164 protein-coding genes and 1 pseudogene (1 of these 165 only partly in view) are annotated in these 167456 nt (G+C 73.3%); 86 read left to right on the top strand and 79 right to left on the bottom strand.

Annotation, left to right across the window (positions count from 1 at the left end):
- Both Ae331Ps2_RS13780 and Ae331Ps2_RS13775 read left to right on the top strand, forming a co-directional pair.
- Positions 1 to 710 (top strand): transposase family protein (locus Ae331Ps2_RS13780; RefSeq protein ID WP_254864906.1); only part of this gene is annotated, 710 nt, incomplete at its 5' end.
- 90 nt (positions 711 to 800) lie between these two features.
- Positions 801 to 1673 (top strand): annotated as a pseudogene (locus tag Ae331Ps2_RS13775) (alpha/beta hydrolase); the annotation flags it as partial.
- 247 nt (positions 1674 to 1920) lie between these two features.
- On the opposite strand, the gene Ae331Ps2_RS13770 reads toward Ae331Ps2_RS13775, so the two are convergent.
- A complete protein-coding gene (locus Ae331Ps2_RS13770) occupies positions 1921 to 2607 on the bottom strand; it encodes a TetR/AcrR family transcriptional regulator (protein ID WP_075312420.1) in 687 nt (228 codons plus the stop codon).
- 214 nt (positions 2608 to 2821) lie between these two features.
- Here Ae331Ps2_RS13770 and Ae331Ps2_RS13765 point away from each other — a divergent pair, with 214 nt between their 5' ends.
- The 3 genes from Ae331Ps2_RS13765 to Ae331Ps2_RS13755 all read left to right on the top strand — a co-directional run bounded on the left by Ae331Ps2_RS13765 (position 2822) and on the right by Ae331Ps2_RS13755 (position 5321).
- The gene (locus Ae331Ps2_RS13765; protein ID WP_249265250.1) at positions 2822 to 3727 is read left to right on the top strand and encodes an SDR family NAD(P)-dependent oxidoreductase; all 906 of its coding nucleotides are present in this window, start codon (positions 2822 to 2824) and stop codon (positions 3725 to 3727) included.
- A 69-nt stretch (positions 3728 to 3796) separates the two neighbouring features.
- A complete protein-coding gene (locus Ae331Ps2_RS13760; RefSeq protein WP_075308478.1) occupies positions 3797 to 4774 on the top strand; it encodes a zinc-binding dehydrogenase in 978 nt (325 codons plus the stop codon).
- 88 nt (positions 4775 to 4862) lie between these two features.
- Positions 4863 to 5321, top strand: coding sequence for an SRPBCC family protein (locus tag Ae331Ps2_RS13755; RefSeq protein WP_075308479.1), 459 nt, complete (start codon positions 4863 to 4865; stop codon positions 5319 to 5321).
- A gap of 60 nt (positions 5322 to 5381) precedes the next feature.
- Here Ae331Ps2_RS13755 and Ae331Ps2_RS13750 read toward each other — a convergent pair whose 3' ends face one another.
- The 4 genes from Ae331Ps2_RS13750 to Ae331Ps2_RS13740 all read right to left on the bottom strand — a co-directional run bounded on the left by Ae331Ps2_RS13750 (position 5382) and on the right by Ae331Ps2_RS13740 (position 10326).
- On the bottom strand, positions 5382 to 5915 hold the full coding sequence (locus tag Ae331Ps2_RS13750) for a hypothetical protein (RefSeq protein WP_075308480.1): 534 nt from the start codon (positions 5913 to 5915) through the stop codon (positions 5382 to 5384).
- A gap of 101 nt (positions 5916 to 6016) precedes the next feature.
- Entirely contained in the window at positions 6017 to 8182 is a 2166-nt protein-coding gene (locus Ae331Ps2_RS13745; protein ID WP_254864918.1) for a DUF2309 domain-containing protein, read from the bottom strand.
- The gene (locus Ae331Ps2_RS32570) at positions 8103 to 8645 is read right to left on the bottom strand and encodes a putative inorganic carbon transporter subunit DabA (RefSeq protein ID WP_212611737.1); all 543 of its coding nucleotides are present in this window, start codon (positions 8643 to 8645) and stop codon (positions 8103 to 8105) included. Before Ae331Ps2_RS32570 ends, Ae331Ps2_RS13745 begins: the two co-directional genes overlap by 80 nt.
- Positions 8646 to 8748: 103 nt before the next feature.
- Positions 8749 to 10326, bottom strand: coding sequence for a proton-conducting transporter membrane subunit (locus tag Ae331Ps2_RS13740; protein WP_075308482.1), 1578 nt, complete (start codon positions 10324 to 10326; stop codon positions 8749 to 8751).
- A gap of 230 nt (positions 10327 to 10556) precedes the next feature.
- Here Ae331Ps2_RS13740 and Ae331Ps2_RS13735 point away from each other — a divergent pair, with 230 nt between their 5' ends.
- From Ae331Ps2_RS13735 to Ae331Ps2_RS13720, 4 genes are all read left to right on the top strand, one after another.
- Positions 10557 to 10856 (top strand): winged helix-turn-helix domain-containing protein, encoded by a 300-nt coding sequence (locus Ae331Ps2_RS13735; RefSeq protein ID WP_075308484.1) that lies wholly within the window; start codon positions 10557 to 10559, stop codon positions 10854 to 10856.
- A 179-nt stretch (positions 10857 to 11035) separates the two neighbouring features.
- Positions 11036 to 11722, top strand: coding sequence for a TetR/AcrR family transcriptional regulator (locus Ae331Ps2_RS13730; RefSeq protein WP_020624222.1), 687 nt, complete (start codon positions 11036 to 11038; stop codon positions 11720 to 11722).
- A 184-nt stretch (positions 11723 to 11906) separates the two neighbouring features.
- Positions 11907 to 13130, top strand: coding sequence for a cytochrome P450 (locus tag Ae331Ps2_RS13725; RefSeq protein WP_249265249.1), 1224 nt, complete (start codon positions 11907 to 11909; stop codon positions 13128 to 13130).
- A 149-nt stretch (positions 13131 to 13279) separates the two neighbouring features.
- Positions 13280 to 14821: a long-chain-fatty-acid--CoA ligase gene (locus Ae331Ps2_RS13720; protein WP_075329737.1), complete on the top strand. Its 1542-nt coding sequence runs from the start codon at positions 13280 to 13282 to the stop codon at positions 14819 to 14821.
- A gap of 96 nt (positions 14822 to 14917) precedes the next feature.
- On the opposite strand, the gene Ae331Ps2_RS13715 is transcribed toward Ae331Ps2_RS13720, so the two are convergent.
- From Ae331Ps2_RS13715 to Ae331Ps2_RS13705, 3 genes are read right to left on the bottom strand one after another with little or no spacing between them, the layout of a single operon-like run.
- Positions 14918 to 15520 carry a response regulator transcription factor gene (locus Ae331Ps2_RS13715; RefSeq protein ID WP_086002317.1) on the bottom strand — a complete coding sequence of 201 codons (603 nt, stop codon included), beginning with the start codon at positions 15518 to 15520 and terminating at the stop codon, positions 14918 to 14920.
- An 11-nt stretch (positions 15521 to 15531) separates the two neighbouring features.
- Positions 15532 to 16752, bottom strand: coding sequence for a sensor histidine kinase (locus Ae331Ps2_RS13710; RefSeq protein WP_075308490.1), 1221 nt, complete (start codon positions 16750 to 16752; stop codon positions 15532 to 15534).
- A 23-nt stretch (positions 16753 to 16775) separates the two neighbouring features.
- Positions 16776 to 17021, bottom strand: coding sequence for a hypothetical protein (locus Ae331Ps2_RS13705; protein ID WP_020624227.1), 246 nt, complete (start codon positions 17019 to 17021; stop codon positions 16776 to 16778).
- A 136-nt stretch (positions 17022 to 17157) separates the two neighbouring features.
- On the opposite strand from Ae331Ps2_RS13705, the gene Ae331Ps2_RS13700 reads away from it, so the two are divergent.
- The 3 genes from Ae331Ps2_RS13700 to Ae331Ps2_RS13690 all read left to right on the top strand — a co-directional run bounded on the left by Ae331Ps2_RS13700 (position 17158) and on the right by Ae331Ps2_RS13690 (position 20352).
- Positions 17158 to 18717, top strand: a complete 1560-nt coding sequence (locus Ae331Ps2_RS13700) for an alpha/beta hydrolase (RefSeq protein WP_075308492.1) — start codon at positions 17158 to 17160, stop codon at positions 18715 to 18717.
- A gap of 100 nt (positions 18718 to 18817) precedes the next feature.
- Positions 18818 to 19654: a mycofactocin-coupled SDR family oxidoreductase gene (locus Ae331Ps2_RS13695; RefSeq protein WP_075308494.1), complete on the top strand. Its 837-nt coding sequence runs from the start codon at positions 18818 to 18820 to the stop codon at positions 19652 to 19654.
- An 86-nt stretch (positions 19655 to 19740) separates the two neighbouring features.
- Positions 19741 to 20352 (top strand): hypothetical protein, encoded by a 612-nt coding sequence (locus Ae331Ps2_RS13690; RefSeq protein ID WP_075308496.1) that lies wholly within the window; start codon positions 19741 to 19743, stop codon positions 20350 to 20352.
- Positions 20353 to 20422: 70 nt separating this feature from the next.
- Here Ae331Ps2_RS13690 and Ae331Ps2_RS13685 read toward each other — a convergent pair whose 3' ends face one another.
- Entirely contained in the window at positions 20423 to 20623 is a 201-nt protein-coding gene (locus Ae331Ps2_RS13685) for a YmdB family metallophosphoesterase (RefSeq protein ID WP_139318830.1), read from the bottom strand.
- Between the two features lie 127 nt (positions 20624 to 20750).
- Here Ae331Ps2_RS13685 and Ae331Ps2_RS13680 point away from each other — a divergent pair, with 127 nt between their 5' ends.
- From Ae331Ps2_RS13680 to Ae331Ps2_RS13670, 3 genes are all read left to right on the top strand, one after another.
- A complete protein-coding gene (locus Ae331Ps2_RS13680; protein WP_075308500.1) occupies positions 20751 to 21647 on the top strand; it encodes a MurR/RpiR family transcriptional regulator in 897 nt (298 codons plus the stop codon).
- 282 nt (positions 21648 to 21929) lie between these two features.
- A complete protein-coding gene (locus Ae331Ps2_RS13675; RefSeq protein ID WP_083695542.1) occupies positions 21930 to 22742 on the top strand; it encodes a serine/threonine-protein kinase in 813 nt (270 codons plus the stop codon).
- Positions 22743 to 23070: 328 nt separating this feature from the next.
- Positions 23071 to 23427, top strand: coding sequence for a hypothetical protein (locus tag Ae331Ps2_RS13670; protein ID WP_020624235.1), 357 nt, complete (start codon positions 23071 to 23073; stop codon positions 23425 to 23427).
- A 121-nt stretch (positions 23428 to 23548) separates the two neighbouring features.
- On the opposite strand, the gene Ae331Ps2_RS13665 is transcribed toward Ae331Ps2_RS13670, so the two are convergent.
- A complete protein-coding gene (locus tag Ae331Ps2_RS13665) occupies positions 23549 to 24202 on the bottom strand; it encodes a hypothetical protein (protein ID WP_075312424.1) in 654 nt (217 codons plus the stop codon).
- A complete protein-coding gene (locus Ae331Ps2_RS13660; protein WP_075308504.1) occupies positions 24199 to 25209 on the bottom strand; it encodes a CPBP family intramembrane glutamic endopeptidase in 1011 nt (336 codons plus the stop codon). The genes Ae331Ps2_RS13665 and Ae331Ps2_RS13660 overlap by 4 nt, the downstream gene beginning before the upstream one ends.
- 178 nt (positions 25210 to 25387) lie before the next feature.
- Here Ae331Ps2_RS13660 and Ae331Ps2_RS13655 point away from each other — a divergent pair, with 178 nt between their 5' ends.
- Positions 25388 to 25990, top strand: coding sequence for a TetR/AcrR family transcriptional regulator (locus Ae331Ps2_RS13655; protein WP_075308506.1), 603 nt, complete (start codon positions 25388 to 25390; stop codon positions 25988 to 25990).
- A gap of 1 nt (position 25991) precedes the next feature.
- Here Ae331Ps2_RS13655 and Ae331Ps2_RS13650 read toward each other — a convergent pair whose 3' ends face one another.
- Positions 25992 to 26339 (bottom strand): MerR family transcriptional regulator, encoded by a 348-nt coding sequence (locus Ae331Ps2_RS13650; RefSeq protein WP_020624239.1) that lies wholly within the window; start codon positions 26337 to 26339, stop codon positions 25992 to 25994.
- Between the two features lie 64 nt (positions 26340 to 26403).
- Between Ae331Ps2_RS13650 and Ae331Ps2_RS13645 the strand changes: the two genes are divergently transcribed.
- Positions 26404 to 27201 (top strand): aminotransferase class IV family protein, encoded by a 798-nt coding sequence (locus tag Ae331Ps2_RS13645; protein WP_212567624.1) that lies wholly within the window; start codon positions 26404 to 26406, stop codon positions 27199 to 27201.
- Positions 27202 to 27283: 82 nt separating this feature from the next.
- Here the strand turns inward: Ae331Ps2_RS13645 and Ae331Ps2_RS13640 are convergent, their stop codons facing one another.
- The gene (locus Ae331Ps2_RS13640) at positions 27284 to 28255 is read right to left on the bottom strand and encodes a hypothetical protein (protein ID WP_020624241.1); all 972 of its coding nucleotides are present in this window, start codon (positions 28253 to 28255) and stop codon (positions 27284 to 27286) included.
- Between the two features lie 29 nt (positions 28256 to 28284).
- On the bottom strand, positions 28285 to 29301 hold the full coding sequence (locus tag Ae331Ps2_RS13635; protein WP_075308510.1) for a phosphotransferase family protein: 1017 nt from the start codon (positions 29299 to 29301) through the stop codon (positions 28285 to 28287).
- 197 nt (positions 29302 to 29498) lie between these two features.
- Between Ae331Ps2_RS13635 and Ae331Ps2_RS13630 the strand changes: the two genes are divergently transcribed.
- The 4 genes from Ae331Ps2_RS13630 (at position 29499) to Ae331Ps2_RS30460 (ending at position 33662) form a co-directional block, all read left to right on the top strand.
- Complete coding sequence (locus Ae331Ps2_RS13630; RefSeq protein ID WP_233147407.1) at positions 29499 to 30215, top strand: TetR/AcrR family transcriptional regulator; 717 nt, start codon at positions 29499 to 29501, stop codon at positions 30213 to 30215.
- A 369-nt stretch (positions 30216 to 30584) separates the two neighbouring features.
- Positions 30585 to 30917 (top strand): DUF6204 family protein, encoded by a 333-nt coding sequence (locus Ae331Ps2_RS13625; RefSeq protein ID WP_075308512.1) that lies wholly within the window; start codon positions 30585 to 30587, stop codon positions 30915 to 30917.
- A gap of 44 nt (positions 30918 to 30961) precedes the next feature.
- On the top strand, positions 30962 to 31543 hold the full coding sequence (locus Ae331Ps2_RS13620; protein WP_075308514.1) for a TetR/AcrR family transcriptional regulator: 582 nt from the start codon (positions 30962 to 30964) through the stop codon (positions 31541 to 31543).
- 127 nt (positions 31544 to 31670) lie between these two features.
- On the top strand, positions 31671 to 33662 hold the full coding sequence (locus tag Ae331Ps2_RS30460) for a Rieske 2Fe-2S domain-containing protein (RefSeq protein ID WP_083695539.1): 1992 nt from the start codon (positions 31671 to 31673) through the stop codon (positions 33660 to 33662).
- Positions 33663 to 33782: 120 nt separating this feature from the next.
- Here the strand turns inward: Ae331Ps2_RS30460 and Ae331Ps2_RS13605 are convergent, their stop codons facing one another.
- On the bottom strand, positions 33783 to 35477 hold the full coding sequence (locus Ae331Ps2_RS13605; protein WP_075308516.1) for an AMP-binding protein: 1695 nt from the start codon (positions 35475 to 35477) through the stop codon (positions 33783 to 33785).
- A 303-nt stretch (positions 35478 to 35780) separates the two neighbouring features.
- On the opposite strand from Ae331Ps2_RS13605, the gene Ae331Ps2_RS13600 reads away from it, so the two are divergent.
- Positions 35781 to 36623, top strand: coding sequence for a LuxR C-terminal-related transcriptional regulator (locus tag Ae331Ps2_RS13600; protein ID WP_158071442.1), 843 nt, complete (start codon positions 35781 to 35783; stop codon positions 36621 to 36623).
- Positions 36624 to 36688: 65 nt separating this feature from the next.
- Positions 36689 to 36934, top strand: a complete 246-nt coding sequence (locus Ae331Ps2_RS13595) for a hypothetical protein (RefSeq protein ID WP_075308518.1) — start codon at positions 36689 to 36691, stop codon at positions 36932 to 36934.
- 40 nt (positions 36935 to 36974) lie between these two features.
- Here Ae331Ps2_RS13595 and Ae331Ps2_RS32010 read toward each other — a convergent pair whose 3' ends face one another.
- Complete coding sequence (locus tag Ae331Ps2_RS32010; protein ID WP_158071441.1) at positions 36975 to 37151, bottom strand: hypothetical protein; 177 nt, start codon at positions 37149 to 37151, stop codon at positions 36975 to 36977.
- On the opposite strand from Ae331Ps2_RS32010, the gene Ae331Ps2_RS13585 reads away from it, so the two are divergent.
- A complete protein-coding gene (locus tag Ae331Ps2_RS13585; protein WP_075308520.1) occupies positions 37150 to 37953 on the top strand; it encodes an alpha/beta fold hydrolase in 804 nt (267 codons plus the stop codon). The two genes, Ae331Ps2_RS32010 and Ae331Ps2_RS13585, sit on opposite strands and share 2 nt — an antisense overlap.
- 53 nt (positions 37954 to 38006) lie before the next feature.
- Here the strand turns inward: Ae331Ps2_RS13585 and Ae331Ps2_RS13580 are convergent, their stop codons facing one another.
- The gene (locus tag Ae331Ps2_RS13580) at positions 38007 to 38834 is read right to left on the bottom strand and encodes a MerR family transcriptional regulator (RefSeq protein ID WP_020622168.1); all 828 of its coding nucleotides are present in this window, start codon (positions 38832 to 38834) and stop codon (positions 38007 to 38009) included.
- A gap of 184 nt (positions 38835 to 39018) precedes the next feature.
- Here Ae331Ps2_RS13580 and Ae331Ps2_RS13575 point away from each other — a divergent pair, with 184 nt between their 5' ends.
- From Ae331Ps2_RS13575 to Ae331Ps2_RS13550, 6 genes are all read left to right on the top strand, one after another.
- Positions 39019 to 39312 (top strand): nuclear transport factor 2 family protein, encoded by a 294-nt coding sequence (locus Ae331Ps2_RS13575; RefSeq protein WP_020622167.1) that lies wholly within the window; start codon positions 39019 to 39021, stop codon positions 39310 to 39312.
- Positions 39309 to 40148, top strand: a complete 840-nt coding sequence (locus Ae331Ps2_RS13570) for an SDR family NAD(P)-dependent oxidoreductase (RefSeq protein ID WP_075308521.1) — start codon at positions 39309 to 39311, stop codon at positions 40146 to 40148. The genes Ae331Ps2_RS13575 and Ae331Ps2_RS13570 overlap by 4 nt, the downstream gene beginning before the upstream one ends.
- A 108-nt stretch (positions 40149 to 40256) precedes the next feature.
- A complete protein-coding gene (locus Ae331Ps2_RS13565; protein WP_075329736.1) occupies positions 40257 to 42134 on the top strand; it encodes a helix-turn-helix domain-containing protein in 1878 nt (625 codons plus the stop codon).
- 149 nt (positions 42135 to 42283) lie between these two features.
- Positions 42284 to 43330, top strand: coding sequence for an alcohol dehydrogenase catalytic domain-containing protein (locus tag Ae331Ps2_RS13560; protein WP_020622756.1), 1047 nt, complete (start codon positions 42284 to 42286; stop codon positions 43328 to 43330).
- A 120-nt stretch (positions 43331 to 43450) separates the two neighbouring features.
- A complete protein-coding gene (locus tag Ae331Ps2_RS13555) occupies positions 43451 to 44104 on the top strand; it encodes a HEAT repeat domain-containing protein (protein WP_075312432.1) in 654 nt (217 codons plus the stop codon).
- Positions 44098 to 45117, top strand: coding sequence for a MerR family transcriptional regulator (locus Ae331Ps2_RS13550; protein ID WP_075308523.1), 1020 nt, complete (start codon positions 44098 to 44100; stop codon positions 45115 to 45117). Before Ae331Ps2_RS13555 ends, Ae331Ps2_RS13550 begins: the two co-directional genes overlap by 7 nt.
- Positions 45118 to 45123: 6 nt before the next feature.
- Here the strand turns inward: Ae331Ps2_RS13550 and Ae331Ps2_RS13545 are convergent, their stop codons facing one another.
- The gene (locus tag Ae331Ps2_RS13545) at positions 45124 to 46368 is read right to left on the bottom strand and encodes an FAD-dependent monooxygenase (protein WP_075308524.1); all 1245 of its coding nucleotides are present in this window, start codon (positions 46366 to 46368) and stop codon (positions 45124 to 45126) included.
- 91 nt (positions 46369 to 46459) lie between these two features.
- On the opposite strand from Ae331Ps2_RS13545, the gene Ae331Ps2_RS13540 reads away from it, so the two are divergent.
- From Ae331Ps2_RS13540 to Ae331Ps2_RS13530, 3 genes are all read left to right on the top strand, one after another.
- Positions 46460 to 47065 carry a TetR/AcrR family transcriptional regulator gene (locus tag Ae331Ps2_RS13540; protein WP_158071440.1) on the top strand — a complete coding sequence of 202 codons (606 nt, stop codon included), beginning with the start codon at positions 46460 to 46462 and terminating at the stop codon, positions 47063 to 47065.
- An 84-nt stretch (positions 47066 to 47149) separates the two neighbouring features.
- Positions 47150 to 48025, top strand: a complete 876-nt coding sequence (locus Ae331Ps2_RS13535) for a CHASE3 domain-containing protein (RefSeq protein WP_139318832.1) — start codon at positions 47150 to 47152, stop codon at positions 48023 to 48025.
- A 42-nt stretch (positions 48026 to 48067) separates the two neighbouring features.
- The gene (locus Ae331Ps2_RS13530; protein ID WP_212611738.1) at positions 48068 to 49156 is read left to right on the top strand and encodes an alpha/beta hydrolase fold domain-containing protein; all 1089 of its coding nucleotides are present in this window, start codon (positions 48068 to 48070) and stop codon (positions 49154 to 49156) included.
- A gap of 10 nt (positions 49157 to 49166) precedes the next feature.
- Here the strand turns inward: Ae331Ps2_RS13530 and Ae331Ps2_RS13525 are convergent, their stop codons facing one another.
- The 3 genes from Ae331Ps2_RS13525 to Ae331Ps2_RS30455 all read right to left on the bottom strand — a co-directional run bounded on the left by Ae331Ps2_RS13525 (position 49167) and on the right by Ae331Ps2_RS30455 (position 52049).
- Entirely contained in the window at positions 49167 to 49454 is a 288-nt protein-coding gene (locus Ae331Ps2_RS13525) for a hypothetical protein (RefSeq protein ID WP_075308527.1), read from the bottom strand.
- Between the two features lie 83 nt (positions 49455 to 49537).
- Positions 49538 to 50785 (bottom strand): sorbosone dehydrogenase family protein, encoded by a 1248-nt coding sequence (locus Ae331Ps2_RS13520; protein WP_075308528.1) that lies wholly within the window; start codon positions 50783 to 50785, stop codon positions 49538 to 49540.
- The gene (locus Ae331Ps2_RS30455) at positions 50766 to 52049 is read right to left on the bottom strand and encodes a cytochrome P450 (protein WP_075308530.1); all 1284 of its coding nucleotides are present in this window, start codon (positions 52047 to 52049) and stop codon (positions 50766 to 50768) included. The genes Ae331Ps2_RS13520 and Ae331Ps2_RS30455 overlap by 20 nt, the downstream gene beginning before the upstream one ends.
- A gap of 120 nt (positions 52050 to 52169) precedes the next feature.
- On the opposite strand from Ae331Ps2_RS30455, the gene Ae331Ps2_RS13510 reads away from it, so the two are divergent.
- From Ae331Ps2_RS13510 to Ae331Ps2_RS13495, 4 genes are all read left to right on the top strand, one after another.
- Positions 52170 to 52685 carry a hypothetical protein gene (locus Ae331Ps2_RS13510; RefSeq protein WP_020623239.1) on the top strand — a complete coding sequence of 172 codons (516 nt, stop codon included), beginning with the start codon at positions 52170 to 52172 and terminating at the stop codon, positions 52683 to 52685.
- A gap of 99 nt (positions 52686 to 52784) precedes the next feature.
- Positions 52785 to 53624, top strand: a complete 840-nt coding sequence (locus tag Ae331Ps2_RS13505) for a DUF4097 family beta strand repeat-containing protein (protein WP_075308532.1) — start codon at positions 52785 to 52787, stop codon at positions 53622 to 53624.
- A gap of 39 nt (positions 53625 to 53663) precedes the next feature.
- Positions 53664 to 54611, top strand: coding sequence for an ABC transporter ATP-binding protein (locus Ae331Ps2_RS13500; RefSeq protein ID WP_020623241.1), 948 nt, complete (start codon positions 53664 to 53666; stop codon positions 54609 to 54611).
- The gene (locus tag Ae331Ps2_RS13495) at positions 54608 to 55426 is read left to right on the top strand and encodes an ABC transporter permease (protein ID WP_075308534.1); all 819 of its coding nucleotides are present in this window, start codon (positions 54608 to 54610) and stop codon (positions 55424 to 55426) included. Before Ae331Ps2_RS13500 ends, Ae331Ps2_RS13495 begins: the two co-directional genes overlap by 4 nt.
- Here the strand turns inward: Ae331Ps2_RS13495 and Ae331Ps2_RS13490 are convergent.
- On the bottom strand, positions 55391 to 56695 hold the full coding sequence (locus tag Ae331Ps2_RS13490; protein WP_075308536.1) for a cytochrome P450: 1305 nt from the start codon (positions 56693 to 56695) through the stop codon (positions 55391 to 55393). The genes Ae331Ps2_RS13495 and Ae331Ps2_RS13490 overlap by 36 nt on opposite strands.
- A gap of 134 nt (positions 56696 to 56829) precedes the next feature.
- Between Ae331Ps2_RS13490 and Ae331Ps2_RS13485 the strand changes: the two genes are divergently transcribed.
- Entirely contained in the window at positions 56830 to 57798 is a 969-nt protein-coding gene (locus Ae331Ps2_RS13485) for a DUF808 domain-containing protein (RefSeq protein WP_020623244.1), read from the top strand.
- Positions 57799 to 57852: 54 nt separating this feature from the next.
- Positions 57853 to 58563: a TIGR02206 family membrane protein gene (locus Ae331Ps2_RS13480; RefSeq protein ID WP_075308538.1), complete on the top strand. Its 711-nt coding sequence runs from the start codon at positions 57853 to 57855 to the stop codon at positions 58561 to 58563.
- Here the strand turns inward: Ae331Ps2_RS13480 and Ae331Ps2_RS13475 are convergent.
- Positions 58514 to 59458, bottom strand: coding sequence for a LysR family transcriptional regulator (locus tag Ae331Ps2_RS13475; RefSeq protein WP_075308539.1), 945 nt, complete (start codon positions 59456 to 59458; stop codon positions 58514 to 58516). The two genes, Ae331Ps2_RS13480 and Ae331Ps2_RS13475, sit on opposite strands and share 50 nt — an antisense overlap.
- Positions 59459 to 59562: 104 nt before the next feature.
- Between Ae331Ps2_RS13475 and Ae331Ps2_RS13470 the strand changes: the two genes are divergently transcribed.
- Positions 59563 to 60636 (top strand): tartrate dehydrogenase, encoded by a 1074-nt coding sequence (locus Ae331Ps2_RS13470; protein ID WP_020623246.1) that lies wholly within the window; start codon positions 59563 to 59565, stop codon positions 60634 to 60636.
- 47 nt (positions 60637 to 60683) lie between these two features.
- Here Ae331Ps2_RS13470 and Ae331Ps2_RS13465 read toward each other — a convergent pair whose 3' ends face one another.
- Positions 60684 to 61052, bottom strand: a complete 369-nt coding sequence (locus tag Ae331Ps2_RS13465; protein ID WP_075308540.1) for a hypothetical protein — start codon at positions 61050 to 61052, stop codon at positions 60684 to 60686.
- 38 nt (positions 61053 to 61090) lie between these two features.
- On the opposite strand from Ae331Ps2_RS13465, the gene Ae331Ps2_RS13460 reads away from it, so the two are divergent.
- Entirely contained in the window at positions 61091 to 61981 is an 891-nt protein-coding gene (locus Ae331Ps2_RS13460) for an alpha/beta fold hydrolase (RefSeq protein ID WP_075308541.1), read from the top strand.
- A 13-nt stretch (positions 61982 to 61994) separates the two neighbouring features.
- On the opposite strand, the gene Ae331Ps2_RS13455 is transcribed toward Ae331Ps2_RS13460, so the two are convergent.
- Positions 61995 to 63716, bottom strand: coding sequence for a sigma-54-dependent Fis family transcriptional regulator (locus Ae331Ps2_RS13455; protein ID WP_075308542.1), 1722 nt, complete (start codon positions 63714 to 63716; stop codon positions 61995 to 61997).
- 139 nt (positions 63717 to 63855) lie between these two features.
- Between Ae331Ps2_RS13455 and Ae331Ps2_RS13450 the strand changes: the two genes are divergently transcribed.
- The gene (locus tag Ae331Ps2_RS13450) at positions 63856 to 65328 is read left to right on the top strand and encodes an NAD(P)/FAD-dependent oxidoreductase (protein ID WP_020622148.1); all 1473 of its coding nucleotides are present in this window, start codon (positions 63856 to 63858) and stop codon (positions 65326 to 65328) included.
- A gap of 70 nt (positions 65329 to 65398) precedes the next feature.
- Complete coding sequence (locus Ae331Ps2_RS13445) at positions 65399 to 66208, top strand: alpha/beta fold hydrolase (RefSeq protein ID WP_075308543.1); 810 nt, start codon at positions 65399 to 65401, stop codon at positions 66206 to 66208.
- A 38-nt stretch (positions 66209 to 66246) separates the two neighbouring features.
- Here Ae331Ps2_RS13445 and Ae331Ps2_RS13440 read toward each other — a convergent pair whose 3' ends face one another.
- The 8 genes from Ae331Ps2_RS13440 to Ae331Ps2_RS13405 all read right to left on the bottom strand — a co-directional run bounded on the left by Ae331Ps2_RS13440 (position 66247) and on the right by Ae331Ps2_RS13405 (position 75325).
- Positions 66247 to 67182, bottom strand: coding sequence for a helix-turn-helix domain-containing protein (locus Ae331Ps2_RS13440; RefSeq protein ID WP_075308544.1), 936 nt, complete (start codon positions 67180 to 67182; stop codon positions 66247 to 66249).
- A 22-nt stretch (positions 67183 to 67204) separates the two neighbouring features.
- Positions 67205 to 67660 carry a CBS domain-containing protein gene (locus Ae331Ps2_RS13435; protein WP_020622145.1) on the bottom strand — a complete coding sequence of 152 codons (456 nt, stop codon included), beginning with the start codon at positions 67658 to 67660 and terminating at the stop codon, positions 67205 to 67207.
- Positions 67657 to 68631 (bottom strand): NAD(P)/FAD-dependent oxidoreductase, encoded by a 975-nt coding sequence (locus Ae331Ps2_RS13430; protein WP_020622144.1) that lies wholly within the window; start codon positions 68629 to 68631, stop codon positions 67657 to 67659. Before Ae331Ps2_RS13430 ends, Ae331Ps2_RS13435 begins: the two co-directional genes overlap by 4 nt.
- Positions 68628 to 68942 (bottom strand): ferredoxin, encoded by a 315-nt coding sequence (gene fdxA, locus Ae331Ps2_RS13425; protein ID WP_060713408.1) that lies wholly within the window; start codon positions 68940 to 68942, stop codon positions 68628 to 68630. Before fdxA ends, Ae331Ps2_RS13430 begins: the two co-directional genes overlap by 4 nt.
- Positions 68943 to 69026: 84 nt before the next feature.
- On the bottom strand, positions 69027 to 71186 hold the full coding sequence (locus Ae331Ps2_RS13420) for a molybdopterin-dependent oxidoreductase (RefSeq protein ID WP_075308546.1): 2160 nt from the start codon (positions 71184 to 71186) through the stop codon (positions 69027 to 69029).
- Between the two features lie 142 nt (positions 71187 to 71328).
- Positions 71329 to 72174, bottom strand: a complete 846-nt coding sequence (locus Ae331Ps2_RS13415; protein ID WP_020626597.1) for a 3-hydroxybutyryl-CoA dehydrogenase — start codon at positions 72172 to 72174, stop codon at positions 71329 to 71331.
- A 126-nt stretch (positions 72175 to 72300) separates the two neighbouring features.
- On the bottom strand, positions 72301 to 74082 hold the full coding sequence (locus Ae331Ps2_RS13410) for a lipopolysaccharide biosynthesis protein (RefSeq protein ID WP_075308547.1): 1782 nt from the start codon (positions 74080 to 74082) through the stop codon (positions 72301 to 72303).
- Between the two features lie 49 nt (positions 74083 to 74131).
- Positions 74132 to 75325, bottom strand: coding sequence for a hypothetical protein (locus Ae331Ps2_RS13405; RefSeq protein ID WP_075308548.1), 1194 nt, complete (start codon positions 75323 to 75325; stop codon positions 74132 to 74134).
- A 183-nt stretch (positions 75326 to 75508) separates the two neighbouring features.
- Here Ae331Ps2_RS13405 and Ae331Ps2_RS13400 point away from each other — a divergent pair, with 183 nt between their 5' ends.
- On the top strand, positions 75509 to 76789 hold the full coding sequence (locus Ae331Ps2_RS13400) for an amidohydrolase (protein WP_369804804.1): 1281 nt from the start codon (positions 75509 to 75511) through the stop codon (positions 76787 to 76789).
- Between the two features lie 9 nt (positions 76790 to 76798).
- On the opposite strand, the gene Ae331Ps2_RS13395 is transcribed toward Ae331Ps2_RS13400, so the two are convergent.
- Together Ae331Ps2_RS13395 and Ae331Ps2_RS13390 are read right to left on the bottom strand one after the other, a co-directional pair.
- Complete coding sequence (locus tag Ae331Ps2_RS13395) at positions 76799 to 77698, bottom strand: serine hydrolase (RefSeq protein ID WP_075308550.1); 900 nt, start codon at positions 77696 to 77698, stop codon at positions 76799 to 76801.
- Entirely contained in the window at positions 77695 to 78564 is an 870-nt protein-coding gene (locus tag Ae331Ps2_RS13390; protein WP_075308552.1) for a LysR family transcriptional regulator, read from the bottom strand. The genes Ae331Ps2_RS13395 and Ae331Ps2_RS13390 overlap by 4 nt, the downstream gene beginning before the upstream one ends.
- Positions 78565 to 78648: 84 nt before the next feature.
- Here Ae331Ps2_RS13390 and bla point away from each other — a divergent pair, with 84 nt between their 5' ends.
- Positions 78649 to 79575 carry a class A beta-lactamase gene (gene bla, locus Ae331Ps2_RS13385; RefSeq protein ID WP_075308554.1) on the top strand — a complete coding sequence of 309 codons (927 nt, stop codon included), beginning with the start codon at positions 78649 to 78651 and terminating at the stop codon, positions 79573 to 79575.
- A gap of 83 nt (positions 79576 to 79658) precedes the next feature.
- Here bla and Ae331Ps2_RS13380 read toward each other — a convergent pair whose 3' ends face one another.
- Positions 79659 to 80465: an SGNH/GDSL hydrolase family protein gene (locus tag Ae331Ps2_RS13380; RefSeq protein ID WP_075308556.1), complete on the bottom strand. Its 807-nt coding sequence runs from the start codon at positions 80463 to 80465 to the stop codon at positions 79659 to 79661.
- Positions 80466 to 80656: 191 nt separating this feature from the next.
- Between Ae331Ps2_RS13380 and Ae331Ps2_RS13375 the strand changes: the two genes are divergently transcribed.
- Entirely contained in the window at positions 80657 to 81838 is a 1182-nt protein-coding gene (locus Ae331Ps2_RS13375) for a DUF418 domain-containing protein (RefSeq protein ID WP_075308558.1), read from the top strand.
- A gap of 261 nt (positions 81839 to 82099) precedes the next feature.
- Positions 82100 to 82387 carry a DUF1540 domain-containing protein gene (locus Ae331Ps2_RS13370; protein ID WP_043279421.1) on the top strand — a complete coding sequence of 96 codons (288 nt, stop codon included), beginning with the start codon at positions 82100 to 82102 and terminating at the stop codon, positions 82385 to 82387.
- Here Ae331Ps2_RS13370 and Ae331Ps2_RS13365 read toward each other — a convergent pair.
- A complete protein-coding gene (locus Ae331Ps2_RS13365) occupies positions 82372 to 82788 on the bottom strand; it encodes a hypothetical protein (RefSeq protein WP_020624913.1) in 417 nt (138 codons plus the stop codon). The two genes, Ae331Ps2_RS13370 and Ae331Ps2_RS13365, sit on opposite strands and share 16 nt — an antisense overlap.
- Before the next feature lie 48 nt (positions 82789 to 82836).
- The gene (locus tag Ae331Ps2_RS13360) at positions 82837 to 84375 is read right to left on the bottom strand and encodes a long-chain-fatty-acid--CoA ligase (protein ID WP_075308560.1); all 1539 of its coding nucleotides are present in this window, start codon (positions 84373 to 84375) and stop codon (positions 82837 to 82839) included.
- A gap of 59 nt (positions 84376 to 84434) precedes the next feature.
- On the opposite strand from Ae331Ps2_RS13360, the gene Ae331Ps2_RS13355 reads away from it, so the two are divergent.
- Together Ae331Ps2_RS13355 and Ae331Ps2_RS13350 are read left to right on the top strand one after the other, a co-directional pair.
- Positions 84435 to 85163, top strand: coding sequence for a GntR family transcriptional regulator (locus Ae331Ps2_RS13355; RefSeq protein WP_170917028.1), 729 nt, complete (start codon positions 84435 to 84437; stop codon positions 85161 to 85163).
- Positions 85163 to 86308 carry an acyl-CoA dehydrogenase family protein gene (locus Ae331Ps2_RS13350; protein ID WP_075308564.1) on the top strand — a complete coding sequence of 382 codons (1146 nt, stop codon included), beginning with the start codon at positions 85163 to 85165 and terminating at the stop codon, positions 86306 to 86308. The genes Ae331Ps2_RS13355 and Ae331Ps2_RS13350 overlap by 1 nt, the downstream gene beginning before the upstream one ends.
- Before the next feature lie 3 nt (positions 86309 to 86311).
- Here the strand turns inward: Ae331Ps2_RS13350 and Ae331Ps2_RS13345 are convergent, their stop codons facing one another.
- Entirely contained in the window at positions 86312 to 87697 is a 1386-nt protein-coding gene (locus tag Ae331Ps2_RS13345) for a glycosyltransferase family 2 protein (protein ID WP_075308576.1), read from the bottom strand.
- A gap of 133 nt (positions 87698 to 87830) precedes the next feature.
- Positions 87831 to 88208: a helix-turn-helix domain-containing protein gene (locus Ae331Ps2_RS13340; protein WP_075308586.1), complete on the bottom strand. Its 378-nt coding sequence runs from the start codon at positions 88206 to 88208 to the stop codon at positions 87831 to 87833.
- Between the two features lie 95 nt (positions 88209 to 88303).
- Here Ae331Ps2_RS13340 and Ae331Ps2_RS13335 point away from each other — a divergent pair, with 95 nt between their 5' ends.
- Together Ae331Ps2_RS13335 and Ae331Ps2_RS13330 are read left to right on the top strand one after the other, a co-directional pair.
- Positions 88304 to 89131, top strand: coding sequence for an NmrA family NAD(P)-binding protein (locus Ae331Ps2_RS13335; protein ID WP_075308588.1), 828 nt, complete (start codon positions 88304 to 88306; stop codon positions 89129 to 89131).
- 74 nt (positions 89132 to 89205) lie between these two features.
- Positions 89206 to 89562 (top strand): tetratricopeptide repeat protein, encoded by a 357-nt coding sequence (locus Ae331Ps2_RS13330; RefSeq protein WP_020624570.1) that lies wholly within the window; start codon positions 89206 to 89208, stop codon positions 89560 to 89562.
- On the opposite strand, the gene Ae331Ps2_RS13325 is transcribed toward Ae331Ps2_RS13330, so the two are convergent.
- From Ae331Ps2_RS13325 to Ae331Ps2_RS13315, 3 genes are read right to left on the bottom strand one after another with little or no spacing between them, the layout of a single operon-like run.
- Positions 89549 to 90409, bottom strand: a complete 861-nt coding sequence (locus Ae331Ps2_RS13325) for an HTTM domain-containing protein (RefSeq protein ID WP_075308590.1) — start codon at positions 90407 to 90409, stop codon at positions 89549 to 89551. The two genes, Ae331Ps2_RS13330 and Ae331Ps2_RS13325, sit on opposite strands and share 14 nt — an antisense overlap.
- Positions 90403 to 90732 carry a hypothetical protein gene (locus Ae331Ps2_RS32005; RefSeq protein ID WP_075308592.1) on the bottom strand — a complete coding sequence of 110 codons (330 nt, stop codon included), beginning with the start codon at positions 90730 to 90732 and terminating at the stop codon, positions 90403 to 90405. The genes Ae331Ps2_RS13325 and Ae331Ps2_RS32005 overlap by 7 nt, the downstream gene beginning before the upstream one ends.
- A 39-nt stretch (positions 90733 to 90771) precedes the next feature.
- The gene (locus tag Ae331Ps2_RS13315; protein WP_075308594.1) at positions 90772 to 91530 is read right to left on the bottom strand and encodes a glycoside hydrolase family 16 protein; all 759 of its coding nucleotides are present in this window, start codon (positions 91528 to 91530) and stop codon (positions 90772 to 90774) included.
- A gap of 658 nt (positions 91531 to 92188) precedes the next feature.
- Here Ae331Ps2_RS13315 and Ae331Ps2_RS13310 point away from each other — a divergent pair.
- On the top strand, positions 92189 to 92497 hold the full coding sequence (locus Ae331Ps2_RS13310) for a hypothetical protein (protein ID WP_139318836.1): 309 nt from the start codon (positions 92189 to 92191) through the stop codon (positions 92495 to 92497).
- A 491-nt stretch (positions 92498 to 92988) separates the two neighbouring features.
- Positions 92989 to 94182, top strand: coding sequence for a class I SAM-dependent methyltransferase (locus Ae331Ps2_RS13305; RefSeq protein ID WP_249265608.1), 1194 nt, complete (start codon positions 92989 to 92991; stop codon positions 94180 to 94182).
- On the opposite strand, the gene Ae331Ps2_RS13300 is transcribed toward Ae331Ps2_RS13305, so the two are convergent.
- Positions 94183 to 94617, bottom strand: coding sequence for a VOC family protein (locus Ae331Ps2_RS13300; protein ID WP_020625876.1), 435 nt, complete (start codon positions 94615 to 94617; stop codon positions 94183 to 94185).
- Positions 94618 to 94812: 195 nt separating this feature from the next.
- On the opposite strand from Ae331Ps2_RS13300, the gene Ae331Ps2_RS13295 reads away from it, so the two are divergent.
- Together Ae331Ps2_RS13295 and Ae331Ps2_RS13290 are read left to right on the top strand one after the other, a co-directional pair.
- The gene (locus Ae331Ps2_RS13295) at positions 94813 to 95826 is read left to right on the top strand and encodes an NAD(P)-dependent alcohol dehydrogenase (RefSeq protein WP_020625875.1); all 1014 of its coding nucleotides are present in this window, start codon (positions 94813 to 94815) and stop codon (positions 95824 to 95826) included.
- Positions 95823 to 96380, top strand: coding sequence for a hypothetical protein (locus tag Ae331Ps2_RS13290; protein WP_075308600.1), 558 nt, complete (start codon positions 95823 to 95825; stop codon positions 96378 to 96380). Before Ae331Ps2_RS13295 ends, Ae331Ps2_RS13290 begins: the two co-directional genes overlap by 4 nt.
- A 55-nt stretch (positions 96381 to 96435) precedes the next feature.
- Here Ae331Ps2_RS13290 and Ae331Ps2_RS13285 read toward each other — a convergent pair whose 3' ends face one another.
- Genes Ae331Ps2_RS13285 through Ae331Ps2_RS13275 form a run of 3 tightly spaced genes read right to left on the bottom strand, consistent with a single transcriptional unit; the run spans position 96436 to position 98431 of the window.
- Positions 96436 to 97185 (bottom strand): hypothetical protein, encoded by a 750-nt coding sequence (locus Ae331Ps2_RS13285; RefSeq protein WP_020625873.1) that lies wholly within the window; start codon positions 97183 to 97185, stop codon positions 96436 to 96438.
- Positions 97182 to 98075, bottom strand: coding sequence for an ATP-binding cassette domain-containing protein (locus Ae331Ps2_RS13280; protein ID WP_075329734.1), 894 nt, complete (start codon positions 98073 to 98075; stop codon positions 97182 to 97184). The genes Ae331Ps2_RS13285 and Ae331Ps2_RS13280 overlap by 4 nt, the downstream gene beginning before the upstream one ends.
- Positions 98072 to 98431, bottom strand: a complete 360-nt coding sequence (locus Ae331Ps2_RS13275) for a GntR family transcriptional regulator (protein WP_043280317.1) — start codon at positions 98429 to 98431, stop codon at positions 98072 to 98074. The genes Ae331Ps2_RS13280 and Ae331Ps2_RS13275 overlap by 4 nt, the downstream gene beginning before the upstream one ends.
- 160 nt (positions 98432 to 98591) lie before the next feature.
- Here Ae331Ps2_RS13275 and Ae331Ps2_RS13270 point away from each other — a divergent pair, with 160 nt between their 5' ends.
- Positions 98592 to 99275 (top strand): TetR/AcrR family transcriptional regulator, encoded by a 684-nt coding sequence (locus Ae331Ps2_RS13270; protein WP_075312438.1) that lies wholly within the window; start codon positions 98592 to 98594, stop codon positions 99273 to 99275.
- A gap of 82 nt (positions 99276 to 99357) precedes the next feature.
- Here Ae331Ps2_RS13270 and Ae331Ps2_RS13265 read toward each other — a convergent pair whose 3' ends face one another.
- The 5 genes from Ae331Ps2_RS13265 to Ae331Ps2_RS13245 all read right to left on the bottom strand — a co-directional run bounded on the left by Ae331Ps2_RS13265 (position 99358) and on the right by Ae331Ps2_RS13245 (position 105334).
- Entirely contained in the window at positions 99358 to 100062 is a 705-nt protein-coding gene (locus tag Ae331Ps2_RS13265; protein WP_139318837.1) for a hypothetical protein, read from the bottom strand.
- An 8-nt stretch (positions 100063 to 100070) separates the two neighbouring features.
- Positions 100071 to 100931: an ATP-binding cassette domain-containing protein gene (locus tag Ae331Ps2_RS13260; RefSeq protein ID WP_075308604.1), complete on the bottom strand. Its 861-nt coding sequence runs from the start codon at positions 100929 to 100931 to the stop codon at positions 100071 to 100073.
- Between the two features lie 165 nt (positions 100932 to 101096).
- Positions 101097 to 101729, bottom strand: coding sequence for a DedA family protein (locus tag Ae331Ps2_RS13255; protein WP_249265609.1), 633 nt, complete (start codon positions 101727 to 101729; stop codon positions 101097 to 101099).
- A 174-nt stretch (positions 101730 to 101903) separates the two neighbouring features.
- Positions 101904 to 104081: a 3-hydroxyacyl-CoA dehydrogenase NAD-binding domain-containing protein gene (locus Ae331Ps2_RS13250; protein ID WP_020627545.1), complete on the bottom strand. Its 2178-nt coding sequence runs from the start codon at positions 104079 to 104081 to the stop codon at positions 101904 to 101906.
- Between the two features lie 32 nt (positions 104082 to 104113).
- On the bottom strand, positions 104114 to 105334 hold the full coding sequence (locus Ae331Ps2_RS13245) for an acetyl-CoA C-acetyltransferase (RefSeq protein ID WP_198932122.1): 1221 nt from the start codon (positions 105332 to 105334) through the stop codon (positions 104114 to 104116).
- A 176-nt stretch (positions 105335 to 105510) separates the two neighbouring features.
- On the opposite strand from Ae331Ps2_RS13245, the gene Ae331Ps2_RS13240 reads away from it, so the two are divergent.
- Both Ae331Ps2_RS13240 and Ae331Ps2_RS13235 read left to right on the top strand, forming a co-directional pair.
- Positions 105511 to 106293, top strand: a complete 783-nt coding sequence (locus tag Ae331Ps2_RS13240; RefSeq protein WP_075308608.1) for a MerR family transcriptional regulator — start codon at positions 105511 to 105513, stop codon at positions 106291 to 106293.
- 29 nt (positions 106294 to 106322) lie between these two features.
- Positions 106323 to 106760, top strand: coding sequence for a thioesterase family protein (locus Ae331Ps2_RS13235; protein WP_020627548.1), 438 nt, complete (start codon positions 106323 to 106325; stop codon positions 106758 to 106760).
- Between the two features lie 5 nt (positions 106761 to 106765).
- Here Ae331Ps2_RS13235 and Ae331Ps2_RS13230 read toward each other — a convergent pair whose 3' ends face one another.
- Positions 106766 to 107935 carry a fumarylacetoacetate hydrolase family protein gene (locus tag Ae331Ps2_RS13230; RefSeq protein ID WP_075308610.1) on the bottom strand — a complete coding sequence of 390 codons (1170 nt, stop codon included), beginning with the start codon at positions 107933 to 107935 and terminating at the stop codon, positions 106766 to 106768.
- Positions 107936 to 108074: 139 nt separating this feature from the next.
- On the opposite strand from Ae331Ps2_RS13230, the gene Ae331Ps2_RS13225 reads away from it, so the two are divergent.
- The 4 genes from Ae331Ps2_RS13225 to Ae331Ps2_RS13210 all read left to right on the top strand — a co-directional run bounded on the left by Ae331Ps2_RS13225 (position 108075) and on the right by Ae331Ps2_RS13210 (position 111942).
- A complete protein-coding gene (locus tag Ae331Ps2_RS13225; RefSeq protein ID WP_075308612.1) occupies positions 108075 to 108686 on the top strand; it encodes a hypothetical protein in 612 nt (203 codons plus the stop codon).
- Between the two features lie 183 nt (positions 108687 to 108869).
- A complete protein-coding gene (locus Ae331Ps2_RS13220; protein WP_075308614.1) occupies positions 108870 to 109958 on the top strand; it encodes an S-(hydroxymethyl)mycothiol dehydrogenase in 1089 nt (362 codons plus the stop codon).
- On the top strand, positions 109958 to 110584 hold the full coding sequence (locus tag Ae331Ps2_RS13215) for an MBL fold metallo-hydrolase (RefSeq protein WP_075308616.1): 627 nt from the start codon (positions 109958 to 109960) through the stop codon (positions 110582 to 110584). Before Ae331Ps2_RS13220 ends, Ae331Ps2_RS13215 begins: the two co-directional genes overlap by 1 nt.
- Positions 110585 to 110796: 212 nt before the next feature.
- Positions 110797 to 111942, top strand: a complete 1146-nt coding sequence (locus Ae331Ps2_RS13210; protein ID WP_075308618.1) for an MFS transporter — start codon at positions 110797 to 110799, stop codon at positions 111940 to 111942.
- Positions 111943 to 112041: 99 nt separating this feature from the next.
- Here the strand turns inward: Ae331Ps2_RS13210 and Ae331Ps2_RS13205 are convergent, their stop codons facing one another.
- The 7 genes from Ae331Ps2_RS13205 to Ae331Ps2_RS13175 form a co-directional block, all read right to left on the bottom strand.
- On the bottom strand, positions 112042 to 113055 hold the full coding sequence (locus tag Ae331Ps2_RS13205; RefSeq protein WP_020626635.1) for an ABC transporter substrate-binding protein: 1014 nt from the start codon (positions 113053 to 113055) through the stop codon (positions 112042 to 112044).
- Between the two features lie 30 nt (positions 113056 to 113085).
- Complete coding sequence (locus tag Ae331Ps2_RS13200; protein ID WP_139318839.1) at positions 113086 to 114273, bottom strand: amidohydrolase family protein; 1188 nt, start codon at positions 114271 to 114273, stop codon at positions 113086 to 113088.
- Between the two features lie 92 nt (positions 114274 to 114365).
- Positions 114366 to 116054: a chaperonin GroEL gene (gene groL / locus Ae331Ps2_RS13195; protein ID WP_060713448.1), complete on the bottom strand. Its 1689-nt coding sequence runs from the start codon at positions 116052 to 116054 to the stop codon at positions 114366 to 114368.
- 177 nt (positions 116055 to 116231) lie between these two features.
- The gene (gene mimD, locus Ae331Ps2_RS13190) at positions 116232 to 116591 is read right to left on the bottom strand and encodes a propane 2-monooxygenase effector subunit MimD (RefSeq protein ID WP_020622163.1); all 360 of its coding nucleotides are present in this window, start codon (positions 116589 to 116591) and stop codon (positions 116232 to 116234) included.
- The gene (locus Ae331Ps2_RS13185; RefSeq protein ID WP_020622162.1) at positions 116588 to 117796 is read right to left on the bottom strand and encodes a toluene hydroxylase; all 1209 of its coding nucleotides are present in this window, start codon (positions 117794 to 117796) and stop codon (positions 116588 to 116590) included. The genes mimD and Ae331Ps2_RS13185 overlap by 4 nt, the downstream gene beginning before the upstream one ends.
- On the bottom strand, positions 117793 to 118851 hold the full coding sequence (locus Ae331Ps2_RS13180; protein ID WP_020622161.1) for a 2Fe-2S iron-sulfur cluster binding domain-containing protein: 1059 nt from the start codon (positions 118849 to 118851) through the stop codon (positions 117793 to 117795). Before Ae331Ps2_RS13180 ends, Ae331Ps2_RS13185 begins: the two co-directional genes overlap by 4 nt.
- Positions 118852 to 119057: 206 nt before the next feature.
- Entirely contained in the window at positions 119058 to 120695 is a 1638-nt protein-coding gene (locus Ae331Ps2_RS13175; protein ID WP_043276429.1) for a methane monooxygenase, read from the bottom strand.
- Positions 120696 to 121156: 461 nt separating this feature from the next.
- Between Ae331Ps2_RS13175 and Ae331Ps2_RS13170 the strand changes: the two genes are divergently transcribed.
- The 3 genes from Ae331Ps2_RS13170 (at position 121157) to Ae331Ps2_RS13160 (ending at position 124401) form a co-directional block, all read left to right on the top strand.
- Positions 121157 to 122968 (top strand): sigma-54-dependent Fis family transcriptional regulator, encoded by a 1812-nt coding sequence (locus Ae331Ps2_RS13170; protein ID WP_075308622.1) that lies wholly within the window; start codon positions 121157 to 121159, stop codon positions 122966 to 122968.
- Positions 122969 to 123042: 74 nt separating this feature from the next.
- Positions 123043 to 123270, top strand: coding sequence for a hypothetical protein (locus tag Ae331Ps2_RS13165; protein ID WP_139318840.1), 228 nt, complete (start codon positions 123043 to 123045; stop codon positions 123268 to 123270).
- Positions 123271 to 123300: 30 nt separating this feature from the next.
- Complete coding sequence (locus tag Ae331Ps2_RS13160; protein WP_083695531.1) at positions 123301 to 124401, top strand: gamma-glutamylcyclotransferase; 1101 nt, start codon at positions 123301 to 123303, stop codon at positions 124399 to 124401.
- A 56-nt stretch (positions 124402 to 124457) separates the two neighbouring features.
- On the opposite strand, the gene Ae331Ps2_RS13155 is transcribed toward Ae331Ps2_RS13160, so the two are convergent.
- Complete coding sequence (locus Ae331Ps2_RS13155) at positions 124458 to 125783, bottom strand: MFS transporter (protein WP_233147404.1); 1326 nt, start codon at positions 125781 to 125783, stop codon at positions 124458 to 124460.
- Between the two features lie 226 nt (positions 125784 to 126009).
- On the opposite strand from Ae331Ps2_RS13155, the gene Ae331Ps2_RS13150 reads away from it, so the two are divergent.
- Both Ae331Ps2_RS13150 and Ae331Ps2_RS13145 read left to right on the top strand, forming a co-directional pair.
- Complete coding sequence (locus tag Ae331Ps2_RS13150; protein WP_083695529.1) at positions 126010 to 126990, top strand: ABC transporter ATP-binding protein; 981 nt, start codon at positions 126010 to 126012, stop codon at positions 126988 to 126990.
- On the top strand, positions 126987 to 128159 hold the full coding sequence (locus Ae331Ps2_RS13145) for an ABC transporter permease (RefSeq protein ID WP_075308628.1): 1173 nt from the start codon (positions 126987 to 126989) through the stop codon (positions 128157 to 128159). Before Ae331Ps2_RS13150 ends, Ae331Ps2_RS13145 begins: the two co-directional genes overlap by 4 nt.
- Here Ae331Ps2_RS13145 and Ae331Ps2_RS13140 read toward each other — a convergent pair.
- The 4 genes from Ae331Ps2_RS13140 to pdxH form a co-directional block, all read right to left on the bottom strand.
- A complete protein-coding gene (locus tag Ae331Ps2_RS13140; RefSeq protein ID WP_075308630.1) occupies positions 128140 to 129531 on the bottom strand; it encodes a deoxyribodipyrimidine photo-lyase in 1392 nt (463 codons plus the stop codon). The two genes, Ae331Ps2_RS13145 and Ae331Ps2_RS13140, sit on opposite strands and share 20 nt — an antisense overlap.
- A gap of 162 nt (positions 129532 to 129693) precedes the next feature.
- Positions 129694 to 131004: a citrate synthase gene (locus tag Ae331Ps2_RS13135; RefSeq protein ID WP_060713456.1), complete on the bottom strand. Its 1311-nt coding sequence runs from the start codon at positions 131002 to 131004 to the stop codon at positions 129694 to 129696.
- Positions 131005 to 131093: 89 nt separating this feature from the next.
- Positions 131094 to 132488, bottom strand: a complete 1395-nt coding sequence (locus Ae331Ps2_RS13130; protein ID WP_233147403.1) for an MFS transporter — start codon at positions 132486 to 132488, stop codon at positions 131094 to 131096.
- Positions 132489 to 132537: 49 nt separating this feature from the next.
- A complete protein-coding gene (pdxH, locus tag Ae331Ps2_RS13125) occupies positions 132538 to 133191 on the bottom strand; it encodes a pyridoxamine 5'-phosphate oxidase (RefSeq protein ID WP_020626955.1) in 654 nt (217 codons plus the stop codon).
- Positions 133192 to 133394: 203 nt separating this feature from the next.
- Here pdxH and Ae331Ps2_RS13120 point away from each other — a divergent pair, with 203 nt between their 5' ends.
- On the top strand, positions 133395 to 133898 hold the full coding sequence (locus Ae331Ps2_RS13120) for a hypothetical protein (protein ID WP_139318841.1): 504 nt from the start codon (positions 133395 to 133397) through the stop codon (positions 133896 to 133898).
- A 163-nt stretch (positions 133899 to 134061) separates the two neighbouring features.
- Positions 134062 to 135201 (top strand): citrate synthase 2, encoded by a 1140-nt coding sequence (locus Ae331Ps2_RS13115; protein WP_075308632.1) that lies wholly within the window; start codon positions 134062 to 134064, stop codon positions 135199 to 135201.
- A gap of 37 nt (positions 135202 to 135238) precedes the next feature.
- Here the strand turns inward: Ae331Ps2_RS13115 and Ae331Ps2_RS13110 are convergent, their stop codons facing one another.
- Positions 135239 to 136150 (bottom strand): hypothetical protein, encoded by a 912-nt coding sequence (locus Ae331Ps2_RS13110; RefSeq protein WP_020626952.1) that lies wholly within the window; start codon positions 136148 to 136150, stop codon positions 135239 to 135241.
- An 86-nt stretch (positions 136151 to 136236) separates the two neighbouring features.
- On the bottom strand, positions 136237 to 137523 hold the full coding sequence (locus Ae331Ps2_RS13105; RefSeq protein WP_075308634.1) for an MFS transporter: 1287 nt from the start codon (positions 137521 to 137523) through the stop codon (positions 136237 to 136239).
- A gap of 71 nt (positions 137524 to 137594) precedes the next feature.
- Here Ae331Ps2_RS13105 and Ae331Ps2_RS13100 point away from each other — a divergent pair, with 71 nt between their 5' ends.
- The 3 genes from Ae331Ps2_RS13100 (at position 137595) to sepH (ending at position 141732) form a co-directional block, all read left to right on the top strand.
- Positions 137595 to 138554, top strand: a complete 960-nt coding sequence (locus Ae331Ps2_RS13100) for a GlxA family transcriptional regulator (RefSeq protein WP_198932121.1) — start codon at positions 137595 to 137597, stop codon at positions 138552 to 138554.
- A gap of 53 nt (positions 138555 to 138607) precedes the next feature.
- Positions 138608 to 139741, top strand: a complete 1134-nt coding sequence (serC, locus tag Ae331Ps2_RS13095) for a phosphoserine transaminase (protein ID WP_075308638.1) — start codon at positions 138608 to 138610, stop codon at positions 139739 to 139741.
- 317 nt (positions 139742 to 140058) lie between these two features.
- Complete coding sequence (gene sepH, locus Ae331Ps2_RS32565) at positions 140059 to 141732, top strand: septation protein SepH (RefSeq protein ID WP_212611739.1); 1674 nt, start codon at positions 140059 to 140061, stop codon at positions 141730 to 141732.
- Between the two features lie 84 nt (positions 141733 to 141816).
- On the opposite strand, the gene Ae331Ps2_RS13085 is transcribed toward sepH, so the two are convergent.
- Positions 141817 to 142626 carry an RNA methyltransferase gene (locus Ae331Ps2_RS13085; RefSeq protein ID WP_075329732.1) on the bottom strand — a complete coding sequence of 270 codons (810 nt, stop codon included), beginning with the start codon at positions 142624 to 142626 and terminating at the stop codon, positions 141817 to 141819.
- A 167-nt stretch (positions 142627 to 142793) separates the two neighbouring features.
- Here Ae331Ps2_RS13085 and Ae331Ps2_RS13080 point away from each other — a divergent pair, with 167 nt between their 5' ends.
- The 7 genes from Ae331Ps2_RS13080 (at position 142794) to Ae331Ps2_RS13050 (ending at position 150756) form a co-directional block, all read left to right on the top strand.
- Positions 142794 to 144281 (top strand): glutamate--cysteine ligase, encoded by a 1488-nt coding sequence (locus Ae331Ps2_RS13080; protein ID WP_075312444.1) that lies wholly within the window; start codon positions 142794 to 142796, stop codon positions 144279 to 144281.
- A 144-nt stretch (positions 144282 to 144425) separates the two neighbouring features.
- The gene (locus tag Ae331Ps2_RS33850) at positions 144426 to 145889 is read left to right on the top strand and encodes a hypothetical protein (RefSeq protein ID WP_075308642.1); all 1464 of its coding nucleotides are present in this window, start codon (positions 144426 to 144428) and stop codon (positions 145887 to 145889) included.
- Positions 145886 to 146401 (top strand): hypothetical protein, encoded by a 516-nt coding sequence (locus tag Ae331Ps2_RS13070; protein WP_075308644.1) that lies wholly within the window; start codon positions 145886 to 145888, stop codon positions 146399 to 146401. Before Ae331Ps2_RS33850 ends, Ae331Ps2_RS13070 begins: the two co-directional genes overlap by 4 nt.
- Positions 146402 to 146404: 3 nt before the next feature.
- Positions 146405 to 147556, top strand: coding sequence for a hypothetical protein (locus Ae331Ps2_RS13065; RefSeq protein WP_075308651.1), 1152 nt, complete (start codon positions 146405 to 146407; stop codon positions 147554 to 147556).
- Between the two features lie 4 nt (positions 147557 to 147560).
- Positions 147561 to 148127 (top strand): hypothetical protein, encoded by a 567-nt coding sequence (locus tag Ae331Ps2_RS13060; RefSeq protein ID WP_075308653.1) that lies wholly within the window; start codon positions 147561 to 147563, stop codon positions 148125 to 148127.
- 24 nt (positions 148128 to 148151) lie between these two features.
- Positions 148152 to 149639, top strand: coding sequence for a glycoside hydrolase family 16 protein (locus Ae331Ps2_RS30440; RefSeq protein ID WP_083695523.1), 1488 nt, complete (start codon positions 148152 to 148154; stop codon positions 149637 to 149639).
- Between the two features lie 211 nt (positions 149640 to 149850).
- Positions 149851 to 150756, top strand: a complete 906-nt coding sequence (locus Ae331Ps2_RS13050) for a family 16 glycosylhydrolase (protein WP_075308655.1) — start codon at positions 149851 to 149853, stop codon at positions 150754 to 150756.
- A 168-nt stretch (positions 150757 to 150924) separates the two neighbouring features.
- Here the strand turns inward: Ae331Ps2_RS13050 and Ae331Ps2_RS13045 are convergent, their stop codons facing one another.
- Positions 150925 to 152358, bottom strand: a complete 1434-nt coding sequence (locus Ae331Ps2_RS13045; RefSeq protein ID WP_075308656.1) for an NCS2 family permease — start codon at positions 152356 to 152358, stop codon at positions 150925 to 150927.
- Positions 152359 to 152423: 65 nt separating this feature from the next.
- On the opposite strand from Ae331Ps2_RS13045, the gene Ae331Ps2_RS13040 reads away from it, so the two are divergent.
- Together Ae331Ps2_RS13040 and Ae331Ps2_RS13035 are read left to right on the top strand one after the other, a co-directional pair.
- On the top strand, positions 152424 to 152732 hold the full coding sequence (locus tag Ae331Ps2_RS13040) for a DUF2530 domain-containing protein (protein WP_051050285.1): 309 nt from the start codon (positions 152424 to 152426) through the stop codon (positions 152730 to 152732).
- A gap of 17 nt (positions 152733 to 152749) precedes the next feature.
- Complete coding sequence (locus Ae331Ps2_RS13035) at positions 152750 to 153487, top strand: SDR family NAD(P)-dependent oxidoreductase (protein WP_020625826.1); 738 nt, start codon at positions 152750 to 152752, stop codon at positions 153485 to 153487.
- Here Ae331Ps2_RS13035 and Ae331Ps2_RS13030 read toward each other — a convergent pair.
- The 3 genes from Ae331Ps2_RS13030 to Ae331Ps2_RS13020 all read right to left on the bottom strand — a co-directional run bounded on the left by Ae331Ps2_RS13030 (position 153484) and on the right by Ae331Ps2_RS13020 (position 156070).
- Complete coding sequence (locus tag Ae331Ps2_RS13030) at positions 153484 to 153663, bottom strand: hypothetical protein (RefSeq protein WP_020625827.1); 180 nt, start codon at positions 153661 to 153663, stop codon at positions 153484 to 153486. The genes Ae331Ps2_RS13035 and Ae331Ps2_RS13030 overlap by 4 nt on opposite strands.
- A gap of 16 nt (positions 153664 to 153679) precedes the next feature.
- Entirely contained in the window at positions 153680 to 154888 is a 1209-nt protein-coding gene (locus tag Ae331Ps2_RS13025; protein WP_075308660.1) for an Ig-like domain-containing protein, read from the bottom strand.
- A 132-nt stretch (positions 154889 to 155020) separates the two neighbouring features.
- A complete protein-coding gene (locus Ae331Ps2_RS13020; RefSeq protein WP_075308662.1) occupies positions 155021 to 156070 on the bottom strand; it encodes a UDP-N-acetylmuramate dehydrogenase in 1050 nt (349 codons plus the stop codon).
- A 23-nt stretch (positions 156071 to 156093) separates the two neighbouring features.
- Here Ae331Ps2_RS13020 and Ae331Ps2_RS13015 point away from each other — a divergent pair, with 23 nt between their 5' ends.
- From Ae331Ps2_RS13015 to Ae331Ps2_RS13005, 3 genes are all read left to right on the top strand, one after another.
- Positions 156094 to 156591, top strand: coding sequence for a DUF2505 domain-containing protein (locus tag Ae331Ps2_RS13015; RefSeq protein ID WP_020625756.1), 498 nt, complete (start codon positions 156094 to 156096; stop codon positions 156589 to 156591).
- Positions 156591 to 157463, top strand: a complete 873-nt coding sequence (gene purU, locus Ae331Ps2_RS13010; protein WP_020625755.1) for a formyltetrahydrofolate deformylase — start codon at positions 156591 to 156593, stop codon at positions 157461 to 157463. The genes Ae331Ps2_RS13015 and purU overlap by 1 nt, the downstream gene beginning before the upstream one ends.
- A 398-nt stretch (positions 157464 to 157861) precedes the next feature.
- On the top strand, positions 157862 to 158779 hold the full coding sequence (locus Ae331Ps2_RS13005; RefSeq protein WP_075308664.1) for a DUF559 domain-containing protein: 918 nt from the start codon (positions 157862 to 157864) through the stop codon (positions 158777 to 158779).
- 174 nt (positions 158780 to 158953) lie between these two features.
- Here Ae331Ps2_RS13005 and lon read toward each other — a convergent pair whose 3' ends face one another.
- The 6 genes from lon to Ae331Ps2_RS33845 form a co-directional block, all read right to left on the bottom strand.
- On the bottom strand, positions 158954 to 161296 hold the full coding sequence (gene lon, locus Ae331Ps2_RS13000) for an endopeptidase La (protein ID WP_020625753.1): 2343 nt from the start codon (positions 161294 to 161296) through the stop codon (positions 158954 to 158956).
- Positions 161297 to 161413: 117 nt separating this feature from the next.
- Complete coding sequence (locus tag Ae331Ps2_RS12995) at positions 161414 to 161725, bottom strand: DUF2516 family protein (protein ID WP_256371337.1); 312 nt, start codon at positions 161723 to 161725, stop codon at positions 161414 to 161416.
- 154 nt (positions 161726 to 161879) lie between these two features.
- Positions 161880 to 162605: a hypothetical protein gene (locus Ae331Ps2_RS12990; protein WP_139318844.1), complete on the bottom strand. Its 726-nt coding sequence runs from the start codon at positions 162603 to 162605 to the stop codon at positions 161880 to 161882.
- A gap of 11 nt (positions 162606 to 162616) precedes the next feature.
- Entirely contained in the window at positions 162617 to 163081 is a 465-nt protein-coding gene (locus Ae331Ps2_RS12985) for a helix-turn-helix domain-containing protein (RefSeq protein ID WP_060713481.1), read from the bottom strand.
- A 159-nt stretch (positions 163082 to 163240) separates the two neighbouring features.
- A complete protein-coding gene (locus tag Ae331Ps2_RS12980) occupies positions 163241 to 164584 on the bottom strand; it encodes a DUF445 domain-containing protein (RefSeq protein ID WP_083695520.1) in 1344 nt (447 codons plus the stop codon).
- A 279-nt stretch (positions 164585 to 164863) separates the two neighbouring features.
- A complete protein-coding gene (locus Ae331Ps2_RS33845) occupies positions 164864 to 164995 on the bottom strand; it encodes a hypothetical protein (RefSeq protein WP_256371336.1) in 132 nt (43 codons plus the stop codon).
- A 719-nt stretch (positions 164996 to 165714) separates the two neighbouring features.
- Between Ae331Ps2_RS33845 and Ae331Ps2_RS12970 the strand changes: the two genes are divergently transcribed.
- A complete protein-coding gene (locus Ae331Ps2_RS12970) occupies positions 165715 to 166515 on the top strand; it encodes a TspO/MBR family protein (protein WP_083695518.1) in 801 nt (266 codons plus the stop codon).
- A 77-nt stretch (positions 166516 to 166592) separates the two neighbouring features.
- On the opposite strand, the gene Ae331Ps2_RS12965 is transcribed toward Ae331Ps2_RS12970, so the two are convergent.
- A complete protein-coding gene (locus tag Ae331Ps2_RS12965; protein ID WP_020627638.1) occupies positions 166593 to 166796 on the bottom strand; it encodes a cold-shock protein in 204 nt (67 codons plus the stop codon).
- A 642-nt stretch (positions 166797 to 167438) separates the two neighbouring features.
- Here Ae331Ps2_RS12965 and Ae331Ps2_RS32560 point away from each other — a divergent pair.
- On the top strand, positions 167439 to 167456 hold the start of the coding sequence (locus Ae331Ps2_RS32560) for a hypothetical protein (RefSeq protein ID WP_083695516.1). It continues 996 nt past the right edge of the window; the window shows 18 of its 1014 coding nt (coding positions 1-18); its start codon is at positions 167439 to 167441; the stop codon falls past the right edge of the window.

The following is a 167456-nucleotide window of genomic DNA, read 5'->3' as shown; positions in this document are numbered from 1 at the left end:
TGACCCCGTTCGCCCAGGCAGTGCTGGTGATCCGCTGGTTCTGTGATGCTACCCGGGTCCGATGTTTGGCCGGTGACAACGCGATCAGCACTGCAACGGCCTACCGTTACCTGCACGAAGGCATCGACGTCCTCGCCGCGGCCGCACCCGGCCTGCACGGAGCCCTGCTCGCCGCCCGCACAGCCGGGCACACCCACGTGAATCTCGACGGCACCCTGATCGCCACCGACCGGTGCCGCGCGCTCGGCCTCACCCCCGGGGTCGACCTGTGGTGGTCGGGCAAGCACCGCCGCCACGGCGGGAACATCCAGGTCCTCACCGCACCTGATGGATGGCCGCTATGGACCAGCGACGTGCGGCCGGGCCGCGAGCACGACACCCGCTGCGCCCGTACCCACCCCGGGCTGCTCGAGGGCCTGGCCGCGTTCACCGACGACACCCACGCCGCGCTGGGCGACCTCGGCTACGAAGGCGAAGCCGACCGGCTCACCGTGCCCATCAAACCCGTCCCCGGCCGCGGGCAGACGGTCAACCAGCGCACCGTCAACACCCTGCACTCAGCCCTTCGTGCTCTGGCCGAACGCGGAAACGCCCTGCTCAAGACCACCTTCGCCGCGTTGCGGCGAGTCACGCTATGTCCCTGGCGCACCGGCGCGATCACCGCAGCTGCGCTCGTACTACTCCACACCGAGTACGACCGCACGACATGATCAACCCGCTACTGAGAACACCTCACTGAGCCGTTCGGCGCCACGTTCACAACGTCGGACGAGTGGTTCGACTCCGGTGGCACACGGTGCGCGGCCCGCGTCTACCGGCCGACCACCGCCGACCACGAACCGCCCGTCGTCGTCATGGCGCACGGATTCGGTTCACCACGCGCGCTGCGCCTCTACGCCTACGCCGAACGCTTCGCCGCCGCCGGGTACGTCGTCGTGGTCTTCGACTACCGGGGCTTCGGCGAGAGCGGGGGCGAACCACGCCAGCTCCTCGACATCGGCATGCAGCACGAGGACTGGCGCGCCGCTCTCCGCTTCGCCCGTTCTCTCGACGGAGTCGACCGCGACCGCGTCGTGGCATGGGGGACCTCGTTCGCCGGTGGCCACGTCATCACCATCGCCGGCCGGGGAGAACCGCTCGCTGCCGTGATCGCCCAGGTACCGCACGTCAGCGGCCCGGCAGCGGTGAGATCAGCAGAGCCCCGAGCCGCCCTCCGGGCAGCGGCAGCGGGCGTCCGTGACGCGGTTGCCGCTCGACTGGGTCGTGAGCCCGTCCTCATCGACAGTGTCGGCCCTCCTGGCCACACGGCGATGATGACCTCCCCCGACGCCCGCCCCGGCATGCTCACGCTCCTGCGCGAGTCGGGGCTGACCGAGGACGACTACCCGGCCACCGTCGCAGCCCGCATCGCGCTGAAGATCGGCTTCTACTCGCCCCGGCGCTGGGCCGGGAACATCGAGTGCCCGGTCCTGGTCCAGATCGTCGCGCAGGACACGATCACCCCCCGACGAGTCGCCGAGAGCGCAGCGGCCCGGATCCCGAACTCGACCGTTCGCATCTACGACGGGGGCCATTTCGACCCCTACGTCGAACCCCTGTTCAGCACCGTCGTCGCAGACCAGGTGGAGTTCCTGCACCGCCACGTCCCCCCGAAGCCGAGCAACGACGCGTAGCCCTGTTCCGATGTGGCATGCGTCCGCACGCCGGTAGCCATGCCCGAAGCACCCGGGGCTGCCGTTCGAGCCTGATGGCTGCGCACGGAAGCCGACTCCGGGCCGCCGAGATGCGGCATCCCCGGGATCCTCCGACCGCTGCGAGGACCGCCCAGCTGGCGAAAGGCGTGCTCGTACCCCTCCCCCATCACACCTGACGCCGGAGCGCCGGGTGACGAGGACCGCATCGCAGTCCGGTGCGGCGTTCTCAACTGCCTTGCCGGCTGTGTGCGGCGTCGAGCGTCGGGGTCGAGGGCTGAGGGGCCGGTATGGGCAGCAGCCGGTGCAGCAACGACTGTTCCAGTTCGATCAGGATGTCCTCGCTGCTGGTGTGGTGACCTGGCAGGGTGTGCCAGAGGACCAGTTGGCCGTGCGAGGCGGTCCACAGGTGGATGCCGATGGTCTCCGCCTCCGATCGCCGGCCGGGCGCGATCGCCGCGAGATAGGTGTCCACGGCGTGGGTCCACGCCTGGAGCACGGTGCCGAGAGGGGTGTCGGCGGAGGACTGACGCTCGGGTTCGTATTCCAGGCTGAACATCAGCCGGTACCGACGGGGCTTGTCGATGGCGAATCTGCGGTAGGCGGCGGCGGTGGCGCCTATCCGCTCCCACGGGGCGGCGCCGGCCGCGGCGGCCGCTTTCCCCGCCTCGCCCATCGCTGCGGCCAGCGCCCAGTAGGCGGCGTCGAGCACGGTGGCGACCAGTTCGGTCTTGTCCTTGAAGTGCAGATAGACGCTGGGCGCTGAGATGCCGACCTCGCGGGCCACTCCTCGCAGGGAGAGCGCGTCCTCGCGTCCCGTCTCCTCCAGGATGCGGGTCGCCGCGTCGAGGATCTCCTGCCGTAGCCGTTCCCCCTCGCCCCGCACATTGGGCACCCGTCTGACCTGTTGCTCCATGGCCACCTCCTCGCCGTGTGCACCGTATGTGCCCGCCCGGGCTCCTGCCGTATGGCCCGGCGCCGCAGCGCCGGGAGGATGCCCCTCCACATCTTTCGGTTAACAGTGTTAGTCTAACGAGCAGAACGACTAACACTGTTAGTCGACGGTGGAGAGGAACGGCCATGCCCTCGCCCCTCTCGAACCCCCCGTCCGTCCTGGGAGGAGCGGCGGCATGAGCGCCAACACCGGTCCGGAGGGGTTCGACGCGGCCGGCACCGACGGGACCCCGCTACAAGAACAGGAGACACACATGACCGAGAAGGTCTGGTTCATCACCGGTTGCTCACGCGGCTTCGGCCGGCTGTGGGCAGAGGCCGCGCTACAGCGGGGCGACAAGGTCGCCGCGACCGCGCGCGACGACAGCAGGCTCGAGGCGCTGGCCGCGGCGTACCCCAGCTCCTTGCTGGTCCTGCCGCTGGACGTCACCCGGCGCGGCGCCGTGTTCGACGCCGTGGCCGCCGCCCACGACCACTTCGGACGACTCGACGTGATCGTCAACAACGCCGGTCACGGCCTCCGCGGTGCCCTCGAGGAGGTCCAGGAGGCCGATGTGCGGGAGCTGCTCGACACCAACCTGCTCGGGACGCTCTGGGTGACGCAGGCGGCGCTTCCCTTCCTGCGCGCGCAGGGAGGCGGCCATGTCCTGGCGGTGTCCAGCCAGGGCGGACTGATGGGTGAGGCGACCCTCGGTCTGTACAACGCCTCCAAGTGGGCGCTGGAAGGGATGATGGAGGCCCTGTCGAAGGAAGTCGCCCACCTCGGCATCAAGGTCACCATCATCGAACCCGGGCCCTATGCCACCGAGTTCTCGTCCCCCACCTCCCTCAAGGCGTCACCCGAGAACCCCGCCTACGACGAGGCCCGCCAGGCCCTGTACGCGGACTTCGACCCCGCGGCCGTCGGCGACCCCGCCGCCACGCCGCCGGCCGTGCTGGCAGCGGTCGATGCCGCCGAGCCCCCGCTCCGGCTGATTCTGGGCAAGTCGGCCCTGCCCAAGGTCCGCAGCCACTACGCCGCGCGCCTGTCCACCTGGGATGCATGGGCCCCCGTCTCCGAGCGCGCCCACGGCCACCCGTAGTCGACCGACACGGCATTCGCCGCAGGGCGTTGCCGCCGGCCGTCCCAACCCCCAGAGAGGCCCTGAAGAGTGAAGGCAGCTGTCTACCGCCGCAACGGCGGCCCCGAAGTGCTCAGTTGCGAGGACGTGCCGGACCCCGTCCCCGGCACCGACGAGGTTCTGGTCAGGACGGAGGCCATCAGCATCGAGGGCGGCGACCTGATGTGCCGTCTCCTCGTCCCCCCTCCGGCGGACGGGTTCGTCCTCGGTTACAGCAGTGCCGGTGAGGTCGTGGCGGTGGGCTCCGCGGTCACGGGCTTGGAGGTCGGCCAGAAGGTCTGCGCTTTCGGGCAGGCCCATGGACTGCCGGCCGGTTCCCACGCCGAACTGCGCGTCGTACGTCCCGAGCACTGCTGGGTACTGCCGGACGGTGTCGATCCGAAGGCGGCGGCCGTGGTGCCGGTCACCTTCTCGACCGCCTACGAGGCGCTGTTCGAGCGCGGCCGTCTCACGAGCGGCGACACCGTGCTGGTGCAGGGGGCGGCCAGCGGGGTCGGGCTGGCAGCGATGCAGCTCGCCAAGACGGCGGGTGCCCGCGTGATCGGGAGCGCGTCGAACCCGGCGCGGTTCGAGGAGCTGCGTCGTTACGGCCTCGACGAGGGAATCGACTACCGAGGCGAGAACGTCCGTGACCGTGTCCTGGCCCTGACCGGCGGTCGCGGTGTCGACCTGGCCGTCGACTGTGTGGGGGGATCGCTGCTCCAGCAGCTGATCGAGGCCACCCGTCACGGCGGGCACATCGTCCCGCTGGGCACGGCTTCCCGCGAAGAGAGCACGGTCGACGTCGTGAACCTGATCCGCAGCAACACGACGCTCCACGGAGTAGGGCTCGCCTCCCTTCTCCATGAGCCCCGGGTCCACGCGTACATGGCGGACCTCGTCCGCCGCATCGCGAACGGCGAGCTGGAAGCCGTGATCGACCGCGTCTTCCCCTTGGCCGACGCTGCGGCCGCGCACCGCTACGCCGAGCAGCGCGGCCGAATCGGCCGGGTCGTGATGGTGCCCTGACGTTCCCCGGGGAGCACCAGCCGCACCGACCCGGGCCGGTGACGGCCCGCACCGCAGCAGACGATCAGAAGAGAGAAGGAGGAACACCATGACCTTGCTCATGGAGGTTCGTTACGAAGAAGCCGGCGTGAGTTCGGTGACGGTCGATGTCGTCGTCGATGCCAGCGCGGAGTTCGCGTGGGATGCCGTGCGCGATGTCTATGCAGTGGACACCCGGCTCCTCCCGGGATTCGCTCTGCACGTGGAAAGGGAACCGGACAGCAGGACGGTGACGTTCGCCGATGACATGAAGATCACCGAGCGCATCGTCGAGGTCGACGATGGCGCACGAAGGCTCACCTACCGAGCGACCGAGGGCGGGCCGCTGACGCACCACCTGGGGTCACAGACCGTGCGCGAGGACGAGGAGGGAGTGCATCTCGTCTGGACCACCGAGTTCGCGCCCGCGTCGGTCGTCGACTACGCCACCAGCACCATGCGTACCACCGTGGCACTCATGAAGGAGACGATCGAAACGGCGTTCGCCGATCGGCGAGACCCCTCCTGACCAGCTCCTGGCAGGCCGCCGGCCCGATGACTGCTCGTCGTGGCAGCGCATCACACTGGTTCATCGGGCGCTGATGCCCTGCTCCGGGTCGTCCACGTACCACTGCGACGCGATCAGGTACGGATAGCGGCTGCCGAGTTCGGTGAGATGGGCGTCGATGCACTCCCGGGAGTCGGTCCGTGCGAAGACCGGGAAGAACTCTCCCGGCGTGCTGCACACGGCTGCGGCCGGCTGCACCAGGAGATCGAGGATCCGGCGCCGTCGCTGATGGGGGTCGTGCGCATCGCGCAGGGCGGGGCCGTCCAGCCAGCACATCGACCACAGCCCCGACACCGCGGAGGACGTGCGGATTCCCACCGGCACCACGGACGGATCCCCTGCCGAGGAGCCCTCGACGGTGTCGGTCCCGCAGTCGTCGCCGGGACACAGCGCCGGCAGGTCGGCGTCGAGCTCGCGGCGGACCCAGATGCCGAGCAGGGCGTCGTTGCGGGCCGGGTCACCGCGGTAGCGCCGCTGGTGGACCCAGTACTCACTCGCCTGCTCGACGGCGGTCTCCGCATGGGCCACGCTCGGGATCAGGAGAAGCGCGGTCATCGGACCCTCTCTTCCTTCATGTCGTTCGGTCACTCGAGCCCCGGGACGGGCCGCGCCGGGCATCGCGGACGGCGCGGCCCGAGGGAGCCCGGGCGCGGCGGCTACGGGTGGGCTGCGCGGGGCGTCGCGGCCGGGGCGTCGGTACCGGGATGCCAGGGCTGCCACCCACCGGGGGTGTAGCGGTGCCACGGGCCGTCGGCGTGCTCCTGTGCGGCGAGGGCGACCCAGTCGTTGCCGAACATCTGGCGCAGCACCGTGTGGCGGGCGATGAGGGTGTCCAGCCTGGACAACGGCGCCTGCACGAGGGCGAGCAGACGTTGCGGCTCGTGCCGGACGTGGTGTCCGTCGGTCAGGGACTGCCAGGGCAAGCCGGCGCGGAGGTCGCTGGTGGGACCGGACATCACCCCCAGGCCACCGCCGACGACGTTGTGCAGGGCCTTGCTGCCCGCGCCGAAGGCGTCCTGGTCGACGGCGGCGAAGTAGTACTGGCTGTTGATCCAGTGCGCGACGACCAGCGGCGCGGTGAGGATGGTCTCCAGGACGGAGCCGGTCGGGTCGAGGTCGGCGTCGTAGTCGTGGAGGAACACCCGGCTCCGCAGATCGACGCCGCGGGTGCGAGCGCGGGGCGCGATCATGAAGGCGGCGTTGTCGGCGAGCCCCCACTCCGGGAAGACCTGGGCCCAGTCCCGGGCCCTGGCACGGGTGTGGCGTGCCGCGCGCCGGGGCTGGGCGCGCACCGGGGCTCCCGGCAGGACGGCGCACCGTTCCGCGGCCAGCCAGGCACCGGCCGTGCGGAGGTCGGCGGTGAGTGCGTCGACGTCGGGGCGGTGGGTGTCGGGCAGGAGGTGGGTGTCGAGCAGGCGGACGGTGTCGGTGGTGGTGTCGTGCTCGGCCGCGACGAACCAGGTGTCACCGGGGACGGAGATGCCGTGGTCGGCCAGGTGCAGGCGGACCTGCGGATCGTTCAGCAGGGCTGCGGCGGTGCGGGCGTTGGGGCCTCCGGGGTGGCCGCCGCAGGCGCCGCAGTCCAGTGCCGCCTGGTACGGGTTGTTGTCGGTGTGCGCACCGTGCCCGCAGAGCACCACCAGCCGTGCGAAGCCGCCGGTCAGGCCCATCAACGTCAGCATCGTCTCGGCGGTCGCGGCCCGTTCGGCGACGGTGAGGTCGTCGGCGACCGAGATCTCGGTCTGCGGGGCGGGAGCGATGCGGCGGGCCCACCACGAGCGGGCGGCACCGGCGGCACCGGGGGCGAAGGTCTTGGCCGCGGCCAGTGGTCCGGCCAGCCACCCGGCGGCTTCGGCGAGCACGAACGGCGCCACCAGGTCGTCCTTGGCGGCGTGCAGGGAGTTCTCGGCCGCGGCGAGGACCCGCCGCCCGGCCAGTGACCGTTCGGCCGCCCGCTGCCGGCCGGGAGAGGGAAGCTCGGTGACGGTGTGCCGGGGAGCGATCGGGCCGGGGCACTGGGCCCGCGCGGTGCCCCCGGCGAGGTCGCGGTACCGCATGGCGACGGCGAAGAACCCGGCGAAGCCCAGGGTCCGGTAGTTCCCGAGGGTCTCCAGGTGCCGGCGCAGCCCTTCGGAACGAGGGTCGATGCAGCACACCACCTGCGCCTGCGGCCGGGCGTCGGGCTGCTCGGGCAGGGGGCGGTCGAGGAGGCGCAGCAGCCGGCTGCGGTAGTGGTCCTCGTAGGCGTCCAGCCAGACGAGTGCCCGCTGACGCACCGGCAGCTCGTCGAGGAGCTCCGCCAGCGCGGTGCGCTGGGCGGCGTCGGTACCCGTGATCTCCAACGCCGACAGCAGGTGCTGGGCCCGGCCGAGCGGATCGACGGTGGCCTGCCCGACCTCGGACCGGTCGGTGCGGGCCAGGGCCCAGGCGGTGCCGTGGGAATGGGTGCTGGCGAGCATCGCGGCTTCGGCGCTCAACCGCAGCGCGAGGTAGTCGACGAGGTCGATGCCCTCGTCCGCCTGCTCCCCGCGCCACCGGACGTGGGCGGCGAAGCCGGGGAGACGGGTCAGGTGGGCCTGCAGGTAGTGGGTCCTCCGGTCGTCCGGGACACCGAGCGCGGCCAGCGCCTCCAGGATCGCTTCCTCGGCGCGCTCGGGCAGGTGCCGCAGCCGCTCCCGCACCGGCCGGGGCAGGGTCGTGTCATGGGCGGCCAGTGCTCGCCACGCGGGGTAGAAGCCGCGGTCACGGCCCGGCATCCGCCAGGTGGCCTGGCCCTCGTCCAGGAAGGCCGAGCACCACTGGATCGTGTGGGTGTCGAGCAGACCGGCGAGGTCGGGGGCCAGTGCCTCTGCGGCGGTGCGTGCCCGCCGGTGCGGCGGGGGGGCAGGCGATGCCCCGCTGCAGGTCGGCCAGCAGCAGGTCGACCGGGTCGTGGACACGGTCTCCGAGGGTGAGCGGCCTCCGCCGCAGCACCGCGGGGTGGCGGCGGGTCAGCGCAGCGCGCAGGTCGTCGTCGGTGATCCGGCCGCGCTGCCACGCGGCCCGCAGCCAGGTCTCGTCCGGGGTGGCTCGCGCGCCCAGCAGGTCCCCGGCGTGGGTGGCCGCCTCGGTGAACGGGCGGTCCAGCAGGCCGAACAACGGGTTGACGGCGATGAAGTCGGCCAATGGCCAGGTCGAGGCCAGGAACGCGGCCGCGTCGGCGATCTCGGCACGCACTGCTTCCGCCCGCGTGACGACGTCGGTCACCGCATCGAGGTCCAGATCGGTGGCGGGGCTGGTGGTCATGGCTGCGAACCCTTCTGAGCGAGCACGACGGGACCGTCGGCGATCTGTGCGGGCGTGGGGAACCGGAAGCGCCGTCTGCGCCCAGCGGCCGGTGAACGGCGGGTCATGCCCGCGCCCCTTCCGGCCGAGGCGCCGGTCGTGGGACCGGTACCGGCCGCGGCAGGTGCGTCGGGGCGGTGGTCGGCGTGCGCTGCTGGCCGGCGGACAGCGCCGCCACGTACAGGCGATCGCGCCAGGGGCCGAGACCGATCGCGGGCGCCAGCTGGAACAGCAGCGCCGCCGTCACCAGCACGGCGAGCACGGCCACCAGGGCCCAGGCCGACACCGCGGCGGGCTCCATCGCGGGCAGGCTCGGCGCGAGGATCACGGTGACCGCGTCCACCACGGCCAGGTATGCCACGGCCGCACCCGGCACCACGATCATGGCCGCGACCAGGGCACCGGGGGTCGGGTGACGACGCAGCCAGCCCCATGCCAGCCGCGCGGCGGTGACCGCGGCGAAGACCAGCAACGCCGCGCTGCCGGCATGCAGCGGGAGCAACCAGGCCGCGACCCCCACCGCCGCGACGGCGACGGCCCCGGCGACCACTGCGACCTGCACCGTCCGCGCACGAGTCAGCCGAGGCGCGGGTGGAGCCAGGGTGTGGGTCACATGGCGCTGCACCGCGGTCCCCGAGCCGAGGAACAGTGCCGCCTTGAACAGCCCGTGTGCCACCAGGTGCACCACCGTCGCGGCGTAGAGGCCGAGCCCGCAGGTGACGAGCATGAACCCCATCTGGCCGATCGTGGAGTGCACCAGCGCACCCTTGATGTCGGGGCGAGCGAGCATGATCGTGGTGGCGGCCACGACGCTGACGGCTCCGAAGGCGAACGCCAGGTGCGTCGCGACCGGCGACGCGCCGACGATCGGCGACAGCTTCACCAGCAGCACCCCGCCGGCGTTGACCACACCGGCGTGCAGCATCGCCGACACCGGGGTCGGCGCCGCCAGGGTCGCGGGCAGCCAGCGGTGCCAGGGCATCTGCGCGCACCGCACGGCCGCGGCGATCACCAGCGAACAGGCCACCACCGTGCCCACCACGCCGCCGACGGCGGCGTCGTCCTGGTGACGCAGATCGAGATCCCCCCACGACAGGACCGCGAGACCGACCCCGAGCCACAGCACGACGTCCCCCACGAGGAACGCGCGTGCGGTGCGGCGGGTGGCCTCGACGGCCGAGGGCGCCGGGCGGTACATGCCCACCAGCCGGCACAGGATCGCCCCGCTCAGCGTCCACGCCACCGCGAGGGTGACCAGGGTCGCCGCGGTCACCATCGCCGCGGTCGCAGCGGTCAGTGCCCCCGCCGCGACGACGAAGCGGGCCGCAGCCGGGTCACCGTGCAGGTAGCGGCGGGCGAAGGCCTGGACCACGGCGCTGACCGTGCACACCAGCAACAGCACGACCGCGCCGACGTGGTCGACGACCAGCCCGGCCCGTGCCTGCCCGTCGGGGTCGGCCAGCACCATGTCGACCGGCCCGCCGACCATCACCGTCACGGCCAGCACTCCCGCCAGTGCGGTGGCCACCAGCGCCGCTGCGGCGCCCAGCACGGGTGCCCGACCCCGCAGCCACCGGAACGACCCGGCCGCGGCCGCGACGGCGGGTACGGCCACGACGGCGAGCAGCATCATCCCCGTCATCCCCGCGCACCTTCCCGATCCGAGCGCGCCGTCTCGGCGTCAGCCACCCGACCGGACGCCCCCGGCACGGTCCCGCACAGGTGCGCCATCTCGTCGTCGCCCATGACACCCACCTCCCAAGCACGCTGTCGTTTACACGTGTTCTAATACGCGACATGGTTAGTACGACACAGATAACGCGTATTGGGAAGCGTGACAAGCGTTACCTCGGGGTCGGTACAGTGGATGCCATGCAGCGGTGGACGTTTCTGACAAACCACGCCCACGTACTGCTGTGCGTGGTGCGGGACCCGGAGGCGCGACTGCGCGACGTGGCCGACATGGTGGGCATCACCGAGCGGGCGGCGCAGCGCATCGTGGCCGACCTGGTCGAGGCGGGTTACCTGGAGCGCACGCGCCAGGGACGGGGCAACCGCTACCGGCTGCACCCGGACGTACCGCTGCGGCACCCGATGGACCGCGACACCGCCATCGGGCAGCTCGTCACCCTGCTCACCGGCATCGACGCCCGGTCCGGCGACGTCGCGTGACGCCCGCCGCGCGCCCCTGCACGGGCGCACGGTTCGCACCGACCACGCGGCATGACGAGCAGCGAGCCCGCGTCGTCGGGACACGTCGGCGAACCCGACCCGACCGCTCGTACGGTTAAGCTCGGGAGACCCGAGCGCGCCCTGCGCACGGCGACACATGACGGCGGGAGACGCGACACATGCCTCGAGGCGCAGGCCGCTACGCGGAGATCCTCGACGCCTTCACGCGGCACATCGCGGAGGTCGGGTACGACGGCACGAACTTCGGCACCGTGGCCGCCGAGATCGGGGTGTCGAAGGGCACGATCGTGCACCACTTCCGCACCAAGGAACGCATTCTCGCCGCCCTGCACGAGTCCTACATGGAGCGCAGGATCGCCGAGCTGGAGCTCATCCTGAAGCGCCTGAACCAGCCGGAGACCCAACTCGCGGCGATCCTGCACGCCTTCGTCTACTACCAGGTGGAGGACCGGACAGCGACGGTCGCGTTCCAGCGAGAGATCGCCCGTCTCGCGGACGAGCCGGCGATGGCGAAGGGCCGGGAGCTGCGAGAGCGCTACCTCGCCCGGGTGCGCGGGGTGATCCAGGCGGGCGTCGACTCCCAGGTGTTCCGCCCGGTGGACGCCGGAGTCGACGCCCTGCTGATGTTCGGGTCCGCACAGTGGGCCTGGACCTGGTTCACCCCGGAGGGCAGCAAGTCGGTGGAGGAGATCGGGACGGCCCTGGTGGACCTGGTGCTCGGGGGCCTGCTCGTCGACCGCAGCGCCCTGCCCGACCTGGCCTCCGCCGAGGGAACGGCCGCGCGATCCATGCGCGAGGCGGTCCGCGACGCGGTCGTGCCGGAGGATTCCGCACAGGCCTCCTGAGACCTGCGCGCAGCACCCTGGCCCGGATCCGCGAACACCCGGCGTCGAACTCCGACCGGGATTCACCGACCGCCTGAACCGCCGACGAGGTACAGCTTGCCTTCCGATCACCGATGTCGCACCATAAAGTGACCGTACGGACGGTCAATCTCTGGAGTACCACGTGGCGTCAACGAAGACAGCGGTGCCGACCGCGGATGTCGACCTCGGCCATCCCGACACCTACGCCGCCGGGCTGCCCTACCCGGAGTTCGCCCGACTCCGGCGCGAGGCACCGGTCGCGTGGGTCGAAGAGCCCGCCTACGAGGGCTTCGACGGCGGTCCCGGCTTCTGGGCGGTGACCCGACACGCCGACGTCGTCGAGGTCTCCCGGCACCCGGAGATCTACTCCTCGCACGCCGGCGCCACGTTCCTGCGCGATCAGCGCCCGCGCGATCTCGCTGCGCTGCAGCAGATGATGCTCAACATCGACCCGCCGGACCACTCGAAGCTGCGCAAGATCGTCAGCAAGGTCTTCACCCCGAGAATGGTCAACGGGATGTTCGAGTCCATGGACCGCTACGCCGCGCAGATCGTCGACGGGCTGGCGCCCGACACCGAGATCGACCTCGTCGAGCAGGTGTCGTCGGAGTTGCCGCTGTTCGTCCTGGCCGAGCTGCTGGGCGTGCCGGCCGAGGATCGTCACCTGCTCTACAGCTGGACCAACCGGATGGTCGGCCTGGACGACCCGGCCTACGGCGGGCGGCCGGCCTTCCTCGCCGCGTTCATGGAGATGTTCGCCTACGCCGAGAGGCAGACGGAGATCCGGCGAGCGCATCCGGGCGACGACGTGTGGAGCCTGATCGTCAACGCCGAGGTCGACGGAGAGCGGCTCACCCTCGACGAGCTGCAGCGCTTCTTCCAGCTCCTGATGATCGCCGGCAACGAGACCACCCGGAACCTGCTCACCGGGGCCGTCCTCACCCTCGACGCACACCCCGACCAGTGGGCCCGGCTGCGCGCGGAGCCCGACCTGCTCAAGCCGGCGATCGAGGAGATCCTGCGCTTCCATCCGCCGGTGATCCAGTTCCGGCGCACGGCGGTGGCCGACGCCCGGCTCGGCGGGCAGGAGATCACGGCCGGGGACAAGGTCGTGATCTTCTACGCCTCCGCCAACCGGGACGAGGCCGTCTTCCCGAACCCGGAGCGCTTCGACATCGACCGCAACCCCACCCAGCACCTGGCCTTCGGAGTGGGCGCCCACTTCTGCCTGGGCAGCAGCCTCGCGCGGATGGAGGCGCGGGTGCTGCTCGGGCGCCTGTTCGCCCGCTTCCCCGAGCTGCGCGTGGCCGGTGAGCCCACCCGGTTCCGCTCCCACTTCATCAACGGCTACCGCGAGCTGCCCGTGATGCTCGGGCCGGCCGCCTGACCGGCGGCGAGCCCCGATCCGGGCAGGCGACGAGCGCGCCGGTGCCCGCCTTCCGCCGCCGACTCGGCTCCCGACGTCGTGTGGCACTGCCCCACCGCCAGATCGACCGCACGTACGGTCCGTCCGATTGACCTCACCGAGGAGGCCCCATGACCGCGGAGCTGCCGCACATCTACGGCATCGTCGAGCGCTGGCTCGCCAAGGCCCCGGACACGGAGGCACTCGCCTTCGGTGACCGCTCCTGGACGTGGTCGGAGCTCGACGAGCGCGTCCGCCGGGCCGCGGGCGCGCTGCGCTCGGCCGGGGTCGCCCCCGGAGACCGGATCGCTGTGGTCGACAAGAACCACCCGGCCTGTCTCGAGCTGACCCTGGCGGCGTCCCTGATCGGTGCCGCGAACGCGGTCGTCAACTTCCGGCTCGCACCCGAGGAGCTGGCCTACGTGGTGGACGACTCGCGTGCGGTGCTCGCCGTCGTCGGTGTCGAGTTCGCCGACACGGTGGCCGCCCTGCGCGACACGCTGCCGCGTCTGGCCACGGTCGTGGTGCTCGGCGGCGAGTCCGACGAGTACGAGCAGTGGCTCGCCGCGGCCACGCCACTCGCCGACGCCGACCGCCATCCCGCGACCGACGACGACTGCTTCCTGCAGCTCTACACCTCGGGGACGACCGGCTGGCCGAAGGGCGCCCTGCTCACCCAGCGCAGCATGACCGCCCACACCGTGGCCGTCGGTCGTGCCTACGACATGGACGAGTCCACGGTCAACGTCGTCGCGATGCCGCTGTTCCACGTCGGCGGCACCAGCTGGGCGCTCGGCAGCATGTACACGGGCAGCCGCACGATCGTCGTACGCGAGATGATCCCCGACGCCATTCTCGACCTCGTCGAACGGCGCCGCGCGACCCACGCCTTCTTCGTCCCGGCGGTGGTCGGGATGCTCCTCGCCGAACCGGACCGGGCACGGACCGCCCTGTCCTCGCTGAGGGTCCTCGGTTACGGCGGGTCGCCGATGCCGGCGTCCCTCATGCAGAAGACCCTCGCCACGCTCGACACTCCCCTGTACTCGGTCTACGGGATGACGGAGCTGTCCGGGGTGTTCTGCGTGCTCGGGCCGGATGAGCACCGCGATCCCGAGCGCACCCACCTGCTCGCCTCGGCCGGCAGCCCGCTGCCGGGCAGCGTCGTCCGGGTGGTCGACCCGGCGACGGGCGAGGACGTCGACGACGGACAGGTCGGAGAGTTCTGGGTCCGGTCGGACCAGGCGATGGCCGGTTACTGGAACAAGCCCGACGCCACCGCGGACGTCTTCGTCGACGGCTGGCTGCGGACCGGCGATGCCGGGCGGGTCGACGAGAGCGGGTACCTGTTCCTGGAGGACCGCGTCAAGGACATGATCATCTCCGGCGGGGAGAACGTGTACCCCGCGGAGGTCGAGCGGGTGCTGGCCACACACCCGCAGGTGGCCGAGGTCGCCGTGATCGGCGCACCGCACGAGAAGTGGGGTGAGACGGTGAAGGCCGTGGTGGTGGCGCAGCCGGGCAGCACCCCGGATCCCGCCGAGCTCATCGCCTACTGCCGCGACAGGCTGGCGCACTACAAGTGCCCCTCCATCGTCGAACTGATCGACGCACTGCCCCGCAACCCCACCGGCAAGATCCTCAAGCGTGAGCTCCGCGAGCCGCGAGGGGCGTGATCGACGGTCGTAGGAGCACTCGCTGACCGAGCCGTCAGCGGCAGACCGTCTGCCTGCCCGACGCGGCCCCGACAGCGGGGCCGAGGGCCTCGGCCGTCACAGCCAGCCGTGTTCATGGGCGTGGCGGGCGGCGTCGTGGCGGGTGTGGGTGCCGGTCTTCTGCATCGCGCTGGACAGATAGTTGCGCACGGTCCCCTGGGCGAGGTGGAGGCGGCGGGCGATGTGCGCGACGGAGTAGCCCTCGCGTGTCTCGGTCAGTGCCTCGATCTCGCGGTCGGTGAGGGGGCAGTCGTCGATGACGGAGGCCTCGAGGACCTCGTGGGCGATCCAGCGCCGTCCGGCGCGGAGTTCGTGGATCACCCGGACGATGTCCTCGGGGTCGGCGCTCTTGCTCATGAACCCCTGCACCCCGAGCTTGAGCGCACGGCGCAGGACTCCCGGGCGGGCGTGGCGGGTGAGCATCAGGACGGGCTGGTCGGGGTGGTGCTCCCGGATGCGGGCGACGGCGTCGAGGCCGTTGGTACCGGGCATCTCGAGATCGATGACGAGAACGTCGGGACGGTGGTCCAGTGTCTCGCGCACCGCCTGCTCGCCGTCCTCCGCCTGCGCGACGACCGTGATCGTCCCGTCCAGGGGCAGCAGCGCCGCCATCGCGCTGCGCAGCAGCTTCTCGTCGTCGGCCAGAACGATGCGGGCGATCGCCGGGTCGGTCATCGGGACTCCGTCCCCGGGCCCGTGTCGCGGTGGTCGCCGACGGCGGACCGGTCGAGGTGGGCGGCGACGGAGAACGTCGTCCGCGTGGTGCTCACGTGCAGGTCGCCGCCGGCGGCGACGAGACGGTCCCGCAGACGGGCGAGCCCGCTCAGCTCGGGTTCGGGGTCCGCGTCCGCGGTGAGGCCGTCGTTGGTGATCTCGATCCGAGTGCTGGATGCGGTGATGCCGACGGTGCGCGGGTGGGCGTGGCGGAGCAGGTTGGTCGTGGCCTCGCGCAGCACCTGCGCCAGGAGCGGGTGGGCCCGGTCGGCGTCGGGGTCGTACCGGATCTCGACCGCGATGCCGGCGGCCTCGCCGAGGCGGCGGGTGTTCTCCAGCTCGGCGGGCAGGTTGAGCTGGTGGCGTGCGTGGGCGAGCTCGCGGGTGCTCGTGATGGCGTCGGCGGCGAGTCCACGGATCTCGGCGAGCTCGGCCTCGGCCGCCGCGGTGTCACCGCTGCGGACGAGGGTCTGCGCGTACGCGGCCTTGAGCTTGATGACGTGCAGCGAGTGCCCGTGGATGTCGTGCAGGTCGCCTGCGAAGCGCATCCGCTCGTGGGCGATCGCCAGCTCGCGCTCGGTCTCCCGGGCCCGCTCCAGACGTCGAACGACGGTCCACCCGTACTCGCAGACCACGATGACACCGGCGACGAACAGCGTGCCGAGCAGAGGCAGGAGCACGTACTGGCCGACGAGGGGCACCGTGGGCGGCCGGGGAAGGAGCGCCGTGGCACCCGCTGCCGCGACGACCACGGCGAGCGCACCGACCCACAGCTTCCGGTGTCGCCGGCGGCCGGACGCCAGCAGTGACCCGATGAGGGCGAAGGGCACGAAGGTGATCGGGCTGGCGGCGGTCAGGGCGGCGACGAGCCAGTTCACACCCGTGAAGGCCAGGGTGAACACGGCGGTGCGCGTGTAGCCGTCGAGGCTCCACTCCCGGAGCACGCCGAGGGCCAGGACCAGCCCGACGGCGACGATGAGACCTTCCAACCGGGTGCTGGCCGTGAGCGCGACACCGACGACGCACAGCGGAGCGATCGCGGCGAGCGCGGTGAACATCGCGGCCCGCCGCACCCGGGCGGCCGCGGTACCCACGTCCGCACCGGCGCCCCTGTCGGTCACGGCCGGGTCGACACCGGCAGGGCCGGTCCCGCCGGTCTCGGTCTCGGGCTCGGTCATGGGGCTCCCCGTGCTGATGTCGCTCACGCCCGCGTCGGCTCCAGGCGGCGGCGCTTCAGGATGCGCCCGACCAGGAGCTTGCCCACCAGCCCCACGACGAGCACGACCACCGCCACCCACTGGAGGGCGTCGTTACGCAGGAAGAACCCGGTGATCGACTCCGGCAGCACGGTGAACAGCCCGGTGTCGTAGGCCAGTCCGAAGTAGGCGACGACGACGGTCACGGAGACGATGGTCAGAGCGGTGAGGATCAGGTCCAGCAGCTTCATGGTCGTCAACGGTCCGGCACGCTCCTCGGCAACGGTAGTGACACGGCGTCATGTGCTGCGGTGACCTCGTGCCACTGTGCCACCGGCGCGTGGGCAGGTGCGATGGAAGCCGACATTCTCGACCCGAGGAGACGGCATGTTCCGCTCGCACCTGCTCCGGCTCGCCCTGGGGGTCGTGTCGCTGACGGCGCTCGCCGCCTGCGGCGCCCCCGCCCCACCGGGCGCAGCCACCACGGCCGCGACCGCACCGGCGCCGGAGCTGGCCGCCTTCCACGACCAGCAGATCACCTGGCAGCCCTGCGACTCCTTCGCGACCTCGGCGGCCGACCGGGCCGTCTACGCGAACGACCGCTTCGACTGCGCGCGCGTCGAGGTCCCGCTGGACTACGCCGACCCCGACGGCCCGCGCGGACAGGTCGCCCTGCTCCGGGCGAAGGCACGCGGCGAGAAGATCGGATCACTGCTGGTCAACCCGGGCGGGCCGGGCGGATCCGGGGCGAGTTTCGTGGCGTCCCTGGGGCCGGTCTGGGACAACGTCCCGGTCGGGGAGCGCTTCGACGTCATCGGATTCGACCCGCGCGGGGTCGGCGCGTCGACACCGCGGGTGGACTGCTTCACCGACGCCGAGACCGACCGCGGCGTACCGCCCTCGACCTACCTCTTCGACGTCCCCGACAGCGAGAGGGCCCGGGACATCGCCGTCCGGTGCACCGAGGCCACCGGTGGTGTGGAGAAGCTGACCAGTGTCGGGAGCAGCAACGTCGTCCAGGACATGGACGTCCTGCGCGCCGCGCTGGGCGACGAGAAGCTCACCTACCTCGGCTACAGCTACGGCAGCGAGCTCGGTGCGATGTACGCCCAGGCGTTCCCGCAGAACCTGCGCGCGATGGTCATCGACGGGGCCGTCGACCCCGAGAAGTCCGAACCGCAGTTCCGGCTGACCCAGTTCGAGGCCTGGCAGAAGGCCTTCGACGACATCGCCGCCGCCTGCGCCACCGAGCCGGACTGCCCGCTGGGCACGGACCCGGCCCGCGCGACCGAGGTCTTCCATGACCTCACCCGCCCCCTGCTCGACCGACCCGCCCCCACCGCCGCCGGCCGCGGGCTCACCTACGCCGACATGACCCAGGCCGTGTACAGCTCGCTGTTCTCCCCCGCCCAACGACCGCAGATCCTCCAGGGGCTCCGTGAACTGGCCGCGGGCCGCGGCGACACGCTGCTCGCCCTGCGGGACTCCTCACTCGGGCGCGGCCCCGACGGCCACTACGGCGGATCCACCCACATCGACGCCAACCTCGCCATCCGCTGCATGGACAACCCCCGCAGCCCCGCCGAGCAGACCGAGCTGCGGGACCAGGCGCGACGAGCCGCCCCGTTCCTCGACCCCGGCCGCCCCGGCGGACCGACCCACTACGAGTGCGAGGGGTGGCCCGAGCCGCCGAGCCGACCCACCCCGTGGCTCACCGACCCGGCCGGGGTGCCACCCACGCTGGTCGTCTCGCTGACCGACGACCCGGGCACCCCCTACCAGGGCGGCGTCACTCTGGCCCGCCGACTGGGCAGCAGCCTGCTGACCGTCGATGCGGCGCAGCACGGCATCGCCCTCTACGGCGGCAACGCCTGCGTCGACACGGCCGTCACCGACCACCTCATCGACCTCACGACCCCGCCGCAGGACTCGCACTGCGGCAGCTGAGCACGGTGGCCAGGCCACCGTCGTCCGCGATCGCCCGCGGAGCGGGCCCGGGGACACCCGCACACACCCCTAGACCTCCCCATGAACGGAGACGACAGACATGCTCGCAGGATCCGTGGCATTCGTGACCGGGATCGCGCGTGGACAGGGCCGCGCACACGCCCTCGCCCTCGCCGCGCACGGGGCCGACATCGTCGGCCTCGACCGCGCGGCGCCGGTCGACACGATGGACTACCCGATGAGCGGGACGGCGGACCTCGACGACGTGCGTCGCGAGATCGAGGCACTCGGACGACGAGTCATGGTGTCCGCGATCGACGTCCGCGATCGCGCGGGTGTGGAATCCCTGCTGGCCCGCGCGGTCTCGGAGTGGGGGCGACTCGACATCGTGGTCGCGAACGCCGGCGTCTCCCCACCGGCAGGCGACGTCTCGTCCATCTCCGACGACCGGTGGGCGGACGTCATCGGGATCAACCTCACCGGGGTCTTCCACACGGTCGCCGCCGCCCTCCCCCATCTGAAGGCCGGAGGACGCGGTGGATCGGTGATCATCACCAGCTCCGCGGCCGCGTTGAAGAACGCTCCCGGCCTCTCGGACTACGTCGCGACGAAGGGCGCCGTCGTCGCGTTCGCCGCGTCCGTCGCCAACGAGGTCGCGTCCGACCACATCCGGGTCAACGTGATCGCCCCCTCGATCGTGAACACCCCGATGGTCACCGAGAACACCGGACAGCTCCGGGTGTTCCGGCCCGACCTGGCCGCCCCGTCCCTCGACGACTGCACGGACGTGTTCCGTGCCCTCATGCCCATGGGTGAACCCTGGGTCGAACCCGCCGATGTCGCCGACGCCGTCCTCTATCTTGCGAGCCCGGCCTCGCGCTGGATCAGCGGCGCCGTGCTCCCGGTGGACCAGGGCAGCGCGGTGCGCCGCTTCTAGCCCCTCATCGGCCTCCGCCGGACCGGGCACCGCACCGAGACGCGCCCGGGCTGCGATCGCACCATCCACCACTGTGAGAGGACGTCATGAACCTGATCCGCAGACCGATCGAGATCCTGCGCTCGGACCCGCGCGGGCTGACGCTGCTCGTCGTGCTGATCTTCGCAGCACTGCTGCTCGGCATGGGAACCGGAATCCTGTTCCCCGGCCTCGAGCTGCCCACGCTGGTCGCCGGCGGGGTGTCCGACGAGCTCGTCAACACGATGATCACGAACCCCTGGCTCTTCGGGACCACGATCCTTCTGATCAACCTCTTCGTGGCCGCCGTCGGCGGCATCGTGATCCCCTCGCTGATCGTGCCGTTCCTCGGCATCCCCGTCATCACGCTGTACATGTTCAACGTCGGCGTCTCGATCGCACCGACCGATGCGACGACCGCGACCGTGCTCATCCCGCACTCGCTGACCCTCCTCATCGAGCTCCTCGGGTACGCCGTCGTCATGTTCGGGGTGTACCAGCTCGGTCGCGGGTGGATCCGTCCGAGCTATCTCGGAGTGGACACACGTCGTCGCGCGTACGTGATCGGCCTCCAGCGCCTCGCCTGGCTGGCGCTTCCGACGATCGTCATTCTCGTGATCGGGGCCTACTACGAGGCGTTCTCGGTGGTGTACCTGCTCCCCAGGCTCCTGGTGGGCTGACCGGCCCGCGCCGGAGCACACCTCCACCCCGCCCCGGACCCGGCCCCGAGGGGCTCCGCGGCCTGCGGGCTCAGCTGATGCGGGTGATCGCCGTGGTCGCGCCAGTGGGGTCGATGTCGAGCACGACCGCTCCCAGGGCCAGGGGACCCTCGGCGAGGGTGTACGCGGGCAGTGCCGTGTGGTCCTCACCGCGCAGCTTCGCGACGAAGTGCATCGGGTCGAATCCACCGCCGGTGTGGGTGGTCAGAACACGGTCTGTGCGGCTCGTCATCACGCCCTCCGAAGCTAGGGACCGCGATGAAACTCCGTCCTCAGCGGAGGTGAACGATGGATGGAACTTCCCACCGGTTTCGGTGGAACCCGCGGAAGTCGGGCGACGGTCCGCATAGGGTCGAGTCATGGCCCGACCGGTTCCTCCCCCCGTCGCCCCGGACACCGACGCGCGTCCGGCACTCGCCCTGGTGGGCACGGTCACGGCCCGCATCCGCGCGCTGCGGCCGAGCCTGTCGCCGACCGGAGCCCGGATCGGTGACGCCGTGCTCGCCGCTCCGGCCGAGATCGTGGGGCTGACCGTGAGCGAGCTGGCCGACCGCACCGACACCTCCGTCGGGAGTGTCGTGCGGTTCTGCCAGGACAACCTCGGCCTGAAGGGCTTCCACGACCTGAAGCTCCGCCTGGCGGCCGAGACCGCATCGAGTGCCGACGCAGGCGTGCGGGCCCCCGGCACCCCGACCGACACGGTGCGCGCCGTCCTCGCCGCGGCGACCGCAGGGCTCGAGCAGCTGCCCGGCTCCCTCGACTACGCCGTGCTGGCCGAGATCGTCCGCCTGCTGCGCGGGGCCGAGCGGGTCCTCGTCGCCGGGGTGGGCACGTCCGCGCCGATCGCGGCCGATGCCGGATACCGGCTACGCATGCTCGGCGTGCGCACGGAAGTACTGACCGACCCGCACCAGCAGCACCTCGCCGCCCGCACACTGGGCCCCCGGGGATGCTGTCTCGCGATCAGCCACACCGGTCAGACCCAGGAGACCCTCACCGCACTGCGCGCTGCCACCGAGAGCGGGGCCGTCACCATCGGGGTCACCAGCTACCTGCGTTCCCCGTTCACCGAGCTCTGCCGCCACGCGGTCGTCGCCGGTGCCCCCGAACGACACGGCCTGGAAGCGACGGCCAGCCGCCTCGTCCACCTCGCCGTCGTCGACATCCTCGTCGCGCTCCTCGCCGACGACTACCCCACCGCGGCCTCGACCGCTCAGCAGCTCTACACCGACGCCATCACCGCCCACCGCGTCTGACCCGAGCCGGTCCGGCCGGAGCGTTGGCCCGTCGAGCCCGCCTGCGGCCGAACCCGCCGTCGTTCGCCATGTCGACGTCCCGATCCATTCCGCCGAGCCGGGGAAAAGGGCCGCCCCGCTCTCGAACCACCGAGCTGCAGCGAATGCGACACCACTCATGTGATCACCGTGACCGAGACCGGCACCGCGGCGCTGGAATCCGGGACGCAGTTCTCCGCTCGCTAGCGTGAACTTCTGCCGAGGGTCTGGACACTGCGGGGCACGTCGCCTGCACAGTGTGCCATGGCAGTGACGGAGTCACCGGTCCCGGCGACCGATGTGGTCGCCGGGCGCTACATCCTCGCGACCCACATCGGTAGCGGGTCCACCGCGACGGTCTATCGAGCCTGGGACCCACCGGGGAATCGGGCCGTCGCGGTCAAACTGCTCCTCGACAGGTGCGACGTCACCGGGTTGAACCGGCAACGCCGCGAGCTGCGCGCCATGCAGCACCTGTCCCATCCGAGCCTCGTGCGACTGCTGGACGGAGGCGTCGACACCGGCCGCCCCTACCTGGTCTCCGAGCTCGTCGAGGGCCGGACCCTGGCCGCACGACTCGACCAGGGCCCCCTCACCGTGCAGGAGACGGCACAGGTCGGGGTCGACATCGCGTCGGGGCTGGCGCACCTGCACGCCCGCGGCGTCGTACACCGCAACATCAAGCCCGCCAACATCTTCCTCTGCTCCCGCACCGGGCGGGCACGCCTGGCGGACTTCGGCAGCGCCCGCGTCATGGGCTACACCGCACTGACCCAGCTCAACACGCTCCTCGGCGCCGCGAGCTACCTCGCGCCCGAACAGGTCACCGGCGAGGCCGTCACACCCGCCGTCGACGTCTACGCCCTGGCCCTGGTCCTGCTCGAAGCCCACACCGGGCGTCGCGAGTACCCCGGCGACACCATGGAATCCGCCATGGACCGGCTCCACCGGCCACCACGCATTCCCGACACCCTGCCCGGCCACCTGCGACAGGCCCTGTTCGACGCGACCTACCAGCGGGCCGAGGAGCGCCTGATAGCCGCCGATATGGCAATACGGCTACAACACCGTCGGTAGCAGTTCTCGGCGAGAATTCACGCCACCGAGCACGCAGACACCATTGCGTCTGCAATCAGCGTCCCAGCCGAGTGTCCGCGGCCGCACAGCGTCACCGCCGCCGCGCGTCGTCGCCGGTTTCGAATCGCGGTTCTTCCGCCGTTTTGGCGAGTATCCACACGCCCCGTAGTTCCGGCACACAATGGTGTGACAGGAATTGAGATGACCTTCCGTGGTGCCGCATTCTCACTGGTAGCCGGTACGGGCTCCCACCCTTCCGAGTGCCGGCACGGACAGGTTGCGTCGACCTCACGACAGGCGGCGCGGCCCGAACCCACCAGGAGAACACGTGCTGAAGAAGGCTGGGCTCATCGTCGCCGCGTCCGCGGCGGGCCTGATGGCCATCTCCCCGATGGCGTTCGCCGCCGAGGGCCACCACCACGGCGACGGCATCGACAAGGACGCCAAGGGCCTGATCGCGGGCCTGAACGGCAACAACGCCGATGTCCCGATCCAGTTCTGCAACAACAACATCCCGGTCAACGTGCTGGGCGTGCAGGTCCCGGTCGAGGACCTCGGCGCGGCCAACGGCCTCACCGGCGCCCTGGGCATCCTGGGCGAGGCCAAGGCCAAGTCCGGCGACTCGGTCACCGACCAGTCCGACACCTGCGCGCAGGCCGGCGGCGCCGGCGACAGCGTCGACTGAGCCACGACGCACCGGCCACCAGGCCGCGGCAGTGGCGACGGCCCTCGGGACTCCTCCTGTTCCCGAGGGCCGTCGTGTCGTTGTCCGGCGGTGCGGGCCACGGCCCCGTCCACGTGGGCCCTCAGGTGCCGGCGCCGCTGTCGAGGAGCCAGTGGTAACGCATGCGCATCGCGCGTTCGACGGCGCCGACGGCCGCGCCGAGGCCGAGGGTGAGGTTGAGCCACAGCGGCAGCTGCACCGGGGACACGAAGGTGCCGACGGTCGCGGCGATCGGTGGGATCCGGGAGATCGGCTCCGCGATCTGCAGCAGGTTCAGGCCGACGCCGATGAGCAGCATCAGGACGGACACGGCTCCGATGAGTGCGCTCGCGGCGGGGCGTTCCCGCGCGAACCGCATGCGGCGCCCCTCGGCGGATCGGGGGTCGGGTACGAGGCGCTGCACGGTGCCGTCGTCGCCGACGAAGTGGCAGCGACGCATCCCCGCCTCGCTCCGTCGGACCTCGATGTGACCGCCCGCGACGGGAAAGCGCGCCGGGAGCGCGGACTCCAGCCGGAGACGGCCGTCGAGGTAGAGCCGCGCACGGACCACACCGTCGTGGGCGTCCCCGCCGTGCTTGACCTCGACGGTGTGCACGACCGGCCGGCCGTCGACGGTCAGGGTGGTCGACAGCACCGAGCGTCGCACCATCTGCCACCAGCGGAACGGCTTCAGCGGTCTCCCGTCGCCCGGCTTCGCCCGCCTGGTCAGCCGGCGTTCGTTCCAACTCGGGCTCACCGCTGCTGCGTCCCGGTCGTGGCCGCCGGCAGGGTTCCGGGCGGTTCGACCGCGCGGGAACCACGCGCCGGCCACCCGGTCACCGGCGTCCGCGCGGGTCCGTCCCTGCGGGTCGTCCACCAGACGACCGCCGTGATGACGGCCAGCATGGCGCTGGGGACCAGGTTCGCCCATGAGCCGACCGCCTCCGCCCGGCTCGCGAGCTCCGCCCCGACGTCGAGGTGCAAGGTCGTGCCGAGGACGAGGAAGGTCACGTTGTAGACCCCGTGCAGCACGACGGCGACCTCGAGCCCACCCGTCCGCCAGGTCACGATCGCCATCGTGGAGAACAGCACGAGGTAGGAGCCGAACAGGAACGGGTCGAGCGTTCCGTGCGCGAGCGAGAACAGGACGGTGGTCACGACGATGCCGAGGACCGCACCGGAGCGGGCCCCGCGGGTCCAGCCCCCGAGCACCCGGAACATCAGCCCGCGGAACCCGTACTCCTCCCCCGCCGCACCGAGCGGGGTCAGCAGCATCCCGATGACGAAGTACCAGACCAGATCGGCGGTCGTCCACGGCGCGGAGTCCACCGAGGCCGGCATCCCGAGCGCGATCACGAGCAGCAGCGGCGGACCGAACACCAGCAGTGCGCGACCGAGTACCCCGAACCGGAATCGCCCCGCCACCGAGTGCAGCGACCGGGCGGGGACGCCGTAGAGGACACGCTCGATCAGCATGCTGTACGGGATCAACAACGCCAGCGCCAGCGCACCGGCGGCCTGGCGCAGCGGGGTGGACGGTCCGGAGCGGTCGAACAGCGCCGCGTCGACGATCTCCGACAGGCTCCGGAACAGGACCGCGAACCCGACGAACCCGGCCACGAGCAGCCCGATCGCGACGAGCCCGCGCAGGACGCGTCGTCTCTCGCCCGTGTGGACACGGTGGTACTCGACCCCGGCCGGCACGCCGGGAGTCGGTGCAGGCCGGTCCTCCTGGAGCAGCCAGGGTCGGTCGGGGGTGGTCATCCGTCTACTCCTCGTCGTCCGGTACGCGATCGACACATCCGGCCGAGGGGCCAGGAGCTCCCGCTGGGAGCTCCTGCATCGCCGCCGTTCGCGACTATCACGCTGTACTAGTCGCGATCGAAGCTAGCACAGTGTGATAGACAAGCGTCGACGACCACCGGACGGAGCGAGGAGGCCGATGGCCCGGAGCACGCGGGACAAGATCCTCATCGCAGCGGCGAGCATGCTCGGCGAGGACCCGACGGCCAGGTTGAGCGTGCGGGCGGTCGCCGCCCGGGCCGGGGTCAGCACCGGGTCGCTGCGGCACTTCTTCCCGACCCAGCGCGAGCTGATCGACACCGTGGTCGCCGGGATCCACGACATCGACCTGCCCGAGGACCCGATGCAGGACGCCACCCGGACGCCCGCCGAACGTCTGGTGGCCTGCCTGCAACTGATGGTGTCGCAGGTCGGGACGGGCGAACAGGCGCGAGCACACTGGCGCGCCCAGTACGAGGCCTACATCGCGACCCCGCCGTCCGAGGACGCCACCCACACCTACCTGGCCCTCGAGCGGCTCGCCGTGCACCGCATGGAGAAGTGGCTGGCCGTCCTGCAGGAGGAGGGCCAGCTCGCCCCGGGCGGGCTCGAGCACCATGCCCGCTTCCTCCTGACCGTGCTCTCCGGCCTGCTGACCGAACGCGCTCTGCCGGGCGACCGGACGCGCCTCCCGTTCGAGGCCGGCACGCTCGCGACCGCCGCCGCGGCGGTACTGCGGCCGACGGGCGGGTTCCGGGGATGAGCTATCCGACCATGTCGAGGACCGCGCGCAGCCGGTCGCGGGCCTCGGTCAGCGCCGCGACCTGAGCGTCGACCCGGGCGAGCTGCTCCCGCACCATCGGCTCGGCGCACCGCTCCAGCTGCGGTCCCGGCCCCTGCGCACAGGGCAGCAGGTCGTAGATCAGTCCGGTCGGCACTCCCGCGGCGAGAAGGGCTCTGATCGCATGGACGGTGTCGACCGCGTCGGCGTCGTACCGGCGGTGCCCGTACCCGCAGTCGTCGCGACGAGGGCGCAGCAGTCCCTGCTCCTCGTAGTACCGCAGCGACCGGGGACTGGCTCCGGTCGCACGGGACAGCTCCCCGATCCGCACGTGATGCACCTCTCCGTCGCGCGGGTTGAACCTGACAACGATGTCAGATTCTACGGTCGGGTCCATGGCAGCGAGACTCTGGCGGAACGGCCGGCCTTCTAACTCCGACGACGCGACGGACCTGGCGTTCGCGGGGTTCGCGCACTTCACCGCGATGCAGGTCCGCGACGGCGCGGTGCGCGGGCTCGACCTGCACCTGGCCCGCCTGCAGCGTGCCTCGCACGACCTGTTCGGCCGCGCGGTCGACGACGGGCTTCTCCGTGACCGGATGCGTCAGGCGGTCGCCGCCGGTCCCCGGTCCCTGTCGATGGTGGTGACCATCCGGCCGGCCGAGGGCGAGTTCGTGCCCGCCGACGACGACCGTCCGCTGGACGTGACCGTGCGGACCGATGCCCCCTCGGACGGACCGCGCGGGCCGTTCCGGCTCGACGCCGTCGAGCACGAACGGTTCCTGCCGCACATCAAGCACGTCGGGGAGGGCGCGAAGACCCATCACCTGCGCCGGGCACGGCAGCGCGGGTTCGACGACGCCGTGTTCCTCGACCGGGCCGGCCGGATCAGCGAGGGCACCATCTGGAACCTGGCGTTCTCCGACGGCGACACCGTGATCTGGCCTCGGGCCGACCTGCTCGTCGGGACCACGATGCAGATCGTGCGCCGACAGCTCCACCTCGCCGGCGTCCCGCAGGACGAGCGGGAGGTCCGCCCGTCGGACCTCGGCGGCCTGTCCGCCGTCGTCATGAACTCCTGGACGCCCGCCGTGCCGATCACCGGGATCGGGCACCGGGAGCTCGCCCCTGACCCACGGTTCGTACGCCGGCTGCGGAACGCCTTCGACGCCGATGCCGCAGAGCCGCTGTGACCACGACTGCTGTGACCACGACTGCTGTGACCCCGACCGCTGCGCACCGCACGTCCGGCGCCGCACCGCGGCAGGTGGCCGGTCAGACCGCCAGGCCGACCGGCCTGCCCCCGACCATCTGGTCCAGGTACTCCGACATGCCACCCAGGGTGCGGCCGTCCTCACCGGTCCAGGTCATCAGGCTCTCCACGAGCCGGGTCACCGCCGGGTCGCCGCCCTCGGTGGTGCGCCGGTTCCGCAGCGGCACGGTCGCCTCCGCGCGGCCGCGCAGGCGCCACTCCCGCCCGCCGGAACGCAGGACCAGGCCGATGCCGGTCTGCTCGTCCCGGCCGTCACGGTCGGTGACGATCTCCATCCCGTCGACCTCGTGCACCGTCCCGCCGTCCCAGACGAAGCCGCCGTGCACCGACGAACCGTCCGGGCTGCCGAACCACGCCCCCATGAACGCGAACCCGTCGGTGGTTCCGTGCAGCCAGCGGTAGAACCACGGTGCCTGCCAGGACCGCGGGCCCCACGAGTGGTCGCGCAGGCCGTGGCCGCCGACCGCGGTCTCGACCCCGTCGACCACGATCCGGCCCTGCGCCGACAGCGGCTGCTCGTAGTGGTTGGGGGCGAAGGAGCCCCCGTCGGTGTCGAAGCTGTGGTCGAACACGGGCGCGATGCCGTGCACCGCCAGCTCGACGACGGCCTCGACCGTCGGGCTGCCGCCCAGCGCCGTGCGCGGGTCGTCCATCGCCGCCGGATCGGCGACGAGCGTGAGCGGCCCGGCGTAGGAGACGTCGAGGTGACGCAAGGGCTCGCGGACACGGAAGGCCATCCCGGCGCTGTCGAACGCCTCGTTCGACGTCACCTCGGGGCGGGCGTAGGAGAAGCCGAGGCGGCCGTCGGGGAGGAACAGGCAGACGGTGACCTCGCCCCGGCCCTCGTTGGGCCGGTTCGCGATCCGCAGGAAGCCGCCGAGGCGCGCCACCGGGTCGTTGAAGTGCACGTACATGGACTCGTTGAAGTGGGGCTCGGGCCCAACCGGGTGGGTGTAGTCGTCCTCGGGGCGCACGGTGTCCTCTCCGCGTCTCGGGTGTCGGTTCAGCGGCCCAGCAGGCGCAGTGCCCCGTCGAGCAGGTGCTCGACGGAGTCCTGCAGCGAACGCAGGTCGAGGGCCCCGTGCTCGCCCATGCTCCCGGAGCGTCGGCGGACGAGGACCCCCTGCAGCAGGGTCGCGGCCTTCCAGTGAGTGAAGGCGCAGTAGTGGTCGAGGTCGCCGACGTCCAGGCCGGTACGGGCCGCGTAGGCGTCGACGATCTCGGTGCGGGTGGCGAACCCGCCGGCCCGGGTGGGACGGGGGATGACGATCGCGGGCTCCTGCGGGGAGCGCCAGTCGTCGAGCAGCCACGCCAGGTCGGCCAGGGGGTCGCCGAGGGTGCAGAGCTCCCAGTCGAGCACGGCGGTGATCCGGCCGTCCCGCACGAGCAGGTTGGACAGCCGGTAGTCGCCGTGGGTGATCACCGTGCGCTGCTGGCGAGGCACCGTGGCGGTGATGCGACGGCGGCACTCCTCCCACGCGGGCGTCGCCGCGGAGCCCTCCCCCCACGCCGCCCAGTTCCGGACGGTCCGGGCGGTCTGGCGTTCCAGGAAGCCCGTCGGACGGCCGAGTCCCTCCAGACCGACGGCGGCCGGGTCGAGCGCGTGCAGGCGGGCGAGCACCTCGACCGTCTCGACCGACAGCTCCCGTCGCCGGCGCGCGGTGCAGGCCGAGGCGTCGGACTCGTCGACCAGTGGGGCGCCCGGCGCCCGGTCCATGACGTAGAACGGGCCGTCGATCCCCCCGGCGTCGGCTCCCTCGGCGACCACCGTCGGCACCGGCACGCCCGACCCGGCGAGGGCGCGCAGGACACGGGCCTCACGGTGCACGTCGTGCGCCCCGGCCGGGGCGCCGGCAGGCGGGTGGCGCAGGACCCACTCCCGCCCGTCGGCGTCGGTGACCAGAGAGGTGATGTTGGACTGACCCGCGCCGACGCGGGCGAGCCGCAACGGCGGGGTGAGCCCGGGGACGCGGTCGCCGAGCCAGCCCGTGAACGCCGGCGGGGCCGGGGGCGCCGTCACGCCGCACCCTGGCGAGGGCTGTCCGGCCGTGATCCGTCGGGACGGGGCATCACCGGGACTCCTCACCGCGACGTTGCGTGGGCCGGGGAACGGCCGGACGTTCGCAGATTAGAAACCGAATTAGAAATAAGCAACCCGGCCCGGCTGACGAGGCGTGAATCGCCCACCCGCCGACCCTGGGCTATTCAGATACGATCTTGCATCCGGATACGGTACCGTATCTGAGAACCCGGAAGGAGGCCATCATCAGCAGACGACTCACCCGGCAGGAGCGCCGGGAGATCACGCGCCAGGAGCTGCTGCAGGCGGCGGCCGACCTGTTCGCCGAACGCGGCGTCAACGGCACCTCGGTCGAACAGATCGTGGAACGCGCCGGGTACACCCGGGGCGCCTTCTACGGCAACTTCGACGGCAAGCAGCAGCTGGTCCTGGCCCTCCTGGAGCAGCGCACCGAGCGCGAGCTGGCCGAGGTGCAGGCACTCAGCGCCGATGCCGGCTCGTTCGAGGAGACGATCGAGAACCTGCGTGACTGGCACCGCGAGCGGGACGAGAACTTCGCGAGCTGGCTGGCCCTGCGCACCGAACTGTGGCTCCACGGCATGCGTGATCCGGCTGTGCTGTCGGTACTGGCCGACCGCGAGCGCCGTTCCCGGGAGGCGATGGCCCAGGCCCTCGCACAGGGGTTCGCCGCCCGGTCGGTCACGCCGCCCGCACCGGTGGAGCTGCTCGCCCTGATCGTGCACGCCCTGGACGACGGACTCTCCATCCAGCGCGTGCTCTCGGCCGATGCCGGACCGGCCGGAGGAGTCATGGACGTGGTGGATCTGCTGATGCGGTCGTGGAGCGCACTGGCCCGCAGCAGCGCCGCCGAACCCGCCGAACCACCCGCCCCGGAGAACGGCACCACTCCCTGAGCCGATGGCCGGATCCGCCTGACGGCCCGCCACATCGAAGAACTGGACCACAGCCCATGAGCGAGGACGTGAAGCCGACGACGGCGGAGGCGACTCTCGGCCGTCGACGCCCACAGTCAGGCCGACCTCACCGGCGCGCCCGAGACCTGCCGCGCCCCCGGCACCGATGACCCCGCCGCGCGGGAGGCAATCGGCAACGCTCTGGCCGACATCGACTCCGCGAGGTTCACCGCCACTTCAGCGAAGCGCTCTGCTGGGCGTCCGCAAGCCCGGCCGCGGTGATCTGCCTGCTGTTCCTCCTGCCGCGGCAACCGCGGCGACCGGGCACGTCCTGACCGTCCCCGTCCCCCGACATCCGAGGAGCACACCTTGCCGCGCAAGAACTACCAGGTCATCGTCTATGGCACGTTCGCGACACTCGACGACGACCAGCGAGCCGAGCTGCTGGCCATGGCCGACGACCACGATCTGCTCCGGTCGAAGTTCACCGAGGAGGGCACCGTCACCTACGAACGGTCCCTGCGCACCTTCACGTTCCGTTGTGTCGTGAAGGCCGATGCCGAGGACACGATCGACGACGTCGTCGTCGCGGCGGAGAAACTGGCCACGGCCGCCGTCCGCGACCTCGGCGCCGACGTGCGCGATCTGCGGTCCGTCTGCACCGACCTGGACACCATCAAGGTCAAGCGACGGGGACGGTGACGTCCGGGACATCCACCGCTCCCGTCCGGACCTACCCTGAATCGGTGACCGACCGACCGCGGGGACGCCCACGGGACCGCTCCAAGGACGTCGCGGTGCTGGAGGCGACGGTCCGGCTGCTGGCCGCCGAGGGCCTGGCCCGGATGACCATGGACCGGGTGGCCGCCGAGGCCGGGGTGTCGAAGGTGACCGTCTACACCCGGTGGCGCAGCCGCTCCGAGCTGCTCGCCGCAGCACTGCAGCATCTGCAGGTCGACCACGTGCCGCCGTCGACCGGTCTGCTGCGCGAGGATCTCGTGGCCCACCTCGACGCCATGCGGCGCCAGTACGACGACGTCGGCGGGATGGCCGTCGTCGGCAACTGCCTGGCCGCCGAGCCCGTCTCCGGCGAGCTGCTCGCGACGATCCGGCGGAGCACGCTGCTGCCCCGCCGGGCGGGCATCGCCGCCGTGGTCCGGGCCGGGGTCGAACGCGGCGACCTCGACCCCACTGTCGACGTCGAACGGCTGGTCAGCACCCTGGTCGGGAACCTCTACGCGGACCACCTCGCCGGCCGCGACCTCGACGACACCTGGGCGGCCGACGTCGTCGACGCCGTCCTGCCGGGTTTCCTCCCCCGCTCCTGACGCGCCGCATCCGGACCGGGACACATCGCCTCCGGATCGCCGCGCCCCTTGACCCGGCACACCCGTCGCCGCACATTCATGAACGAGTGAGTTCAGAAACGTCGTCGACGGAGAGGGCGGACGCATCGTGGAGTTCCTGCGCAACACCTGGTACCTGGTGGCCTGGTCGTGCGAGCTGACCCCGGACACGATGCTGTCGCGGACGGTGCTCGAACGCCCGCTGCTGCTCACCCGCGACGCCGACGGCCGACCGGTCGCCCTCGACGACCGCTGTCCGCACCGGTTCGCGCCGTTGTCGCGCGGCCGTTTCGACGGTCGGACGATCACCTGCGGCTACCACGGCCTGGAGTTCGACACCTCGGGTGCGTGCGTGCGCAACCCGCACGGCGCCGGGGTGGTCCCGCGGGCCGCCGCGGTCACCGCGCACACCGTGGTGGAGCGGCACGGTGCGGTCTGGTGGTGGGCCGGTGACCGGGAGCCCGATCACGGTCTGCTGCCCGACTTCGGCACCCTCGACGCCGAGGACACCACGACCCGGCGCGACCACCTGGTCATGGACGTGCCGTACGACCTGATCGTCGACAACCTGCTCGACTGCAGCCACACCAGCTTCCTGCACGACGGGATCCTCGGGAACAGCGCCATGCTGGACACCGCGACAACCGTGCGGCAGGACGGCGACACGGTCAACGTCGTGCGGGAGTCCGCGTCGGTGCCTCCCCCCGGCATGTTCGACATGCTGTTCCACGACGACGGCGCCCCGGTCGACACCTGGACCGACTTCCGGTGGAACGCGCCGTCGCACCTGCTGCTCGACGTCGGCGTCACGACGCCGGGACGGCCGCGTTCCGAGGGCGTCGGCTACCTCGGTACCCACATCCTCACCCCGGAGACGGCGAGCACCACGCACTACTTCACGACGGCGTCGCGCTGGGGCGTGCGGCCGGGCACCGAGACCCCGCAGATGCGGCTGAAGATCTCCGACCTGCGCCGGTTCGCGTTCGAGGAGCAGGACGAGCCGATGATCCGCGCGCAGCACGCGACGATCGCCGCGTTCGCCCGCTGCGAGGACACCGCGCCGGAGCCGGTGCTGCTGGAGACCGACTCCGGCGTCGTACGCTGGCGGCGGATCATGGAGCGGCTGATCGCCGAGGACCGGGGCCCGGCGCCCCGGCCCCGGTGGGCCCCGGCCGTCGTCGCCGGGATCACCGAGGCCGCGGTGGGCATCCGGGTGCTGCACCTCGCCGCCGCCGACGGGAGCCCGCTGCCCCCGGGCGAGCCGGGCGGCCACGTCGACCTGCGGCTCGCCGGCGGCATCGTCCGCCAGTACTCGCTGTGCGACGACTCCCGCGACGGCCGCTACACGCTGGCAGTCCAGCGCGAGGAGCCGTCCCGGGGCGGTTCGGCCGCGGTACACGCACTGCGGCCCGGCGACCCGGTCGCCGTCTCCGCACCCCGCAACACCTTCCCGCTCGCCGACGGGGCGACCCGGCACGTGCTCGTCGCGGGTGGCATCGGGGTCACCCCGCTGATCGCCATGCTGCGGGCGCTGCGCGCCGCGGGAGAGTCCGTCGAGCTGCACCACTTCGCCCGCTCCGAGGCGCACCTGCCGTTCCTCGACGAGCTCTCCGCCGACCCCGCCACCACCCACCACCTCGGGCTCGACCCGGCCGGCACCGGCGCCGTCCTCGACCGGGTGCTGGCCTCACCGGGAGCCGGGGACCACGTCTACGTCTGCGGCCCGGCCGGACTGATCGACGCGGTCCACGACCGGGCCCGGGCGCACGGCTGGCCGGCGGGCACGGTGCACGACGAGCGCTTCGTCGCCACCGGGACCGCCCCGGCGGGCGCCCGGCGGTTCAAGGCCGTGCTCGGGCGCAGCGGGCGGACCGTCGAGGTCGGCGAGGACCACACCCTGCTGGAGGCGCTCACCGCCGCCGGCGTCGACGTGCCCTCCTCGTGTGAACAGGGCATCTGCGGTACCTGCGTGACACCGGTGCTCGGGGGCGCAGTCGACCACCGCGACACCTACCTGACCGACGACGAGCGGGCCGCCGGGGACCGGCTCTGCGTGTGCGTCTCCCGGGCCGCGGGGTCCGAGGTGCAGCTGGACCTGTGACGTCGCGGCGCGACCCGGTCACGAGTCGACCGGCCCGTCTCGGCATCGCGCCGGAGACGGGCCGGCCGTCCGGTCCCGGGCGGCACGGCGGATCCGTCCGGAGGACTCCTGGACGACCGGTCAGGCCCTCAGCTCCGGGAGGTCCTCGTAACGCCACTCCCCGCCCGCAGCCGCCCCCGCCTCGTCGCGCTCGCGGGCCCGCAGCTCCACGCGGCGGATCTTGCCGGAGATCGTCTTCGGCAGCTCGAAGAACTCGATGCGCCGCACCCGCAGGTAGGGCGCGAGGTGGTCCCGGGCGTGGGCGAAGATCGACACCGCGGTCTCCCGGGTCGGCTCGTGGCCGGGGGCGAGCGCGATGTAGGCCTTCGGCACGGCGAGCCGCACCGGGTCGGGCTGCGGCACCACGGCCGCCTCCAGCACCGCCGGGTGCTCGACGAGCACGCTCTCCAGCTCGAACGGCGAGATCTTGTAGTCGCTGGCCTTGAACACGTCGTCGGTGCGGCCGACGTAGAACAGGTAGCCGTCGGAGTCGCGGGTCGCGGTGTCGCCGGTGTGGTAGAAGCCGCCTGCCATGGCGTCGGCGGTCTTCTCCGGCATGTCCAGGTACCCGACCATCAGGCTGGTGGGGCGCCGGGCGAGGTCGATGCAGATCTCGCCCTCGGTGTCGGAGACCTCCCCGGTGAGCTCGTCGACCAGCACCACCGGGACGCCGGGCAACGGGCGGCCCATCGACCCTGGCTTCACGACCGAGCCGGGCGTGTTGCCCACCGACGCCGTCGTCTCGGTCTGGCCGAACCCGTCGCGCAGGGTCAGTCCCCACTGCGCCCGGACCTGCTCGATGATCTCCGGGTTGAGCGGCTCGCCCGCCGCGATGACCTCGCGCAGCGAGCCGGGCCCGCCGGACAGGTCGGCCTTGATCAGCATCCGCCACACCGTCGGCGGCGCGCAGAACGTGGTGACGCCCTTGTCCCGGATCTGGCCGAGCAGCGACGCCGCGTCGAAGCGGCTGTAGTTGTAGAGGAAGATCGTCGCCCCGGCGATCCACGGCGCGAAGAAGCAGCTCCACGCGTGCTTGGCCCAGCCCGGCGAGCTGATGTTGAGGTGCACGTCGCCAGGGGTGATGCCCAGCCAGTACATCGTGGACAGATGTCCGACCGGGTACGACGCCTGGGTGTGCTCGACCAGCTTCGGCCGGCTGGTGGTGCCGGAGGTGAAGTACAGCAGCAGCCGGTCGTCGGCGGTGGTGCCCGGGTGCTCGACGGGTGCGTCGTCCACGTCGCGGGAGTCGGCGAGGTCCAGCCAGCCCTCGGCGGTGCCGCCGACCGAGATCGCGGTGCGCCCGTCGAGGAGTCCCTCGAACTTGCCCGTGCAGGACGCGTCGGCGATCACGAACCGGGCGCGGCCGCGCTCCAGCCGGTCCGGCAGGTCGACGGCGCCGAGCGCGGTGGTCGTCGGCATGATCACCGCGCCGAGCTTCATCACCGCGAGCATCGACTCCCACAGCTCGACGCGGTTGCCCAGCATGACCAGCACGCTGTCCCCGCGCCCGACCCCGTGCGATGCCAGCCAGCGGGCCACCTGATTGGAGCGGCGGCGCAGCTCGTCGAAGGTCCAGGCGCCCTCCGCGCCGTCCTCCTCCACGATGCGCAGCGCGGTCCGCGTCTCGCCGTCGGCGATGACGTCGAACCAGTCGTGCGCCCACTGGAAGGCGCCGTCGAACTGCGGCCAGGTGAAGTCGGCGACGGCCTTCTCGTGCTCGCCGTGCAGCGCGACGAGCCGGTCGCGGGCGTCGCGGTAGATGTCGTGGTTGCCCATGGGGCGGACGTCCTCGGGGTCGGTGGGGCGGTCGGACCGCCGTCGGGGCGGTCACCGGGCGGGCGGAGAACGCCACCGCGAACGTCGTGACGGAAGGGCATGCGGGCTCCTCGTCGGGCGCGGCCTGGCGGACGGACCGAGACTCGCCGCGCCGGCCCACCGCCCGCTACCAACCGAAGTCAGTGTTCGGATCCGGTTGACGGACCCGGCGATCTCTGGGAGAACCCCACCAGTCGTGACTCGTTGCACACGACGAGGCCGCCCGGGCCGGCGAGGACGCCGACGGGACAGGGAGGAGCACTCGTGCTGGACGACGACGCGGTCGCCCGTGCGCTGGACCGGGTCATGCCCCGCCGGCTCCACGAGCTCAGCTCGACGACCGGTCTGCCGGTCGTCTTCGGTGGGACGACCCGGACGGTGCGCGACGGCCTGCAGCTCACGATCAACCAGCTGATCGGCACCTTCGGCGACTCGCTGCGGCTGCTCAGCGTCCTGTCCGGGCGCGGCCTCGGCGGCGCCGCGATGGCCCGCCGCATCCCGTGCCGGGTGAGCGACTACGCCTCGACCCCGGGGATCACCCACGACTACGATCACGTCGTCGTCGAGAACGAGCGGCTCGCGTCGATCCTGGCCTATCCGATCATCGTCCACGGCTCGGTCCGTGGCGTGGTGTACGGGGCGATGCGCGAGCACCGGCCGATCGGCGACGTCGCGGTCCGCAACGCGGGCATCGTGGCCGCCACCATCGCCCGGGACGCCACGGCCTTGCTCGACCAGCACTCTCCGCCCACCGTCGCGGTCGTCGCGGACGCCGAGAGCCGGGCCGGTGCGCTGCTGGAGCTCGCCGCGCTGATCGAGAGCACCGACGACCCGGAGCTGCGCACACGGCTGAGCCGGATCCACGACGGCCTCGCCGGGGCGCGCCCGGCGCCGGGCCGGACGGGCGGAGAGGCTCCCGCCCTCTCACCGCGGGAGATCGAGGCACTGCAGCACGTCGCGGTGGGCGCGACCAACGCCGAGATCGCGGCGCAGCTGGGGATCACCGTGGGGACGGTCAAGGCCTACCTGCACAGCGCCATGCGCAAGCTCGACGCCCAGAACCGGGCGCGGGCGGTCATCGCGGCCCGCTCGGCAGGGCTGATCTGACCGTCCGGCGCTTCGGCGTGAACCTGCCCCGGCCCCGGTACGAACCCAGGGCAGGGGGTGAGCCGATGTACCTGTCCACCGAGCAGGCACGGGCGCTGGAGCTGCTCGACGGCCGGGACGCCCGGGTCGACCAGCTGCGGGCCCCGGTGGCCCGGCAGCTGCACGACCGCGGGCTGATCGACGCCGACGGTGCGGTCACGGCGGCCGGTGCCGCCGTCGTCGAAGTGATCTATGCACAGCGGTTCGCCGACGGCGTCGCCGAGATGAAGGCGCGCATCCGGCACCACCGGCTCGGCCGCCCCGGGGGCTGAGGGCCCGTCGCGCACCTCGCCTGCAGTCGCGGGCGCGGCGTCATCCGGCCCCGTCGGCGACCGCGCGCCACAGCCCGTCCCCGATGCGCTGCATCGTGGCGCCGTAGGCCTCGGGGAGGTCGACGTCGAGCCGGTCGGCGAGCACGAAGAGCCACCACAGGCACTCGGCGAGCTCGTGCCGCAGGGCCGGCCACTCGCTGCGTAGCATCCCCGTCATGCCGTCCTGGCCCACCTACGACGCCGAGGTGAACGGCGTGACGATCTCCTACCTCCGGACCGGTCAGGACAAGCCTCCCGCCCTGCTGCTCCACGGCCTGGTGGGCAGTGGAGCAGGCTGGACGCCGGTGGCTCGCGTGCTCGAGGCGGAGCTGGACGTGATCATGCCCGACGCGCGCGGACACGGGCGCTCGAGTGCTCCGGACTCCGGCTACCGCTACCCGGATCTCGCCGCTGACGTGGGCGGCTTGATCCAGGAGCTGGGCCTTCGTCGCCCGGTGCTCGTCGGTCACTCGATGGGCGGCATGACGGCAGCGCTGGCCGCGACCCGGATCGGTCACCTGGTGCGCGGGCTCGTCCTCGTGGATCCCACCTTCCTGAGCAGCGAGTGGCAACAGCAGGTGTACGAGAGCGACGTCGCAGAGCAGCACCGCCACGCCCTGCACCAGGGGAGGTCGGCGCTCCTGGACGACGCGCTCGCGCGGCACGCACATCGCTCACCGGAGCTCGTCGAGCTGCAGGTGGACGCGCGACTGAGCACGAGCCCGGCCGCGTTCGACGTCCTGACGCCGCCCAACCCGCCGTACCGTGAGCTGGTCAGCGCGCTCGACGTGCCGACGCTGCTCGTCATCGGCGACAAGCCCGTGGTCACCCTCGGCGTGGCCACCGAGCTGTGCGAGCTCAACCCGCTCCTGCGGGTCCACCAGGTCGACGACGCCGGGCACGGTCTCCCGTTCGACCAGCCGGAGCGGCTCGCGCAGGCCGTCCTGACCTTCGTGCGGGACCTGCCGAGCACCGGCTGACCCCGGTGGTTCACGGCGGCGGGTACGAGTGGACGACGCTCAGCGGTCTCCGCTCATTCCGATGATGCGGTGGTGCCGAAGATCGGCCAGCAGATCTCGGTGGCGGTGAATCGGGCCGGATCCGTGGGAGTGCCGCCGACGTAGTGTTCGCGGATGGGTCCCTGGCTGCTGATCAGATGCTCGTTGACATAGATCCCCAGGGCCGCGTAGCTGCGGTCGATGCCGTCGTGCCCGCCGGGATGGGTGAGCACCGCGAACTCGGTCCTGGGGAGGACCTCGGCCTGGACCGCTTCGGGCGGATCGATGGACGGTGGCGCGGGGACGAACATGGTGGCGCGGCCCTGCTGTTCGAGGAACAGTGCTCTCTCGTAGAGGCCGCCCGGCACCATCGCGTCAGGCGCGCCCGGTGCCGTGGCGACGGCCTGGTGCAGTGTCCGCAGCGACGCTGTGAACCAGTCGTCGATCTCGGAGACGTCGATGACGGCGCTGATGGCCCACACGGGAAGCGCCGGCTCGTGGCGCAACGTGACGTCGGTGGGAGGTCTCGCCGGGGTGAGCAGTTCACGCAGGGCCCCCACGGTGTCACGGGTCTGGGCGAGCGCAGCCTCCATCTGTTCGAGATGGGTGGTGATGATCTCGGTGCGGGCCCCGGCGTCGTCGGTGCTCAGGAGCGCCTTGATGTCCGGAATGGACATGCCCAGGGAGCGGAACCGGCGGATGATGTGGGCGTGGTCGACCTGGCCGGTGTCGTAGAAGCGGTAGCCGGTGTCGGGGTCGATGTGGGCCGGTTCGAGGATCCCGATGTCGTGGTAGTGGCGTAGCGCCTTGCGGCTCAGGCCGCTCATCAGCGCGAAGTCACCGATCGAGACCTGGGCTCCCATGGCGTCCTCCTCTGCGTGGCGTCACCTGCGTCGAGCGGGACAACCCTGGGCCCTCCCCCTGGGGGAAGGTCAACGTCGCGGCATTCCCGCGATCACGGGTTGACCTTCCCCTCACGGGAAGCTCCATCGTGGCGCCATGTCCACAGCAGAATGGGAAACACTCCCCGAGACCGTGAGAACGTTCATGGGCGCACTCGACTCCCGGGAGTTCGATCGGGCGCTCGCCACCTTCACCCCCGACGCCGTGGTGACCGATGACGGCCACGACCACGCGGGCACCGACGAGATCAGGGCCTGGCTGGCGACCGCGGTCACCGAGTACACCTACACCGCCGAGTTCACCGGTGCGTCCACGACCGCCACGGGCGTCGACGTCGGACAGCACCTGGAGGGCGACTTCCCGGGCGGGGTCGTCGACCTGAACTACCGCTTCACCCTCGACGGTGCGGCGATCCGTCGGCTGGTGATCGAGCCGTGACCCGGCGATGGTTCATCACCGGTGGCACACCCGGCAACTTCGGGATGGCCTTCGCCGAGGCCGCGCTCGACACCGGTGACCGCGTGGTGCTGACCTCCCGCCGCCCCACGGAGTTGGCGACCTGGGCGGAGCGGTACGGCAACCGCGTTCTCGTCGTGCCGCTGGAGCTCACCGACGCGGCACAGGTGCAGCGCGCCGTTCGCACGGCCGAGGAGCACCTCGGCGGTATCGACGTGCTGGTCAACAACGCCGGCCGCGGCTGGTACGGATCCATCGAGGCGATGGACGAGTCCGCGATGCGGGCGATGTTCGAGCTGAACTTCTTCGCCGTGCTCTCCGTGACGCGTGCCGTGCTGCCGGGGATGCGTGCCCGCGGCGACGGGTGGATCGTCAACGTGTCCTCGGTGGCCGGACTCGTCTCGGCGCCCGGATTCGGCTACTACAGCGCGACGAAGTTCGCCGTCGAAGCCGTCACCGACGCGCTGCGCGACGAGGTCGCCGCCCAGGGCGTCTCCGTACTGACCGTCGAACCGGGAGCGTTCCGCACCAACGCCTACACCGGGTTCGCCGACGAAGCCGTCGAGGAGGCTATCCCGGTCTACCACGAGATGTTGGAGCAGGTCCGGGCCGTCTTCGTCGGGATGGACGGCGTGCAGCCCGGCGACCCGCACCGCGGCGCCCGTGCGGTGATCACGGCGATGTCGCAGGATCCGCCGCCCCGCCGGCTGGTCCTGGGCAACAGCGGATACGACGCCGTGGTCGAGACTCTGGAGAAGGATCTGGCCGAGATCCGGAGGAACGAAGACCTGTCGCGCAGCGCCGATTTCCCTGTGTAGCCGGGCTGCCCCACGAGGTCGTACTGCCGGGGTCGGTGAGCGTGGCCGACGGACGCCGGCTGCCGGCGGTCCTCGCGGAGCGTGGCGCCGGCTGGCTACGCTCGATCCGTGGATACCGGCGCCGGGGTCGAGGCCGCCGCCCGGCGGGCGCGGCACACCCGGCACGTCGGTGCCGCGGGCTCCCACGTCCGCCCGGTCGTCGCGGAGTCCTGGCAGCGGGCGCTCGACCTGGGCGTCGACCTGGCCCGGTCCGCGACCTACGTCGGGCACGAGCCGGGGCACGCCGCCGTCGCCGAGGCCGACGAGGTCTTCGACCGCTTCCTCGCCGGCGCCGACGACCTGGGCTGCTCGGTGCTGCTCGTCGACGGCGACGGGGTGGTCCGCGTCCGCCGCGACGCCTGCCCGGACCTCGCCACGCTGCTCGACGCCGTCCTGGTCGCGCCGGGCTTCCGGATCGCCGAGCAGGACGTGGCGACGACGGCGTCCGCGCTGGTGCGGGCCACCGGTCGCGCCGCCCGGGTGGACGGTCCCGAGCACCTGCACCCCGACCTCGCCTGCCTGGCCGAGGCCGCCGCACCGGTGCCGTCGGACAGCGACGCGGACCCGCAGACGGTGGTGGTCGTGGCGCACCTGTCGGCGCCGGGCGGCGGCTCGGCGCTGCGCGCGGCCGTCGCCGCGGAGCTGGCCCGCCAGATCGGCGAGCACGTCCGGGACCGCGCGCACCGGGCCGGGCGGCTGCTGCACGCCCGCTTCGACGACGTCTGCGAACGGTCCGGGGCGGAGTGGGTCGTCGCGACCGACGGCCGGGCGACCCTGTGCAGTCCCGGGTTCCGGGCCCTGCCCCGCGAGGACCGGGACCACCTCCTCGACCGGGCGCTCGCCGACGCCGCCCTCGCCGAGCCGCCGCCCGCCGGGTCCACCGCCGACCTGCCGTCGGGCCGCCGCGACGACGTCGCCACCTCCGTCGTCCGGGACGGCGGCGCCGTCGTGGGCCACGTCAGCGCCGGGCGGCGCTGCGTCGGCGTACCGGCCGGTTCCCGGACGACGGACGCGATGCGTCGCCAGGGGTCACACGTCGCGCCGACCGCGCGCCGGGACTTCGCGGCCGACTTCCGGGACGCGCACGCCGACGGCGCCGCCGCCGAGGTGCGGCGACGCGCGAACCGGGAGCTCCTCAGCCCCTACCTGCGCGCCCGCCGCGACGTCGCGACCGCCGTCGCCGCCCGGACCAGGCACCTGCTCCTCGTCGGCGAGCCGGGCGTCGGGAAGCAGACCCTCGCCGTCGAACAGTTCCGCCGCAGCCACCCGACCGGGACGGTGCAGATGCTCGACTGCGCGCGGATCGCGGAGTCCGGTGGCCCCCTCCTGCCGACGGTCCGCGGCACCGACGAGGACCGGCCACGGCTGCTCGTCCTGCGCCGGCTCGCGATGCTCGGGTCGGTCGCCGCGCGGCGCCTCGACGAGTCGCTGCGGCTCCTGGTGTCCACGCCCGCGGCACCGACCGTCGTCGGCTGCATCGACACGCCATCGGTCGACGCCACCCGGCCCTACGGGCTGCTGCTGCGGCACTTCCACGACACGGTCCGGGTGCCCGCACTGCGCTACCGGGCCGACGAGCTCGGGGAGCTCGCGCGGTCGGTGCTGCACTCACTGTCCGGCGGCCGGTCGCTGAGCCTGAGCATGCAGGTGGTGCGGGTCCTGGAGGGCTACGCCTGGCCGGGGAACCTGCGCGAGCTGGAGGACGTCCTGCGCTACGTCATCGCCCGCAAGCCGGTCGGCGTCGTGCAGGCACCGGACCTGCCGTCGTCGTGCTTCACCGGCGGCGCACCGCGGATGTCGATGCTGGAGGCGGCGCAGTGCGACGTGATCATCCAGGCCCTCTACGAGGCGCGCGGCAACCGCTACCAGGCCGCCGAGCTGCTGGGGATCGCCCGGTCCTCGCTCTACCGCAAGATCGACGCGTTCGGGATCAGCTACATCGGCTGAGGTGTCCCGGGCGCGGGACACACGGCCGTCGCCGGGGCTCGTGCCGCCCGCGGAGTCGTCCCAGAACGGGACAGTCACATGCGCACTCCCGCATTAGCGTCGGGTCCGCCGACGCCCTCGGCACCCCCTGCGACCAACGGAGTGAGCAGATGAAGGCACTCGTCTACCACGGACCGGACGCCAAGTCCTGGGAGGAGGTCCCGGACCCGACGATCCAGGACCCCACCGACGTGATCGTCAAGGTCGACACCACCACGATCTGCGGCACCGACCTGCACATCCTGCAGGGCGACGTCCCGGCCGTCACCGACGGCCGCATCCTCGGCCACGAGGCCGTCGGCACGATCACCGCCGTCGGAGACGCCGTGTCCGGCTTCGCCGTCGGCGACCGCGTCCTCGTCCCGGCGATCACCAAGTGCGGCCGCTGCGACTACTGCCAGCGCGGCATGCCGTCGCACTGCCAGACCGTCGGCGGGATCGGCTGGATCTTCGGCCACCTCATCGACGGTACCCAGGCCGAGTACGTACGGGTCCCCTACGCCGACACCTCGCTCTACGCGGTGCCGGAGTCGGTCACCGACGAGCAGGCGATCTTCCTCGCCGACTCGCTGCCGACCGGCTACGAGGTCGGTGTGCTCGCCGGGAACGTGCGGCCGGGCGACACCGTCGCGGTCGTCGGCGCGGGTGCGGTCGGGCTCTCGGCGATCCTCACGACCGGCCTGTGGGGCGCGTCGAAGGTCATCGCGATCGACTCCAACAAGTTCCGGTTGGAGAAGGCCATCGAGTTCGGCGCCACCGACAGCGTCGAGGTGGGGCCGGGCACCGTCGCGGACGTGACCGCGCTGACCGACGGACTCGGCGTGGACGTCGCGATCGAGGCCGTCGGCTACCCGGAGACGCTGCTGACCGCGGCGTCGCTGGTGCGCCCGGGCGGCACGATCGCCAACGTGGGTGTCCACGGCACCCCGGTGGAGCTGCCGATGCAGGACATGTGGATCTCCAACGTCACGCTCACGATGGGCCTGGTCGACACCGTGTCCATCCCGACGCTGCTCAAGATGGTCGCGGGCGGGCGGATCCCGGCGGAGAAGATGGGCACCCACTCGTTCACCTTCGACCAGATGGACGAGGCCTACGACGTGTTCAAGAACGCCGCGGCCAACCAGGCGCTCAAGGTGGTCATCACCCCGGCCTGACGTCGCTCCCGGGGCCCCGCCCGCGCCGGGGCCCCGCGCGGTGGTCGTCGTCGCCACCCCTTGCGCCCACGGAGCGACGGACTTGACCCTGACACCGTGACAGGCACTGGGGTGGTGGTCATGACACCACCGGAGATCACCGCGTCCCTGTCCGCCGCCGACCCGTCGGTCCGGCTGCGGGCCGCGCTCGCCGCCGGGTCGGCCCCCGACCCCGCCCTGCTCGACACCCTGGTGCGCCGCTGCGGGGAGGAGCCGGACTTCTTCGTCCGGGACATGCTGTCCTGGGCGCTGACCCGGCTCCCGGCCGCGGACGTGCTGCCCCGGCTCGATGCCGAGCTCGGCTCGTCGTCGTCGCAGGCCAGGGCCCAGGCGCTGCACACCCTGTCCAAGATCGCCGACCCGGCGACCGCGGACCGGGTCACGCCCGCCCTGCTGCACGACCCCGACGACGAGGTGGCCCGCACCGCGTGGCGCACCGCCGTCGTGCTCGTTCCCGAGGCCGGTCGCGCCGGGCTCGCCGAGGAGCTCGGCCGGCAGCTGGGCCGCGGCGACCGGGCGGTGCGGCTGAGCCTGTCCCGGGCGCTGGCCGACCTCGGCGCGGCGGCCGACACCGTCCTCGACCGGGCCGCGGCAGGGCCCGACCCGGACGTCGCCACGCACGCCAGGGCGACGATGGTGCTGCGCGAGGACCCGACCACCGGGTTCGACGACGCCGTGGCACAGGCGCGCCGGGTGGTCGCGCTCGGCCCGGGGCACGAGGCGGCCGCGTGCTGATCGGTGAGGTCGCGCGCCGCAGCGGGGTGAGCGTGCGGATGCTGCGCCACTACGACGCCGTCGGTCTGCTCCGGCCGACCGGGCGGACCGTCGGCGGCTACCGCGAGTACTCCCCCGACGACGTCCGCAGGCTCTTCCACGTGGAGGGCCTGCGGACGCTCGGGCTGTCCCTGGCCCAGGTCGCCGACGCCCTGCGCGACCCGGGGTTCGACCCGTCCGGGCTGGTCGCGGACCTGGTCCGGGCCACCGAACAACGCCTGGAAGGGGAACGGGAGCTGCTCGCGCGGCTGCGCGCCGTCGACGCCGCCGGGGCGGGGACCTGGACCGAGGTCGTCGACGTCGGCGGGCTGCTGCGGGCACTCGGGTCGCCGGCCGCGGGGCGCCGACAGCAGGCCGCGCTGGCCACGGCCGACGGCCCGGCGCTGCCCGCGGAGCTGCTGGCCCGCTCGTTCCTCGCCGAGTCCGACCCGCACGTCGCGGGGGCGCTGCGGTGGGCGCTGCGCTCGGCGCTGGATCGGGCGGGCGACCCGGACGCCGCGGCCGCGGCCGCGCTCGCGGCCGGTCTGGGCTCGGACGACCCGGCCGTCCGGCGACGCGCGGTCGACGCGCTCGCCGACGCCGCACCGGTCCCGTCGGCGACCGCGGCGCTGCTCGACGCGCTGGCCGACCCGGACCCCCGGGTCCGCCGCCGCGCCGCGGTGGCCGCAGGACGGGCCGGGGCCGTGGCCGCCGTCCCGGAGCTGGTCACGATGGTGCGGGCGGGGGACGACGACGTCGAGGCCGCGGAGGTCCTCGCGGAGCTGTCGCGCACGGACCCGGCGAGCGCAGGCCGGATCCTCGGCGCCCTCACCGGCGACCTGGACGGGACCGACCCCGCGACCCGCATCCGGGTCGCGCAGGCACTGGTCGAGCTGCCCGGACCGGGCCCGCGGGACGCGCTGCGCCGGCTCGCCGCCGACCCCGACCGGGCCGTCTCACTCGTCGCGGGGGCGTTCGCGGACCGCCGGGTCTGAGACCCCTCACCCCGCCTGGCGGGACCGCTCGGCGTGGGACGGCTCGGGACCGGCGCCGTCGCCGTGGCCACGACCACCGGCGAGGAACCGCACGACGCGCAGGAAGGCGGGCGCCTGCACGACGCGCATCACCACGGCGTTGGCCCGGATGCCCCACCGGGTCTTCGGCGCCACCATGCGGACCCGTCCGGGAAGGAGCTTCTGCGCCGCGGCCGCGCGGGGGCGCATCACCTGCTCGAAGCTCGAGAAGGCCGCCCGGATCCGCTCCGCGGTCGGCTCCGCCGACACCCCGTGCCGTCGCAGCGCCTCCGCGAGCTCCGCGGCTCCCCGCAGTCCCAGCGCGGTACCGAGTCCGCTCAGCGGGCTCGCGCACCAGGCGGCGTCGCCCACGAGCACGACCCGCCCGTCGGACCACCCTCGGTCGATGTGGATCTGGTCGTAGGTGTCGAGTGCGAGGTCAGGGGCGGTGCGCGCCGCGGCGAGGAACTCCGCGGCACGCCACCCGGCGCCGTGGAAGGCGTCGTCGAGCACGGCGAGGCGCGCGTCGTGCGCACGGGGGACGGTCGAGGCGGCGAACGTCATCCCGATCTCCTGCTGTCCCGGATGCCCGGGGCGCGCGGTCAGTCCGCGACGCCCCGGCTCGTTGTACGACAGCGCCCACCCGTCCAGCGGCGGTGTCCCGGGACCCTCCCGCAGGGTGAACCAGGCGTGGGCCAGGCCCAGCGGCTTCCGGTAGGCGGACTCCGGGCCGAACCGCAGGGAACGGGTGCGGGAGTGCGACCCGTCCGCCCCGACGACGACGTCGAACACCTCCACCGGCCCCGAGCGGAACCGGACCTCCACGCCCTCCGCCGTGTCGGTCAGCTGCTCGACGGTGTCGGCGAACCGGTACTCGACACCCGCGGCACCCGCCGCCCCGTGGAGCACCCGGGCGAGATCGGACCGGAGCAGCTCCTCGGACGAGATCAGCCCCCGGCCGCCGAAGGCCTCGACCGGCATCTCGGCCATCCGGCTGCCGTCGGCCCTGATCCACGCGATCCCCCGCTGCGGCACGAGGTGCGCCAGCACCTCGTCGATCAGCCCCAGATCGACCAGGACCTGACGGGAGTCACCGCGCAGGTCGACCGTCTGACCGCCGGTACGGAGCTCGGGCGCGACCTCGACCACGGTGACCCGCCATCCGTCCCTGGCCAGGGTGACCGCCAGTGCTTCGCCGGCGATCCCGGCCCCGACGACGAGTGCGTGTGCCATCAGCGTGCTCCTCACTCATGCAACTCGAATTGCGTTAACCGTAGGCCGACGGCGTCGACAAACGCAACTATCAATGCGTTAAGATGTGCGGGTGCCCGAGACCGCAGGATCGATACGCCCGGGTGGACGCACCGCGCGGACCCGGGAGGCCGTGCTCGCCGCCGTCCGGGAGACGCTCGGCGAACCGGGCGCGGAACTCACCATCCCCGCGGTCGCCCAGCGCGCCGGGGTGCACCCCACCACCGTCTATCGACGGTGGCGGACCATCGAGTCGCTGCTGCTGGAGGTCGTGGTCGGCGACGTGCGGACCTCGTCGCCGGTGCCGGCCAGCGGCGACCTGCGTGCCGACCTCACCGAGTACGTCGGCGGGCTCCTGACGAGCCTGAGCGGCCCGCACGCGCTCGGGATGCTCCGGGCGCTGCTCGCCGCCACCCGCGCGTCGACGGACCCGCACGACGTCATGGCGATCGTGCAGCCGCGGGTCGACGACTTCCGGGCGATGCTGGAGGCGGCCGGTGTCACGGGCGTGAGCGGGATGCAGCTCGTCGAGCTCGTGATCGCCCCCGCGTACCTGTGGGCCCAGCTCGGCGCGCCCCTCGACCCCGAGCACGACACCGCGCGGCTGGTCGACGCCGTCCTGGCGGTCGTCCTCGCCACCCCGGCCCCCGACGCCGTGGACCGCACCCCGGAGCCGTAGGCCGACGAACCTGGTTCGGGACGACGGTCCGGCCGCGACCGCTCGGACGGGCAGGCCGGGGTGGCCCCTCCGTACACTCCGTCGGTGGCCAGGAGCCTTCGCGACACCCTGAGCGCTCCGGCGCGACCCGCCCTGCGGTACTGGGACGGCCTGCCCATGCGGGTGCAGAGCCGCATCACCATCGGGCTGCCGCTGCTGGCCGTGCTGGTCTCGGCCGGGCTGGCCCTGACCGGGAACCTGCAGCGCGTCGACATCGAGACCGACATCCAGCGCAAGTTCGAGATGACCGGCACGCTCGGTGACCTCACCACGCTCATGGTCGACGCCGAGACCGGCGTCCGCGGCTACCAGCTCACCGGGCGCACCGAGTACCTGGAGCCCTTCACCGACGCGTCGGCGGAGCTCCCGACGGTCCTGGGGCATCTGGAGTCGCTGGCCGCGGCGGAGCCCGGCGAGAAGCCGCGCACGGACAAGCTGGCCCGGATCGCCGAACTGCGGGACCTGACGTCGAAGCAGATGACCGACCTGGCCCGCCAGCGTGACGTCGTCGCCGACGGCGGGAACACCGGCGGCGAGATCCGCGGGGACCTGGCCTACGGCAAGAACCTCATGGACGGCATCCGCAGCCGCGTCGACCAGATGCGGACCGGCGAGCGGCAGCTGCTCGACGACCGCATCGCCGAGATCAACCAGATCCGCGTCCGCGACTACCTGTCGGTCGGCATCGCGCTCGCGGTCGCCGTGCTGACCCGGTTCCTGGCCTGGTTCCTGCACCGCAACGGCATCCTGCGCCGGGTGGACCGGCTCGCCGACACCGTGCGGGTCCTGCGCGAGGGCGGCCCCGTGCCCGAGCCGCCGCCGGTGAAGCGGGACCGGATGGGCGACCTCGAACGCGAGGTCCACCTGCTCGAACCTGCGGTCCCGGCGCGCAGCGACGACTCGGTTGACGGACGGGTGTGACTCAGGACACGATCGACGTCACCCACCGCCCGAGGAGCCCACGTGAGCACCGACGCCGTCGTCCCCACCCGCGCACCCGGCCGGCTCGGGAACCCGTCGATGACGATCGGCGACGACCCGCGGGCCGACCCGCGGATGGTCGCGGCACTGGAGGGCTTCGGACTGACCGGGCATGCCGACGACGCCCCGCTGGACCGCACCGCGGGCCGCCCGGCGCTGCTCGGCTTCGTCGACGCCGCCGAGGAGGGCTTCGAGGGGTTCTTCACCGCGCTGTCCACGGGCTGGGCGCCGATGTCGGGCATCGACCGTACGACCCGGACCGTGCCCGGGGCCGACGGCCACGAGATCAGCCTGCACGTCCACCGCCCGACCGGCGTGGACGGGCCGCTGCCGGTGATCTACCAGGTGCACGGCGGCGGGATGGTCATGCTGGCCGCCGAGGGTCCGCTGTACGTGCGGTGGCGCGACGAGCTGGCCGCGGAGGGCGCCGTCGTCGTGGGGGTGGAGTACCGCAACGGCGGCGGGCGGCTCGGGTCGCACCCGTTCCCGGCGGGTCTCGACGACTGCGTCACCGGCCTGCACTGGGTGCACGAGCACCTCACGGAGCTGGGCGGGACGCACGTCGTGGTCACCGGGGACTCCGGCGGCGCGAACCTCGCGCTCGGGCTGGCGGTCCGGGCCCGCCGCGAAGGCTGGGCCGGGCGGATCGCCGGGGTGTACGCCCAGTGCCCGTACGTACTGGGGTCCTGGGACCGGGCGCCCGCGGACCTGGCGTCGCTGTGGGAGAACGACCGCTACTGGCTCAACCGGGAGCTGTTCCCGCTGCTCGCCGAGGTCTACGACCCGGGTTCCACGCACGCCGAGGACCCGACCTGCTGGGCCGCGGCCGCCCGGCCCGAGGACCTGCACGGGCTCCCGCCGCACGTGATCGCCTGCGCGGAGCTGGACCCGCTGCGCGACGAGGGGCTTGCCCACCACCGGCGACTGCTCGCCGCCGGGGTCCCCTCGGTCGGGCTGGTGTACCCCGGGCTCTGCCACGTCGGCATGATCCTGTTCCGCGACGCCATGCCCGACGTCTACGCCCACGCCGTGCGCGACGTCGTCGGTTTCGCCCGGTCGGTGCGCGGCTGACCCGGCCGGTTCAGGGCACCGCGGGCGGGGCCGCGTCGTCGCCGGTGTCCGGACGGACCCGGCGACGGCACCCGAGCACCACCAGGTGCGCGTCGAGCACCCGGGCGAGCAGGACCCGGTCGGCCGGGGCGGTCACGGCCGGGTCGACCAGCATGGCGGCGACGTCGTGCTCGGTGCCGGTGCCGCCGAGTCCGGCGTAGCGGACCCAGACGTCGTAGGCGGACAGCCCGGACAGCGCCGCCGCCACCGGGAGCGATACCGGGAGCGACACCGGGACGGGTTCCTCGAACACGACCATCCGCGCCGCGTACCCGGTCCCGGACGGTTCAGACCTCGGACCCGGTCGCGTCCTCCCCCGGACCGGGCCGGCCCCGGCGCGGGTCAGCTCGGGTCGACCCGGAGGACCCGGTCGTCGTCGCCGTTGGACGTCGTGACCAGCAGGGCCCCGTCCGGCGCGGAGTGGACCCCGCGCAGCCGCCCGAACTCCCCGTCGAGCTCCGTCGGGATCTCGACGTCGGAGACCGCGCCGTCGGTGCCCGCCGGGCCGACGCGCATCAGCAGCAGCTTCTGCCCGCGCAACGCGGCGACGGCGAGCATCCCGTTCCGCGGACCCCATGCGTCGCCGTCGAGGAACGCGGCGCCGGCCGGGGCCTCGGGCGGACTGCCGGAGGACCACGCGGCGGGGACGGCGTCGGGGAAGCGGTCCCGGTCGGTCATCGGGACCGACTCGTCGTAGCTGGCCACCGTGCCGCCCTGCGAGGGGTCCCAGCCGTAGTTGGCGCCCGGGCGCAGCAGGTTCACCTCGTCATCGCGGGTGGGGCCGTGCTCGGCGGTGAAGATCCGCCCGGTGCCCGGCTCGACCGCGACGCCCTGCACGTTGCGGTGTCCGGAGGTGTGGACGAGCCGCTGGGCCGGGTCGGCGGCGTCGGCGAAGGGATTGCCCGCCGCGGGCCCACCGGTGGCCGGGTCGACCCGCAGCGTCTTGCCGCCGAGCGAGGTGAGGTCCTGCGGGGTGGCGGGCATCGCCGCGTCTCCGGTCCCCACGACGAGCGCCCCGGTGTCGTCGACGGCGACCCGGCAGCCCGAGTGGCGTCCGCCCGAGGCGATCGGCAGCCCGCCGACCAGCGGGTCCGCGACCCGGGTCGCGGTGGCGCCGTCCGGGGACAGCGTCCAGGTGACCAGCCGGACGTCCACCGGGTTCCCGTTCTCGGCGTGGGTCTGGCAGGTGGTGAACCGGTTCGACGTCGCGAAGTCGGCGTGCACGGCCAGCCCCATCAGCCCGCCCTCGCCGCGGGCGAACACGTCGCCGAGGTCGGCGGCGACCGGGGTGACCGCGGTGCCCGGGTCGAGCGAGGCGAGCAGCGAGAGGCGCCCGGACCGCTCGGTGACCAGCGCGCGCCCGTCGGGCAGCACACCGACGCTCCAGACGTGGGAGAACCCGCCCGCGACGGGAGTGACCCGCAGACCGCCGTCCCCGGTCCGGGCCGGGGACGGCGCGGGCGGTGCGGGGGCCGGTGCCGCGGGCGCCGCGGCGCCGCAGCCCGCCACGCCCATCAGGACGACCGCCGCCACCGCCGTCCCGGCGCGGCGGACACGGGAGGCGATGCGATCACGGGTCACACCGGACATCCTGGCCCACACCGCCCATTCCGGCAGAGTGGTGGTGGGCGGGGAGCGCGTCCACCCGCACCTCCACCGCGTCCGCCCGCACGAACCCCAGGTCGGCGGGACCCTCGACGACCTCGGCGAGGCGCAGGGCGGGGAACCGGGTGACCAGTGCCCGCAGCCCGATCTCGAGCTCGGTGCGGGCGAGGGCCGCGCCCAGGCAGTAGTGCGCGCCCTGCCCGAAGCCGAGGTGCCCCTCGCCGCGGCCCGGGTCGCGGGTCACGTCGAACTCCTCGGGCCGGTCGTGACGGCGCGGGTCGAAGTTGGCCGTCACCAGCCCAGCGACGACCGTGCTGCCCGCCGGGACCGTCGTGCCACCGATGTCGAGGTCGGCGGCGGCGAAGCGCGGCGTGGACATCGGCACCGCGCCGCAGGTCCGCACGATCTCGTGCACCGCGACCGGCCAGCGCTCCGGCTCGTCCCGCAGCACGGCGAGCTGCTCGGGGCGGGTGAGCAGGACCAGCGCGGCCCGGGACAGGACGTGCGCGGTCGTCTCGAACCCGGCCAGCACCAGGTCGAACAGCAGAACCGCGAGCTCGTCGGAGTCGAGCCGGTCGCCGTCGTCGTGCACCGCGACCAGGGCGCTGACCAGGTCGTCGGCCGGGTCCGCGCGCCGGGCCGCGATCAGCTCGTGCACCTGGTCGTGCACGGCGTGGGCCGCCGCGGGCATCCGCGCGGGGTCGGGGGCCACGAGCAGCCGGGCCAGGGCCCGCCAGACCTCCCGGCTCTCCTCCGGCACGCCGACCAGCTCGCAGATCACCGCGATCGGCAGCGGGTGGCACAGCGCGGCGACGAGGTCGACCGGGGTGCCGTCGGCACCGGCGGCGGCGATGTCGTCGAGCAGACCGTCGGTGAGCGCCTCGATCCGCGGACGCAGCTCGCGGACCCGGCGCACGGTGAACGCGCGCGAGACCAGCCGACGCAGCCGGGTGTGGTCCTCGCCGTCACGGACGAGCAGACCCCGCCCGAGGTGGGCGAGCTCGTCGGGGAACCCGAGCGTCGCGAACACCCCCGCGATGCCCCGCCCGGCGCCGGGTACCGCGGCAGGATCGCTGCGCAGGCGCGGGTCGAGCAGCGCGGCGTGGACGTCGTCGTGCCGGGTGACCAGCATCGCGGGCCCCATCGGGGTGTCGTCGAACGGCACCACGGGTCCCTCCTCCCGCAGCCGCCCCAGTCGCGCGACGGGGCAGCCCTCCCCGGTCGTGCGGCGTTCGGTGGTCCGGTCCACGTCGTTCTCCTCTCGTGACGGGTGGCTCGCCGGACCCAGCGGACACCCTGCCGTCGCGGCACGGTCAAGAACTGGCGCCACCCGGTTGACGATGGCGCCATCATGCGCCATAGTTGCGCCATGGAGTTGGACGGATATGTCGACCGCCTGCGCACCGAGTTCTCCGCCCTGGGCGAGGCAGCGGGCGAGGAGACCCGGGCGGTCGCGGAGCGGCTGCTCGCCCCCCTGCACTCGACGACCCGCCTGATCCTGCTGGAGGCGCTGGCCGAGGCGGCCGACGAGATCACCCTCGAGCTCGCTCCGGGGTCGGTGCACGTGCGGCTGCGCGGCAGCGATCCCGAGTTCGTCGTCACCGGGGCACCTGCCGCGCCGTCGGCACCCCCGGCGGCAACGGAGGCGCCACCCGTGGCGCCATCGGCGCCGGCGGTCACCGACGGCGAGTCCGGGCCGGTAGCCCGGATCAACTTCCGGCCGCCGGAGACGCTCAAGACCCGGATCGAGGAGGCCGCCGGGCGGGACGGCCTCAGTGTGAACACCTGGCTGACCCGCGTGGCCGCCGCCGCGCTGGACCGCCCGGCCGCGACGTCCGACCGTCCCGACGCCGCCCGCCGTGGCCGCGTCGGCTGGTTCGGCTGAGCCGCGACCGATCCCCTTCTCCCACACCCGACCGACCCACACCTGACCGACCCACACCTGACCCACGGCGTCACCGCGACGCCGAGGAGGCGATGCCCCATGCCCAGCTACGACACCCCCGAGCCCGTCACCGCGATCGTCGACCTCGCGATCGGTGACCTGCGCGTGACCGCCTCGGACCGCGCCGACACCGTCGTCGAGGTCCACAGCTCCGCGGCCGACCGCGCCCACGCGGACCAGGTCCGGGTCGAGCTGACCGGCCGCGAGCTGCGTGTCACCGGCCCGCGACTCGGGCTGCTGCAACGGTTCACCCCGGGCACCCCCGGCCGCACCGTCGAGGTCGAGATCGCGCTCCCGGCAGGCTCCGCCCTGACCGCGAGCACCGGCCACGGCTCGGTCGTCGCCGAAGGCGCCCTCGGCGAGTGCACCGCGACGACCCGCTACGGCGACATCCGCATCGACGACGCGGCCTCCGCCGACCTGAGCACCGCCTACGGCCACGTCCGGATCGGTGGCACCGTCACCGGTGACGCGACGGTCCGCTCCGACCACGGCGGCATGCAGATCCACCGCGTCGGCGGCAGCGCGACGCTGAGCAGCAAGCACGGCGTCGTCCGCGCCGACGAGCTGACCGGCGACGTCGAGGTGACCAGCACCCACGGCCCGATCGACGTCGACGAGCTCGGTGCGGGCGCCCGCGTCCGGACCGCCTACGGCGACGTCCGCCTCGGCCGGGTGCGCCGCGGTGAGCTGTCGCTGACCAGCACGCACGGCCGCCTGGAGGTCGGTGTCGCCGAGGGCAGCGCCGCCTGGCTCGACCTCGACACCACCGGCCGGATCGGCAACGACCTGGACCCGCGCGAGGCCCCGGACGGCGGCGACACCGTCACCGTCCACGCCCGCTCCCGCGAGGGCGACATCGTCGTCCGCCGCGCCTGACACCCACCGTCCGCGATCCCGTCCACGAGAGGAACCACCGTGCCCACACCCCCGCCCGCGATCGCCGTCGCCGCCCTGCACAAGTCCTACGGCGGCCACGCCGTGCTCCGCGGCATCGACCTCGATGTCCCCGCCGGGACCGTGCTCGCCCTGCTCGGCCCGAACGGCGCCGGCAAGACGACGCTGGTCCGCATCCTGTCCACCCTGCTGCGGCCGGACTCGGGACGCATCCGGATCGCCGGGAGGGACCCGGCGACCGACCCCGACGGCGTCCGGGCCGCGATCGGGGTGACCGGCCAGTTCTCCGCCGTCGACGGCCTGCTCACCGGCGCGGAGAACCTGCGGCTGATGGCCGACCTGCACCACCTGCCCCGCGGCACCGGCCGCGCCCGCACCCGGGAGCTGCTGGAGCGCTTCGACCTCGCCGACGCCGCCGACCGCCGCGCCGGCACCTACTCCGGCGGGATGCGGCGCCGCCTCGACCTGGCCATGACCCTGGTCGCGGACCCGGACGTGCTGTTCCTCGACGAGCCGACCACCGGGCTGGACCCCCGCAGCCGCCGCGACCTGTGGGCCGCGGTGCGCGAGCTCGTCGGCCGCGGCGTCACCGTGCTGCTGACCACCCAGTACCTGGAGGAGGCCGACCAGCTCGCGGACTCCGTCGCCGTCCTCGACGGCGGACGCCTGGTCGCCCGCGGCACGCCCGCGCAGCTCAAGGCCCGGGTGCCCGGCGGGCACGTGCTGCTGCACCTCGCCGACGAGGACGCCCTGGCCGCCGCGCACGCCGCGCTGCCCGACGCCGTCGCCGACCCGGCGGTGCTGACGCTGCAGCTGCCCGCCACCGGTCCGCGCGACCTGCGGGCGCTGCTCGACCGGCTCGACCACGCCGGCGTCGACCCCGAGGGGCTGACCACCCACACCCCCGACCTCGACGACGTCTTCCTCGCCCTCACCGGGCACCCGGGCACCGCGGAGGTGGCGGCATGAGCACCGCGACCCTCGTCCCGGCCGACCGCCCCCGGCTGTTCGCCGACTCGACGACGATGCTGCGCCGCCGCATCCGGCACCTGCGCCGCTACCCCTCGCTGACGATCATGCTGATCGCCCAGCCGCTGGTGTTCCTGCTGCTGTTCGTCTACGTCCTGGGCGGCACGATGGGCGCCGGGCTGGGCGGGGACCGTGACGACTACCTGGCCTACGTCACCCCGGCCGTGCTGCTGCTGACCGTCGCGAGCGTCGCGATGGGCACCGCCATCGGGGTCGCCACCGACATGACCGAGGGCGTCGTCGCCCGCTTCCGGACGATGGCGATCGCCCGCTCCAGCGTGCTCACCGGGCACGTCGCCGGGGCGTTCGTGCAGACCGTGCTGGGCCTGGTCGTCGTGCTCGGCGTGGCGTTGGCGCTGGGGTTCCGCAGCGACGCCGGGCCGCTGGCCTGGCTCGGCGTCGCCGAGATGCTGGCGCTGCTCACCGTCGCGCTGACCTGGCTGACCGTCGCGCTCGGGCTGGCCGCGGACAGTGTGGAGACGGCGAGCAACACCCCGATGTTCCTGATGCTGCTGCCGTTCCTGGGCAGCGGGTTCGTGCCGGTGGAGTCGATGCCGACCGCCCTCCGGTGGTTCGCGGCGTACCAGCCGTTCACCCCGGTCATCGACACCCTGCGCGGGCTGCTCGGCGCCGGCCCGGGCAGCGGCGCCGGGCTCGGCACCGACGCCGCACTCGCCGTCGGCTGGTGCCTGCTGATCACCGTCGGGAGCCTGCTGTGGTCACGCCGGCTCTACGAGAACCGCGCCGCACGCTGAGGGGCTCCGCTCCGCCGGCGGGCGGTCCACGTGGACGGGCAGAGCGGGCAGCCGCGCGAAACCCAGCCGCGACGGGCCGTCCGCCGGCTCAGCGAGCCGCAGGCCCGGAAAGCGCGTGACCAGCGCCGACAGCACGACCTCGACCTCCTGCCGGGCCAGCGCGGCACCCAGGCAGTAGTGCGCGCCGTGCCCGAACCCGAGGTGCCCCTCGCCGCGGGCGGGGCGACGGCGGACGTCGAGCTCGTCGGGCCGGTCGACGACGCGGGGGTCGAAGTTGGCGGAGAGCAGACCGGGCAGCACCGCCGTCCCCGCCGGGACCGGGGTACCGGCGATCTCGGTGTCCTCGGCCGCGTACCGGGGCGCGCCGGCCGGGACCGGGCCGCAGGTGCGGACCAGCTCGTGCACCGCCGTCGGCCACAGCTGCGGGTCGGCGCGCAGGGCGTCGAGCCGGTCCGGCCGGCTGAGCAGCGCGAGGGTGCCCTTGGCCAGGACGTGCGCGGTCGTCTCGAACCCGGCGACGGTGAGGTTCACCGTCATGTCGAGCAGCTCCTGCTCCGAGAGCCGGTCGCCGTCGTCGTCGTGCACGGTCACGAGCGCGGACAGCAGGTCGTCGGCGGGCTCGCGGCGACGGGCCTCGATCAGCGCGCGGACGTGGGCGACCATCCCCCGCGCGACGTCCGGCATCCGTCCGGGGTCGGGCTGGATCAGCAGCCGGGCGAACTCCCGCCAGCGGTCGCGGTCGTCCTCGGGCACCCCGACGAGCTCGCAGATCACGGTGATCGGCACCGGGTAGGCCAGCGTCTCCACCAGGTCGACCGGGCTGCCGTCGGCGCCGGCGGCGGCGATGTCGTCGAGCAGACCGGACACGATCGCCTCGACCCGCGGACGCAGCCCGGCGACCCGGCGCACGGTGAACGCCCGGGAGACGAGCCGGCGCAGCCGCGCGTGGTCCTCGCCGTCCCGGGACAGCATCGGGCGACGCAGCAGCTCCAGGTCCTCGGGCAGCCCGATGATCCCGGTCTGGGCGTTGCGCAGGAAGTTCTCGGCCTGCGGCACCGCGGCCGCGTCGAGCCGGAAGCGGTCGTCGGTCAGCAGCGCCCGGACCTCGGCGTCCCGGGTCACGAGCAGCCCCTGCTGGGTGGGTCGGCCGGGCACCTCCAGCGGGATGTCGACGACCGCGGCCACCTCGCGCAGCCCGGAGAAGGCGGCGACCGGGTCGGCCGGGTCGACGGCCGGGGCGGTGGTGGGGGCGCTGGTGTCCTCGTCCATGCGCCCGAGTGGACACCGTGCCGTCGCGGCACGGTCAAGCCCGACATCGGTGCGGGTTCGGTCCCGTTCGTCCGCTCCGGGCCGTAGGCTCCGCGCGTGCGCACGGATTCGGCCCTGCAACGGACGGTGACCCGATGAGCGGACTCTTCGCCCTGCTCGACGACATCGCGGCCCTGGCCCGCCTCACGACGGCGTCGCTGGACGACATCGCGGGCGCGGCCGGGCGGGCCGGGGCCAAGGCCGCCGGCGTGGTCGTCGACGACGCCGCCGTCACCCCCCGCTACGTCCAGGGCCTCAAGCCCGAGCGCGAGCTGTCGATCATCTGGCGGATCGCCAAGGGCTCGCTGCGCAACAAGATCGTCTTCATCCTGCCGGTCGCGCTGATCCTCTCCCAGTTCGCGCCGTGGCTGCTGACCCCGATCCTGATGGTCGGCGGCTGCTACCTGGCCTACGAGGGCGCGGAGAAGCTCTGGGAGTACTTCTCCGGGCACTCCGAGCACCCCGAGGAGCGCGACGAGAAGGTCGCCGCGGACCCGGCGGAGAACGAGCGCCGGGTCGTCTCCGGCGCCGTGCGCACCGACTTCATCCTCTCGGCCGAGATCATGGTCATCGCGCTGAACGAGGTGGCGTCCGAGGGCATCGTGGCCCGGGCGATCATCCTGGCCGTGGTCGCCGTCGCGATCACCGCGCTCGTCTACGGCGCCGTCGCGCTCATCGTGAAGATGGACGACGTGGGCCTGGCACTGGCCGAACGCGGGTCCGGCCCCGTCGCGTCGTTCGGGCGCGGGCTGGTGAAGGCCATGCCGATCGTGCTGACGACGCTCTCGGTCGTCGGCGTCGCGGCGATGCTGTGGGTCGGTGGGCACATCCTGCTCGTCGGGACGGACGAGCTGGGCTTCTCCCCGATCTACGACCTGGTGCACCACCTGGAGGTGGCCGTCGCCGACGCGACCGGCGTGCTGGGCGGGTTCCTGGGCTGGCTCACCAACACCGTCGGCTCGGCGATCCTCGGGGTCGTGGTCGGCGCGGTGATCGTCGCCGTGGCGCACCTGATCCCGAAGCGGAGGAAGAAGGACGACGCCGCCGGGACCGCCGACGCCTGATCCCCGGTCCGCCACGATCGGGCGGGGTCGGGCGGGGTCGGTCATCATCGGGCGATGGGAGACACCGGCGTCTTCGTGCCCTACGGCGCGACCCACTGGGCCGCGCTGACCGTCGGCGTCCTCGGCGGCGTCGCGCTGGTGGTGCTCGGACGTCGACTGCGCGGCACCCCGGCCGAGCTGCGCGTCTCCCGGGCGTTCGCCGTGGTGGTCGTCGTGCTGCTGGTCCCGCTGCAGCTGCGGCTGCTGACCCCGCAGACCTTCGACGTCCACATCTCGCTGCCGCTGCAGCTGTCGGACCTGTCCTGGGTCACCGCCGCCGTCGCCCTGTGGACGCGTCGCTGGTGGGCGTGCGGCCCGCTGTACTACTGGGGTCTCACGCTGACCCCGCAGACGCTGCTCACCCCGGCCACCGACTCCCCCGACTTCCCGCACGTGGCGTTCCTGCACTTCTGGGCGCTGCACCTGCTGGTGACCTGGGCGGCGGTGTACCTGACCTGGGGTGCCGGGGTGCGGCCGAGCTGGCGCGGGATGGGCGTGACGCTGGCGGCGACGATCGCCTGGGCGGCGGTGGTGCTGCCGTTCAACCTGGCCGCGGGAACCAACTACGGCTTCCTCGCCCACAAGCCGACCAACGCCTCCGCGCTGGACCTGCTGGGGCCGTGGCCGATCTACCTGGTGGTCGAGTTCGTGCTGGTGGCGGTGGGGTGGGCGGTGATCACGTGGCCGTGGACGCGGCGGCGGGAGCGGGAGCGGGAGCCGGCCTGACCGGCAGCCGCCGCGCCAGCCCGTCGACGAGGTGGTCGAGCACTGCGCGGACCCGCCGGGGCGGGTCCGCCCCGTGCACGGCCAGCAGGTCCGCCGACGGCGTCGGGATGTCCGCCAGCACCTGCACCAGCTCCCCCGACACGAGAAGCGGCGCGACCTGCCACAGCGAGCGCATCACCAGCCCACGCCCGGCCCGGCACCACGCCGTCGCGACCTCGCCGTCGTTGCAGGTCATCGCGCCCGTCACGCGGACCCCGACGGCGTCGGCGTCGGTCCCGAAGCGCCAATGGGCATAGGCGGTGTCGTTCTCCCGGATCACGATGCAGTCGTGTCCGCCCAGGTCGGCGGGGGTGCGCGGGACGCCGCGGCGGCCCAGGTACGACGGCGCCGCGCACACCACGCGCCGGTTGCGGTGCAGCACCCGGGCGTGCAGCCGCGAGTCGGGCAGCGGTCCGACGCGCACCGCGAAGTCGTAGCCGGAGCCGCCGACCGCGACCGGCAGGTGCGACAGCTCCAGATCGATGCGCAGGTCCGGGTTGGCCGCCTCGAAGGTGCCGAGCAGCGGCGCGACGTGCGCCCGGCCGAACCCCATCGACGAGTGCACCGCGATCCGTCCGTGCAGTCCCGAGCGACGACGGCCGATCTCGTCCTCCAGGTCGTCGATCCGGCCCAGCACGTCGCGGGCGCCCTCGGCATAGCGGCGGCCCTCGTCGGTCAGGGTGAGCCGGCGGGTGGACCGGTTGACCAGGCGGACGCCCAGACGTCGTTCCAGGCGGGCGAGCCGCTTGCTGACCGCCGACACCGACACACCCCACTGGCGCGCCACCTCCGTCAGTGTGCCTGCGGCGGCGACCCCGGCGAAGAAGCTCAGGTCGTCGAACTCGGGCAGCTCCACACCTGCTCCTTTCCCCTGCGGAAAGACTGTCCGGCCAGGACGACGGTTCACCGCATCCGGTTCGCCGATCAGGATAGAAGCAACCGAGTCGAGGAGGACATGACATGACCGCGCACCGCATCGCCGTCATCCCCGGGGACGGGATCGGCAAGGAGGTCGTCCCGGAGGGCGTCCGGGTGCTGACCGCGGCCGCGGAGCGGTTCGGGATCGGGCTGGAGTTCACCGAGTTCGGCTTCGCGAGCGCCGACCACTGGCTCGAGCACGGCACGATGCTGCCCGAGGACTGGTTCGAGCAGCTGTCCGGTTTCGACGCGCTGTTCTTCGGTGCCGTCGGGTGGCCGGAGGTGGTGCCCGACCACGTGTCGCTGTGGGGCAGCCTGCTGCAGTTCCGGCGCCGCTTCGACCAGTACGTCAACCTGCGCCCGGCCCGGCTGCTGCCGGGCGTCGCCGCGCCGCTGGCCGACCGCGCACCCGGCGACATCGACATGCTGATCGTCCGGGAGAACACCGAGGGCGAGTACTCCTCGGTGGGCGGGCGGATGTTCTCCGGCACCGACCGGGAGGTGGTGATCCAGGAGACCGTGATGACCCGTATCGGGGTCGACCGGATCCTGCGCTACGCCTTCGAGCTCGCGCGCCGCCACCCGAACCGGCACCTCACCTCGGCGACCAAGTCCAACGGCATCGCGATCACCATGCCGTACTGGGACGAGCGGGTGGCCGCGATGGCGGCGCAGTACCCCGACGTCGATGTCGACTCCGCCCACATCGACATCCTCGCGGCGCGGTTCGTGATGAGCCCGGAACGCTTCGACGTCGTCGTGGCCAGCAACCTGTTCGGCGACATCCTGTCCGACCTCGGCCCGGCCTGCACCGGCACGATCGGCATCGCGCCGAGCGCGAACATCAACCCGGAGCGGGAGTTCCCGAGCCTGTTCGAACCCGTGCACGGGTCGGCACCGGACATCGCCGGGAAGGGCGTCGCGAACCCGGTCGGCCAGATCTGGTGCGGGTCGATGATGCTGGAGCACCTCGGCGAGCACGAGGCCGCGGCGGCCGTGCTGGCCGCGGTCGAGGACGTCGTCGGGCGGGGCGGCGCGACCGTCACCCCGGACCTGGGCGGCACCGCGACGACCGCCGAGCTGGGTGCGGCGATCGCCGCGGTCGTGCGGGGATGAGCCCGTCGGGCCCTGGCCTGCGCGCCCCGGCGACCGGGCGGCGCGGCTCAGCTTGCGAGGAGTGCGACCAGGCGACGGGCCGCGTCGGGCGGCAGCCTGCGACGGCCGCGCAGGTGCCGGAACACCGGCGCGAGCACCGGGTCGGCCAGCAGCTCGGCCCGCGGTACCGGCCGTCCGACCGGCACGACGACGCCCGCCGCGTGCCGTCCGCCGGGGTGCGGCTCGGCGGGACCGGTGAACGCGAACAGCGCCGTCACGCCGCCGCCCGGCCCGGTCCGGTAGACCACGGCCCGGTCGCCCGGCGCGGTCCCGGCCAGGCAGCAGGGCTCCTGGGGCGGGTCGGCGACCTCGTCGGCGTCCCAGAGCAGGACGGTGTCCGGCAGCGCGGCGTCGGGTCGCACGGGGTCGGTCGGCACGGGATCCGTCCTACCCCAGTCCACGGAGGTCCGGCGCGATGAGCCCACGAACCCTGCTGCCCGCCCCGTTCACCGCCCGCACGGTCGACGCCGCGGGGACCGCGGTGCACACCGTCGTCGGCGGTGCCGGACCTCCGCTGCTGCTCCTGCACGGCTACCCGCAGACCCACGCGATCTGGCACCGGGTCGCCCCGCTGCTCGCCGACCGGTTCACCGTCGTCGCGACCGATCTGCGCGGCTACGGCGACAGCGCCAAACCCGCCCCGGGCCCTGGCGACGCCGCCTACGCCAAGCGCGCCATGGCCGCCGACCAGCTCGCCGGCATGCGGGTGCTCGGGTTCGACCGGTTCGCCGTCGCCGGGCACGACCGCGGCGGACGGGTCGCGCACCGGCTGGCCCTGGACGCGCCGGACGCGGTGTCGGCGCTGGCGGTGCTCGACATCGTCCCGACCCGGCACGCGTTCGACACCGCCGACGCCACCTTCGGGCTCGGCTACTGGCACTGGTTCTTCCTGACCGCCCCGGCCGGGATCCCGGAGCGCCTCATCGCGGGCGACCCGGAGTTCTGGGTCACCGCCCGGATGCGGTCGCGCCACCACGGCGGCACCCCGTTCGACGAGCGTGCCGTCGCCGAGTACGTCCGCTGCTTCGCCGACCCGGCCGCGATCGCCGCGTCGTGCGCCGACTACCGGGCCGCGGCCGGGATCGACCGCGTCGACGACGAGGCCGACGCGGGCCGCCGGGTCACCGCACCGCTGTTGGCCCTGTGGGGCGCGCACTCCTTCGTCGGGCGGTCCTACGACGTGCCCGCGGTGTGGGCCGGCTACGCCACGGACGTGCGTGGGACGGCCCTGGACGCCGACCACTACCTCCCCGAGGAGCGGCCGGAGGAGGTGGCGCGCGAGCTGGCGGCGTTCCTGACCCGGTGACCGGTGCGGGGGGTCAGTCCGTGATCCGGTACTGCGCGATCTTCCGGTAGAGCGTCGACCGGGCCACGCCCAGCACCGCGGCCGCCGCGGCCCGGTTCCCGTCGGTGTCCCGCAGCGCGGCGACGATCGCGTCCCGCTCGGCCCGGTCCACCGCCCGCAGCGTCGCGGACGGCGCGCTCTGGCAGGACTCGGGCAGGTCGGTCGCCTCGACCACACCCACCGGCCGCCGGCCGAGGGCGACGGTCAGCGCGTCGTGCAGCTCGGTCACGTTCCCCGACCACGGGTGCCTGCTCACCGTCCGCAGCGCCCCGGCGGACAGCCGCACGTCGCGGCCGGGCGCGAGCTCGGCGAGCAGCGCGGCGACCAGACCGGGGAGGTCACCGGGGCGGCCGCGCAGCGGCGGGACCGGCACCGACACCCGGAACCGGGCCAGCACGGCGTCCCGGACGGGATCGGGGACGGCGGCGTCCGCGCGGGTGCCGGCGATCGGCAGGTCCCCGCGCGCGACGGCGGGCGGCACACCGGCGTCGCGCCGGTCGAGGTCGCGCAGCAGCACCAGCACCCGCTCCCCGGCCCGCCCGACGCGGTCGTCGAGGTCGGCGCCGTCGTCGTCCGGCCCGACCTCGACGACCGGGCCGGGCCAGGAGTCGGTGACCAGCCGCGCCCGCCCGGAGCCGGGCTCGCCGGTGACCAGCAGCGGCGCCCCCGCCCCCAGCGCCGCGACGACGGCGGCCCGCGCCGTCCGCCAGGCCGGGCTCGCCCCGTCGGCGGCGGGCCGGGGGGTCACCGGGACCGGTCCGGTGGGGTCGCCGCCGTCGGGCTCGCGCAGCAGCGTCACCACCGCCACCAGGCCGGCGACCGACCCGCCTGCCGGGACGACCGCGCCGCGCAGCCGCGCCCGGGTCCCCGACGGCAGCTCCACCCGGTCGTCGACGCCGGGGCCGCGCAGCAGCAGGAACCTGGCGTGGTCGGTGAGCGCGGCGTGGTCGTCCGCGTCGAGCAACGTCTGCATCGCGGTGTTCGCCAGCACCGTGCGGCGCCCGACGGCGAGCACCGCCCGCCGGGTGCGGGACTCGGTGCGGGCGTAGGCGTCGAACAGGGCCTGCTGGGCGGGGTCGCGGTCGTGCAGCAGGGCGTCGGAGATGCGGGCGGCCGCGGAGCGCACCAGCGACAGCAGCAGCGGCGAGGAGTACTCCGCGCGGCAGGACAGGTCCAGCACCGCCTCGACCCGCCCGGTCGCCGGGTCACGAACGGGGGCGCCGGCGCAGGCGTAGTCGTGCAGCTGCTCGACGAAGTGCTCGGCGCCGACGATGTGCACCGGCCGGCCGGACTCCAGCACGGTCCCGACCCCGTTGGTCCCGACCGCGCCCTCGGCGTAGCCGAAGCCCGCGGCGAACGCGTTGACGTCCGCGGACCGCGCGATCACCGCGTCGGTGTCGAGGCGCACCAGCAGCCGGGCACGGTCGTCGGTGAGCGCGACGCACACCCCGATCCCGGCGACCTGCTCGGCCAGCTGCTCCATGACCGGGCGCGCGCACCGGACCAGCCGGGAACCGGTGTCGAGGTCGGGGTGGAAGCGGTTCGCGATCGTCGCGGGGTCCACCCCACCCGCGATGCTGCGCCGCCAGGACGCGACGACGTGACCGGGCACGCCGGGCGGTGCGGCGTCGGGCCGGTCGAGCAGCTCGGCCCGCGCGGACACGAGCTCGCGACGGCGTGCGAGCAGATCCCCCATCGACGCACCTCTCTGTGCTCGTCATCACATGATGCGGCACCGGTCAACACCCCCCGGTGTCCGAAGTTCGGACACCCGGGGACCGGGCCGGCCGCCCTAGCGTCGAGAGACCGCCGTCACACCTGCACCCGGAGGACCCATGGCCGCCACGACCAGCGAGCACGTCGACGTCCTGATCGTCGGGGCCGGGGTGTCCGGCATCGGCGCCGCCCACCGGCTCCGCGAGGAGTTCCCGGACCGGAGCTTCGTGCTGCTGGAGGCCCAGGACGCCCCCGGTGGGACCTGGTGGACCCACCGCTTCCCCGGGGCCCGCTCCGACAGCGACCTGTTCACCTACGGCTACCGGCACAAGCCGTGGACGGGGCCGTCGATCGCTGCGGGCGCAGAGATCCTGGCCTACCTCGACGAGGTCATCGATGAGGACGACCTGGCCGGGCACATCCGGTACCACCACCGCGTCACCGCGCTGAGCTGGTCGTCGGCGGAGAACCGGTGGACCGCGGAGGTGACGCGCACCGACACCGGCGAGACCCTGTCGATGACCGCGTCGTTCCTGTGGATGTGCCAGGGCTACTACAACCACGACGAGCCCTACACCCCGCAGTGGCCCGGCCTCGAGCAGTACGCGGGGACCGTCGTGCACCCGCAGTCCTGGCCGTCGGACCTCGACGTCACGGGCAAGAAGGTGCTGGTCATCGGGTCCGGCGCCACCGCGGCGACGGTCGTCCCGGCGACGGCGGCGACCGCCGAGCACGTGACGATGCTGCAGCGCTCGCCGTCGTACTGGTTCCCCGCGCCGACCGTGCACGACCTCGCGACGATGCTGGAGCCCCTCGACCTGCCCGCCGAGTGGACCCACGAGATCCTGCGCCGCACCTACGTCCAGCAGCTCGACTGGCTGGCCACCACCGGCCGCGACGACCCGGACGCGCTGCACGAGTTCCTGATCGAGTCGATCCGGCCACTGCTCCCCGAGGGCACCGACATCGAGAAGCACTTCGTCCCCCGCTACCGCCCCTGGCAGCAGCGCATCGCGTTCGTACCCGACGGCGACTTCTTCGCCGCGATGCGCGAGGGGAAGGCGTCGGTCGTCACCGACACCATCGCCCGGTTCACCGAGAAGGGCGTCGAGCTGGACTCCGGGGAGGTCATCGAGGCCGACGTCGTCGTCACCGCGACCGGGTTCGACCTGGCCGTGTTCGGCGACATCCCCTTCACCGTCGACGGCGAGCCGGTCGACTTCACCCGCCATGTCACCTGGCGCGGGCTGATGATCGAGGGCATCCCGAACATGGCCTACGCCTTCGGCTACTTCCGGCACAGCTGGACGCTGCGGATCGACCTGGTCAACGACCTGATCGGCCGCATCCTCGCGCGCATGGACGAGCGCGGCCACCAGGTCGTCGTCCCCACCGTCGCACCACAGGACGCCGACATGCCGCGCCTGCCGTGGGTCTCGGAGGAGAACTTCAACCCCGGCTACATCGGGCGGTCCGCGCACCGGATGTTCGGCCAGGGCGACCGCGAACCGTGGACCCACATGCACGAGCACGACGTCGACCGGGTCGAGCTGCCGAAGGCCGACCTCGACGACGGCCTCCAGTACCGCTGAGCACCGCTGAGCACCGCCGAGCACCCCTGAGCACCGCCGACCCGACCGCACACCCCCGAGGAGACCCACCGTGCCCCGCATCACCGTGTCCACCGGCGTCGAGCTGCACTACGAGACCGCAGGCGACGGCGACCCGCTGCTCATGATCATGGGGACGTCCGGCGCGATCCCGCTCTGGGGCGAACTCGCGCACCGGCTGGCCCAGACCCACCGGGTCATCACCTTCGACAACCGGGGGCTGGGCGGCAGCGACCGCGGGTCCGGGCCGATCACGGTCGGGTCGATGGCCGCCGATACCTCCGCGCTGCTCGACGCCCTGGAGATCCCGCGCGCGCACCTGCTCGGCTGGTCGCTGGGCTCGGCCGTCGCGCAGGAGATCGCGCTGACCCGCCCCGGGCAGGTCGCCGCGCAGGTCCTCTACGGCACCTGGGGCCGCACCGACGGCTTCCAGCGCGCGGTGCTGAGCGCGCTGCGCCTGCCCTACGTGCACCGCGACATGGAGTCCGCGCTGACCGCGTCGGGGCTCGCGTTCTCCCCGCAGGCACTCGACGACCCGAACGTGGGCGCGCTGCTGGAGGCCCTGCTGCCGGCGTTCCCGCAGGACGAAGCACAGATGCAGGTGACCGTCGAGCAGTGGGACGCCGACCTCGGCCACGACACCCTCGACCGGCTGGACGCGATCACGGCACCGACGCTGGTCGCGGTGGGCGAGCAGGACCTGCTGACCCCGCCATGGCAGTCCCGTGCGGTGGCCGAGCGCATCCCGGGCGCCCGCTTCGAGCTGGTGACCGGGCCGGGGTCCAGCCACTGCATGCACCTGGAGCGGCCCGAGGACCTGACGAAGCTGGTCACCGGGTTCCTCGGCGAACAGCGGATCTGAGCGGAGCGGCCGGGCGGGCCTCCCCGCCCGGCCTGCCCTCAGGACTCGCGGTGCGCCTTCGGGGACCGCCCGAACCGGGTCCGGAAGGCCCGGCTGAACGCCGCCGGGTCCGGCATGCCCCATCGGGCGCCGATCGCGCCGACCCCGACGTGCGCGAGCTCGGGGCGGCGCAGGTCGGCCCAGGCGCCCTGGAGCCTTTCCTCCCGGATCGCCCCGGCCACCGTGGTCCCCTCCTCGGCGAACAGCTTGTGCAGGTAGCTGACCGAGATCGCACAGGCGGCCGCCACCCCGGCGGGGTCGAGGTCCCGGTCGGCGATGTGCTCGCGGATGAACCCGCGGGCCCGGGTGACGTGCAGGTTCTCCGGGGCGGCCGCCGGTACGGTGCTGCGCACCAGCGCGACGAACACATCCCCGATGGTGCGGGCGACGGCCTCCTGGGCGGCCTCGGGCACGTCGTCGCCGATCGCGCGGTTCAGCGACGACAGCAGCGGCGGGAGCATCGCGCCGATGCCGCGCCGGCCGTCGAAGGTGATCGCGGTGACGGCGGCGGTCTCGGCGGCCGACAGCGGCAGGGCGCCCTTCGGGTGCAGGCAGACCTGGTACTCGAAGCAGTCCGAGGTGACGAAGGTGAACGGCCGGCTGCTGTCGTAGATCACGAACTCGCCGGGGCCGATCACCGCCTCCCGCCCGTCCTGGACGACCAGGGTGCGTCCACGGCGGGCGAGCGCGATCTGGAGGAAGTCCTCGTCTGCGGAACGAACTTGCCGTACAGTCCTGTCGAAGCGGTGCGGAACCGAGGCTATCCGCCGCAGGTGAGTACCCGCGACGGACGCCGCCGTCACTCGTCCGGAGACCAGGCCGCCGGTGGAGGGCCTGACGTCGAGGGGCACGAACTGGTCGCAGACCGTCGAGCGCCAGAAGTCCAACCGGTCGGTCTCGGCCACGGTGGTGGTGTCGAGCGTGACCAAAGCCATACCCGAGCATCGCACGCGCACGTCACGATCGTGTAGCTCCGATGTGAGGAACGCGTTCCGCGGCGCGCGCCCGAACCCCTTCCTCCGTGCAGAACCCGGCCCCGGAGCGCTTGAGACAGAGCAGGCCCAGCAGCCGGCCCCGGTCGTCGACGACGGCCAGGCGCCGCCGGCCGGCCGCGGCCATCGCGCCCCGTACGGACTCGGCGTCGGCGGCCGGGGCGACGGTCCGGCCGGAGAGCCCACCGAGCCAGCGCACCGGCGCGGCGGCGGGGCGCCCCTCCAGGTCGGCCCGCTCGACGACGGTGAGCAGCACCCCCCGGTCGACGACGAGCAGCGCGTGCACGTGTCCGTCGCGCAGGGCCTCGCGTGCCTGGTGCACCGTGGTGGTGCGCCCGCAGGTCTTCGGGCAGCCGATCATCGCCCGCCCGACCGTGCCCGGCGACCACCCGCCGCCGGGCCCCGCGACCGGGGCGCTCATGCCGCGTCGCTCGAGTGGCCGGGCACGACCGGCAGGTCCGGTCGCACCAGCGGGACGAGGTTGTTGACCGCCAGCGCGGCCTCGCCGAACCCGACCGAGATGAGCCGGACCTTGCCCTCGAAGTCGGTGATGTCCCCGGCCGCGAACACCCGCGGCAGCGTGGTGCGCATGGACCGGTCGACGGCGATGTGGCGCCGGCTCATCCCGATCCCCCAGCTCGACAGCGCGGCCAGGTCGGCCTTGAAGCCGAGCGCGGCCACGAGCTCGTCGACCTCCAGCGTCTCGACGCCGTCCGGGCCGGCGACGTCGACCTCGGCCACCCGGTCGTCGCCGCGGACGTCGGCGACCTCGTAGGGGGTCAGGATCCGCACCGAGGAGGCACGCAGCTCGGTGACACTGCGCTCGTGCGCGCGGAAGGCGTCGCGCCGGTGCACCAGGGTGACCGACGCGGCCAGCGGCTCCAGGCACAGCGCCCAGTCGACCGCGGAGTCCCCGCCGCCGACGATCAGCACGTCCCTGCCGGTCAGCTCGGCCGGGCGCGGCACCGCGTAGCGCAGCCCGCGTCCGACGTAGTCGCCGCCCGCGGGCAGCGGGCGCGGCGTGAACCGGCCCATCCCGCCGGTGACCAGCAACGCGCCCGCCCGGATCCGCACGCCGCGGTCGGTGGTGACGGCGACGCCGTCGTCGAACTGCTCCAGCCCGACGGCGTCGTGCCCGAGCAGGTAGGTCGGATCGGCCAGGGCGGCCTGCTCGATCAGGGAGTCGACCAGGTCCTGGGCGCGGACCCGGGGGAAGCCGGCGACGTCGAAGACCGGCTTCTCCGGGTAGAGCACCGACATCTGCCCGCCGAGCTGGTCCAGGGCGTCGACCACGACCACCGACAGCCCGCGGAAGCCGGCGTAGTAGGTGGCGTAGAGCCCGGTCGGTCCGGCACCGACGACGACCAGGTCCGCGCTGAGCTCGCCGCTCACCGGGGCTTCCGCGCAGCGACGATCGGGTGGTCGCCGTCGGCGGGGTCGGCGTCCTCGCCACCGCCGGAGAAGCCCTGCTCGCGTACGAACAGCGCGTTCGCCTCGACGAAGTCGAGCTGTTCGGCGGGCATCTTGTGCTCCCAGTGGATGGCCTCGCTGGGGCAGGCGGGCATGCACTTGCCGCAGTCGACGCACTCGTCGGGATGGATGTACATCATCCGCTCCCCCGGGTAGATGCAGTCGACCGGGCACTCCTCCATGCAGGCACGGTCCTGCACGTCGATGCAGGCTTCGGTGACGACGTAGGCCACGGGGTCTTTCCTCCGATGTGGACGGTGGTGGCAGGTGGGTGGGCGACCCGGCCGGAGAGGGGGGCTCCGGCCGGGCCGCGTGGCTCAGGCGGTCTCGACCTCGACGAGGGTGTCGGAGAACGTGGGCGCGTTGCCCAGGTCGCCGAACACCGTCGGGTTGACGGCGGCCAGGGTGGAACCCGCCTTGGAGTTCTTCCGCCAGCCGCCCATCGGGCTGACGACCACGCCGGGGGACACGGTGTCCTGCAGCGACGCGAGGACGGTGAACTCACCGCGGTCGTTGAACACCCGCACCGGGGAGCCGTCGGTGATGCCGCGGGCGGCGGCGTCGTCCGGGTGCACGATCAGGGTGTGCTCGTTCGCGACGCGGCGGTGGAACTCGTGGCTGCCGAAGCTGGAGTTCACGAACGCGTGCGACTTGGGCGTGAGCAGGTTCAGCGGGTAGCGCGCCGCCAGCTCCGGGTCCGCCGCGGCGGACTCGCGCGGCGGGATGTAGTGCGGCAGCGGGTCGACCGGCTCGCCGGGCTGGTGGTCGTTGGAGCCCTGCCGGAACAGCGGGACGACGAAGTTGCCGCCCGCCGCGGCGGAGGAGACGAACTCGACCTTGCCCGACGGCGTCGGGAAACCGCCCTCCGCGTGCGGGGCGTAGGCGTCCGGGGCGGGGACGTTGAGCCGCTGCCAGCCCTGCTCCTTCAGCGACTCGACGGTGATCCCCTCCATGTGCGGGTGGGACCAGTCGAACGCCTCGGCGATCATCTCGGCGTCGGTGCGGCGGAAGACCGGGTCGTCGAAGCCCATCGCGGCCGCGATCCGGCGGAACATCTCGGTGTTCGGGACGGCCTCGCCGAGCGGCTCGATCGACTGGTGGTTGTAGGTCACGTAGAGGTGGCCCCAGGAGAACATGATGTCGTCCTGCTCGAGCTGCGTCGTGGCCGGCAGGACGATGTCGGCGTACTCCGCGGTGTCGGTCATGAACTGCTCCGACACCACCGTGAACAGGTCCTCGCGCTGCAGCCCCGCGATCAACCGGTCCTGGTCGGGGGTGGTGACGACCGGGTTGGAGTTGTAGACGAACAGGCCCTTGATCGGCGGCCCGGCCGGCAGGTCACCGGACAGCGCGGCACCGAGCCGGTACTGGTTGATGACGCGGGTGCCCGGGGTCAGCATCTCCGGGTGCATGAAGGCGCCCCAGTTGACCGGGAACGCCCACAGCGGCAGCTGCAGGATCCCACCGCCGGGCTTGCGCCAGGCGCCGACGAGGCCGGGCAGGCAGGACAGCGCGCGCACGGTCTGGCCGCCGCCCGCGTGCCGCTCGACGGCGACGCCGATCCGGATCACCGACGGCTGGGCGCCGGCGTACTCGCGGGCCAGCGTGCGGATCGTCTCGGCGGGCACGCCGGTCTCGGACTCGGCCCACTCGGGGGTGTAGCGGGACACGCGCTCGGCGAACTCGTCGTAGCCGACGGTGTGGTTCGCGATGTAGTCGTCGTCGGTCAGGCCCTCGGCGATGATCACGTTCGCCATGGCCAGTGCGAGGGCGCCGTCGGTGCCGGGGCGGATCGCGATGTGCTGGTCGGCGGCGGCCGCGGTGCGGGTGCGGACCGGGTCGACGACGACGACCTTCGCCCCGTTCTTCTTCGCCTTCGCGATGTAGGGCCACAGGTGCAGGTTGGTGCTCATGATGTTGCACGCCCACACCAGGATGAACTTGGAGTGCACGAGGCTCTCCGGGTCCACGCCGGCGGTGTCGCCGATGGTCATGGCGTAGGCGGTGCAGGAGCCGGAGTCGCAGTAGGTGCGCTCGGCGACGGTGGCACCCAGCTTGGCGAAGAACGGGTCACCGACGTTCAGGCCGTTGAGGATGCCCTGGGTGCCCAGGTAGCTCACCGGCATGATGGCCTCGGGGCCGTGCTCGTCGGCGATCGCCCGGAACCGGGTCGCGATCTCGGTGACGGCGTCGTCCCAGCTGATCCGCTCGAAGCGGCCGCTGCCCTTCGGTCCGGTCCTGCGCATCGGGAACAGCACGCGGCCCGGGTCGTAGACCCGGTCCAGGTAGTTGTTGACCTTCACGCACAGACCGCCGTTGGTGTACGGGTGGTCCGGGTCTCCGACGACCGAGGTGGCCTTCCCCTCGCGGTCGACGGTCACCAGCATCGCGCAGGTGTCCGGGCAGTCCTGCGGACAGGCGGCCTTGACCACCTTCTCCGTCACGGTGGTCGCCGGGGCCTCGTGCGTCGCGGTCATGGATGCTCCTCGCCTCGTGGTGGGATGGCGTCGCCCACGAGACTGGCCGTCCGACGACCTGCGGTCTTGGCCCGGGGAGCACACCCGTTGTCCCGGGGAGCACAACCGCGCTCCCCGGGTCCGGGGCTGTGGAGCAGGTGGCTCAGGAGTAGGTGTAGAAGCCGCGCCCGGCCTTCTTGCCGAGCAGCCCGGCGTCGACCATGCGGGCCAGCAGCGGCGGCGGCGCGTACAGCGGCTCCTTGAACTCCGCGTACATCGACTCGGCGACGGCCTGCACGGTGTCCAGGCCGATCAGGTCGGACAGCGCGAGCGGGCCCTGCGGGTGCGCGCAGCCGCGGACCAGTCCCTCGTCGATGTCCTCGGCGGTGGCGAAGCCGGACTCCATCATCCGGATCGCCGACAGCAGGAACGGCACCAGCAGCGCGTTGACGACGAACCCGGCGCGGTCCTGGCAGTCGATCGCCTTCTTGCCGAGCCCCTCCTCGACGAAGGTGCGGGCGGCGGCGAGCGTGTCGTCGGCGGTCATCAGGCTCGGGACGAGCTCGACCAGCGACAGCACCGGCACCGGGTTGAAGAAGTGGATGCCGACGACCTTCTCCGGCCGCTTCGTCGCCACTGCCAGCTTCATGATCGGGATGGACGACGTGTTCGACGCCAGCACCGCGCCGGTGTCGGTGACGAGCCGGTCCAGCTCCCGGAAGACGCCGGTCTTGAGGGCCTCGTCCTCGGCGATCGCCTCGACGACGAGCTCCCGGTCGGCCAGCGCGTCCAGGCCCTCGATCACCTCGATGCGGGCCAGGACCTCCTCCGCCGAGTCGATCCGGCCGCGCTTCTCCGCCCGGGCCAGCGACGACTCCAGCCGCGCCCGGCCGGCCTCCACGGCGGCGGCGGAGGTCTCCACGACCCGCACGCCGTACCCGGCCCGTGCCGCGACCTCCGCGATCCCGGATCCCATCTGGCCGCAGCCGACGACGCCTACGCGCTCCATGAGCACCTCGTTCCCTCGCACGCGTCCCGGGATCTCCGGGACACCGACGGTCGACGACCTCCGTCGTCGTCGGACCGTGCACAACCCTGCCCGCAGGGCGTGTCCGGGCGCACGCGGGGCGTCGGCTCAGCGGCGGTCGGCGGGCGTCCCGACCGTCCGCGGCGCGTCACCGCGGCCGACGGCGGGCAGCTGCACGGTGGAGTCGTCCACCGGGGCCGCGGGAGCGGCGGGCCCGGTCGGGAGCGCGGGTCCGGCAGGCACCGCGGGGGCTGTGGGGGCTGTGGGAACGACGGGGCCGGATCCGGAGCCGGCCGGGCGCGGCCCGCGGGGAGCCCCGCCCCCGCGCAGGCTGCGCACCACGCCGAGCTCGGCGGCGAACCGTCCGCGCAGCACGACCAGCGTCCCGAGCGTGGCGATCCCGCCGGCCAGGGCGGCGACGGCGAGCGTGACCAGGTCGATCCCGAGCGGGCGGACCAGCGTCGCGACGCCCCAGGTCGCCGCGACGGTCAGCACCAGCGCCGGGACGTGCTTGAGGTACATCCGCAGGACCGCGCCCATCAGGCCGGGTGAGACCCGTGCGGAGAACTGCAGCATCACCAGGAAGTGGATCACGATGGCGAGCGAGGCCCCCGCCGCGACGCCGACCAGGCCCCACAGCAGCCCACCCGTCACGGTCAGCACGACGACGTAGCCGGCGTAGAGCCACTGCCGCCAGGCCGCCCGGTAGACCGCGCCGGTGGCCCGGGTCAGCGAGGTGCTGATCTTGTAGGAGGTGCGCGGCAGCAGCACCAGCGCGAACAGCTGCACGAGCGGCACGACGGCGTCCCACTGGTCGCCGAGCAGCACGTGCACGACCTCGGGCGCGAGCACGCACAGCAGGACCGCGGCCGGGACGGTGACCAGCGCGACGAGGCTGGCGCTGCGGACGTAGGCGGCGCGCAGCCGGGGGCCGTCGTCGCGGACCCGGGCCATCGCCGGGAACAGCGCCTTGTCCGCGGCCCCGCCGATGATGTTGGCCGGCTCGGAGAGCAGGTTGTAGGCACGGCCGTAGACACCCAGCGGGCCGGTGCCCAGGGCGTTGGCGACGACGAGCTTGTCGGCGTTGAGCGCGAACCAGTTGCCGAGCTGGGCGAGGGAGAAACCGGCGCCGTAGCCGAGCAGCGGACGCAGCCGGGCCCAGCTCGCGGCAGGGCCCTCGGGCCGGAACCGGGGCCGGGTCAGCACCAGGTAGCCGACGCACTTGGCGACGGCGGCGGCGATCTCGCCGTAGGCGAGCGCGGTGGCACCGAACCCGGCCGCGGCCAGCGCCACGCTCACCCCGATCAGCGCCGGCCCGGCCGCGACGAGGTCGACGGTGGCCATCGAGCGGAACCGCAGGTCGCGTTGCAGCAGCCCGAGCGGCGTCGCGGCGGCACCTGCGAACAACAGCGCCACCGACAGCAGCGGCAGCAGCCCGGAGTCGGCGGGCAGCCCGACGAGCGGGCTGAGCACTGGAGAGCCGGCCGCGAGCACGGCCGCGAACACCGCGGCGACCAGCACCGAGAACCAGAACGCGGCCGTCACGTCGCGGTCGTCGAGACGTTCGCGGTGCACCAGCGACGCGGCGACGCCGAGCTGGGTCACCAGCTGGGTCAGCCCGACGACGAGCAGCGCGGCCGCGGCGGCACCGAACTCGTCCGGGGTCAGCAGCCGGGCGAGCGCGACGGTGGCGCCGATCTGCAGGACCGCCTGGCCGACGGTGCCGGTGAACGCCCAGGCGAAGCCGCGCGCGGTCCGCGTCGTGAGCGAGGGTCCGCCCGTCGCCCGGTCCGGCGACGACGGCGGACCGCCCGGGGGCGGTGGGTCGGCCGGGACGGGCCGCAGGGGCCGGGTCGGGTCGTCGGGCAGGTCGCCGCCGGGTCCGGTCACGCGGGTCCTCCGGTCGTCGGGGCGGGTCGGCGCGTCGGAGGGCGCGCCGTCAGTGCCGCTTCCCGCGGAGTGCGGGATGCAACCGGCCGACGGTACCGAGCGCGCTGTACCAGGCGAGCTGGGTGGCCCCGCTGTGCGCGGCGTCGCCGCGAGGGGGCTCGGCGAGCAGCCGGGCGCGGTTCATCCCGGAGATCGCCGGATGGAACACCGAGTTCCCGACGCCGCGGGTCAGCACCAGGTCGGGCAGTCCCTCCACCGACGCGCGGTACTCCGCGGGCACGCCGCGCAGGCTCCAGCAGTCCGACCACGACGGCGGCTCGCCCGGGTAGTCGAGGACGAACTCCAGGTCGAGGACCTTCAGCCCGGCGCGCTCGTCCCACACCAGGTTGTGCGGGGACAGGTCGAGCACGAAACGGCCGCGCTCGTGCAGGTCGCGGCAGAACCGCAGCAGCGTCCGCACGACCTCCGGGCGCAGCTGTGCGAGCTCGCCCGGCAGCCGGCGCACGACGTGCCGGCCGGTGTCGCCGTAGAACGGGGTGAGCAGCCAGTTCTCCCCGCGCTCGAGCAGCTCCGGGACCTCCGGGAGGTCACCGAGCTCGAGGCGGGCACGCAGCTCGCGCTCGAACGCCTCGCGCGCCCCGGGACGGAACACCTTGCACACCGACGGCCCGTGCACCGGGTGGCGGACCAGTGCGACACGGGCGCAGCACCCGGGCGAGGTGCCGCCGAGCATCCGCACGACCGGGAAGGGCATCGCGCACCGGCGGCCGAGATCGGCGACCGGGCCGGCGATGCGGTGCAGGATCCCCGGGTCCCCGAGCGCGTCGAGCAGGGCGAGGGCGTGCTCCGGCGACGACGACGCCTGCACCGGCAGGTAGTGCTCGCGCGGCGGGACGCGGCGCAGCACCCGCTTCTCGGTGTAGTCGAGGACGGCGGCGACCCGGTCCTGGGTGGCCCGCACCCCGGAGGTGCCGACCGGGGCGACCACGTCGCAGGCGACCACGAGCGCGTACGGCGCGCCGGCCGGGACCGGCCGGGCGGGCGGTGCGGGCACCTGGCCCCGGACCCGGGTGACCTGCTGGTCGTCGAGGACGACGACGTCGAGGATCTCCAGCCCGCGGGCCACCCCCGCGACGGCCTCGTCGAGCAGCGGAGCGGCCGCGGAGCGGACCACGAACACGGCCAGGCCGCGCCACCGGTCACCGGTGTCCGGACCGGTCGGACGGACCTGTTCCAGGGTCATCGAGGCGCTCCAGCCGGTTGCGTCATGGGCTGATCCTAGGGCGAACTTGAACAAACCGTTAACCCGACCGGTCATCCGGTTGTCCCCGGGATGGCGGTTTCACCACATCGGGTGAGGGTGTCGCCATCACTCCACTGCGCCGCCCGTGTCGCTCGAACGGGTTCCGGACTACGTTCGCCGGGTGTGAGCGACAGTCACCCCGGCGCCGGCCTCGACGACCTCGACGACGACCTCGCCAACCTCGACGACCTCGCCGACCTGTACCGCGACCTCCACCGCCATCCCGAGCTCTCCTTCGCCGAGACCCGCACCGCGGGGATCGCCGCGGAACGGCTGCGCCGGTGCGGCTACGAGGTGACCGAGGGCGTGGGGCGGACCGGCGTCGTCGGCGTGCTGCGCAACGGCGACGGCCCCACCGCGCTGCTGCGCGCCGACATGGACGCACTGCCCGTCGCCGAGGACACCGGCCTCGACTACGCCAGCACCGTCCGCGCCGTCGGCCGCGACGGTGAGGAGACCGCCGTCGCGCACGCCTGCGGGCACGACATGCACGTGACCTGTCTGGTCGGTGCCGCCGCCGAGCTCGCCGCGGCCCGCGACACCTGGCGGGGCACGCTGCTCGTGGTGTTCCAGCCCGCCGAGGAGTTCGGCGCCGGGGCCGACGCGATGCTCGACGACGGCCTCTACGACCGGTTCGGCACCCCCGACGTCGTGCTCGGCCAGCACGTCGCGCCGCTGCCCGCCGGGCTCCTCGCCGTCGCCGCCGGGCCGGCCTTCGCGGGCAGCGACAGCCTGCGGATCACCCTGCACGGCGTGGGCGGGCACGGGGCGCGCCCGGAGACCACCGTCGACCCGGTGCTGCTCGCCGCCGCGACGACGCTGCGGCTGCACACCGTCGTCCCGCGCGAGATCGCCGCGACCGAGACCGCGGTGCTCAGCGTCGGGATGCTGCGGGCGGGCACCAAGGATAACGTCATCCCCGACTCCGCTGAGCTGGGGCTGACCGTGCGCTCGTACACCCCGTCGGTGCGCGGGCGGGTGCTCGCCGGGATCGAGCGGACCGTGCGCGGCGAGGCCGCGGCCTCCGGGGCACCGAGGGACCCCGAGGTCCGGCTGCTGGAGTCGTTCCCGCCGGTGGTCAACGACGCCGACGCGGCGGAACGCACCCGGGCCGCGCTGGCCACCGTCACCCCGCTCCCGGTCGTCGACCCGGGGCCGGTGACCGGGAGCGAGGACGTCGGGCGGTTCGCCGTCGCCGCCGGGGTCCCGTGCGTGTTCTGGCTGCTCGGCGGGGCCGACCCGGGCGCGTTCGAGGGCGCGGCCGGCGTCGCGGAGATCCGGGAGCGGAGCGCATCGCTGCCGTCGAACCACTCCCCCCGCTACGCGCCGGTGATCGAGCCGACGTTGTCGGTCGGGGTCGCGGCGCTGGTCGCGGCGGCGCGGGAGTGGCTGCCGGTGAACTGAGGCGGCGGCTCAGAGCGCGGGGGCCCGCAGCGCGTGCACCGCGACCCGCGCGGCGGCGCCGATCGCGGCGTCCGCGCGCGGCACGGTGGTGTCGCTGCGGGCGGAGTGGGTGAACACGGCGACGGCGACCGGGTGCTCGCCCGGGTAGGTCACCACCCCGACGTCGTTGCGCACCGCGCCGACCGTGCCCGTCTTGCCCGCCACCTGCGTCGGTGCGGGGAACCCGGCACGCAACCGGTGCGGCCAGATCTGGGCCCCGAGCAGCAGGCGGGCGAACGCCGTCGACGCCTCGGACGCGAGCTCGCCCCGCCACAGCAGCGCGAGCAGCGCGGTGACGTCCGCGGCGGTGGTCGCCGACCCGTAGACCGGGCTGAGCGCGCGGACCTCGACCGGGACGTCGTTGTCGGCGAGCACCCCGAAGGCCGCGGCGACGTCGTCGGTGCCGGTGTCGGCGAGCAGGTCGGCGAACACGTCGTCGGTGCCGCCGCGGATGCGGGTCCCGGACAGGCCCAGCTCGGCGGGCAGCGCGGCGACCCGGTCCCGGCCGACCCGGCTGTGCACGACGTCGGCCGCGGCGTTGTCCGAGGCCGTCACCATCGACGTGACCAGGTCCCGCCAGCTCATCGTCACCGGGTCGGCGAGGGCGGAGATGCCGGTGAGCCCTGGCGTGCGCGGCACCGGGACGACGACAGGCTCCCGCGGGTCGACCGTGCCCGCGTCGACCTCCCGGCAGTAGGCGACCAGCACGAACAGCTTGTAGACCGAGGCCATCACGACAGGGGCGTGGGCACCGGCGTCGACGTCGCGGGCGGAGTGGTGCGGGCCGTCCCCGGAGACCGGGCGGGCGTGCAGCCAGCCGCGCACCCCGGCGTCGCGGAACACCGCGCGGACCTCGTCGGCGGGGCTCACCCGGGCTCCCGCAACGCGGCGACGAGCGCGTCGACGACGCCCTCCGGTGTCTCGGTGCGGTGCACCACCCGGACCCGGAACGGCACCGGCTCCCCCGCCGTCGACCGGCGAGCGACGCCCTCGGCACCCAGGCCGGGATCGGGGGTGAGCGCGAACGCGGCACCCGTCGCGACCAGCGCGAGCGCCTCCGACGGCGACGCGGCCCCGGCCGCGGTGACCGGGCAGCCACGGACGTCGAGGGTGTCGAGCAGCAGGTCGTGGGCGGCCGGGGCGTGCGCCCGCGGTGTGGTCGCGAGCTCCAGGCCGCGCAGCGTCCGCAGCACGACCGGCCCGGGCCCCGCGGCGGCCGGGTGCCCGGCGGGCAGCAGCAGCGTGGTCGGCAACGCCACGACCGGACCGGCGCGCGCGGACTCCAGCACCGCCGGGTGCGCGACGACGGCGACGTCGAGCGTCCCGTCCGACACCGCGTCGACCAGGGCCACCGTGGTGGCGACGGTGGGCGCGACCCGCAACCCGGTCACCGCCGCCGCGCGGGCCGCCAGCCGTGCGGTCGCGGCCGGCCCGAGGTCGGCGACGGCCCCGAGCCGCAGCACCCGGGCGGCCTCGGCGTGTCGGACGGCGGCCAGGACGAGCGCATCGGAGTCCTCCAGCAGCGCACGGGCGCGGGGCAGCAGGTCGCGCCCGGCCGCCGTCGGCGCGACGCCACCGGGTCCGCGGTCGAACAGCACCACCCCGAGCCGGATCTCGAGCCGGCGCAGTCCCTGCGACAGCGGCGGCTGCGCCATGCCGAGCCGGGCGGCCGCGCGGCCGAAGTGCCGTTCCTCGGCGACGGCGACGAAGAAGCTCAGGTGCCGTAGCAGGTCCACCGGCCTCGCCTCATATCGAACGGGTATCACACGCGCAGCTCGATTGTATTCGCGCTATCGCCGCGGATCGGCCACGGTGCGCCCATGACGATCTCCCGTCGCTCCCTGCTCCTCGCCGGCGCAGCACTCGGCGGCACCGCACTCGGCGGCACCGCGCTGACCGGTTGTGCACCGCCCGCACCCGTTCCTCCCGCAGCCGCTCCGCCGGTCCCGGACACCGGGACCGCGCCGATCCCCGCGATGGCCGACGTCGAGCGCACCTACGCCCGCACGATCGGGGTGCACGTGCTCGACACCGGCACCGGCCGCAGCGCCGGACACCGCGACGGCGACCGCTTCCTGATGTGCTCGGTGACCAAGGCGCTCATGGCCGGGTTCACGCTGCACCGCTCGCTGTCCGACCCCGGCCTGCTCGCCCGCCCGGTCCGCTACGGACGCGCGGACCTGCTGGAGTACGCGCCCGTCACCACTCGGAACCTCGCGACCGGGATGACGGTGGCCCAGCTGTGCGAGGCCGCCGTCACCGTCTCGGACAACACCGCCCACAACCTGCTGCTGCGCGAGGTCGGCTCCCCCGCCGAGCTGACCGCCTGGCTCCGCACCACCGGCGACACCGTCACCCGCTCCGACCGCGCGGAGACCGCGCTGAACGACCGCGACGGCGAGCGTGACACCTCGACCCCGGCCGCGCTGGCATCCACGCTGCGCGCCCTGGTCCTCGGCGACGCGCTCCCGGCCCCGCAGCGCGACCGGCTGGCCGGCTGGCTGCGCGCGAACACCACCGGCGACCGGCAGATCCGCGCGGCGGTCCCGGCGGGCTGGGTCGTGGGCGACAAGACCGGCTCCGGACCGCTCGGGGAACGCAACGACTCCGGGGTGCTCTACCCGCCGGACGGCGCACCGCTGGTCCTGACGGTGTTCACCGTCCCGGCCGACCCGGCCGACAAGCCGCGCGGGGAGGCCGCCGTCGCCGCCGCGGCCCGCGCCGCCGTCGCCGCGCTGCGCGGCTGATCCGACGGCGCACCCGACCCGGCCGGACACCGAGGTCCGGCCGGGGTCGGGGGCCAGGGCGGCACCGCGGCCGGGCGCGCCGGTCAGATCCGGGCGAGCACCGCCCGCAGGATCGCGACCTGGCCGATCGGGCTGGGGTGCAGGCCGTCGTCCTCCCAGAAGTCGGGCCGCACCGGCATCCCGGACAGGTCGACCGCATCCGGGTCGACCTCCAGGACCGTCGCGACGAGTCCGGGGACGTCGGCCGGGTCCCACCACTCGCCGGTGAGCTCGCGGGTGGCGGCCACCCGACGGGGGTCGACCGGCGGCGGGACGACGAACCGCACCCGGGCGCCGCTCTCGGTCTCCAGCAGCAGGCGCAGCGCCCGCAGGTTCCGTGCCGTCTCGCTGATCGACACCATCCGGATCCCGGTGGTCGTGCCCTCCCGGCGGATGTCGTTCGTGCCCAGCATGACCAGCACCCGGGTCGGTACCCGGGAGACCAGGACCGGGCCGAGCGCGAGCGCCTCGGAGCTGGTCCGGCCGGACAGCGCGAGCACCTCGACCGTCGTCTCCGGTTCGACCATCGGGACCAGCTCGGCGAGCAATCGTGCCCAGCTCAGCCGGTCGGCGGACAGGGAGTCCCCGACGACCACGACCCGCTCGCCCGGACGCAGCCCCATCCGGTGCAGCCCGTCGGCGACCGGCGGCTCGTTCCGCAGTGCCCGCGCCGCGGACCGGACCCGTGCAGCGAGCCCGGCACGCACCCCGGCGACGGCCGACGGGTCCAGGCCCGCGGTCGTCGCGAGCAACCGGTCGATCGACTCCTCCTGCACCCCGAGCGCCGCGAACGCCGGCCAGGCGGTCAGGTCGGCGAACCGGATCAGCCGGCCCATCAGGTCCTCGTCCACGTCGCCTCCCTCTCCGGGCCCGGTCCACCGGGTCCGGAGACAGGATCATCGCCCACCACCGCTCGACCGTCGCGCACGGCTCCGTCCTCCGGAGGACGGGTCGAACGGTGACGCGGCTCCGCCCTCCGGAGGAGCGGAGCCCTCCTGCGGACCGATGTGCGGAACCGGCCGGGTGCATACCGTTCCGTTCCATGTCGCGACGTGGTCGGCCCGCGGTCGGTGGGGTCTCGCCGACACCGGTCTCCGAGCGCCTGCTGGCGCCGGACCTGGCGCGGGGGGTGATGTTGCTGCTCATCGCCCTCGCCCACTCCCGGATGCTGCACGCGGGCGGCAACCTGCTCGCCAGACCTGCCGGTGGCGGCCCGGTGGACGTCGCCGTCCAGTGGCTCCTGACCTCCTTCGTCGACGGGCGGGCCGCACCCCTTTTCGGACTCCTGTTCGGCTACGGCCTCGTGCAGATGACCCGACGACAGACCGGACCCGGCGCAGACCCGGCCAACGCACGACGGCTGATCCGCCGCCGCGGTGCCTGGCTGATCGTGTTCGGCATCGCCCACGTCGTCCTGCTCTACAGCGGGGACATCATCGGCTCCTACGGCGTGTTCGCCCTGCTGTTCGCCGGGGTGGTGACCTGGTCGAGCGGCCGACTGTGGACCGTGTTCGCGATCACGCTCGCATTCGGGATCGCCGCAGCCACCGCCCTGCAGCTGGTCACCGCGGATGCCCCGCTCGCAGTCGGGCCGACCCTGCTCGACAGCATGGCGCTGCGCACGTCCGCACTCGCCGTGCTGCCCCTGGCCGGGTTGAGCGTCGCACCCGCGGTACTGATCGGGGTCTGGGCCGGCCGGATGCGACTGCTCGAGCAACCCGCCCGCTACCGGCGGCTCCTGACCCGGGTCGTACTGCTCGGCTTCCCGATCGCGGTTCTGGGCGCACAGCCGGTCGCGCTGCAGGCGGTGGGCGTGTGGACCCCGGACTCGAGCGCGGCCGGCGCACTGGCCGAGGCCACGTTCGCGGCGACCGGGATCGCCGGGGGGCTCGCCTACATGGCCGCGGTCGCCCTCGTCGCGGACCGGCTCGGCCAGCGGCGCGGACCGATCACGAACGCACTGGTCGCCTGCGGTCGCCGGTCGATGACCTTCTACATCGCGCAGTCACCGGTCTGGTTCGTCGCCACCGAGCCGGCACTGCTCGACCTCGGCGGCCGGCTCGGCGCCGCGACGGCCGCCGCCGTCGCCGTCGCCACGTGGGTGGCCACCGTGGTCATCGCCGCTGCCCTGGACCGCGCCGGCCGACGAGGCCCCGCCGAGGCCCTCCTGCGCCGCCTCACCTACGGCACCGGACGGACCGCTCCACGCCCGGCGACAGCCTGACCGCGGTCGGCGCCGCGCCACGGTGTCGCGTCCGTGGATCGGCGCAGGCCGGCCGACAGGCGCGCGCCATCGCCCGGCCATCTTCACGACCACCGCGAATCACCCATCCGACGGGTGCGCAATGTGATTCACACCACTCAACTGAGAGGTGTGCCGCAACAGACGCCCAGGTCGGGGGCGCAAGTGAGGCGGCCCGCACCGCCGGTCAGGCGAGCCTCTGTTGCCTGGCGCGCGTCACGCGACCCCGACAACCTGAGCGCCATGACCACGGCTCAGGACATGCCCCAGGTTCAGCAGTGCGCCGCCACCAGCTGCTCCTACAACTCCGACTCCAGCTGCGGTGCGGGGGCGATCACGATCTCCGGTGAGCACGCCCACTGCGGCACCTTCGTCGAGATCTCGTTCCGCGGCGGCAGCGGCAACGGTCTCGTCGGTGCCTGTCACCGCTCGGACTGTCGGTTCAACGAGAAGCTCGAGTGCACCGCGTCGTCGGTGAACATCGGCGCGGGCGCCGACGCCGCCGACTGCCTCACCTACGAGGCCAAGTAGGCCAGCTCCTCCATCCGGACCTCGCCGCGCTCGTCGACGCGCAACGCGCCGTCGGCGACGGCGAGGGCCGCGACGGGGTCGATGTCGTCGACGAGGACGGCGACCCCGTCCGCGGCGACCGCCCGCAGTGCGAAGAGCACCGTGCTGCGGTCGTGCGCGTCGAGGCCGTCGGTCAGGCGGTCGGCGAGGACCATCGCGGTCGGACCCCGCCGGACCGCCTCCACCGACGCCAGCCGGTCGGCCGCCGACTCGGTCGCCCGCGCGCCGAGCCTGCGCACCACGGCATCGTGCCCGTCCGCGCACCGACCACTCGCGTCGTCGAGCCGGTTCATCGTGCGGCGACGCTGCACCGACGGTCCGAGCAGCACCGTGATGCTGCCGGTCGGCAGACGCAGAGACATGAAGCCCTCCCTCACCGGGACTGAGGCGAGGCTAACCGATGATCTCGGTCAGGTGAAGGCCTTGCGGTAGGTCTCGCGCAGCTCGCGCTTGAGGATCTTGCCGCTGGGGTTGCGCGGCAACGCCTCCACGACGTCGACCGAGCGGGGCCGTTTGAAGCCCGCGATCCGTGGGCGCAACCATTCGATGATCTCCTGCGGATCGACCGTCGCCCCCGGCCGCGGCACGACGACGGCCTTCACCGCCTCGCCCCAGCGTTCGTCGGGCACCCCGATCACCGCGACGTCGGCGACGTCGGGATGCTCAGACAGCACGTTCTCCACCTCGATCGGGTACACGTTCTCCGCGCCGGTGACGATCATGTCCTTGATCCGGTCGGTGAGGAACAGGTAACCCTCGGCGTCGAGGTAGCCACCGTCGCCGGTGCGCAGCGTGGCGTCGTCGCCGAGTGCGGCCGCGGTGTCCTCCGGCCGGTTCCAGTAGCCGGCGGTGACCTGGTCGGAGCGGATCCGTACCTCCCCCACCTCACCCGGGCCGAGTACGCGGCCGGTCGCCGGGTCGACGATCGTCAGCTCGACCCACGGGTAGGGCCGCCCGGCCGAGCGCATGAGGTGTGCCCGCGGGCCGTCCGGGTCGTGGTCGGCCGGGTCGAGCTGGGTGATCGCACCGGTGGTCTCCGTCGCGCCGTAGACCTGGAACAGCGGCGCCCGGAAGGTCTCGACGACCGCACGCAGCGCGCCGACCGTGATCGGCGAGGCGCCGTAGGCGATCGACCGCAGCGCCGACCAGTCCCGGTCGGCGGCACCGGGCACCGCGGACAACATCTGCAGCACGGCGGGGACGAGGAAGGCGTTCGTGACACGCTCGTCGGTCATCGTGTCGAGCAGCGGGCCGGGGACGATGTCGGCGACCAGCACACAGCGCGCGCCGGCGGCCAGGCACACCAGCGCATAGCCGACCCCGCCGATGTGGAACAGCGGCATCGCGACCAGCGCCGACGACGTGTGGTCGATCGACCAGTGCCCGGCGGCGAGCAGCAGCGCGCTGAACTGCCGGTGCGCGAGCAGCACACCCTTGGGCAGGCCGGTGGTGCCGGACGTGTAGAGCTGCAGCACCGTGTCGTCCGGGCCGGATCCGGCAGGCGGCGACGGCGGCAGGACGGTGGTCGCGGCATCGCGCCAGGCCGCGTGGTCCTCCCCCACGACGACGACCGGCCGCTCTCCGAACGCCGCGCGCAGCCCGGCGAAGTCCGGGCCGAGCACCACCAGCCCGGCGCGGGCGTCGTCGACCAGCGCCAGCAGGTCGGCCTCGGTGAGCCGGGTGTTGAGCGGGACCGACACGGCGCCGATCCGCGGGGCGGCGAAGAGCAGCTCCAGGAACTCCGGCCGGTTCTTCCCGATCCACACGACGCGGTCCCCCGCGCCGAGACCGAGGTCGCGCAGCGCCGCCGCGGTCCGCCCGGCCCGCTGCTCCAGCTCACCGTAGGTCGTGGCGACGCCGTCGACCGACAGCGCGACGAGGTCCGCGCGGGCCGGATCGGCCAGGATGTCGGTGAGCCGGAAGTCCTCGGCAGAGCTCTGACCTGGCACGTCGTTCTCCCTCGGTCGTCGGTGACGCAGGTTCGACGGAATCGTATATGATAGTCGCCGTGTCGACGGCCGACTCCGTGCTCGACCTCTCACCGGGTCGCACCCCCCAGCTGCCCGACCGGATCGCGCTCGTCCTGCGGGACCGCATCCTGTCCGGCGAGCTCCGACCGGGCACCTTCCTGCGGATGGACCGGATCGCCGCCGACCTCGGCGTCAGCCACACCCCGGTCCGCGAGGCGCTCCAGTCGCTGCGCGCCGAGGACATGGTCCACGCGGTGCCGCGGCGCGGGTTCGTCGTCGCCGAGCTGACCCGCGACGACGTCGCGGATTTGTTCGAGGTGCAGGCCGACCTGACCGGGACGCTGGCCGCGCGTGCCGCGCAGCGGCTGTCCCCCGCCGACCTCGCACCGCTGCGCGAGCTCGCCGACCGGATCGCCCGGCTGTGCGAACACACCCCCGAGACCCACGACCCGGCCGAGCTGGACCCGCTCGTGTCCGCCGAGCACCGGCTGCACGCCGAGATCAACCGGTCGGCGGGGTCGCGCAAGCTCGCCTGGCTGGTGGGGCGCTCGTCGCACTACCTACCGGCGCACTTCTACACCGGTTCGCCCGCCTGGCGGACCGGCGCGGTCGACGCGCACGTCGTCCTGCTGGACGCACTGGGCGCCGCCGACCCGGACGCGGCACGGGCTGCGATGCGCCGCCACGTCCTCGACGGCCGCGACCTGTTGCTCGCACACCTGGACCGCACCGGAATGTGGACCCACCACGACGAAGGAGTCATCTGATGCCCGTCACCCTGACCGAGGAGCAGGCCGCCCTGGCCACCGCGATCGGTGAGTTCTGCCGCCGCGAGGTCGGCTCCAAGGAGCGCCGCGACGAGCTGACCGACGGCGGCCGGCACGCCCACTCCGACGAGCTGTACCGGAAGATGGCCGAGCTGGGCTGGGTCGGCATCGCGGCCCCGGAGGCCTACGGCGGCGCGGGCCAGGGCATGCGGGAGCTGCTCGTGTTCCTGGAGGAGACCGCCTACGGCCAGGCCCCCATCGCCGGGTTCGGCACGACCGCCATCACCGCGGCCGCGATCGAGAAGTTCGGCACCGAGGACCAGAAGCAGGAGCTGCTCGGCGGGATGTGCCGGGGCAACGTCCTGGCGATCTCGATGTCCGAGCCCGAGGCCGGCTCCGACGTCGGCGGTCTGAAGTGCAAGGCGACCAAGACCGAGACCGGCTGGCGGATCGACGGGCAGAAGACCTGGTGCTCCAACGCGCACATCGCGTCGCACATCCTGCTGGTCGCCCGCACCTCCACCGAGGGCGGCAAGCACGACGGCCTCACCATGTTCGTCGTCCCCGCCGACGCCGCGGGGCTGACCGTGCGCGGTATCGAGACGATGGGCGGCAAGGAGGTCAACGACCTCTACTTCGACGCCTGTGAGCTGCCCGCCGACGCCGTCGTCGGCACCGAGGGGCAGGGCTGGCGCCAGCTCATGGCCGGCCTGAACCTGGAGCGGATGATGCTCGCCGGGCTGATGCTCGGGCTCGCCCGCCGCGCCTTCGACGACACCGTCGCCTACGTCAAGGAGCGCAAGCAGTTCGGCCGTCCGGTCGGCACCTTCCAGGCGCTGCGCCACCGCATCGCCGACAACGCCACCGAGCTGGAGGCGACCCGGCTCCTGGTGCACGACACCGCGCGGGTGATCGACGAGGCCCCGGCCGGAGCGCTGTTCCCGCGCGAGGCCTCGATGGCCAAGCTCAAGGCCACCGAACTCGCCAAGCACCTGTCCCTGGAGGGAATGCAGATGCTCGGCGGCTACGGCTACGCCACCGAGTACGGCATGGAGCGGCTGCTGCGCCAGAGCGTGGTCTCGACGGTGTACGGCGGGACCAGCGAGATCCAACGCGACATCATCGGCAAGTCCTACGGGCTGTAGGCCTCAGGCCGCGGAGTTCCGGGTGAGCTCCGCGGCCCCGCGGTCGTCGTCCGCCTCGGCCTGCTGGTCGGGGCGCGGGGCGGGGACGGCCGTCGGGCCGACGTGGGCGGCCGCCTCGGCGCGTACCCGCGCGGCCTCGGCGGCACGGCGGATGTGCGCCGGGACGAGCGCAGACCGCTCGGGCAGCCGCATCGGCGGCACCGCGCCACCGTTGCGGCGCACCTCACGGGACCGCTGCAGGTAGGCCCAGCCGCCACGGGCGAGCCGGCTGCCGCGCTCGACCAACCCGCTGTCGGGCATCGCGTCGCCGGCGCCGGCCTCGCGGTCGGAGATGTGGCGCAGCCGGGCGACCGCGGCGGGGAGTCGGCGCAGTGCGACCGACCGGCCCTGCGGGGACAGCGCCACCTTGGCCAGGAAGCTGCCCAGCCCGACGGCGTAGCCCTCCATCTGCTTGCGCAGGGCGGCCTGGTCGGGGCGGTGGTGGTGCCACAGGTAGGCGCCGGGTGCGTAGCCCAGGACGTGGCCGGCGAGGATCATGCGGACGAGGAACTCGCAGTCCTCGCCGCCGTGGGTGGGGGTGCCGGGGCCCATGGCCTCGTCGAAGCCGCCGACGGCGCGGGCGGCGCTGGCGCGGACGGCGAGGTTGGCGCCGATGCCGAACAGGCCGGGGGCGAAGGGGAAGATCGGGGAGTCCGCGGGGGGTTCGGCGAGGGTGAACCGGCGCGGGGTGAAGCCCTTGTTCCAGGCCAGGGCGACGTCGGCGGCGCGTTCCTCGGGGCTGGCGAGGCGGGCGGCCAGGACGGGGCCGGAGACGCAGGCGAGTTCGGGGTCGGCGGCGAAGGCGCCGGCGATGCGGGAGGCCCAGGCGGGGTCGACCTCGGTGTCGTCGTCGGTGAAGGCGACGATCTCGGTGCGCGCCTCGGCCAGACCCCGGTTGCGCCCGATGGACGCGCCGCGACGCGGCTCGCGGACGTAGCGGACCCGGTCGGAGCCCGCGGTACGCACGACCAGCTCGGTCCGCTCGTCGTCCGGGTCGTTGTCGACGACGACGACTGACAGCGCCGGGTGATCGGAGGCGAGGACCGCGCGCAAGCAGCGGGCCAGCGACTCGGGGCGGTTGCGCGTCGCGACGACCACGGTGACCGGGTCGGTCGCGGACGGCGCGGCGGCGACGGTGTCGGCCGCGGGCAGCCCGCCCACGGCGAGCGCGAGCTCCGCGGCCGTCGCCCGGCCGCCGCTCAGCGGCACCGTGACCTGGCCCTGCGGGGTGCCGCCGACGGTGACCAGCAGCCGTGCCGCGGCGAACCGCGGATCGACCTCGAGGTCGCGGGCCGGGGCGAGCCGGTCGAGCTCACCCACCCAGGTCGGTACGTCGGGAGTCGTCGCCATGAGCCCCATCCTGCTCACCGTCGCTGTGACGACGCTGAGACCGACCTGTGGGGACCACGGAGTGTGGGGCGCGCCACCCCGGACGGGGCCCCGCCCGGTGCCGCAGACCCGCCACGAGCCCCGAGGCCGGGGCCTAGGAGCGCCCGCGCGCCGCCAGCACCTCGGGGATCCGGTCCTCGATCCAGCCGACGAGCCCCGCGAGGTGACCGGTCACGCCGTGGCCGAGCTCGGTCAGGCCGTAGCTGACCTGCGGCGGGGTGGTCGGCACGACCTCACGGTGCACGAACCCGTCGCTCTCCAGGGTGCGCAGGGTCTGCGCCAGCATCTTCTCGCTGATCCCGCCGACGGCCCGGCGGAGCGCGGAGAACCGGTGGTCCCCACGGGACAGGACGACGAGGACGAGCACCGCCCACTTCGACGTCACGTGGTCGAGGACGGACCGCGACGGGCAGCTGCTGTTGAACGCGTCACCCGAGAACAGCCCCGTGCGCCGTTCCACCTGCGTGCTCACCGTGCAACCACCTACTTACCCCTAGGTACGTACTTACCGATCGAAAGCTTATCCGGCAGTGTGGCCACCGTCCACGACGAGATGGGGAGACAGCAATGATCATCGTGACCGGGGCGAGCGGGAAGCTGGGGGGCGCGGCCGTGCGGGCGCTGCTGGAGACCGTGCCGACGGAGCAGGTGGGCGTGCTCGCCCGGTCCGCGGAGAAGGTCGCCGACCTGGCAGCGGCCGGGGTCCGGGTGCATGTCGGCGACTACGAGGACCCGGCCTCGCTGAAGGCGGCGTTCGCCGGTGCCGACGGTCTGCTCTTCGTGTCCGGCTCGGACGTGACCCCCGGGGTGCGCGAGCGCCAGCACGGCAACGTGGTCCGGGCCGCGGCCGAGGCCGGCGTCGGGCACGTCGTCTACACCAGCGCCGTCGGGGCCGACCGGCCCGACGCGCCCGGCTTCCTCGCCGACCACACCGTCACCGAGGGCCTGCTGCGCGACTCCGGGCTGCCGGCGACACCGCTGCGCAACACCTTCTACTCCGACATGTTCGTCAACCCGGCCGTGGTCGGAGCGGCGATCGAGGCCGGGGAGACGGTCGCCGCGGACGGCGGCCGGGCGCTGAACACGGCCACGATCGCGGACCTGGCGCGGGCGGCCGCCGTCGTCGTGGCGGGTGGGCCGGGCGAGCACGCCGGGCGCGCCTACGAGCTGCGCGGTCCGCTGTGGACCTACGACGAGCTGGCCGCGACCATCGCCGCGGAGTCCGGGCGGCCGGTGACCCACCGCCGGATCCCGCTCGACGAGGCCGGCGACCTCGCGTTCCTGGGCGGACTCATCTCGTCGGGGCTGTTCGCCGAGCCGTCGGACGACCTCGCGGCGCTGCTCGGCCGTCCGGCGACCGGGATGCCCGAGCTGGTCCGCGCCTCCCTGGCCTGAGCCGGGAACAGAACGACCGGCGCCGCGGTTGTGGTTGACGTATCAACCGAACGGGCCGGAAGGAGGCCGCACCGATGAGGATCGACGCGCTGTCCTGGATGACCGGGACGGAAGCAGGGCCTGCCGACCGGTGGGAGCACGCCGGGTACCTGTTCGACTCCGGCGACCCCGCGGGGGCCGCGACGGTGCTCGCCGAGCTCGTCGCCGAGCAGCCCGAGGCCACCGCGGTCCGGCTGCTGCTGGCCCGCGCGTACTACCACTCCGCGCAGCTCGGCCGGGCCGAGACCGAGCTCCGCGAGCTGGTGGAGCGCGAGCCCGCCGACGGTTACGCCCACCTGCTCCTGGGGCGCACCCTGCAGCGCCGTTCGCGTCACGACGAGGCCGCACCGCACCTGCGGCTGGCCGAGGCGATGGGCGTCAGCGCCGGGTGACCGTGCTCGGCAGCGCCGGTTCCGACCGGCGCTGCCGGGGCACCACGACCGGGCCGGTGAGCCCGTCGACGACCGGGACACGGTCGACGAACAGCAGGTAGCCGCCGCAGGTGAGGGTGGCGAACAGCCCGAGCTCGACCGCGGCGTGCACCCCGTCGGACAGCATCACGATCATGCCGAGGTGCAGCCCGAGCCCGGCGACGACGGCGACCGGCCGCAGCCGCGACGACCACAGGCCGAACGCCACGAACAGCTCGGTGAGCACCGCACCGAAGGCCATCGGCACCAGGAACAGCGGGGTCAGGATCGCCGCCGGGACCAGCACCGAGTCCCACGCCCAGGACGCCAGCCCGTTGCCGGACAGGAAGTCCGGGCGGATCTTCGAGAGCGCGGCGTAGACGTAGACGATCGTGATCTGCGCCCGGAGCACCAGCACCGGCGCCGCCCACACCCGGCAGGTCCCCTGGTCACGCCACGAGCGGACCGACCAGGCCGCGTCGGAGTCGGTGAACGACAGCAGCACAGCCACGGTGAACAGCAGGTAGGTGTGGTTGGAGTAGTAGCCCGCGCCCCAGACGAAGCCCGCGGTGCACGACGCGACCACCAGGGCCGCCACCCGCGCGTTCCACCCGACGACGAGGGCCAGCGCCGCCAGCCCCATCACCGCGCCGAGTGCGAGCCAGACCGGCGCGGGCAGCACCGGGCCGACCCCGAAGAGCGGCCCGGCCCGGGTCCCGAGCAGCGGGCTCACGCCGAGCTCCAGCGCCTTCGCCCCGGCGACGAGCCCGACCAGGATGCGGTACCCGGCCAGCGGCCGCGCCGGAAGCGTGTCGGGGATCCTCAGCACGACTGCTCCCGCTCCGGACGGCCGTCCCAGGTCCGGGACACCGCGGTGAGGTCGGGGTTCGCCGCGCACAGCAGGTCCGGGACCGTGGACCCGTAGTGGACGGTCCGCTGCGGCCACGGCAGCGCCGCCGTGTCGAGACTCCGGAGGGCGCCGTCGGCGGTCCGTCCGGAGTAGGCGTACTCCGTCGAGGAGGCGACGAACATGCTCCACGAGTAGCGGCGCGGCGGGTCCGTGGTGAGCAGACCGACCGCGGGGATCACGGCCTCCACGACGACGACGCCCGCCAGCAGCCATCCCGCGGTCCTGCGCGTGAGTAGCGACACACCCGTCCCATCGCGCAACGACGTCCGGGCGTTAGCCGGTCACTTCGGGTCGAGGGAGTAGATCCGGACCCAGTCCACCTCGTAGGTCGCCGGCTGCATGTTGCCGCCGAAGAAGTTGTCGAGCTGGATGGTCAGGTGCCCGCTCGGCATGGCCTGGATGTTGCTGCGGCCGGACCGGGCGCCGTCGGAGAAGGAGAACCACTCCTTGCCGTCGATGAAGCCCTTCACGTGGTCGGGCGTCCATTCGATCGCGACGTTGTGCCACTCGCTCAGTGGTGCGCCGCAGTTCCTCTCCTTGGCGTGCTCCTGCTGGACCGCGCCGCGGCCGTGCGGGTAGTGGATGAACGCCTCGGCGCACCGCTCGCCGGGGGCACCGTTCTCCAGGAAGTCGTACTCGCCGTCCTGGGGCCAGCGGTCCGACTGCGGCCAGATGATCAGCAGCGGGTGGTACTGCCTGCCGTTGTTCGGGCCGGTGCCCTCGGAGCGGACGCGTGCCTCCCAGCGGCCGTACTGCTGGTTGAACTTCGACGAGATCCAGGCCGAGTCGCCGTTGCGGAGCCCGGCCTGGACGAGCTTGCCGTCCTTCACGGTGGACCGGCTGGCGCAGCGGCCGCCGTTGCCGGCGTGACCGGGCCAGCACTCGCCGGCCTGGTTCCACTTCGCCGGGTCGGGCGGTCCGGTGTAGTCGAACTCGTCCGACGCCGGCAGCGGCGCGCCCCAGCCGTAGCGCTCGGCCGCGCTGGTGGCGCCGGGGCGGGGCCTGCTCTGGTCGGCCGGTCGGGCCGAGGGGTCGGTCACGGCGGGCTCCTCCGTGGGGGCAGCCGGGTCTCCCGGCGACGCGGGCTTGTCGACCGGCGGGGTGGCCGGCTCCGTGGACGGAGTCTCCGCCGGGTCGGGGGCGGGCTGCTCGGCCGGGGCCGTGGGGGTGTCACCCGGGGCCGGAGCCGGCGGGGTCGTTGCCGGCGGGGTCGTTGCCGGCGGGGTCGTTGCCGGCGGGGTCGTTGCCGGCGGGGTCGCCGGCTTCTCCGCCGGTGCAGGTGTGTCGACCGGGGCCGGCTTCTCCGCCGGAGCAGCGGCCGGCGGACCCGCAGGCTGGGGGGCCGCAGTCGGCGCCCCAGCCGGAGCGGGCTTCTCCGCCGGAGCAGGCTTGGCCGGCGGAGCAGCAGCCGGCGGAGCAGCGGGCCGCGGGGCCGGAGCCGCAGCCGGAGCGGGCTTGGCCGCCGGAGCCGGAGCCACTGCCGGAGCGGCGGGCTTCCCGGCCGGCGCCGCGGGAGCGGTGGGGGCGGTCCCGGCTGCCGGGACGGGCTTTGCCACGGGGACCACCGCTGCGGCGGCCGGATCCCGTGGAGCGGACGCGGTCACCGGCACGGTCGGAGCCTTGGCGGGAGGAGCCGGAGCGGTGGCTCCGTCCGCGGCCTTCCCGGAGGGCGCGGACGGAGCGCCCAGGGTGGCCCGCGTGGGCGGCACGGAAGCGGCAGGCGCGGAACCGACGGCCGCCCCCTCGGGTGCGGCCGAGCTCGTCGTGTCCTCGGCGCCCCGCACGACGGTCTCGCTCGCCGTCGTCCCGGCGCCTGCGGCCCAGGACGACGATCGCAGAGCGGAGTCGACCGGACTCCCCGAGCTCCCCGACGGGCTGGACATCGGTTCGGCGAGCACGCCGGGCGCCGCGGGCAGCGCCGGCTGCGGGGCGACGCCGGACACGACGGGTGCGCTCGCCGCGGGCAGAGGCGCGCCGTCGGTGATCAGGAGCACCCCTCCGGTATAGAAGACGGCACTCACCGTCACCACCGCCGCAGCGCTCATCACTGTGCGTCGTTCCAGTCCACGCCTCATTGGCCCCGTTCCCGTCCCATCGGTGTCCGCCTTGTCCGATATCGAGGAAACTAGAAGCACACAGTGCACAACAGCCACTCCCGCCACTCGTATGAGGGACGAACTCACCCTCACGGCGGTCACCCGAATCCATCCGGTGCTCCGATTGCGCTGTGACACAAAGGAACGCGGGAATAATCGGGATCAGTGGGACGACGGGGATGAGTCCGCTGCTCCGTTCGAGCGGTCGCCACAGATCGCCGCTGGTCAGGGCCGGGCGGGCGATGTCTCCGGTGCCTGCCCCCGGACCAGCACCGCGACCCGCGACGGCGCCCCGGTCACGGCGGACGCCGGCCCGTCGCTCCAGCCCGCCGCAGGTGCTCCGGCCACCAGCGGTGGCCGCCGGCCGGAGCGGTGCCGCCGGTACCAGTGGACACTGGGGTCGTGATCGACGATCCGATCGCCCGGCTGGAGCGGCTCGCCGGGCCGGAGGGCACCGCACTGCTGGACCGGCTCGCCGTCGCCGATCGTGGCGGCGACGCCGCGCTGCGACTGGGTACCGCGTTGCGCCGCGAGCACGACGCCGAGCTGGTAGCCGACGCGATGGCCCAGGCCGACCTGCGCGACCGGGCGGCCCGCAAGTTCGCACGGGCACGGCAGATGTGGTTCACCCGTGACGGGCTCGAACAGGCGTCGTCGGAGGTGATCGCACGGCACCGCGCCGCGCGGTTCGCCGGCCGCACGGTGCTCGACCTGTGTTGCGGGATCGGCGGGGACCTGGTGTCGCTCGTCGCCGCGGGGCACGACGTCACCGGCGTCGACCTCGACCCGGTGCACCTGTGGATGGCGGCCCGCAACGCCGCCGTACACGGGGGGCGGGCCCGCACGGTGCGCTCCGACGTCCGCGATGTCGACCTGTCCGGCGCCGACGGTGTCTTCGTCGACCCCGCCCGGCGCACCGGCGGCGGCCGGCTGCGCACCGGGGAGTCCGAGCCGCCGCTGGAGTGGTGCGTCGGGCTGACCGGCCGGGTCGGCGCGGTGGGGGTCAAGGCGGCCCCGGGCATCGACCACGACACCGTCCCGGCCGGCTGGGAGATCGAGTTCCTCGCGCTCGGGCGCGAGCTGAAGGAGGCGTGCGCCTGGTCGCCGGCGGTGGCCGGGGCCCGCACGCGCGCCACCGTCGTCCACGACGACGGGGTGCACCAGCTCTCCGGCGAGCCCGACCCGCCGGACGGGGACACCGGGATCGCGGTCGGCGAGCCGGGCGGGTGGCTGCTGGACCCGAACCCGGCCGTCACCCGCGCCGGGCTGGTGTCGGCGCTCGCGCGGGCCACCTCGACGTCGCGGATCGACCCGCGGATCGCGTTCCTGACCGGCGACGACGAGCCCCCGCCCACCCCGTTCGCCCGCCCGCTGCGGGTGCTCGACTCCCGCCCGTGGGACCAGAAGCGGCTGCCGCGTCTGCTCCGCGACCTGGACGTCGGGGCGGTCGACGTGCGCCGCCGCGGCCTGGCCGGCGACGTCGAGGCGCTCGCCCGCAGGCTGCGCGGCCGCGGGTCGCGGCACGCGACCGTGGTGATGACCCGGATCGAGGACCGGCCGTGGGGCCTGGTCTGCGTGGAGCCGGGCAGCGCCTGATCAGCCGCGCCCGGGGAAGTGGATGAACTCCAGCGTGATGCCGTCCGGGTCGCGGAACTCCAGGGTGGCGTAGTCGGTCGGGTCGGTCCGGTCGACTACGCCGCCGTGCGGCACCGTGAGCGCGTCCAGCCAGGCGGCCCAGTCGTCGAGGGTGGCCCGGTCCGCGACGCCGAACGCCAGGTGGTCCAGGGCCCCGCGGACCGGGCTGCCGTCGCCGTCGGCGTGCAGCTCGATCATCACCCCGGTGACCGCGTCGAGCAGCAGGGCCGCCTTCTCCGGGTCGCCACCGCCCGCACCGTGGTGCGGGAAGGTCATCGGCAGCCGTTGCAGCCCGAGGACGCGCTGGTACCACAGCGCACTGGACTCCACGTCGGTCACGACGGCCGACACGTGGTGGAAGCCGGTGACCGCCGGTCGTTCGATGGCCGAACCCATGGGCGTCCTTCTCCTCGCCGGCCACCCGCGGGATGACCGGGCCTGCTCCTCGTCGCGGTGCAGTACACCACCGGCGCCCGCCCGGGGTGCGGACGGCCGCCGTCCCATGATCGGCCGCACGGGTACCGGCACGTCCCGCCCGGTCGGTGTGTGTCGCGTTGCCCGCCCCCGGCCGGGCGTGGAACCGTCGGCCGCGTGACGACGATCGCCGAGGTCCCCGAGTCCATGCGGTGCAGCGTGCTGCGTGCCGCCGGAGAGCTGCAGGTCCAGCAGCGCCCGGTCCCCCGCCCCGGCCCGCGCGAGGTGCTGGTGCGGGTCGCCTCGGTCGGCACCTGCGGCTCGGACGTGCACTACTTCCGGCACGGCCGGATCGGGGAGTTCGTGCTGCGTGAGCCGATGGTGCTCGGGCACGAGCCGTCCGGGCGGATCGTCGGCGTCGGCGAGGGCGTCGACACCGGCCGGATCGGCGAGCGGGTCTCGCTGGAGCCGGGCGTGCCGTGCCGGCGCTGCCGCTACTGCCACACCGGCGCCTACAACCTGTGCCCGGACATGGTCTTCTTCGCGACCCCGCCGGTCGACGGCGCGTTCGCCGAGTACGTGACGGTCGCCGACGACTTCGCCCACCCCGTCCCCGAGCACGTCTCCGACGACGCCGCCGCGCTCCTCGAACCGCTCTCGGTCGCGCTGTGGGCGCACCACAAGGCGCGCACCGGGGCCGGGTCGCGGGTGCTCGTCGCCGGTGCCGGGCCGATCGGTCTGCTCGTCGCGCAGGTGGCCGCGGTGCTCGGGGCCGCGGAGGTCGTCGTCAGTGACCCGGACCCGGCGCGTGCCGCGCTGGCCCGCGACTTCGGGGCGACCGACGTCGTCGCCCCGGGTACCGACGTGTCCGGGGTGGACGCCTTCGTCGACTGCTCCGGGGTGCCGGCGGCGGTGCTGGGCGGGCTGCCCTCGGTCCGCCCCGGCGGCACCGCGGTGCTGGTCGGGATGGGCGCCGACGAGATGACGCTGCCGGTGTCGGCGCTGCAGTCCCGCGAGATCACCCTGACCGGCACCTTCCGCTACGCCAACACCTGGCCCACCGCGGTGCGCCTGGCCGCCACCGGTGCGGTGGAGCTGGACCGGTTGGTGACCGGGCACGTCGACCTCGACCACGTCGGCGACGCGCTGTCCCCCGACCCGTCGCAGGTCAAAGTGGTCGTACGTCCGTGAGGCTCGCCGCCGGTCCCGGGTGGACCGACGTCGTCGCCGGGCTCGTGGCCACCGCGCCCGCCGGCCCGGCCGGGAACCGGCTGGTCACCGTCGACGGCTTCTCCGGCGCCGGGAAGTCGACCCGGGCCCGGGAGCTGGCCGACCGGCTCGCCGCCCCGTTGCTCGAGATCGAGGACCTGTGCCCCGGCTGGGACGGCCTGGCCAGGGTCCCGGCACTGGCCCGGCGCGGGATCGGGGACCCACTGGCCGCCGGGACGACGCTGCGCTGGACGTCGTGGGACTGGGTGCACGACCGGCCGGGTCCAGAGCGGACGCTCGCACCGGCACCCGTCGTCGTGCTGGAAGGGTGCGGGAGCGGCGCGGCCGAGCTCGCGCCGGTGACCGCGCTCGCGATCTGGGTGGACGCGCCCGCCGACGAGCGGGAGCGGCGACTGCGGGATCGGGCGGACTGGCCCGGGTACGCCCCGTTCCGCGACGGCTGGCGCCGCGCCGAGCAGGAGCTGGCCCGCTCCGGGGGTGCCCCGGAGCGGGCCGAGGTCGTCCTGCACGGGTGAACGCGGACGGGGCCCGGCACCACCCCCCACGAGGGTGCCGGGCCCTGCCGCGCCGTCAGACCCGGGCGCGCCGGACGACGAGGTAGCCGCCGACGGCGGCGAGCACCCCCACCAGCAGCGGGTAGCCGGCGAGCAGCAGCGGCACCGGCGCCCCGGTGAGGAACCGGCCCACCGCCGGCCATGCCTGCTGCAGCGTCACCAGCACCACGGCCACCCCGACCACCAGTCCGACGCCGACGCCCAGCGCCCACACCCCGAGCTGCCCCCAGCGCCGGAAGACCGCTCCGGACAGCAGGAACACGGCGCCGACCACGAACATCGGGACCCAGTAGCAGAGCATCGTCAGCAGCACGTTCTGCCCCGACAGGAACCCCACCGCGAAGAACTGCATCCCGACACCCCAGCCGCCGGTCGCCCCCTCGATCTCCAACAGCACGGTCAGCAGCACCGAGTGCAGCAGGGTCTCCACCGCGAGCAGGGACAGCACCCCGGTGTAGAAGTGCCGCCGGGTGATGCCCAGGCTCAGCGCGAACGGCATCACCTGCGTCATCGTGACCAGGTACTGCGACCCCACGATGAAGAACAGCGCGGCGAGCGCACCGGTGACCCCGCCCTCGGGGGAGCCGGTACCGGCACGCACGGCCCAGAAGACGGCCACGTTGATCGCGAAGATGGCGGCCAGGATGACCCAGGGCATGCCGACCCGGTTGCGGGCGTCGACGAGGTTCATCCGGAGCACCGCGGCCAGCCTGCTCCCGGTGGTCACGGGACGGTCGACCTCGGCGACGGCAGCGGCGGTGGTCATGACAGGACCTTCCGGTCGGAGCGGGCGGCGGAGTTCTGCTGGGTGGTGCGTACGACGAGCTGCTGCAGCGAGACCGGCTCGAACTGCAGCTCCGGCAGCGTGGGCTCGGACACCGCGCCGGACAGCGTCACGCGCAGGAAGCCACCCATCTGCTCGCGGTGCAGCTCGACGTGCCCGCCGGCGAACCGCTCGACGGCCTCGACCGGCCCGGTCACGGTGACGGCGCTCCCCCGCAGGTCCTCGGCGTCGGAGTCGATCAGGACCCGGCCGCCGTCGATCAGGACGACGTGCTCGATCAGGTCGGACACCTCGTCGATGAGGTGCGTGGACAGCACCACGGTGCGCGGGTGCTCGGCGTAGTCGGCGAGCAGGCGGTCGTAGAACAGCTGGCGGGCGACGGCGTCGAGACCGAGGTAGGGCTCGTCGAAGAAGGTCAGCGGGGCCCGCGACGCGAGTCCGATGATCACGCCGACGGCGGAGACCTGGCCGCGGGAGAGCTTCTTGGCCCGCCGGGTGCGCGGGAGCGCGAACTCCTCGACCAGCTGGTCGGCGAACGCCTGGTCCCAGTGCGGGTACACGGTCGCGGCGGCGCGCAGTGCGTGCCCGACGGTGTAGGAGTCCGGGTACTTCAGCGACTCGCGGATGAAGCAGGTGCGGGCGAGCACCGGTGCGTTCTCGTAGGGCTGCTCGCCGAAGATCTCAGCGCGCCCGGAGGACGCGAAGTTCTGCGCGGTGAGGATCTGCATCGCGGTGGTCTTGCCGGCGCCGTTGCGGCCGAGCAGCCCGTGGATGCGGTTCTCCTCCAGCGCGAACGTCACGTCGTCGAGCGCGGTCACGTCGCTGCCGGAGCGCTTCGTGACGCCGTGCATGGCGATCACGTTCGTACTCATCGGTCGTCCCCCCAGACGTCGATCATCTTCTTGAGCTGCTCGGGGTCGATCCCGAGCTTGCGGGCCTCGGTGACCAGCGGAGCGATGTACTGCCGGGCGAAGTCCTCGCGACGGCTCTCCAACAGCCGGGTTCGCGCCCCCTGCGCGACGAACATGCCGATCCCCCGTCTCTTGTAGAGCACACCCTGTGCGACCAGCTGGTTGAGACCCTTCGCCGCGGTGGCCGGGTTGATCCGGTGGAAGGCGGCGAGCTCGTTGCTGGACGGAACCTGGGTCTCCTCCGGGTAGGTCCCGTCCACCACGGCGGACGCGATGTCCTCCGCGATCTGCGCGAACAACGGGCGGCCGTCGTCGATCACGGCGGCCTCACGGTGTCGTAGCTCGGTGGTTCATTACTCATGTAATGAACCATAGAGCCAAGAGGCCGCCGCGTCCAGGGGCGGCCGCTACCTTCCGCTTGGCAGAGCATCGCTCTCGTCGTCGACCATTGTTCATGCAGTGCTCTACGGTGACCCGGTGAACGCCTCCCGCACCGCCCGCGAGCGGGCCCGCGCCGAGCTCGTCTCCGAGATCACCGCGGCGGCGCGCCGCCAGCTGGCCGAGACCGGCGCGGCGGCGCTGTCCATGCGTGCCGTGTCCCGCGAGATCGGGATGGTGTCCTCGGCACTGCACCGCTACTTCCCCACCCGCGACGACCTGCTCACCGCGCTGATCGTGCAGAGCTACGACGCGCTCGCCGACGCCCTCGCCGCGGCCGACCCCGGCTCAAGCCCGGCCGAGCAGTGGCGGGCGATCGCGCAGGCCCTGCGCGGCTGGGCGCTGGCTCACCCCCACGAGTACGCGTTGATCTACGGCTCCCCCGTGCCGGGCTACCACGCGCCGACCGGCACCGTCCCCGTCGCGGCCCGGGTCCTGGAGCCGCTCGCCCGCGCTCTGGCCACCGCGCATGCCGCGGGGACGCTCGTCGACGCGCCCGAACCGGACCCCGCGCTCGCCGCCGACGCCGACCGCGTCCGCGCCGCACTGGGCCTCCCGGACCTGTCCGACGGGGCCGTGTTCGCCGCCCTCACCGCATGGACCGGGCTGTTCGGGCACCTGTCCTTCGAGCTGTTCGGCCAGTTCGAGAACGCCGTCGACGCCCGCGACGCGCTGTTCGCGGGCACCGTCGAACGCCTGGGCCGGGTCGCGGGCCTGCTCTGAGCGCTCCCCCGGCCCGAGGAGCGGCGCCGCCCGATGCCGGTCGAACTAGCTCCGGGTGAGCAGCGCAGGTCAGCGGCGCAGGTCAGCGGCGCAGCCGCCCGGCGAGCCGGCGGAGGCGTGCGCCCAGGTCGCCCGGCACCCCGCCCTGCTCGACTCGGACGACGAGCGCCGTCGCCGCGACCGCCACCAGCAGCGCGACGATCAGGTCGCCGAACGGCCCCACCCCGAGGCGCCCGCTCCCCAGCGCCGCGGCCGCGGTCCCGACCGGCGGCAGCCACGGCTGCGTCCCGGTCACCACGAGCACGACCAGCGCACCGATCAGCGCGACACCCTCGTTGCGGATCACCGGCCGCGAGAACACCGACCCCACCGCGGCGCCGGTGATCCCGCAGGCCAGGTGGGCGAGCAGGCCGTCGAGCAGGCTCCCGGTCGTCGCCGTGCCCCAGGCGGCGATCACGCCCCACACCACCGCGAGCAGCCCCAGCAGCGCCACGCCGGCCGTCGCGGCGATCAGCACGCCGGCCGCGACCGGCCACGGGCCCCCCGCGGCGGACAGGGTGACGGCGCGGGAGTCGTCGTCCTCGGACTCGGCCAGCGCGTGTGCCAGCCAGGCCCCGACCGGGTAGAGCAGCAGCGCGCTGGCCGCCCACGGCGCGGGCAGCGGGCCGGGCGCCCCGCCGAACAGCACGGCGAGGGCGCCGGCGTAGAGCACCAGCGGGGCGACGAAGCGTTCGGTGCGGCCGACGTCCTCGCCCAGCAGCATCGCGACGGCGAAGGCCGAGCGCATCCGCCGCGTCACCGGCGGCCTCTCGGGGGAGCCGGACGGACCGGCCGCACCGAGCGGACCGCGCAGCCCGCGGCGAGCGCGGCCGCCAGCCAGGCGTCGCTCTCGGGGGCGGGGACCCGCACGGTGAACCGGCCCGGCGCCGCGCCCTCGACGCGGGCGGGCGGCAGCACCCGTTCCAGCAGCGGGCGGGGGTCGCCCGCGCAGGCCATGTCCAAGCGCATCATCGCCCCGGGCGGCGGCGCGGTCGGCAGCGGCACGGAGTCCGGGTCGGAGGCAGTCGCGATCCGGCCCTCGCGCAGCCTGTGCAGGCGGGCGCCGGGCAGGCCCGCCGCGGTGCCGGTGTGGTCGGTCAGCAGGGTCGGGGCGGCGCGCGCGGCGAGCAGCCTGGTCAGGGCGTCCGCGGCGTCGTCGTCGAGGCCGTTCCAGGGCTCGTCGAGCACGAGCAGCCCCGGCTCGCAGGCCAGCGCCTGCACCAGCCCGACCTTGCGGGCGTTGCCGGTGGACAGGTCGGCCATCGGCTCGTCGTCGTCGCCGTCGTACCCGAGCTCGGTCAGGAGCTCATCGGCTCGGTCGGCGGCGTCGTCGACGTCCACGCCGCGCACTCGGGCGATGTGGTCGAGCCAGCGTCGCGGGGTCAGCTTGCGAGCGGCCGGGAAGCGGTCGGGCAGGTAGCCGACGACCTCGGGGACGTCCTCGACCTCACCCGCGGTCGGGGCGAGCGCGCCGGCGGCGATCCGCAGCAGCGTGGACTTGCCCGCCCCGTTGCCGCCCCGCACGACGGTCGGCACGGCCGGGTCGACGTCGAGGTCGGCGCCGCGCAGCGCGACCGCCCCCGACGGGTGGGTGTGGTGGATCCCGACCAGGCGCACCCGACCACCTCCACCGCTCGTCTCCCGCGTGCGTGACGATCAGGTTCGCACAGCGGCGCGGCCGTCCGGGCCGGCGGTGGCACGGCGGTACGGCCCGTGGCGGGGGCGGTACGCAGGGCTGTCGAGATCACCCGTTCGGCGCAGCCGGGCGTCGGCTCGGCGCGTTCAGCCGGTCCCGGTCGACACCGCGGCGTCGCGGTTGCGGCGCTGCCGGAGCTTCCGCACGACCAGCCACACGATCACCGCCGCGCCGAGCACGGCGACGACCTTGCTGATCGGCGACATGTAGATCTCGATGACCTCCCAGCGCTCACCGAGCGCGAAGCCGAGGTAGACGAACAGCGCGTTCCAGACACCGCTGCCGATCGCGGACAACGCGGTGAACCGCAGCAGCGGCATCCGGGCGATCCCGGCCGGGATCGAGATGAGGCTGCGCACGATCGGGATGCAGCGCCCGCCGAGGACGAACCAGTTCCCCCAGCGCTCGAACAGGGCCAGCCCCTTCTCCAGGTCCTTCTGGCTGGAGACGACGAACCAACGGCGGCCGCACAGCCGGTGCACCCGTTCGTAGCCGAGCCAGTGCCCCAGCGCGTAGAGCACCAGCGCACCGGCGACGGCCCCCATCGTGGCCGCCGCCCAGACGCCGATGGGGCTCATCGCGCCGGTCGAGGCGCGGAAGCCGCCCAGCGGGAGGATCACCTCCGACGGGATCGGGGGGATCACATTTTCCAGAAAGATCAGCAACCCGATGCCTGCGGCGCCGAGCCGGTCCACGATGTCGAACACCCACTGCGTCACGCACCCCATGGTGCCTGAAGATCAGATCGCCCGGTTGGTCCGGTTCGACCGGTCCCGACGGGCGGGCCGGATCCGCTCGACCGACGAGCAGCGCGGCGAGAACGGCGCGCGGCGGATCCGGAACGCACCGACCCCCGCCGGCGAGGGGCCGGCGGGGGTCGGTGTCGGACGGGATCAGGCGGCCGCGGTGGCCGACTCCCCCTTCGCCGCGCGGTCACGCAGGGACTGCGGGACCTCGAAGCGCTCGCCGTACTTGGCCTTGAGCTCGTCGGCACGGGCCACGAAGCCGGCCGGGCCACCGGGGTAGCCCTCGATGTACTGCAGCACGCCACCGGTCCAGGCCGGGAAGCCGATGCCGAAGATCGAGCCGATGTTGGCGTCGGCGACGGTGGTCAGCACGCCCTCGTCGACACACTTCACGGTCTCGATCGACTCGATGAACAGCATGCGCTCGGACAGCTCGTGCAGGTCGACGTCGTGGTTCGTCGCACCGAACTGCTCGCGCAGGCCCGGCCACAGGCGGGTGCGCTTGCCGTTCTCGTACTCGTAGAACCCGGCGCCGGAGCTCTTGCCCTTGCGGTCGAACTCGTCGACGAGCCGGTCGATCACCGGGTCGGACGGGTGCGGGGTCCAGGTGCCGCCGGCGGCCTCGACGCCCTTCCTCGTCTCCTCGCGGATCTTGCGCGGCAGCGTGAGGGTCAGCTCGTCCATCAGCTGCAGCACCGGGGCCGGGTAGCCGGCCTGCGACGACGCCTGCTCGATCGTCTGCGGGTCGATGCCCTCGGCGATCATCGCGACGCCCTCGTTGATGAAGGTGCCGATGACCCGGCTGGTGAAGAACCCACGGGAGTCGTTGACGACGATCGGGGTCTTCTTGATCCCCAGGGTCAGGTCGAACGCCTTGGCCAGTGCCTCGTCGCCGGTCCGCTCACCCTTGATGATCTCGACCAGCGGCATCTTGTCGACCGGCGAGAAGAAGTGCAGACCGATGAAGTCGTCCGGACGGTCGACCCCCTTGGCCAGCTCGGTGATCGGCAGCGTCGAGGTGTTCGAGCACAGCAGCGCGTCGGCGTTGATGTACTTCGCGGCTTCGCGGAACACCTCCTGCTTCAGCTCCACGGACTCGAACACGGCCTCGATGACGACGTCGCAGCCGGCGAGGTCGGCGTAGTCGTCGGTCGGCAGGATCCGGCCGAGCAGCGCGTCGCCCTTCTCCTGCGTGGTCTTGCCGCGCGCGACGCCCTTCTCGACCAGCCCCTGGGAGTAGGCCTTGCCCTTCTCGGCGGCCTCCTTCGAGACGTCCTTGAGGACGACCTCCCAGCCGGCGAGGGAGCAGACGTAGGCGATGCCAGCACCCATCATCCCGGCGCCGAGCACCGCGACCTTGGTGGGCTGCCACTTCTCCGGCGCGCTGGGGCGGGACTTGCCGCCGTTGATCGCGTTCAGGTCGAAGAAGAACGCCTTGATCATGTTCTTCGCGACCGGGCCGGTGACGAGCTCCGCGAAGTAGCGGCCCTCGATCTTGAGCGCGGTGTCGAAGTCGACCTGGCTGCCCTCGACGGCCGCGGAGAGGATGTTGCGCGGCGCCGGCATCGGCGCGCCCTTGAGCTGCTTGCGCAGGTTCGCCGGGAACGCGGGCAGGATCGACGCGAGCGACGGGTTCGACGGCGTGCCGCCGGGGATCTTGTACTTCGGCCGGTCCCAGGGCTGGGTGGTGTGCTCGGGGTTGGCGAGCACCCAGGCGCGGGCCTTGTCGAACGCCTCCTCGCGGGTGGCCGCGAGCTCGTCGATCAGGCCCAGCTCCAGCGCCTTGGCCGGCTTGTGCCGCTGGCCCTGCGCGAGGACGTTCATGAAACCGTTCGCGATGCCCAGCATGCGGGTGACGCGGGTGACGCCGCCACCGCCGGGCAGCAGGCCGAGGCTGACCTCGGGCAGGCCGTAGACCACGCCCTTCGCGTCGACGCCGACCCGGTGGTGGGTGGCCAGCGCGATCTCCAGGCCTCCGCCGAGCGCCGCGCCCACCAGGGCGGACGCGACCGGACGGCCGAAGGTCTCCAGCGTGCGCAGCTGGCCCTTGACCTCGGCGACCATCGTGAGGATCTGCTCGGCGTCGTCGGGGCCGGCCGCGATGAGCTGGTCCAGGTTCCCGCCGGCGAAGAAGGTCTTCTTGGCCGAGGTGATGACGACACCGACGATGTCGTCCTTGTGCTTCACCAGGTCGTCGACGACCTCCCGCATGGCGTCGCGGTAGGCGTCGTTCATGGTGTTGGCGCTGCTGGCGGGATCGTCGAGGGTGACGACGGCGATGCCGTCGGCGTCCTTCTCCCAGCGGACGGCCTTCTGCTCACTCACTGCTGTTCAGTCCTTCCGAGATTCCGGGAGATTCAGACGCGCTCGACGATGGTGGCGATGCCCATGCCGCCGCCCACGCAGAGCGTGGCCAGGCCGCGGCGCAGGTCACGGCGCTCCAGCTCGTCGACGAGGGTGCCGAGGATCATCGCGCCGGTGGCGCCCAGCGGGTGGCCCATGGCGATGGCGCCGCCGTTGACGTTGGTGATGTCGTGCGAGATGTCCATGTCGCGCATGAAACGCAGCGCGACGGCCGCGAAGGCCTCGTTGATCTCGAAGAGGTCGATGTCGCCGACCGACAGCCCGGCCTTGGCCAGCGCCTTGCGCGCGGCGGGCGCCGGGCCGGTCAGCATGATGGTCGGGTCCGCGCCGGACAGCGCGGTGGCGACGATCCGGGCCCGCGGGGTCAGGCCGTTGGCCTTCCCGGCCGCCTCGGTGCCGATCAGGGTCAGCGCGGCGCCGTCGACGATGCCGGAGGAGTTGCCCGCGTGGTGGACGTGGTCGATCTTCTCGATCCAGTGGTACTTCTGCAGCGCCACCGCGTCGAAACCGCCGTCGCGGCCCATCATCTCGAACGACGGCTTGAGCCCACCGAGCGTCTCGACGGTCGCGCCGGCCCGGATGTGCTCGTCGCGGTCGAGGACGGTCACCCCGTTGCGGTCCTTGACCGGGACGATCGAGTTCGCGAAGCGGCCGTCGGCCCACGCCTTGGCCGCACGGGTCTGCGACTCCACGGCGAAGGTGTCGACGTCCTCGCGGGACCAGCCCTCGATGGTGGCGATGAGGTCGGCGCCGATGCCCTGGGGCACGAAGCCGGTGCGGTAGTTGGTGTCGGGGTCCATCGCCCAGGCGCCACCGTCGGAGCCCATCGGCACGCGGCTCATGGCCTCGACGCCACCGGCGAGGACGAGCTCCTCCATGCCGGAGCGGACCTTCTGGGTCGCGGTGTTCACGGCCTCCAGGCCGGACGCGCAGAACCGGTTGAGCTGCACACCGGCGACGGTGTCGGGCAGCCCGGCCGCGATCGCGGCGGTCTTGGCGATGTCACCGCCCTGGTCGCCGATCGGCGAGACGACACCCAGCACCAGGTCGTCGATGGTGTTCGTGTCGAGCTGCGGGTTCCGCTCGCGGACCGCGTCGATCAGGCCGGTCACCAGCGAGATCGGCTTGACCTCGTGCAGCGAACCGGAGGCCTTGCCCCGGCCGCGGGGTGTGCGGATCGCGTCGTAGATGTAGGCCTCGGGGATCTCGCTCATCCGAACCTCTCGTGGGTGGTCGGCGCCGGGGCGGCCGGGCGGCACTGCCCCTACTTACTAGTAGCTTTTGTTACAGCAGCACTGTCACATGGGTCAAGACGGCCGTCGAAGAACGTGACAGCGACCATGTCACACCACCACTGTCGCATAGGACGCCCGGCCCGTAACCTGCGGTCATGTCCGCCGCCACCGATGCCTCGAGCGACGACGGCTCCCCCGAGCTGCTCACCGTCGACCAGCTCGCCGAGCGGACCGGCATCTCGGTGCGCACCATCCGCTTCTACGCGGGCAAGGGGCTCATCCCGGCGCCCCGGTTGCGGGGCCGCACCGGCCTCTACGACGCGGCGCACCGCGCCCGGCTGGAGCTGATCGGCGAGCTCACCGGGCTCGGGTTCACACTGGCCGCCATCGAGCGGCAGCTGGAACAGGTGCCGCTGGAGACCGCGCCGGAGGAGCTGGCCCTGCAGCGGGCACTGCTCACCCCCTGGCTGCCCGAGGTCGACGAGGAGCTCGACCGCGCCGGCCTGGACCGCCGCGCCGGGCGTCGCCTGTCCGACGACGAGGTCACCACCCTGGAGCAGCTCGGCGCCCTGACCCGGCTGCCGGACGCGGGACCGGACTCCGTGCGGCTGCACGGGATGGTCGCGCTCGGTTCGGCCCTGCAGGCGCTGGACGCGGGCCTGCCGCCGGAGCTGTGGAAGCGCTCGCACGACCTCATCGAGCGGCACACCTCCGCGCTCGCGGAGGACCTGATGACGCTGTTCCAGGAGGAGGTCCTGCAGCCCTACCGGGACCGCGGCCGCCCCGCCGAGGAGCGACGACGGCTGGCCGCCGCGTTCTCCCGGCTCAAGCCGATCACCGTGCAGGGCGTCGTCGCCGCGTTCGGGCGGGCGGTCAACCGGGCCATCCGCGAACGCGTCGACTCCGGTCGCGCCACGGCCGACCGTCAGGAGGGGTGAGCGCGACAGGGCGGTCGTAGCATCGGTCCATGGCGAACTTCGAGTTCCCGGTCCGGGTGCGCTACCACGAGGTCGACGCCCAGGGTGTGGTGTTCAACGCCTGGTACCTCGCCTGGTTCGACGAGGCGATGACCGAGTTCCTCGAGCACCGCGGCCTCACCTACCGGGCGATGCTCGACGCCGGCTACGACATCCAGCTCGTCCACACCGAACTCGACTGGCGGGCCGGGGTCGGGTGGGGCGAGGACGTCGTCGTCGCGGTGTCGACGGCGCGGATCGGCCGGACCAGCTTCGCGCTCGACTTCCAGGTCCGCGCCCTCGACGACACGGGCGAGCGCACCGTCACCTGCGACTGCCGCACCGTCTACGTGGTGATCGCCGTCGACGGCAGCGGCAAGCAGGAGATCCCGGCGCTGATCCACAACGCGCTCGGCGATCCCGAGCCGCTGATGCCGCTGCGGCCCTGATCCGGTCAGGTGCCGCGGATCCGGCCGCGGACCTCGCCGAGGGCGATCCTGCCACCGTCGCGGGCGGGCGCGGTCGCGGTCATCACGACCTCGTCGCCGTCCTCCAGCCAGGCGCGTGAGGCACCACCGGGGAGCGCGACCGGGTCACGGCCGTTCCAGGACAGCTCCAGCATCGAGCCGAACTCCCCGCGCTCCGCACCGGAGATCGTGCCCGAGCCGAGCAGGTCACCGGCGCGCAGCCCGGCCCCGCCCGAGGTCAGGTGGGCCACCATCTGTTCAGGGGACCAGTACAGGTCCCTCGCCGGCGGGGACGCGATCAGCTCGCCGTTGAGGTGCACGGCGAGGTCGAGGTCCAGGCCGAGCGCGGGGCCGGTCGGGGTGAGGTAGGGCAGCGACGCGGGATCGTGCACGGGCAGCGGGACCCGGGCCGCGGACAGCTCGTCGAGCGGGGTCACCCAGGCCGAGATCGACGTCGCGAACGACTTGCCCAGGTGCGGGCCGAGCGGGCGGGACTCGAAGAACTGGATGTCGCGGGCGGACCAGTCGTTGAGCAGCACGACGCCGAAGACGTGGTCGGCGGCGTCGTCGATCCCGACCGGTCCCGGTACCGGTCCGCCCAGGACGAAGCCGAGCTCCGCCTCGAAGTCGAGCGTGGCGCAGGGGCCGAAGTCCTCGGGCCCACGCTGTCCCGACGGACGCGCGACCGGGGTGCCGGTGACCCGGACCGTGCCGGAGCGGCCGTGGTACCCGACCGGCATCCGTCGCCAGTTCGGGGTGAGCGGGTCCGAGGCGTCCGGGCGGAAGATCAGACCGGCGTTCCGCGCGTGCTGCTCGCAGGCGTAGAAGTCGACGTAGTCGGCGACGGCGAAGGGCAGCACCGGGACCAGCCCCTCGTCGGGCAGGCGGTGCGCGGCGGCCCGCTCGTGGTCCGCGCGCCACTCGCGCAGCCACTCGACGACCTCGCGCCAGGCCGGGGCGCCGGCGTCGAGCAGCCGGGTCAGGTCGGGCGCGGTCAGCAGGTCCGGGTACGGGCCGCGCTGCGCGGTGGCGAGCGAGCCGACGTCGAGCAGACCGCCGTCGGGCAGCGGGCAGGCGATGCGGGAGCCGCCGGGGCGTCCCTTCCCGGCGACGGCGCCGAGTGCGAGGGCGGGAACGGGCGGCGGCGCGGTCGTCACGGTCCCCGACCGTAGGCGATGCGGCGACGGCGCGGGCGGGGAACTCACCGTGACGGTCGCACGTTACGACCGGTGTGCCCGGTCCGTCCGGATCGGGCGGGAACCGGACTCGAACCGGAACGCAGGAGGACACCCGCAGATGGGTCTGCTCGACAAGCTCAAGGAGCGCCTCACCGGAGGCGCGCAGGCACAGCCGCAGCAGGGCTTCGGGGGTGCTGGGCCGCAGGGGCCCGGCCCGACGCCGCAGCAGGGCTTCGGCGCGGCACCGCAGCAGCAGGACCCCGACCAGCAGGCGATCGAGCGTTACCGCTACATGCTCCGCACCGCACCGCCCGAGCAGGTGGAGCAGGCGCACGCGGAGGCGTTCGCGAAGCTGACGCCCGAGCAGCGGCAGAAGGTGCTCGAGGACGTCGGCGGGCAGGTGCCCGAGGCCGAGCGGGCCCGCTCGACCGATCCGCAGGAGCTGGCGCGGATGGCGACCCGCGCGGAGATGCGCAACCCCGGCACCATGGAGCGGTCGCTCGGCGGCGGCCGTGCGCCCGGCATGGGCGGCATGATCGCCGGGTCGCTGCTGGCCGGTGTCGCCGGTGCCTTCATCGGCACGGCGATCGCGGGAGCGATGTTCGACGACGCCGGTGCCGGTGAGGACGTGGCCGCGGCCGAGGAGCCCCCGGCCGAGGAGCCGGCCGCCGAGGACCCCGGTTTCGACGACGGCGGCGGGTTCGACATGGGCGGCGACTTCGACTTCTGAGCCCACCCGGGACGGCCCCGGCCCACGCGATCCGTGGGCCGGGGCCGTTCTGTTCCCCCACATGCCGAAACACCTGTTGCAGAGCCGGAGCCGACCTGGCACCGTCCGGTCACCCATGCCAGAGTCGCCATCCGAGCATCCGTCCCGAGCGGACGGCATCGAGGACGAGTGGGAGTACGAGTTATGGCACAGCAGGTACGCGGCGTCGTGGCCCGGGCCAAGGGTGAGCCGGTCACCGTCGAGACGATCATCGTCCCCGATCCCGGCCCCGGTGAGGCCGTGGTGAAGATCCAGGCCTGCGGGGTCTGCCACACCGACCTGCACTACAAACTCGGCGGCATCAACGACGAGTTCCCCTTCCTCCTCGGCCACGAAGCCGCCGGCATCGTCGAAACCGTCGGCGACGGCGTCACCGACATCGCCCCCGGCGACTACGTCGTCCTCAACTGGCGCGCGGTCTGCGGGCAGTGCCGCGCCTGCAACAAGGGCAAGCCCCAGTACTGCTTCGACACCCACAACGCGACACAGAAGATGACCCTCGAAGACGGCACCGAACTGTCCCCCGCCCTCGGCATCGGCGCCTTCATCGAGAAGACCCTCGTCCACTCCGGACAATGCACCAAGGTCAACCCCGACGCAGACCCGAAAGCCGCCGGCCTCCTCGGCTGCGGCGTCATGGCCGGCCTCGGCGCCGCCATCAACACCGGCGGCGTCGGGCGCGGAGACTCCATCGCCGTCATCGGCTGCGGCGGCGTCGGCGACGCCGCCATCGCCGGCGCCACACTCGCCGGCGCCACCACCATCATCGCCGTCGACACCGACCCGCGGAAACTCAAGTGGGCCGAAGAGTTCGGCGCCACCCACACCGTCAACGCCACCGAACAGGACCCGGTCGAGTTCATCCAGTCCGTGACCGACGGCAACGGCGCCGACGTCGTCATCGACGCCGTCGGACGACCCGAAACCTACAAACAGGCCTTCTACGCCCGCGACCTCGCCGGCACCGTCGTCCTCGTCGGCGTCCCCACCCCCGACCTGCACGCCCCCCAGATCCCGCTCATCGACTACTTCGGCCGCGGCGGCGCCCTCACATCCTCCTGGTACGGCGACTGCCTACCCTCACGCGACTTCCCCACCTACATCGACCTCTACCTCCAAGGCCGCTTCCCCCTCGACAAGTTCGTCACCGAAACCATCAGCATCGACGACATCGAAACCGCCTTCGACAAAATGCACGCCGGTGACGTCCTCCGCTCGGTCGTGATCCTCTGATGGCCCCCATCGATCACGTCGTCACCTCCGGGACGTTCAACCTCGACGGCGGATCCTTCGACGTCGACAACAACGTCTGGATCATCGGCGACGACCACGAAGTGTTCGTCATCGACGCCGCCCACGACGCCGACGCCATCACCCACGCCGTCGGCGACCGCACCGTGAAGGCCATCGTGTGCACCCACGCCCACGACGACCACATCAACCAAGCACCCACCCTCGCCGACCGCTTCGACGCACCGATCCTGCTCAACCCCGCCGAACACGTCCTGTGGGACATGACCTGGCCCGACCGCACACCCGACCAGGAACTCGCCGACGGCCAGGTCCTCACCGCGGGCGGGATCGACCTACGGGTGCTGCAGACCCCCGGCCACTCCCCCGGCTCGTCCTGCCTCTACGCACCCGAACTCGGCATCGTCTTCACCGGCGACACCCTGTTCCACGGCGGACCCGGCGCCACCGGACGCTCCTACTCATCGTTCGACGCCATCATCGAATCCATCCGCACCACCCTGCTCACCCTCCCCGCCGACACCCGCGTCCGCACCGGACACGGAGACCCCACCACCATCGGCGACGAAGCACCCCACCTCGACGAATGGATCCGCAACCGATCCTGACCCGACACCCCCACCTGCGGCCCGGCCCCTCACACCCAGGGACCGGGCCGCAGCGGTTCCTACACCGAGACGCAGCTCAGCGGGCTCGGACGAGCCACGGATCCCGCTGAGCTGCATCTCGGCGAGCGGTCGAGCGGACAGCGCGGGACGAGGGGCAGCGTGGAGCCGGGGCGCGGGACGCGCCGCGACGCGTGCGTCTGACACGGTGGGGCGTGCCCCGCTCGCTGTCGTCGCTCCCGTTCCGTCTGCTCCTCGCCTCGACCGCGCTCGCGTTCGGCGGGTACGCCCTGCTGCTGCCGGTCGTCCCGCTGTGGGTGTCCCGGGGCGGTTCCGGCGAGTTCGGAGCGGGGCTGAGCACGGGCGTACTGATGGCGGCCACCGTCGGCACCCAGCTGCTGGTGCCCGCGATGCTGCGCCGGGTCGGGCACCGTCCGGTGCTGGTCGTGGGGTCACTGCTGCTCGGCCTCCCGACGCCGTTGCTCGCGCTGACCGCCGACCTCGGTCCGGTGCTGGCGATCTCCGCCGTCCGTGGGCTCGGGTTCGGGATGGCCACGGTCGCCGGGAGCGCGCTCGTCGCGGAGCTGGTCGAGCCGTCCGCACACGGTCGCGCGGCGGCGCGCTACGGCTACGCGGTCGGCCTGCCCCAGCTGCTGTTCCTGCCGGCGGGCGTCGCGGTCGTCGACGCGCTGGGGTTCACCGGGGTGTTCCTGCTCGCCGGGATCACCCCGGTCGCCGGGGCGCTGGTGGTGGCGTTCGTGCGCGGGCCCCGGCGGGCCCCCGCACCCCGCCGCGACGACGCCGTCCCGCACCCCCGCGCGACCCGCAGGCGACTCCCCGCCGCGCCGGTGCTCGCGATGCTGGGCTGCTCCACCGCGCAGGGCGGCGTGATCACCTTCGCCCCGCTCGTCGCGCCGGGGGCGACGGTCGCGGTGCCCGCTGCGCTGTTCGCCACCGCGCTCGGGGCGCTGCTCGGCCGCGGCGTCGCGGGCACCCTCACCGACCGCAGCGGACGTCCCGGGGCCCTGTTGCCGGTCGGGACCGCGTGCGCCACGGTCGGGCTGCTCGGGGTGCTCACCGCTCCGTTCGCGTCGGTCCTGCTGGTGGCGGGGGCGGCCGCTGTCGGCGCCGGGTTCGGGCTCGTGCAGAACGACGCCATGGTCGCCCTGTTCGCCGCCGCCGGGCCGTTGCAGTACGGCCCGGCGAGCGCCGTCTGGAACATCGCCTACGACGCCGGGGCCGGCCTGGGGGCGACCGGGCTGGGAGCGATCGCCGAGCCCTTCGGCTTCGCCCCCGCCTTCGGCACGACGGCCGCGGTGCTGTTCCTGCTCACCCCGGCCGTCCGCCGTCGTCGCGCCTGACCACCGCCACGAGGACCCCGCAGCGACGCCACCGGCAGGAGCGTCGCGTGGCAGGGCGGCCCCCGGGGCCGGGGCACGCCCCACCCCGACGGGAGCGGGTCAGGCCTTCGGAATCGCCCGCTGCAGCTCGGGGACGACCGCGTCGAGCACGGACGGGAGGCTGAGCACGGTCTGCCAGGCGAAGGCCAGCTCGGTGGCCCCCTCCAGGAACACGGTGCGCCCGTCGCGCATCGCGGGCAACCGCGACAGCAGCGGATCCCCGACGACCGTCGCCTTCCCGCCGGGGGTGAACGACAGCTGGTCCCAGACGATGAGGTCGTGGTCGAGCTCGCTCGCCTGCTCGAAGCTGAACTCGGTGTAGAACTTGCCTGCGGCCAGCTGGTCGATCCGCGGCGGCACGGTGAACCCCAGCTCGGTGAAGAACCGTGAGCGGGGGTCCTGCGAGGAGAACACGCTGATCTTGTCCGCGCTGCGGCTCGCGACGACGACCGAGCGCCCCTTCCACTGTGGATCGGCGTCGCGGGCGGCGACGAACCTGGCCTCCAGGTCGGCGACCAGCTTCTCGGCCTCGGCCTCCTTGCCCAGCGCCCGCCCGGTCTCGCGGGTGTACTCCTGCCACGGTGCGCCGTAGTCGTCGAACCCCCGCGGTGGCCCGACGGTCGGCGCGACGGCGCTCACCACCGGATAGCTCTGGGCGTCGAGGTCGGAGTAGAGGCCGATCACCAGGTCGGGGCGCTGTGCTGCGATCTTCTCGGGCTCGATGGAGGACATGTTCAGGACCGCCGGTGCCGCGCCCACCGCCTGCGCGGCCGCCTGGGCCCACGGCTGCACGACGACCTTCTCGTCGCCGTACCAGTAGCGGGCCGCCACCGGCGCCACCCCGAGCGCGAGGATCGCGTCGTGGTCGGTGTAGCCCACGGACACCACGCGCTGCGGGGCCTGTGGGATCGTCGCCGCGCCGAGCTTGCCCTCGATCGTCACCGGGAATCCGGCGCTCCCCGTCGCGGCACCGGTGCCGGTCTCCGACCTGCCGCCCCCGCCACACCCCGCCAGGGCGGCGCCACCGGCCGCTGCCAGCGTCCCCAGGAGCATCTGTCGCCGGGTCAGTCCCATGTCCGTTCCTTCCGCTCGTCCGGCGGAATGCTAGGACACGAACTTAGGCTTGCCTGTGCTGCATTCAGGTGGGCTCAGCGCGCCCCTGCGGCGCGGGCCGGTGCGGGGCGTGGCGCAGCCGAGGTCGAACCCGTGCACCCGCGCTGCGGTACCGCCGAGCAGGGCGGCGCGCACGTCGTCGTCGAGCTCGGGAAACCGTCCGCGCAGCTCGTCGGGATAGCGGAAGGTCATAAGGTCGCGGATCAGCCGCGCCGGACGCACCAGCGGGTAGCCGCTCCCGAACATCAGCCGGTCCGGGCCGTAGGCGGCCAGCAGCTCACCGAGCGCCTCCGCGGCCGGCACCCGGTGTCGCCGCAACGCGATCAGCAGGTCGGTGAGCAGCACGTAGACGTTGGGCACGCGGGCCAGCCGGATCAGCGACGCGGTCGGGGCGCAGGCGGCGCCCACCACGAACCGGATCTTGGGCAGGGCCGTGGCCAGCGCGGCGACCTCGGTGACGTCGACGGCCCCGGCCGGCAGCGGCCCCGCGCTGCGCACCCGGACCGGCAGGGCGGACCCGGCGCGGACCGGCTCGGCCCACTCCGGCCACCGGGGCCGCGGAGCCGCCTCCCCCTCGGCGACGACGCCCGCGTGCGCCCAGTCCGGTGCCGCGCGCGACGGTCGCGCGGTCGGTGCGACCCCGATGTGGACCACCCCGGCGCCGGCCTGCTCCGCCCGGATCAGGGTCCGTCGCAGCCACGGTGCCCGCAGGGACAGCGCGGTCTCCGGACGACGGGCCGGCAGCACGGTCAGCGCGCGCAGACCGTCGCGACCGACCCGGGCGCCGATGCCACGGGCACGGGCCCGGTCGGCGGGATCGAGCTCGCCGGCCAGCGCGAGCCGACCGGGGTGCTCGGCGGCGAGCTCGGCGTGCCAGGCAGGCGCGGCGAACCCGAGAACGAACAGGTCCTCGAACCCGGCAGGGACCAGCACCGCGCGGTCCACCGCGGACAGCACGTGCGCAGCCAGTGCCTGCGGCGTGACCAGCTCGAACGCGTCCGCCGACAGCGGCCGCGGCGAGGGGTCGACCATCCGGTGGCGGTGCAGCAGGTCGGCGACGAACTGCTCCCCCGCCGGGCCCGACTGGTTGTGCGGCCTGCCGTCCCAGCCGTGCACCTGGGCGTCGACGACCGCCGGGAGACCACCACGCCCCGGGGGCGCTGGGCAGCACCGGTCCACGACGACCACCTCCACTGTCGCGGAGCGGCCCGGCACGCGCAGCGCGTGCCGGGCCGCTCCCCTGGGTTCCCTGTGACCGGGCTGGCCGGTACCTACCCGACCGACGGGCCGAGCCCCATCGACTGGGGTGTGCTCGAGTCCGGGCTGGGCTGCGGGATGCCCTCGTCGAGCTGGCCGAACTCGGTCATGAGGGCCTTGTTCCAGGGCGTGACCTCCTCGGCCACCAGGGAGTTGGTGGTGAGGATCAGCCCGGCGACCGAGGCGCCGTTCTGCAGGGCGGAGCGCACGACCCGCAGCGGGTCGATGATGCCCATCTCGACCATGTCCCCGTAGCGGCCCTCCAGGGCGTCGAAGCCCTCGTCGACGCCCATGGTCGTGACCTGCTTGACCACCTCGTCGCCGTCGTAGCCCGCGTTGGAGGCGATGAGGTGCACGGGCTCGGTGAGCGCCTGCCGGACGATCTCGACGCCGATCCGGTAGTCCCCGGTCACGTCCAGCTCGTCCAGGGCGGGCTCGGCGTGCAGCAGCGCCGCGCCGCCACCGGCGACGATGCCCTCGGCCACCGCGGCCCGGGTCGCCTGCAGCGAGTCGTCCACGCGATGCCGGATCTCGCGGGCCTCGGCGTTGGTCGGTGCCCCGACCGAGATGATCGCGGCCTTCCCGGACAGCCGGGCGATGCGGTCGGAGAAGAAGTCCTCGTCGGTGCCGATGGTCGCGCGGGCCAGCTCGGCGCGCAGCTGCGACAGCCGGTACTCCAGCTTCTGCTTGTCCCCGCCACCGCCGATGATCGTGGTGCCCTCGCTGGTGACCCGCACCTGCACGGCGCGCCCCAGGTGCTCGACGTCGATCTGCTCGAGCGAGAACGAGGAGCTCTTGGAGTGCACCTGTCCGCCGCAGAGCGCGGCCATGTCCTCCAGCAGGTGGATGCGCTTCTCGCCGAAGCCGGGCGCCTTGATCGCGACGGCCTGGAAGTGCCCGTTGACGTGGTTGTGGACCAGCATCTGCAGGGCGGTGCCCTCGACCGTCTCCGCGACGATGACGAGCGGGCGCCGGTCGTTGCGCATGATCCGGTCCAGCACCGGCATGATCTGCTGGACGTCCTTGATCTTGTGCGCGGTGAAGAGGATGTAGGGGTCGTCGACGATCGCCTCGAGCGTGCCGGGGTTGGTCACCATGTATGGCGAGACGTAGCCGTTGTCGAACTCGAAGTCCTCGACGAAGTCCACCGAGACGCCCGGCAGCGGGGTGTCGTCGACGGTGACGACGCCGTCGTCGCCGACGGTGTGCAGCGCCTTCGCGACGACCCCGCCGATCGTGTAGTCGTCGTTGGCCGAGATGGAGGCGACGCGGGCGTAGTCCTCCTCGGTGCTGACCGGGTGCGACACCGTCTGCAGGCGGTCGACGAGCGCGTTGACCGCGATGTCGATGCCCCGCTTGACCAGCACCGGGTTGCCGCCGCCCTCGATGGCGCTCATGCCCTGCTTGACGATCGCCTGGGCGATGACGGTCGCGGTGGTGGTGCCGTCGCCGACCGTGTCGTTGGTCTTGACCGCCGCTTCCTTGACCAGCTGGGCGCCCATGTTCTCGAAGGGGTCGCGCAGGTGGATCTCGCGGGCGATGGTGACGCCGTCGTTCGTGACCTCGGGCGAGCCCGTGATCTTCTCCAGGATGACGTTGCGGCCCTTGGGGCCCAGCGTGCTCTTGACGGCTTCGGCCAGCTGGTCGACGCCGGCCTGCAGCAGATGACGGCCCTCGGCGCCGAAGCGGAGTTCCTTGGCCATGGTGGGTCCTCCCGGAGAGAGTCGGTCCAGGTGCGCGGGTGTGGATCAACGTGCGCAGCCGAGGCGCCGTCCAGGCGCGCTGCGCGGGTGGAACGCACCGCCCGGGCCGTCGCCGACCGTGGTGGGCCGGGGACGGGTCGTCGTCCCGGGCGGTGCGATCCGGGTGAGGAGCGGGTCCTACACCGGCTTCAGGTCGAAGTCGATGTACTCGGCGGCGTCCTCGGGATTGGCGAACATGATCGTCTTGTCGTCCAGGTGGACCATCCGCCCGTAGTGGGTGGACATGTTCTCCTCGAACTGGGCGGCGTCGAACCAGCCCTCCTCCTGGCCGGCCTCCTCGTCCATCGCCTCGTAGTCGAGCTCGAACTTGCCGGTGCCGTCGACGCGGATCATCGAGGGCAGGTGCTGCACGGTCACGTTGTCCTGACGGTCCAGGACCGTCGCGATGACCGCGCCGATCTGGTTGTTCATCAGCGTGAATCCGCACATGTTCGACGCGGTGCTGTCCTGCTTGAACGGGCTGTCCGTGCTGGTCACTGCTTCAGCTCCTCGGGGACGTCGAGACCGAGATCGCTGCAGATCCCGGCGAACCGGTTCTTGGCGCGGTCGAGGGAGTCCTCGAACGTCGGCGGCTTGGAGTCCGACTGGGACCACATCGGCTGCATCGTCCGGGCGGCCTCCAGCGCCTGCGGCACGTAGGTCCGGAGCCAGCCGCCCATGAGCTCCCGGTTGTGGTCGGCGAACTCGCGGTCCTGGGTGAGCGGCGCGAAGCAGGCGATCGACCAGCGCAGGTCGCGCTGGGCGTAGTCGAACTCGCCGGCACCCATGACCGTCGGGGTCACGTAGTCACCGTTGGTGGCGGCGGACTGCATGACCAGGTTCGACCGGAACAGCTCGCCGACCAGGGGCTCGAACACGCAGTTCGCCGCGAAGATCGCCTCGCCCCAGTCGTCCTGGACCGCGGTGAGGGCCTCGGTCATCCTGCGGGCGCCCTGCCACTCCGGCGCGTTGTCCCACGCGTCGAGGTGGGCGGTGCCGTCGAAACCGTCGATCTCCTCGGACAGCGTCAGGTTGTAGAGCGCGAGGTCCTGGGCGAACCGGATCTTGCGGGTGGAGTTCGCGGCGAGCGCGGTGTTGTGCATGTTCGTCGGCGCGGACCGCTCGTTGGACGCGAAGACGTAGAGGCCGAGGATGTGCTCGATGTGCATCCAGGCGCCGACGTTGCGCTCGACGAAGCGCACCCAGTTCGGGTTCCACAGCTCGAACGCCTTCGCGTTCCGGGCGTTCTCGATGTTCTGGGTGAGCTGGCGGACGACGTTCGCGTTGTACCGGAAGAGGCTCTGCTCCCACTCCTCGTTCGGGTCGCGGAACTCGTGCCAGCCGTGGGCCGGCCAGTTCTTCACGTGCAGGCCGCCGGTGCCGACGCCGCGCTGCGGCTCCGGCTCGTCGACGCCCCAGGCCTTGAGCTTGGTCCAGTGCAGCGGGTAGCCGCCCTCGCCGTTGGCGAAGCCGTAGATCCAGCCCTGGGCGAGGTAGTGCCGCGGGTCCGGCTGGACCTCGACGGTGGTGTCCTCGTACAGCGTCTGCTTGCGCTTGGCGGGCGCGTAGTAGTTGTAGCGGCGCGCGTTCGAGCTCGAGTCGGGGAACTCCCGTGCCCCGGCCTCCGCGTCGGTGAAGACGGGCTTGGGAACGCTGCGCTGCGAACCGGACGACGTGTCCTGCGTGGTGGGGGACTGAGTCATTGCTGTCCGTCCTCGCCTTCTTGCTCACCGGTCGTGGTGAACTTGTCGTAGAAGATGTTGGTCTCACTCACACCCAGCTGGGTCAGCGTCGCGATCGCCGCGTCGACCATCGGCGGGGGACCGCAGACGTAGGCATCCGCTCCCTTCAGATCGGATTCGTTGCGCCTGACCACCTCCGTGATCAGGCCGGTCTCGCCGGCCCAGTCCGCGCCGCCGTCCACGTCGGACAGGGCGGGGACGTACCGGAAGCCGCCCAGCTGGGGCGCCAGTTCGGCGATCTCCTTCTCGAAGCAGAGATCGGCCGCGGTGCGCGCGCCGTAGTAGAAGGTGGCTCGTCGTTCGACCCCGCCCTCGGCCATCGCCCGCAGCAGGCCCAGCACCGGCGCCATCCCGGCGCCACCGCCGACGAAGACGATCGGCGAGCTGCGGTTCTGCCGGAGGGTGAAGGTGCCGAAGGGCGCCTCGACGTCGAGCCGGTCACCGGGGGCGGCCTTCTCGTCGAGCCAGGTCCCGAACAGCCCGCCCGGGTAGACCTTGATGACGAACTCGTAGGTGCCGTCCCGGTTCGGGGTGTTGGCCATGGAGAACGAGCGGCTCTCCTCGGTCCCGGGGCAGACGAGGTCCATGTACTGCCCGGGGAAGAACTTGATCTCCGACGGCTCGACCAGCTTGACGGTCAGGTGCCGCATGTCGTGGGTGACGGCCTCGACCGACACCACCTCGACCACGCCCTTGGTGAGGGGCAGGCCGGAGCGGATGATCTCCTCGTCGTAGTTGGTCAGCTCGATGACCAGGTCCTCGTAGGCGTGTGCCCGGCACAGCAGGGTGTGCCCCTCGTCCTTCTCGTAGTCCGGCAGCGCGAACGTCGAGTAGCTGTCGTACTCGATGTCCTCGCCCTCCAGGACGAAGGACTTGCAGGCCGAGCACTGGCCCTCCTTGCAACCGTGCATGAGCTGGACGCCCTGCTCGGCCGCGGCACGGAGGATGTTCTGGTCCTCGTCGACCTCGATCTCGATGCCGACGGGCTCGAACCGCACGACGTGTTTGTCGCCCACGAGCGCAGACCACCTCTCTTGGCGTGACGAATGGCGTGAGAAAAAAGACCAATCGGACAGACGTGGGCAGGCGTCGCCCCGGGCCCCGCCCGACGGACAGGGGTCCCGGGGTGACCCGGCCGGGGAAGACGACCCCCCGGCCGGGCCGCGGGAAGAGAGCCCCGTCATGGAGTGACGGGAACCCTCTCCCCTCGCCTGACCCGCGCTCAGGCGTCGGTGGGCGCGGGCCGGCCTCCCGGCCCCTGGCGGTTGTAGTCCGCCACGAACGCCTCGCGCTCGGCGTCGCTCATCTCGTTGAGGATGACGTTGGGGCTGGCCAGGTGCGGCATGCGCCGCATGTGGTCCAGCGTCCACATCTTCTTCGGGTCGAGATCGAGGTGCGGCTGAGCGGTCAGCGTCTTGCCGTCGTCACGGACGAAGCCCATGTCCTGGATGACGTCGGCCCAGTTCCAGCCGTGGTAGAGCGTCTCCCACTCGCGGTGACCCACGAGCTTGCCCATGTTCGGGGTCTCGCGACCCTGGTACACGGGCCGGAAGGCCTCGGCGTCGGTCCAGCGGCAGACCTCGTGGCAGTACGTGCGCCACTGGCCGTCCACCTTGTCGACGACCATGTCCTCGCGCACCAGACACGGGACCATGCAGGTCCAGCAGCGGTGCGGGTACACGTAGTCGACGTCCTCGGCCACGATGGCGTGGTGACCGTTCGGCTTGGCGAGGCGGTTGTAGTTCTCCCACCACTTGCCGTACCGGTCGTACCAGCCCGGGTACTTGTACTCGAACCACTCGAAGTCGGTGTCGGTCATGCCGTCGATGCGCCAGTAGTTGGCGCACCAGCCGGTGGCGAAGAACTGCGCGACCTCGTGGACGTAGCCCTTGTTCCAGATCTGGTTCCAGGACTCCTCGACCAGGTCGTGCGGGATCACCAGGCCGTACTTCTCGAGCGGCAGCAGGTAGCTGCGGTAGTAGTCGTCGTAGATCCAGCGGCGCCACATCTCCGCGTAGGACTCACGGTCCTTGCGGCGGTCCTTCGTGCCGTACTCGATGAAGGTGCCGATGGCGGCGTCGACGACGCGGTGGTTGTTCCACCACGCGTAGCGCAGGTCGCGCTCGAGCAGCTGGCGGTTGTCCTCGTCCGACAGCGCCATCAGGAGCGTGGCGTAGCCGTTGGAGATGTGCCGCGACTCGTCGGACTGCACCGAGTGGAACACCGTCGGCAGCAGGTAGTCGCCGTTGGCGGCCGCCTCGGCCGGCATCGCCACGAACAGGGTGTTCGTGAACGCGGTCTCCGCGACGATGGTCAGGTAGATCGACGCGGCGGTGATGGCGTCACCGGTGATGAACCCCTCGGCGAACTGGCGGCCGATCGTGCCGCAGTAGTCCGACTGGAAGTTCCGCAGCGAGTTGTTGAAGCCCGCCGGGTCGATGTAGTTGTTCATGTACAGGCGCTTGAGGTTCTGCTGGATCGTGCTGTGCCGAACCTCGTCGATCATCTGGATCGCCTGGCCGTTGTGCAGCTCCGGGTTCGGAACCACGTGGAACAGCATCGGCATCGAGCGCGCCGCCGAGATCTCCGGCAACGGGATGATCGACAGGAAGAGCTTCTGCCACTCCAGCCAGCGCTCCTGCACCTGCCGGAACATGTTGCCGCGGATGGCACCGTCCTGGGCGCCGTAGACGCGGTGGTCCTTCTCCTCCTCCATCGGGAAGTACGAGCGCAGGACCTGCTTGAGCGGGTCCTTCTTCGCCGCCTTCTTGAAGGTGTAGTCGGTTCCGTACTTCATGTACGGCTCGTGGTACTGCGGCTCCCAGGAAAGCTCCTGGATCTTCTGGTGAGCCTTCGCCAAACTCTGCCGACTCACGTCGTCTCCTCACGGTGGTGGGTTGTGGTCGGATCAGCGGGCGAGCGCGGGTAGCCCGATGTCGTGGTCGAACGCGGAGGTCGGACGACCCGGTGACGTGGGTGGGTGCCGCGGCGCCGGTGCCGTCTGTCCTCCGTGCTGCGAATCACACATGGTCCGGCAGGCATTCGAGGTCTCAATATGAGACTCTTCCGCCCCGCCACCTGTGGTGATCTTGCTCTCACGGCGCGTACCGTCGCCGTGGCCACGGGATCCGGGCAGGTCACCGCTGTCGCACGCGGATCCCCGGTGGTCGTGTCCCGAGCTCGACACTGGCAAGGAGGCCGTGTGTGAGACCCCTGCCCGACGGCGCGCAGGGCGCCACCCGGGCGGGCCGGCCGACGCCGCGCCCGCGACACCCCGGGGACGGATCTGACGTCTCCGCCACCGGCTCGGCGCCCACATCCGTGTCCAGGACCGCCACCAGCACCGCGGCCAAACGGATCGCGGCCGCCCGCGAGGCGTTCCTGCACCACGAGCAGATGCGTGAGGACGCGGTCCGCCCACCGATCCTGGCGTCCTGGATCCGGTCGCGGGACAGCGACGTGGCGCCGGACTCCATCGACCTGCCCGAGGTCGGCCGCGAGACCGACAGCCCGCTGGTACGGGCGGCCACCCCGATCGTCTCCGAGCTGTGCGACCAGTTCGCCACCGAGCCGGTCAGCCTCATCCTCTGCGACTCCGACGGTGTCGTCCTCGACCGCCGGACCGGCGACTCCGCGCTGCGTCAGCACCTGGACCGGGTGTGGCTCGTCCCCGGTTTCTCCTACGCCGAGCAGCACGTCGGCACCAACGGCATCGGCACCGCGCTGGAGGGGAGGCGGCCGACCGAGGTGTTCGGGCACGAGCACTTCGTCGAGCACCTGGAGGACCTGGCCTGCGCCGGCGCCCCGATCCGGCACCCGGTCACCGGCAAGATCCTGGGCGTCATCGATCTGACCTGCTGGCGGACCGAGGCGAACGCGCTGATGGTCGCCACCGCCGCGACGACGGCCCGCCGCATCGAGGAGGCGTTGCTCGCCGCGTCCGGGCGGCACGAGCTGACGCTGCTGCACGACTACCTGACCGCGGTCCAGCGCGGGGGCGACTCCGCGGTGCTCGCCGTCGGCGACGACCTCGTGATGATGAACGACCGCGCCCGCGAGCTCATCGCCCCCGGCGACCAGGCCCCGCTGCTGGCCGGGGCGACCGACGCGCTGCGGGCCGGGCGCAACCGCCAGCTCGTCGTCGACCTGCCGAGCGGGGCGACGGCGCGCGTGCAGTGCCGGCCCAGCTGGAACGAGGCGGGCTCGGCGGGCGGCATCCTGCAGGTGAGCCTGACCCACCGCGAGACCGTCGGCCGCGGCTCCGCGACGCCGACGATCACCACCGCGCTGCCGACCGCCGTCGGCTCGGGGGCGCTGTGGACCAAGTGCGCCCAGGCCGTGGACCGGCACTTCCGCACCAACGAGTGGCTGGTGCTGCAGGGCGAGCCCGGCTCCGGCCGGACCACGCTGGCCCGCGCCACCCACCACCTCCACTCCCCCGCCGGGCACGTCCGCGTGCTCGACGCCGGCGACGTGGGCCCGCGCTGGTTCTCCGAGGTGACCGACGAGCTCGGCGGGGGCGGCGGGACGCTGGTGCTGCGCGAGGTCGACCGGCTGCCCCCGGCCGCCGCGGCGGCGCTCGCCGACGCGCTGGAGCCGCACCGCGAGTCGACCGACCCGGAGCGGGCCTGGGTCGTCGCGACCCGCGGCAGCTCCCGGACGACCGACTCGCCCGAGCTGGCGTCGCTGCTGGACTGCTTCCCGCGCACCATCGAGGTCCCGCCGCTGCGCCACCACGTGGAGGACGTCGCCGAGCTGGTGCCCTACCTGCTCGCCCGGCTGACCCGCGGCGCCGACCTGACCTGTGCGCCGGAGGCCCTGCGGGTGCTCATGCGCCACCGGTGGCCGGGCAACGTCGAGCAGCTCTACCAGGTGCTGCGCAAGGTCGTGAGTCGTCGCCGGACCGGGGTGATCCGGCTGGAGGACCTGCCGCCGGAGACGCGGGTGCTGGCCCGGCGGGTACTGACCCCGCTCGAGTCGATCGAGTGCGACGCCATCGTCGACGCCCTGCTCGACGCCGACGGCAACAAGGCCGAGGCGGCGCGCCGGCTCGGGATGAGCCGGGCGACGATCTACCGCAAGATCCGCGGCTACGGCATCGCGACGCCGGAGGGTGCGGGGATGGCCCGGTAGCGGGGCAGACGGCGGGGCACGGTGAGGTCCGTCCGGGGCTGCGGCAACCCCCGTTCGGCCCCTACCGTCGGTCCATGGCACTACTCCGACGGTTGTTCGTGTTCCCCGACGGCACCCCGGCCCTGCTGCGCGGCGCGGTCGGCGGCCTGACCGTGCTGGTCTCCGGACTCTGGCCGTTCGCACTGCTGCCCGCGGGCACCTCGACCGTGGTGATCGTCGTGGCGGCCGTGCTGTCGGTCCTGGTGCTGTTCGCGGTGGCGACGGCGCTGCTACGGCGGCGGTACCCGGACGCGCCCCGCTGACCCCGGGCTGTTGATCTACGGTCCGTGCCCATGACGGGAACGGACATCACCGCACCGTGGCCGGACTCCGCGTTCCCCGCGGACCCCTATCCGGGTGCTCGGCCGCCGTGCTCGTTCCTGCACGTCGACGGCCGCACCCACCCCCTGGCGGCCGACCCGTCGACGCCCTCGGGATGGCGGGTCGACGGTCGTTGTCTCGACGACGTGCTCGCCGGAGCGAACGCGCCGCCGATGGCCGGGCGGGTACCGCTGCTGGCCTACGGCTCGAACGCCTGCCCGTCGAAGATCTCCTGGATGCGCGAGGCCCGCGGGCTGACCGGGCCGGTCGTCGTGCTGCGGGTGCGCACCGAGGGCATGGCGGCGGTCTGGTCGGCCGGCCGCCGGGTCGTCGACGACCAGCGCCCGGCCACCCTCGCCGCCGTCGGTGGGGCGGTCGAGGAGCACACCGTGTGGCTGGTCGCGCCGGAGCAGTTCGCCGCGCTCGACGCCGTCGAGGGCCGCGACGCCGACCCGCCGCGCTACCGGCTGGCCCGGGTCGCGACCGGGCGGGTCACGCTCGTCGACGCCGCCGGGGTGCTGGACCGGCCGTGGGCCTACCTCGCCCCGGAGGTCCCCACCGGCGACGCCCGCACCGACCGCCGTCCGCTGCACGTCGACGGGGCCCCCGTCCGCTGCGCCGACCTCGCCCAGGCCGGGGCCGTCGCGCTGTCCGGGGCACCCGGCCCGGACGGTCTCGACGCCACGTCCGTCGACGGCGTACCCGTGCCGGAGCAGTGGCCGTCTCGGGTGTTCGTCTACGGCACCCTCATGCCCGGCCGCCGGGCCTTCGGGATGCTGCGCGGGCACGCCTCCGACGTGCTGCCGCAGCCGGTGGTGCTGCCGACTGGCGCGGTCGCCGACACCGGCCGCGGGTACCCCGCGCTGACCCTCGACACCGGCGACGGGGTGCCCGGCTGGGTCGTCGAGCTGGCCGACCCGGAGACCGCGCTGGCCGCGCTCGACGCCTACGAGGGCCCGGACTACGCGCGGTCCCGGGTGGTTCTCGACGACGGCACCGTGTGCTGGGCCTGGGTGTGGACCGCGGCGCGGGACGGCCACGTGCCGCTGCCACACGGCTGGTCCCAGCCCTGACGCCGACCGGGCCCGTCCCCGACGGAGACGGGCCCGGTGTGGACCGGTGCTCCGACTCAGGAAGCGGTCTTCGCGGCCTGCCGTGCGCGGTGCTCGGCGAGCCCGGGGATCTCCCGGCCGGAGATCGACACGCCCTTCGTCTCGATGACGAAGTAGAGCGCGATCATGCCGATCACGCAGGCGCCCATCATGTAGTAGGCCGGGAACAGGACGTCACCGGTGCCCTCGATCGCCGACTCGTTGATCAGCGGCGCGGTGCCGCCGAACGCCGCCGTCGCCACGTTGTAGGAGATCGCCATGCCGGCGAAGCGGACGTGGGTCGGGAACATCGCCGGGAACGTCGCGGAGATCGTCCCGAGCTGGAGCAGGTAGATCAGCCCGAGCACGGTGAACCCGAGGATCGCCAGCGGCACGCTCACCGCCATCAGCATGTACATCGGGATCGCCAGCACGAAGATGCCGACCAGCGAGATCCACCAGCACGGTTTGCGGCCGATCCGGTCCGACAGCGCCCCTGCGAAGGGGATCAGCAGCATCATCACGACCTGGCCGACCACGGCGACCGTGTCGGCGCTCGCCGAGTCCATCGACAGCGTCGTCTGCAGGTAGGTCGGCATGTAGGTCAGCAGCGTGTAGTTGATGACGTTCAGCGCGATGACCAGGCCGAACAGTGCGAGGATCGGCTGCCAGTAGCGGACGAGGAGGTCCTTGAGCGCGCCGGTCGCGGCGGACTCGGACTCGCCGGCGGCCTCCAGGTCACGGAACACCGGGGTGTCCTCGAGCTTGGTCCGGATGTAGAGGCCGATCATCGCCAGCGGCAGGGCGATCATGAACGGGATGCGCCAGCCGTAGTCGAGCATGGCCTGCTCGCCGATCGCGGTCTCCAGGCCGAAGACGACCAGCACCGCGAGCGTGAAGCCGGCCAGGGTGCCGAACTCCAGGAAGCTGCCCCAGAACCCGCGCTTGCGGTCCGGCGCGTACTCCGCCATGAAGGTGGCGGCGCCGCCGTACTCACCGCCGGTGGAGAAGCCCTGGATGATCCGCAGCAGGAACAGCAGCGCCGGCGCGGCCCAGCCGATCGTCGCGTAGGACGGGATGACGCCGATCAGGAACGTCGCGACGCCCATCAGGATGATCGTCATCGACAGGACCTTCTGCCTGCCGATGCGGTCCCCGAGCGGCCCCCACACGAAGCCGCCGAGCGGCCGCAGGATGAAGGAGATCGCGAAGCCCAGCAGCGTTCCCAGGTAGCCCAGTTCGCCCGGGAAGAACGCGTTGGTCAGTTCGACGGTCAGGTAGGCGTAGATGCCGTAGTCGAACCATTCCGTCGCGTTCCCGATCGCCGACGCGGCGACCGCCCTCCGCAGTACGGAGGGCTCCACGTCGTTCTCGCCACTCTGTTGACCAGCATCTGCCGGAACCGATGACATTCGAGGACCCCCACTCACGCAATGCGTAAACCGCTACCGGAAGCGCATTTCGTTACACGATCGACATATCCCAGCACCATTGCGGTGTGCGGAGCCTACAGAGCGGAAAGGGGACCTGCCACCCACGCCCGCTGATCGAGACCGGTGCGCGACCTCCGCTCCGTGTAGCGTCGCCGACGTGCTGGCGATCGACGGCCTCGCCAAGCGGTTCGGCCCTGCCACCGCCCTCGACGAGGTGAGCTTCACGGTCGGTGCGGGCGAGGTGTTCGGCTTCGTCGGCGGCAACGGGGCGGGCAAGACGACGACGATGCGGATCGTGCTCGGCGTCCTCGACGCCGACGCCGGTGCGGTCACCTGGAAGGGCGCGCCACTCGGTCCCGCGGAACGCCGCCGGATCGGGTACCTGCCCGAGGAGCGCGGTCTCTACCCGCGGATGCGGGTCGCCGAGCAGCTCGTCTACCTGGCCCGGCTGCACGGGATGTCACGGTCGGAGGCCCAGGCGGCCACCGAGACCTGGACCGAGCGGGTCGGGCTGGCCGGGCGCCGCGGCGACGAGGTGCAGAAGCTGTCGCTGGGCAACCAGCAACGGGTGCAGCTGTGCGCCGCGCTGGTGCACGACCCCGATCTGCTGGTGCTCGACGAGCCGTTCTCCGGGCTGGACCCGGCGGCCGTCGACACCCTGGGGGCGGTGCTGCGCGAGCGCGCCGCGGCCGGGGTGCCGGTGGTGTTCTCCTCCCACCAGCTGGAGCTGGTGGAGCGGCTCTGCGACCGGGTGGGCATCATCTCGGCGGGCCGGATGGTGGCGGTCGGCACGGTCGACGGGCTGCGCGCCGGTGCCGCGGACCGCTACGACGTCACCGGCCCGCCACCGGGCTGGACCGACGACCTCCCCGGGGTGCGGGTCCTCGACGTCGACGGTGCCCGCACCCGCGTCGAGCTGGCGCCGGGCACCGACGACCAGGTGCTGCTGGCCGCGGCGCTGGCCGCCGGGCCGGTGCACGCGTTCGGTCCGTACCGGCCGCCGCTGACCGAGCTGTACCGCGACGCCGTGCGCGACCGCGCCGTCCCGGCGGACCCCGCCCTTCCCACGGACGGCGCCCTCCCCACCGACCGCGCCCTCCCCACGGAGCGCGCCCTCCTGACGGACCGCGCCCGATGAAGACTGTGCTGCTCGTCGCGCGGCGCGAGATCACCACCCAGCTGCGGTCGCGGACGTTCGTCGTCGGGATCCTGCTGATGCTGCTGGTCTTCGGCGGCTACGGCGCGGTGATCGTGTTCGCCGGGACGCAGGGCTCGTCGTCGTCGCTGGTGCTGGACGGGCCGGCCCGCGAGCTGCGCGGCGAGCTGCAGGGCACCGCGGACCGGCTGGGCACCACGCTGCGCGTGACCGAGGCCGGGAACCGGGACACCGCGGAGTCGATGGTCCGCACCGGCGAGGCCGACGCGATGCTCACCGGGGCACCGGGGACCTACCAGCTCGTGGGCCTCGACGACGTCGCTCCCGGGCTGCGGTCGCTGGTCGCCGACGTGGTGGAGCAGCAGGCCGTGCGCGAGTCGCTGCTCGCCGCGGGCGCCGACCCGGACCGGGTGAGCACACTGTCCGGGGTCGGGGTGCGCACACTCGAACCGGTCGACACCGAGCTCGGGCAGCGGATCGGCACGGCGTTCGTGACGACGTTCCTGCTGTTCTTCTCGGTGACCGCCTACGGCGCGGCCGTCGCGCAGGGGGTGGTCGAGGAGAAGGCCGGGCGCGTGGTCGAGCTGCTGCTCGCGACCGTCCCGGCGCGGCAGCTGCTCGCGGGGAAGGTGCTCGGGCTCGGCCTGGTCGGGCTGCTGCAGCTGCTGATCCTCGGCGGGGTGGGCGCGGCCGTCGCGGTGGGCACCGGCGTGCTCGCGGTCCCGGCGCTGCTGCTGCCCACGCTGGTGTCCGCGCTGGCCTGGTACCTCGTGGGGTTCTTCCTGTTCGCGACGCTCTACGCGGCGGCGGGCGCGCTGGTGTCCCGGCAGGAGGAGCTCCAGTCGGTGACCGCGCCGATCGCCATCGTGCTGCTCGTGCCGTTCCTGCTCGCCGTCGCCGTGCTGCCCGTGGACCCGCGCAACCCCGTCACCACGGTGCTGTCGTTCGTGCCGTACCTGTCGCAGACGCTCATGCCCGCGCGCACCGCGCTCGGCGTCACCGCGTGGTGGGAGCCGGTGCTCGCCTATCTGCTGGCGCTGGCCGCCCTCGCCGGGATGGTGCTGCTGTCGGCACGGGTGTACCGCAACTCGGTGCTGCGCACCGGGGCGCGGGTCCGCTGGCGGGACGCGCTCAGGGCCGGGCGGCCTTGACCTGGTCGTAGCGGGCGAGCGCGTCCTGACGCTCGGCCTTGTGGTCGACCATCGGCTCCGGATAGCCCTCCGGGATGCCGCCGGGCAGCTTCCACGGCTGGTGCACGACCTTGCCCCCGACCTCGGCGAGCTCGGGCACCCAGCGGCGCACGTAGTCCCCGTCGGGGTCGAACCGCTCGCCCTGGGTGATGGGGTTGAAGATCCGGAAGTACGGCGACGCGTCCGTCCCCGACCCGGCCGTCCACTGCCACCCGTGCTGGTTGGAGGCCAGGTCGCCGTCGACGAGCAGCGCCATGAAGTGCCGCGCGCCGCGCCACCACGGAAGGTGCAGGTCCTTGACCAGGAACGACGCGACGATCATCCGCACTCGGTTGTGCATCCACGCCTCGCCCCGCAGCTGGCGCATCCCGGCGTCGACGATCGGGAAGCCCGTCCGGCCCTCGCACCAGCGCTCGAAGTCGGCGTCGGCGGCCTTCCCGGTGCGCAGCGGCAGGTGGTCGAAGGCCTTGTCATAGTTCTCGCGCGCGGAGTCCGGCCGCCGGTACAGCACGTCGGCGTAGAACTCCCGCCAGGCGATCTCGGTGCGGTAGGTCTTCACCGAGTCCCCCTTCTGCTTCGCCAGGTCCGCGAGCAGCGTGCGCGGGTGGACGCAGCCGTACTTGAGGTACGGCGACATGCCCGAGGTGCCGCGCTCGGCGGGCAGGTCGCGGGCGGACCCGTAGTCCGCCACGCCCTCGTCGAGGAAGTCCGCCCAGCGGGCCCGCGCCGCGGACTCCCCCGCCTCGGGCAGCTCGGCCTCGACCGGCTGGTCGTCGGGGATCTGCACCGCGCGGGGTCCACCGTTCTTGTCGGCGGGGTCCATCCACCTGCACGTCGACGCGTCGGTCCCGGCCGGGGCGCGCCAGCCGTGGTCGGCCCACGCTCGGCTGAACGGGGTGAACACCTTGAACGGCCCGCCGGTGCCCTTCTCCACCCGGCCGGGCGCGACGGCGTAGGGCGAGCCGGTCCGGACGAGCTCGACGCCGTCCTCGGCGAGTGCCTTCTCGACCTGCTCGTCGCGCTCGCGGCCGTAGGGGCCGTAGTCCGCGGCGACGTGCACGGTCTGGGCGCCGACCGCCGTCGCGATCCGCGGGACGACGTCCGCCGGGTCCCCCTTCACCACGAGCAGCTTCCCGCCCAGGGCCTCGTCGAGCTCGCGCAGGCAGCCGTAGAGGAAGTTCGCCCGCGCGGCGCCGGAGGGTGCCAACAGCGCCGGGTCCAGCACGAACAGCGCGAGCGCGCGGTCGGCGGCGTCGGCCGCGGCGAGGAAGGTGGGCTGGTCGGCGACCCGGAGGTCTCGTCGGAACCAGACGACGGCAGTGCTGGGCGCCATGCCGGTCGACGCTAGCGCCGCCACGTCCCACCCGCCCGCCGAGCCGCGCCCCCTCCCCCGGTCGCGCTCCCGCCCCCGGAACGCACGAGCGGGCCGTCCGTACGACGAGGTCGTACGAGCGGCCCGCTCGTGCAGAGAGGCCGGTGCGGTGGTGCTACGTGGTCAGCGCTGGCCGACCGGGACGTAGAGACGCTCCGCGGAACCGGTGTAGAGCTGGCGCGGACGCCCGATCTTGTTCTGCGGGTCGTTCATCATCTCGCGCCAGTGCGCGATCCAGCCCGGGAGCCGGCCGAGCGCGAACAGCACGGTGAACATCTTCACCGGGAAGCCCATCGCCCGGTAGATGACGCCGGTGTAGAAGTCGACGTTCGGGTAGAGCTTGCGCTCGACGAAGTAGTCGTCGGCCAGCGCCTTCTCCTCGAGCGTCATCGCGATGTCGAGCAGCGGGTCGTTGACGCCGAGCTTCTTGAGGATCGTCTCGGCCTGCTCCTTGACGATCTTCGCGCGCGGGTCGTAGTTCTTGTAGACCCGGTGCCCGAAGCCCATCAGCTTCGCGCCCTGCTCCTTGTTCTTGACCCGGCTGACGAAGTCGTCGACGTTGCCGCCCTCGACGTCCTTGATGCGGGTCAGCATCTCCAGGACCGCCTGGTTGGCGCCGCCGTGCAGCGGGCCGAACAGCGCGTTCACGCCGGCGGAGATGGAGGCGAACAGGTTGGCCTGGCTGGAACCGACGAGACGCACCGTCGAGGTCGAGCAGTTCTGCTCGTGGTCGGCGTGCAGGATCAGCAGCGTGTCGAGCGCGCGGACCATGTCCGGGTCCAGCTCGTAGGGCTCGGCGGGGAACCCGAAGGTCATCCGCAGGAAGTTCTCGACGAGGCCGAGGGAGTTGTCCGGGTACAGGAACGGCTGCCCGACGGACTTCTTGTAGGCGTAGGCGGCGATCGTGAAGACCTTCGCCATGAGCCGGACGGTGGAGAGCTCGACGGCCTCCTCGTCGTGCGGGTCCAGCGAGTCCTGGTAGAAGGTCGACAGCGCGCTGACCGCGGACGACAGCACCGGCATCGGGTGCGCGTCCCGCGGGAAGCCCTCGAAGAAGCGCTTCAGGTCCTCGTGCAGCAGGGTGTGCCGGCTGATCCGGGTGGTGAAGGCGTCGAGCTGCTGCTGGCTCGGCAGCTCGCCGTAGATCAGCAGGTAGCTGACCTCGAGGAACGTGGAGTTCCCTGCCAGCTGGTCGATCGGGTAGCCGCGGTAGCGCAGGATGCCGGCGTCACCGTCGATGTAGGTGATCGCCGAGGAGCAGGCCGCGGTGCTGGTGAAGCCCGGGTCGAAGGTGACCAGGCCGGTCTTGCCGAGCAGCTTGCTGACGTCGACGGCCTGCGACCCCTCCGTCGGGGTGTGCACCGCGGTCTCGAACTCGCCGCCCGAATACCGGAGTACGGCGGTGTCGGACTTGGCGGCGGTCTCGTCGGACATGTGGAGGTTCCCTCTCACAGCGGGGATCAATCGGGTCTCGGGCACACGCTAGCCCGCCGGGGCGAATCCGCAGAACGCGGCGACGATTCTCACCCTCCGTCGCGGGGCGCGCGGTAGCGGAGGAACTCCGGGAAGCGCCAGACGCACAGCAGCACGCCCACGATCACCGCGGCGCCGCCGAGCGTCGCGGTGACACCGGGCCCGATCAACGACGCCGCCGAGCCGTGCCACATGTCGGCCAGCCGGGGCCCGCCCGCGACGACGACGATGAACACGCCCTGCATCCGGCCGCGCATCTCGTCGGTCGCGACGGTCTGCAGCATCGAGGACCGGTAGACCGAGCTGACCAGGTCGCCGGCGCCGGCGACGGCCAGCGCGAGCACCGCGAGGAACAACGACCCGGTCAGACCGAACACCAGGACCCCACCGCCCCAGACGCACACCGCGACCACGACCGCGACGCCTTGGCGCTGCACCTTCTGCAACCAGCCCGACAGCACGCCGCCGGCAACCATCCCGATCGGGATCGCCGCGTACAGCAGGCCCTGCTGGACACCCCCGTCGGCCGTACCGCCGAAGGTGTCCACCGCCATCTGCGGGAACAGCACCCGGGGCATGCCCAGCCCCATCGCGATCACGTCGACCAGGAACGAGACGAGCAGGATGCGCTGGGTACCGACGTAGCGGAAGCCGTCGACGACCGCGCGCAGCCCCACCTTCGGACGCTCACCGTCCACCCGCTGCGCGGAGCTCGGCAGCGCGGGCAGCCGCCAGGTCGCCCACAGCGTCGCCAGCAGGAAGATCGCGTCGACCAGGTAGAGGGTCGACAGCCCGATGAACGGGATCAGCACCCCGGCCAGGAGCGGCCCGAGCACCGCGCCGACCTGCACGACGGTCATGTTCAGCGCGTTCGCGGCGGGCAGCTGCTCGGCGGGCAGCAGCCGCGGGATGACCGCGCTGCGGGTGGGCTGGTTCATCGCGAGCATCGCCGACTGGAACGCGAACAGCACCAGCACGACCCACACGTTCCCGGCCCCGCTGGCCGAGACCACCCACAGCGCCAGCGAGCTCAGCGCGATGCCGGACCCGGTGAACAGCAGCATGACCCGCCGGTCGACGGCGTCGGCGATCGCGCCACCCCACAGCCCGAACACCACCAGCGGGACCAGGCCGAACAGACCGGTCAGCCCGACGTAGGCCGACGACCCGGTCAGCTGGAAGATCTGGATCGGCACGGCGACGACCGACAGCTGGGCGCCGATCACCGTCACGATCCCGGCCGCCCACAGCCGCCGGTAGGCGGGCGTGCGCAGCGGGGTGGTGTCGGCGAAGGTCGACCGCAGCAGCCCGGTCAGCCGCGACGCGCGGGTGCGGACCGTCGGCCCCTCGTCCGCGGGCGAGGGGACGGGGCGGGTCGGGGTGTCCCGTTCGGCGCCCGGCACCGGCTGCGTCGGCCCCTCACCGGGATCGTTGCGCGTGCTCACGATGTCAAGGTGTACACGGACGCCCCGACATCACGCCTCCGGGTTGCCCCTAGGGGGCGAGCCGGCGCACCGACCAGGAGTCGTCGCGGCCGACCTCGAACCGCAGCCGGTCGTGCATCCGGTCGGCGCGGCCCTGCCAGAACTCGACCTGCCACGGCACGATCCGCCAGCCACCCCAGTGCGGCGGTCGCGGGATCTCCTCGACGCCCTCGAAGCGCCGGGTGACCCCGGCGAGCGCCTGGTCGAGGACCGTGCGCCCGGCGACGATCGTCGACTGCGCCGACGCCCACGCCCCCAGCTGTGACCCGCGCGGGCGCAGCGCCCAGTAGGCGTCGGACTGGGCCTCGGAGCAGCGCTCGACGCGACCGGAGAGCTGCACCTGACGCTGGAGGTCGTACCAGGGGAAGGTGACCGAGGCGACGCGCGTGCGATTGAGGTCGTGGCTCTTGGCGGAGGTGTAGTTCGTGTAGAACACGATGCCGCCGGCGTCGAGGCCCTTGCACAGGACGGTGCGCGACGACGGCAGCCCGTCCGGATCCGAAGTCGCCAGCACCATCGCGTTCGGCTCGGTCAGCCCGGCCTCACGGGCCTGCTCCAGCCACGCGGTGAGCTGTTCGTACCAGGTCGGAGCCAGGTCGTCGACGTCGAGCGGTCGGCTCGCGTAGTCGATCCGCATCCTCTCCAGCGCGGGTGCGTCCGTCATCGGTTCCCCTCACTCACGGTCGGTGCCGCCGACGACCGTAGGCACGCGCCCGCCTCCCGCGCACCCGCCGTTCGGTCCCCGACCGCCCGGATCACCCGTTGACGTCGTTGCATCCCGCAATCAATAGTCGATCCGTACCCACCCGATCGGGGGGATGGTGGGTACGTACGACGACCCCCGCTCGGATGACGAGAGGGAAGACGATGCGTGTGACGAGGATGTTCGCGCCGGTCGCGACGGCGCTGGCCGTACTGCTCACCGGGGCCGTGGCGCTCGCGCCGGTGGCGGCGCCGTCGGCGGCGGGGACGGGGACGGTGGCTGCGGCAGCGGCGGCGCCGGAGCGGGAGGTGACCGCGACGGTGCGCACGGTGTCGTGCGGCAAGATCGACCGGGCCGCCTACGCGCCGATCGGTGGAAAGTGGAGCCGCACCTACAACGGCAGCTGCGGACACATCGCCCGGCAGAGCAAGCCGTACATCACGGTGTCCTGGGAGGTCCCGAACTTCTCCTCCGGCCAGGCCTGCGTCAAGGCCCGCGGGTTCCGGTGGAGCGACGGCAAGGAGTACTGGGTGTCACTCGGCTGCGGCAAGAGCGGTCACGGGACGGTGCACTGGGGCAAGGCGGGGACCCAGATCATCGCCACCACCGCGGTCAAGGCGCTGAGCCAGAACATCGTCACCGGGGTCCCCGTCTACTTCACCGACTGACCGCGGCGCGCGGACCGTGTGCGGGGCGTCCCGCCGTCCCGCACACGGCCACCGTTCACGCACGGGTGTCCGGTTCGTGATCGACACCACCGGCCGGTCGCGTTGCCCCGCCCCGGCCGTTCGGAGCAGGGTGGCGACGACCATCCGAGCCGAAGGAGACCCGGTGACCGAGACGCTCGCGCACGAGGTGCCCCCGCCGCCCCCCGGATTCAGGTCCGGGCTGGAGGGCCACGTCGCGTTCCGCACCGAGATCGCCGAGCCCGACAAGGACGGCGGCTCACTGCGCTACCGCGGCGTCGACCTGGAGGACCTCGCCGGCACGGTGACCTTCGGCGACGTCTGGGCGCTGCTGGTCGACGGCCGCTTCGGGCAGAGCCTGCCGCCGGCGGAGCCGTTCCCGATCCCGGTGCACACCGGTGACGTGCGGGTCGACGTGCAGGCCGCACTGGCGATGCTCGCCCCGTACTGGGGCTACCGTCCGCTGCTCGACATCGACGACGCCGAGGCCCGCGACAACCTGGCCCGCGCCTCGGTGATGGCGCTGTCCTACGTCGCCCAGTCCGCCCGCGGCATCGGCGTGCCCGCGGTGCCGCAGTCGCGCATCGACGAGTGCTCCACGATCACCGAGCGCTTCATGACCCGCTGGCGCGGCGAGCCCGACCCGCGCCACGTCGCCGCCGTCGACGCCTACTGGGTGTCCGCCGCCGAGCACGGCATGAACGCCTCGACCTTCACCGCCCGGGTGATCGCCTCCACCGGTGCCGACGCCGCCGCGTCGCTGTCCGGCGCGATCGGCGCCATGTCCGGCCCGCTGCACGGCGGCGCCCCGGCCCGGGTGCTCCCGATGATCGACGAGGTCGAGCGCACCGGCGACGCCCGGGCGCTGGTCACGGGCCTGCTGGACCGCAAGGAGAAGCTCATGGGCTTCGGGCACCGGGTCTACCGGGCCGAGGACCCGCGGGCCCGCATGCTGCGCCGCACCTGCCAGGAGCTGAACGCCCCGCGCTACGAGGTGGCCGCCGAGCTGGAGCGCACCGCGCTGGCGATCCTGCGCGAGCGACGCCCGGACCGCCCGATCGAGACCAACGTCGAGTTCTGGGCGGCGGTGATCCTCGACTTCGCCGAGGTCCCGCCGCACATGATGCCCGCGATGTTCACCTCCGCCCGCACCGCCGGCTGGTCGGCGCACGTCATGGAGCAGAAGCGCGAGGGCAAGCTCGTGCGCCCGAGCGCGCAGTACATCGGCCCGGGCCCGCGCAGGCCGCAGGACGTCGACGGCTGGGACTCGGTCTCCGCCCGCTGATCCCCCTTCCCCGGGGGAACTCCCGTGGCCGAGCGCGCTACGGCTGTTCCCCCGGTGGGGGGCCGACCACCCCGGAGCGGCGGCCCCGCTGGTCGTGGTGCAGCAGCGCCGGCGCGGCGACCGAGACCGGGAGCACCAGGCCCAGCAGCAGGACGTAGGCCACCCCGGCGACGGCCAGCCCGAGCGTCGGGCTCACCGTGAACATCAGGGCGAAGGTCACCGCGAACACCGGGATCATCACCACGATCGCGGCCGCCGCCACGGTCAGCCCGACCAGCATCAGCACGCCGAAGCAGCGCCACCAGGCACCACGGACCAGCTCGACCGACCGCCACAGCGCGTCCCGCGCACCGAGGCCCTCGGCGACGACCGCGGGCGACGCCAGGGACAGCAGGATCGCGATCCAGGTCTGCGCGGCGTAGAACACGACGACGAGGAGCAGCCCGGCCACCGCGGCCACCCCGCCCGCACGCCACAGCGGCAGCGCGACGAAGGCGCCGACCGCGATCGGGACGAGCCCGATCACCAGCTGCGCCAGCTGGACGCCGTAGAGGGCGGGCAGCCGGGGGCGGCCCTGTGCCCAGGCCGCGGCGATCCCGGTCCGCGAGCCGTACACCGCCGAGGTCACCGCCGGGAGGACCGCGGCGAGCACGAGCGGCGCCACGGCGGCCGCGACGAGCCCGAAGGGCAGGCCGGACAGCGTCGCCTCCAGGAAGGTCCCGACCAGGTCGAACGGGTTCGCCGGCTGCAGTGCACCGACCGGCTGCAGCAGCCACAGCGTCCCGAGCACGACGACGGCGTAGAGCAGGCCGGGCAGGACCGTCCACGGGGTCCGGCGCAGGAACCGCCACACCCCGCCCACGATCTCCCCCGCGTCCAACGGTCGCAGCGGCACGATCCCCGGCTGCGGCGGCACGGGCTCCCCCGGGCCGGGATGGTTCTCGGTCACGACTCGCCCCTCTCGTCGACTCCCCGTGTCGTACCGGACACAGGGCACGTCGGCGGCGGATCGGGACGATCGTGAGCAGATGGTGATCAGCCCGCGGGCGACGGCACGGGGGCCCGGTGGCGCCGGATCGCCAGCGACAGCCCGGCCGCGACGACGCAGAGGACGGCGCCGCCGTACCAGGCCGTGTCGTAGCTGCCCAGGGCGTCGCGGACCAGACCCGCGACGAGCGCGGCGAACGCCGCCCCGATCTGGTGCGAGGCGAAGATCCAGCCGAACACCACCGCCGAGCGGGCGCCGAAGGCCTCGCGGGCCAGCGCCATCGTCGGCGGGACGGTCGCGACCCAGTCCAGGCCGTAGAACACGACGAACGCGAGCATGCTGGCGTTCAGGTCGGTCCCGAACAGCGGCGGGAGCAGGAACAGCGACAGCCCGCGCAGCGCGTAGTAGGCGCCCAGCAGCAGCCGCGGGTCGATCCGGTCGGTCAGCCAGCCGGAGAAGATCGTCCCGAGCAGGTCGAAGATGCCGACCAGGGCGAGCAGGGAGGCCGCCGTCGTCGCGGGCATGCCGTGGTCGTGCGCGGCCGGGACGAAGTGGGACTGGACCAGCCCCGCCGTCGTCGCGCCGCAGATGAAGAACCCGCCGACGAGCAGCCAGAACGTGCCGGTGCGCGCGGCGTCGGCCAGCGCCCGCACCGCCAGCCGCGCGGCGCCCGTGCGCTGCGGCGCGACGACGTCGGCCTCGGTGCCGCCGTAGGGCAGGACCCCGACGTCGGCGGGCCGGTCCTTCAGGAACAGCCACACCACCGGCACCACGGCCAGTGCCGCGCCTGCGGTGATCAACGCCGCGGGCCGCCACCCGCCCGACTCGACGACGGCCGCGACCAGGGGCAGGAACACCAGCTGCCCGGTGGCGGTGGCGGCGGTGAGGACCCCGGAGACGAGGCCGCGGCGGGCGACGAACCAGCGGTTCACCACGGTCGCGACCAGCGCCATCGCCATCGAGCCGGTGCCCAGCCCGACGACGACGCCCCACAGCAGCACCAGCTGCCAGACCGCCGTCATGAACACGGTCGTGCCGGCACCGACCGCGACCATGACCAGCGCGGTCGCGACCACGCGGCGCACGCCGAAGCGCTCCATCAGCGCCGCCGCGAACGGCGCGGTCACCCCGAACAGGGCGAGGTTCACCGCGAGCGCGAAGGAGATGGACCCGATGCCCCAGCCGAACTCGGCGTGCAGCGGCTCGACCAGCACCCCGGGGGTGGACCGGAACCCGGCCGCGCCGAGCAGGGCGAGGAACGTCGCCCCCGCCGCCCACCAGGCCGGGTGCACCCGGCGTGCTCGTGTGTCCGCCGTCGTGGGCGCCGTCGTCATGGGGGTCATCGTGCGGGGGCGGTGCGGCACACAACAGTGGCCGGACGGACGACATGTGCAAGAATTCGGCCATGCACCGGGTCGGAGTGCTCGCCGTCGACGGGGTGATCGCCTTCGAGCTGGGCATCCCCGAACGGATCCTCGGCACCACGACCACGGCGGACGGCATCCCGCTCTACGACGTGCGGGTCGCCACCGTCGACGGCGGCCCGGTCCGCACCAGCGCCGGGTACCGGGTGCTGCCCGAACACGGGATCGACGTACTGGAGCGCGCGGACACCCTGGTGGTGCCGGCCGTGCGCGGCCCGAACACCGACGATCCGGGCGAGGCCGTCCTCGGCCTGGTGCGCCGGGCCGTGCACCGCGGCGCACGGGTCGTGGCGATCTGCACCGGCGCGTTCACCCTGGCCGCCACCGGCGTGCTCGACGGTCGCCGCGCCACCACCCACTGGGCACACGTGGACGCCTTCCGCGCGCTGTACCCGCAGGTGGAGCTGGACCCCGACGTGCTGTTCGTCGACGACGGCGACATCCTCACCTCGGCGGGCGTGGCCGCGGGCATCGACCTGTGCCTGCACCTGGTCCGCCGCGACCACGGCGCCGCGGTGGCCACCGCGACCGCGCGGCGCAACGTCGTCGCACCGTGGCGGGAGGGCGGGCAGGCCCAGTTCGTCGCCTCGCACGTCCCGGACCCCGGCGGCCCGGCCACCGACGCCGTCCGGGAGTGGGCGCTGCACCGCCTCGACCGGCCGCTCCCGATCGAGGAGCTGGCGGCGCAGGCGTCGATGAGCGTGCGGACCTTCACCCGTCGCTTCCGCGCCGAGACCGGCACCAGCCCCGCCCGCTGGCTGGCCGCGCGCCGACTGGAGCTGGTGCGCCGCCTGCTGGAGACCACCGACCTGCCCGTCGAGCAGGTCGCCGCGCGCGCCGGGTTCGGCACCACCGCGGCGCTGCGGCAGCGGTTGCACGCCGAGATCGGGATGGCGCCGCTGGCGTACCGGCGCGCCCACCGGGCACCCGCCGGCGCGTGATCCGCGCGGCACTGGGCGCACGTCACCACGGGTACTGCTGCGACACTGGGACCGTGACCTCTCCTGCCGATCTGAAGATCCCCGGCGATCTCCTTCCGCAGGACGGCCGCTTCGGATGCGGTCCGTCCAAGGTGCGCCCCGAGCAGCTGTCCGCCCTCGCCGCGACCGGCGACTCCCTGTTGGGCACCTCGCACCGGCAGAAGCCGGTGAAGGAGCTCGTCGGACGGGTGCGCTCGGGCCTGGCCGAGCTGTTCTCGCTGCCCGACGGCTACGAGGTCGTCCTCGGCAACGGCGGCTCGACCGCGTTCTGGGACGCGGCGGCGTTCGGCCTGGTCCGCGAGCGGTCGCTGCACCTGACCTACGGCGAGTTCTCGCAGAAGTTCGCCGACACCACCACCGGCGCGCCGTTCCTGGCCGACCCGGTGATCGTCAAGGCCGCCCCGGGCAGCGCGCCGGAGCCGGTCAGCGACCCGTCGGTCGACGTCATCGCCTGGGCCCACAACGAGACCTCGACCGGAGTCGCCGTGCCGGTCAACCGGCCCGCGGGCACCACCGACGACCAGCTCGTGCTGATCGACGCGACCTCCGGCGCCGGCGGACTGCCGGTCGACATCACCCAGTCCGACGTCTACTACTTCGCCCCGCAGAAGGGTTTCGCCTCCGACGGCGGCCTGTTCCTCGCGATCATGAGCCCGAAGGCCCTGGAGCGGGTCGCCGAGCTGGCCGCGTCGGACCGCTGGATCCCGCCGTTCCTGTCGCTGGCCACCGCCGTCGACAACTCCGGCAAGGACCAGACCTACAACACGCCGTCGCTGGCGACGCTGTTCCTGCTCGAGGACCAGATCCGCTGGATGAACGCCCGCGGCGGGCTCGACGGCTGCGTCGCGCGCACCCGCGACTCCTCCGACCGGCTCTACACCTGGGCGGACAAGAGCAGCTTCGCGACGCCGTTCGTCACCGACCCGGCACACCGGAGCCTGGTGGTCGGCACGATCGACTTCGACGACGCCGTCGACGCCGACGCGGTGGCGACGGCGCTGCGCGCGAACGGGATCGTGGACACCGAGCCGTACCGCAAGCTGGGCCGCAACCAGTTGCGGATCGGGATGTTCCCGGCGGTCGAGCCGTCGGACGTCTCGGCGCTGACCGCGTGCATCGACTGGGTCGTGGAGCGGCTGGGTTCCTGACACCTGCTCGTCGACGAACCGCGACGGCCGTCCCCACCTGGGGGCGGCCGTCGTCGTGTGTGGGGGTTGCGTCGCCACGCAGCGTCGTTGCGTGATCGATAGCAACTCGTTGTAGTCACACGCGCAACACTCGCCCCAATTCCCTCGTGCGTCACGAACTGTGCGACGCTGAGCACGGTCAGTGAGAAAGGTCCGGTGGTCCCCCGGGCGAGTAGGTGTTGTCGACCAGGCAGAACTCGCCCGGCGCGCCTCACCCGGCACGGACCCCTCGCCATCTACCGTCACCCGGACGGGGACGACAGCAGGAGGTCAGGTCGATGCGCGCGTTGCGGGTCGTGGGGGTGACCGGGGACGGCTCGGTCGTCCTCGAAGACCCGGGCCGCCGCGAGCGCTACACGGTGCCGGCCGACGAGCAGCTGCGGGCCGCGGCACGGGGTGACGTGACCCGGCTCGGCCAGATCGCGATCGAGTTGGAGAGCCAGTTGCGCCCACGGGAGATCCAGGCCCGCATCCGGGGTGGCGCGTCGGTCGACGAGGTCGCAGCCGCGGCCGGCGTCCCGACCCAGAAGATCGAACGCTTCGCCTATCCCGTCCTGCTCGAGCGGTCGCGGACCGCCGAGCTGGCCCAGAGTGCACATCCGCAGCGCGCCGACGGCCCCGACTCACGCACGCTCGGTGAGACGGTCGCGCACACCTTCGGCCTGCGCGGACAGGACTACGCCGGGGCCGGCTGGGACTCCTGGAAGGGCGAGGACGGCAAGTGGGTCGTCGTCCTGACCTGGCAGACCGGCCGCTCGGACAACGCCGCGCACTGGGCGTTCCAGCCCGGTGCCCACGGCGGCACCGTCGTCGCGCTGGACGAGCACGCCTCCGACCTCGTCGAGGGTCTGCCCGCACGTCCACTGCGCCCGCTCGGGTCGGTGGTCGACATGGCCCGCGACGAGGACCACGCCCCCGAGGCGCCGACGACCGCCGCTCCCGCGCGCGCCGTCGCGGCGGCCGGTGGGCAGCAGCCCGAGGCCTGGGCCGGGCGCGGGATCGCGCCCGAGCAGCGTCGGGCGAGCCCGCCGCCGCCCCGGACCCGCGTCGAGACACCCGGTCGCACCGTGGGCACCCGCCCGGACGACACCCGGGCCCCGGCCGCCGCGGCGCCGGTGGTCCCGAAGCGCGTCGAGCAGGTCGAGGGCACCGACGCCATCAACAGCACCGACGCCACCGACGGGACCGGGTCGGCCGGCGCGACCGACACCGCGTCGAGCGGACCCGCCTCGGACGGTGTGTCCGCGGACGGCACGACCCCGGGCGGCACGACCTCCGGCGGCGCGAGCTCGACCGGCTCGGACGGCGTGGACCCGGTCGTCCCGGCCCCGGCGGCCACCGCCACGGACGCAATCGGTACGGGCTCGTCGGCCACCGGGCCCGCGCACGACGCGACGGACGCGACCGCCTCGGCGGCGGCGACGTCGACGGGAGCGGCCACCTCGGCGTCGGACACCGACGCAGCGGGCAGCCCGGTCCCCGCCGGCACGTCACCGGCCGCCACCGCATCGGCCACTCCGGAGGACACGACCGCGGAGGCGGCGACGAGCACCGCAGGGTCGTCCGCTGCGGCGCCGTCCACCGCGGCACAGTCCACCGAGGCGCAGTCCGCGGAGGCGCGGTCCACCGAGGCGCACTCCGCTGAGAGGCCCGCGGGCACCGACACGGACTCCGCCGCGGCGAGTCCCGCGACCGACGACCGCCGGACCGCCACGAACGACGGGGCCGCCACGAACGACGGGTCTGCCGACGAGCGCACCGAGGCACCCGCCGCGGCCACCACCGAGACCCCGGCCACGTCGGAGCAGGAGACGGACCCCACCCCGGCACAGGACGCCGAGACCGCGGCCCCGCGCCGCCCATCCACCGCAGGATCGCGGCGGACGAAGAAGGGCAAGCCGGTCATGCCGTCGTGGGACGAGGTCCTGCTCGGCGTCCGCGGCCAGCGCTGACACCTTCCCGCACGGGTTCCGACCTCCCACACCGGATCCGGTCCCGTGTGGGAGCCCGGATCCGGTGTGGGAACACGGCCGGGGTCAGCTCCCGCCGGTGACGGCGTGGAAGGCGACGGCGGCGGCCGTCGCGACGTTGAGCGAGTCCACGCCGCTCGCCATCGGGATCCGGACACGGCGGTCGGCGGCGGCCAGTGCCTCGTCGGTGAGCCCGGGGCCCTCCGCGCCCAGCAGCAGAGCGACCTTCCGGCCGCCCAGGCCCGCCGTGGCGAGGGGCTCGGCGTCGGGGGCGGGGGTGAGTGCCGCGACGGTGAACCCCGCCTCCCGCAGCCGGTCCAGCGAGGCGGGCCACGCGCCGTCGAGGGTCGTGAACGGGACCCGCAGCACGTGCCCCAGCGAGACGCGGACGCTGCGCCGGTAGAGCGGGTCCGAGCAGCCGGGGCCGAGCAGGATCGCGTCGACGCCGAGGGCGGCGGCGTTGCGGAACAACGACCCCAGGTTCTCGTGGTCCCCCACCCCCTCGCAGACCGCCAGCGTGCGGGCGCGGGCCAGCACGTCGTCGAGGGACGGCGCGGGAGCACGGTCGGCGACGGCGAGCACCCCCCGGTTCAGATGGAACCCGACCGCGCGGGCCATCGTGTCGGCGTCGGTCGCGTAGGCCGGCACGTCGACGCCGGCGAGGTCGTCGGACAGCTCGTCGAGGCGGCGCGGGACCCCCAGCAGGGACCGCACCGGATACGGAGAGTCGAGCAGACGACGCACGACGACGACACCCTCCGCTATCACCAGCCCGCGCCCACCGGGCCGATCGGGGCGCCGATCGGCGGTCGTGAGGTCGCGGTAATCGTCGATACGGGGGTCGTCGGGGTGCTCGACCGTGGTGAGTATGGCCACGACGCCCGATCGTCCCACGTCACTGACCGTTCGCCGCGTCTGGTCGCCCGGTCAGCCGGTACCGCCCGGTCCGGCGATATGACACGGTGTAGTGCCGCCTCCCTCGGCACGGCCCTCCGCCGTGCGGGTGAGGAGGCGCTCCCCGTTCGATGGAGGTCGGTTCGCGCATGGGTCAGGTGGTCGACCAGACGACGTTCAGCCGGCGCGACCGCCAGCGGTACCGGATCAAGGTGCAGCGCTGTCTGGACACTCTCGGTGACCTGCTCAGCAGCTACCCGTTCTCCGACACGGAGCCGATGACCGGCGTGGAGATCGAGTTCAACCTGGTCGGTCCAGAGCTGGCGCCGTCGCTCAACGGGACCGACGTCCTGGACACGATCAACTCCGGCGAGTGGCAGACCGAGCTCGGCCGCTGGAACCTCGAGCTGAACCTCCCGCCGCGCCCGCTGCCCGGCGACCAGTGGCGCCAGCTGGAACACGAGCTGCTCGACCTGCTCGCGGGCGCCGGGGCGAAGGCCGGGGACCTGCGCACCCAGCTCGTCATGATCGGGATCCTGCCGACGCTGGACCCGGGGCACATGACCGCCGAGGCGATCTCCCCCGAGGACCGCTACGAGGCGCTCAACGACCAGATGCTCACCGCGCGCGGCGAGCCGATCCGGATCGACATCGCCGGCTGCTCGCCGGAGGAGCGGGTCAACGCCGACTTCGACACGATCATCCCCGAGGCGGCCTGCACGTCGATGCAGCTGCACCTGCAGGTCTCCCCCGCGAACTTCGGGCGCTACTGGAACGCCGCGCAGTGCCTGGCCGGCGTCCAGCTGGGGCTCGGGTCGAACTCGCCGTTCCTGCTCGGGTCGCAGCTGTGGTCGGAGACCCGGATCCCGCTGTTCGAGCAGTCCTGCGACGTCCGGACCCCCGAGTTCCACAACCAGGGGGTACGGCCACGGGTCTGGTTCGGCGAGCGCTGGATCGACTCGGTGCTGGACCTGTTCTCCGAGAACGCCCGCTACTTCCCGGCCCTGATGCCGTTGACCTCGGACGTGGACCCGGCGACGCAGATGCGCGACAAGGGGTTCCCGGACCTGCCGGAGCTGACCCTGCACAACGGCACGATCTGGCGCTGGAACCGGCCGATCTACGACAGTACGGGCGACACCCCGCACGTCCGGCTGGAGAACCGGGTGCTCCCCGCGGGGCCGACGACCGTCGACATGGTCGCCAACGCGCTGTTCTTCTACGGCCTGCTCCGCACCCTGGTCGAGGCCGACCAGCAGCTGTGGCGGGCGGTGTCGTTCGAGGCGGCCCGGGAGAACTTCCAGACCGCGGCCAAGCACGGCATGCACGCTCCCCTGTACTGGCCCGGCACCGGCTGGGTGCTCCCCGACGAGCTCGCCCTGCGCAAGCTGCTCCCCCTGGCGCACGAGGGGCTCGCCCGCTGGGGTGTCTCCGGCGCGGTCTGCGACCGGTACCTGACGGTGCTGGAGCGGCGCTGCGTCACGCGTCAGACCGGGTCGTCGTGGCAGATCGACACCGTCGCCGCGCTGGAGGCGCGGGGCGCGGACCGGATGACCGCCCTGCGCGGCATGCTCGAGCGCTACCTGGCGCACTCGACGGCCAACCAGCCCGTCCACACCTGGGAGATCCCCGACTGATCGGCTTCGCCATCGCGAAGCATTCTCCGCGACCGGGCCCGCTCACCACCCTCGCGTTCCTACCGTCCCCCTCCGCACACCCGCCCCGGGTGCGCGTACGGGACGGAGGGACATGTCCATCCAGCACCAGCCCGACCGGCGTCGATGACCCGGGCGACGACGATGTCCCCGTTCCGGCTGTTCGGCCGCACCTCCCGCGACGAGCACCTCCTCGACGACGGTCCCGACCCCTGGCTCGACGACCCGGCTCCCGCACCGGCGCCGCGGCCCGTCCCGTCCCGGGCCCGGGAGGCCTTCCCGGCGCCGTCGACGAGCGGGATGCCCCCGGCGCCGACGACGGGTGCGACGGCGCTGCCCGCCGAGGGTCCCGCGACCGCGGCGGCGCGACCGGCGCTCTGGACGCCGCGGCGGCCGCCGCAGGAGCCGATCGCCGAGCCGGAGCCGGTCACCGATCCCTTCGGCTTCCCGCCGGTACCGCCCCCTGCCGCCGCCACCTCGGCCCCCGCCCCTGTCTCCGCCTCCGCCTCCGACGAGGTCGCTGCGGCCTGGGCGGCCTGGGCGCCTGCCGCGGTGTCCCCGGCCGAGGGAGGGGCGGATCGTGCAGCGTCCGGAGCCGCGTCGCCGGCCCCCGTCACTCCACCCAGCACGCCGCCCACCACGACGACCGGCACGACGACCGCGGCGCCGGGTCCGGCGCCGTCGGGCCCCGAGCACGGTCCGGCTGCCCGCCCCGCCGGAGCCCCGGTCGCAACGACAGGGACCGCGCCCGGCACCGCTGCTGCCCCGTCATCCGCCCCCGCCGCCCCCTCGGCCGGTTCCCCCGACCCGTCACCCAGCTCTCCCGCTCCGTCACCCGGTCATGCCGAGCCGTCGCCCGGCCCCGCTGACCCGTCACTCGGCCACGCCGACCCCTCCTCCAGCCACGCCGACCGGTTCCCCGGCGACGCCGACCCGTTGCCCGGCCCTGCCGACCCGTCACCCGGTCTCGCCGACCTGCCGCGCGGTGTTGCCGACCCGTCGCCCGGCCCCTCCGACCCGTCGCCGGTCCCAGCCGGACCGGATTCCCGCCACGCCGGGGCGCGGCCCGCCACCGGCTCCCCCGTCCGGACCGCCCCGCCGCCCCTCGTCGACCCCGCCGAGGCGTCCGCGCTGGCCGGGGCCTTCGCCGCGGACCTGCTGTCCTGGGACGAGGACGACGTCGACCGCCGCGCCCGTGTCCTCGCCGCCTACCTGCCCGCCACCGCGGCCGACGGATTGCTCGGCTGGACCGGGACCGGACGTCAGCGGGCCGACCTCGTGCTGCCGGGCCGCGTCCGCGCCGATGCCGACCGGGCCGTCGTCGACGTCCGGGTGCGGGTCGTGCCCTACCGCCGTGTCGACGCCCGTGGGACGGCCGCGCCCGAGCCCGAGCCCGACGACCCGATCGGGGCGCCCGCCGGGGCCCCCGCCCCGGCTGCGCGCGGCTGGCGCGGGCTGGCCGCGCGGTGGGTCCGGCTGGAGGTGGCCGTCGCGCTCACCGACGACGGGCTCGTCGTCGACGCGGGGCCCGCGGCCGAGCCGGCCCGGCGGCCGTCGCCGGTCGACCTCGCACGGGGCGGTGTGCGGTGACCGGGCGTGTCCCCGTCGTCGGGGGCCTGGCCGGCGGGGTCGGGACGACGACCGTCGCCAGGGCCCTGCACGGCCGTGACCTGGGGCGCGTGTGCGGGCCGGACCTGCTGCCCGACGTCGTCGTCACCCGGGACACCGCGGCCGGTCTGGCTGCCGCGGCCCGCGTCGCCCCGGCGCCCGGGCCGGGCTCACCGGTCCTCGTCCTGCACCCCGGCACCGCCGACCCCGACGGCATCGACGCCGACGCCGCGGGGCCCGGCTGGGCAGCCGTCGTCGCGCTGCCCGCGGTGCCGGGCTGGGCCCGCTCGGCGGACCCGTGGTCGGACGCGGCCGGGGTCCTCACCCGGCCCGGGCCCTCGGCCGCGGTCCGCCGCTACGCCGACGCGATCGGCCGGGTCGTCACCGCGCTGACCACGTCCGGACGACTCGACCGGCCGCTCACCCCGGCCGGCGTCGGTGGGCTGCGACCGATGCGTGGGGTACTGGCCCTCCCGACCGGGCCGGGCCGGTGAGCCGTGCGCGCGCTGCTGATCGTGCCGGTCGTCGTCGCGCTCCTGCTGGGGACGGCGGGTCAGGTCCTGGCTGCCCCCACCGCGGATCCGGTCACCTCGGGCATCGACGCGGCACGGGTGCCGGAGGCGGCGCGGCCCTACCTCGACCTGGTCACGGAGCTGACCTCGCAGGGCTGCCCGGAGCTGCCGCCGGCCTGGGTGGTCGCGCAGGTGCAGGCGGAGTCGGGCTGGGACCCGGAGCTGCGCACCGGCACCGCCGCCGGGCTGCTGCAGGTCTCGGAACGGACCTGGGTCGCGGCCGGCGGCGCACCCTGGCCGGACGCGGCGCTCACCGAGCCGGAGGGGCACCTGCGCGTCGTCGTGCCGTGGCTCTGCTCGACGCTGCGCGCCGCCGCCGGGTATCTCGCGACGACCCCGAAGGACGTCCCGGTGCTCGACGCGATGCTGGTCTGCCACATCGCGGGCTGCAGCCGGGTCACCGGGTCGAGGTCGGGGGTGCCGGCAGCAGGGGAGGCGAACTGCTCGCAGGCGTGCGCGTCGGCGATCCGGCGCTACCTCGACGCGGTGCACGGCTTCGTCGCCGACTACTCCGGCACGACGGCCGTCGACGACCGCGAGTCGTCCCCGCCACCGCCGCAGAAGGCCGCCCCGGCGAAGGCACCCGCGGCGAAGGCACCGGCGAAGGACGCCGCATCGGCGCCGGCGCCCGCCTGGACCGGCGGTGCGACGGGGTGCCACGAACCCGACCCGGTGCGCTCCGACGGCTGTCTCACCGGCGCGTCGAAGCACGGCCTCGATGCCGTCGAAGCGGTGTTCGGCCCGACGATCGAGACGGTCGGCTGTTGGGACGAGCACCTGCAGAACCCGCGGTCGGACCATCCGAAGGGCAAGGCCTGCGACGTGTTCACCGGGAAGGCCGGGGCGTTCGCGAAGGGCGCCGACCTCGACGAGGGCTGGGCGATCGCGCACTGGCTGGAACGCAACGCGGCCCCGCTGAAGGTCAAGTACCTGATCTGGCAGGGCCGCTACTGGGACCCCTCGGTGCGCGCCGACGGCTCCGGCTGGGGCCGTCGCTACACCGGCGGCGGGGTCTACGACACCGCCGACGCGACCGGCGGCCACTACGACCACATCCACATCAGCTTCGCGGAGTGACCCCGTGCGACGTTCCCTGCCGCTGCTCGTGCTCGCCGCGGTCCTCGCGGTGCCCCTGGCCCTGCTGGTGCCCGCGTTGCTGCCCGGACCGCCGTCGCAGGCGGTGCTGACCTCGGCCGACCGGGACGCCCTCGGCGATCCCGGCCCCGTCCGCGGACCGGAGCCGGCCGTGCCGGCGACGCGGCCGTCGTCGCCCGGGGCGGTGGCGCGCGCCTACCTCGTCGCCGCGCACGGCACCGGTGCCGGCGCGGCCGGGGGCACCACCCTCGACGGCACCCCGTACGCGCTGCCCGGCAGCCCGGCCGCCGCCGGAGCGCCCGTCCTCGACCCGCCGCCACCCGGTTCGGGCCGGACCGCCGAGGTCGAGGACCTCGACGAGGGCGCCACCGACTGGGCCCGCGGACGCACGGCGCTCGTCGCGACCGTCCGCACGACGACGTCCGGGCCCGGCACGGCACCGGAGGTCCGCCGCTGGCGCACCCGGGTGGTCCTGGCTCTCGACGCGGCGGGCCACTGGCTGGTCACCGCCGACACCCCCATCACCACCGACACCCCCGATGTGGACGACTGACGTGACCGAACCTTGGAGTGGGCGATGACCGCCGACGAGCTGGAGCAGCTGCTCAAGTCCCTGCTGGCCAAGGGGGTCACGGTCGTCCTCCTGGCGCTCGGGCCCGCCGGGGAGCTGGTGGGGGTGGAACCCGGGGGCTCCGCGACGCCGTCGACGAGCTCCGGGCAGGACGCCGCCGGTGCGCCGCGGCCGGACCTGGAGCTGGGGGCCGGTGGCGAGGTGTGCGTCGGCACGGGGTCCGGTTCGGGCTCCGGTGGGTCCGGGTCCAGCGGCTCGGGTTCCGGCGACTCGGACTCCAGCTCGGGTTCCGACGGCTCGGGTTCCGACAGCTCGGGTTCCGACAGCTCGGGTTCCGACAGCTCCGGCTCCGACAGCTCCGGCGGCGGGGAACGTGACAGCGGGTCCGGCAGCGCCGACGACTCCGCCGGCGACTCCGACAGCAGCTCCGACGGCAGCTCGACGGACCGTCGCGGCGGCGGGGGCGACGGCGGGGCGGGCGGGTCCGACGACAGCGGCCGTTCCGGCGGGTCGGGCGATGCGACCGGCTCCGGCTCCGGCTCCGGCTCCAACGACTCCGAGCGCGGTGGCGGTACCGCCTCCTCCTCCGGTTCCGACAGCGGGACGGGCCGCGATTCCGGCAGCGGCACCACCGCCGCCCCCGACGAGTCCGGCGCCACCGCCTACGGCACGAGCGACGACGCGGCCGCAGGGCTCCTCACCGGCGGATCCGGTACCTCCGGCTCCCGGACACCGCCGCCCTGCCGCCCCAGCGGCACCGGCGGCACCGACCCGGCACCCGCCACCGGGAGCGCAGAGGGCACCACGGCGGCGGCGAAGCTGGGCTGGGGGCAGCCCGTCCGGGCCGACGAGTTCGACAACGGCACCGAGGGCTGGAGCATCTACGACGGCGCCGGGCACGCGGGCAACGGCCGCCGCACCCCGGACGCGGCGAGCGTGGCGGACGGCGTCCTGACGATCACCGGGGACAGCCAGGGCAACACCGCGGGCATGGCGTGGAAGGAGGGCTCGCAGCAGTACGGACGCTGGGAGGGCCGGGTGCGCGCGCCGGTCGGGGACCCGTCGTACAACGCCCTGCTGCTGCTCTGGCCCACCGCGGAGAACTGGCCCGAGGGCGGCGAGTTCGACTTCATGGAGATGATGGACCCGCAGCGGCAGAAGACCAACGCATTCTTCCACTACGGAGCGGACAACTCCCAGGTCGAGGGCTCCGTTGAGGTCGACGCGACGCAGTGGCACAACTGGGCCCTGGAGTGGACGCCGGACCGGATCACCGCCTACGTCGATGGCGAGAAGTGGTTCGAGACCACCGAGGAGAAGGTGCAGCCGCCGGGGCCGATGCACCTGTGCATCCAGCTCGACTGGTTCCCCAAGGGCGGCGGCTCGGGGAAGGAGACGCAGATGCAGGTCGACTGGGTCCGCCAGTACACCCTCGACGGGGGTTCGCCCGACGCGACGACCGACGGCGGGGCGGCACCGGGTTCGGCCGGCTGACCGGGCGGCCCCCACCCGAGCATGATCACCGGTTGGGGAGTCGGAGGTGCACAGGACGACCTCTCCGCTCCACAACGGTCGATCATGCAGCCACCTCGCGGGGCGCCCCGGCCCGGTGCACGATGCGCGGTGGCCCGGGCCTCTCAGCTCCCCCACAGCCGAGCGCTCCTAGGCTGCCGCCGACCCGCCGTCGACGATCAAGGAGTGGGTCGTGCAGGAGCAGACGGAGCAGGAGCACGACCCCGAGGCCCCGGCGCGTCGCCGCTGGCCCGCGGTCGTCGGCCTCGTGGCGGGTCTGGCCGTACTGACCGGGATCGTCACGGTCGCCGTGGAACCGTCCCTGCTCACCGGCTCGTCCTCGCCGACCCCCGCACCGGCGGCACCGCCGTCGCCGGGCGGGATGCACGACCAGGAGCGGCCCACCGAGGTCGGCGAGCTCGACCCCGCGTCCCGCTCGGACACCGAGGCGGCCGTGCGCAACGGCTGGCGCCTCACCGACCACGACGAGTTCGACGGCACCGCGCTCGACCGCACGCGCTGGAGCCCGTACACGGGCGAGACCACCGGGGGCAACGGCCGGCACCGGGTCGAGAACATCGCGGTCCGCGACGGCGAGCTCGTCCTCACCAGCCGCGGGAGCACCTCCGCCGGGCTGGCCTGGCGGGGTGGCCAGCAGTACGGCCGCTGGGAGATCCGGGCGAAGACGAACCCCGGCGTCGGCTACGGAGACGTCGCGCTGCTCTGGCCGGACGCCGAGGACTGGCCCGAGGGCGGCGAGCTCAACTTCATGGAGATCCCGAAGCCCGAGCGGAACGAGACGCACACGATCGTCCACTACGGCGAGGACAACAGCCAGGTCGGCAAGACGATCCGCGGCGACTTCACGCAGTGGCACACCTACGCCGTCGAGTGGCTGCCCGACCGGGTCGTGTTCTACATCGACGGCGCCGAGGTCTTCCGCACCACCGATCCGGAGCAGATCCCGCCGCGGTCGATGCACCTGGCGATGCAGCAGGACATCGGCCCCTACGGCGACGACTGGATCCCGGCGCCGGACGCGACCTCGCCGGAGACGCTGGACTTCCAGGTCGACTGGGTCCGCATCTACGCGCCCTGACCCGCTCGGCGGCGGGACGGGTGTGACTGGGGAAAGAAGGAGGCCCCGGACCCTGTGGGGTCCGGGGCCTTCTCCTGTCCCGAACTGACGCGCCGCTCCCACCACGAAGCGACTTCTGTAAGTTAGCGCAGCCTTGCCTAAGTAAGCAAGAGTGGTGGGCGGAAAGTTCTAGCCGAGCAGCTCCCGCAACGGTCCCACGCCGAAGTACCCCACGAACAGCACCGCCACCACCCACATCAGGGGGTGGACCTGCTTCGCGCGCCCGGTGGCCGCCGCGAGCACGACATAGCTGACGAACCCGGCGCCGATGCCGTTGGCGATCGAGTAGGTGAACGGCATGACGGTGATCGTCAGGAACACCGGGATCGCGGTGCGCAGGTCGTCGAGCGAGACCGAGGTGATCTGGCGGAACATCAGCGCGCCGACGACGACCAGCGCCGGGGCGGCGGCCTCGACCGGGACGATCGAGTACAGCGGCGTGAAGAACATCGCCAGCAGGAACAACAGACCGGTCAGGACGTTCGCCAGCCCGGTCCGTGCGCCCTCGGCGATACCGGCCGCGGACTCGACGAAGATCGTGTTCGACGACGCGGACCCCACACCACCGGCGACCGCGCCCGCACCCTCGACGACCAGCGCCTTCCCGACGTTCGGGAGCTTGTCGTCGGAGTCGGTCAGGCCCGCCTGGCGACCGAGGCCGGTGAGCGTGCCCATGGCGTCGAAGAAGTTCGCCAGCACCAGGGTGAAGATCAGCAGGACGACGGTGATGATGTCGAGCCGGGTGAAGGCGCCGAGCGAGACCTGGCCGACGAGCGACAGGTCCGGCAGCCCGACGATCCGGTCCGGGATCGCGGGCACGGCGAGCGACCAGCCGCCGGGGTTGGTCGGGCCACCGGGGCCGACCCGGACGATCGCCTCGACGACGATCGCGATGATGGTGTTGACCACGACGCCGATCAGGATGCCCGCACGCACGCCGCGGGCGACCAGCACGCCGACGATGATCAGCCCGATGACGAACACGAACGTCGGCCACGAGGCGATGGAGCCGCCGGTGCCCAGGCCGACCGGGACCGTGGTGTTGGCCGCGTCGGGCAGGCGGCGGACGAAGCCGGAGTCGACCAGGCCGATCAGCGCGATGAACGCGCCGATGCCGACCGCGATCGCCGTCTTGAGCTCGGTGGGGACGGCGTTGAACACCGCCGTCCGGAAGCCGGTCAGGGCGAGGATCACGATGATGATGCCGTTGATGACGACCAGGCCCATCGCCTCGGGCCAGGTCATCATCGGCGCGATGGTCACGGCCAGCAGGGTGTTGATCCCCAGGCCAGTGGCGATCGCGAACGGGTAGTTCGCGATCACGCCGAAGAGGATCGTCATCACGCCTGCGACCAGGGCGGTCACCGCGGCGACCTGGGCGACCGGGAGGATCCCGCCCAGCGCGTCGGCCTTGGCCGACGGGTCTCCCGGCGTGACGCTGCCGAGGATCAGCGGGTTCAGGACGATGATGTAGGCCATCGCCATGAACGTGACGAGTCCCCCGCGCAGTTCGCGGGAGACGGTGGAGCCGCGTTCGGACACGCGGAACAGGCGCTCGATCACGGCGACACCCTAGACGCGGCGCAACGCTGCGGGTTCCGTCCGTGCACCGTTTAGGCTACGGCCCCGTGACGGCCCACGAGAGCGAGCGCGCGAGCGATCCACCGCCCCCGCCGCCCTTGCCGGCGCGCTTCTACGAGTCCCCGCCGGTGATCCTCGGCGGGATGCTGCTGTGGGCGATCGGCGCGGGCGTCGCCGCCGTGGTCGCGATGGTCACCGGCTCCGGGTTCGACCCCGCGAACGGTGCCGGCGCCTGGTTCTGGACCTGCGTCGCCGGAACCGGGGTGGGCCTGTTCGGGGCCGCGGTGTTCTCCGCGCAGCGGGCCGCCGCCCGGCGCGGGGACCGGTCGGCGCAGCGCGGCGTCGAGCCGAGGTAGGTCATAGGCTCGACGGCATGACCGCGAACGACCGTCCGACCGCCGTCGTCACCGGCGCCTCCTCCGGGATCGGCGCCGCCACCGCCCGCGCACTGGGCGCCGCGGGCTTCCACGTGGTGCTGGGAGCCCGCCGGGTGGAGCGCTGCGAGGAGATCGCGAAGGAGATCGACGGGACCGCGCTGCCCCTCGACGTCACCGACCGGGAGTCCGTCCGCGCGTTCGCCGATGCGGTGCCCGAGGCGAAGCTGCTGGTCAACAACGCCGGCGGCGCGAAGGGCCTGGAGCCCGTCGCGGACGCCGACGAGGAGGACTGGCGCTGGATGTGGGAGACCAACGTCGCCGGCACGCTGCGCCTCACCCAGGCGTTCCTGCCGAAGCTGCGGGCCTCGGGCGACGGGCACATCGTCACCGTGACCTCGATCGCCGCGCTGGACTTCTACGACAACGGCGCCGGCTACACCGGCGCCAAGCACGCCCAGGCGATGCTGCACCGCACCCTGCGCGGGGAGCTGCTCGGCGAGCCGATCCGGATCACCGAGATCTGCCCCGGCATGGTGGAGACGGAGTTCTCGCAGGTGCGTCTCGGCGACGCCGAGAAGGCGGCGAAGGTCTACGAGGGCCTGACCCCGCTGACCGCCGACGACGTCGCCGACACCATCGTCTTCGCCGCGACCCGGCCGTCGCACGTCAACCTGGACCAGATCGTGCTCAAGCCGCGCGACCAGGCGTCGGGCACCCGGCGGCACCGTCGCTAGAGGGTCTCCTCCGACCGGCGGTTCTCGTCGGCGTCGTCGCCGGGGCTCTCGCCCCGGACGGCGCCGGCGATCCGCTCCTCGGACTCGCCGAGGATCTGCGAGGCGTCGGGCTCGGTGCCCTCCTCCTCCGGCAGCGGGGTGGATCGGCTGGCGGCGCGGTCGTCGGGAACGCTCATGCCCGGCGGGTACCCGCTAGGACAGCGCCGACAACCCCTTCCACTCGTCCCAGGACAGCGTCCAGTCCCAGAGGTCGCCGTCGCGGGCGGAGAGCTGCACCGGCGTGCCGGTGACCTCGACAGGGTCGCCGTAGAGGACGGTGTCGTAGTACGCCTTGGCGTTCTCGATCGACAGGTTCACGCAGCCGTGGGTGACGTTCGCGGTGCCCTGCGCGGCGGCCGACACCGGGTTGGCGTGGATGAACTCGCCGTTGTTGCTCATCCGGACGGCCCACTTCTCGACGACGTCGTAGCCGTACTGCGCGGACACCATCCGCTTGTCGGTGAACTTCTCGGTGACGACGTGGATGCCCGAGCGGGTGTTGCGGTTCGGGTCGTCGGCCAGGCCGTAGGACGCCGGGTAGTCCGCGACCTGCTTGCCGTCGCGGATCACGATCATCCGGAACGAGCGGGCGTCGGCCTTGACGATCTGGGCGCGGCCGATGGTGAACGAGGTGCTCAGGTCCTCGGCGCCGTAGCTGCCGCCGCCGTAGTCGACGCCCTTCAGCGGCGCGTCCACGGTGACCTTCGTGCCCGACGGCCAGTACTCCTTCGGCCGCCAGTGCACGCGCGAGCCGCCGTTCTCGTCCGGCAGCCAGCCCCACGCGCCCTCGACCTGCTTCGAGGTCGTGACCTTCAGGACCTTCTCGATAGCGGCGCGGTCCTGGACGTGCCGGTCGAACTGGATCTCGATCGGCGCGGCGATGCCGACGGTGCGGTCGTCGCCGATGTTCAGGGTGCCGCGCACGGTGTGGGCGGGCTTCAGCGTCGCGACGGTGCCCTGCACCGGGGTCGCCGTGCCGTCCGGGGCGACGGCGCGACCGTGCCAGGTGTAGGTGGTGGCGAAGTCCAGGTCACCGCTGCTGGTCCAGGTCGTGCGGTCCGGGGACAGCGCGCCGTCGACGGCGTCGCCGTCCGGGTCGGTGAGCGACACCCCGTCCAGCGTGCCGCCCGCCGTGCGGACCGACACCGGCTGCGCCGGGTTCGCCGTCGCCGCCGCCGAGACGGTGTCGGTGCCCGCTCCGCCTGCGCTGCGCACGGGTGGCTGGTAGCTCACCTGCGGCCCGGCCGGGGGCGGTGCGGCCTGCGGCGCCGCCGGGTCCTGCGGCGAGGCCGCCAGGGCCACCGCCCCGACGATGCCCAGCGCGCCGATCAGCGCCACCACGACGATCAGTACCCGTCGCAACCGTTCCCCCGCGTACTCGATCTCCTGCGTTGGACACCGACCGTACGCCCGGATCCGGCGCCTCCGACCGGCAGGAGGACGGCACTCCCCCGTGCGGCGTAAGACGAACCGGACGCCGTACCACAGAGGGTGTCAGACGGCGCAGTTCACCAGCACCGGTTCGGGGTGCAGGGTCACACCGAACCGCTCGGCGACGCCGCTCTGGACCTCCCGGGCCAGGGCCAGCAGGTCGGCCGTCGTCCCGCCGCCGCGGTGGGTCAGGGCCAGGACGTGCCGGGTGGACAGCGACACCCGGCCGCCGGGGCCGGCGTGCCCGCGGCCGAATCCCGCGTTCTGGATCAGCCCGGCGGCGCTGAGCTTGACCCGGCCCTCCCCCGCGGGCCAGGCGGCCAGGCCGTCGACCTGCGGCGCGCGGTCGACGGGCAGGATCGGGTTGGTGAAGAACGAGCCGGCCGACCAGGTGTCGTGGTCGTCGGCGTCGAGGACCATGCCCTTCCCGCGGCGCAGCGCGAGCACCGCCTCGCGGACAGCGGCCGGGTCGGTCCGCGTCTCCGGCTCGACGCCGAGGGTGCGGGCGAGCTCGCCGTAGCGGATCGGGGCGGAGCGGCCGTCGGCCTGCAGGGCGAAGCGCACCCGCAGGACGATCGCGTCGTCGCTGCCCTTGAGGATGCTGGTGCGGTAGGCGAGCCCCAGGTCCGAGGCGGGCACGTGCTCGCGGACGGTCCCGGTGCGCCGGTCGTAGAGGTCGACGTCGACGAGCAGGTCGGCGACCTCGACGCCGTAGGCGCCCACGTTCTGGACCGGGGTCGCGCCGGTTCGCCCAGGGATCCCGGACAGGCACTCCAGCCCGCCGAGCCCGTCGGCGACGGTGCCGGCCACCAGCTCGTCCCAGTCGACGCCCGCCTCGACGGTCAGCAGCACCCGGTCGCCGTCGCGCTCGTGGCGGACACCCTGCCCGGCGACCAGCACGGCGGTGCCGTCGAACCCGGCGTCGGCGACGACGAGGTTCGACCCGCCGCCCACCAACAGCACCCGCTCCCCCGCCCGGTCGGCGCCGGCCACGGCCTCGACCACCTCGGCCGCGCCCTCGGTGCGCACGATGCGGGAGGCCGGTCCGCCGAGGCGCAGTGTGGTGTGCGCGCTGAGCATCGGGTCGACCGTCGTCGCAGCGGGGGAACTCACGACCGCAACGGTAGCCTTCGCCCATGCCGCGCACGATCGACTACCGCGCAACGTCCGCGCACCCGTCCTCGACGGTCTACGCGGCGATGGTCGACCGCGATCTGCTGGAGGAGCAGCTGCGCCACATCGGCGGTCCCGGGGCCGGGGTGACCGCGTACGAGACCACTCCCGACGGCGTCCGCTACACGCTGCGGCACGGGATCCCCGGCGAGCACCTGCCGTCGATCGTGTCCTCCTTCGTGCCCGGCGGGGACCTGCAGATCGACCGCACCGAGCAGTGGCGGGCCGGCGACTCCGGCGTCTACGACGGCACCGGGTCCGTGCAGGTCATCGGCACCCCCGCCACCGCCCGGTCGGTGATGCGGATCGCCGACGTCGACGGCGGCAGCGAGGTCCGGATCCGGGCCGAGGTCACGGTGAAGGTCCCGCTGGTGGGTGGGAGGATCGAGCAGGCGGTCGCCGGGCAGATCGAACAGCTGCTCGCCGCCGAGACCCAGTTCACCCTCTCCCGGATCTCCTGATGTCCCACTACGTGATCACCCTGTCCTGCCCGGACCGCACCGGCATCGTCGCGCGCATCTCGACCTTCCTCGCCGAGCTGGGCGCCTCCATCACCGAGGCCGCCTACCACGCCGACGTCGAGGCCGGGGTGTTCTGCACCCGCCAGGTCGTCGACGCCGCGTCGGTCCCCTTCGACGTCGACGAGCTCCGCGCCCGGTTCGCCCCGGTCGCCGCCGAGCTGGGCGGCGAGCACCGCATCTCCGACACCGGCGTCCGCAAGCGCGCCGTGCTCCTGGTGACCCGCGACCAGCACTGCCTGCACGACATCCTCGGCCGGGTGTGGGCCGACGAGCTGCCGGTGGAGATCACCCGGGTGATCGGCAACCACACGTCGCTGGAGCCGGTCGTCGCCGCGCACGGGGTGCCGTTCCACCACGTGCCGTTCCCGGCCCCCGGCGACCCGGCCCGCGAGCAGGGCAAGGTCACCGCGTTCGAGGAGATCCGCAAGCTCGTCGACGCCGACGACCCCGACGCGATCGTGCTCGCCCGCTTCATGCAGGTCCTGCCCGCGCACCTGTGCGAGGCCTGGGCCGGGCGGGCGATCAACATCCACCACAGCTTCCTGCCGTCCTTCGCCGGGGCGCGGCCCTACCACCAGGCCCACCGGCGCGGGGTGAAGCTGATCGGCGCGACCTGTCACTACGCGACCGCGGACCTCGACGCAGGCCCGATCATCGAGCAGGACGTCGCCCGCGTCGACCACGGGGACACCGCGGCCGACATGGTGCGCCGGGGCCGCGACATCGAGCGCCTGGTGCTGGCCCGTGGGCTGCGGTGGCACCTGGAGGACCGCGTCCTGATCCAGGGCAACCGGACCGTCGTCTTCCGCTGAGGTCGCAGGCCCGAGCCGCGCCCGGGCGGTGCGTCACGCGCACCGTGCGGCGCGGTATGTCCCGCGCGGGGCGGACCGGGCCCCAGCCCGCCGGAGCGCGGCGGAACGGGCCGCAGCCCGCCGGAGCACGGCGGAACGGGCCGCAGCCCGCCGGAGCACGGCGGAACGGGCCGCAGCCCGCCGGAGCACGGCGGAACGGGCCGCAGCCCGCCGGAGCACGGCGGAACGGGCCGCAGCCCGCCGGAGCGTGGCGGACCGGCGCCGAGATGCAGCTCAGCGGGCCGCGGAGATCCACTATTCCCGCTGAGCCGCATCTCGGCGTACGTCCTCGTTCGCGATGGCGACGGAGTCCGGCTGATCCGGTCCGGCGGGCGCAGCGCCCGGAGCACGATCGGTGCATGACGATCCCCGGATGGCCCGAGGTGTTCCGCGGGACCGCGGCCCTGGCGGCGGGTCTCGTCACGCCCGACCTCCTGCGCGGGCCCCGCTTCCGCCGGCTGCTCCCGGACACCTACGCCCCCGCCGACGCCCACGCCGACCTGCGGCTGCGGTCGCTGGCGGCGTACCTGTGGGCCGGACCGGACGCGGTGCTCTGCGGGTACTCCGCCGCCGAGTTCCTGGGCGCGTCCTGCGCCCCGCGGGCCGCGCCCGCCGAGGTCGCGGTGACCGCGGTGCGCGCCGGGCCCCGATCCCGCGACGGCGTCGTGGTCCGGCGCGACGTCCTGCACCCCGACGAGGTCACCGGCGTCCGCGGTGTCCGCGTCACGACCCGCCTGCGTACCGCCTTCGACCTGGCCCGGTGGTCGGGCCCGACCGAGGGTGTCGTCGCCGTCGACGCGTTGTCCCGCGGGTCGTTCGCGCCGGACGTACTGCTGAACCTCGCGGCCCGGCACACCCATGCCCGTGGTGTCCGGCGCGTGGTCGACGCGCTGGTGTGGGCCGACCCCCGCGCCGGCTCCCCGCCGGAGACCCGCCTCCGGCTGGTCCTCGTCCGGGGTGGCCTGCCGCGGCCGGTACCCCAGCACCCGGTGCTCGACGACGCCCGGCGCACGGCGCTGTGGCTGGACCTGGCCTACCCCGACCACCGACTCGGCATCGAGTACGACGGCGGCGGTCACTTCGCGACGCCCGAGGCGGCCCGCGCCGACGCCGGGCGGCACACCCGTCTCGTCGCGGCGGGGTGGCGGGTGCTGCGCTACACGGCCCTGGACATGCACCGACGGCCCGACGAGATCGTCGCCGAGGTGCGCCAGGTGCTCGACCACAGTCGTCGAGATGCAGCTCAGCGGGCCGTGGAGATCGACAGTTCCCGCTGAGCTGCATCTCGGCGAGCTTCTCGGGTAGGAGCCCAGCGGGGCACGCGGCGCGGCGAGGGGCGGGTGCGACGAGGGGCGGCGCGGCGCGGGACGGGCGCGCACACGACGGCGCCCGCCCCGCGTATGCGGGACGGGCGCCGGTTCGTGCGGCTCACGCCGCCGGTCTGACGGGGGTCAGGCCGCGGGCTGCTCGGCCTCCGCCGCCTCGTGGGCCGGCTCCAGAGCGATCCGGAGCACCTCGGCGACGTCGGCGACCGGGTGCACCCGCAGCTCGGCGCGCACCGACTCCGGGACGTCGTCCAGGTCGGGCTCGTTGCGCTTCGGGATGATCACGTCGGTCAGTCCGGCCCGGTGCGCGGCGAGCAGCTTCTGCTTCACCCCGCCGATGGGCAGGACCTTGCCCTGCAACGTCACCTCGCCGGTCATGCCCACGCTCGACCGGACCGGCCTGCCGGAGGCGAGCGAGGCCAGCGCCGTCGTCATCGTGACGCCGGCGGACGGGCCGTCCTTCGGGACCGCACCGGCCGGGACGTGCACGTGCAGCTTGCGCGACGCGAGGTCACCGGCCAGCCCGCGCGAGCGCAGGTAGGACAGGGCGATCGAGACCGACTCGGTCATGACCTCGCCCAGCTGCCCGGTGATCTGCAGGCCCGGCTCGCCCTCCATTGCGGTGGCCTCGATGAACAGCACGTCCCCACCGGCGCCGGTCACCGCCAGTCCGGTGGCGACGCCCGGCACCGAGGTCCGCTCGGCGGACTCCGGGGTGAACCGCGGCCGTCCGAGGTAGGTGACGAGCGCGTCGGCGTCGACGTGCACCGGGCGCGCCGTGTCCGACGCGTCCAGCTGCACCGCCACCTTGCGCAGCACCTTCGCCAGGCCCCGCTCCAGCTGCCGGACCCCGGCCTCCCGGGTGTACTCGGCGGCGATCATCGAGAGCGCGACGTCGGTGAACTCCACGTCGCCGTCGTCCAGACCGGCCTTCGCGATCTGACGCGGCAGCAGGTGGTCGCGGGCGATCGCGACCTTCTCCGGCTCGGTGTAGCCGTCGAGCGTCACGATCTCCATCCGGTCGGCCAGCGGGCCGGGGATCGCGGAGGCGTCGTTCGCCGTCGCCAGGAACAGGACGTTCGACAGGTCGAGGTCGACCTCCAGGTAGTGGTCGCGGAAGGTGTGGTTCTGCGCCGGGTCGAGCACCTCCAGCAGCGCCGCGGTCGGGTCACCGCGGAAGTCGCTGCCGACCTTGTCGATCTCGTCGAGCAGCACGACCGGGTTCATCGAGCCCGCCTCGCGGATCGCGCGGACGATGCGGCCGGGCAGCGCGCCGACGTAGGTGCGCCGGTGGCCACGGATCTCCGCCTCGTCACGCACGCCGCCGAGCGCCACGCGGACGAAGTTGCGTCCGAGCGCGCGGGCGACCGACTCCCCCAGCGACGTCTTGCCGACGCCGGGCGGGCCGACCAGCGAGAGCACCGCGCCCGAGCCGCGGCCGCCGATCGTGTCGAGCCCCTTGCGTCCGCGACGGGCGCGCACGGCGAGGAACTCGACGAGGCGCTCCTTCACGTCGTCGAGGCCGGCGTGGTCGGCGTCGAGGATGCGACGGGCCTCCGCCAGGTCCGACGAGTCGGTGGTCGTGGTGCTCCACGGGATGTCGAGGACCGTGTCGAGCCAGGTCCGGATCCAGCCGGACTCCGGGCTCTGGTCCGAGGCGCGCTCCAGCTTGCCGACCTCGGTCAGCGCGGCCTTGCGGACGTCGTCGGGCAGGTCGGCGGCCTCCACGCGGGCGCGGTAGTCGTCGGAGCCCTCCGGGTCGTCCTCACCGAGCTCCTTGCGGATGGCCGCGAGCTGCTGGCGCAGCAGGAACTCACGCTGCTGCTTCTCCATGCCCTCGCGGACGTCGTTCGAGATCTTCTCGCTGACCTCCTGCTCGGCGACGTGCTCCTTGGTCCATTCCAGGAGCTTCTCCAGCCGGGCGTCGAGGTCGGTCTCGGCGAGCAGCTCGGCCTTGTGTGCGACGTCGAGCCACGAGGCCCACCCGGCGAGGTCGGCGAGCGCACCCGGGTCGTCGGTCTGCTGGACCGAGTCGATCACCTGCCAGGCGCCCCGCTGCTGCAGGATGCCGACGACCAGGGCCTTGTACTCGCGGGCGAGCTCCTGGGTGCGGCCGGTGGGCGCACCGGCCTCGATCGGCTCGGCCTCGACCCAGAGCGCCGCGCCCGGACCGGAGACCCCCGACCCGATGCGGGCGCGCCGCTCACCGCGCACGACGGCGGCCCGGTCCCCGTTGGGGAGCCTGCCGATCTGCTCGAGCACGGCGACGACGCCGATGGCGCCGTAGCGGCCGTCGATGCGGGGGACGACGAGCACCCGTCTCCCGTCGTCACGGTCCTGGGCCGCGGCGGTGGCCGCGTCCACCGCGGCACGGGTGTCGGAGTCGTCGAGGCGGACGGGGACGACCATGCCGGGCAGGACCACGGCGTCGTCGAGGGGCAGGACCGGGAGCGTCAGCACGTCACTCATGCCCGGCACAACCACGCGGAGGGCCCTCCGCTTCCCGGAGTTGAGTCGTGTCCGCTCAGGGCGAACGCGGACCTCGGCGGGCCGGGACGGCCGTGAGCACCCCGAGGACCGGGTGGGTCACCAACGCGGTCCGCCGCCCTGGACCTCCATCACCGCGGGCTTGACGTCGACCAGGTAGACCAGCGTCGCGACGGTGGCGGCCAGCCAGAACATGGCCCCGCCGTACATCGGGCCGCCCGTGACGAGCAGGAGCAGCAGCGCGACGCCGGTGATGCCCAACCAGGCGTTCTTGGTGAGCTTGCCCGCCGCGGTGAAGGCGTCGGCGCGTTGCCTCAGCGCGTGCCCGAACGAGAACCCGCCGACCACCACCATGATCCACTTGATCACGAAGATGATCACTTCATCGGGGACACCTGGCAGCGACAGCACGCGGCCAGAGTACGGACAACCCGGGCGCTGGTCACGTCCGGCGCCACATCCCGGGCGGCCCGATCCACGGCCCCGCACACGACGACGCCCCCGGCCGATCGAGGATCGGCCGGGGGCGCGGTGCGTGCTCACCGGGCGCGGGGCCCGGCGGGTGTCACTTCTTCGCGGCGGACGCGCTCGAGGTGCCACGGCGGGTGGTCGGCTTGCGGGCCGGGACCTTCGCGCCGGTGGCGGTCTTCGGGTCGGTCTTGGCGGCGGCGCGGCGCGCGGTCGAACGCGTGGTGGACGCGACCTCGTCGCCGGCCTCCTCGATCGCCTCGGCGGCCTCCTTCGAGACCTCGGTGACGGCCTCGGCGACCTCGCCCGCAGCGGTCTGGGCGCGGCGGGCGACCTTCTCACCGACCGAGCGGGTCTGCGTGGTGACGGCGCCGAGGGTCTTGACGGCGACCTCGTGGGTCTCGTCCACGAACTCGTCGACGCGGGTGTCGAACTTCTCGGTCAGGTCCTCGACCGTCGCGATGGCCTGCTTGACCTGCGGCTGCTTGCGGATGCGGCCCCAGGCCTTCTCACCGCGCTGGGCGAAGCCGACGTAGACACCCTCGACCTCGGAGCGGAACTCCTCGATCTGCTTGCGGATGTTGTCCGAGGACAGCTTGCCGCGCAGCTCCTTGAGCTCCTCGGGGAGCTCCTGGACGCGGGTCTGGACCTCCTCGGCGCGCTTGGTGGCGGCCTCGCGGGCGTCGGTGACGACCTTGGTCACGGTGCTGTAGGCGTAGTCGCCGGCACCGAGGACGGCGAGCAGCGGGGTGCGGACGACCTCGGCCTGCTCGGCGGTCTGCTCACGCAGCTTCTGGACGTCGGCGCTGGTGGGGAGGTTCACGGCCATGATGATCACTTCCTGGATTCGGTGGACGTGTCGTCGGGATCGGCGGTGAGACCGTTCTCCCTGCGGAACGACTCGTAGACGTCGAGCAGCACGCGTTTCTGCCGCTCGCTGAGGGTCGGATCGGTGAGCACCGCGTCGGTCACCTGACCGGCGGGCCGCTCCTCGAGGATGCCGGCGCGGACGTAGAGCGCCTCGGCCGAGATGCGCAGCCCCTTGGCGATCTGCTGCAGTATCTCGGCGGACGGCTTGCGCAGTCCGCGCTCGACCTGGCTCAGGTACGGGTTGCTGACGCCCGCGGTGCGGGCCAGCTGCCGCATCGAGACCTGGGCGGCCTCGCGCTGGGCGCGGATGTAGGACCCGATGTCCTCCACCGCGTGCCCCACGGTCTGACCGACGCTCTCGACGGCCTGCGCGACGCGCTCGGCGGGCTCGACGGACTCACGGTCTCCGGGCTTGCGCTCGGTGGCCATCCGTCTCACCTCCGCCTCGATCCGTTCTTCACTGACGGAATCGACCGTACGCGGCGCCGCTAGCTCCTGCAAGCAGGGTGCTAGCGCTGGTCACGTGGTGTGCGCCACGTCGATGACGGTGCGATGACGGCGCGATGTCCTGCGGGGACACCTGACCGATCACCCGATGACGAGCTCCCCCACGGCGTGGATGACCAGGCCGGCGAGCGCCCCGACGACGGTGCCGTTGATCCGGATCCACTGCAGGTCGCGGCCCACCTGTAGCTCGATCTTGCGCGAGGTCTCCTCCGCGTCCCAGCGGGCGACCGTGTCGGTGATGAGCGTGGTGATCTGGTGCCGGTAGTGCCGCACGACGTACGACGCGGCGTCGGCCAGCCAGCCGTCGAGCTTCGCGCGCAGCTCGGCGTCGCGACCCAGCCTCCGCCCGAAGGCCATGAGGCCGTCGCGCACGCGCAGGCGCAGCTCGTTCGACGGGTCGTCCGCGGCGTCGAGGACCATGGCCTTCACGACCGTCCAGGCGCGGCCGATGAAGTGCTGCACCTCGGGGTGCTCGACGACCTGGCGCTTGACCTGCTCGGCGCGCTCCATGGTCGTCTCGTCGTACTGCAGGTCGCGGGCGAACTCGGCGAGGTAGCGGTCCACGGCGTGCCGCAGCGGGTGCTCGGGGTCGGTCTTGACGGCCCAGGCGTAGCCGCGGACCTCGGCGAACAGCTTGTCCGCGACGAGGTCGTCGACGAAGCGCGGGGTCCAGGAGGGCGCGCGGTCGTGCACGACCCGCAGGACCATCTCCTGGTTGTCGGCGACCCAGTCGTAGGCGCGGTCGCAGACGAGGTCGACCAGCCTGCGGTGGGCGCCGTCGACCAGGACGCCCTCCAACGCCTTGCCCATCGGCGGCCCGACCGGGATCTCCATCAGCTTGCGCACCGCGACGGTCTCGATGACGTTCTGCACGTCCTCGTCGCGCAGCACGGTCACGACCGCCCGCGCGGCGGTGGCCAGCTCGGTGGTGACGCGGTCGGCGTTGCCCTGCTCGGCGATCCAGCGTCCGACCGACTCGCTGACCCCGATCCGGTCGAGCTTGTCGCGGACGACGGACTCGGACAGGAAGTTCTCGCCGACGAAGTCGCCGAGGGCGTCGCCGATCGTGTCCTTCTTGCGCGGGATGATCGCGGTGTGCGGGATCGGGATCCGCAGCGGGTGCCGGAACAGTGCCGTCACGGCGAACCAGTCGGCCAACGCACCGACCATGCCGGCCTCGGCGGCGGCCCGGACGTAGTCCGCCCCGGGGACGCCGCGGACGACCTCGAAGTACTTCGCGACGAAGAACACGACCGTCGCACCGAGGAGGAACCCGGTGGCGACGGCCTTCATGCGCCGCAGGTCGCGTCGCTTCTGCTCGTCACCGGGCCCGAAGCCACCGAGGGGGACGGCGGGAACGGTCCCGATGGTGCGGTCCCGCTGCGGGACGGGGGTCGGGCGCTCCGGCGCGCGGGAGGTCTGCACACACCCATAGTGCCCGGGGACACCGACATCGGGCGGCGGGGGCGCCCGGAGCGGGGCCCGGCCGGGTCCGGCGATGTCCCGCCGGACCCGGCCGTGGCCGGTGGAGCGGCTGCTCGGCGAGGGAGAAGTGCCCCCTCGGGCGCCGCCTCCGCTGCGCACCACCCGGCCGGTGTCGGCGTCCGCACTCCAGACGAGCGGGGACGGCGACGAGACGCCCGGGCGGGCGGTACGCGGTCGCGCGGGCCGGATCCTCGGTTCCGTCCGGGCCGCGCGGGTGGATCAGCGGCGCAGGGCGCCCGGCATGCCGGACCGCTCGGCACGCACCTCGTGCTCGTCGGGGAGGACCTGCTCGCCGGAACGACGGCGCACCGCGTCGCAGATCGCCTCGACGACGACCGCGGCCTCCGGCACCCGGTAGCCGGTAGCCGACCCGCGCCGGAGCCACGCGCCACTGCACCCAGCCCTCGGGACGCTCGGTCGGCGGGGCGACGACACCGATGCCGTCGGTGTGCAGCACCACGTCGGAGTGCAGGCTCAGCTCGGCGGGCAGCGCGTGCCGCGGGCTCATCGGGAACCACCAGGTGTCCTCGGGCGTCGCGGCGACCGGCACGACCTCGCCGGCCTCACGCAGCGTCCGGCAGACCTGGCGACCGATGACCGCGGGAACCTCGACCACGTCGAGCACGTCGCCCGTCGCCAGCATGACCTCCGCGCCCGGCCCCGGCACGAGCGGCCAACCGTGGTCGGCGTACTCGCGAGCGGCCGCTCGCAGCTCCGCGCCGTAGACGGCTCGGTAGCTGTCCCACCAGGACATGGAGGTCACTTCCTTCCGCTTGTGCGACAACCCCTGCGGTGCCGCTCACCTGTGAAGTACAACACCAGGATGCGGGCTCCGGGCACGACTTCGCGAGGGGTACGCGACGAGGGTGCGCAGCGGCGAGACGAGCGGGGAACGCCGACCGCACAACGCCACGACCACCGGTGAACGGCAGGTGACCGGGCGCAGCGGACCGACGACCGGCGGCAACCTCCACGCCGTCCGGCGCGGTGCCGGTCGTCGCACCGCTCAACATGCCTCTTGCATCGATTATCTTTACGATAGAGATATTCGCGAGATCGAGAGGACCGACATGGCGTCGACGACGGCGAGGGCCGGCCGCACGGCCGGCCCGGCCACCGGGATGGACACGGCACGGACCTGGGCGGTGCTCGCCGCGGCAGTACTGCAGGCGGTGGCGGGCTCGCTCGGCGGCAGCGGGACGTTCGGGGAGTCGCAGCGGGTGCTCAGCGACCGCTACCCCTCACTCATCACCCCCGCGACGGTGGCGTTCTCCGTGTGGGGCCTCATCTACCTGGCCCTGCTCGTGTACGCGGTGTACCAGTCACTGCCCGGGCAGCGGTCACGCCCGGTGCACCGGGCGACCGGCTGGCTGTTCGTGGCGACGGCGGTGTTCAACGCGGGCTGGATCGTCGTGTTCTCCCAGGAGTTCCTGGGGACCGCACAGCTGCTGATCGCGGCACTGCTCGTGACCCTGGCGGTGGTGCTGCGCCGGCTCGCTGCATTCCCGGCCGAGGGGACGGCGGACCGAGCACTGCTGCACGGGCCGCTCGCGTTCTACGCGGGCTGGGTGTCGCTGGCGACCGTGGCCGGGTTCTCGGTGACGCTGACCTATTGGGGCGCGCCGCTCGGCCCGGTGGCGGCCGCGGCGCTGCTCCTGGTCGGGGCGCTGGGCGCGGGCGTCGCGACCCGGCGGACGACGGCGGCACTGCCGTACGCGGCGACGGCGGCCTGGGCGCTGGTCTGGGTCGCCGTGGAGTCCGCCGCGACCGGGACGGTGCCGGTGACCGTGGTCGCGGTGCTCGGCGTGACCGCCGTGGTCGTCGCGGCGGTGCTGCGAGCGCGGGAGGGGCTGCGACCGGCCTTCGGCTGACCCCGGGAACGACGACGGCGCCGGTCCCCGAGGGGAGCCGGCGCCGTCGCGTTGCGCGGGTCGTGCCCGCGCAGAAGTCAGATCACGCGGACCGAGTCGGCCTGCGGGCCCTTCTTGCCCTGGCTGGCCTGGAAGTCAACGCGCTGGTTCTCCTCCAGCGTGCGGAATCCGTTCGACTCGATGGCGGAGTAGTGGACGAAGACGTCCGGTCCCTCGTCGTCGGTGGCGATGAAGCCGAAGCCCTTCTCGGCGTTGAACCACTTGACGGTGCCCTGCGGCATAGCGTGTGTCCTTCTCAGATGGAGCGGTTCCGGCCCTCACAGCAAGAGCCGGAGGTCGCGTGGACACCGCCGCGGCACCTCAGCACCGATCGACGACGCCCACCGTCACAACTTCAACGGACGCTCGACGGCGATCGGAGAAGAACGACTGCAACCGCCGCGGACGCTACCACGGCTCCGTGACACGTCGACCGTCCTCACTCGACCCCCCGCACGGCCGGTTCCGCGGCACCGACCACCCGCCGCGCGGCACCCCGAGCGACCACGCCGCGTGAGATTCGGGCCGCCGATCGACGACGGGCGGTCATCACCACCCCGAACGAGTGAGCACGACACACGTTCCACGCCGTCGAGTGAGCACCGGGCGTCCCCACTCCCCGTTTCGGGTGGCGACGGCGGTTCCGACCCGCTCGGCGGCCGCCCGTGAACCCGGACGGGGTCGCCCGTTCCGGGTCTGGCGCTGTCCGGTACGGCCACAGCGTGACCGATGGGACCCCTGTGACGCGTGTGGCCACGATCGAGTCACTGGTGGACGACGCCCCGTGACCGCAAGCTCAGCGCTGTCCGTCACCCCGTGCAGCAGCACAGCGAACTGGAGAGACCGTGCGATCCCGAGTCACCACTTCCGTCGCCCTGACCCTCATGATCGGCACCCTGGGT

Origin of the sequence: Pseudonocardia sp. Ae331_Ps2 (assembly GCF_001932405.1) — a bacterium.
In the GTDB taxonomy this organism is placed as follows: domain Bacteria; phylum Actinomycetota; class Actinomycetes; order Mycobacteriales; family Pseudonocardiaceae; genus Pseudonocardia.
This window is presented reverse-complemented; position numbering and strand designations above follow the sequence as displayed.

Bases quoted from the DNA above. Each gene is read 5' to 3' on its own strand.
- Ae331Ps2_RS13330 (WP_020624570.1), top strand. From the start codon at position 89,206: ATGAGGATCGACGCGCTGTCCTGGATGACCGGGACGGAAGCAGGGCCT.
- Ae331Ps2_RS13280 (WP_075329734.1), bottom strand. From the start codon at position 98,075: ATGAGTACGAACGTGATCGCCATGCACGGCGTCACGAAGCGCTCCGGC.
- Ae331Ps2_RS30440 (WP_083695523.1), top strand. From the start codon at position 148,152: ATGACCGCCGACGAGCTGGAGCAGCTGCTCAAGTCCCTGCTGGCCAAG.
- Ae331Ps2_RS13655 (WP_075308506.1), top strand. From the start codon at position 25,388: ATGGCCCGGAGCACGCGGGACAAGATCCTCATCGCAGCGGCGAGCATG.
- Ae331Ps2_RS12985 (WP_060713481.1), bottom strand. From the start codon at position 163,081: ATGGCCACCGAGCGCAAGCCCGGAGACCGTGAGTCCGTCGAGCCCGCC.
- Ae331Ps2_RS32010 (WP_158071441.1), bottom strand. From the start codon at position 37,151: ATGACGGGGATGCTACGCAGCGAGTGGCCGGCCCTGCGGCACGAGCTC.
- bla (WP_075308554.1), top strand. From the start codon at position 78,649: ATGACGATCTCCCGTCGCTCCCTGCTCCTCGCCGGCGCAGCACTCGGC.
- Ae331Ps2_RS13470 (WP_020623246.1), top strand. From the start codon at position 59,563: ATGACCGCGCACCGCATCGCCGTCATCCCCGGGGACGGGATCGGCAAG.
- Ae331Ps2_RS13770 (WP_075312420.1), bottom strand. From the start codon at position 2,607: ATGGAGCAACAGGTCAGACGGGTGCCCAATGTGCGGGGCGAGGGGGAA.
- Ae331Ps2_RS13690 (WP_075308496.1), top strand. From the start codon at position 19,741: ATGAACCTGATCCGCAGACCGATCGAGATCCTGCGCTCGGACCCGCGC.
- Ae331Ps2_RS13685 (WP_139318830.1), bottom strand. From the start codon at position 20,623: ATGACGAGCCGCACAGACCGTGTTCTGACCACCCACACCGGCGGTGGA.
- Ae331Ps2_RS13345 (WP_075308576.1), bottom strand. From the start codon at position 87,697: ATGGCGACGACTCCCGACGTACCGACCTGGGTGGGTGAGCTCGACCGG.
- Ae331Ps2_RS13240 (WP_075308608.1), top strand. From the start codon at position 105,511: ATGTCCGCCGCCACCGATGCCTCGAGCGACGACGGCTCCCCCGAGCTG.
- Ae331Ps2_RS13460 (WP_075308541.1), top strand. From the start codon at position 61,091: ATGAGCCCACGAACCCTGCTGCCCGCCCCGTTCACCGCCCGCACGGTC.
- Ae331Ps2_RS13415 (WP_020626597.1), bottom strand. From the start codon at position 72,174: ATGGAGCGCGTAGGCGTCGTCGGCTGCGGCCAGATGGGATCCGGGATC.
- Ae331Ps2_RS32570 (WP_212611737.1), bottom strand. From the start codon at position 8,645: ATGACCACCAGCCCCGCCACCGATCTGGACCTCGATGCGGTGACCGAC.
- Ae331Ps2_RS13520 (WP_075308528.1), bottom strand. From the start codon at position 50,785: ATGTCCGGTGTGACCCGTGATCGCATCGCCTCCCGTGTCCGCCGCGCC.
- Ae331Ps2_RS13490 (WP_075308536.1), bottom strand. From the start codon at position 56,695: ATGGACGAGGACACCAGCGCCCCCACCACCGCCCCGGCCGTCGACCCG.
- Ae331Ps2_RS13510 (WP_020623239.1), top strand. From the start codon at position 52,170: ATGGAGTTGGACGGATATGTCGACCGCCTGCGCACCGAGTTCTCCGCC.
- Ae331Ps2_RS13605 (WP_075308516.1), bottom strand. From the start codon at position 35,477: ATGGGCAACCACGACATCTACCGCGACGCCCGCGACCGGCTCGTCGCG.
- Ae331Ps2_RS13575 (WP_020622167.1), top strand. From the start codon at position 39,019: ATGGGCGCACTCGACTCCCGGGAGTTCGATCGGGCGCTCGCCACCTTC.
- Ae331Ps2_RS13720 (WP_075329737.1), top strand. From the start codon at position 13,280: ATGACCGCGGAGCTGCCGCACATCTACGGCATCGTCGAGCGCTGGCTC.
- Ae331Ps2_RS13165 (WP_139318840.1), top strand. From the start codon at position 123,043: ATGGCACTACTCCGACGGTTGTTCGTGTTCCCCGACGGCACCCCGGCC.
- Ae331Ps2_RS13375 (WP_075308558.1), top strand. From the start codon at position 80,657: ATGTCGCGACGTGGTCGGCCCGCGGTCGGTGGGGTCTCGCCGACACCG.
- Ae331Ps2_RS13700 (WP_075308492.1), top strand. From the start codon at position 17,158: ATGTTCCGCTCGCACCTGCTCCGGCTCGCCCTGGGGGTCGTGTCGCTG.
- Ae331Ps2_RS13225 (WP_075308612.1), top strand. From the start codon at position 108,075: ATGGGTCTGCTCGACAAGCTCAAGGAGCGCCTCACCGGAGGCGCGCAG.
- groL (WP_060713448.1), bottom strand. From the start codon at position 116,054: ATGGCCAAGGAACTCCGCTTCGGCGCCGAGGGCCGTCATCTGCTGCAG.
- Ae331Ps2_RS13485 (WP_020623244.1), top strand. From the start codon at position 56,830: ATGAGCGGACTCTTCGCCCTGCTCGACGACATCGCGGCCCTGGCCCGC.
- Ae331Ps2_RS13220 (WP_075308614.1), top strand. From the start codon at position 108,870: ATGGCACAGCAGGTACGCGGCGTCGTGGCCCGGGCCAAGGGTGAGCCG.
- Ae331Ps2_RS13560 (WP_020622756.1), top strand. From the start codon at position 42,284: ATGAAGGCACTCGTCTACCACGGACCGGACGCCAAGTCCTGGGAGGAG.
- lon (WP_020625753.1), bottom strand. From the start codon at position 161,296: ATGAGTGACGTGCTGACGCTCCCGGTCCTGCCCCTCGACGACGCCGTG.
- Ae331Ps2_RS13365 (WP_020624913.1), bottom strand. From the start codon at position 82,788: ATGTCTCTGCGTCTGCCGACCGGCAGCATCACGGTGCTGCTCGGACCG.
- Ae331Ps2_RS13555 (WP_075312432.1), top strand. From the start codon at position 43,451: ATGACACCACCGGAGATCACCGCGTCCCTGTCCGCCGCCGACCCGTCG.
- Ae331Ps2_RS13035 (WP_020625826.1), top strand. From the start codon at position 152,750: ATGACCGCGAACGACCGTCCGACCGCCGTCGTCACCGGCGCCTCCTCC.
- Ae331Ps2_RS13370 (WP_043279421.1), top strand. From the start codon at position 82,100: ATGACCACGGCTCAGGACATGCCCCAGGTTCAGCAGTGCGCCGCCACC.
- Ae331Ps2_RS13140 (WP_075308630.1), bottom strand. From the start codon at position 129,531: ATGGCGCCCAGCACTGCCGTCGTCTGGTTCCGACGAGACCTCCGGGTC.
- Ae331Ps2_RS12970 (WP_083695518.1), top strand. From the start codon at position 165,715: ATGGCGTCGACGACGGCGAGGGCCGGCCGCACGGCCGGCCCGGCCACC.
- Ae331Ps2_RS13435 (WP_020622145.1), bottom strand. From the start codon at position 67,660: ATGAGCGCCCCGGTCGCGGGGCCCGGCGGCGGGTGGTCGCCGGGCACG.
- Ae331Ps2_RS13730 (WP_020624222.1), top strand. From the start codon at position 11,036: ATGCCTCGAGGCGCAGGCCGCTACGCGGAGATCCTCGACGCCTTCACG.
- Ae331Ps2_RS13265 (WP_139318837.1), bottom strand. From the start codon at position 100,062: ATGCGCTCGGCCTTCGCCGTCGCGATGCTGCTGGGCGAGGACGTCGGC.
- Ae331Ps2_RS13015 (WP_020625756.1), top strand. From the start codon at position 156,094: ATGCCGCGCACGATCGACTACCGCGCAACGTCCGCGCACCCGTCCTCG.
- Ae331Ps2_RS13455 (WP_075308542.1), bottom strand. From the start codon at position 63,716: ATGGGGGATCTGCTCGCACGCCGTCGCGAGCTCGTGTCCGCGCGGGCC.
- Ae331Ps2_RS13525 (WP_075308527.1), bottom strand. From the start codon at position 49,454: ATGGTCGTGTTCGAGGAACCCGTCCCGGTGTCGCTCCCGGTATCGCTC.
- Ae331Ps2_RS13285 (WP_020625873.1), bottom strand. From the start codon at position 97,185: ATGACCACCGCCGCTGCCGTCGCCGAGGTCGACCGTCCCGTGACCACC.
- Ae331Ps2_RS13145 (WP_075308628.1), top strand. From the start codon at position 126,987: ATGAAGACTGTGCTGCTCGTCGCGCGGCGCGAGATCACCACCCAGCTG.
- Ae331Ps2_RS13675 (WP_083695542.1), top strand. From the start codon at position 21,930: ATGGCAGTGACGGAGTCACCGGTCCCGGCGACCGATGTGGTCGCCGGG.
- Ae331Ps2_RS13405 (WP_075308548.1), bottom strand. From the start codon at position 75,325: ATGACCCTGGAACAGGTCCGTCCGACCGGTCCGGACACCGGTGACCGG.
- sepH (WP_212611739.1), top strand. From the start codon at position 140,059: ATGCGCGCGTTGCGGGTCGTGGGGGTGACCGGGGACGGCTCGGTCGTC.
- Ae331Ps2_RS13765 (WP_249265250.1), top strand. From the start codon at position 2,822: ATGAGCGCCAACACCGGTCCGGAGGGGTTCGACGCGGCCGGCACCGAC.
- Ae331Ps2_RS13100 (WP_198932121.1), top strand. From the start codon at position 137,595: ATGCACCGGGTCGGAGTGCTCGCCGTCGACGGGGTGATCGCCTTCGAG.
- pdxH (WP_020626955.1), bottom strand. From the start codon at position 133,191: ATGACGGACGCACCCGCGCTGGAGAGGATGCGGATCGACTACGCGAGC.
- Ae331Ps2_RS13335 (WP_075308588.1), top strand. From the start codon at position 88,304: ATGATCATCGTGACCGGGGCGAGCGGGAAGCTGGGGGGCGCGGCCGTG.
- Ae331Ps2_RS12965 (WP_020627638.1), bottom strand. From the start codon at position 166,796: ATGCCGCAGGGCACCGTCAAGTGGTTCAACGCCGAGAAGGGCTTCGGC.
- Ae331Ps2_RS13545 (WP_075308524.1), bottom strand. From the start codon at position 46,368: ATGGCACACGCACTCGTCGTCGGGGCCGGGATCGCCGGCGAAGCACTG.
- Ae331Ps2_RS13030 (WP_020625827.1), bottom strand. From the start codon at position 153,663: ATGAGCGTTCCCGACGACCGCGCCGCCAGCCGATCCACCCCGCTGCCG.
- Ae331Ps2_RS13105 (WP_075308634.1), bottom strand. From the start codon at position 137,523: ATGACGACGGCGCCCACGACGGCGGACACACGAGCACGCCGGGTGCAC.
- Ae331Ps2_RS13495 (WP_075308534.1), top strand. From the start codon at position 54,608: ATGAGCACCGCGACCCTCGTCCCGGCCGACCGCCCCCGGCTGTTCGCC.
- Ae331Ps2_RS13735 (WP_075308484.1), top strand. From the start codon at position 10,557: ATGCAGCGGTGGACGTTTCTGACAAACCACGCCCACGTACTGCTGTGC.
- Ae331Ps2_RS13245 (WP_198932122.1), bottom strand. From the start codon at position 105,334: ATGAGCGAGATCCCCGAGGCCTACATCTACGACGCGATCCGCACACCC.
- Ae331Ps2_RS13755 (WP_075308479.1), top strand. From the start codon at position 4,863: ATGACCTTGCTCATGGAGGTTCGTTACGAAGAAGCCGGCGTGAGTTCG.
- Ae331Ps2_RS33850 (WP_075308642.1), top strand. From the start codon at position 144,426: ATGACCCGGGCGACGACGATGTCCCCGTTCCGGCTGTTCGGCCGCACC.
- purU (WP_020625755.1), top strand. From the start codon at position 156,591: ATGTCCCACTACGTGATCACCCTGTCCTGCCCGGACCGCACCGGCATC.
- Ae331Ps2_RS13235 (WP_020627548.1), top strand. From the start codon at position 106,323: ATGGCGAACTTCGAGTTCCCGGTCCGGGTGCGCTACCACGAGGTCGAC.
- Ae331Ps2_RS13505 (WP_075308532.1), top strand. From the start codon at position 52,785: ATGCCCAGCTACGACACCCCCGAGCCCGTCACCGCGATCGTCGACCTC.
- Ae331Ps2_RS13450 (WP_020622148.1), top strand. From the start codon at position 63,856: ATGGCCGCCACGACCAGCGAGCACGTCGACGTCCTGATCGTCGGGGCC.
- Ae331Ps2_RS13205 (WP_020626635.1), bottom strand. From the start codon at position 113,055: ATGGGACTGACCCGGCGACAGATGCTCCTGGGGACGCTGGCAGCGGCC.
- Ae331Ps2_RS13135 (WP_060713456.1), bottom strand. From the start codon at position 131,004: ATGTCCGACGAGACCGCCGCCAAGTCCGACACCGCCGTACTCCGGTAT.
- Ae331Ps2_RS13645 (WP_212567624.1), top strand. From the start codon at position 26,404: ATGGCAGCGAGACTCTGGCGGAACGGCCGGCCTTCTAACTCCGACGAC.
- Ae331Ps2_RS13660 (WP_075308504.1), bottom strand. From the start codon at position 25,209: ATGACCACCCCCGACCGACCCTGGCTGCTCCAGGAGGACCGGCCTGCA.
- Ae331Ps2_RS13005 (WP_075308664.1), top strand. From the start codon at position 157,862: ATGACGATCCCCGGATGGCCCGAGGTGTTCCGCGGGACCGCGGCCCTG.
- Ae331Ps2_RS13420 (WP_075308546.1), bottom strand. From the start codon at position 71,186: ATGACCGCGACGCACGAGGCCCCGGCGACCACCGTGACGGAGAAGGTG.
- Ae331Ps2_RS13185 (WP_020622162.1), bottom strand. From the start codon at position 117,796: ATGACTCAGTCCCCCACCACGCAGGACACGTCGTCCGGTTCGCAGCGC.
- Ae331Ps2_RS13595 (WP_075308518.1), top strand. From the start codon at position 36,689: ATGTACCTGTCCACCGAGCAGGCACGGGCGCTGGAGCTGCTCGACGGC.
- Ae331Ps2_RS13440 (WP_075308544.1), bottom strand. From the start codon at position 67,182: ATGGCTTTGGTCACGCTCGACACCACCACCGTGGCCGAGACCGACCGG.
- Ae331Ps2_RS13120 (WP_139318841.1), top strand. From the start codon at position 133,395: ATGCGTGTGACGAGGATGTTCGCGCCGGTCGCGACGGCGCTGGCCGTA.
- Ae331Ps2_RS13750 (WP_075308480.1), bottom strand. From the start codon at position 5,915: ATGACCGCGCTTCTCCTGATCCCGAGCGTGGCCCATGCGGAGACCGCC.
- Ae331Ps2_RS13480 (WP_075308538.1), top strand. From the start codon at position 57,853: ATGGGAGACACCGGCGTCTTCGTGCCCTACGGCGCGACCCACTGGGCC.
- Ae331Ps2_RS13300 (WP_020625876.1), bottom strand. From the start codon at position 94,617: ATGGGTTCGGCCATCGAACGACCGGCGGTCACCGGCTTCCACCACGTG.
- Ae331Ps2_RS13080 (WP_075312444.1), top strand. From the start codon at position 142,794: ATGGGTCAGGTGGTCGACCAGACGACGTTCAGCCGGCGCGACCGCCAG.
- Ae331Ps2_RS13695 (WP_075308494.1), top strand. From the start codon at position 18,818: ATGCTCGCAGGATCCGTGGCATTCGTGACCGGGATCGCGCGTGGACAG.
- Ae331Ps2_RS13680 (WP_075308500.1), top strand. From the start codon at position 20,751: ATGGCCCGACCGGTTCCTCCCCCCGTCGCCCCGGACACCGACGCGCGT.
- Ae331Ps2_RS13160 (WP_083695531.1), top strand. From the start codon at position 123,301: ATGACGGGAACGGACATCACCGCACCGTGGCCGGACTCCGCGTTCCCC.
- Ae331Ps2_RS13710 (WP_075308490.1), bottom strand. From the start codon at position 16,752: ATGACCGAGCCCGAGACCGAGACCGGCGGGACCGGCCCTGCCGGTGTC.
- Ae331Ps2_RS13580 (WP_020622168.1), bottom strand. From the start codon at position 38,834: ATGGGAGCCCAGGTCTCGATCGGTGACTTCGCGCTGATGAGCGGCCTG.
- Ae331Ps2_RS13585 (WP_075308520.1), top strand. From the start codon at position 37,150: ATGCCGTCCTGGCCCACCTACGACGCCGAGGTGAACGGCGTGACGATC.
- Ae331Ps2_RS13705 (WP_020624227.1), bottom strand. From the start codon at position 17,021: ATGAAGCTGCTGGACCTGATCCTCACCGCTCTGACCATCGTCTCCGTG.
- Ae331Ps2_RS13215 (WP_075308616.1), top strand. From the start codon at position 109,958: ATGGCCCCCATCGATCACGTCGTCACCTCCGGGACGTTCAACCTCGAC.
- Ae331Ps2_RS13740 (WP_075308482.1), bottom strand. From the start codon at position 10,326: ATGACGGGGATGATGCTGCTCGCCGTCGTGGCCGTACCCGCCGTCGCG.
- Ae331Ps2_RS13350 (WP_075308564.1), top strand. From the start codon at position 85,163: ATGCCCGTCACCCTGACCGAGGAGCAGGCCGCCCTGGCCACCGCGATC.